This window comes from Nocardia sp. NBC_00508, assembly GCF_036346875.1.
Taxonomy (GTDB): Bacteria; Actinomycetota; Actinomycetes; order Mycobacteriales; family Mycobacteriaceae; genus Nocardia.
Genome location: NZ_CP107852.1, coordinates 288,356 through 519,041, shown reverse-complemented (window position 1 = coordinate 519,041; position 230,686 = coordinate 288,356). Strand labels below are relative to the sequence as shown.

Below are 230,686 nucleotides of genomic sequence, written 5' to 3'. Positions count from 1 at the left end.
CGGTGGCCGACCTACGGGGCAAGCGGGTCTCCACCGGCTCACCGAAATCGGGCACCGAGGTGATCGCGCAGCGGGTACTGCAAGCCGCCGGTCTCGATCCCGATCGCGATATCTCCGCGCAGCGGCTGGATCTCACCAAGACCGTGGACGGCATGAAGGACGGATCGATCGACGCCATGTTCTTCTCCGGCGGCCTGCCCACGCCGGGCATCACCGACCTGTTCACCACCGCTGGGGACCGCGTCCGATTCCTCGATATCACCGACCAGCTGCCCGGCCTGCGCAAGATCAATCCCGTCTACGAAGAGGGAACCATTCCCGCCGCCGCGTACGGCCTGCCCGCGGAGGTGAAGACGATCGTCGTGCCGAACGTCCTGCTCGTCCGCGACGATCTGGACGCTGATCTCGCCTGCGTGCTGACCAGGACGCTGTTCGATCGCAAAACCCAACTGGAGCAGGCCAACTCGGCCGCAAAGGGGATCAGCAGGGATACCGCCCGGGATACCGCGCCCGTGCCGCTGCATCGCGGCGCCGCACACGCCCTCGCCAACTGAACGGTTCCCCGACCGCTTCGGAACGATCTTGTGGTGGCTTGAATCACATTCGTGTCATTTGGCTGCCCGACCCATCGAACGCACGCCATTGACCTGCGAAATAGCGCGCTGCGCAGGCGATTTGACGAAGTGAAATCCGGCGCGTAACTTTGTCCAAGTCAGAGCGACACGGACACCGACCCGGAGCCGAGAAGCGAGGCGGAAACGCCGAGTGGAGGGACCGGGAAACGAGGTCGGACGAGGAGCGCCTGACGACCACATAGCTTGATCGGGACCTCGATTTTGATCGAGTGAACGGCTGAGTTAACCTGGATAGGTTGCCTCGCGGAAGATCCGGTTAACCCGGATATGGAAGTGTGTGCGTGTGTTCTTTGAGAACTCAATAGTGTGTCGATGAATGTCAGTGCCAAATGTTTTTTGGTTCCGGCTCTTCTCCCCCCGTGTGGAGGGTCGGATATTTTTTGTCAGCTATTTTTTGGTTGGCGATTGTTTTGCTGGGTTTTCGGACTCTGGTTCAGATACTTTTGATTGCACCTCTTTGTGGGGTGTGGTTGTGAGTCTTCAACGGAGAGTTTGATCCTGGCTCAGGACGAACGCTGGCGGCGTGCTTAACACATGCAAGTCGAGCGGTAAGGCCCTTCGGGGTACACGAGCGGCGAACGGGTGAGTAACACGTGGGTGATCTGCCTCGTACTTCGGGATAAGCCTGGGAAACTGGGTCTAATACCGGATATGACCTGCCGGTGCATGCTGGTGGGTGGAAAGATTTATCGGTGCGAGATGGGCCCGCGGCCTATCAGCTTGTTGGTGGGGTAATGGCCTACCAAGGCGACGACGGGTAGCCGGCCTGAGAGGGCGACCGGCCACACTGGGACTGAGACACGGCCCAGACTCCTACGGGAGGCAGCAGTGGGGAATATTGCACAATGGGCGAAAGCCTGATGCAGCGACGCCGCGTGAGGGATGACGGCCTTCGGGTTGTAAACCTCTTTCGACAGGGACGAAGCGTGAGTGACGGTACCTGTAGAAGAAGCACCGGCCAACTACGTGCCAGCAGCCGCGGTAATACGTAGGGTGCGAGCGTTGTCCGGAATTACTGGGCGTAAAGAGCTTGTAGGCGGTTTGTCGCGTCGTCTGTGAAAACTCACAGCTCAACTGTGAGCTTGCAGGCGATACGGGCAGACTTGAGTACTGCAGGGGAGACTGGAATTCCTGGTGTAGCGGTGAAATGCGCAGATATCAGGAGGAACACCGGTGGCGAAGGCGGGTCTCTGGGCAGTAACTGACGCTGAGAAGCGAAAGCGTGGGTAGCGAACAGGATTAGATACCCTGGTAGTCCACGCCGTAAACGGTGGGCGCTAGGTGTGGGTTTCCTTCCACGGGATCCGTGCCGTAGCTAACGCATTAAGCGCCCCGCCTGGGGAGTACGGCCGCAAGGCTAAAACTCAAAGGAATTGACGGGGGCCCGCACAAGCGGCGGAGCATGTGGATTAATTCGATGCAACGCGAAGAACCTTACCTGGGTTTGACATACACCAGACAGCCTCAGAGATGGGGTTTCCCTTGTGGTTGGTGTACAGGTGGTGCATGGCTGTCGTCAGCTCGTGTCGTGAGATGTTGGGTTAAGTCCCGCAACGAGCGCAACCCTTGTCCTGTGTTGCCAGCGCGTAATGGCGGGGACTCGCAGGAGACTGCCGGGGTCAACTCGGAGGAAGGTGGGGACGACGTCAAGTCATCATGCCCCTTATGTCCAGGGCTTCACACATGCTACAATGGCCGGTACAGAGGGCTGCGATACCGTGAGGTGGAGCGAATCCCTTAAAGCCGGTCTCAGTTCGGATCGGGGTCTGCAACTCGACCCCGTGAAGTTGGAGTCGCTAGTAATCGCAGATCAGCAACGCTGCGGTGAATACGTTCCCGGGCCTTGTACACACCGCCCGTCACGTCATGAAAGTCGGTAACACCCGAAGCCGGTGGCCTAACCCCTTGCGGGAGGGAGCCGTCGAAGGTGGGATCGGCGATTGGGACGAAGTCGTAACAAGGTAGCCGTACCGGAAGGTGCGGCTGGATCACCTCCTTTCTAAGGAGCACTTCTACACGATGCCTCGAACAGTCGAGTGTTGTTCGTGTCAGAGACCGTTGAGTCCTCGTCTGTGGGACTGCGGACGCTCATGGGTGGAACGCTGACAGTTTCTCTTGTGGATGGTCGGAGCTGTGTCTTCGGTCGCGGGTGATATATCGACACACTGTTGGGTCCTGAGAGAACACGCGAGTGTTTCTTTCTAGGCAATATGACGATCCGGGAGTTTCTCCGGTCATACCGGTCTCGGCCTCTTGTGGGGTTGGGGTGCTGGTGTCGGGACAGGTTTCTTTCGGGTGTGTTGTTTGAGAACTGCACAGTGGACGCGAGCATCTTTGTTAGTAAGTGTTTAAGAGCGTACGGTGGATGCCTTGGCACCAGGAGCCGATGAAGGACGTAGGAGGCTGCGATAAGCCTCGGGGAGCTGTCAACCGAGCTGAGATCCGAGGATGTCCGAATGGGGAAACCCAGCACGAGTGATGTCGTGTTACCCGCATCTGAATATATAGGGTGTGTGGAGGGAACGTGGGGAAGTGAAACATCTCAGTACCCACAGGAAGAGAAAACAATTGTGATTCCGTGAGTAGTGGCGAGCGAAAGCGGATGAGGCTAAACCAGGTAGATGTGATAGACGGCAGTCGTTGTCTGTCTGGGGTAGTGGGGCTCACTTTCCTATCACTGCCGTGGTGGGCAACAGTCAGAAAAGTGCGTGTTAGTTGAAGTGGTCTGGAACGGCCTGTCGTAGAGGGTGAGAATCCCGTAGACGAAAATGCGTGCTCTGTTGTAGTGGGTTCCCGAGTAGCAGCGGGCCCGTGAAATCTGCTGTGAATCTGCCGGGACCACCCGGTAAGCCTGAATACTCCCTGGTGACCGATAGCGGACTAGTACCGTGAGGGAAAGGTGAAAAGTACCCCGGGAGGGGAGTGAAATAGTACCTGAAACCGTGCGCTTACAATCCGTCAGAGCCTTCCCTTCGGGGTGGGGTGATGGCGTGCCTTTTGAAGAATGAGCCTGCGAGTCATCGGTGTGTGGCGAGGTTAACCCGTGTGGGGTAGCCGTAGCGAAAGCGAGTCCGAATAGGGCGTTTTGAGTCGCACATCATGGACCCGAAGCGGAGTGATCTACCCATGGCCAGGGTGAAGCAGCAGTAAGATGTTGTGGAGGCCCGAACCCACTTAGGTTGAAAACTGAGGGGATGAGCTGTGGGTAGGGGTGAAAGGCCAATCAAACTCCGTGATAGCTGGTTCTCCCCGAAATGCATTTAGGTGCAGCGTCACGTGTTTCACGCCGGAGGTAGAGCTACTGGATGGCCTAGGGGGCCTACAAGCTTACCGAAGTCAGCCAAACTCCGAATGCCGGTGTGTGAGAGCGTGGCAGTGAGACTGCGGGGGATAAGCTTCGTAGTCGAGAGGGAAACAGCCCAGATCGCCGGCTAAGGCCCCTAAGCGTGTACTAAGTGGAAAAGGATGTGGGGTCGCTGAGACAACCAGGAGGTTGGCTTAGAAGCAGCCACCCTTGAAAGAGTGCGTAATAGCTCACTGGTCAAGTGATCCTGCGCCGACAATGTAGCGGGGCTCAAGTACACCGCCGAAGCCGCGGCACTCCAACGTTCGGTTCCCTTCGGGGCAGCTGTTGGGGTGGGTAGGGGAGCGTCGTGCAGCCAGGGAAGTCACAGGGTGACCTAGTGGTGGAGGCTGTGCGAGTGAGAATGCAGGCATGAGTAGCGAAAGACGAGTGAGAAACTCGTCCGCCGAATGACCAAGGGTTCCTGGGCCAGGTTAATCCGCCCAGGGTGAGTCGGGACCTAAGGCGAGGCCGACAGGCGTAGTCGATGGACAACGGGTTGATATTCCCGTACCCGTGTATCCGCGCCCAATGGCGAATCATCTGTGCTAACCATCCAAAACCGGACGGATCTCCTTCGGGAGACCTGAGGGGGCTGCATGGGATCCTGGGTGTAGTAGTCAAGCGATGGGGTGACGCAGGAAGGTAGCTGGGCCAGGTGATGGAATACCTGGTGTAAGCCGGTAGGGCGTTGTGTAGGTAAATCCGCACAGCATGTGCCTGAGAGGTGATGCGTAGCCGATTGAGGCGAATTCAGTGATCCTATGCTGCCGAGAAAAGCCTCTAGTGAGTTGGTACACGGCCCGTACCCCAAACCGACACAGGTGGTCAGGTAGAGAATACCGAGGCGATCGAGAGAACTGTGGTTAAGGAACTCGGCAAAATGCCCCCGTAACTTCGGGAGAAGGGGGACCAGGCCTGGTGATGGATCTTGCATCCGGAGCTGGGTGTGGTCGCAGAGACCAGAGAGAAGCGACTGTTTACTAAAAACACAGGTCCGTGCGAAGTCGTAAGACGATGTATACGGACTGACGCCTGCCCGGTGCCGGAAGGTTAAGAGGACCGGTTAGCGCCCTTCGGGGTGCGAAGCTGAGAATTTAAGCCCCGGTAAACGGCGGTGGTAACTATAACCATCCTAAGGTAGCGAAATTCCTTGTCGGGTAAGTTCCGACCTGCACGAATGGCGTAACGACTTCTCTGCTGTCTCAACCACAGACTCGGCGAAATTGCATTACGAGTAAAGATGCTCGTTACGCGCGGCAGGACGAAAAGACCCCGGGACCTTCACTATAGCTTGGTATTGGTGTTCGGTACGGTTTGTGTAGGATAGGTGGGAGACTGTGAAGCGGGCACGCCAGTGTTCGTGGAGTCGTCGTTGAAATACCACTCTGGTCGTATTGGACTTCTAACCTCGGGCCATGATCTGGTTCAGGGACAGTGCCTGGTGGGTAGTTTAACTGGGGCGGTTGCCTCCTAAAATGTAACGGAGGCGCCCAAAGGTTCCCTCAGCCTGGTTGGCAATCAGGTGTCGAGTGCAAGTGCACAAGGGAGCTTGACTGTGAGACTGACAGGTCGAGCAGGGACGAAAGTCGGGACTAGTGATCCGGCACCGGCATGTGGAAGCGGTGTCGCTCAACGGATAAAAGGTACCCCGGGGATAACAGGCTGATCTTCCCCAAGAGTCCATATCGACGGGATGGTTTGGCACCTCGATGTCGGCTCGTCGCATCCTGGGGCTGGAGTAGGTCCCAAGGGTTGGGCTGTTCGCCCATTAAAGCGGCACGCGAGCTGGGTTTAGAACGTCGTGAGACAGTTCGGTCTCTATCCGCCGCGCGCGTCAGAAACTTGAGGAAGGCTGTCCCTAGTACGAGAGGACCGGGACGGACGAACCTCTGGTGTGCCAGTTGTCCCGCCAGGGGCATGGCTGGTTGGCTACGTTCGGAAGGGATAACCGCTGAAAGCATCTAAGCGGGAAGCCTGTTCCAAGATGAGGTTTCTCACCACCTTCGAGTGGTTAAGGCCCCCTACAGACCATGGGGTTGATAGGCCGGAACTGGAAGCACGGTAACGTGTGGAGGTGACCGGTACTAATAGGCCGAGGACTTACCAACAAAGATTTGCTACGCGTCCACTGTGCGGTATCTGAAACAACACACAGACACCGCTGCCGGACCCCACCCGGGTCGACCCCCACACATTGGGGGAGGATATTTCCGGGTGTGTGGTCGGGGTTGTGTGGTGTGGATAGTTTCATAGAGTTACGGCGGCCATAGCGGCAGGGAAACGCCCGGTCCCATTCCGAACCCGGAAGCTAAGCCTGCCAGCGCCGATGGTACTGCACTCGACAGGGTGTGGGAGAGTAGGACACCGCCGGAACATCCTTCACGAAAGGCCCTCGGACCACCGAGGGCCTTTCGTCGTCTACAGGCGAAGAACCGTTGTTCCGGAGCAATATGGGACACAACGGTTTCGATGCCGTCGCGTCCACTGATCCCGGTTACCCGCCGTGTCGCCCCGCGGAGAGCGCGCCTGTCAGATCGCGTGCCGTCATGCGAGTCGCCTCGATGAAGTCATCCCGTTCGCTTCGAGTCGTCTCGGTACGCAATGGTCCGAGCTGAACCTCGTACGCCGCGGTGCCGCTCGCATGGACGCGGGAATCCTTGCGGGGCTGGACCATGCGGTCGGCGTCGCCGCGACCACCGACGCCGACACCTTGCTCGCGTCGCGCCCGGACTGCGTCGTCTACTGCTCGATGACCGACAACCGGCTGTTCGAGGCGGTGCAGGATCTGCAGCGTATTCTCGCCGCGGGAATCAACGTCGTCGCCTGTGCGCCGGTATTCTTCCAGTACCCCTATGGCGTGCTGCCGGACGAACTGCTGAAGCCGGTGCAGGAGGCCGCCGCGCAAGGCAATTCGTCGCTGTGGGTCAACGGCATCGATCCGGGCTTCGCCAACGACTTGCTTCCGCTCGCGCTCGCGGGCACCTGTCTGCGGGTCGACCAGGTGCGCTGCATGGAAATCGTCGACTACGCCAGTTACGACAATCGGGAGGTGATGTTCGACATCATGGGCTTCGGCAAGCCCGTCGACGACATCCCGATGCTGCTGCAACCCGGCGTGCTTTCCCTGGCCTGGGGCGGTACGGTCCGCCAGCTCGCCGCGGGCATCGGCGTCACCCTGGATGCCGTCACCGAGACGTACGAGAGGATCCCCGCGCCGACGTCGTTCGACATCGCGACCGGGCATATCGCCGAAGGCACCGCCGCGGCTTTGCGCTTCGAAGTGCGCGGCATGCTCGGCGACGTGCCCGTCACGGTGTTGGAGCACGTGACCCGGCTCCGGCCGGACCTGTGCCCGGACTGGCCCCAGCCGGCGCACCCCGAGGGCTCCTACCGGGTCGAGATCACCGGCGAGCCCAGTTACACGATGGATCTGGTGGCCTCGAGCCGCAACGGCGACCATAACTACGCGACCCTGGTGGCCACCGGCATGCGCATTGTCAACGCCGTTCCCGCCGTAGTCGCGGCGCCGTCCGGGATTCTGACCGCACTCGACCTCCCATTGATCACCGGACCGGCGGACCGCCCGAGCCGCTGAACCGTTCTGGGCAGCGCCCAGTTGACCCCGGGACAGCCGGGTCGTCAGCCTGGCTGGCGCACGGCGCGCATCGTGCCGTTGGTCCTGCTCGGTATCCGGCGGCGATGGCGCAATTGGCCTACCCGGCGCGCAATGGGTCGCACCGGGTAGGTCTGCTCGGTTCACAGGGCGTATGGCCGGGTTGGGCTTTGCTCGGTGGCTGGCGCGGATGGCGCGCGTTGAATCTGCCCGGCGCGCAACGCGGACAATGCCCGTTCGACGTCATTGATGCTGTTGTAGAGGTGGAACGCGACCCGCAGCCCACCGAGGCGATAACGCTCGACACTCCCGCCGCGTCTTCCGCGCGGATGGTGCCGGTTGGGCTTGCTCGGCGGGTGGCGAGGGTGCCGCCGCCTGCTCGGCGCAGCGCGGATGGCGCTAGTTGGGCCTATCCGGCGCGCAACGCGGACAATGCCCGTTCGACGTCGTCCGTGCTGTTGTAGAGATGGAAGGCGAACCGCAGCGCACCCGCTCGGGCCGAGGCGATCACATTCGCCTCCTCCAGCCGTGCCGCCGCGTCCGCCGCGCCGGGCACCGAGACGATGGGGGAGCGCGCGGCCACCGGCTCGAACCCGAGTTCGCGCAGGCCGTCGCGGAATCGGTCGGCCAGCTCCAGATTGTGCGCGCCGATCTTGTCGACGGTGAGTTCCTCGACCAGCGACAGGCCCGCCAGCGCGGCGATGACGCCGAGCCAGTCCGGGGTCGCGTCGAAGCGCCGTGCCGTCGGAGGCAGCGCGACCGGACGATACAGCTCGGCCCAGCGGTCCTCGGCGGCGTACCAGCTGGATCCGACCGGTCGCAGCTCGGTGACGAGCTCGGGCGCCGTGGCGAGGAACGCGACGCTGCGTGCGCCGATCAACCACTTGAAGGTGGCGCAGACCCAATAGTCCGCGTCGGCGAACCGCAGTGGCAGCCATCCCGCGGCTTGGGTGGCGTCCACCAGCAGCCGCGCACCGTTGGCCCGGGCGGCCGCCCGCAGCTCGGCCAGATCGGTGACGCGGCCGTCCCTGGACTGGACCACGCTCACCGCGACCAGCGCGGTCTCCGCTCGCACATGCGCAGCCAGCTCCGGCAATGGAACGAAGCGCACCACGAGATCGCCGCGATACACGAAAGGCATGGAAACCGACGAGAATTCGCCCTCCGGCAACAGGACCTCCGCGCCCGGCGGCAGCGCTGCGGCCACCGGGGCGATCAGGCCCGCGACACCGCTGCCGAGCGCGATGTCATCAGCACTCGCGCCGTCGAGCAGGCGGGCGAATCCGGCGCGCAGATCGGGTACCAGGAGATCAAGCGACGTCGGTCCGCCGCGGCCGGTGGCCCAGATGGCGCTGGCGTCGCGCACGGCAGCCAGCGCTCGGGCGGACGGCAGCCCGTACGAGGCCGTGTTCAGATAGGTGGTTTCGGGCGTGTACTCGTCAGGCGCTAGGGAGGGCATGTCCGCAGCATCCGCCCGGCGCGCCCGTGCCGTCCAGCGCCACCGCGCGGATAGTGGACCGATTTCCGGCGCGGCGCCCGTTATTTGTCGGATGCCCACATGTTGGACAGCAGTTGGTAGCTCGGTGTGTCCGCCAGCGCCTGCATGGATTCGTAGATGCGCTGGTAGCCGGTCGAGGTGATCCGCCACCGGCCATCGGTGTCGCGGTGGTAGGTGTCGGTGTAGTACCCGGCTCCCCGGATCAGCACGCCGTACTCGGTGGCGATCACGGTGTCCTCGAAAGCCCATGAGCCCGTGGCGATTTTGCCGTCGATACGGATCTCCGGATGATGGGCGACGTGCATCGTGACGACCGAGGGCCCGAGATTCTCCCGCATGAACGCCGCGATCGCGGCGCGGCCGTCCAAGTGCAGCGGCTGTCCCATGGCATGGGTGCCGTAGCGTCCGGTCGCGTCGACGGCGAGGGTGTCGGCGAACGCTTCCCACTCTTTGAGATCGAGGGTGCGAAAGTAGCGGTACTTCAGCTGGCGGACGGCTTCGATGGCGTCGAGATCCATCCGTTGAGCCTGGCACGCGCAGGGGCACCAGACAAGAACGTGTTCTATGCCCCGCCGTCTGCCGGAGTGTCGGCGGGTAGCGAGCCGGTTATCCGGCGGTGTCGAACGGCCGTGATCGGGTACTCGGATAACGGGTGCCGTCGTGCGGCCACGATGGCGTCCTTGGAGCCGACCTCGTCACAACCAGGGGAATCGTGATGACCGACCGTCCCGCCACCCACGACACACACGACGAAACCGCCATCGATCAGGACCTCGCCTTGAAAGCGGCCGCCGCACGCTTGGAGGACGAATTCGAGGGTGTGGTCAGCGAAGCGGCGATCGAGGATCACCTGCACTCGTCGTACGACCACGTCGCCGATCACGCCACGATCATGAACTACTTGCCGCTACTTGCCGAGCGCTACACCCGCGAGTGGCTGTTCGACCTGGCGGAGTCCTCGCGCGGATCCGACTAGCCGACAGCCTGGCCCGCTCGCGCACCGATCGCCGGACATAGCCGCCGATCGCCGGTGGCTCGTCGCAATGATCGGTGAATCGCCGCTGCGCGAAGCGTTTACTTCTAAGCTCTACGCGAGCGCGTGTGGAGGTTGGTTATGGCGGTCGAGGTGACGACCGATCCGGTGTCCGGGGAATTATCGACCGGATCAGGGCAGACCTCGGTCCGGCCGGGCCAGCCTCCGGTGTCGATGATCGAGCGGATGACACTGATACTGGACGCTTTCGACGGCGCGACGCCGACGCTCACCCTGGTGGGACTCGCCGAGCGCACCGGCCTGCCGCGGTCCACGGTGCACCGCATTCTGGACCAGCTGATCCGGCTGCGCTGGCTCGCGCACGCACCGGGCGGTTACCGGCTCGGGGTGCGCACGCTCGAACTGGGTGGACTCGCCGCCGATCACAACGAGATCCGGGATGTGGTGAGTCCGCTGCTGCACGACCTGAGTCAACGGACCGGCATGGTCGGTCACCTCGCCGTCCTGGACGGACCTGAGGTGCTGTACCTGGACAAAGTCGGCGGCCGGTTCGCCGCGACCGTCCCCACGCGGCTCGGCGGCCGGATGCCCGCGCACAGTACGGCACTCGGCAAAGCGCTGCTGGCCACGCTGGAACCGAGCATCGTGGAGGCGTCCTTCCGTGACCGCTTGCCGCAGCTGACCGCGCGCACCCTCGCCGACCGTGCCGAACTGCACCGCGAGCTCGTCCGCATCCGCAACCGGCAAGGTGTCGCCGTCGACAACGAGGAGTCCGTTCCGGGTATCGCGTGCGTGGCCGTGCCGATCCGGGGACGCGGTGCGGCCGTGGCAGCGGTCTCGCTGTCGGGTCAGATCAGCGGTGATCGAGCCACATTGGACACCGCCCGGCTGGCCCGGGCGCTGGTCGAGGTGGCTCACGAGGCTGGCCGCACGCTGTTTCCCCGGCACGAGCGCTGGCGTTAGCGGTCCGGCGGCCGGAGCTTCCGGCCGAATCATTTCCGATCGTCAGGGCTGGGGCGGACGAAATGCTCGAAATTTGCCCTGCACTTGCTGAACCGTGCGTCTTTCATAGTGAAGAATTTCCGTTCGCGGTGTACGCGGGCGGACGGACTGCTTTCCTGGAGAGGTCAGGAGGGACAGTCCGCGAGCAGGCGAGCCGGAGTCGGGGAGCGATGCATCGGGTACCGATCCAACAGCGGCCATTCCGATCCGAATGGTTATGGTTTGCGGCAGGCGTGCTGGGCACCATCGCCGCCATTGTCTGGCTGACGCGGCCGTCGTTGCCCTCGTGCGGCGCCAGCCACCTGAACGAGGCGGCTTCGACGTCGCGATCGACCGCGGTGGCGGTCGGTTTCGCGCCGATCGTGCCCGTGGTGTCCGGCGAGGCGCGGAATTTGCCAGTGTCGTGTTCGCTCCAGGAGCTGTCGGCGGACGGCTTCTATGCTGAAGTGCCCGTCGCGGATCACGGCCGTGCCGACCTGTGCGGCGTGTATCTCGACGTCCGGGCTTCGCCCGGCAACGCGCCTGTGCTCGTTCTCGACAGGTGCCCGAGATGCCTTGCCGAACAACCGGACCCGAGTGAGTCGGCGTTCGCAGGGATCGCCGATTCCGCCGACGGAGAGCCCCGGGTCCGCTACCGCCTGGTGCGCGATCCCCGACCGGCGCCGGACCCGGCTGACGAGGTGACGCCGGACCCGTCCGCGTCCTGGTTCGCCATCCTGCCCGGCGGCACGGAAATCGGCAGGAGATAGCTCGGTCTCAGGCGAGATTCGCGGCCAGCGCGCGCCCGGCGGCGCGTCCGGAGAAGATGCACCCGCCGAGGAAAGTGCCCTCCAGCGCGTTGTAGCCGTGCACGCCGCCGCCGCCGAATCCGGCGACCTCACCTGCGGCGTACAGGCCGGGAAATGCCGTCCCGTCCGGCTTGACGACCTGGGAATCCAGATCGGTCTGCAAGCCGCCCAGGGTTTTCCGGGTGAGGATGTTCAGCCGCACCGCGATCAGCGGGCCGGCGGCCGGGTCGAGGATCCGGTGCGGTTTGGCCACCCGGCCCGCCTTGTCCCCGAAGTACCGGCGCGCGTTGGCGATCGCCATCAGCTGGCTGTCCTTGGTGTACTTGTTGGCCAGTTCCCGGTCGCGGGCGACGATCTGGCGTTCCAGGTCGTCATGGTCCAGCTGAGGGCCGCGAGCGATCTTGTTCATGCCCTCGACCAGCTCGCGCAGCGTGTCCGCGACGACGAAGTCCACACCGTGCTGTTTGAAGGCCTCTACCGGCCCCGGCGCTCCTTTGGCGACGCGGCTCTTCAACGTGAGTTTGAGGTCCTTGCCGGTGATGTCCGGGTTCTGCTCGGAGCCGGAGAGCGCGAACTCCTTCTCGATGATCGACTGGGTGAGCACGAACCAGGAGTAGTCGTAGCCGGACTTCAGGATCTCCTTCATCGTCGTGTTCGTGTCGAATCCGGGGAAACATGGTGCGGGCAGGCGTTTTCCGTTCGCGTCGAACCACATCGAGGACGGGCCTGGGATGATCCGGATGGCGTGGTCGGGCCAGATCGGGTTCCAGTTGACGATGCCCTCGGTGTAGTGCCACATGCGGTCCCGGTTGACGATCGCGCCGCCCGCGGCCTCGGTGATGCCCAGCATCCGGCCGTCGACGTGCGCGGGCACTCCGGAGATCAGTGTCTCCGGGCACGGGCCGAGCCGCTGAGTGGGCCAGTTGCGCCGGATCATCTCGTGGTTGTGACCGATCCCGCCGGAGGTCACGATCACGGCCTTCGCGCGGAACTCGAACTCGCCCACCTTGTTCCGGGACGAGGCCCGGCCCCGCTCCAGATCGGTGTCCTCCAGCACGGTGCCGCGTACGCCGACCACCGCGTCGTCCGCCACGATCAGCTCGTCCACCTGGTGGCGGAAGCTGAACCGGACCAGCCCGCGCCGCTCGGCCTCGAGCACCGGCTCGGCGAAGACCCGGACCACTTCGGGGCCGGTGCCCCAGGTCAGGTGGAAGCGCGGCACCGAGTTGCCGTGACCGTCGGCCGAGCCGCCGCCGCGTTCGGCCCAGCCGACCAGCGGCGTCACGCGCAGGCCGAGCTCGCGCAGGTATTCCCGCTTCTCGGTGGCCGCGAACCGCACATACGCCTGCGCCCACTGCCGGGCCCAGTGGTCCTCGTCGTCGCGGTCGAACCCGGCCGAGCCGAGCCAGTCCTGCAGGGCGAGGTCGTAGGAATCCTTGATGCCGAGGCGGCGCTGTTCCGGACTGTCGACGAAGAACAGCCCGCCCAGCGACCAGAACGCCTGACCACCGAGATTGTTGCGATTCTCCTGGTCGAGCACGTGCACGGTGCGGCCCGCCTTGACCAGTTCGTGGGTGGCGACCAGGCCGGCCAGCCCGGCGCCGACGACGAGGACGTCCGCTTCCTTGGCATCGGGACTGCTGTGGGACATGTTCATCCTTCGGTTGCGGTGCTGTAGGCCAGCACGACGTGGTGGAAGAGCTCGGTGCGCCGCGCGCGAACCACGCGGCTGCCCGGCTCCAGCAGAACCTGCACGCTGGTGCCGTCGTGGACGGCGATGAGCGCCTGGCCGAACGCCTCCGGGTCCGGCACGGTGCGGCCGCCGCGTGCGAGCGCGGCGACGATCGTCGGCATGAGCGCCGCGACGATCGCCTCCTCGCGCGCGGCCATCACCCGGCGCAGCGCGGGAGTGCGCAGGGCGTGCGCGGTGAACTCGGCGGTGATCCGGTACCAGCCGTCATCGATCGGGACCGCTCGTTCCAGTCGTTCGACGGCGGTGCGGACGTCGTCGGTGCCGTCCGCCGCGATCTCGTCGAGAATGGCCCTCGCTTGGGCGAGCATCGCCATCGAGCGCTGCTCCCACATGGCCAGGAACAGCTCGTCCAGCGAGCTGAAGTTGGAGTAGAACGCACCGCGGGTGAATCCGGCGCGTTCGCAGACGCTCTCCACGGTCGCGCGACCGAATCCCTCCTCGGCGAATGCCTCGTAGGCGGCGGCGAGCAGCCGGTTCCTGGTTTCGGCGCGGCGGCGGGTGACCCGGGCGGGCGGGGCCTGCACGGCATCGGACGCCATCGGGCACCTCCTCGGATCGCCGGAGAACGGCCATTGGATACACGAATGTACTCGATACGGAAACGTATCAGAACTGCTTGCGGGGTGGGACCGAAATCGCCGAGTAGGGTGAGTCCGACGCATCCGGCCTGGTCGGATGCGGTCCGGTCGAGCCGAGCGTGCGAGGTGACCCGACGATGACTGAGCGCAGCGAGCAAGCGATGGATACAGCCGAGCTACCCACGTCGTCCTTTCGGCCAAGGCCCGCACCCTCGACGGCGGCGACCGTCGCCGTTGCACATCGTTGGCGTCGGCGTCGAGCCTGGCCGCCCCGCCGGAAACTCCGCGGCGCAAGGCGACGATCCGGTGAGGCCGGGGACCAGGCGCTCGGCGGCCGCGTCGGTGTCTGCGCGCGCCCGGGCAACTCGCTCGTGCCAGAGCCGAGCGCATACGAGGTGCGGGCATGAGTTCCCTGAGTCAACCCCTATGCGGCGATCGGTTGTTGAGTCGGTTGTTTTTTGGTGGGGTCGTAGCAGGTTTTGGTGCGCCAGCAAGCCCAGATGATGCGCAGCCAGGCGCGGCCGAGGGTGCGGATGGCGTGGGGGTGTCGTTGGCCGCGGGCGCGGGCGGCGGTGTAGCGCTGGTCTGCCCAGTCGCTGGCGCGGCGGCTGTTGTCGATCCAGGTCACCAAGGCTTGTCTGGCTCGCTGGTTGGTGGCGTGGCGGAAGGCGACGGTGTGGATTTTGCCGGAGGAGCGGGTGACCGGGGCGATGCCGGTTTCGGCGGCGAGTTGATCGAAGCTGTTGGCGCGCTCCAGGATTGGGCCGACCTCGCCGATGATCTGGGCCAGGTTCAGTGTGCCGACGCGGGGCAGATCGGCCAGCAATCTGGCGTAGGGGTGTGCGGCGAGAGCGTCGGCGATCACGGCGTCGAGTGCGTCGATGCTGGTTTGGATCGAGCGGACGAGCCCGGTCTGGGCGCGGACCAGCTGCGCGATGACCGGCTCGCCGAGCCTGCTGGCCGATGTGGGTGCCTCGCGCAGCCGGGCGAGCAGCTCGGTGCCGGGACGGCGGCCGCTGTAGTGGTGGCGGCGGCAGAACGCCTCGAGGCGGGCCGCGGTGAGCCCAGCAGCGGCCTGCGGGCTCGGGTAGCGGTCCAGGAACGCCAGCGCGATCGGCGAGTGCAGGCTGGCGAAGATCGTCCTGCCTCCGGGCCAGTGCGTGTCCAGCAGCGCGGCGAGTTGATTGACCGCGGCGATGCGCATGCCCAGGTGGTCGCCGCGCTGACGGGTCAATGCCTGCAGTTCGAGCGTTTGCGGCAGGGTCGGGGCCAGTACCGGCAGCCGGTGGCCGTCGGTGCGGGCGTAGTCGGCCAGCTTGAACCCATCGCCGGGATCGTTCTTGGCGCGGGCGGCGCCCCAACGGGGGCGAGCGGCATGAAAAGCGTTGGGGTGCACCGGAATCACCGGATGCCCGGCGGTCAGCAGCCGGTCCACGACCAGCCCGCGGGTGGTCTCGATTGCCACCGGCAACTCACCGGGCCCGCCGTAGCAGGCCAGCCGTGCCAACGCGCGAGCGATGCCGTCTTCAGTATGCGGCACCGGGAAGCGTTCGATCTTGCCACCGGCATCGTCGATCACGGTCACGTCGTGAGTGGTGCTGCCCCAGTCCCAGCCGGCGAACGCCACAGGTGTGCTCCCTCGAGGTCGATGAACTGCCTCCTCGGAAGCGAGGGCCGCCGCCGGAAGCTCATTGATCGGCCCTCTGCGGGGCATGTCCCTGACGCCGGTCCGCGGCCCTCGGCCCGGTGGGGCTGGCAGAACTCATGCTGGCCATCAAATGGCACGCGACGAAGGCCATGCACCCACCGGAACCGAGAGACAACAACCCTAACTGTTCGGGCTGCAGAAGGGATGGTGCCCCAATGAGCGAGCGAACGTTGGATACAGCCGAATGCTTGCTCATGGCGGAGCCGAGGGCCTGCGAGGTGCGGGCATGAGCGAGATCCGCGGCGGTACGACCGCGATGCGCTGTTGGCGGGTGCGCAGACCCGGCCCGATCGCGGGCGGCCCGTTGGACGCGGAGCGCGCGCGGATCCCGGAACCGGCGCCCGGCGAGCTGCTGGTCCGGGTGCTCGCCTGCCGCGTTCGGCCTATACGGGCTGGGACGCCGACGGCGGCTATGCCGAATTCGCCTGTGTGCCAGCGGCGTACGCGCTGCGCCTGCCCGCCGGTTACACCGATGCCGACGCCGCGCCGCTGCTGTGCGCGGGCATCATCGGGTATAGGGCGCTGCTGCGGGCGTCCGTGCCTCCGGGCGGGCGGCTGGGGATCTACGGCTTCGGTGGCAGCGCCCATATCGCGGCTCAGGTCGCGGCCGCGGGTGGTGTGGAGGTGCACGTCATGACGCGCGATCCCGCCGCCCGCGAACTAGCGACCGCTCTCGGGGCCGCGTCGGTGCAGGGCGCCGCCGATCCGCCTCCGGTACTGCTCGATTCGGCGATCCTCTTCGCGCCGGTCGGCGAGCTGGTGCCGCCCGCACTGGCGGCGCTGGATCGCGGCGGGGTTCTTGCCATCGCGGGAATCCATCTCAGCGACATCCCGCCGCTGAACTACCAGCGGCATCTGTTCCAGGAGCGGGAGATTCGCTCGGTGACCGCCAACACCCGCGCGGACGCCCGCGAATTCCTCGCTTTCGCGGGCGAACACCGGATACATCTGACCACGCACGGGTACTCCCTGGACATGGCCGATCGGGCGCTGACCGATCTCGCGCACGGACGATTCACGGGCGCAGCGGTTCTCGTTCCGTAGGCGGGGCAGAACACGATTCGGCGCTGAGTCGGTATCGGTCGGGTCGAGTTCCTTGACGAGGTCCGGAGTCGTACTTACCTTCGCGGATATAGCCGAGCAATTGTCACTGACAACAGTCACTCTCGGCTATCTCACAACGGCGTGAGTAGGTGAGTACGATGGCCAACCGGAAGGTAATTCATTTCGAAAAGTGGCTTGTGGCAAGGGCATTCGCTGTGCTGCTGCTCGTCGCGGGGTTCGCGGCGGCGACCGGGTTGCACGCATGGGCGATGTCGTGTGCGGCAGTCGACGTCGTCGTGGCCAGAGGCACCCATGAACCCGGGTATCTGGGTTCGGTGGTGGGCGACCCGCTCTATGACACGCTGCGACAAGAACTTCTGGTCAGCTCGCAGTCCTACCGGGTGAACTATCCTGCGGATCTGCTGGATCCGGCCTCGATCAGCCGGGGTACCCAGGACATGACCGCCCACGTGCTGTGGCAGGCCGAGATGTGTCCGGACCAGCGGTTCGTGCTGGTCGGGTTCTCGCAAGGGGCCGTCGTGACGCATGGGGTGCTCGGCACCGGTATCGCGACCGCGCTCGGCGGCATCCACTCGCTTCCGGTGGAAGTGGAATCGCGGGTGGCGGCGGTGCTGCTCTTCGGCGATCCCATTCACCTGCTCGGCTGGAACGTGCCGCCACATTACGCCGACCGGACTGGAAACTACTGCACCAGCGGTGATCCGATCTGCGGCGGCGGCATCCACCCGGTCTCGCACACCGATTACGAGTGGGCCATCTGGCCCGCCGCGCAGTTCGCGGCGTGCCGGGTTTGAATCCCAGGGGGATCCGCAGTGGGGGCCGACCCAGGTCAGCCCCCACTATGGCGTTACGAGCTGCCCGGGGAGAGGGCTGACAATCGCGGACCTACCACTGCAATCCCGGGACGACGCGAGCGACGCGCGCCGCGGGGCCGGGCAGGGCCATGAGCGGCATGAACACCGGGGCCAGCACGGCCAACGGGCTGCGGCCCGGCGCGGCGTCCGCGGGGGCAGGCACCTCGGACGCCGTTTCGCCGTCGCTGTTGCCCTGCGCGGCACGGGATTCCCCGAACATGCGGAAGCCTTGGTGCATGATCTGACGCTTGACCGACGGCATGAGCAGCTCGACCGCTTGGGCGAAGGTGCCGACCGGCGTGTCGATGCGATGCGGGCGATCCTCCAGCGCGCGGATCACGATGTCGGCGGCCCGCTCCGGGTCGGGAACCGGAAGCGAGCGGTACAGGTCGGTCGGCGCGATCATCGGGGTGCGCACCAACGGCATCCGCACCGAGGTGAACGTGATTCCGGCATCCCGGTTCTCGACCGCGGCGATCTCGCTGAAATTGTCCAGCGCCGACTTGCTCGCCACGTAGGCGGCGAACCGGGGCACCTTGGTCTGCACCGCGATCGAGGAGATATTGACCACGTGCCCGAACCGGCGTGCCCGCATCGACGGCAGCAGGCCCAGAATGAGCCGCACGGCGCCGAAATAGTTCACCGCCATGGTGCGCTCGAAATCGTGCATCCGGTCGGTGGAGTTGAGCACCGAGCGGCGGATCGATCGGCCCGCGTTGTTCACCAGGTAGTCGACGTGACCGTGATCGTCGAGCACGCACTGCACGAGCTTCTCGACCGCTTCGGAATCGGTGATGTCGCACGGATAGGTATGTGCCACGCCGCCTTCCGCGCGCAGGGATTCGGCCGCGGCGGCCAGGTCGTCGTGACCGCGGGCGACCATGAGCACGGTGGCGCCGCGCCGGGCGACCGCGTGCGCGGTGGCCAGCCCGATACCGGAGGACGCACCCGTGATCAGCACGACGCGCCCGGCGAGCGGGTCACCCTTGACCGAGACGCGGCCGCGCTGCGGATCGAGGTGCGCACGCCAGTACTGCCACAGGCGCTCGGCGTAGCTGTCGAACGACGGCACGGTCAGGCCCGCGCCGCGCAACTGGGCGCGGGTGGAGTCGCTGATGAACTCGGCGGAGAACGAGGTGTGCGGAGCGACTTCGGCCGGAATGCCCATCTGCTCCAACAGGAAGTCCCGCACGGCGGGCACGCCGGGGATCTGCGCGAGCCCGTTGAGCGCCAGTCCGCTGCCCGGCACCGTGCCGACGCCGGTCGGTGCGCCCGCCGCCGCGGCGAGCGCGCCGTACACGTCGCTGAACGGCTGCGGCTCCGGGTTGACCAGGTGGAAGGTGCGCCCGTCCAGGCCGGGACGGCGGATCAGTTCGACCATGGCGGCCGAAACATAGTCGACCGGAACGATATTGGTCGCGCCGAGATCGGGCAGCGGCAGCGGCAGGTCGGACGGCAGCGCACCGAGTTTGGCGATGGCGCTGAAGAAGTAGTACGGGCCGTCGATCTTGTCCATCTCGCCGGTGCGGGAATCGCCCACGATGATGGCGGGCCGGTACACCCGCCAGCGCACGCCACGCGCCTCGCGCACGAGCTTTTCGGCCGCGAACTTGGTGCGGTGATACGGCGAGGTCAGCCGCTGTCCGAGGTCGAAGTCCTCTTCGAAGAACTTGCCCTTGTGGTCGCCCGCGACGGCGACGGATGAGACGTGGTGCAGCACCGCGCCCAGTTCGCGGGCCAGCGCCAGTACCGAGCGGGTGCCGGTGACGTTGGCGGCGTGCGCGGTGTCCTCGTCGGCGGTCATGTCGTAGACGGCGCCCAGGTGGACGATGTGGTCGGCCCGCGGCGCTTCGGAGGCCAGTCCGAGATCGTCGGCGGTGAGATCGCCGATCAGCGCGAAGACACGCTCGGCACCGCGCCAGCCCGACGCGCGCTCGGTGAACTTCGCCAGCGACGTCTCGCGCACCAGCACGTGGACGATCGCCTCGTGGTCGTGATCCAGGAGATCTTGAACGACCCGCCTGCCCAAGAATCCGGTTCCGCCCGTCACGATGTAGGTCGCCATCGCACTCTCCTGCTGTTCACTCGAACCATGTTGTCGCACCAGTCATCCGGCATGCGGCAGTGAATGCGGAGAGCTGTGATCGGCCCCCAGTGACAATCCGTCGGGCCGAAAGTAGGAACACCTTCGTCCTGACTTATTACCGAACAGTAATCGACCGCGTGCGCTACCGGCAAGCGATCGTGGTCCGTTCAACCTGTGGGACTGGTCACCGTCTACGCAGGTCAAACGGTATGTGTTACAAAGATTTCCAGTTACCCTGATTCTGGTCGAGTGTCCAGCAACCTGACAGCGTCCGGTGTGGCTACTTCTTCTCGACGCGGGCAGGCGGCGCCTGCAGCGGCGGCCTGTCGCGCAGGAAGGTTTCGAAGGCGTCCAGGTCGGTCGGGCCCGCAGCGGTGTCGGTGCCTTCGGCGAAGACAGTGAATCCGTCGCCGCCGGAGGCGAGAAAGCTGTTGGTCGTGATGCGGTAGACGGCGACGGGGTTGAGCGGCTCGCTGCCGACGCGGACGCTGCCCGCGATCACCTTTGCGCCGGTAGGGGCGGTATCGGAGTAGGAATAGGTGAGACCGGCCGTGGACAGCACGGTCGCCTTGCCGGGGTTGTTCCACTGCTGTTCCAGTAGACGCAGGATCTGGCTGCCGGTCAGGGTGAGCGTGACGACCTGGTTGCCGAATGGTTGAACGGTGAAGATGTCGCCATAGGTGATCGGTCCCTGCTTCAGATCGGCGCGCACGCCGCCCGGGTTCATGAACGCGGCGACGGCCGCGGCCGGGCCCGCGGTCACCGACAGCATGGAATCGGCGATCACGTCGCCCAGCGGCGAGGTGCCCGCCGGGCGCGGGCCGTGCGGGAGAGCGTCGGCGGTCGCGCCCACCACTCGGCTCGCGCGCGGCCGCGCCTGCTCGGCGTAGAAGTCGATGAGCGCGTTCGTCCGATCATCCGGCGTCACCTCCCGGGTGACTACCCGGTTGACCGCGGAGACCTGGACGCCGTCGGCGCCGAAACGCAGGGTGATGTCGCTGATCAATCGTCCGTACGAGGCCGCCTGGGTGACCACCTTGTCGCCGATGGCGCACACATAGGGCTGATGGCTGTGACCGGTGATCACCGCGCGGACGGCGGGGTCGACCCGCTCGGCCAGCCCGGTGACGTTCGGCGTGATGTTCGCGCATCCGTTGTAGTCGAGCGGCGTGTCCCGCTCCGGCCGTTGGGAGCCGCCGTCGTGCACGAGCGCCACGATCGCCTCGGCGCCCGCCGCCTTCATGTCCGGGACGTAGCGGTTGACCGCGGCGGCTTGGTCGCCGAAGAGATATCCCCGAATGCCTTCGGGCAGCACGATATTCGCCGTATCGGGCGTGACCGTCCCGACCACGCCGATCTTGTGCCCGCCCACCTCGAGCAATGTCCATGGGCGCAGTGCGGGCGGCAGGTTGCCCTGGGCGTCGGCGACGTTCGCGGCCAGGTAGGGGAACCTCGCGCCGGTGAACGGCGCCCCGGGAGAACATCCGTCCAGGGCGCAGCCGCCCTGCTGCAGCCGCGTCAATTCCCTTACCCCGTCGTCGAATTCGTGATTGCCGACCGCGGATGCGGCCACTCCGACGTTGTTCAGGAAGGTGATCGTGGGCTCGTCGTGGAACAGCCCGGAGACCAGCGGGCTCGCTCCGATGTTGTCCCCGGCCGCCAGCACGACGCTTGCCGGATACGCGGCCTTCAGTCGCGCCAGATGGGTGGCGAGATAGGCCGCGCCGCCCGCGTCGTATCCCGCGATCTTGCCCGTGGACCCGCTCGGCGGCTGCAGGTTTCCATGCAGGTCGTTGAGGCTGAACAGGTGCACCTCGTCCGGCTGCGCGGGGCGCAGATCGTCCGTCGAGATCAACGGCACGATCGGCGGCGCCGACGGAGCGGGACCTGTGCTCGGATCGGACGCTACGCCACAGCCCCCGATCAGACCGATACCAACCAGACCCGCAAGAATCACCGCGATGCGACGGCGCGCTCTCATGCCACGACTGTCCCATGTCGCAGCCGTCCGCGCAGCCGGAAATGTCCGCGCCGCATGGCTATTGCGCGGCCGGGAACTCCTCGGCCAGCTCCTGGAAGACCTCGGTATTCATCGCGAAGGCGCGCTTGCCCTCGTCGAGCACGCGGCGGCGCTCCAGGTCGTCGAGCGAGAGGCGGTCGAGCAGCCCGCGGTACTCCCGCTTGAACGCCGCGGGGTTGCCGACGCCGTCGAAGACGTAGAAGCGGACGCCGTCGCCGCGGTGCGGCAGATTCCACAGCTTCTCCGCGGTGCCGCGGATGACCTGTCCGCCGGACAGATCGCCGAGATAGCGGGTGTAGTGGTGCGCGATGTAGCCGGCGGGCCAGTCGCGGGCGCACTCGTCGATGCGCTCGGCATAGGCGGCGGTCGCGGGCAGCGGTTCCAGGCCGGTGCGCCAAGCAGGGCCGATGAGATGGGCGAGGTCCCGCTCGAGTTCGGCGCTGCGGGCGAGTTCGGGCCGGATGAACGGTCCTGCGGTCGGGTCTTCGGCCAGCGTGTGCCAGCGTTGTTCGAGCGCGCGGTAGATGAACCAGAGTTGACCGGTGTAGCGGTGATAGGAGTCGACGCCCAGTGCGCCGCCGAGCATATCGCTCATGAACCGCGAGTTCTCCGCCTCCGCATGCTGTCGCGCGGTGGCGGTGCGGATTTGCGTCGAGAAGGGCACTGCCTCCGACATGCCGAACCACCTCACCTCGAACCGGGGCCGCTGCCGAGTTCGGCTACTGTGACCGACTCGATTAGAGGGTACCGGCCGGGCGCGGGGCTCGCAGTCATCTCGCGGCTCACGGCGCGGGCGCCGACCGGCGGCGACGCCGGACGATCGGGCGCCGCAGCGAGCCGAACCGGCGCAGGATCCGCGGCCTGCGCACGGTGCGGTCGAACCACTCGCCGAGGGTGACGCCCGCCGCCAGCGCGCAGCCGATGCCGAACGCAGAGAGCAACTGATTGGCTCCGATCAACAACTCGTCGTTGAGCAGGGCGTAGAGACCGCGATAGACCTTGAGGCCGGGGAGCAGCGGGGTGATGCCGGCGACCGCGACGACCAGCGGGGGAGTCAGCGATCGGCGGGCCATCAGACCACCTGCCAGGCCGACCAGCGTCGCGGCGACGCCGGAGGAGATCACCGGACCGAACCCGGCCTGCTGCACGAGCAGGAAGCAGATGGTGCCCGCCGCGCCGCTGCCCGCGGCGGCGGCGAGTGCACGGCGTTCGGCGTAGCAGGCGAGCGCGAAGGCCAGCGCCACTACAGCACCGGCCACGATCTTCACCGGCAGGTCGGTGATGTCGCGGGCGGAGGTGAGGTAGACCGGCGGCACGGTGGCGTCGACGAGATCGGCGATGCGCAGCGAGAGCGCGATGCCCGCGATGATGCCGCCGGTCATCATCATCACCTCCAGCATTCGGGCCGTCGCGGTGATGGGAGCGCCGGTTATCCCGTCCTGCACCGCGCCGACCAGTTGTAATCCACTGAGCAGCACGGTGATTCCGGCCGCGATGATCAGGGTGGGGTCGACGTCGATGCGCAGCCGCACGGCGAGGCTCGCCAGCACGATCGCGGGCATCGCCGCGATCGCGCCGCCGACCATGTGCTGGAAGAAGAACGGCAGTCCGTAGCGATTGAGGACGCGGTTGGTGCGGTCGATCGCCGCGGTGGTGGCGAAGCTGACCGCGGCGACCACCGCGCCGCCCCCGAGAAGCGCGGCGATCGCCGCCGCCATCAGCGACCACGCGGTAGTGGCGGTCCAGCGGTGGTAGGGGTGGGGCGCCGAGGTGATCACGTCGAGCGCGGCGCGCGCCTCGTCCGGCGGGACCATCTCGTTGCGGATTCGGCGGGTGAGCCGGTCCACGGCGGCGAGCCGGGTGAAATCCAGGGCACGGTAGTGCACGATCCGCATGGTGCTGGCCGGCGGCAGCTGGGGCCCGCGGTCGGCCCAGATGCGGATGGCGTCGTAGGTGACGTCGACGCTGCAGCGGGACAAGCCGTAGGTGGCGGCGATGAACCGGACCGTCGTGGTGGTGTCCACCACGCCGGTGCCGGAGGCGAGCACCACCTCGCCGACCCGGACCGCGAGATCGAGGACCTCGGCGACCCGGGCGTCGTCGGTGAGATCGATCGGCTGCAACGGCGCCGGCGCGGTGACGATGGTGTCCGCGGTCGCCTGCCGGTCCGCGACCAGCAAGCCGACGGCCTGGCTGACCACGGGAATCGGGCGGGCGCGGCGCAGGCGCAGCCCACGACGCCAGCCGAGGTGATCCACCCGCTCGGTGGTGACATCGCCTCCGGTAGATACCTCAGGAGCCATGGACGCGAACCTAGTCATCCAGCGTGTCGTTGGCATCCGCGCGGTTCGCGTGTGGGCGTGTCGGTCCTGGCCGAGCCCTTGGCCGGATCGGGAAAGGCATGGTAGAACTTGTTCTAATTTCGGCGATGGGAGCGCGTGCGGTGCGGTACGGAATCGTGTTGTTCACCAGCGATCGGGGCATCACCCCCGCGGATGCGGCGTCAGCCGCCGAACGTGCCGGTTTCGACACGTTCTATGTCCCCGAGCACACCCACATCCCGGTGGTCCGGGCGGCGGCCCACCCGCGTACCGGTGACGCGAGCCTGCCCGACGACCGGTATCTGCGCACCCTGGACCCGTGGGTCGCGCTCGGTACGGCGGCGGCGGTGACCAGTCGCATCGGTTTGTCCACCGCGGTGGCGCTGCCCGCCGAACACCATCCGATCACGCTGGCCAAGACCATTGCCTCGCTGGACCATCTGTCCGGCGGGCGGGTGAGCCTCGGTGTCGGATTCGGATGGAACACCGACGAACTGGCCCATCACGGCGTGCCCGCGGGCAAGCGCAGGACGGTGCTGCGCGAGCATCTGGACGCCATGCGCGCCCTCTGGGCCGAGGAGGAGGCCGCGTTCGACGGCGAGTTCGTGACGTTCGGTGCCAGCTGGTCCTGGCCGAAACCGATGCGGAAGCGGATTCCGGTGCTGCTCGGCGCGGCGGGCACCGAGCGGAACTTCACCTGGCTGGCGAAGCACGCCGACGGGTGGATCACCACTCCTACCGAGGACGACTTGGACGAGAAAATCGCGCTGCTGCGACGCATCTGGCGCGAGCACGAGCGCGCCGACACGCCCGAGATCGTGGCGCTCGCCGGTCGCCACGATCCGCAGCAGCTGGCGCGTTGGGCCGAATCCGGCGTCACCGAAGCGGTTTTCGGGTTGCCCGACCGTCCGGTGGACGACGTGCGGGCCTACCTCACCCGGCTGGCCGGGAAGTTGGGTATCGAACACACGCGGTGAGCGCGCCACGGGTGCGCGGCACCCGCCGTACCGCGCGATTCGCTGTACAACCGGCCTGCTGTGCTGAATCGTGGTGCGAGGATGCGAGAACCCCCGGTTGGTTGTGAGCTTCGACAAGCCACACCCCACCCGGGGGTTCTCCTCGACACGCCCGCCACGAACCTGATGGCAGGCAGGTCCTAGCCGCGTCTGCGCAGCACCAGCAAGCCCGCGATGATGCCGACCACGACGACGACGGCCGCACCGAGACCCGCGAGCAGTAGCCATTGGTTCCGCGATCCGGTCTCCGCGTCGGCGGCGGCAGCCACTGCGTCGGTGTGGTTCGCGACGCGCTGTGCGGCAGCCTTCTCCCCGAAGACGCCGTCGGCGACGCCGGAAGAGTAGGTCGGTCCGGGCTCCTGGCTGCCGGTGACGGTCAGATCCAGCTGGATCGGCACCGGCGCGGCATCGCCCGCCTCGAAGGTCGAGCCGAGCTTCACCGCGATGTAGTACCAGCCCGGCACCGATTGCCCGCGGGCCTTGATGTCGTCGGCCGTCCGATTGGCGTAGCGGATCGGGACGGTCGCTATCGCGTCCTTGCTCGGCAGCACCTGGTCTGTGCCGGTGTAGGCGGCGTAATCGGAGCCGAGTTCTTGGCGGATCGGGCTGAAGAGCGTGGTGCGGATGTTGGAGACGTTGTCAAGGCCGCGTCCACCGTTAGCGCCGAAGTGCACGCGATAGGCCAGGCCCTGGCCCCAGTCCAGCCGGACCCGGTAGAACACGAACTCGCCCTGCCGCAGGACGTCGGTGTAGCGGCCGCTACCGGTGAGCGGCGCGGCCACATTGAACGATCCGCCGCCGGACACGGGTGTGCCCGAACCCGTCGGCTCGGTGAACGCGGTGGGGGTCGTCGTGGGGGCTTTGCCCGGATCGGCTGCGGCGGGCTCGACGCCGACCAGCAGCTCGATCGGCAGCCGCTCCGGGACACCGGCGGAGACCTTGTCCCAGGTCAGGGCGAAGGAGTAGCGCCCGCCGCCGCGGCATTTGTCGCCGCTGGAGCTGCCGGTGCGCGCCTTGGTCGCACCGTCGAAGGCCTTGGCGACGGTGAGTGCTACGCCGTCACTGGATCTGGTGGTCAGCTCGGATTCGAAGACATGGCAGTCCTGCCCGTCCGCGCCGTACACGCGCAGTTGGAGGGTGTTGAGGTCATCGGTCACCGAGACGTCCGGGACGCGCGGGAACGACACCGTGCCACTGAAATAGGTGGTCGCACCCGCGGGCACGTCCACCGACCAATACCGCGTCTCTTTTTGGCCGATGGTGTCGAGATACTGGCCGGGAGCGGCGACCGGCGCGGTCGCATGGCTGCCGGTGCCGGTGATGGGCGTGCCTGCGGCGCGGTAGTTGCGCAGTGCCGCGGCACTCACTCGGGGCAGGACGCGTTCCAGCGCGCGACCGTCGGCCGCGTCGGTGTAGGTGCCGCCGGTAGCCTGCGCCATGCAGGTCAACTGGGCGCGGGCCTTCGCGTCCACCGCGAAGCCGATCGCGTGCATCACCAGATCGATGCCGCGCTGCTTCACCTCACGCGCGACCTCGCACGGATCGGGCGGGGCGCAGGTGTCGTCGCCGTCGGAGACCAGCACGATCGAGCGCGGGCCGGAGCCGGGCAGCGCGTCGGCGGCTTGCCGCAGGGCGGTGCCCATGGGTGTCCAACCGCGGGCCTGGATGCCGTCGACGGCGGTGGTCAGCGCTGCCTTGTCGAGCGTGTCGGCGGGCCGCAGCAGCCGGACGTCCCGGCATCCGGCGGCCTTCTCCGCCTCGGTGTTCCCGGTGCTGGTGCCGTAGGTCATCAGGCCGACCTTCGACTCGGTGGGCGCGGCCTCGACGAACGTGCGGACCGCGGTCTTGGCGGCATCCATCATGGTGCCCGCCGGATCCGGTCGTTGCATGGACCCGGAGGCGTCCAGGATCAGCATGGTCGGTGCGTACTGTGGCGGCTGTTCAGCGCGGTCCGGCTGTGCCGACACCCCAGGAGCGGCGAGCGCCGCACCGATGAGAACGGTGGCGAGCACGGCGGTGAACTTGGTGAATCTCGGCATGGTCCTCGTCAATGTGTTCGCCATATCGCATGGCACGCGGTACATCGGTCAGCACACCGTATTGGGCAAACACTCCGCGACGCGATCCGAACTGCCCCGCCACGGGAAGTGGCCCGCGCGGGAGATGTTCGCGCGGGCCACGGGTAGTGCGGATCAGCGCAGGTCGCGCCTGCGGAACGCGACGATGCCGACGGCGAGCAGGAGCACGGCGATCCCGAGCAGCCACAGCACGGGCTCCGCGTGGAACTGCGCGCCGGGCAACTTCGGCGGATGGACGAACGGCACCAGATCGAGCATCCACTGCGGCAGTCCGTCCAGCGAACCGACGAAGAAGAGCACCACCATGGCGCTGAGCACGGCCCAGGCGACCGGGGCCAACCGTGGCACGACACCGTACAGAGCCACCGCGATACCGGTGACCACCCACACCGCGGGCACCTGCACGGCCGCGGCGCCGATCGACTGCGGCAGCCGTTCACCGAGGTCGGCGTCCGAGGCGCCGTAGAGGATGCCGATCGCCGCACCGGAGACCAGCAACGCCGCCGCGGGACCCAGCAGCGCGAAACCGATGTGGCTCAGCGCGTAGCGGGCGCGGCCGACCGCGCCGGACAGGGTGGACTCGACCCGTGTGCTGGACTCCTCGTCGTGCAGCCGCAGCACGGCCGAGATCGAGTAGGCCGCCGCCGCGGCGGCCAGCATCGTGAGGGCGTACGTGATGAACGACTCCTGCAACTCCTGTGAGCCGCCCATCCGGGTGACCATGTCGCGGACGGCCTCGCTGCCATCGAGCATGTCGCCGACGCTGTTCACCGCGCCGCCGATCAGCAGGCCGTACAGGGCGAAGCCGACCGTCCACGCCATGAGGGTGCCGCGCTGTAACCGCCACGCCAGCCCGAGGGGACCGGAGAGATTCGCGCCCGCCGTCGACGGTCCTGGACGTTCCGCGATCAGTCCCGAACCGGTATCGCGGTTGCCGAGCAATAGGTACGCGGCTGCGGTAGCGAGTACCGCGACGGCGCCGAGCAGGAGCAGCACCCACCAGCGTTCGTCGGCGTACGGCCGAATCTGCAGGCTCCACCCGATCGGCGAGAACCAGGACAGCACACCGTTTCCGGCGTCGCCGACGGCCCGCAGGGCGAAGGCGGCGCCGAGCGCTCCGAACGCGACGCCGCGCGCCACCCGTGCGCCCGCGCTCACCTGGGCGGCCGTCGCGGCGACGGAGCCCCACAGGATGCCCGACGCCGCTAGTGCGGCCCCGAACGCCAGTGACCCCGCACCGGGCAGGTCAGCGGCGTAGAGCGACAAGGCGCAGAGAATTCCGGCGAGCAGCGCACCGGCGTAGGTCATGATCAGGGTGGCGGTGAGTCCGGCGTAGCGGCCGATGCTGGTGGCGCCCACCAGCTCCGCGCGGCCGGTCTCCTCCTCGACCCTGGTGTGCCGGATGACCGTGAGCACCGTGGCGATGGCGATCATGCTGTACATGGCACCTGCTTTCCAGGTGCCGATCGAGCCGAGTTCGGAGCTGAACACGGGGCCGTACATGGAGAGCAGCGCCGGGCTGTCGGCGGTGGTCGCCGCGAAGCGGTCCAGATCGGCTTGGGTGCCGTACAGGTCCTTGACGCTGACCACCTGGAACGCGGGCATCAGACCGATCAGCAGCGTCCACAGCGGCAGCACGATCCGGTCCCGCCGCAGATACAGCCGCAGCAGCCGGCCGGTTCCCGCGAAATCTCCGTCGCCGAATGCCGGTGCCGCGGCGGCGCGGTCGGCGATGGCGGTGGTCATGCTCCCACCTTCTCCCCGGTGGTCGTGGCGGACTCGGCGGTGTCGCCGTCGACGTGGTAGTGCCGCAGGAACAGCTCTTCCAGCGTCGGTGGCGCGCTGATGAGACTGCGGACGCCGGTGTCGCCGAGTACCCGGATCAGCTCCCCGAGGTGTTCGCCCTCGACCTGGCAACGCAGTGTGCCGTCGTCGAGTTGGATATCCTCCACGCCCGGGATGCGGCTCAGATCGCCCGGATCGCCGAGCAATTCGGCGGTGATCGAGGTGCGCGAGAGATGACGCAGCTCGGACAGCGAGCCGCTCTCCACGGTGCGCCCGGCCCGGATGATGGTCACCCGGTCGCACAGCACTTCCACCTCGGAAAGGATATGGCTGGACAGCAGGACGGTCGTGCCGCGCTCCTGCGCCTCGTGCACGCACTCCCGGAAGACCTGCTCCATCAGCGGGTCGAGACCCGAGGTCGGTTCGTCCAGTAGCAGCAGCCGCACGTCGGAGGCCAGTGCGGAGATCAGCGCGACCTTCTGGCGGTTGCCCTTGGAGTAGGTGCGCGCCTTCTTGCGCGGGTCCAGGTCGAAGCGCTCGATCAGCTCGGCACGCCGCTTCTCGTTGATGGCGCCGCGCATCCTGGCCAGCAGGTCGATGGTCTCGCCGCCGGACAACGACGGCCAGAGCGTGACATCGCCTGGGACATAGGCCAATTCGTGATGCAGGGCGACCGCGTCGGCCCACGGGTCACGGCCGAACAGTCGAGCGCGCCCTCCCGTCGCCCGCAGGATGCCGAGCAACACCCGGATGGTGGTGGACTTGCCCGCGCCGTTGGGGCCGAGGAAGCCGTGGATCTCGCCCTCGGTGACCGTGAGATTCAGTCCGTCCAGCGCGGTGACATGGCCGAAGGTCTTGCGGAGGTCGCGGACCTCGATGATGTCGGACATCACTTCTCCTTGGTGAACGTGTCCAAGATCGTGGGATCGGTGAGCAGGCCCTGGGTGTACAACTCCAGAGCCGGTGGGGTGAGTTCTTCGGTGAGTTCGCGAATCGCCTTGCGATAGTCGATCGGTTCGTCGCGGTGCTGGCGAATCTGCATGAACAGCAGGGTCGCGCCGACGTTCAGCATCATGAGGTATCGGGCGCGCGCCGCGGGGTCGCGGCTCGGTTTGATCGTGCCCGTCTCGACGCCCTTCTCGAGATACATTTCGGCGTCGGCGGCCATGTGGTCGAACAGTGATTCCGCCATCGGCCCCCCTGCCTGAAGGCTGCGCACCATGTAAGCCACCAATGGCGCGTACGACTCGACCTCGGCGAGGGCGTTGAGCATGCCCGACGCGACGGAGGGCGCGGTGATCGCCTTGATCTTCTCGTCTCGGATCAGCTGCAACACCCGGTCGTCGCAGGCGGCGCGCAGGCCGTCCTTGGAACCGAAGTGATGGTTGACCAATCCGGGGGAGACACCGGCGGCTGCTGCGATTTTGCGCACGCCGACCTGGAATCCATATTCGCCGAACACCTCGATCGCGGTATCGCGAATGCGGGCCGCGGTGGTCAGATCGTCGGCGGATCCTTGCGGAACGGGCTGTCGGTTAAACACATGTTCAGTATATTAAACACACGTTCAACGCCTGGCAAGGGGGGCTGTGAACATGTCGCGTCAACCGTTTCGGCCCCGTGTCCCGGGCTATCGTCGGGTTATGGCTACCGGCACGGCAACAACGGCGGATCACCTGCGCGCGGCACTGGACGGACCCTGGGCGGGGGTCCGGGAAGAAGCTCGAATCCTGCTGGCGGACGAGCAGTTCGCCGCGGACCCCTACCTGGACTACAAGGCGGCTCGGGCGCGGATGCTCGAACAGATGCGGGCCATCGCCACGATGGGACTCGCCGAGCGCGGATTCCGTCGGGAGCACGGCGGGACCGGCGAGCCGGGCGCGGCGGTGGTCGGACTGGAGATGCTGGCCTACGCGGACCTGTCGCTGTGGGTGAAGTCGGGTGTGCAGTGGGGTCTGTTCGGCGGCGCGGTCGAGAATCTCGGCACCGAACGGCACCGGGAGTACATCAAACAGTTGATCTCGCTGGATCTGCTCGGGTGCTTCGCGATGACCGAGTCCGGGCACGGGAGCGACGTCGCGAACCTGGAGACCACGGCGACCTATGACCCGCGGACCCAGGAATTCGTGGTGCACTCGCCGACGCCGTCGGCGCGCAAGGATTACATCGGCGGCGCGGCCGAACATGCCAGAATGGCGGCGGTTTTCGCGCAGCTGATCACCAAGGGCGAGCATCAGGGCGTGCACTGCCTGCTGGTACCGATCCGCGACGAGAACGGCGCCGAGCTGCCCGGCGTGACCACCATCGACGACGGCCTCAAGGGCGGCCTGCCCGGGGTCGACAACGGGCGCATCGTGTTCGATCACGTGCGGGTGCCGCGGGAGAACCTGCTCAATCGGTACGCCGACGTCGCGCCGGACGGCACCTACAGTTCCGCGATCGACAACCCCAGCCGCCGGTTCTTCACCACGCTCGGCACGCTGGTGCGCGGCCGGGTCAGTGTCGGCGGCGCCGCGTCGGCCGGTGCGCGGGTGGCGCTGAGCATCGCGGTGCGCTACGCGCTGCAGCGCCGCCAATTTGCTGATCCGGACACCGGTGTGGAGACGGTGCTGCTGGACTATCGCAGCCATCAGCGCAGGCTGTTGCCGTTGCTCGCGAAGTCGTACGCGCTCGCGTTCGCGCAGAACGATCTGGTGCGCCGGATGCACCTGGTACAGACCGGTCAGGATCTCGAACCGGGCGCGCAGCGCGCGCTGGAGAAGCGCGCCGCGGGCCTGAAGGTCGCGCAGACCGGGCACGCCACCCGCGCGATCCAGGAATGTCGCGAAGCATGCGGCGGCGCAGGCTATCTCACGGAGAACCGGTTGGTCACGCTGAAAGCCGACACCGACGTGTTCACCACCTTCGAGGGTGACAACATCGTGCTCACCCAGCTGGTGGCCAAGGAATTGCTCACCGCTTACGCCGACGAGATTCGCGACCTGGACGCATTGGGTTGGGTGCGTTTCGCCGCGACCATGGCCGGTGACGTGGTGCGCAAACGATCGGGTGTGCGCCAGCTGATCCAGACCCTCCGGGACCGGGGCGACGGGTCCGTCGACGACGGTGACCTGTCGCGCCGGGCGGTACAGCTGCAGCTGTTCGCCGACCGCGAGGACTACCTGGTCCGGACCGCGGCACACCGGCTGCGCGCCCGGGCCCAGGACACCCGCCCGTTCGAGGCGTTCAACAATGCCCAGGACCACATCCTGGCCGCCGGCTCGGCGCACATCGACCGCTTGGTGCTCGAGGCATTCATCGAGGGCATCGCCGGCATCGACGATCCGGACGCGCGCGAACTCGCCGGATTGATGTGCGATCTGTACGTCTACTCCACCATCGAGGAGAACCAAGCCTGGTTCATCATGCACCGGTTCATGTCGGTGGAGCGGGCGAAGGCGGTGCGCCGCGGTGTGAACGAACTGGTCGATCGGCTGCGTCCGCACGCACCGACGCTGGTCGAGGCCATGGGCGTGCCGGAGTCGATGCTGCGCGCCGCCATGCTCGAGGACGCGAGCGTCTATGACCGGACATAGCAGGCGAAGCCGGACGAAGTTCCTGCGCGGGGGAGGGTGGAGGCTGAGGCAGCCGCATGGCATGCGTTGTCGGACGCGGTCCGTCCATAGCCCGCGCCGGGCCGAGTGGAGGCGAGGCAGCCGCCTACTAGGTCGGGCCGTCGGCGGCGGGCCGACTCGCGGCGCTCATCAGGATGCGCGGGTGTCGGTTGCGTGGCGCCGGGCCTTGGCGCGGCCGAGGATTTCGGCTGCCCAGCACAGCGATATCGCCATCGTGATCGCCGCCGCGACGCCGCCCAGGATGTCGGTCGCATGGTGGTAGCCCAGGCCGACCATGCCGACGGCCGCCGCGAGCATCGCCACGCCCGCGACCGCGCAGACGGCCCGCCGCGCATCCGCCGGGTCCGCGAGGAGTGCGAAGGTGGCCGCGATGGCGACCAGATGGACGGTATGCCCACTCGGGTACGCGAGATAGTCGTGCCACTGCCGCCCCCACAGTGGTTTCAGTAGCCAGGTGTTGATCGCTACGGCCAGTTCCGGAACCACGAGCATCGTCGCCGCTCGTCGTAGATCGCCACGGCGAGCGAACCAAACGCAGGCCAGGACCAGCAGCGGCAGCAGAACGTACCCGTTGCTCGGGACGACGAGCGTTTCGTACACACTCGGCCGGGCGTCGAGCGCCGCGTGGATGGGATCGGCGATCGCGCGATCGAACGCCGACGGTCCGCCGTCGTCGGGCAGGGTCACAGGAACCGCGGCGGTGGCGGCGGCACCCGTGGCGGCTACACCGGCACGCGCGGTTATCGCAGGAACATTCTTCTCTTGGCCGGTCTGCCGATCTGCGAGCACCCGCTCGACGATAGCGGGCTGCGCTCTTTCCCGAACCGGTCATCAGCTGGCACGTGCGGTGTGACCGCAGTGTTCGGTGGCGGTGTTTTCGCGCTGTCAGGTGGCGCCGATGACGAGGGTGCTGCGGGCGGTTTCGACGACTCGGCGCGCTGTGGCGGCGGATATAATGGTCGGGCGGGTGACACCGAACTCGGCGGCGATCTGGTCGACGGTGTAGCGACGTTTGCCTTTCTCGTCGAGTTCGTCGTACATCTGCCGGACCAGGGCCACCTGCCGCGGCCCGAGTTTGGGTCTCCGACCGCCGGTGCGTCCACGGGCGCGGGCAGCGGCCAAGCCGTCGCGGGTGCGCTCCGACATCAGAGCATGCGCGAATTCGGCGATAGCGCCGAGGATTTGGAAGAACATCAGGCCGACAGCGGTGAGCAACCTGCGGGAATGTCCTGCGCCGCAGGGTGTCTCGCGAACGAACGTTGGCAAGACACCGCGCCGGGATGTTCGAGGCCTCGGAGCAGTCGGTGAGAGCATTGAGTCAAAAGACGTGGAACTTTCAGCAGCTGCGCACCTGGATGATCTCACTCATCGCTCGACTATCAATGCGGTGCGATTCAGAACCACCCAGACATGCATGTCGTTGATCCGGTACGCATCGTAACCTCTGCTGGCAGCGTATCGTCCCACGTCCGACAGCACATTGATACGCTCTTCCAGTTCTGTTCTTCTTGCAGATTTTTCGGGCGCCTGTTCCAACTCTGCGCGGATCGATTCCAGTTCCTCATCTCGTCTTGCGGTCAGGGAGTGTAAATCTGTCCTCAGCGCGTCGGGGTGCATCGCCATACGGACCACACCGCCCGGGTCGGCGCCGCCTGGGTCGCCTGACCAGTGCTCGGCCATCTCCCGAAGCCGAGCTGAGTCAGGTTCGCTCGAACCAGGTTCGCGGCCGAAAACATACGTACCGCTGCCGTTACCACCCTGTCCGGGAAAGAGGCTGCCGGTTTTGAATTCCTCTGCATCCTGTAGCCTTCTCACGCCCCGAGACATTTCTATCCAACCCGCATCTACAGCCTCGCGCATACCGTCGGAATCCACGAGGCGAGGCAGGCCGTCGAACCCCTGGCGCTGGAGTATCTGCGCCAACGCCTGATCGCCACGGTCGTAGCGCGCGGGACCCTCAATGGCGAAATTGAGCTGGCGATAATCGAGATCATTGATCAGACTACGGTCCGTTTCCCGCGAATCGATCCCACGGACCCGCCGCGCGATCTCTTCGTCGGTTTGTCCGATCCCGGAGACCCGACGAAGTTCGTCAGCGACCCCTCTCAGTGGGTGCTCGTGAACTTCGGCTACACCCTTTGATACCCCGCGCAGTCTTTGGACCAGCTCGAGGAGTGCCCTACGCAGCAGTGTGATCCCCGATCTCGACGAGTGGTTGTGTCACCGAATTCCGGCATCGTATATCCCTGAAGTCTGGCGTCGGTTGTGCGAGGTGAGGTCTCAGTTGCGACGGCGGAAAACGACGTCACCAGGGTGTGTCGTCGACGTGCGAGGGTCGTTCCTCCGGGCGGATGGTAGCCGCGCGGCAGACCTGAGCTGCGGGCCGCGCAACCGGGGCAGCGGGCGCCGTCTGTCAGTCCGAGGAAATGGGGGTCGTCTGGGCCAGGCCAATCTTCCAACCGTTGGAAGCCCGTACGATCACGTAGGTCAGGGCACCAGTGGCCGGCGGGGTCATCTCAGCATCTGGACGCTGGTCGTGCACGGTCTTAACACAGCTGACGAGGGCGGCGTCGGCGGTGAGTGGTCGGATGTCGATCACGTCGACGCTGGTGCGGACATCCCCGAGTCCGCTGCCCAGGGCCGCGCTCATCGCCGCCTCGAAGGCGTCGCGCCCGAGAAGTCGGCGGCCGTAGAAGTTGACGATCGCCGTTGCTTCGGTGTGCAGGCCGGGGAGTACGGCGGCGTCGGACTGGGAACGGTCGGCGAGGGCTACCAGGTCACGAATGGCACGCTCGTCCTCGACCGAAAGTGCCACCGGTCCCTCGGTTGCGGTGGGCTGTGGGCTGTTGATCGAACTCATGCAACGCAGTATTCGATCTTAAGCCCACTCGAGGTCAACAGGCCAAGATCACGACGTCGAAATTCGCCGATACAAACATCTCCCGATCCGCACCGACGCCAACATCCACCGACGTGACGTCACAGATCACCGAGAGAACCACTGCGAAACACCGCCACATACGGCTGCGAGTCACACACGTGCGGTACGCATAGCCGCCCAACTCCGCCACGCCGGAACGGGGGCGGCTGCCGGTCCGGTCTCGGGCCGATGCCCCCGATGGTGCCGACCGCCGCGGAGGCGTCCAGCCAGAAGCTGTCGATCCTTGCGGGGCGCGAAGGACGGCTGCTGCGCAGTACCTCGGCGGCGGGCCGCGGCCGTCGAACGATCAGCCGGGTCCGTAGGTCAGGATCGCCGTGACGACGAACCACAGGACCCAGACGAAGGCGATGACCATGCCGATCGCCAGGACGGTGCGCATCACCGCGCGGCCGAGATCGAGGTCGCCCGGCTCCCGCGGATACAGCTTCCACGGGCTGTACCACGGCGCCTGGATGACGGTGGACGCCCGCGCGTCCCGCTCCAACTGGGCGAGCTCCTCGGCGTACGCCTCGGCCTGCGCCTGATTGGGACCACCGTGCCACAGCGTGATGTCGATCGGGCCGAGGAAGCCCTCGGCGAGCAGGTCCTGCGGAGCGGGCAGATAGGGCAGGATGCCGAGACCGCGGAACGCGATGGCGACGTCGTTGGCGGTCCAGAGGAATTTCTCCTCCGCGGCGAGCGCGTCGAAATAGTGCCGGAGCCGGACGGGGTCGTCGCCGATGATCACGTCGAAACTCGGATCGGCCCACGCCTGCTCCAGCCGCAGTTGAGCGCCGGGCAGCGGGACCACCAGCGCGACCCCGTGCACGACGCGCTGCCCGAGACCGCGGGCGGCCAGCCATTCCTGCAGTGCGAAAGTGTGCTCCCGCGACTTCTCCAGCGGCGTGCGGCGGTCGCGGCTCTCCGTCGCGGCGGGCTCGCCGTTGATCGTCCACGGGCCGTTCAGCGGGACCTCCAGCGCGCCGTCCTGCCGGGCCACGAGCCCGTCGGCCTCGATCACCACGCAGCTGGTCGGTGTCCAGATCACGGCATCGAACTGGTGCAGCCGATCCTTGTGGAACAGGCTGCAGTTGATCGTCGCGACACCGTGCGGACTCTCGGGGTCCTTCCAGGTGCGCAGCCAATCGATCAGCGCGCGCTCGGCATTGGTGCCTGCGGCGTTCTGCACTCGCACGAGCATTGGCGACCGCCCTTCACGTCGACACGACAGGGGACAGGATACGAGGCGCCGCGCCGAGTTCGCCGTGCCCATGCCAACTCTCGGCGTGTCGCGCGTGCGCCAGCGGCGGTCCGGCTCGCCGCTACTGCGGCTCTTCGGCCGCGATACGGCCTGCTCGGACCGCCTCGACCAGCTCGGCGTGATCTGCCTCGGTCCGATCGGCATACCGCACCGCGAAAGCGGAAACCGCGTCGTCGAATCGCTCGTCGCCGTCCAGATATCCCGATAGCAGACGTGGGTCGAGCGAGCGCGAATGAGCCCTGGCCAGCAGCGCGCCCGCGAGCCTTCCGTAGTCGTCGAGATCGCTCGCGGGCAGCTCGGCGGGATCGATGCTGCCCTTCAGATTGCGGAATTGCCGTACTATGAACGGCAATTCGACGCCATCGCCGGTTGGGTCGAGCGTGGTCCAGCCCAGCAAGATGTCCGATTCGGACTGAACGAGCCTGGCGCCCTGCACGATTCGCTCGCCCTCGTGCCGCACGGAGCGAGCGGGCAGGAACGGAGCCAGCGCCGAGGGATTGGCCTGCTTCACTTGCAGCACCAGCGCCTCGCCGTCGTTGCCGTGCAGCAGCGCGAGATAGCTGTGGAAGCCGACACTGCCGGTGCCGACGATCCGGAACGCGACGTCGGACATCGCGAATCGGGCCAGCAGGTTGCGCCGGGACTCGCGCAGGCTCTCGGCATAACGCTCCAGCCCGCCGGTCACCGCCTCGGCGATGTGCTCGTCCACCGCGGTGAGAATCGGTGGGTCGCTGACGAATCGGTGCATGCGGATACCGGTCTCGTGGTTCTCCAAGTGCTCGGTCCACTTGGCCACCACCTTGGCGCTGGTGTTCTTGCGCGCCTTCTTCGCCGCCTTCTTGAAGTCGTCGACCAGGGCGTCGGCCTTGGCCTCGGTGATCACCGATTCGTCCGGGAGCGCGCTCCAGGACTCCATGAACGGCATCGCGGCGAGCGCGTCGACGGCGAGGCGGTAGGAGCGGGCGGCGTCACGCGCCGCGGTGCGGCAGTCGTCTTCGTCGGCACCGGATTCGCGTCCCGCCAGGACGAGGCTGGCCGCCAGCCGCTCCAGATCCCATTCCCACGGCCCCGCGACGGTCTCATCGAAATCATTGATGTCCATGATGATTTCGCCGCGCGCCGTGCCGTACAGGCCGAAGTTCGCCGCATGCGCGTCGCCGCACAACTGGGCGGACAGGCCACTGTCCGGGCCGCCCGCCAGATCGGCGGCCATCAAACCCGCCGCGCCACGGTAGAAGGTGAACGGCGAGGCGGTCATCCGCCCGATGCGCAGCGGTATCAGGTGTGGCAGCCGCCCCGCGTTGCTCGCCTCGATGAAGGCGAGCACGTCCGGACGACGCACGCCGGTCGCCTCCCGGTCCCGTGCGATTACCGGAACCCGCTGACGCAGCGCGCGCCCCTGGGCGCGGACCTCCTCCGCCGGCACGAAGGAGCGCAGGTCGATACCACTGTCTGACACAACGGATCACGGTAGCCGGTACGAGCCGCGCGCCGATGCGGCGGTCGGCTCATGGCGCCGGGACCGGCGGCGGCACCGGCTCGATCGGCAGCCGCAGCGCGCCGGGAGCCTCGGTGGGCACCGCCGGACGCGCGGGCGCCACCGGCGCGATGCGCCGGTAGACCGCGCCCAGTTCCGGCCGGGTGTCGGGTTCGCCGCGGTTCGGCCAGAACGCCATCGCGCGCTCGGCCTGCGCGGTGATGGTCAGCGAGGGGTTCACGCCGAGATTGGCGGTCACCGCGGAGCCGTCCGCGACGTGCAGGCCGGGATGCCCGTAGATCCGCTGGTAGGGATCGATCACACCGGTGCGGGAGCTGTCGCCGATGACGCATCCGCCGATGTAGTGGGCCGTGGCCGGGATATCGAACACGTCCATGATCAGGCCGTGGGTGTCGCCGTCGACCTTCGCGCCGAACCGGCGGCCGATCTCGTGGGCCAGCGGAATCCAGGTCGGATTCGGCTCGCCGGTGCCCTGCCTGGTGCGCAGCAGCCCGCGCCTGCGGAACGAGGTCAGCGAGTTGTCCAGCGACTGCATGATCAGCAGGATCACCGACTTCTCCGACGCGTGCCGTGCGTTGAGACTGCGCAGAAAGACCAGCGGGTGCAGCACTATCGCGAGCAGGAAGCGCAGGAAACGGAACGCGCCGCCGTCCACGATCGGCACCGACATCGGGAACAGCGCGTTCTGTCCCTTGCCGTAGTGGCACACCTCGACGTGGGTGTCGGCCTCCGGATGGATCGAGGAGGTGATCGCGATGCCCTCGGCGAAATCGCGGCGGGTCCGGCTGACCACGTTGAGGATCGCCTCGGAATTGCTGCGGGTCAGCTCGCCGAGCCGGGGCGAGAGGTGCGGCAGCGCCCCGTCGTCGCGCATCTTGTGCAGCAGTTTCTGGGTGCCGAGGGCGGCGCCCGCGAACACCACCTGCTCGGCGGTGAAGATCCTGCGCTGCTTGCGGATCCAGCCGCCGGACCGCTGGGTGTCGACCGCGTAGCCGCCGCCGGACAGCGGGCGCACGGCGGTGACCGTGGTCAGCGGATGAACCTGCGCGCCCGCCTGTTCGGCCAGGTAGAGATAGTTGGTGGTGGTCGTGTTCTTGGCGTTGTGCGGGCAGCCGGTGAAGCATCGCGCGCAATGCACACAACCGTTGCGGCGCGGGCCCGCGCCGCCGAAGTAGGGGTCGTCGACCTCCGCGCCCGGATCGCTTTCGTTGAAGAAGACGCCCACGTCGGTCGGGTGGAAGGTGTCGGCGACGCCGAGGTCCTCGGCGATCTCCTTGATCACCTCGTCGGCCGGGGTGGTGCGCGGGTTGGGCGCGACGCCGAGCATGCGCTTGGCCTGGTCGTAATAGGGCGCCAGCTCCGCGCGCCAATCGGTGATGTGCGACCACTGCCGGTCGGTGTAGAAGTTCGGCAGGGGTTCGTAGAGCGTGTTGCCGTAGATCAGCGAGCCGCCGCCGACGCCGGCGCCGGAGAACACGGCGCACTTGCCGAGCAGGCTGATCCGCTGTGGGCCGGTGAGGCCGAGGCGCGGCGCCCAGATCGATTTGCGCACATTCCAGTTCGTGCGCGGGATGTCCTCGGGATCCCACCGGCGACCTGCTTCGAGAACGCCGACCCGGTACCCCTTCTCGGTGAGCCGCATGGCGCTGACGCTGCCGCCGAAGCCGGAACCGATCACCACCACGTCGTAGTCGAATGCGGACATTGCTTCCTCTCGCTCACCGGACAATACGGTGAGAAACATTTCTACTCATTCTGTCACGGGCTCGCTGTGGCGGAAACCATCGTCGCACGGGACCGGCCGGGTGGATATCCGAGAAATCGGCGCGCGGAGATGGCGAGGGTAGGGGTCGGTGGGGTATGCACGGGGTCGTGACAACCGAATCGGGCACCGCGGAACCAGAGGAACGCGCCGACGGCGCGGGGCGGGGCGTCTTCGCCGACCGCATCCTGACCGTGCCGAACGTGCTGAGCGTGCTGCGCCTGCTGGGTGTTCCGCTGTTCCTGTGGTTGCTGCTGATCGAGCGGGCCGATGGCTGGGCATTTGCGCTATTGGTCGCCAGCGGCGTAACGGACTTTCTGGACGGCAAGCTCGCCCGGCTGCTCGACCAGTCCTCCCGGCTGGGCGCGCTGCTGGATCCGTTCGTCGACCGGCTGTTTCTGGTGACCACGCTGGCGGCTTTCGTGATCCGCGGCCTGATCCCGTGGTGGGTGGCGGCGCTCCTGGTCGGGCGCGACCTCGTGCTCACCGCGACGCTGCCGGTGTACAAACGCCGCGATCTCCCCCCGCCCGAGGTGATCTATCTGGGCAAGGCGGCCACCTTCGCGCTGATGTCCGCGCTGCCCTGGCTGCTGGCCGGGCAGATGGACTGGGCGGCGGCTGGTTTCGGGCGGGCCTTCGGCGGGGCATTACTGGTCTGGGGTACGGCGGTCTACGTGTGGACCGGCGTGCTATATACCGGCAGAGCCATCGCGGTCGCAAGAGCGATACCGGCTGTGGGGCATCGGACCGCCTAGCCGATAGAGTTTGCGTGCAACGTTCAAATGAAAGGACGGCCTGTGACCCAGACCCCCGAGGATCTGCGCTACACCGAGGAGCACGAGTGGGTACGCCGGATCGCCCCGACCCGGGTCCGGGTGGGCATTACCGACTACGCCCAGTCTCAACTCGGTGACGTTGTGTTCGTGCAGTTGCCCCAAACGGGCGCGGAGGTGGCCGCCGGGGACAGTATCGCGGAGGTGGAGTCGACCAAGAGCGTGTCCGACATCTATGCGCCGTTGAGCGCGAAAGTCGTTGCGGCGAACGAGAAATTGAGCTCGGAGCCGGAGACGTTGAACACCGACCCCTACGGTGAGGGGTGGCTGTTCGAGCTGGAGGTGAGCGATGCCGCGAGCCTCGACGTGACGCTCGGTGAACTGCTGGATGGCGCAGGTTATCAAGGAGTTATCGGGGGCTGAAGCAGCCTTCCCAGTTCTACCTGCACGGGTGCGGCCCGGCAGGGTACGGTCAATGCCAACAGATGCACCCGGCGGCTGTGCCGGGCATCCAGGGACTCGACGGCAGGTCGTGGTGCCACAGGTATCACCTGCTTGCATGGGATAATCAGGTTCGAGGAGGAGAGAAACGGTGAGCGAGAACAAAGACCCGGGTTACGGGGAGACCGCGGCCGAGACGACGTCGGTCTTCCGCGCGGATTTCCTGAACGAGGTCGACGCGTCGCGCGCCGGAGAGGTGACCGGCGAGCAGCCGGTCCAAGGGGTCGAGGGTCTGCCGGTCGGCGCGGCCCTCTTGGTCGTCAAACGCGGCCCGAACGCGGGCTCGCGGTTCCTGCTGGATCAGCCGACCACTTCGGCGGGGCGCCATCCTGACAGTGACATCTTCCTCGATGACGTCACCGTCAGCCGTCGGCATGCCGAGTTCCGTCAGGACGACGAGTCGTTCCAGGTCGTCGACGTGGGCAGCCTGAACGGGACATATGTGAACCGGGAGCCGGTGGACTCCTCGGAGCTGCAGAACGGCGACGAGGTGCAGATCGGCAAGTTCCGGCTGGTATTCCTCACCGGACCGCGCGCCCAGGTGACCGATTCGTCGGCGGGTGCGGGGAGTCTATGACAGCGCCGACGCTGGGTCTCACACCTCAGGAAGGGCTCGGGGTCATGAAGGACCTGGCGCGGTGACCGGTGCGGCGCAGTGGGCACGCGGAGGGATGTCGATCGGCTCCGTGCTCGACCTGCTGCGCCCCGACTTTCCCGACGTCACCATCTCCAAGATCCGCTTCCTGGAAGCGGAGGGGCTGATCCGGCCGGAGCGGACGCCTTCGGGCTACCGCAGATTCTCCGTCGCGGATGTCGAACGGCTCCGGTTCGTGCTGACCGCGCAACGCGACCAGTATCTGCCGTTGAAGGTGATCAAGGAACAGCTCGAGGCGATCGATAGCGGCGCGGCGACGCTCGGTGTGCGGGAAGCCCGCGCCCGAGCGCACTCCGTGCCGACCAGGGAGCCGGAGTCCGGGCGCGTCTCGCCGGATGGCGAGCAATCCACGCCGGGTTCCGAGCGCGGCGCACGCCAGGCGGCGGCGCCCCGGCGGCTGGGTGTCGTGCCGAACGAGATCTCCCCGGACGATCTGCGTTTCGATCACGAAATCCGGCTCACCAGGGCGGATCTGCTCGACCAGGCCGAGATCGATGACAGTTTCCTGGTCGATCTCATCCGGGCCAACCTGATCACCCCGGGGCCCGCTGGGTACTTCGACGCCGACGCGGTCACGCTGGCCAAGACGGCGCGGGCGATGGCCGAATTCGGTTTGGAGGCACGCCATTTGCGGGCGTTCAAGCTCGCGGCCGATCGGGAGGCCGCGCTCGTGGCGCAGATCGCCGCCCCGATCGCGAAGAGCCGCGACGCGGGTGCGCGCGCCCGCGCGGAGGAAACGGTGCGCGAACTCGCCGCACTGTCGCTGACATTGCATACCTGTCTGGTCAAGTCCTCGGTCCGGAGTTCGCTGGGGGGCTGACCCTCGGCAGCCCAGGTCCGTGGGTTTCGCCGACCCAATACACTGATTTCGGCTGTGCAGACGGATCGCTGGACCGGTGCGGGTTCGCCTAGACTCGTGGTACGGCGAGCTCTGCAGCGGTCATGCCGGGCCGGCGGCGAGTATGGGAGGCAGTGCGATGAGCGAAATGCGCGTGATCGGCATCCGTGTCGAGCAGCCACAGAACCAGCCCGTGCTGTTGCTCCGCGAGGTGGCGGGCGATCGGTACCTGCCGATCTGGATCGGGCAGGCGGAAGCGACCGCGATCGTGCTCGAGCAGGAGGGGGTGACCCCGATCCGCCCACTGACGCACGACCTGATCAAGGTCCTGATCACCGAACTCGGGCACACCCTCAAGGAGGTCAGGATCGTGGATCTGCAGGAGGGCACCTTCTACGCGGACCTGGTCTTCGAGAACGATCTGCGGATCTCGGCGCGGCCGTCCGATTCGGTTGCGATCGCCTTGCGGGTGGGTTGCCCGATCCACGCCGAAGAGTCCGTCCTCGAGGAAGCCGGACTCGTCATGCCGGACGAGCGCGAGGACGAGGTGGAGAAGTTCAAGGAGTTCCTCGAATCGGTGTCCCCGGACGACTTCAAGGCGACCGACAGCTGAAGTAGAGGTCGAGAGTTTTACCGCGCGTCGCGTTTGGCTCGACGACGCCGCTCCCTGGACAATCGTGGGGAGTAATCTCGACAGTTGGGCCACGTCCGTTTCGGCCGAATCCGCACCGGTTCGGTCGGCGACGGAGCCGGGTCATCGATGAGGCTGGGAATGCGTCGGCGAAGCAAGGGAGTGGTCAGTGGCAGAGCAATCGCAGGATGTGGTACAGCCAGGCCTGTTCCCGGACGACTCGGTACCTGACGACCTGGTCGGCTATCGCGTCCCCAGTGCATGCCAGGTGGCCGGGATCACCTACCGGCAGCTCGACTACTGGGCGCGCACCGGACTGGTGGTGCCCTCCATCCGCAGCGCCGCGGGTTCGGGGAGTCAGCGGCTGTACTCGTTCAAGGACATTCTGGTCCTCAAGATCGTCAAACGGCTGCTCGACGCAGGCATCTCGCTGCAGAACATCCGCATCGCGGTCGACCATCTACGTAGCCGCGGCGTGCAGGACCTCGCGGGGATCACCCTCTTCTCCGACGGCACCTCCGTCTACGAGTGCACCTCTGCCGAGGAGGTGGTCGATTTACTGCAGGGTGGGCAGGGCGTCTTCGGCATCGCCGTCAGCGGTGCCATGCGCGAACTCACCGGCGCCATCGCGAACTTCCCCGCGGAACGCGCGTCGGCGGTCACCGAACGCCCTGAGGACGAGCTGTCGTTCCGCCGCAAGGCACGGATGAACCGTAAGACGGGCTAGACTCCGCTTCCAGGGTAGGACGATCGATAGCGCTTCCGCGGCCGGGCCAGGCAGGCAGCCTCCCGGTCGTGGTGCGTGGTAGTGCGGTCGCGGGAGGATGGAAGGGCCGCCGCGGCAGCGAGAAGGGGGCGCCGTGCAGGCAGCCGATCACATCACCGGGCTCGTCGGGCCGATCGGTCGCATCAGCGGGTTCCCGACCGTCGATGAGCTGAACCACTTCGCCGACGGGCTGGCCGCCGCGTATCCCGAAGGGGTGTCGATCACCGAACTCGGTCGGTCACGTGGCGGTGACCCGATTCGCGCGGTACGCGTCGGAACGGGGCGGCGGCACATCCTGGTGTTCGGCAACCCGCACCCGAACGAGCCCATCGGCATGGCGACCATCCGCCATCTGCTCGGCAGGATGGCCGTCGACGACGCCGCGACCGCGGGCGCTACCTGGCATTTCCTGCTGTGCGTCGACCCGGACGGGACCCGGCTGAACGAAGGGTGGTTCGCGGGCCCGCACACCAGGACCGGTGTGGCGCGCGGCTTCTACCGCCCGCCCGCGGCCGAACAGCCGGAATGGTGCTTTCCGACGGTATGGCGCGGCCGGTCCGTCGGCATCCCGCTGCAGGAGACGGAGGCCATGATGGCGCTGATCGACCGCACCCGGCCCGCGCTGATCGCGTCGCTGCACAACGCGGAGTTCGGCGGCGGATTCTTCTACACCTCCGGCGGCGAGCCCGAGTACTGGTCCGCATTGACCGATCGGCTCGCGGCCGCGGATGTGCCGATCTACCACGGCGAACCCGACGCGCCGGGTGCTCGCACCCTCGCGCAAGGGGTCTTCGAACTGCCGCTGTTCGGATCGATGGCCGACCTGCTCGCGGCGCAGGGCCTCGACGCGGTCACCGCGCTGGGCGGGGGCGGCTGCCGGGACTACACGGCGCGCTACGGCACGGCCATTCTGGTCTGCGAGTTGCCACTCTGGGTCGACGAGCGGATCGGCGACGGCTCGGCGGGCGACCGCGTGCTCGGTGACCTGCTCGACGCCACGGCGGCCGACTACCGGGCCTTGGCAGAGGTCGCATCCGAGGTACTCGCCCGGGTGGCGGACCGATTGAGCGGCCGCAGCCCGTTCGAGCGGTCGGTGCGCGCCTTGGTCGCCGGACTGCCCGGTCTCGCGGTGAGCAGGCAGGCTGCGCCGCAACGCAATCGGATCGCGACCCGGGGCGAGATCTTCGTGGGGCAGTACGACTGGACCGCGATGCTGCGGCTGCGGTTGGGCGGCATGCTGCTGCGGCTGCTCGACGACGAATACCGCCGCGACCGCGCGCCCGCCCTGGCCGCCGAACGCGACCGGTTCGCGGCGGTGTTCGACCAGTGGTGCGCCGACGTCGAGCAGAACGCACCGGGCGTCGCGGTGCCGCTCGAGCGCCTGGTGCGGATCCAAGCGGAGTCGATCATGCTCGCGGCAACCAGACTGCGTGACGGTCGGGCGATTTGACGGTGTTCGGACTTACTCATCGAGTGAGGTTCGGGACCCGACAGCCGATCTCGGGGGTACATGGGTAACTCGTCGGGTACGCCCAGAACTCGAGTGGCACCCAACGCAGGACCTGAACACAAAATCCCACGCCACCCGACCAGTACGGCCTAGAAACCCGGAGAGGCGGAGGAGCACATGGGTAACTCACCGGGAACGCCCAGAACTCAGCCAGGCACCTGACGCAGGACCTGAACGCAAATCCCGCGTCACTCACTGGTACGGCCTGAATACCCGGAGAGGCGGGGGAGTGAGGCGGGGGAGTGACGAGAACGACACGGATCGCGCGGGGTGCGCCGACGCGCTCCGGCGTGGCGTCGGCATACACTGACGGTGCGTCGCCGCCGTGCGGGAGAGTCTCGGTCTCGAAAAAAGTCCGGGCGCCGAAGGAGCAGCACCTCCCCGTCAATCTCTCAGGCAACAGGGACCGTGCGGGCTTCGGCGCCTCTGGAAAGCGGTGGCTTCGAGCCGCCCGCCCATGGGGAAAGGGGCTCGGCCACCGGTCGCGGCACCCGAATCTCTCAGGCGCCACGACAGAGGGGGAGGGCCGGTACCCGTCGACCGCGCGGTCGACCCCGACCCGACTTTGGGAGCTGTCGTGACTCGCTCATTCGCCGACCGCCACATCGGACCCGACCGGGACGAACTGGCCCGGATCCTGGATGTCGTCGGCGTGCCGTCGCTCGACGAGCTGGCAGCCAGGGCGCTGCCCGCCAGCATCCTGGACGGCACGGGCCTGACCGGACTGCCCGCCGCGGCGACCGAGCACGAGGTGCTCGACGAGCTCGCCCAGCTCGCGAAGTCCAACACCGTGGCCACCTCCATGATCGGCCTCGGGTACTACGACACGCTGACCCCGCCGGTGCTGGTACGCAACCTGTTGGAGAACCCCGCCTGGTACACCGCCTACACCCCCTACCAGCCCGAGATCAGCCAGGGCAGGCTCGAGGCGCTGCTCAACTTCCAGACCATGGTGTCGGAGCTGACCGGCATGGACGTCGCCAACGCGTCCATGCTGGACGAGGCGACCGCCGCAGCCGAGGCGATGACGCTGCTGCGTCGCGCGAGTAGAGCCAAGTCCGGACGGCTGGTCATCGACACCGATCTGTTTCCGCAGACCAGGACGGTGCTCTACACCAGGGCCGAGCCGCTGGGCCTGGAGATCGTCGAAGCCGACCTGTCCACCGGCGTGCTGCCCGACGGCGAGTTCTTCGGTGTGCTGGCGCAGACACCGGGGGCCTCCGGCCGCGTCGTGGACTGGACCGATGTCATCGCCGCCGCGCACGACCGTGGAGCGCTGGTCGCGATCGGCGCCGACCTGTTGGCGATGACGCTCATCGCGCCGCCCGGTGAACAGGGCGCCGACGTGTGCTTCGGCACCACCCAGCGCTTCGGCGTCCCGCTCGGCTTCGGCGGACCGCACGCCGGATACCTCGCGGTGCGTCAGGCGCAGGCCCGCCAGTTGCCCGGTCGCCTGGTCGGCGTCTCGGTGGACGCCGACGGAGACACCGCGTACCGGCTCGCGCTACAGACGCGTGAGCAGCACATTCGCCGGGAGAAGGCGACCTCCAACATCTGTACCGCGCAGGTGCTGCTGGCCATCGTGGCCGCGATGTACGCCGCCTACCACGGCGCCGACGGCCTGCGTGCCATCGCCCGCCGGGTGCACGGGCACGCCGCGGCGATCGCGCGCGGACTGGACGGGGCGGTGGTACACGATCGCTTCTTCGACACGGTGCTCGCGCACGTGCCCGGTGGCGCGGAAGCCGTTGTGGCGAAAGCCAAGTCGCGCGGGATCAATCTGCGCCTGGTCGACGCCGACCACGTCGGCATCGCCTGCGACGAGGCGACCACCGGCGCGCATGTCGCGGCGGTGCTCGAATCCTTCGGTACCGCGGTGTCGTCCGAGCCGGGGGCACCCGCGCCGGTCGCCGCGATCGAGAACCGTGCCTCGGAGTACCTGGCCCATTCCGCGTTCACGAAATACCACACCGAGACGGCCATGCTGCGCTATCTGCGCTCGCTGTCGGACAAGGACATCGCGCTGGACCGCAGCATGATTCCGCTCGGCTCCTGCACGATGAAGCTCAACGCCACCGCCGAGATGGAAGCCATCACCTGGCCCGGCTTCGCCCGCGTGCACCCGTACGCACCGGTGGAGGACGCGCCCGGTCTGCTGCAGGTGATCGCGGATCTGGAGCGCTGGCTGTCGGACATCACCGGCTACGACTCGGTGAGCCTGCAGCCCAACGCGGGCAGTCAAGGCGAGTACGCCGGGCTGCTGGCGATCCGCCGCTACCACCTCGACCGCGGCGACACCCATCGCGACACCTGTCTCATCCCGTCCAGCGCGCACGGCACCAACGCGGCATCGGCGGCCATGGCCGGGCTGCGCGTCGAGGTGGTGAAGTGCCGCGACAACGGGGATGTCGACCTGGACGACCTGCGCGCCAAGATCGCCGACCACGCCGACCGGCTGGCCTGCATCATGATCACCTACCCGTCCACGCACGGCGTGTACGAGCATGAGGTCGCCGAGTTGTGCGCGCTGGTGCACGACGCGGGCGGGCAGGTCTACGTCGACGGCGCCAATCTCAACGCCTTGGTGGGGTTGGCAAGGCCCGGCCGGTTCGGCGGTGACGTGAGTCATCTGAACCTGCACAAGACGTTCTGCATCCCGCACGGCGGCGGCGGTCCCGGTGTCGGCCCGGTCGCGGTCCGTGCGCACCTGGCGCGCTACCTGCCCGGCGATCCGCTGGAAGCCGGGTCGCACGCGGTGTCGGCGGCGAAGTACGGCTCGGCGTCGATTCTGCCGATCACCTGGGCCTACATCCGCATGATGGGCGCCGACGGCCTGCGCAGGGCCACGCTGTCGGCGATCGCGTCGGCGAACTACATCGCGCGCCGGCTCGACGAGTACTTCCCGGTGCTCTACACCGGTGAGCACGGCATGGTGGCGCACGAGTGCATCCTGGACCTGCGCGAGATCACCAAGCAGACCGGCGTCACCGTCGACGACGTGGCAAAACGCCTGGCGGACTATGGATTCCACGCGCCGACCATGAGTTTCCCGGTGGCGGGCACGCTGATGGTGGAGCCCACCGAGAGCGAAAACCTCGCCGAGCTGGACGATTTCATCGAGGCGATGATCGCCATCCGGGCGGAGATCGACCAGGTCGCCGCAGGTGTGTGGCCCGCAACCGACAACCCGCTGCGCGGTGCGCCGCATACCGCAGCGTCGCTGGTGGGGGAGTGGGAGCACCCCTACAGCCGGGAGGTCGCCGTCTATCCACGCGGCATCGGGCATGCCAGGGCGAAGGTGTGGCCGCCGGTGCGCCGGATCGACGGCGCGTATGGCGACCGGAACCTGGTGTGCGCTTGTCCGCCTCTCCTCGATTTCGGCCATACCAGCTAGAGCCTCGACAGTTGATCACAGGTCCCACCTGAGTGCCGATCGAGTGGGAGTTACCCATGTACTCCCGGAGATCGGCTGTTGCGTTTCGAGCCTCACCAGCTCGGCCGGTGTGCTTGCGCGCGGGGTGCGGCTGCGTTCGGTTACGGGGTGGTGAGCTTGGACGACAGCGGAGCCGAAGCCGACGTGGTCGGGTGTAGCTGCTGCCCGTCTGTTGTGAGCGGGGTCCGGGCCACCGAGTGAGGTTCGGGACGCGACAGCCGGATCTCGGGAGTACATGGGCAACTCCATGTACTCACATCGAACTAGCTTGCGATTGACATCGTTGTCAAGAACGGACCGTGTTGGAGGTAGTTGGTTTCATTGGGCCGCTGAGCTGCGGATACATTGAAGACCCACCCCATTCCGGCTGTGATATCGATTGCTAGCGTTGGCGTGTGCGAGGGTCGTTGGTTGACGTCAGCCATTAAATGGCGGGTTTGATGACAAGTAGGGACGGCTGGTCCGCAACCATGCCAGCACGAGCGATCGCGCATGATGCAACGTTGGATAACGACCGCATGCCTTCGGTCGTCCCCATGCTCTGGTCGGGATCCGTGCGCGTGGGTGTTTCGGATTCCGATCGTCGCTCCCATGAAGAGGAACCTGTAGCCGTTGCGTTCGTAGTCGCGCCTGCTTGGGTCCAGGTTGTCGTCGGCAACATCGAGGAGCGGAGGGGCCGGTTTCTGCTTGAACACCGTCGTCATGAGGGTGTCGCCTATTTCGTTCCGCCCGGTGAGCTTCTGGATGCGGGTTTCGATCGCCTCGAATGCCCGAAGAACAGCGTCATTGCCATTGCCGGCGGGGAGCCGGTCGCGGGCGGTTTCGTCGATGGTGGGGTGCAGTGACGAGGCATCGAAGTACTTGGGTGGGGTGATCTCTGCGCGAGACCGTACCGCGTAGCGAAGTTCGAGATGGTCGTTCAGTGCGCCCATCAGGCCGCCGGACCGTTGAGGTATCACGTCGAGTATCTGCATGCGCTTCACGAGGCCGTTGCCGACGCGGTCCTCGATCACGTCGTCTACCCGGACATCTTCGCCCAAGTGCACTTTCAGGGTGTCGGTGGTGACCTGGAATACCTTGATCTGTCGTTCGGTGTCGGTCCCGTGGCTCCGCTGGTGAATCCTGACGGCGGTTATCGGTGAACTCTGGCATCAGACGCCGGGACCGAGATCCGCTGGTATCGGTGGAATCTGACGTCATCGGCGAGCGTGTCTGGCAGGTTGGGCGTGTCCGACGAACGCCCTGTAATCAGTGTAAGGCGTTTTGTGTCAAGCGATTCGGTCGGTGCCCAGGTCTGTCGATGACCGTGTGCGTCGAACTCCGTGGTGCTGATCACACCATGGGAGGGGTTCAGCCATCTCCGCGCGTTGAGCAGGTTTCCCCGTCACGGGTGGGGAAGCAAAACTCTCTGCTGTGTAGCAAGTTTGGACATTCGAGCGATAGGGGACTCGGGTGCGGCGAGCGCGCTTATCTCGAGTTGGAGGTCAACGATGTCTCATTGGAGGAGAAGTCCGCGCACGGTTCGACAGTCGGTCCTGCTGGCCGCAGTCGCCGGGACGGTGGTGCTTGCTCCGGCCGCGCTGGTCTTACCGGCATTCGCAACCCCTGATCAACCCCCGGCTACTACCGCACCTGTCACCATCGCGCCCGTGACGACGGTGCCGCCCGTGACGACCGTGCCGCCGGTCACCACGGTGCCGCCGGTGACGACCACGCCGCCGGTCACCAGTGTTCCGCCGGTCACGACCGAACCGCCCGTGACGACTCCGTCATTTCCGAAACCTGTTGAGCCGGAAGACCCCGACGGCTTCGATGTCTGGGGCTACGACCGGTGGGGTTACGATCGCTGGGGTTACGATCGCTGGGGTTACGACAGGTGGGGCTACGACCGGCAAGGCTACAACGAACGGGGCTACACCTCGCAGGGCTGCGCCCGTTCCGGCGAGGACCGGCCGGACGCCGACCGGCTGGCCTGCGAACTGCGCAGGGCGCGACCTTCCACCGGCAGCGCAGGCAGCTGAAACCCATACCGCCGCTGCTTAACACCTCGCACATCGACTCGTAGCGCAGAAACCGCGCCGCGGGTCGATGCGCGGTTAACCGATGCTAGCTGACGTCACAAGTCCCCCTGACCACCGCCATTTCAACGAACTGCAATGCCGCTGATCGCTCTGACGGAACCGGGAGGCTCGGTGACGAACGCCGGATACGGTTCGGCGGGCAGGGGGCTGCAACGGTTCTCGAGCGGCGACGGTCGCGACACTGGCACGTCCATCGGTGGTCGGCCGTATTCGCAGTCGGCGTTACCGGGTGCTTGTCTCCTGCGACCCGAGAGGAGTTCGAGAATCGCGTTTTGAGCGCAAGTCAAATCGGTTGCGGTAGTGGTATTTTCGGCGGGCTGTCGCAGGCCCCGGTCTCGGCGGGACACACATAACATGGGCAACTGAGAAACGCCTGCTCATAGTGGGTACGTATCCGGTCTGACGATTGCGGTGCGCCAGCACCGATCGGTTTGCCGTTCCTGTATTCGTCGTGCCCAAGGTGGGCGCATCGAACATGGGAACGGGGACGACCTGCGGTTTTCGGGTGGGCGGTTGGTGTCGAAGCCGGAGATCCAGGACCTTACGACGGAACTCTTCGGGATAACGCCGTGGCAGGAACAAGTCTTCTTCGATGACTTCGTGACCAAGAGTCGAGCAATCAACTCCGGAGAACCGGGGGAACATCAACTCGGTCACTTATGAGAACAGGTCGAGTTTCTCTCAGGTGTCGGCAATAGTGGCCCATCGGCGCGTGAGTAGGCGGCATGCGTGGACGAGCTGGGGTGGGTGAAGGTCGGTGAGTTCGGTGTCGAAGGTGGCGAGGATGCCGGCGACACCGGCCCAGGACCAGGCGCCGAGAGTGAGCCGGCAGTGTTCGGTGTCGAGGTGTTCCACGACGGCGCCGCCTGGCGCCCAGCGGGCCACGATGTGAGCGGGCAGGTTGAGCCGTGCGGTGCCGGTGCATTGCCAGTCGGCCGGGGTGTCGCCGCGGTCGTGGGTGCCCATCACGAAGTGGGCGAGGTCGTCGTCGGGAAGCGCGCGGGCGGAGAAGTGCTGCGTAGTGGGGCGGGAGTGCAGTCGATCGACGCGGTGCACTCGCCATTCGTGGTCGGTGAGGTCGTAGGCGACCAGGTACCACCGGGCGGCCCAGACGACCAGGTGGTGCGGCTCGATGCGGTGTGCGGGCAGGAAATCGGGATCCCCGGGTTCGGGGCGTGTGCCGTCGGGACGCAGTGTCTCGGTGACGAGTAGGTGGCGGTGGCGTACCGCGGTTCCGACGGCGGTGAGAGCGGACGGGGCGATGGGAGGTGCGGGGAACTCCCAGTAGTTCTGCAGCCGGGTCAGGCGCAGGGATTCCATGGATGCCCGCAGCGCAGGGGGCATGACCTGGTGCAGAGTGGCCAGTGCCCGCGCCGCGTCGTCCCCGAGACCGAACATCGTGCTGGGCGCGGTCTGCAGGGCCACCGCGACCGCGAGGGCCTGGTCGTGGTCGAACAGCAGCGGCGGCAGGGTGTGCCCCGCGCCGAGCCGATAGCCGCCGTCGGGGCCGTGGATGGTGGTGATCGGATAGTCGAGCTGGCGCAGTGTTTCTATGTCGCGGCGGACGGTGCGTTCGCTGACTCCGAGCCGGGCGGCCAGCTCGCGCAGCGGCCACTGCCGTCCCGATCCGAGCAGCGACAGCAGTCGCAACGCCCGGTGTGAGGTGTTCGCCATCGTCCCATCATGACCAGTAGTGGCCACTCGGTGTCCACTATGGATGTCAGGGTGGATTCTGTTCAGCGAGCAGTGGCAGAGAGGACGGTCGGGTATGCGGCTGGTCGTGGTCGGTGGCGGGATCGGCGGGCTGGCTCTGGGGGCAGGGCTGCGTCGCCGGGGATTCGAGGTTGCGGTATTCGACCGCGACACCGACGTGGCGGCGACAGGCGGCTACCACATCACCCTGGACGAGCGGGCGCAGTCGGCGCTGAAAGATCTAGTGGAACCGAAGATCATGCAGCGGTTGCTGGCATCGGGTTCGGCGCTGCGGCTGCGCGAGCGTGACGCGTTCTGGGACCGCCGCGGCCGGCTGCTCGGCCACGGGCCGGATCTGAGTGGCAGCGGCAGTGTCGACGTCGATCGGATTACCCTGCGGATGCTGCTGGCCGAAGCAGTGGGTGATGCCCTGCACCTGGGATGCAGCGCGTCCGGCGTCGGCCATGATGACCACGGCACGCCCCAGGTGCTGTTCACCGATCGAGCGCCGGTCTCGGCGGATCTGGTGGTGGGTGCGGACGGCACCCACTCGGTGGTAGCCCGCCACCTGGCCGGAGGCCCGACCAACAGCCCGGCGGGCATCATCGGGTTCTCCGGCCGCACCCTCGTGCGAGACCTCAGCCCGGGCGAGCAGCAGCGGCTGAGGCCACGATCGGGGCTGGCGATCGGCCCGCGCGGGGCAGCGCTCTATGTCGGCTTCCTCGACCCGGTCGGCAACGCCGCGCTCGACGCTCCCGAGCTGCGGATGTCGGTCACCACCGGACCCACCTATATCTGGGGCGCCATGTTCCCCGAATCCGCCGACACCGACTCCCTGCGTGATCTGCGTGGCGGCGCGCTGCAGGCCGCGCTGCTGGGCCGGTTTCGCAAGCGGGGCTGGGCCGAGCACACGCTCGAGGTCATCGCCCAGGCCGACCCGCACAGCGTGGCCGCGTTCCGCTTCAACGCCGCCCCCACTCGTGCGGACGATCTCGCGCCCTGGCCCGCGGGGCGAATCACCGCGCTCGGCGACGCTGTCCACGCCACACCACCCACCGCCGGAATGGGAGCGGGCGCGGCCATCCGCGACGCCGCCAGCCTGCTCGAGCACGTGAGCGCCGCCGCCGCCGGCACCGCAACCCTCACCGACGGCGTGGAACATTTCGAGGCCGACATGCGTCAGCGCGGCGGAGAAGTCCTGACCCTGGCCATGAAGACCGTCCGGTGGATCCTGGCCACCGACACCACACTCGGCGCCGCAGCCACCGCCGTGAGCACCCCGATTCTGGCCGCAGCCGCCCGGCTACGTCACTGACGAGCCGCGCGACGTTCGTGCTCTGTGCTCAGAACAGGGTGTCGCGCACGCGCACGGGCCGGTAGCCGGTGGATCCGAGCCAGCCATCAGGAACCCTTCTTCGCAGTGACACGCGGCTGCGTCCGCCGCGGCGCGGTGCAGCTGAGTGATGCGCCTGGGAACCGCCCCGCCGGTGATCATGAGACAACCCGGACTCCTGCGAGGTATCCAGACACCATCTGCCCCCTACGGTCGAGCGGGTTCGGTCGACCGATCAGGTTTCGTCTGTCCGGGCCGGTCTGGCACCTCGCATGGTGAGCCAGGTGAGGTCTTCGGGCAGCAGTCGGGACGCGACATATCCGCCCGTCGCCGATTCAGTGCCGCAGTGTCGTGATGGCGATGTCGAGGAATTCGCGCAGGAGCTTGTCATGGTGGTCCGAGGCGACAACCAGGCATGTCTCGGCCCCGGGGGCGTCGGTGACGGGGCGGTGGACGAGGTCGGGGCGGACGTAGGCGCGCGCCACACTCAGTGGGACGAGTACCAGGCCGTGCCCGGAGGCGATGAGCTCGAACTTTTCTTCCAGTGACAACGTCCGCCTGTTCCGGACGTCGAGCATCCGCTCACCGTCGAGATCGGCCAGGGTGAGTTCCCGGCGCGACGCCAGCGGATGGGTCGCGGGCATGCAGGCAACCCTGGGTTCGTGACCGACGGGGATGGTGCGCAATCCGGATTCATCGAAAGGTCTTCGCAGGTAACCTATCTGAGCTCGACCGTCCCGCAGTGGTGCGTCCCGCTCCCACCAGCGCGCCGGCACGACATCGGTTTCGACCTCCGGGTGACGCATCACGAATTCCCGGATCGCCTCCGATACACGCAACCCGATGGAGAACGCGACCACCAGCCGTCGCACGCCGCGGTCGACATCGTGCACGCGCCGCACCGCCGCGTCGACGGCCGCGAGAATCCCCTGCGCCTCCTCGTAGAGCTGCTTCCCGGCGGCGGTCAGCTCCACGTTGCGGGTGGTCCGCACGAGCAGCGTGCAATCCAATTCCTGCTCGAAAGCCTTGATCTGACGGCTCAGCACGGGCTGGGCGATGTAGAGCTTTTCCGCCGCCCGGCCGAAGTGCCGGTGCTCTGCCACCGCGGCGAAGTAGCGGAGCTTGCGCAAATCCAGATCCATACCCTCACGGTATCAATCTACGGAAAGGGTCTTGGACGCCGCGACGAACCGTCACCAGACTCGAAGCATGATCGTCATCACCGCCCCCACCGGTCACATCGGCAGCCGACTGCTGGACATCCTGCTCGAAACATCCACTCGCAGTGAAGAATTACGCGTCATTGTGCGCGATCCCGGGAATCTCCCGGAGGCGATCCGCTCCCGCGTCGATATCGTCACCGGATCGCACGGCGATGCCGATGTCGTGGACCGGGCCTTCGCCGGTGCGGACGCGGTCTTCTGGCTGGTCCCGCCCGACCTGTACGCGCCGAATCTGGACGCCGCGTTTTCCGGATTCACGCACGCCGCCGCGAAGGCCTTCACCACCCACGACGTCGGGCACGTCGTCGGCGTCTCGGCGCTCGGGCGTGGTACTCCCGTCGCGGGTCGCGCCGGGCAGGTGACGGCATCGCTGGCAATGGACGATCTCATTGCGAATACGGGCGTGGCCTATCGGGCACTGGCGAACCCGACGTTCATGGATAACCTCCTGTGGCAGGCGATTTCGATCCGCGACGCCGGCGTGTTCACCGGCACCGCGGCCGCCGACCGCAAGGCACCGATGGTCGCCACCCGCGATATCGCCGCGGCGGCCGCCCGCCTGCTGCTCGACCGCTCCTGGTCGGGGACGGGCGAGGTCGCAGTGCTGGGACCGGAGGATCTGGCACCGAAGGACATGGCGCACACCATGTCCGAGGTGCTCGGTCGCCCCATCCGCTACCAGCGGCAGTCTCTCGACGACTTCCGCGCAGCACAGACCGCCCGAGGCGTCAGCGATCCGATCGCGACCGCCTACGTCGACATGATGCGCGCCAAGGAGAACGGCCTCGACGACGGCGTACCGCGCTCCGGTGCGACCGCGAGCCCGACGAGCTTCCGCGAGTGGTGCGAGCAGAATCTCGCGCCAGCGGTCCGGGCATGAACGCCGAGATCGTCCTCATCGTCGGGGCGTCACGCAACGTCGATCTCGCCGCCTCCGCCTAGTACGCGCGACGCGGCTGGGACGTCATCGCAACCACCCGGAACGACGGAGGCTGTCGTCGTTCGCAAACATCTCCGGGATGGACCAAAAGCGACACGCCGCCAGGATTCGTGAACAACTGCCGTTAGCACCAAACCTGCGTGACCTCTCTCCAAAGGCGACACACAGCGGCCCGCTTGGGTGGCCAGCGACGGCTGGCCACCCAAGTACCGATGAACGCCGTGCGCGACGAGTAACGATTGCGCTGCCGTTGTCTACCGTCCGCGCTATGTCGCCCACGCTGACCACCGGGGATCTGTTGGCCGGGATCGGCCAGGAACCGGTGCTTGCCGCCGAGGTCGATACCTTCGATGACCGGTACCTCGCTGCGGTCCAGCGAGTCCAGCACGCGGCGCGCGAACTGCGCGCGCAGACCGCCGACCTCATCAGCGGTCACTGCCACAGCTGGCCCGGCGGCACCAGCCGTGCCGCGATCACCGTCGCCACGAAGTCGTCCGGAGCGTACGCGATGTTTCTATCGCCGGTCAGAACTGTTGTACAACAAGCCCGTTGAGTTCGAATCCTGGCTGGTCATGATCATGCCCGGCCGATCCATGGCGTGCAACAGCGGCCGACACGAAATGCGCTGTTGTATCGGGACGGTGAATGCTGGTGCACCAGCCGGGTCAGACGACCGCGTACGGGTAGGCCGCGGCGCGTCCCTGGAACGAGAGGATCCGTAGGTTCTTGACCCGGCCCTCGCGAATCTCGATCGCGCGCCGAATCGTCTCGTTGCCGTCCCAGGCGTCGGGACCGGACATAACGATCGGCAGGTACTCCAGCAGTGCCTCGGAGTTCTCCCAGGTGGCGGAGTTCCAGAGGTATGAGGGGGTGTGGTCGACGCCGTAATAGTGCAGGTCCTCGCCGAGGCTGAACATCGGCTCCGCGAACGAGGTCGGACGGGCCCATTCGAAGCCCATGCCCTCGTCGCAGGAGACGTCGACGAACAGCGTGCCGGGCGTGAACAGTGGCAGATCCTCGTTGAGCACGAACATCAGCGGGTTGTCGGTGTCCTGGAGGATGCAGTTGACGACCACATCGTATTGGGCCAGCATCTCCGCGAGCGGTCCCGGTTCCGGCGCCTTCAGCGCGAGGGTCCGGCTGGTGTTGTCCGGGTCGCGCTCGAAATGCTGCATCCGCACCGACGCGAACGGTGCGGCAACCGCTGAGACCCTGCGTTGGGTCAGCACCGTCACGTCACTGATGCCGAGTGCCGAGAGGGCACGGACCGCGCCGCGGGCAGTGGCGCCGAAACTGATTACGGCCGCCCGCAGCCGCCGCCCGTAGTCCCCACAGGAGCCCCGCAGTTGCAGCGCGTGCAGCACCGAGCAATAGCCGGCCAACTCGTTGTTCTTGTGGAAGACGTGGACGCTGAAGTTACCCTCCTTCGTCCAGTGATTCATCGCCTCCCAAGCGATCAGGGTCAGGCCCCGGTCCACGGCCAGCTGCGTCATCCGCTCATCCTGAACGCAGTGCGGCCACCCCCACACGACCTGCCCGGGCCGCAGATTCTCCAGATCCTCGGCCGACGGCTTGGGCAACAGCAGCACGTCACATTCGGCGAACAGCTCCTCGCGCGTGCGGTGCCCGCCGACCAGCGGCTCGAGTCGTGCGTCGGAGTAGCCGAACCGATCGCCGTAGCCGTGCTCCAGAAAGACCCGATCGCGAAGCTTCGGATCGATCCGGTCGACATGCGCCGGATGGATTGCCAATCGGCGCTCATCCGCCTTGCGGGAGGTCCCGATGACACCGACTGTTAGTTGCTTCACCAAACGAGCCTACGCGCAGCAAACGCGCTGCTGCCCTTGGGTGGACTGCCTCATGTTGTGGCCGGGTCGTTGGGCCGAGCCGGGAGGTGTGATTATTGCGTTGCTGGTGTCTGGTCGTCGACCAGGTTGAACACCGTGCGTGTGGGACGGCCGCGGAACAGTTGGGCGATGATGATGGCGGCGCTTGCCTCGAGGTAGTGGGCGTGCCGCAGATCGCCGGTCTGCAGTGGAACTCCGCCGACGTCTTCGATGAGTCGGGTGGTCGCGTGGAGGGCGGTCGGGTGGTCTCCGCAGTAGGGCACGGTGAGTGGGCGGCCGTCGAAGGCTATCGACGGCATGCGCCATACGTCGGCGTGGCAGAGGTTGAATGCCTTGACCACGTGTCCGCCGGTCGCCTTCGCGATCTGCTGGGCCATCGATTCCCCGGGCGGGGTGGTGAGGGTGAATCCCTCGATTTCGACGGGGTTGTTGCAGTCGATGATGGGCTTGCCGCGCAGGCCGTCCCCGATACGTTCGAGGGTGTACTCCATGCCTTGGTACAGCACGGCGATCAGAGCGGCGTCGGCGTGCAGCGCCGCCTCGGCGAAGCTGCCGGTGCGTGCGTTCAAACGATCGGCCAGGGCGGCGGCCTTTTCTGAAGACCGTCCGGTGATCATCAGGTCGTGTCCGTTTGCGGCCCATTTGGCACCGAGGACCTCGGCCATGTTTCCGGCTCCGAGGATCGAGATTCTCATGCGGTCGAAGCTAGAACGTCGTGGGGCACCCGACGGTGCCCTACGACAGGTCAGCAATCCTGCTCGAATGCGAGTTCCTCGGCATGCTCCTCGGCCCAGCGCGCCAGCAGCGACACCGGTTCCAGAAGGCTTTTCCCGAGCGGGGTGAGCGTGTATTCCGTCCCGGGCGGCGCGGCGGCGAGGACACGACGCTCGACCAGCCGTGACGCCTCCAGCTTGCGCAATGTCTGTGTCAGCATCTTCTTGCTGATCCCCCCGATACGGTCCCGCAATTCGCTGTAGCGTTGCGGCCCGTCGCCGAGCCCGAAGATCACGACCACAGACCAGGTATCGGCGACAAGGGCCAGCGTGGTGCGCGCGGGACAATCGGCGAGGAAGACGTCGTGTTCACTCATGAAGCGAGTCCGTTCACTGTGTGGACCGATCCGGCTGGTTTCCAGCTTATGGGCATCGAGTTCGTCGGCTGAGAGGGCTCATACAGTAGGACCGCTACCGGACCATGACGGTTCTCGGGGACAGGGCAGCTTCGGAGGGTCTCAGCGAGTTCTGCCGTAGCGCCGCCAGCACCCGCGCGTCATCGCGCGCACGCCCCCGGCGGCGATGCCTCACGACCTGCACAGCGGCGACGGCAGCGACCGCCAACGCACATACCCCGGCAGAGGCGAGTACTACTGCCTGCCGTTCGGCGACGTGGACGACCTTGGGGACAACCACCAGCGCGGCGATGAAACTCGGGTGGGTTCCGGCGATACCACAGACCGCCACCCAGCCCGGCCCCGACCGGGCGAGACCAGCACACGGCGTCATTCAGTACCGCCCTACACACGTGGGCCGAATTCTTGACGACTAGATGGCAATTGGCCACACAACACACTGTCGGCACCATGACCAGTGGCGGTGCGGTTAGGGAGCACACTGGTAACTCGTCGGGTACACCCAGAACTCGTGCGGCACCCAACGCAGGACCTGAACGCGAATCTGCGTCACCTGACCAGTACGGCCTAAAGACGCGGAGAGGCGGGGCAGCCTACGGCGTGGTGAGCGCCTTGACGACGGCGGAGCCGAAGCCGAGGTCGTTGGAGGTGGCCAGGCGGGTGTAGCTGCCGCCGGTCTGCTGCGCCAGTGTCTGGAGGGTCTGGGTGCCACTGCCGCCGAGCACGATCACATCGATGCGGACCGGGTGGGCCGGGTCGATCGCGGCGGTGATGCTCGAGGCCAGTTGCGGGCCGGTGACCGTGGAGTCGTCGTCGGGTCCGTCGGTGATCAGCAGTACCGAATTGGTCCGGCCCGGCGCGTAACCGGAGACGGCGCTCTTGTACGCGGCGATCAGGGACGGATAGGCCTCGTCGGAGCGGCTTTCGCCGGGTCGCAGCGTGCTCAGCGCGGCAGTGATCTTCGTGCGCTGGCTGTCGGCGAGTGGGGAGGTGGCCGCCGCTATCTCGTACGGATCGGTGCCGTCCAGGTTCTTGCCGAAGGCCCAGACGCCGAGCCCGAAGTCGGGGGGCATGACCGTCATCGTGGAGTTGAGGGCGGCGATGACATTCGCCAGTCGCGTCCCGGCACCCTCGGTGGTTCCCATCGACGCCGACACGTCGACCAAAACCGTGGACCGCACGCCCAGAACAGGATTCGCGAGGGTGGCGCGGACCTTGTCCTGCGCGGCGCGCTGCGGTGCGGCGTTCGGAGCCTGTGATGCGCTGGCGAAACCGGCCGCGACGAAGGTCTGTGCCTGCTCCGGCTTGCGCAGATAGTCGATGAACCGCCCGGCGATGAGATTCTGTGTCTTGTCGACCCAGGCCCCGGACATCAGCGCGGCCGGGTAATCCGCCGTCGGTGCCGACCCCGCGGGCCGGAACACGGCGAGGCCGGACTGCGCCCTGAGTTGCTGCTCGGTAGCCGCCACCGCGTGCACCGGCCCGTTCTGGGCCGCGATCGCGGCTAGCGCGGCCATGGTGTCGGAGGCCTGCGGGGCGTCGGCGGCAAGTCCGGAGATCGCGGCGACCACCTGACCGGATCGCGCGGCCTCCTCGCTGAGTGGTTCGGCGCCCGACACCGCGGAGCCGACCGCAGTGGCGGCGGCCAGCGTGGCGTCACCGGACGGCACGGCCATGCGCAGACCGCCCCAGCCGGACAGCCCGAGCTCACCCAGCGATCCCTGTTGCAGGCGCGGTAGATCCGCCCAGGAGACCTCGGCCTGCTCCAGCGCGCTGCGCAGTTCCTCCGGCACCGCAAGCACGATCGGGCTCGCGGCGATCGGCACGGGGGTGCCCTCGATCAATCCCGGCACCCGCATGGACTCGATGGAGCGGGTCGAATCGGCGATCCACAGCGCGGGCTGCGCGCCGAGCCTCTGGTCCCACGGTTTGCCGCTGGTGAAAGCCGCGACGACCGCCAAGGACGGTTGCGCGATCACCGCGACCCGCGCGCAGTGATCGCGCACCTTCGGCCGGGTCGCGTTGTAGCTGTCGGCGACGGCCCGCACCTGCGCCGCGATGCTCAGATCGGCCGTCACGTGCAGTGTCGCGGGACCCTCCACGCACTCCGCCGCCGCCGCACTGTCCTGATCAGCCGCGCGATCACGCAGCTGGAACCAGCCGACGACGATCGCGGCCAGCAACGCAACGGCAACCACTACGATAACCGGACCTTTGCTGACGCCTCGGGATCTGGTTCCGCTGCGATGAGTGCCCACGCGCTCAGTGTATGGTCACCGGCCCTGACCGGACTCGGCGAGGCTCCCTCCGCGCGAGCATGCGGTGCGGTCGATGCCGCGTTCCGATCGACGCTCCGCCGCCGCGCCCGACGGGCGCGACGGCGGAACCTCATCGGCGAATCACGCGTCCGCGGTCGAACTCGTGCCCGCCCCAGACGCCGGATTGTCCGGTGCGCGCGGCGAATTCACCGCACGCGTCCAGGATCGGGCAGCGTGCGCAGACCTCCCGCGCGTAGTCGAAGTCCTGGGACGGGTAGGGGAACCAGGCCTCGTGGTTCGGGTCGCCACGGCAGGCCGCCCGGTGCCACCCTCGGGAATCCGAGAGCGGGAGCAGGTCGGCCAGGGTCAATTCCGTGACGGCGGTGGTCGCGGTGCGCGTCATCGCGATCCTCTCCTTTCTCGGGTCGTGGTCAGGTGACGGCGAGCTGCTTCCAGATCCGCCGCTGCTGCCTGACCCGGTGGGTGGGTGCCTTCGGTTCCCAGAGCAGGCGCATGCCCGCCTCCTCGGGGGTGCGGTCGGCCTTGGCGGTGTTGCACGGCGCGCAGCAGGCCACCAGGTTGCTCCAGGTGTTCGGGCCGCCCCGCGACCGCGGCCGGATGTGGTCCACGGTGCGGGCCCAGCCCGCGCAGTAGCCGCACCGGTGGTTGTCGCGGCGCAGCACACCCGCCAAGGTGGCCTTGCTCTCGTCGTCGACCAGCGTGGTGTACGCCAGGTAGACATAGCGCAGCAGCCGAATCGTCTGCGGCAGAGCGAGTTCCACGTGCCGCGACCGGATCGGGAAGTGCGGCTCGCGGTCGGCGATCGACTCCGCGGCTCCGGCGACGAGCAACACCACGGCCCGGTCGGCCTTGATCTCGTCGAGCGCCTCGTAGGAGGCGTTCAGGACGAGGACTCCGGTGTGTATCCAGTTGTCGGCGGTCACCGCCGCCGGGTCGGCGGCACAGCGGAACATCATGGGAATCACCATGTTTCGTGGGAATCGAGCGAAGAAGGAGAGGAATGCGGCGGTCAGCCGACGGCCTGGAGGCGGCGGTAGCCAGGTTCGCCGTGCCGCGCACTCATCGGCTTGCCGAACGCGTCGCCCGCGATCGACAACCGCGTCATCTCGACATCCATTCGCTCGGTCGTCTCCGGAATCACTGCCGCCCCTCCTCTCGCTGCTCAGCGACCACCCTCGATGCGGTGGTCATCGTCGAAACACATGGTGGCACAGCGCACCCGCCGTTGTCGGGTCATTTTTCGGCGGTGCGGCGTCCCTGAGCTGGCGTCGATCCGACATGCCCCGCCGACGTGCCCTGGTGCGTCCCGCGGCCCGTGCAGGCGGGCATGCCGATCGTGCGCCGGAGAAGGGCGGGGATCAGGCTGGACGCAGCTCGGCCGCGCCGAAGGAGACGTTGAACCGGTCGCACCAGATCGCGACACTGGTCAGCCGGGTGAGGTCCGCGTCGGCGGGGATGGCGTAGTTCTGGTTGCCCTGGTTGCCCTTGAGTTTGCCCAGGTCGGTGTGCGCGCCGTCGTCGAAGACGAACCACCCGTCGCGGCCCTCGCGCACCGGGGCGTCGGTGAGCCAGACGTGCAGGTCGGGGCCGTCGGAGGTGTCGAGGTTTTCTAGGCGCAGCACTTGGCCGCCGTCGGGCAATCGCAGGACCACGACCGTGCCAGCCGTCGCGTGCTCATGCGAGATGAACGTGCCGCGCGCGATGGCGCGGGGCTGCGGTACCTCGGCGCCAGGTGCCGGAGCGGCGGAGACCGACGGCGCCTCCTCCTGGACGGTGGTGTCGGTGAACAAACGCCACGGCTGGAACAGGGCCAGGCCGGTGCCGAGCCCGGCCACCGCCAGCACGACGACGATCCAGGTGATCGGCGAACGGGTGATCCTGCGTGCGGACACCATGGCATCTCCTCGGACGTCGTGACGCGGCCTGTTGGTTCATTCTGCCCCGAGTCCGGCGCCCCCACCGGAAGCGGTGCGGATCTGGTCATTTCGGTGACGCTGCGCTGGGGAAGCGGCGCCCGGCGACGCCGTGCTGATTCGCACCGGCCAGGAGCGCTGTCCGATCTCCGATCCCGCCTACTTTGACTACAGCACCTCGCTCGCCCCGTGTCTGGTCACCGCCGACGAGATCGCCGATCCGTCCGCGCTCGTACAACCGCCGCGCGGTAGCCGTGCTCAGATCGGGGACACCGCGGTCGTACCGAATCCGCGCCGCAGTACTGTCGGCGAGGCGTCGAGTCGACCGCGGCAGGGATTACAGGTTGCCGACGATGTGTTCCAAGCGCCTGGCCACCAACTCGCGGGCCTGTTCGCGCAGAGCGGGGCGATAGCCGCTGGGGTACACCGGATCTCCGGGGGTGTAGTCCTTCAGGACCTCTTTCGCGAGAGTGATCTTGTGCACCTCGGTGGGTCCGTCGGCGATCGCCATCACCTCGGCGTAGCTGAGCATGTCCACGAACGGCAGGTCCTGGCTGACGCCGATCGCGCCGTGCAGGTGCAGCGCGCGCTGGGCGATGTCGTGCATCACCTTGGGCATCGCGACCTTGATGGCGGCGATGTCCTTGCGCACCTTCCGATAGTCCTGCTCCTTGTCGATGCGCCACGCCGTGCGCAGCACCAGCAGCCGGAACTGCTCCATCTCGATCCAGCTGTCGGCGATGCGTTCCTGGGTCATCTGCAAACCGGCCAGCGGGCCGCCGCGCATCGGACGCGACACGGCCCGCTCGGCCATCATGTCGAACGCCTTGCGCACCAAGGCGACCGTGCGCATCGCATGATGCACCCGGCCACCGCCCAACCGCGTCTGCGCGACGACGAAGCCCTGCCCTTCGGCGCCGAGCAGATGATCGGCCGGGACGCGGACGTCGGTGAATCGCAGGTGGCCCTCGTGCTCGCTGAACCCGGCGACGTGGAAGTTCTTCACGATCTCCAGGCCGGGGGCGTCGGCAGGCACGATGAACATCGACATGCCTTGGTAGGGGCTGACCTCCGGGTTGGTCACCACCATGACGATGTGGAAGCCGGCGAACTGCGCGTTCGAGTTGAACCATTTCTCGCCGTTGATCACCCAGTGGTCGCCGTCACGCACCGCGCGGGTCCGGAACAGGGTGGGATCCGAACCGCCGGTCGGCTCGGTCATCACGTAGCACGAACCGATTTCTCCGGCCAGCAGCGGCTCCAGATAGGTCTTCTTCTGCTCCGTGGTGCCGTAGTGGGCGAGGATCTCCGCGTTACCCGAATCCGGTGCCTGGCAGCCGAAGACCGACGGCGCCCACACCGAGGTGCCCAGCACCTCGTTGAGCAGGGCGAGTTTCATCTGCCCATAACCGGGCCCGCCCAGTTCGGGTCCCAGATGGCAGGCCCACAGACCCTGCTCCTTGACCTTGTCCTTCAGCGGCCGCATCAGCGCCATGGCTTCGCGGTTGGTGCGGTCGTAGGGATTGGGGTAGAGCAGGTCGAGTGGCTCCACCTCGGTGCGGACGAACTCCGCCGCCCAGTCCAGCTTCCGCTGGTATTCCGGATCGGTCTCGAAATCCCAAGCCATGGTCAGCCTTTCGTAGGTCGGGCGGCGTCGGTAACCACGCCGTCGAGCAGGGTGATCGCGAGGATCTCGGCGATCTCGCCGGGGGAGCGGTCGCCGTGCGGGCGGTACCAGAACGTCACCATGTTGAGCATGCCGAGCACGCTGTTGGTGACCACGTGATCGTCGGTGCGAAGCAGACCCTCGGCGTGACCGGCGTCGATAACCCGCTGCCAGCAGCGCTGGACCCGGTCGCGCAGATCCTGGAGCTCGGTGCCGCGCTCGCCGGTCAGCGCGCCGACGTCACGCAGCTGGATCGCCACCTCACGCTGATGGCGAATGATCAGCCGGACATGACTGTGGATCAGCTTGTGCAGCTTGCTGATCGGATCTTCCGCGCCGGCCGCGATCTGCTCGGCCTCGATGAGCATCAGCTGGATGTAGTCGCGCAGGATCTGCCAGAGCAGCTCTTCCTTGGAGCCGATGTGGTAGTACAGCGCGCCGCGCTGCACGTCGGCGCGCTCGCCGATCTCGGCCACGCCGGTGCCGTGGAATCCCTTCTCGGCGAACAGGTCGATCGCCGCGCGCATGATCCGCTCCCTGGTGTTGCTCGCCGTCGACTCGGCGGCGGGCGGGCGGCCGCGGCGGCGCGACGGTGCGGTCATCGGCCCGGGTCCAGCACGACCTTGCCCACCCCGTCGGTCCGATCGGCGAACATCCGATAGGCGGCAGGACCTTCGGACATCGGAAGCTGATGGGTGACTACGGCTTCGGGCCGCAGCCTGCCGCCCGCGGTGAGTTTCAGCAGGGCGGGCAGTTCGTATTGGACCGAGCACAGTCCGATGTGGAATTCGAGTTCCTTCACCTGCGCCGCCATCATGTGGAACGGATAGGCGCGGTTCTGGCTCACGCCGACCACGCTGACCCGGCCGCGGTGCCCGACCGCGCTGATCGCGAGTTTGATGGTGGCGTCGGCGCCCACCGCCTCGATCGCCACGTTCGCGCCGCCGCCGAGCATTTCGCGGATCGCCTGCTTCGGGTCGTCCGACTCGACCGGCTCGGCGCCGAGGTCGGCGGCGCGCTTGCGGCGTTCGGCGAGCAGGTCGACGCCGAGCACCCGCGCCGCACCCATCGCGAAGGCGGATTGGACCGCCATGAGCCCGACCGGACCGAGCCCGATCACCACGACCGTGTCGCCCGGCGCAATGCGGGCGCGGCGGGCGCCGTACCACGCGGTGGGCGCGTTGTCGGTGAGGACGACGCCGGCCGCGTCGCTCACCTCGCCGGGCAGCTTCGCCAGGTTGCCCGCGGCGTGCGGGACGGCGAGCAGCTGGGCTTGACAGCCCGGCAGCGAACCGCCGAGCCCATAACAGGCGTCGACCGGCAGCGGGTGGCGAGCGCATGCGGCGACGATTCCGGCGCGGCATTGTGCGCAGCCGTCGCAACCTACCGAAGCGGGCACCAGCACGCGGTCCCCGACCGAGTAGCCGCGGGTCTGCGGCCCGATCTCGACGATCTCGCCGACCGCCTCGTGCCCGCCGCAGTAGCCGGTGGTGGACACGAAACCGTGTCCACCGTAGATGTGCAGATCGCTGCCGCAGATGCCCGTGGCGGTCACTCGGACGATCGCGCCGTCCGGTCCCGGCAGCGTGGGGTCGGGGCGATCGGAGTACGAGATCTGCTCGGGGCCTTGGTAAGTCAGTGCTTTCATCGCCAGCCTCCGTCCACCGCGAGGGTCGCTCCGGTACAGAACGCCGAAGCATCGGTGGCGAAGAACAGGGCGGCGCCGACGATCTCGCCCGGCTCTCCCACGCGGCGCAGCGCGTTGTGCTTGGTGAGTTCGGCGCGCAGCTCGTCCGGCCACGCGGTGGCGATGTCGGTGGCGAAGGGGCCGCACTGGATGGTGTTGACCCGCACGTTCGGTGCGAACGTCTGGGCCAGCCCGCCGGTCAGGGCGTTGAGCCCCGCCTTGGCCGCCGAGTAGGGCACCGCGAACGGCTCCGGTCTGGTCGCCTCGATCGAGGAGATGTTGATGATCGAGCCGCCGCCATCGGCCGCCATGCGACTGCCGATCAGCGCCGAAAGCCGGAACGGTCCTTTCAGGTTCACGCCGATGACCTTGTCGAACAAGGCCTCGGTGACCTGATCCAGGCTCGGGTACAGGGGCGACAGCCCGGCATTGTTGACCAGCACGTCGACCCGCCCGAACTCGGCGTAGACCGTCTCCACCAGGGCATCGCACTGGGACCAGTCACTGACGTTGCAGGCCACCGGCAGCGCGCGGCGGCCGAAGCGCTCGGTCACCTCGGCGGCGAGGGCGGCGCACCCGTCCAGCTTGCGGCTGGCGATCACCACGTCCGCACCCGCTTCGGCGAACGCGAGCACCATCTGTTTACCCAAGCCCCGGCTGCCCCCGGTGACGACGGCGGCCTTGTCGGTGAGTGGCACCTGAACTCCTGCTCTGTCTGTAAATGTTCCGATCAGTACATTAATTCCGCCGCGCGATACGATCAAGGGGCTGTGCGGCCGACCGCCGACGGCCGCAAGACCCGCCGGGTGACGGACCTGTTCACCACGGCGTGGCGGAATGGATGGGGCAGAGGGCTGGATGACCCGACGCGCGGTGGCACCACTACCCGCGGGTAACATGGCCCTGTTTCCCACTTGGCTTTCTCGGAAATGAGGCAGTAGATGACAAAGCGGATTCAGGTCGGCGGGCTCCAGGTGGCCAGCGTTCTCCACGAGTTCGTCGAGAACGAGGCGCTTCCCGGTACCGGCGTCGATTCCGCCGCGTTCTGGGCCGGCGCCGAACAGGTCATCAACGATCTCGCCCCGCGCAACCGCGCCCTGCTGGCCGAGCGCGACGAGATCCAGGGCAAGGTCGACGCCTGGCACGCCGAGCACCCCGGCGCGAACTACGACAAGGCCGCCTACAAGAACTTCCTGACCGAGATCGGCTACCTGCGCCCCGAGCCCGCCGATTTCCAGATCGCCACCCAGAACGTCGACGACGAGATCGCGGTGACCGCGGGCCCGCAGCTGGTGGTGCCCGTGATGAACGCCCGCTTCGCGATCAACGCCGCGAACGCGCGCTGGGGCTCGCTGTACGACGCGCTCTACGGCACCGACGCCATCCCCGAGGCGGGCGGCGCGGAGAAGGGCACCGGCTACAACAAGGTGCGCGGCGACAAGGTCATCGAGTGGGCGCGCAACTTCCTCGACGACGCGGTCACCCTGATCACCGGTTCGCACATCGGTTCGTCGTACTACAAGATCGTCGACGGCGAGCTGGAGGTGGGCCTGGAGGACGGCACCAGCATCGGCCTGGCCGACGCCTCCCAGCTGGTCGGTTACCTGGGTGATCCCGAGTCGCCGAGTTCGGTGCTGCTGAAGCACAACGGGCTGCACATCGAGATCCAGATCGACCCGCAGTCGCCGATCGGCAGCACCGACAGCGCGGGCGTCAAGGACGTCGTGCTGGAGTCCGCGGTCACCACCATCATGGACTTCGAGGACTCGGTCGCCGCCGTGGACGCCGAGGACAAGGTGCTGTGCTACCACAACTGGCTCGGTCTGATGAAGGGCGACCTCGCCGAGCAGGTCAGCAAGGGCGGCAAGACGTTCGACCGCACCATGAACCCCGACCGCGTGTACACCGCGCTGGACGGCGGTGAGCTGGTGCTGCACGGCCGTTCGCTGCTCTTCGTGCGCAACGTCGGTCACTTGATGACCTCCGACGCGATCCTCGACGCCGAGGGCAACGAGGTGCCCGAGGGCATCATGGACGGGCTGATCACCTCGCTGATCGCCAAGCACAGCCTGGCCGGCGACGCGGAGCTGAAGAACAGCCGCACCGGCTCGGTCTACATCGTGAAGCCGAAGATGCACGGCCCCGACGAGGTCGCGTTCACAAACGAGCTGTTCGGCCGGGTCGAAGGCGTGCTCGGCCTGGATCGCAACACGCTCAAGGTCGGCATCATGGACGAGGAGCGCCGCACCACGGTGAACCTGAAGGCGTGCATCCAGGCCGCCGCCGACCGCGTCGTGTTCATCAACACCGGCTTCCTCGACCGCACCGGCGACGAGATCCACACCTCCATGGAGGCCGGGCCGATGGTCCGCAAGGCCGATATGAAGTCCCAGCAGTGGATCCTGTCCTACGAGGACTGGAACGTCGACACGGGCCTGGCCGCGGGCCTGCCCGGCAAGGCGCAGATCGGCAAGGGCATGTGGGCCATGCCGGACCTGATGGCCGACATGCTCACGCAGAAGATCGGCCACCCGCGCGCGGGCGCCAACACCGCGTGGGTGCCCTCGCCGACCGCCGCCACCCTGCACGCGACCCACTACCACCTGGTCGACGTGTTCCAGCGGCAGCAGGAGATCGCCAAGGGCGGCCGCCGCGCCACCGTCGACGAGATCCTGCAGATTCCGCTGGCCGCCGAGCCGAACTGGACCGACGAGGAGAAGCGCCAGGAACTGGACAACAACTCGCAGTCCATCCTCGGCTACGTGGTGCGCTGGATCGACCAGGGTGTCGGCTGCTCCAAGGTGCCCGACATCAAGGACGTCGCCCTCATGGAAGACCGTGCGACCCTGCGTATCTCCAGCCAGCTGATGGCGAACTGGCTGCGCCACGGTGTCGTCACCGCCGACGAGGTGGTGGCCAGCCTGGAGCGGATGGCCCCCGTCGTGGACCGGCAGAACGCCGGTGACCCGAACTACCGGGCCATGGCGGCGGACTTCGCGGGCAGCATCGCCTTCCAGGCGGCGAAGGAACTGATCCTGGCGGGCACCAAGCAACCCAACGGATACACCGAGCCGATCCTGCACCGCCGTCGGCGCGAGGCGAAGGCCCTGGCCTGCGTCTAGCCTCCGGATGTCGCGAATCCCCTGGCCGAGTCCTGGTCGGGGGATTCGCGCTTTTCGGGGCGATCACGAGTTTCGATCCTGTTTATCGGTCCGTTACCCTGGGTGCCGCACGAGATCGTTCGATTTGTGAGGAAGATTCATGGGAAGCGTTGTGCTCGACATCGTGGCATTGCTCGCCAATCGCGCGGCGATGTTCTGGAATTGGATGGCCACCGGATCGGCGGGCTTCCCGCCCCTGTGAACGTGCGGTCCACGAGTATCGGATCCCCTGGCCAGAGCGCTGGCCGGGGGATTTTTCGTGGTGATCCCTTGCGGGAGCGGACGATTTCGGCGCCGATAGCCGCGCGGGAAACCGGTGCCGCTCGTATCTTGAACGGGTGAACTCCGCTGGTCCCGTGCGCAAGCGCACTCCCCGTTGGTTCGTGCTGTGGATGGGGCTGCTGACCGCATGCGTCACGGTGTGCTGCGCAGCGCTGTTCTGGCAGCTGGCCGCCCAAGGAACGTTCCCGACACTCGTCGTGCTGTGGGTGGTGCTCGGCGTACTAGGCGGGATCGCCGCTCTGTTCGGATTGCTCGGGTTGCTGCGCTACCGGGCGTTCTTCTACAGCCTCGCCGCGCCGATCCTTATCGCTGTCCTGCTCGCGCTGACGTTGTCCGGCATCCCGCAGAGCCTCGGCTGGCAACTTTCCCGCGCGATCCTCGAAGACCAAGCCGCCGACTGCGCCAACCCCGGTCATCGCACCCGCTTGGGCCTCTACACCATCACCTTCATCACGCCCCGCGACGGCGGCTGCCTGTTCTACACGCAAGCGGGCGAATCGAACTCGGAAGGATTCGCCTACTTCCGCGACCCGGCGACCCCACCCCATCTCGGCCCGCCCGCCATCGACGGCATCGAGTACGCCGCGTTCGACCGGCAGTGGTACCGGTTCGTGGACGATCACTGAACCTGGTCGCAGAACACCTCGTCGAGAGTCTCGGCCGTGGCGGCTCGAGTGATCCATGCAATGAGAAGCGTCGGATCCGTGCATTCGTCGATCTCGGAGGCCAGTGCCTCGGACACGTCGAATCCTCGGGCTGTGAGCATAGTCCGCAACCCGATTGCCATGCCCTCGGCGTACACCTCCCGGAAGAACTCGCTGTAGTACGGGCATGTGCCGGTCGTCATCAGCATCTCCATGTACTGCCGGGTCACCGCGTCCGACAGCGCGATCTGCGCTGTCGGTCGACGCATTTGCGGATTTATCATGCGATTACTTGCAACCAGTGCGTGGGCGTGATGGTATGCCTCCGCCGGTCCGGAAACAGGCCGAGTTTTGCGCTATCAGTTCGGCACGCCGTCGCCAACGGCCTTGCGTCACTCCACTGGATCGCCGAAGACCTCGTCGATGGTGTTCGCCGTGGCGGCGCGGGTGACCCAGGTGTCGAGGCGAGCGTGATCGGTACACGCGGCGACCTCGGAGGCCAATGCCGCCGGGATGTCGAATCCGCGGGCACGGAGCAATCTCAGCAACGCCTTGGCCTCTCCCTTGGCCTCTCCCTCGGCCACGCCGTCGGCGTGCAGCTGATTGAAGAACTCGCTGTAGTACGGGGACTTGTCGGTTTTCATCAGCATCTCCAGGAAGTGCCGGGCCGCTGCTTTCGGCAGTGCGGCCAGTACCAGGTCAATGTACCTTTCGCCGTCCGCGGTGTGGTGTGCTGTCGCGGCGAGGGCGGCGAAAATAGAATCGCGTTCGGGGTTGTTGCGGTGGGCGATGGCGGAGAGAGCGGCCAGATCGGGGCGATCGGATGCCGTGGTGGCGTCGCTGACTACTGGCACGTTGGCCGGGCTGAGCACCATCGGCGAGAGTGTGAATCCAGGCGCGACGGTGATCGGACGACGGCAGTGTCCGGCGGCGCGCTCGTTGGGGCAGACCACGACCAGTAGCACGAGGCAGCGCAGGCGGGCCCGCAGTGTGGTCAGGTAGACCGGCCAGCTCCAGATCTTGTCGTCGTCGCGTTGAAGCTGGACCTCGACGACGATTCCGAGGACCGGGAGGGTGGCAGCGGTAAGGGTGACGACCAGATCGGCGCGATACTCCGTTGGTTCGATATCCGGTAGGTCACCGGAGTCGACGCGTGCGTGATCGAACTCGGGAAGTGTCAGTCCGAGTGTGGAAGTCAGGAGCTCGGCGACCAAAGTTGGTCTGCGCCGGACCAATTCGATGAGGACTTCGTGTACCGACGAGGGCATGCCGCGCACAGTAGCGATAGCCACCGACAGGTTCGAGTGGCGCGAATCACCACTCGAACGGCAACGGCCGGCGGGGCTCGATCCACAGGGCTTCGGCCAGGGCGCAGAGAGTTCCATCGGTTCGGGCCAGAGCCACGCCGACGGTGTGCTTGCGGCCGTCTTGGGAGATCGGCCAGCCGTAGGAGATATAGGGCTCGCCAGCGCGGACAGGCGTGAATTGGGTGGCGGTGAGGGCCGCGGTGACCGCGCCGGGACGTAGGTCGCGCAGGGCCATCGCAGACCAGCCGCCGGGGCAATCCAAAGCGGCCCAAACGTTTTCGGTGGCGAGCAGGCCGTTGGGTCCACCGAGGGAGGTCTCGGGTGTCCAGGCGGAGACGACCATGTCGTGCGCGGGAACGGCCCAGGGCGACAGCCGCAGCCCGCGGCCGGGCGGGCAGGCAGCGCCGCAGCCGTAGCAGTGGCTCATCTTGCGCAGGACCTGCGCGGTGGTCGTGGCTGCCTGTACTTCCGCCCAGGTGGGTACGGGTGGTGGGCTGATCGTGACCACCGACGCCGACGCTTCGGCGAGCACGACGCCGTCCTGATCGGTCAGCGTCGCACCGCCGGAGCTGTCGGCGGACAGGATGATCGGGGTATCCACGGTGACCGCGCGCCGGAAGTCCACCCGCACTTCCGCAGCGCTGCTCGCGGACGCGAGCAGTCCCGCCACGTACCCGCCGAACGCCACGCCCGGATAGCCACGCACGTGCCCCGGCACGGTGAACGCATCGGTGCGAATCATCGGTAGCTCAACCTCTTCCGGCCGACGATCATGATCCGGTCAGGTCAGACGATACCGCCGTACCAGGTAGGGATCCGCGCGGGCCCGTTTACGCCGCCAACCGGCCGCCGTCGACGACGATGATCTCTCCGGTAACCCACGAGCTGGCCGGTTCGGCGAGCCGGGTGATCCACGGCACCACGTCGTCGACCTCGCCGATTCGCCCGACCGGCACCTGGTCGGCATACCCGGCACGCAGCTGCTCGACGGTGTCCGGGGCGAGTCCGCCCGCGGCCAGGATCGGTGTGCGCACCATGCCGGGCGCGACGCCGTTCACCCGGATGCCTTTCGGACCCAATTCGACCGCCCAACTGCGCACCAGACTGTCCGCCGCCGCCTTGGTCGCGGCGTACACCGACACGCCGGGCGACGCGAGGCGACCGGAAATGCTCGTCACCACAACGATGTTCCCGCCGGGGGAGCGCAGGAGCGGGAGCAAGCGCGCGGTGAGCAGGACCGGACCGACCACGTTCACCTCGAACTGATTGCGGACGGTCGCCGCCTGCACCTGATCCAACGGTTCCGGACCGTAGACCCCGGCGTTGTGGACCAGGACGTCAACGCGCCCGGCGTGGTCGGCGACGGCTCGCGCGACCGACTCCGTGCCCTCCTCGGTGGTGATGTCGGCGACCACCGGGATCACGGCGGGGTGCTGGGCGGCGACCTCGGCCAGCAATTCGCTTCGTCGACCGGTGATCACGACGCCGGCCGCACCCTGTTCGGCGAACGCGAGCGCGGCCGAACGGCCTATCCCGGTGCCGCCGCCGGTGACGACTACATGCTGACCTGCGAATGCCTGGTCGGACACTGCGCATTCCTCTCTCGCCGGATCGTCTCCCACGGGGCAACGCGACGTACCGCTCCGGCATTCCGCTCGCCGCACCGCGGTGCGTCCGTGCAGGTCAGCGGCTCGATGGAATTCCGCCGTGCTGAGCGCTGTTGCGCCGAGTGTGACGAAAGCTGGAATGAACGTACTCGTCGTGTACGCCCACCCGAAGCCGGACTCACTCACCGGCGCGCTGAAAGACGTTGCCGTGCAGCAGTTACGGGCGGACGGGCACGAGGTGCGGATCACGGACCTCTATGCGATGGGCTGGAAGGCCGCCGCCGACACCGACGATTTCGGCACCGTCGAGGAAAGCAATTTCATGCTGGCCTCCGGCGAGGCCTATCACAACGGGACACTCAGCCCCGACATCCGCGCCGAGCAGCAGAAACTGCTCTGGGCCGACACCGTCGTGCTGCATTTCCCGCTGTGGTGGTTCGGCCTGCCCGCCATCCTGAAAGGCTGGGTGGATCGCGTCCTCACCTGCGGCTTCGCCTACGGGGCCGGAGGCAAGTCGGTGCCGAGGTACGGAGCGGGCGTGCTGGCGGGCCGTCGCGCGATGCTCGCGGTCAGTATCGGAGGCAAGCAGCCGTCGTATTCCGATCGCGGGATCAACGGCCCGGCCGAGGATCTGCTGTTCCCGATCCACCACGGCATTCTGTATTACACGGGTATGGATGTGCTGCCGCCGTTCCTGGTGCACGACACGATCCGGCTCGGCTCGGATCGTTTCGAGGAGGTCGCGGACGACCTGCGGCGCCGGATGTCGGACCTGGCGGGACTGGAGCCGATCCGGTATCGGCCGCAGGGCGGCGGCGACTACGACCGCAGCCTGCGCTTGCAGCCCGGTCGCGAGACACACGGCGCGGCCGGGTTCGGGTTACACGTGGCTTCGTGACATCCGACCTGGTCAAGGCAGCGGGGCGGCGCCGCGCTGGGTCAGCAGCATCCCCATGACCCCGGCCTCCTGGCCCTGTCCGTGGATCATCGCGCGGGCGATCTCCTTGACCGGACCGGAGCGCACCAGGTTGTCGGCGGCTTCGGCCATCGCGATGCCGCCTTGATGGTGCCGAAACATCAACTGCAGGAACAGGATTTCCGCCTCGCAGCCTCGAGCCGCCGCCAAGGCGTCGAGTTCGGCGGCGTTCGCCATCCCCGGCATGGCAGGGTTCGCGGCCGACGCATCGGCATGCCGGACAGTGCCCGCATGCCGATGCGCGGTGGGCATCCACGCCATGGGACGCGCAGCGGTCGGCGCCGCGCCCGCCAGGCGCAGCCAGCCGAGCATGGTGCCGATCTCCAAGCGCTGCGTGCGGTCGAGTTGCTCGGCCAGCCGGGTCACCGCCGGATCGACGGCGCGGTCGAGCCGCTGCACCATGAGCAGCGCTTGCTGGTGGTGGGCGGTCATGTCCTGCGTGAAGCCGACTTCCACCGCAGTGAGAATCGGTGCCGCCGAAGGACTTTCCGGAATCACCAGGGGCCGCAGCGCCGCGCCGAGCACGAGCAGCGCGAAGACCGCGGAAGCCGCGGCCACGGTTCGCATCCAGGTCGGCATCGTTACGACCCGACGATGGATTTCTGGTCCGCCGGTGGCGAATACACGTCGTTGTCCAATTGCAGCACCATGAATCCGTTGTCCGAGCAGGCGACGTAGAGTTGCGAGCCGCGCCATTCCGGCGGCGAGAAACACCAGTCCGTGGACACGTCGCCGAAGGCGAGGCGGCCGGTGCGTGGCGTGGTGGCATCGAGGGGGTCGAACTGGCCTTCCAGCACAGCGCGGACCGCGGGTGGCGTGCTCATCAGCGGCACGCCGATGATCGAGGCCAGCGCGTGCGGCGAGTTCCACAGGCTCAGGTTTTGGCCGGTGCGGGCGGGCGGGTTGTAGTAGGCGATCTCGCGGATGGCGAACGGATCGCGGACGTCGAAGACCCGGATGCCGGAGGAGATCCATCCGCAGGCCAAAGCGGTCGGATTGTCCTCACGGTCGGCGGCGCAGTAGTGCGATTCGTACGCGAACGCGGAACCGCCCATGGACGAGCCGATATTGCTGTCGATGTGCTGCGGCAAGTTGATTTCCAGCTTGACCTTGGCGGCCACCCTGGGCTCGGTCTCGTCGGAGATGTCGATGAGTTTGACGCCGCCGGAACCGCCCTCGTCGACGGTGTAGAGGTAGGGCTTGCCGTCGTAACTGACCGGGACGCTGTGCTGGGTCGCCCAGCCGTCCGTCCAGAACACCCGGCCGATGTGGTGCACCTGCGGGTTCGGGTCGCGGCGCTGCACCGCGCTGATGTCCATGACGGTGAATCCGCCGAGGGCCGAGATGTACATCCGGTTGCCATCTGGGCTGATGCCGAACCCGTGTGCCTCGATGCCGGTCAATCCCTGCCAGACCACGCGGGGGTTGGCCGGATCGGTGAGGTCGATCGCGCTGACGAAACCGGGCGCGACCCCCGACGCCCAATACGTGTAGCCGTCCGGCGAGAAGCCGCCCTCATGTGTGGTGATCGGCAGAGGCATCAGCAGGTTCGTGCCCGGACCGGGATTCAGCAGCCGAGGGTGGGCGCAATCGGCGACGTCGTAGATCGACAGATAGCCCACGCCCTCGCCGACCGGGACGCCGGTGCCGACCAGCAGCTTGCGCTCGGTGTTGACCTTGAGGCTCTCCCAGGTGCCCGCGAGCATGGCGGGCTCGGTCAGCGTGACCGTCGGACGTGGCTGCGCGGGATCGGACACGTCCAGCACCTGGACGCCGCGGCCCTCGCTGATCAGGTCGCCGGGAAAGAACGAGCCCAGGTAGGCGCAGTGCTCGAAGCTGGTGGAGGTGATGCCTGCCCCGCGGCCCGCATATCCGCCGACGAAGGACATGTTGCACCGGTAGCCCAGGGTACTGCGCCCGCTGTCGCGGTCGGCCGCCGTGACGTCGCCCTGCAGACCGTTCTCCGGTGCGGAGCCGGGCCCGCAGTCCGCGCGCGGGACCGAAGTGCGCCCGACATCGAAGAATTCGTGGATGGCGTTCTGGATGCCTGCGTCCGGATCCGCCGAGGCGCTCCCGGGCAGCATCATGGCCGTGACCATGCCGACGGTGAGCAGAACCAGCGATTTGACGCGGCAGAGTCTGGTCATCGGGCGCATCGTCGCGTCCCCCCAACTTCGTCTTCGGAACTCGGCTGTCCGTGCTGACTGGGACAGTCACCGCACTGACTGAATGGTAGTAATACTCATTAACTTGCCGGAGGGTTTCGGCGGATTCCGCGCACGATTCGCGAAGATTTTCGTTGAATCGGCGGTTGCGTCGGGGTCAGTCCAGGGGGGCGGTACCGACCCGTTCGGCCGCGTCGCGCGCCAGCAGTTCGTCGCAGACGCCGAGGAACGTGCGGCGCAACTCGGCCGCGCGCTCGGCCAGCGCGGACTGTGCGCGGACGTACTCCGCGCGTCCCGCGGACGTCTCGATGCGGATCGGTTCGTAGCCGTACCGGGACAGGTCGTAGGGGCTGGCGCGCATGTCGAGTTCGCGTGCCGCGCAGGCCATCTCGAAGCAATCCAGCAGCAGCTCGGAGGAGATCAGCGGGACCAGCTTGAAGCCCCACTTGTACAGGTCCATGTTCGCGTGCAGGCAGCCCGGCTGTTCGCGACGGAGCTGGTCGGCGCGCGTCAGCGGCTCGGCATTGCGGCCGACGGCCTCCGGGGTGAAGAAGCGGTAGGCGTCGAAATGCGTGCAACGCAAGGACATCGATTCCACCACCGCGTCGGTACTCGCCCGTCCGAGCCGCAACGGCACCTGCTGGTGCCGGATGTCGGCGGTGCGATACACCATCGCCCACTCGTGCAGGCCGAAGCAAGACAGCTGCGCTGGCCGAGACGCGGTGGCACGCAACAGATTCGCGACGAACGCGAGGGTGTCGTAGCGCTTGGCCAGATATGCGGGGTCGGCGGTGAAGACGTTACCGGGCGCGGAATCGCCCGAACCGCTCCCCCTGTCCACGCTGACGCGGTGATACCCGCGGGCCCCGTCGTACTCGGCGGCGTCGGCGAGCGCGAAACCGTAGCCCGGGTGCCAGCGCCGCAGCTGGGCAGGTTTGTGACCGTAGTAGGTGAACAAGAAGTCGATCACCGGATGCGACGAACCTTCTGCTCTCCGTTCGAGATACGGCCCGACCAGATCATCGAGCCGGGCCCGGTGCGCCGCGGCGGCCGCCCGCCACCGCGCACCGGGGAATATCCGCACGGTCACGCCGACACCCGGGTGCCGGAACGCGATGCCAGTACGGTCACTCGATCACCCGGTGCGTGACGTCTCGGACAGTGCCGACGAACTCCTCCACCAAGTCCTCCAAGGCGACGATGCCGGTGGTGTTGCCCCGCTCGTCGACCACCCGGCCGAGGTGGCTGTTGGTGCGGCGCAAGCGGGCCAGCGCCTCATAGAGCGTGGTGCCCATGCCGACCGTCGGCAACGGGCGGATGTCGGTGCGCGGGATCGGCGTCGCGGGCCCGGCGCTTTCGTCGGCGACCTTGTCGAGCACGTCCTTGACATGCAGATAGCCGACCAGCGAGCCGTCGCCCGCCCGCACCGGATAGCGGGAGAATCCGGTCTCGGCGACAGCGGATTCGATGTCGCCGAGCGTCGTCCCATTGCCGCGCAGCGGAACCGACCGTGCCGCCGTCAGCGGCACCATGACCTCGGCGACCACCCGTTCGCTGGTGCGGAGCGCCTGGGTGAGGCGCCGGTGCTCTTCTTCGTCGAGCAGGCCCTCCGAGCGCGACTCGCCGATCATCTCGGCCAGCTCGACCATGGACACGGTGGCCTCGAGCTCGTCCTTCGGCTCGATTCGCAGCAGCCGCAGCGACAGGTTGGCGGCCAGGTTGTAGACCGCGATGAGCGGTCGAGCCAGCCGCAGCCACACCAGGTGCGCCGGAACCAGCAGCAGTGCGCTGCGTTCCGGACCGGCCAGCGCGATGTTCTTCGGGATCATCTCGCCGAACAAGATGTGCAGGATGACAACGATGGTCAGCGCGATGGCGAACGCCACCGGGTGCAGCACCTGCTCGGGCAGGCCGATCAGCTCGAACGGGCCCTCCAGCAGATGCGCGACGGCGGGCTCGCCGACGCGACCGAGCAGGATCGAGCAGATGGTGATGCCCAGCTGCGCGGCCGCGAGCATCATCGACAGATTCTCGCCCGCCCGGATCACGGTGTTCGCATTGCGCTTGCCCTGTGCGGCCAGTGCTTCCAGCCGGTCGCGCCGGGCGGAGATGAGCGCGAACTCGGCCGCGACGAAGAAGGCGTTGCCGCCGAGTAGCACGATGGTGAGCAGCACGCCGAGGAGGTCACCCATGGCTGTGCTCCTTGGTCGCGAGTGCGTCGGCGGTGACCGGGATCAGGCGCACCCGGTCGATGCGCCGCCCGTCCATCCGCTCCACGCGGGCGATCCAGCCGCCCGCGTCGGGATCGTCCGCCGCAGACCACTGTTGCGTGCGGGGATTCGGCAGCACGACCTCGTCGCCTGCCATCGGGATGCGGCCCAGCCTGGTCAGGACGAGGCCGCCCAGTGTCTCGTACTCGCCCTCGGGGGCGTCGTACCCGGTCGCCCGGGAGACCTCGTCGATGCGCAGCAGGCCCGAACAGTCCCAGCCGTCCGAGACGCGCCGCACGTCGCGCTCCTCCTCGTCGTGCTCGTCGCGGACGTCACCGAGGATCTCCTCGATGACGTCCTCCATGGTGACCAGGCCCGCGGTGCCGCCGTACTCGTCCACGACGAGGGCGACCTGCATGCCGTCGGCGCGGATGCGTTCGAGCACCTCGTCGCCGTCCAGGCTCGCGGGCACGATCGGGACCGGACGGGCGAGCATGTGCAGTGGGAGGGTCCGGCGCTCGCCGGCCGGATGCGTGAACGCCTGCTTGACGTGTACGAAGCCGAGGGTGTTGTCGAGATCGCCGTCGATCACCGGGAACCGGGAGTAGCCGGTGCGGCCTGCCGCGTCGATGAGGTCGGCGATGGTGTCGTCCTTGTCCAGCGATTCGATCGTCACCCGGGGCGTCATCAGTTCCTCGGCGCTGCGCTCGCCGAACTGCAGCGAGCGATCCATCACCTGGGCGGTGCGCTGATCGAGCGCGCCGCGCAGGGCCGAGGTGCGCACCAGCGACCCCAGTTCCTGCGGGGAGCGAGCCGAGCGCAACTCCTCGGCGGGTTCCACGCCGAGCCTGCGGACCACCCAGTTGGCGGTGCCGTTGAGGAAGTGGATCATCCACTTGAACGCCACCGAGAAGGCGACCATCGGACCGGCCGTGGCGCGGGCGGTGGCCAGCGGCTTGGCGATGGCGATGTTCTTGGGTACCAGCTCGCCGTAGATCATCGACAGCGAGGTGGCCAGGACCAACGCCAGCGTGAGGGCGATGCCGTGCCCGGCGGCGTCGCTCAGCCCGAGGCCGGTGAACACCGGCTTCAGTAGCTTGGCCAGCACCGGTTCGGCGATATAACCGGTGATCAGCGTGGTGATGGTGATGCCGAGCTGGGCGCCGGACAGCTGGAACGACAGCGTGTGCTGGGCTTTGCGGACCATCCGGGCGCGGACGTCGCCGGTGCGGGCGTGCGCCTCGACGGTACTGCGTTCCAACGCGGTGAGGGAGAACTCGGCGGCGACGAACAAGGCCGTGCCGACTGTGAGAGCTACGAACCCGATCAGGCTGAGCGCGGTGAGCGCGACGGACATCGTCAGCACCACCCGAACGGTGCTGGGAAACGGCCTGTGCGGAGCGGGACTACTGCGGAGCGGAGGACGCCGGGTTTGTCACCCGGCTCGATAGAGGAGCCCTCCTGTGCGGCGCCCTCGGACGCGGGTGACAACTGGATCCTTTCGCGGGAGTCTTGATGCCGGTCTTCGGCAACCACTATGTTACCGGCCCACGCGTCGGGTCGCGTGGGCCGGTTGCCACTCAGGTGTGCGTGTCGGCGCTCACCAACCGCTCGGCAGCGGCCGCCCTTCGGCGAAGCCTGCTGCCGACTGCACGCCGAGCACGGCCCGGTCGTGGAACTCGGTGAGGGTGCGCGCGCCCGCGTAGGTGCACGCGCTGCGGACACCGGAGCAGATGTGGTCGATGAGGTCCTCGACGCCGGGCCGCTCGGGATCCAGCCGCATCCGGGAGCTGGAGATGCCCTCTTCGAACAATCCCTTACGCGCGCGGTCGAATTCGCTGTCGGAGGCGGTGCGGGCGGCGACGGCCCGCTTGGACGCCATGCCGAAGCTCTCCTTGTACGCGTTGCCGTCCCGGTCGACGCGCAGGTCGCCTGGGGACTCATAGGTGCCGGCGAACCAGGAGCCGATCATCACGTTGGAGGCGCCCGCGGCCAGGGCGAGCGCGACGTCGCGGGGATGGCGCACGCCGCCGTCGGCCCAGACGTGCACGCCGAGTTCCCTGGCGACGACGGCGCATTCGGCCACCGCGGAGAACTGCGGACGGCCGACGCCGGTCATCATGCGGGTGGTGCACATGGCGCCGGGGCCGACCCCGACCTTGACGATGTCCGCGCCCGCCTCGGCCAGGTCCCTGGTGCCTTCGGCGGAGACCACGTTGCCCGCCACCAGCGGAACGCCGAGCCCGAGATCGCGGACCGCGGCAAGGGTTTCGAGCATCTTGGCCTGATGACCGTGCGCAGTGTCGATGACGAGCAGGTCGGCGCCGGAGTCGACGAGGGACTTGGCCTTGGCGGCCACGTCGCCGTTGATGCCGATCGCGGCCGCGACGCGCAGCTTGCCCCCGGCGTCGATCGCGGGCTGGTAGATGCCCGCGCGCAGCGCGCCGGTGCGGGTCAGCACACCGGCCAGGGTGCCGTCCTCGGCGGTGAGCACGGCGAAGTCGGCGTGCTCGGCGTGCAGCAGGTCGAACAGGCCGCGCGGGGTGGTGCTGGCCGGCGCCCGCACGAAATCGGTCGCCGCGACTTCGCGCAACCGGGCGAAACGGTCCACATCGGCGCAGGCCGCCTCGGTGACCACGCCGACGGGACGTCCGCCGTCGACCACGACGACGGCGCCGTGCGCGCGCTTGTGCATGAGCGCCACAGCCTCGGACACCGAGCGGTCGGGGTCGAGGGTGACCGGGGTGTCGGCGGTGAGCGAGCGGCTCTTGACGAAGGCGATGGTGTCGGCGGCCGCGGTGATCGGCAGGTCCTGCGGGAGGACGACGAGGCCGCCGCGGCGGGCCACGGTCTCGGCCATTCTGCGCCCGGCCACGGCGGTCATATTGGCGACGACGATCGGGATGGTGGTGCCGGACCCGTCGGCCGTCGAGAGATCGACGTCGAAGCGCGATGCGACATCCGTCCGGTTCGGGACGAGGAAGAGGTCGTCGTAGGTCAGGTCGTACGGCGGCTGATGACCGGGGAGAAAGCGCACTTGACCGATCATAACCGGGAGCCGACCGGCGTGGGCGTCGTCAGTGCGGCTGTATACGTGGTGCGCGGCGAGGGCAGTCGGATCGTGGCAGCCGGGAGCAACCTGTCAGGCGGCCGCCTGTGAGCGGGAAAGGGTGATCGTGGTGGCGCACATGACGAGGACCGCGATGCCGGTGATGACGAGGCCCATGGTGTTGGTGCGCAATCTTTCGTCCAGCACGGTGATACCGATGAAGGCGGCGGCCAGCGGTTCGGCGATCGTCACCGCGGGCAGCGACGCGGCCAGCGGCCCGGCCTGGAAGGCGCGCTGCTGGAGGTAGACGCCGGTGCCGCCCGCCGCGATGAGCGCCCAGGTCTGCCAGCCGCCGAGCACCTGGCCGAGACCGTGCTCGAACAGGTCGGTGACGTAGGAGGTGAGCGCGGCGGCCAGACCGAACAGCGAGCCGCTCGCCGCGCCGAGCAGCATCCCACGCCATGCCGGGTCGTCCGCGGCGAGACCGGCAACCGTGGCGGCGGCGATCAGGCCGAGCAGAATGCCCAGCGGTAGCAGCCAATCCCGCAGTGGCGCATCCGCATTGCCCGCGGCCGGATTGCCGACGAGCAGGAAGCAGGCCAGCGCGGCGGTGAGCGCCAGCGCGGCCGCCCAGGTGCGGGGTGTGACGCGGCGGTCGTTGAGTCGTGCCGACAACGGCAGCGCGAAGACCAGCGCGCTCACCAGGATCGGCTGCACCAGCAGCACGGCGCCCAGCGCGAGCGCCGCGATCTGCATGGCGTATCCGCCCGTGTCGCCGCCGATGCCCGCCCACCAGCGCGGATTGCGCAGCAGGGAGCGGACCAGGGATTCCCCTTCCGGCACAGCGGCCGCCGCCCGTTGCTGCGCCACCGCGGCGACCGCGAACAGCAGCGCGGCGAGCAGGGCGCAGAGGACGGCCGCGGCCGGATGCGTCACGACCGATCAGTGTGCTCCGCGGTTGCCACGCGGTGGCGGCTGCTGGGATCGCACGGCGCGTCGCCGTGTTCGGCCTGCTGTGTCGCCGGAGGCCTGACCTGCGGCGCGGCGGGAGAACTCGCCCGAGCCAGAGCTCCGGGCGGTGACGGCGTCGGCACTGCGTGCCACGGTATTGCCCGTCGCGGACGTCCCCGCGGCATTCGCGCCGCTGCGGCGAGCTGTCACCGATCCGCTGTCCCGGCTCGCCCCGGAGCGGCTCCCTGACTGGGTGGCGTCATTCGTGCTACGCCGACTGCCCGCGGCCGGCTCCGCGTTCCGCCCCGGCTTCCGCGTTTCCGCGCCGCGCGTCGAAGCGGAGCGACCCGACTGTGTCGCTTCACTCGTGCCACGACCTCCGGTGCTAGTCGGTGCTGCGTGCCGTCCCGGCTTCCGTGTGGTCGTGGCTGACCTCGATGCGGAGCGACCCCCGGATCGTCTCGCGCCAGGGCCACCGCCCGCGATCGGTTCTGCGTTCCGTCCCGGCTTCCGTCGTGTGGGCGTCTCGGCGACCGGCGTCGATGTGGGCGCGGTCGGTGCGGCGACCGGAACGCCGGTCGGGCGGCGCGCGCCGGTGATCGCGATCAGCGTGTGATCGCCGGGACGAACCTCGACCCCGTCGACCTCCACCCCGGCCTTGCGCGCCATCGCCTCGACATCCCGGCGCTCGTCGTCCATCACCAGCGTGACCACCACGCCGTCCTCACCGGCGCGTGCGGTGCGCCCGGCCCGGTGCAGGTAGGCCTTCGGCTCGGCGGGTGGATCGACGTGCACGACCAGGGAGATCCCGTCGACGTGGATGCCGCGCGCGGCGACGTCGGTGGTGACCAGCACCGGCACCGAGCCGTCGGCGAACGCGGCGAGGGTGCGGGTCCGATTGTTCTGCGCCTTGCCGCCGTGCAGCGCGCCCGCGGCGATGCCCGCGCCGCGCAGCTGTTTGGCGAGCCGGTCGGCGCCGTGCTTGGTGCGGACGAACATGATGGTCAGCCCGTCGCGGCCGGCGATCTCGGTGGCGACCGCCCGTTTGGCCACCTTGTCGCGCACGTACAGCAGGTGGTGCGACATCGTGGCGACCGACGCCGACGGCGGCGCGGTCGAGTGCGTGACCGGTGCGCGCAGGTAGCGCTTGACCAGCTTGTCGACGTCGCCGTCCAGCGTGGCGGAGAACAGCAGGCGCTGACCGTCGCTCGGTGTGCGGTCCAGCAGCTTGGTCACCTGCGGCAGGAAGCCCATGTCGGCCATGTGGTCGGCCTCGTCCAGCGCGGTGATCACCACGTCGGACAGGGCGGCGGACCCTTGCGCGATCAGGTCGGCGAGCCGGCCGGGCGTGGCGATGAGCAGGTCGACGCCGCGCGCGAGCCGGTCGGCTTGGCGTTTGATCGGCGCGCCGCCGACCACCGACGCCACGCGCAGGCCGAGCGCAAGCGCCGGTTCGTCGAGCGCCCGCTCGATCTGCGCGGCCAGTTCGCGGGTCGGCACCAGCACGAGTCCGCGTGGCCTGCCCGGCTTGGCCGGAGCGCCCGCCAGGCGGGTGAGCATCGGGAGGCCGAAGGCCAGGGTTTTGCCGGAACCGGTCGGGCCGCGGCCGAGCACGTCCTTGGCGGCCAAGACGTCCGGCACGGTGGCGGCCTGGATCGGGAACGGCATCTCGATGCCGTCGCGCCGCAGTGCCTGCACGAGCACGGCGGGCAGGCCCAGCTCCGCGAAGGTCACGGTGGGCGCCGCGGCGACGGTGGTCGAGGGGGTCACGAGGTGGGGGTGCCTTTCGTCGCACAGCGCGTTCGACGCGGAACTCGCTGTTAGGTGGGATCGAGAGCGGTGCACGATGCGGTTCACCGCGCTGCGGCGCGGCGATCACGCGCCGAGAGTCGAGAGGGGTGCGGCCGACCGGAAGGCCGGGCCGAGTGTCCAGGATACGTGGCCGGGAGTCAGCCGTGGAACAGGCGGCTCAGCTCCACGAGCCAGGGAACGGCCACGGCCAAGGTCGGCACCACCAAGATGGCGGCCGAGCCGAGGTACGCGACGGTCGCGATGCGCACGTCGCCGATCCGGTCGCTGAGCCGCTGGATGCGGATGAGTGTGGTAGGGCCGCCCGCGGCGAGCGCGCCTTGCGGTGCGGTGGACTTCGCGCAGGCGATGAGGGCGCGGGCCAGCGGCTTCGGCCCCGTGACCTTGACGGCGGAATCGTCGGCGAGCAGTTCGATGAGCAGCTTCACCGAGCCGAGCGCCGCCTTGCTGCGCACCACCCGGGGGAATGCCTCGTGCACCGCGGTGAACGCTTCCAGCACCAGATCGTGCCTGGCGCGCAGGTGTGAGCGCTCGTGGCTGACGATCGCGGTGATCTCGGCGTCGGCGAGGTTGGTCAGGGTGCCTTCGCTGAGAACGACGCGCTGGCGCAGACCCGGCAGGCAGTAGGCGATCGGCTCGGTGGCGGCCAGCACCCGGATGTCGGCGGCCCGCCGCCGCGGACCGCTCTGGTCGAGTAGGTCGACCAGCATCCGGTGGCGTGCCCGCCGCCTGCGGGTGTGCACGCCGACCCGGACGATCGCGTAGATCAGCCGCCCACCGATCAGCAGCGTGAGCGCGAACACGAACACGTACGCCGACCACAGGGGCAGGCCGAGCGCGTCGATCTCGCGCGTCGGCGAGGTGGTCGGGCGACCGTCCGGGCCGGGCACGAGCAGCTCGGCGGCGATGGCCAATCCGGAGCCGAACGCGCTGAGCACGGCGGCGAGCGCGATGGCCTGCCAGAGCACGAGCGCTGCGCGGGGCGTCCGGTAGGTCCAGGTCGCCCGGCTGAGCAAGGCCGGGGCAGGCCCCGCGAGAAGCAATGCGAGTCCGGCGAAGACCGGCGCGGTTGCGTTCATCGACTCAGCTCACTGCGTTGTGGGGCCAGGGCGCCCGAGGAGTCTACTGCGGCGGCGGTGCCGAACCCTCCTCGGTTGCTTCGAGCTTAGCGAGTGCTTCCCGTAGCGCGGCAGCCTCATCCTTGCCGACCTGTTCCACGAAGTGCACGAGCGCGGCGGCGCGGCTGCCCGCCTCCTCGGCCTGTTGCAGCGCGTCGAACATCAGGCTGGCCACGAGCTCGTCGCGGGTGTGCACCGGCGCGTAGCGGTGGGCGCGGTCGTCGCGCCGCTGGACCACGAGGTTCTTCTTCGCCAGACGTTGCAGCACGGTCATCACCGTGGTGTACGCGAGCTCACGGCGTGCGGCGAGCGCCTCGTGCACCTGCCGGACCGTCTGTGGTTCGTCGGCCGACCACAACTGGTCCATGACCGCTTTCTCGAGTTCACCAAGACCTGCCATCCCACAATCTTAGGTACTCAACGACGCCGATGCGTACTACAGGGTGTCGTAACTATGAAGTAGCTGGTGTGGCATTTCTCATAGGCGTGGCTCCCGGCCCCGCGTAGTCCGGTCCGCCTGCCTTTCCACGCACATGCCTTGCGCCGATCGGCACGATCATCGGCCGGCCCGAGACCGGGTCCTCGAACACGGTGGCGTCCAGCGCGAAGACCTCGCGCAGCAGCTCGACCGACATCACCTCGGCCGGCGCGCCGGTGGCGACGACGCGTCCGGCGTGCATGACCACCAGCTGGTCGCTGTAGCGGATCGCGAGGTTCAGATCGTGCAACACCATGACCACGGTGCGCCCCAGATCGGCGTGCAGCCGGTCGACCAGGTCGAGCACCTCGATCGAATGCGCCAGATCGAGGTAGGTGGTCGGCTCGTCGAGCAGGAGGATGTCGGTGCCCTGGGCCAGCGCCATAGAGATCCAGGCGCGCTGGCGTTGTCCGCCGGACAGTTCGTCTAGCGCGCGGTCGGCCAGATCGGCGATGCCGGTGTGTTCCAGCGCGGTCGTCACCTCCGCTTCGTCCGCGGCCGACCACTGCCGGAACCAGGACTGGTGCGGGTGGCGTCCGCGGGCGACGAGATCGGCGACGGTGAGTCCTTCCGGAGCGACCGGCGATTGCGGAAGCATGCCTATGATGCGAGCGACGTCCTTGGTCCGCATCGTCGAAATGGCCTTGCCGTCCAACAGGACTCGGCCTTCCCGCGGCCGCAGCAGGCGGCCGAGCGAGCGCAGCAGCGTGGACTTTCCGCAGCCGTTCGGTCCGATCACCGTGGTGATCACGCCGGGCGCGATGTCCAGACTCAGCCCGTTGACGATCACCCGTTCCCCGTAGCCGAGGGTGACGCCGTCGGCGCCGAGCCGGTGCTCCAATGCGTCGGTCTGCTCCCTGGTATCGGGAGTGGTGTCTGCGATCGTCATGACAGCGTCGCCTTCCGGTTCATACGCACGAGCAGATACAGCAGGAACGGGCCGCCGAACAGCGCGGTCACGACACCGACCGGAAGATCGACGGGGAACACCGTGCGCGACGCGACATCCGCGCCGACCACCAGCATCGCGCCGACCAGGGCCGAGCCGACGAGCGGTTCGCCGGGGGTGCGCAGGAGGCGTCGCGCGATCTGCGGCGCGGTGAGGGCGATGAAGCCGACCGGCCCGGCGGCGGCGGTGGCCACCGACGCGGCGACCACGGCGGCGCCGATCAGCACGGCCTGCTGGGTCTGGATCCGCACGCCGAGCGCACGCGTGGTCTCCGCGCCGAGGCGCAGTGCGGCGAGCGTGCGGGCGGAGCCGAGTGCTACGACGGCGACGGCGGCCACCGCGATCACCGTCGGCCCCAGATGCGCGGAGTCGGCCGAGTTCAGCGATCCGGTCAGCCACAGCTGCGCGCGCTGGGCGTCCGCCAGGCTTGCGCGGGTGAGCTGCGCGTTGATGCCCGCCAGCAGCAGTGCGTTCACGCCGACGCCGATCAGCACCAGCCGCAGCCCGGTAGCGCCGCGTTCACCGGAGGGGCTGCGCCCCCAGGCGAGCAGGTAGATGGCCACCGCGGTGAGCAGGCCGCCGGCCAGCGCGGCCAGCGGCGTGCCCACCGTGGCGGCCAGTCCGGTGCTCGCGCCGCCGCCGGCGACCATCATGGCTACCGCGCCCAGGCTCGCCCCGGAGGTGATGCCCAGCATGTCCGGCGCGGCCAGCGGGTTGTGCAGGATGGACTGGGTGAGCGCGCCCGCGAGGCCGAGCGCGAGACCGACCATCAGCGCGATGAGCGCGCGCGGCAACCGTGATTCCAGCACGATGAACCGCTGCGCTTTGGTGCCGCCTCCGGTCAGCACGTCCAGCACGCGCCCGAGCGGCAGATGTGACTCGCCGACCGCGATGTCGAGGCACAGCAGTCCGAGCGTGATCGCGGTGAGCGCCGTGACGATCAGCAGCATCGCCGGCTGCAGCACCATCGACACCGGACCAACGCGCAGGGCGGGCCGTGCGCTCGTGGTTTGCAGCGAAACCGTCACAGGACCACCGACTTCCGCGACAGCATCGACGGCCTCCTGACCCGACCGGGCGGCTTCCTCGTTGTTCGCAACGAAACCGTCACAGGGTCATCAACTTTCGCAGCATCGTCAACAGTGAGCCAACGGCGGGTCGCTCGTAAGTTGTTCGGCATGCGGTCCGCACGGGCTTCCCGAACTTCCGCGGCGCCATCGACAGCGACCCGCGGCATCGGCCGCGCGCTCATGGTTCGCAGCGAAATGGTCACAGGCTGACCAGCTTCCGTCGCCGAACGAACGCGAGGAAGAACGGCGCGCCGAGCGCGGCGAGCATCACCCCGACCTCCAGCTCGCCCGGCCGGACCACTAGGCGGCCGACGATATCGGCGATCAGCAGCAGCAACGCGCCGATGAGGCCGGAATAGGGAATCAGCCAGCGATAGTCCGGTCCCGTGACGGTCCGCGCGAGATGCGGGACGGCAAGGCCGAGGAACGCGATCGGCCCCACCGCCGCCGTGGCCGCGCCCGCCAGCAGCACGATGGCCGCCAGTCCGAGCGCCCGGCTGCGGCCGACGTGCACGCCGAGCCCGCGCGCGACCTCGTCGCCGAGGCCGATCAGATTCAGTCCCGGCGCCGCCACCACGGCGAGCAGCATGCCGCCCAGCAGAAACGGAAGCACTTGCCAGAACACCTCGGCGTCGCGGCCCGCGACTGTACCGACCACCCAGAACCGGTAGGCGTCCAGCGCCGACGCGTCCAACAGCACGAGGGCGTTCGTCATCGCCTGCAGGAACGCGGTCACCGCGGCGCCCGCGAGCACCAGGCTCAACGGGCTCGCCTTCCCGCCGCCCACTGCCGAGGCCCCGAACACCACGAGCCCGGCGAGCAGCGCTCCGGCGAACGCGAACCAGATGTACTGCTCGGGTGCGCTGAACGAGAACAGGTACACGCTCAGTGCCGCGAGGAAGGCGGCGCCCGCATTGAGGCCGAGCAATCCGGCGTCGGCGAGCGGGTTGCGGGTGTATCCCTGGATGAGCGCGCCTGCGATGCCCAGCGCCGCCCCGCAGACCAGCGCCAGCGCGGTCCGAGGAAGACGCAGGCCGCGCACGATCTGTGCTTCGGTCGAACCGGCCGCACAGGTGAAGGCTCCGCCCGGGCAGGTGAGCGCATGCTGCACGGCGTCGTACACGGTTCCCGGCGCGAGCGAGCGTGCGCCGACCGCGATACCGGCCACCACGGCGAGCAGCAGCAGGGCGGTCACGGCGAGGAGCCCGGAGAGTCGACGCCGCCTCACGGTGGCAAGGGAGGTCACGGCGACGAACTGCTCCTGGAATCGGCGGTACGGTTGCTAGGTCTGGTAAGCCTAACCTATCTTTCGCTATCGACAGTGCACGGCCGAATGCCCGGCGCGCATCGCGACGGAGCCGATTCCCGAGGAGGTTCGATGACCGAGCTCATCACCACGCCCCATCGCTCGACGATGGCGTTCGGACGCGCCTGCGCCCGGCTCCGCGCGCTGCAACCGGAGCATCCGCGGGTCTACGCCGTGGCGGCGATGGCGGAGCAGGGCAAGCGGCGCTGGTGGCGGCTGTCGGACGGCGTGCGCGAAGGGCGCGTCGAACTCATGTACCGGCGTCATGCGGCGGAGATGATCAGTGCCGACATCGCCGCGGAAGTGGTTGCGACAGCGCTGATTCACGCGATCGCCGGGCGGGTGGTCGCGCTGCTCGTCGCGGAGGGGCGGGCCTGGGACCCCGGCCTGGAGAACCTCTGGATCCACACCGACAACGACGGTGGTGTCGATTGGGCGGGCTTGTCGGATCCGACGATTCGGGTGCTGGACGGCGATCCGCTCGCGGGCGAGCCGGGCGTGGTCGCCTTGCCCTGCGCGGAGGCGATGTATGTCTGGCTCGCGCATCGCTGTGAGTCCGCGCTGACGATCGTGCAGGAGAACATGGCGCGCTGTTCCGGATTGAGTCGCCGCCGGTTCTGGTCGCTCGTCGTCGAATCCATCGCGGGCGCTTCGACTTACGTACCGGATCTCGCGCGGACCGATTCGGCCGCCGGCGCGCAACGCGGCCGAGGGTTGCTGGCGGCCATGGGGGAGCGCGGACTTCCGGTGCGCCGCTCGGGCTATTGCGTAGTTAGGTACCTGACCTATACTGTGGTCGGCGTACGGATCGTGCGAGAGTCCCGAGGGCTGCGGCGACCCCCGATCCCGTGCCGCGACGGGCTCCACCCACCGGTGGGGCCCGTCGCTCTGTTCCGGTGTGAACTTTGTCGCGGCGCCCTGCTCTGGCGTGCCGTGCGACCCCAGGTCTACGCTGACGCCGACACGAACGGGAAACCCGCTGACACAAGGACATTCGTCGTCCGAGCAGGCGTCGGTCGGCCATCGGCGCATCGCGGACCCGCCCGGTACCGTGTCGCGATCATCGGTGCGCAGTGCCGCGCACCGCATCCGAGTCGTCGGCGAGGCCGTGCGTGATCGGGCGGGCCTCCGCCGCGACTCACCGGTAGTCCGAGGGGTTGTGCCTTGCCCAGCATCAGAGCGTCCCGTTTCCGTTCGATCGCAGCCGTCTCGGCCGCCGCGGCAGTGCTCGTCATTCCCGCCTGCGGGGGTGGCGAGCAGCCGGAACTACACAGCCGTGTGGATATCCCCGGCAGCGCGCACGTCGCACCGCACTGGGACTACGACGCGGAGGGGCCCGACCATTGGGCCGACCTCGACCGGGACTATCTGGCCTGCAAGAGCGGCCACCAGCAGTCACCCATCGACCTGCCGAGCCACGCACGACTCGAGCCGTCCGAGCACATCACCGTCGACTACCACTCGGTGCCCGAGCTGGCCCTGGTGAACAACGGGCACACCGTGCAGGCAAACCTCCCGGCGGACAATGGGAATCGCATCGTGGTCGACGGTACGCCGTTCGACCTGGCGCAGTTCCATTTCCATCTGCCGAGCGAGCACACGGTGGACGGGGCGGGCGCGACGATGGAAGTGCACTTCGTGCACAAGAGCGCGGCGGGTAAGTCGGCCGTGCTCGGTGTGCTCATGCAAGCCACGCCGGACCCTTCGGCCTTCGACCCGATCCTCGCGTTCGCGCCGCAGGCGGTGGACGCCGAGATCACCGTTACCGGCCCGGTCGACCTGCGCGCGCTACTGCCCGGTGTCGTCGACCAGTTCCGGTATCAGGGCTCGCTGACCACGCCACCGTGCAGTGAAGGCGTGTCCTGGACGGTGCTCGGCAATCCGGTACCGGTGGCAGCGGCCGACGCGGACCGGTACCGCACGCTGTTCGCGCACAGCAACCGGCCGACCCAGCCGTTGAACGGGCGGACGGTCACGCTGGCGGGCGGGTGAGGCCGCTGCGGCCCGCGCTCCCCGCTATGCGACAGTGAACGCATGACACAGCAGGAAACCCAGGAATTCGGCTCGCTGGCGAATGTCACTCCGGAGGAGATGACGACGATCAGCGAAGGCACCTTCGCCGACCTGATCGGCCTGCGCTACACCGAAATGACCCCCGACCGGGTGCGCGGCGAGTGGGTCGTCAAGCCGCACCTCTACCAGCCCGCCGGTATCCAGAACGGTGGTGTGTACTGCACCGTCATCGAAACGCTCGCCAGCATCGCGGCCGGGATCTGGTTCGGTGACCAGGGCACGGTGGTCGGCGTCAACAACAACACCGACTTCCTGCGCGCGGTGCGCGAAGGCACGCTGACCGGCGAGGCGACGCCGCTGCATCGCGGCAGGCTCCAGCAGCTGTGGCAGGTCGTCATCACAGACGAGCAGGGCCGCACCGTCGCGCGCGGGCAGGTGCGGTTGCAGAATCTGCCGCACCGTTCCTGAGTACGCTCGTCCGGCGAGGACGGAACCGGCGTGCCAGAATGTCCGTCACCCCACTGCGACCCGGTGAGGAGCCCGGATGCGACTGTCACCGCACGAACAGGAGCGCCTGCTGCTCAGCTACGCCGCCGAGCTGGCCCGGCGCAGGCAAGCGCGCGGACTGAAGCTGAACCATCCCGAGGCGGTCGCGCTGATCACCGACCACGTACTCGAGGGCGCACGCGACGGCCGTACGGTCGCCGAGCTGATGTCCTCGGGGCGGACGGTGCTCACCCGCGCCGACGTGATGGAGGGTGTGCCGGAGATGATTCCCGACGTCCAGGTCGAGGCGACCTTCCCGGACGGCACCAAGCTCGTCACCGTCCACCACCCGATCGGCTAGGACGACGGCATGATTCCCGGTGAATATTTCTGCGCCGAGGGCGTCGTCGAACTGAATTCCGGCGCGGACCGAATCGAGCTCGCGGTGATCAATACCGGCGACCGGCCGGTGCAGGTCGGCAGCCATGTGCACTTCCCGCAGGCGAACGCGGCGCTGGACTTCGACCGCGCCGCCGCGCACGGCCGTCGGCTCGACATCCCGGCCGGGACCGCGGTGCGCTTCGAACCGGGGCTCGCCCAGCGGGTTTCGCTGGTCCCGCTGGGCGGAACCCGCGAGGTGCACGGCATCGGCCTGACCCCGCCCGGGCGCTTGGACAGACCGACATGAGCGGTCTCGGCCCGATCGCAGCCGATGAACGCCGAGGCCGGGCTCCGGAAAGCCGTGCGTCCACCCGAGCCGAGCGGCGGCAGCCCCGCTGTCCGGGTTGCAGACGGGATGGCGCCCTGACAGGTGAGTACCGCCGGACCGACGACCGGAGGGCGGGCCGAGTCGGCGGGCGCGGAACCCGGTCCTCGGCCGGACATTCCGATGACCAGAGGTGGATGTCGGCGCACTTCGGCATGGTCCGGGCAATTCGCGGATCTTCGGCAGGCGGCTCGGGAGGTAGGACGCGATGAGTGAACTCAGCCGGGCGCGGTATGCCGAACTGTTCGGGCCGACGACCGGGGACCGGATCAGGTTGGCCGACACCGATCTGCTGATCGAGATCACCGAGGACCGCGGCGGCGGACCGGGGCGGGCCGGTGACGAGGCCGTGTTCGGCGGCGGCAAAGTGCTGCGCGAATCCATGGGCCAGTCGCGCGCGACCCGCGCCGAGGGCGCTCCCGACACCGTGATCACCGGCGTGGTGATCATCGATCATTGGGGAATCATCAAGGCAGACGTCGGCATTCGCGACGGACGGATCAGCGCCATCGGGAAGGCGGGTAACCCCGACACGATGACCGGCGTGCACCCGGACCTGGTCGTCGGCCCGTCCACCGAGATCATCGCGGGTAACGGACGAATCCTCACCGCGGGCGCCATCGACTGTCACGTGCACTTCATCTGCCCGCAGCTGATGGACGAGGCGCTCGGCGGCGGCATCACCACACTCATCGGCGGCGGCACCGGCCCCGCCGAGGGCAGCAAGGCGACCACCGTGACGCCGGGCGCGTGGCATCTGGCGCGGATGCTGGAGGCCACCGACGGCTGGCCGGTGAACATCGTGCTGCTCGGCAAGGGCAATACCGTCAGCGCCGCGGCGATGTGGGAGCAATTGCGCGGCGGCGCATCGGGTTTCAAGCTGCACGAGGACTGGGGCTCGACGCCCGCCGCGATCGACGCCTGCCTCACCGTCGCCGACGCCGCGGGCGTGCAGGTGGCGCTGCACTCGGACACGTTGAACGAGGCCGGTTTCGTCGAAGACACCCTCGCGGCGATCGCGGGCCGCGGCATCCATGCCTACCACACCGAGGGTGCGGGCGGTGGGCACGCGCCCGACATCATCACCGTCGCTTCGCATCTCAACGTGCTGCCCAGTTCCACCAACCCGACCCGCCCGCACACCGTGAACACTCTCGACGAGCACCTGGACATGCTCATGGTGTGCCATCACCTGAGCGCCTCGATCCCGGAGGATCTCGCGTTCGCCGAAAGCCGCATCCGCCCGTCCACCATCGCGGCGGAGGATCTGCTGCACGATCTCGGCGCCATCTCGATGATCGGCAGTGACTCGCAGGCCATGGGCCGCATCGGCGAGGTGGTGCTGCGCACCTGGCAGACCGCGCACGTGATGAAACGCCGCCGCGGCCCGCTGCCCGGCGACGGCGCGGCCGACAACGCCCGCGTCCAGCGCTATATCGCGAAATACACCATCTGCCCGGCTATCGCGCACGGCCTCGACCACGAGATCGGCTCGGTCGAGGTGGGCAAGCTCGCCGACCTGGTGCTGTGGGAGCCTGCGTTCTTCGGCGTCCGCCCGCACGCCGTGCTCAAAGGCGGCGCGATCGCCTGGGCCGCGATGGGCGACGCCAACGCCTCCATCCCGACTCCGCAGCCGGTGCTGCCGCGCCCGATGTTCGGCGCGGCCCCCGCGAGCACCGCCGCGACGTCCCTCCACTTCGTCTCCGAGCAAGCGATCGAGGACGGACTAGCCGAGCGGCTGCGAGTCCAGCGCAAACTCGTGCCGGTCCGCAACGTCCGTCACATCACGAAGACGGACATGCCCAACAACGACGCCATGCCCCACATCGAAGTCGACCCGGACACCTTCACCGTCCGCATCGACGGCGAGGTCTGGCGCGAACAACCCGCCACCGAACTCCCCATGGCCCAGCGCTACTTCCTGTTCTGACTCGCGGCGAGCGGCACACGGCTGCATCGGGACACCCTCGAAGTCGTTGTCGCGGAGTCGAGCCGGACGAGATCGTGAACGATCAGACCGGGGTTGACGGATTCGAAATCATCGCAGCTCGGACAGCATTGGGGTGTAGCGGACTTCATTAGACTGGATCCAGTGATCCGAGAGTTTGTCGCACTTCCGGCAGATGCGGTAGAGCGTCCTGACGAAGTTCGGCACTACCTTCTATCTCAGCGCTCCCGCCCACCCACCGAGGAGGACCACGTCCTCAGCTTGAACGCAGCGCTCGTGGGGTGGAACAAGGTTGCTACAAGCAGGCGGCGGCCGGACTATTCGGTGCAATGGGCCATCACGGGCGATACCGTCCAAGTGTGGATGCCGGATCATGTCGTCGCCGGTTTACTCGAGATCGTCAAGGATGTGATCCGGCCGGGCGCGGCACTGTATGACGCCGACAACGACCAGCTGACCTTCCTCGGTCGGCGCTACCTGGTGGAGGTGGACATCGGCGGCGTGCACAGACGTTCGTCGCTCGTTCTAGAAGAGCTGCACGACTGGATCCCTCGGCTGCACCAGCTGGCTTCGACGCCGTTCCTGATTGTCGGCAGGCGCGACGATTCCGCCAGCTTCGTCCAAACCTACCGTGGATCCCCGCTCGATCCGGACTGCGAGACACCCACCTACACTTTGGAATTCGCCGATGGCTCACCGGATCGGCTGTACACGACCGAACTCGACGATCCCGCATGGGTCGCCGACCTCATCTGGGACTGGATCGAGGACCGATGGGACCGCCTGTACCGACTTTCCTGGCAGCGGTACGGCACCCGGGGAATGGTGCCGGTGATGTCGTTGCGGGACGAGCTGAACCACGTGACATGATCGATCGCCTGCTCATAGATCCTGCCAGCAGTGTGCCGAGTACGGACTTCGGATCCCCCGAACCCCCTGCTGAGAATGCAGTCGACAGACTCTCTATCCGAACCGGTGCTCCTCGACCGATGTGCTCAGGCCCGTACCGTTGAGGTCCAGATACAGCAGGCGCTCGGTGATGGACAGGGTGACGGTGTTGCGACGTTCGATCGCCGCGACGGCGGAATCGATGAAATCGCGATCGAAGCTGTAGAGGGGAATCGCCTCGGCGTGATGGATCCGCTTGCCGGTGAGTTGCGCCAGTACCTTGGCGGGGTCGCGATGGGTATAGATGGCGACGCGTTCGGCCAGTTTGCTGCCTCGGTGCACCCGCTCCGCCTCGGGTGCGCCGACTTCGATCCAGGCCGTGACGCGTCCGGTGAGGTCGCGTACCAGCACCGCGGGCTCGTCAGTGGAGGAAACGCCGCCGTCACTGAAGGTGATGCCCTCCTCATACTCGAGGCAGTACGCCAGCAGCCGCGTCAGCATGAACTCGGCTGTTTCGGACGGGTGGCGCGCTACCCGCAACTCCAGCTCCTGATAGACGCCACGGTCGACGTCGGCCAGGTGGACGGCGAAGTTGTGCAGTGTCGCGCTGAGGGCCATAGGAGCAGGAGCTTAGTGCCATCATCGGCACTGTCTTCGCGGTGGCTATGAACTTCTGGCTGCGCACCGCACTGCCACCCACGAGGCGAGGCCGGTCGGCACGCACCGAACTCGGCGCCGCCACGAGGACCAGTCCCGCACGAACAGTCGGTATCAGGCTTTCGGGCCGGGTAGGCGGGCGAGCACGTTGTCGATGGCGAGGGGCATGGACCAATCCCGGTACCCGACCGACCTTCGTCCACGGCCATATCACCCGCCACGCCTGACCTCGACCCACGGAAGCGCACCCGATGAGCCAGTTCGACATCCCCGCCCCCGAGATTCTGCGCGCGCGGCAGAAGCTCGTCCTCGATCACTTCCACGACGAAGTCGTCCAGCAGTGGGACGACGTGCTGTCCACCTTCCCGCACCCGCACTACGAGCTGATCCCGACACTCACCGTGCACGACGGCGACGCCGAGGTGCGTGGCTACTACCGCGATTCGCGGGTGGCGTTCCCGGACCAGGACCATGAGATCATCGCGCTGCGGCACAGCGCCGACGCGGTCATCGTCGAATTCTGGCTACTGGGCACCCATCAGGGCCCACTCGGCGGGATACCGCCCACCGGCAGGCGCTTCCGCGTCCGGATGACGGCCTACTTCATCTTCGACGCCGACGAAAACCTGGTCTGCGAGCGGATCTACTTCGACAGCCTGACCATGCTCAAACAACTGCTGGGCGGGCTCAACCTGAAGAACCCTCGGTCGTGGCGCACGGCCATCCGGGCACTACGCGGCTTGGCCGCGCTCTCCGGCGAACCCGACCAGCGCCTGCTCATCACCACCCCAACCGACCTGACCGCCTGACCACCCTCGCCGGCTGGGACGGATCCCAGCCCGTGATCACCATCTACCCGGAACTGCTCAAAGCCCAACAGGCAGGCTGATCGTGCGCGTGCACCACCTCACCTGCGGCGCCATGCGTCCCCCGGCGACGCCCGACGGCCGCCCAACGGGTCGTGCACCGGTACCGGGCGTCGGCTCTGCGGCGAGCGCCCCGTGGGCGCGCCTTCACAGAGACAGGACCGAGGATCCGCCGATGGCCGTGGTCCTCTCGTTCGGGTGCACGACGGCTATCACTCGACCCGTGCAGTCGAACCTGTCGTAGACCACCGCATCACCGTCGGTGTAATTCTCGATCTCGTGGATGGTGATGTGGAGGCAGTCGTCCAGATAGCCTTCCCAGGATTCGTAGGGGACTTCGTTGATCATCAGCACTCCAGACGCTGCGCTCGTCTGCGGGGCCAGCACGGTCATGACCGTCGTCGCCAACACGGCAGCGACAGCGAAAACAGTGGACTTCATTCCGTTCTTTCCTCCAGTGTCGACTCCCAGGGGGCCGCGAGCCGGGACCTCGCGGCAACCCAGAGGGTAGCCGAGCGTGTTCGGAGAATCAGGGCAGCGACTGCGCTGGAATGCGCTCGGGCGAAGCAGAAATCCGGGCCATCCTCGTGGCACGGTCGGATGCATCGGCTGCGGCCCCGAACCAGCTCGGCGAGCCGTCCTGGAGCCTGTGCAGGATGGTCGCGATCAGTACCGCGGCGGTCGTCATCCGTGCAAGGAGGTGATGACCTGGTTGCGGGCGTGCTGGTAGATGATCGAGCTGCGGAAGCCGACGATCTCCCGACGCTTGCTGAACTTGTCCATGAGGAAGCCGTGCAGGGCGTCCACGCTCGGCACGGCGACATGCACGAGGAAGTCGTCGCCCCCTGCCACCACGAACACCGACAGGACCTCGGGCAGCGCGGTCACGTACTGCTTGAATCTCTCGATGACCTCGCGGCTGAGCGGCCGGACCTGGACGTGCAGCAGCGCCTGCACGTGCCGGTTGAGGGCCGACAGGCTGATCTCGGCGTGATAGCCGCTGATCACGCCGCGCTCCCGCAGTGCACGGACGCGTTCCAGACAGGTGGACGGCGCGATGCCGAGAGTCCGGGCCAGATCCCGGTTGGTCTGCCGAGCATCACGCTGTAGATGCTCGACGATCGCCGAATCAAGTTCGTCCACGGCCGCCTCTTTCCTCCAAGGGCCGAATATCGTTCGCGTTCAGCCCAGCCTAGCCGTGTGAACGGTTACGTTACGGGGCACTGACCGACGCTCTGCTGGAGACGACGCTCCACGCTGCTCGGCCGGGACCGCGATGGATGAAAACCGGAGCTCCCATGCAACGGCCCGTAAGGAGAGTCAGCCATGCCGTTTCACCATGAACAGGTCTGTGTCAGACGCGGACCGCGATCTGGGTTGCCCCTGATCGTCGCCGTGCACTCCACCGCCCTAGGACAGGCGATCGGTGGCTGCCGGATCACCTCGTACCCGCACTGGAGCGACGCACTCGACGACGCCTTGCGCCTATCGGCGGCGATGACGGACAAGTGCGCCGTGGCGGGCCTGCCGAACGGCGGTGGCAAGACCGTCGTCGCCGTGCCGCCCGAAGGTATAACCGACCCGGCCGCCAGGCGGGCGATCCTCCTCGACGTCGCGGACGCCATCGACGCGCTGGATGGCGCATACGTGACCGGTCCGGACGTCGGAACCAGCCCAGAGGACATGGCCGTACTCGCCGAACGTACCCCGCACGTGTTCTGCCGACCGCAGCAGGCGGGTGGCAGCGGCGACTCCTCGACGCACACGGCCGCCGGCGTCGTGACGGCCCTGCACGCCGTGTGCGATGCGGTGTTCGGCTTGCCACAGCTCGGGGCCCGCCGGTTCGCCGTCCTCGGCCTCGGCCGGGTCGGCGCTCATGTCGCCCGCCACCTGGCCGCCGCGGGAGCCGACCTCGTCGTTACCGACATCGACACCACCAAGCGACAGCTCGCCGACGAACTCGGCGCCGCTTGGCGAGACCCGGACAGCGCCCTCTACGCGGAGGTGGACATCCTCGTTCCGGCCGCGCTCGGCGACATCTTCACCCCCGGCACCGTGTCCCGGCTCCGCTGCGCAGCCATCGCCGGGCCGGCCAACAACCAGCTCGACGAGCCGGACACCGCCGACCTGCTCCATCAGCGGGGCATCCTGTGGGCGCCGGACTTCGTCGTCAGCGCGGGTGGCGTCATCCACGCCACCGCCATCGAACTGCACCACGAGACCACCGAGCAAGCCACCGCCCGCGTCCGCGGCATCGGCGACACCCTGGCCCGCATCCTACGAGATGCGGCACAGACCCGCGTGACGCCCGCCGCCGCGGCCCTGACCCTCGCCCGGAACCGTATCCCCCGGGCGGCACCAACCGTATGACCCGGCTTGGACAAGGACAGCAGATGACGCACTCCACCCCCGACGACCAGCCCTCCACCTGGACCCTGGGTGACAACCTCGCCATGGCACAGCGCCTGCCGGAAACCGCGGCCGCCGCGGCCGGGATCCGTTCCCGCCACCTCGACCGGTCCTGGCCATGACGCCGCCGTCTCCGGACAGCGTGACGTCCGCCGCGACGCGCCGCGGCTACGACGCGGTGGCCGAACGCTACGCCGTCGAGATCGGCGACGAACTCAAGCGCAAACCCCTTGACCGCGCCCTGTTGGACACCTTCGTGGAACTGGCCTCCGACGGGACGATCGTCGACGTCGGCTGCGGCCCCGGCCACGTAACGGCCCACCTGGCCCGCCGCGGAGCCCAAGTTCTCGGCGTCGACCTGTCAACAGCCATGTGCGCCGTCGCGCGCCGCTCGGCGCCCCTGCCGTTCGCCGTAGCGAACATGACCAGGCTGCCCATCCGATCCCGGGCGGTGAATGGGATCCTGTGCTGGTACGCCGTGATCCACCTCGACGAGGCCGAACGGGCCGCTGCCTACGTCGAGTTCGCCCGGGTGCTGCGCCCAGGTGGCCACGCACTCGTCGCCTTCCACACCAGCGACACCGACACCCGTCCCGGTGAGGCCGAACACATCACCGAATGGTGGGGCCGACCCGTCGACCTCATTTTCCGCTTCCTCGACCCGGCCGCCGAAACTGCAGCCCTGGCCGCGGCCGGCCTCACCCTCGCCGCGCGGCTGGACCGAGCACCAAACCCCGGAACCGAGCACCCCAGCCAACGGACCTATCTCCTGGTTCGGCGGCTCCCGTGATCGCGTCAAGGACTGGGATCACGGGCTGATGTATTGCGCTGGGAACTGACTGACAACACCTCCGGCACTCGCCTGCGCCCTTCCCACCAGCTCTCCGATCGAGCGATGGCCGCGATGATGGCGGCAGGCCGGCATATGTGCCTCGATGTGGCCGCACTCCTGCTGGCGGGCACTCCCATCGGCCCGATCGTCGGCAGGGAGCCATGACCACGGCTGGTCCGACTTTGATAAGCAGTACGCCGAGCGGCTGAGCGTCGAACCCGATCGACCCGCCGGTCGGCGGGTAACACATCCAACCGTCACCGGGTTCGAGGTACCCGCTTCGGCGCCGACCACCTCGGCGGGCTCGCCGATTCCCTTGGGCCCATGTCCATCTCACCGCCACGGAAGCATTCGCCGCACTGCACCCCATGATCGGGATCGAGCGACAGCGCTGCCGCCGCGCACAACGAGACCATCGCCCGAACCTCATGGAGCACACCGCCGCCGACAGCTCGGAAAAGCGCCCGCGCTCGGCTATTTGAATGCGCCCTGCTGCTGCCACCAGGTGAACAGTTGTGCGGCGCCGTCCGGACCGTCCGCGAATGCCTCGCCGATCGCAAGGCTGGGCTCGGCGCTCCAGACGATCTCCGGGACGGCAGGGCTTTCGATGGTGGACATCCGGCAGGTCATCTGGCCGGTCACCTGGTTCTGGCCGTGCGACGCGTATGGGCCCGGCGCGCTGCCATCCGGGCAATGGACGACCTGAACGGAGGACTTGGCGGCATAACCGCTGCGAAGTGTGTAGATGTCCGGGTACAAGGTGTACCAGGCGCGCGGGACGGACGCGGTGCTGGAGCAATGCAATTCAGCCGACTCGCCCGATTGCGGCGGACTCGATGAACAGTTGCTCTGGTCGTAACCGGGTGGCAGCAAGCTCAACAGTCTTAGCTCGGGAGAGGTGAAATGGCTGGTTGCCCTGGTTTCGGTGGTCGGAGCAGAGGCGGTGTTCGAGTTCAGCCACTGCGAGAACCACACTCCGAGACCGGCCGCCACCGCGACCACCATGACCGCAGCTGCGGCCACGGCTATCCATCCGCGCCTTTTCGGCGGGGCGGGCTGCGGTGGCGCGGGCGGGGGCAGCAGGGTCGGTCCAGGCGGCGGACCAAGCCAACCGGCAGGTGGCACACTTGCTTTGGTCGTCGGCAGCTCGAATGGCCCCTGCGCCTTGTTGACGATGGTGGTGGCCCGTCTGCGGGCGAGGAGTTCGGCCGCCATGTGCTGGTCGACATTGCCGAGAGCGTCATGGGCGGCGCGGGCCAGATCTCCCGCGGTGGGGTAGCGGTCGGCGGGGTCTTTTGCCATGCCGCGCGCGATCACGGAGTCGAATGCCACGGGGGTTTCCGGGCGCACCGTGCTGGGGCGGGGAATCGGTTCGAACAGATGGGCGCTGATGACCAGCTGGATGCTGTCGGCAGGATACGGGCGGGTGGCGGTGAGGCATTCGTGGAGCACGCAGGCGAGCGAGTAGATGTCGGCGCTGTTGGAGATCTCCCCTTGCTGGAAGCGTTCGGGCGCCATGTAGGCGTAGGTTCCGATGGCCGTGCCCGTACTGGTCAGGCCGGTACTGGTGATCGAGTGAGCGATGCCGAAGTCGACAAGGTAGGCGAAGTCGTCGTTGGTGACGAGGATGTTGGCGGGCTTGATGTCGCGGTGGATCAGTCCGTCGGCGTGCGCCGCGTCCAACGCCGCGGCCACTTGGCCGATAATGGCCACGGCGCGCGCAGGGACCATCGGGCCGTGCGAGGCCAAGAGACTGCCGAGATCGTTGCCCCGCACCAGCCGCATGTCGATGAAGAGCAGTCCGTCGATCTCGCCGTAGTCATGAATCGGGACGATGTGCGGTTCCTGCAGGCGCGCGGCGGTGCGGGACTCACGGCGGAACCGTTCGCGGTAACCCGTTTCGGCGGCCAGATGTTCGGGCAGGAGTTTGAGGGCAACCGTGCGATCCTTGGTGGTGTCGTAGGCCTCGTAGACCTCACCCATGCCACCGCGGCCGAGTAGCGTCCTCAGCTGGTAGTGCCCGAAGAGGGTGCCTACCCGGGAGCCCGGCGTCGGCTGGCTCATGCGGGCGTCCATGGGACCTGGACGACTGCGCCGCGCAGTCGTTCTGTCGTGGCGCCTGCTGGGGCACTGCTGTTCGCCGTCACTGCTTTTCGGTCGAATAGGTGGGCTTGCATGGTTGTCCGTCGGCGGAATCGTCGACCTCCGGCACGTTCGTCATCGCGACTCTGCCACTGGACGGGGTGAGCCGCCCGGAGTTGCCGAGGTGGGTCCGGAACGAAATGTCCGCATACACGCCCCTGGTCATCATCCGCTGCCCGAGGCATATGGTCCGAGGCGGTGCAGCGCTGACGCTGGGGCGTTCTCCAGTAACGAAGCTGCATGTCCTCTTCTCTGCGACCGCGACATGGAAGCCGCGCGTCGCGATGAAGGTTCCATCGATGAGTGCGCCCCGGGTCGACGCCGGCTGTATCAAATGCGTGGGCGCCGCTGTCCGTTGGGTGGCCGTGGGTGCCTGACGTTGATGCGGTGGCAGTTGTGACTGGGTCGGTGGCGGTGCTTGGCGTTGGGGTGAGGGTGCTTGATGTTGCGGTGAAGGTGCTTGTTGCTGGGTGGGTGGCGGTGCTTGGCGTTGGGGTGGGGGTGCTTGTTGCTGGGACGGTGCTTGATGTTGGGGTGGCGGTACTTGTTGCTGGGTGGGCGGCGGTGCCTGACGCTGCGGTGGGGGTGCGGGTTGCTGACGCGGGGGTGCTGGTGCGGGTGCTGGTTGCTGACGTGGCGGTGCAGGTGCTGGTTGCTGACGTGGGGGTGCTGGTGCGGGTGCTGGTTGCTGACGTGGGGGTGCGGGCGCGGGTGCTGGTTGCTGACGTGGCGGTGCGGGCGCTGGTTCCTGGCGTCGGGGCCCGGGCGCGGGCTCCTGACGCCCTGGCGGTAACGGACCTGGTGCGGGTGCCGCTGGTGCGCCCGTCGGCAACGGCTCTGCGGGCGCCGGTGCCGCTGTCGGGACGGCAACGTCGCGGTCGCCGGTGCTGCCTGCGGGTCGGGTGAATGGCTGTCCGGTGACCACGTCGACGAGTATGAATGTCGTGATGATCACGTTCTGTTGCACGACGACGACCGCGCCCGGGTGGTATCCAGCCCACGGCTGGCCCGTGTAAGCCGGGGCGCTGGTCAGCGGAACAGGCTGGGTCAGTGGGTTGCCGCAGTAGCAGCGGGCGCGGGGAATGCCGTACTCGTCGACGAGCACGGCGGTTCCGGCCTGCAGCACGGTCTGCACGGGGGTCGCGTGCAGACCGTCGAATCCGTGGTTGGTCACCCGCGTGTCCACCCGGAGCAGGACGGGGGTCAATTCACGCAGATACGTGGGAAGGTCGGACACTGTGAGGGGGCGTGCACCGCTCCAGTGGAGCGTCGGATCGGCGTTGAGGGCCTCGACGAACGCGGCAGCCTGAGCGGGGTGCGATTCGAGGAAGGTGATCATCTGTTCGCGGTCGCAGCTGGCGTTGTCCAAGGTGCCGCCGTACAGCCTCTCCCGGTCACCCGGATGAGGCTGAGTGATCATGTCGGTGCCGTTCCCTTTGGGTGGGAGCGTGGGGAACTTGGCGTTAGTCGGCGGCGGAGGAGCGGCGGGTGGTGTGAAGGGATCCGCGCCCGGGTCGTCGTTTCGGGCGAGCACCACCTCGCCGCCGCGCTTGCCGAGACCCCCGCTGCTGGTGAGATACAGTGTCAGACCAGCGCCGCCGCCGCCCAACAGCAGCAGCACCAGCAGGACCAAGAGTGGCCAGTATCGTCTGAATACCACCACGTAGCCTCCAGGGCAAAGCGCCCATCTCGGCTATCCGATGTTCTCATCGTAGACCCGGCAGATCGGGTGAACTTCCGTCGGCGGGTTGAATGTGCCGAGCACCGCGTTCGCCGTGCTGCTGGTGGTCAGCCCTGGTACTGGAGTGCGGTAGCGATGATCTCAGAGCTTTCGGCGTGCAGGGCCTGTGCCGCGGTCTGTCCCGTCGCTGTCAGATAGGCGTCGACCATCCTGTTGCCGACGGCGTATCCGGCGCCGGTCGGCAGTCCCACCGGGGCCACGCCGAAGTGTTCCGCAATGGCGTCGCCGTGCACCCAGGCCGTGAAGTTCTGCATGCCGGTCACGCCGAGTCCCGACACAACTTTGGCGAAGACCGCCTCGTCGCGCAGGTGTGGCACGCCGATGCGGGTGTAGCCGAGTTCGTCGCCGTAGAGCTGGCGGGCGAATGCGTCGGCCAGGCCCTCCGAGACCACGTGCTCACCGACCGTGACCGTCATCGGGTTCCACACGACCCCACCTGGGCTGTAGCGCAGGTTGTGGTTGAGCTCGTGCACGGCGGTGGCCTCCAGCCGTGCCACGTTCTCGGGGAACGGCCACAGCGTGATGACGATGTAGCCCGAGATGCCGCCGTTCCCGGTGATGCCGAGGGTGGGGCCCATGAAGTGGGCGTCGCCGGGGTCACCGAGCACGAACAGCACGGTGATGTCGGGGACATCCAGCCTCGGTGTCGCTGTCAGTTGCGTGGCGAGAGCATCGTCGAGGGCGCGCTGCATCCGTTCCCAGGCCCCGGCCGCAGCCAGCGTCTCGAGTGCGTCGAGGCAACGCTCCTCGTCGCGGTCAAGGGGAAATCCGGCCGTGCGGCGGTGCATGTCCACCAGGTCGACGTCCCCGGGGAAGTAACGGTACATGCCGCTGACCTGCTCGAGCATCGAGCGCAGCATGGCAACGCGATCCGCGGCGGGAGCCCGCAGGATCTCCCGCATAGCCGAGTAGGTGTCGAGAACGGTGATGGTCATGGCCCCGACACTAAACATTGACGCACGGTCGAGGTCAACTGAAAAAGCGAGTACTCCGGCTCGACTGGTCACCTGGTGCGGAATGCGTCGCGGAGCCAGGGGGATCGGCGGTGGTGCGGGCGGGTTCGGTTGGCCCAGAGGGGATTGGATTCGTCGCGGCGGTAGACCGCCAGCCGGCCCGCGATGGCGAAGCGAAGGCGAGTGGCTTTGCCGATCACCTCGCCGTCGGTGGCCAGCGCTTCCGGAGTGGGTAGCTGCACGAACAATTCAGGTAATCGGCGTTCGCCGTAGACCTTGCTGTGGCCGATTGCGGCCAGCAGCAGCGCCACCACCGCGCGCGTGCGGGACCAGCGCAGATCGGCGCGCAGCCAGCGTAGGTCGAGCAGTCCGGCGTCGAGCCGGTCTCGGAAGGCGGGTACGGCACCATGCGGGTGGTAGGGGCCATTGCCGACGAACAGGAACCACACCCGCTGCCAGCGCCCGTCCAGGCAGATCTCGATCGGTTCGGCTCGGCGCAGCGTGACCACGAGCGCGGCGGCGAAGGCGGGCCATTTGCCCCAGCGCGGCTGCCATTTCTCGCGCAGCTGCACCAGGTCCGGATAGGCGCCGAGGCTGGCGGTGTTGATCAAATACCGGGTGCGCGAACCGGTTTCGTCGTCGTATTCGACGCCGGCGATATCGACCGCGACCGCCTCGCCGACACCGGTGGCGTCGATCACCTCGCGCAGGTCGTAGACGCCGAGGTCGCGGGCGAAGTGGTTGAGCGTGCCGGTGGGAATGACGACCAGCGGCAACTCGTGGCGCAGCGCGACGGCCGCCACGGCGGCGACCGTGCCGTCGCCACCGGCGACACCGACGGCCAGGACCGGCTCGACGTGCTCGGCGATGGCCTGTTCGAGCTGGTCGGCGCAGTCGAGATCACGTTTCGTGCGCAACACGGTGGCGGCGGGCAGAGCCGCTCTGACGTCGATGGTGGGATCGTAATTCGGGGCGCCGGAAACCGGATTCACCACGACCACAAGACCTTTGCCTTCCACCAGCACGGGCACCTCGCGGACCGGGCCGGCCTGTGCCTCGTCGGATTCGCGCACCGGCCACCAACGTCGCGTGGCCAGGGCGATACCGGAACCGACAGCCGCTCCGACGAGCACGTCCGAGCCCCAGTGCACGCCGGTGTGCACCCGCGAGTAGGCGACGGCGGCGGCCAACGGGGCGGCCACCAGGGCGGTGCGCGGGCTTTCCAGAGCCACGGCGGTGGCGAATGCCGCCGCGCAGGCGGCGTGGCCCGAAGGGAAGGACGAGGACGCCGGGGAAGGCGTCAATCGCCGGTGCACGGGTACCAGCTCAGCGGCCGGCCGGCGCCGCGAAATGAGCGTCTTGAGTCCAGCGTTGACGATGAGACTTGCGCCGGCGACGGAGACGACACCCCGCAGGGCCGCCCGCCGGGGTGCGCCCTGACGGGTGGCCAGCACCGCCGCGAAAGCCAGCCACAGCCCACTGAAATCAGCGCTATTGGTCAGCCGCAACAGACCGTGGTCGACCACCGAGGCAGGCAGCCCGGCGACCGCGCCGCCGACCGCTCGATCGAATCCCCCGACTCTGTGGAACTTTCGGCGCACCCAGCTACTCACCCGCCCGAGATTACCGACCAGCGCCCCAGCCTTCGCAAACGAAGCGGCGCACAGCGAGCAGACCCGGCGCCGCCGCCTGCGGGCGCGTACCGGCCGCATCCACATTCGGCGAGCTACAACCGGTCTGGTTCCATGGTGATATCGCTCCCGGCAACCTCCTGGTCTCCGGTCGAGAGTCGACGTCGGTCATCGATTCCGGGACTTCCGGTGTCGGCGATCCCACCTGCGATCTCATACTCGCAGTTATCGCGGACAGCCGCAGAACGTTCCGCCGTGGTCGGCCAGGACGGACGGCACTTGTGCGCGGGCGCACGGCTTGGCATCGAGCGCAGCTGTCGACCCACTAGGCCCGGCCCTGTCCCAGGCGGGTCGGGCGGGTGGCTCGCTGTGCTCGGTCACCTCTGCCCCTGACCTGCCGACTATGTGCCGCGGTGTTGCTGCGGTCTTCGAAAACCGTTGTCGTGCAGTTTGTTCGGTCGTCCGATGAGCATAGATTTCCGGCGGGTGGCGAGCCGTCGAATACTTGGTCAACCGATTGACGTTCCCCGGCCGGGGGTTTCTAATGATGGATGGCGCAATTCGTGCGCCGATCGACCGACGAAACGAGGTGAGCGGCAGATGCCGGATGACAGTATCGACGTCTACCGCCGAGCCGTCGTCGCGGAACTTGTTGTGCCGATGTGTCGTTGAGTTGTGCATGCGATCCATGGCCGGGCAGTTCCGGCCTGATCGTCCGGCGCGGCACGGAATTCCACCGTCGTCCCTTGTGGACGCGGGGCAGCGGCCCTTCCCGGTGATCCGTGCGGCGCGACCGGCAGTGCTCGACACGGCCGGTCTATGCGCGCCCGCCCTCGGTTGGGAGGGGGTGCGCTCAACCCCGAACGATAGTAAGTATTGGAGCCCCTCGATATGGCCACTTTGCTCGAGAAAACTTCGCATCGCATACCGGATCCCTCGGGCTCGGCATTCTCGAGGTAGCCACCGATGACCACACTTCTCGACGCCGTGACCGCGGACCACTTCGATACCGAAGTGCTTCAGCAGCACTGGATTCCCCTCGCGAAGGACGACACCGACACCGCGGCCGTGCTGCGGGAACGGCTCGGTGTCGACTTCGCCACCGCGCGCGACCGGGTCCGGGAGACCGACGACTTTCTCTATATCCCGGTCGTCGCCAACTACAAGCGCGGCGAGACGATCGAACGCGAGACGATCGTTTTCGCCCTCGGTAATGAGTTTCTCGTGACGCTGCAACCGTCCGAGCATTTCGGCCCGTTCGACAAGGCGGTCGCGAAGATGCGCCGCAACCCGGCGCTCACCGGCTCCGCCCAGGGGGTGATGTTCGCGCTGCTGTGGGCGCTGAACGAGACGTCGGAGCGGGTGATCGACTATGCGAGCGAGGCTTTGGCGGCGGTGCACGACGAGATCGAGACGGCGATCGACGGGCACCAGCGCAGCCGCGTGACCGGAGTCGCTGACCCACGCCTCACGCTATCGCGGATGAACGCGGCCGAACAGATCGTCTCCCGCGTCCAGGAGAGCCAGCTGCGACTGGCCCACGCCGCACGGCACCTGAGCCCTCCGGCCGGACATCGCGAGCTGGACGGGCTGATCGGTATCTTGATCGCGGACATCGACGCGGTGCAGCAGCACGCGGGCATCCAGCACGACAAGGTCCGTTATCTCCAGCAATCCGTGCTGACGTGGTCGCAGGTGAAGCAGCACCAGATCCTCAGGGTAGTCACCATGATCACCGCGGTCTTCTTGCCGCCCACGCTGACCGCCACCCTCTACACCTGGATCCCCGACGTGCAGTGGCAGTACGGGCTCCCGGCCGCCACGCTGACGACCGTGCTGGCCGCGGTGCTTCCGCCGGCCTACATCAAGAAGAAGGGCTGGCTGCGCTGAGCCGGAGCGGGTCGGCATCCGGAGATCTTTACCTCGCGCGTAATCGACGCGGTGACCGCGGCACGGCATGGTAGGAGGCGGCCGACCGGAGAGATCCGGATCGGATGACGAAAACCATTACGGCACAGGAGGTTTCATCATGTCGCGCTACCAGGAAGCGGTCGATCGGTACTTCGCCGCATGGAACGCCGTCGACGAGGAAGCGAGGCTGAAGGCGGTCGCCGCCGCTTGGACCGAAGACGGCGCCTACACCGACCCGCTCGCCGACGTCAGCGGGCACGACCAACTGGCGTCGGCCATCGCGGGAGTGCACGCGCAATTCCCCGGCTTCGAGTTCCGCCCGCTCGGCCCGGTCGACGGGCACCACGACATCGCACGCTTCTCGTGGGAACTGGTCTCGCTCGCCGACGGCAGCGCACCCGTCGCGGGCTCCGACGTGATCACCCTCGCCGCGGACGACCGGATCACGAGCGTGCAGGGGTTCCTCGACCGGCTGCCCTCGGCGTAACGCCCCTCGGCACGGGCGGGGCCGGTCCGTCGCATCCGGCCCCGGACGGGCGCGAATCCGCGGATGCTTCGGCGACACGCCCGGCCCACCGCAGTCCGGTTGCGCCTGTGGCGAACACGGTGCGTCATGCGCGCCCCGGGGGCATGCTGGACACAGTGGTGCAATTCCGGCAAACAGGGTGGTGGTCGGCGTGGACAACGCCGCGATGGACGCCTACTCCCGCACGGTGATCGCGGTGGCGGCGTCGGTGACGCCGCACGTGGCCAGCGTTCGGACCAGGCGGGGGCATGGATCGGCGGTGGTGTTCACCGACGACGGGTTTCTGCTGACCAATGCGCACGTCATCGGAGTGGCTCGCGTAGGCGAGGTGGTTTTCGCCGACGGGGTGGAATCCCGGTTCGAGGTGGTCGGCATCGATCCGCTGTCGGATCTGGCCGTGTTGCGCGCACGTGGCGGCGCGCCGGACGCGGTGACGCTCGGGGACGCCGATCATCTGGTGGTCGGCCAGCTGGTGGTGGCGGTCGGTAACCCGCTCGGCCTGGCCGGTTCGGTCACCGCCGGGGTGGTGAGCGCGCTCGGGCGCGCGGTCCCGGTCGCCTCGCGCCGCGCCGGGCGGGTGATCGAGGACGTCATCCAGACCGACGCCGCGCTCAACCCCGGCAATTCCGGTGGCGCCCTCTCGGATTCGGCGAGCCGGGTGGTCGGGATCAACACCGCGGTCGCCGGAATAGGCCTCGGCCTCGCCATTCCGATCAACGCGACGACGCGCCGGATCATCGACACGCTGCACCGTGAGGGGCGGGTCCGGCGCGCCTACCTCGGACTGGTCGGCGTGCCCGCGCCGTTGCCCGAGCCGGTCGCGCAGCGCACCGGCCAACCCGCTGGTGTGCGCATCGTCGAGGTGGTCCGCGGCGGTCCTGCCGACCAGGCCGGACTGCGCCGCGGCGATCTGGTGCTCAGCGTGGCGCGCTCGGAAGTGCGTGACGCGCAGGGCATCCAACGGCAGCTGTTCGCGGAGGCGATCGGCGTAGAGCTGCCCGTGACGGTTTTGCGCAACGGGGCCATGGTGGACGTGATCGCGGTCCCGGTGGAACTGGCCGCCGACTGAGCACGGCGCGGCCGCCGCGGGTACGGCACGGGCGCGTTCTTCCACCGCATCGATGAGCCTGCGTACTCGGCCTCGGTGGCCGTGATCGCGTCTCGACCTGGGTGGTAACGCCCCCGTAGTGCTGGAGCCGGTCGCGGGCCGAGCCCTGCCTAGTCCGGGACCGGCACCGATTCGGCGGGTGTCGGCGCGGTCTTCCATCGCGCGTCGACGAGCAGCCCGGCGAGCCCGATCGCGAGACAGATGCCGGACAGCACGAGCATCGCCGGATGTGTGGTCCCGGTGAGCGCGTCGCCGAGGATGACCGTGCCGATCGTGCCGGGCAGCACGCCGAGCAGGGTGGCGGTCAGATACGGCCAGAACCGGATCGAGGACAACCCGCAGCAGTAGTTGATCACCGAGAACGGCACCGCCGCTATGAGCCGCAGCGAACCGACGGCAAGCCAGCCCCGGCGCGCCAGCCGGTCGTCGATCGCGCGCACCGCGGGATGGGTGAGCCGGGCAGTGACCTGATCGCGGTCCAGCGCGCGCACGAGCAGGATCGCCAGCGCCGCACTGACGGTCGTCGCGCCCACCGCGAGTGCGATGCCGAGCAGTGGACCGAACAGCAGTCCCGCGCTGACGGTGAACACGGTGCGCGGGATCGGCGCGACCGTCACCACGGCATGGACCAGGAAGAACAGCACGGGGAAAGCCGGGCCGACCGACGTCGCCCACTCTTGGATCTGGCGTGGACCCGGCAGCGGAACCAGCAGCGCCGCGCCGAACAACGCGGCCGCGCCGACGATCAGCGCGAGGATGCGCGGGTCACGGATCAGCCTGGTCGCGACTCCGCCTCGCTGGCGCTCGGCTGCGTCGCGCCCGTTGGTGCTGTGTTCGATTGTTCCCTCGCTGCCCTCGGTCACGGGCGACAGGTTACTGGTTGGTATTGGCGGGCAGGGTCAACCGGCCGGAAATCCGCCCGCTAGCATCAGGAGAAGCGGGACGAATGGTCGTTAACCGAAGTGGTCGCTGAGCTGGGCGAATGCGAGTATATCGGGTGTGCGCAGCGGTGCGCCCGCGTCGAGGAAGAGGAACAGCAAGCTATGCCGATTGCTTCAGATTCTGGGGCGGATCCGGTGCCCGAGTTCGCCGCATGGCGCAAGGGAGTCGCCGGGGTGCTGGCGAAGGCTCGCCGGGTCGATGTCACCGAACTTCCCGAGGAGCCCGAGCGGCTGCTCGACGAGACCACCTATGACGGGCTGACCATCGCCCCGCTCTACACCCGTCGCGAGGAGCTGCCCGAGCAGCCGCTGCCCGGAACCTTCCCGTTCGTCCGCGGGCGCGACGCCACCCGCGACGTGCACCGGGGATGGTTCGTCGGCGCCCACATCGGTGAACGCGATGCCGCGGCGGCCAACCGGGAGATCCTGGCCGGGCTGGAGAACGGGATCAGCGCGATCCGGCTCGGTGTCGGCGAGCGGGGCGTGCCGGTGGCCGCCCTGCCGACGGCATTGGCGGGACTGCTGTTCGAATTGGCTCCGCTCACCCTGAACGCGGGCGGCGCGGTCGCCGACGCGGCGGAGCAGGTGTTCGCCGTGCTCGACGGCTATCCGGCGCCGACCCGCGAGGACATCCGGGTCGCGCTCGGCGCCGCGCCGCTGACCAGCCGTTTCGCCGGTCTCGCCGATGTCGGTCTCGCGGCGGCCGTCGCACTTGCCGGGCAGGCGGCCCGCCGGTCGGAGACGGTGCGCGCGATCACGGTGGACGGCACCGTCTTCCACGACGCGGGCGCCTCCGACGCCCAGGAGCTGGGCGCGGCCGTCGCGGCCGGGCTGGCCTACCTCCGGGCGCTGACCGAGGGCCTGGACATCGCCGGTGCGCTGGGCCAGGTGGAATTCCGGTTCGCCGCCACCGACGATCAGTTCGCCACCATCGCGAAGTTCCGCGCCGGGAGGCAACTCTGGGCGCGGGTCGCGCAGGTGTGCGGAGCACCGGATTTCGGCGGCGCACCCCACCATGCGGTCACCTCCGCCGCCATGATGAGCCAGCGTGATCCCTGGGTGAACATGCTGCGCACCACGCTCGCCGCGTTCGGCGCCGGCGTCGGTGGCGCCGACACCGTGACCGTGCTGCCGTTCGACTCCGCGCTGCCGCCCGGCGAACTCGGCGTCTCCAAGTCGTTCGCCGATCGCATGGCGCGCAACACCCAACTGCTGCTGCTCGAGGAATCGCACCTGGGCCACGTGATCGACCCCGGCGCGGGCTCCTGGTACGTCGAGGACCTCACCGCCGCACTGGCGGCGAAGGCGTGGGAGTTCGTGCAGGAAATCGAGGCGGCCGGTGGCTACCCGGCCGCGCTGGAATCCGGTCTGCTGGCCCAGCGGATCGCCGAGACGAAGGCCACTCGCGCTGCCGATGTCGCGCACCGCAAGACCGCCGTCACCGGCGTGAACGAGTTCCCGAACCTGGCCGAGCAGCCGCTGTCCGAGGCGGCGCGGCGGCCCGGGCGGGTCGCCCGCTACGGCGCCGCGTTCGAGCAGTTGCGCGATCGGTCCGATGCCTACCTCGCCGAGCACGGCACTCGGCCGAAAGCGCTGCTGGTGCCGCTCGGTTCGGTCGCCGAGCACAACGTCCGGGTCACCTTCGTCGCGAACCTCCTGGCCTCCGGCGGCATCGAGTCGATCAATCCCGGTCCGCTCGAGGTGAGCGGAATCGCCGCCGCGGCAACCGGATCCGGCGCGCCGATCGCGGTGCTGTGCGGGTCGGATGCCCGGTACGGGTCCGAGGCAGGCGCGGCGGTGGAGCAGTTGCGCGCCGCGGGCGTGCCCACCGTGCTGCTGGCCGGTGCGGCGAAGGCCGTCGCCGACCAGGACGACGCGCGGCGCCCCGACGGATTCCTCGCCGCGCGCATCGACGCGGTCGCCGCGCTATCCGGCCTGCTGGAGAAGGTAGGAGCCTGATGACTACTCGTGAGATCAAGCACGTGATCGGCAGTTTCGCCGATGTGCCGTTGGCCGAGCGCTCGCCTGAGCCTGCCGCGGTCGACGCGGCACAGGTGGCTGCGTACGTGCGTGCGGCCGCGGCGGCCAATCATTACGCACCGGAGCAGCTGGTGTGGTCGACGCCCGAAGGCATCGACGTGGCGCCGGTGTTCACCAAGGCCGACCGGGATGTCGTTGCGGCCGAAGGATATCCGCTCGACAGCGTGCCCGGCGTCGCGCCGTTCGTGCGCGGGCCGTACCCCACGATGTACGTCAACCAGCCGTGGACCATCCGCCAGTACGCGGGCTTCTCCACCGCCGCGGACTCCAACGCCTTCTACCGGCGCAACCTGCAGGCGGGCCAGAAGGGCCTGTCGGTGGCGTTCGACCTGGCGACACATCGTGGCTACGACTCCGACCACCCGCGCGTGCAGGGCGACGTGGGTATGGCGGGCGTGGCCATCGACTCGATCCTGGACATGCGCCAGCTGTTCGATCACATCCCGCTGGACCAGGTCAGCGTTTCGATGACGATGAACGGCGCGGTGCTGCCGATCCTGGCGCTGTACGCCGTCGCCGCGGAGGAACAGGGCGTCGCGCCCGAGCAGCTGGCCGGAACCATTCAGAACGACATTCTGAAGGAGTTCATGGTCCGCAACACCTACATCTATCCGCCGAAGCCCTCGATGCGGATCATCTCCGACATCTTCGCCTACACCAGCGCGAAGATGCCGAAGTTCAACTCGATCTCCATCTCCGGCTACCACATCCAGGAGGCGGGCGCGACCGCCGACCTGGAGCTGGCCTACACCCTCGCCGACGGCGTGGAGTACATCCGCGCCGGCATCGACGCGGGCATGGAGGTCGACAAGTTCGCGCCACGGCTGTCGTTCTTCTGGGCCATCGGCATGAACTTCTTCATGGAGGTCGCCAAGCTGCGTGCCGGGCGCCTGCTGTGGAGCGAGCTGGTCGCGAAGTTCAACCCGAAGAGCGCGAAATCGCTGTCGCTGCGCACCCATTCGCAGACTTCCGGCTGGTCGCTCACCGCGCAGGACGCCTACAACAACGTCGCGCGCACCTGCATCGAGGCGATGGCCGCCACCCAGGGCCACACCCAGTCGCTGCACACCAACGCGCTCGACGAGGCGCTGGCGCTGCCGACGGACTTCTCCGCCCGCATCGCACGCAACACCCAGCTGCTCATCCAGCAGGAGTCGCGCACCACCCGCCCGATCGACCCGTGGGGCGGTTCGTACTACGTCGAGTGGCTCACCCACCAGCTGGCCAACCGGGCTCGCGCGCATATCGCCGAGGTCGAGGCGCACGGCGGCATGGCGCAGGCGATCGGCGAGGGCATCCCGAAGCTACGCATCGAGGAGGCCGCCGCGCGCACCCAGGCGCGCATCGACACCGGCCAGCAGCCGGTGATCGGCGTCAACAAGTACCAGGTCGAAGAGGATCACGAGGTCGAGGTCCTCAAGGTCGACAACTCGCGGGTGCGTGCCGAGCAGATCGAGAAGCTGCAACGGCTGCGCGCCGAGCGGGACCCCGACGCGGTTCGCCGGGCGCTGGCCGAATTGACCCGCGCCGCCTCCTCTTCCGGAGGCGGCATGGCGAACAACCTGCTCGCGCTGGCCATCGACGCGGCACGGGCCAAGGCCACCGTCGGCGAGATCTCCGACGCGCTGGAGCAGGTGTACGGACGCCATCAGGCCGAGATCCGTACGCTCTCCGGTGTGTACCGCGACGAGGCAGGAAAGGTCACCAACATCACCAAGGCGAGCGAGCTGGTGGAGGAGTTCGCCGAGGCCGAGGGCCGCCGCCCGCGCATCCTCGTCGCGAAGATGGGCCAGGACGGCCACGACCGGGGCCAGAAGGTGATCGCCACGGCCTTCGCGGATCTCGGTTTCGATGTCGACGTGGGCCCGCTGTTCCAGACCCCGGAAGAGGTGGCGCAGCAGGCGGCCGACAACGACGTGCACGTCGTCGGGGTCTCGTCGCTGGCGGCGGGTCACCTCACGCTGGTGCCCGCGCTGCGGCAGGCACTGGCCGATGTCGGGCGCCCCGACATCATGGTCATCGTGGGCGGCGTCATCCCGCCCGGTGACTTCGACGAGCTCTACCAGGCCGGAGCCGCGGCGATCTTCCCGCCCGGCACGGTGATCGCCGACGCGGCGATCGACCTGCTGAAGAAGCTCGGCGCCGAACTCGGTCACGAACTCGGTAGCGGCGCCGCGGATTCCGCCGCCACGGAATGAGCGAAGCGGGTTCAGCAGCGCGGGACACCGCGAAGGTGGCCGCGCGCCGGACGATCGATGTCGACGCGCTCGCCGCGGCGGTTCGCGGCAATGAGCGGGCCGCCCTGGCGCGGGCGATCACGTTGGTGGAGTCCACCAGGGCCGATCATCGAGCGCTGGCGCAGCAGCTGCTGCTGAAGGTGCGGCCCGAGCCGGGGGAGTCCGGCGGCGCGCCGGTCTCGAACCGGGTCGGCATCACCGGCGTTCCCGGCGTCGGCAAGTCCACCTTCATCGACGCGCTCGGCATGTCCCTGATCGGTAAGGGGCACCGGGTCGCTGTGCTCGCCGTGGATCCGTCGTCGACCAGGACCGGCGGCTCCATCCTCGGCGACAAGACCCGGATGGCGCGGTTGTCGGTGGAGCGCAACGCCTACATCCGCCCCTCGCCCACCGCGGGGACGCTCGGCGGGGTCGCCAAGGCGACCCGCGAGACCATCGTGCTGCTCGAAGCGGCGGGATACGACGTGATCCTGGTGGAGACCGTCGGTGTGGGACAGTCCGAGGTCACCGTCGCGAACATGGTCGACGTGTTCTGCTTCCTCACCCTGGCGCGAACCGGCGACCAGTTGCAGGGCATCAAGAAGGGGGTGCTCGAGCTCGCCGATCTGGTCGCGGTGAACAAGGCGGATGGGAAACACGAGGTCGAGGCCAAAGCCGCGGCCAGGGAACTGGCAGGTGCGCTGCGCCTGATCCATCCACACGATGCGCTGTGGCGTCCGCCGGTGCTGACCATGAGCGGGTTGCAGGGGATCGGCCTGGACCGGTTCTGGGACACGGTGCTCGAGCATCGCCGCGTGCTCACCGAAGCCGGGGAGTTCGACGAGAAGCGCCGCCGCCAGCAGGTCGACTGGACCTGGACCATGGTGCACGACCAGTTACTGCGCAGGCTCGCCGAGAACCCGGACGTGAAAGCCATTCGGGCGCAGGTGGAAAAGCAGGTCCGCGACGGCACCCTGACCGCGGCTCTCGCCGCCGAGGAACTGCTGCGGGCCTTCGACGGCCGCTGACCGAGGCTCGCCGCACACGGAACCAGGTGGCGCCGTAGCCGATTCGGTGCTGCCGCGTCCGGATCGACGGACGCCGACACGACGGCACCGCGCACCCTCTGCTCGACGACGACCCCATCGCCCGTCTCGCCACCCTGCCGCGAATGAACAGCGCGATCGTCCGCGCGAGGGCGTGACGAACCGCATGGATGCCGTGTCGGGAACTGCGCGGAGTGGACGGCGCACTCGTGCTCATGGCATGCTCCGATAGTACGAATCAATCAGATCGTCAGCGCCAGGTAGGTCGGTGGAGCGCGTTGGACGCCGCGCCGGACCCGTTCGCCGCCATGGTTGTGGTGTCGAAGGCGCGGGAGCGGTACGCCTTCGGCGACGGTTTCACCTTCGTGCGTCCGGTGGATGACGACCGCGCCTATCACGTGGATGTCACACGCTGCTTCTATCACGAAGTGCTCGTGGCGCATTCGGCGGCGGAGCTGACGCCGGTGATGTGCGAGTTCGACGCGAATTGGATCGGGGCTATCGACCCGGCGAAGCACGGGTTCGGCTTCGAGCGCTCGACGACCATCGGTCGCGGCGGCTCGCACTGCCCGTTTCATTTCGACCGCACTACGTAGCAGGCCGCGTCGCTGAAGGGTTCGGAAGCCATTGCGGCCCAGTATCGTCAGCCGATCCGCGCGGCCTGCCGCTGCTCAGACGGAGTCGCCGAGTGACTCGAGCAACGCGCGCAACATGCCCGCCAACTGCTCGCGTTGCTCGGCGCTCAGCGGTTCGAGCAACCGCCGCTCGGTCGCCACATGATCGGGTAGGGCCGCTTCGATGAGTTCGTGGCCCGCGGCGGTGAGCGTGACCCGGACTCCGCGGCCGTCGGATTCGCTGCGCGAGCGCCGCACCAGACCGCGCTCCTCGAGCCGATCCAGTCGCTGGGTGATGGCGCCGGACGTGACCATGGCGGCGCGCATCAGTTCGGTCGGGGTCAGGCAGTGTGGCGGGTCGCTGCGGCGCAGGGTGGCCAGCACGTCGAACGACGCGGCGTCCAAGCCGTGCGCGGCGAAGGTTCTGCGCAGTTCGGCCCACGTCAGCTGGGACAGCCTGGTCAGGCGTCCCAGCACGGCCATGGGTGAGACGTCCAGGTCAGGGCGCTGCGCCTGCCACTGCGCGAGCACCTCGTCGACATGATCGGTCACTACCGCACTCTAGCGAATAGCTCAGCGGTGAGTTATCTCATAGCTGAATTGCTCAGCGCGAAGCTATGTTTCTTAGAGCTAAGCAATGAGGAAAGGGGCACGAATCATGCGTATTACCTTGTTCGGCGCGGCAGGTGAGGTGGGGCGCCGCGTGGTGGCCGAGGCGTTGGCGCGCGATCACGAGGTCACCGCGGTAGTTCGTGACCCGGATCGTGCGACCACCGTGCCCGCCGGTGCGTTGATCCGCCGGGGTGACGCGTCGAGCCTCGACGACGTGGTCTCGCTCAGCGCCGGACAGGATCTGGTGATCACGGCGACGAGGCCCGCCCTCGGCCGCGAGCACGAACTTCCCGCGGTCACCACGGTGTTGCTCGCCGGGCTCGCTCACACGGGCGTGCGGCTGCTCGTCGTCGGCGGAGCTGCCACCTTGACGGTGCCGGGCGCGGGCGGTGTGACGCTGCACGAAACACCGGAATTCCCCGTGGAACTGCGCGGGATCGCCCAGGCGTGCGCGGATCAGCTCGCGCTGTGCCGGGCCGACGCCGCCGTGGACTGGACCTACCTGAGCCCGCCCGCCGAGCTGGTGCCCGGCAAGCGGACCGGGACCTACCGGGTGGGCGCGGACGAATTGCTGGCGCGTCCGGACGGTCTGTCCGCCATCTCCATGGAGGACTTCGCGGTCGCCCTCCTCGACGAGGCGGAACGGCCCGCCCACCGGCGTGCCCGGTTCACGGTCGTCGCTACCTGATCGGCCGTTCGGGCCAGGTCATTCGATGCCGAACAGCGTAGCCGCGTTGCGGTAGCAGACCTGGCGCAGCCAGTCCTCGCCGAGCTCGAGGCGTTCGAGCACCTGGATCGAATGACCGTAGGAATGCGGAATATTGGGGAAGTCGCTGCCGAACAGGATGCGGTCGGCGAAGGAGCGCAGCCTGCCGTGCTCGCGGATCGGGAAGGGCGCGTCGGCCTCGGAGAAATCGGTCCACACCATGGTGGTGTCGAGTCGTACGTTCGCATACGCCTCGGCGAGATCGAGGAATTCGGCGAACTCGGGCGTGCCCATGTGCGCGACGATCAGCGGCAGGCGCGGAAAGCGCCGCAGCACACCGGCGATCGGTTCCGGTCCGGTATGCGTTCCCGGCGCCGGTCCGGAACCGCAGTGGATCACGACCGGGATCTGCGCGTCCTCCAGCAGGCCCCATACCGGGTCGAGGAGCGGGTCTCCCGGATGGTAGCCACCGACTTGGACATGCGCTTTGAAGACGCGGGCTCCGCTCTCGACTGCCGCCGCGACGTAGCTCTCGGCGTGCGGTTCGGGAAAGAATGTCGCTGTGTGCAGGCAATCCGGGGTGCGTGCCGCGAACTCGGCGGTCCACTCGTTGAGCCATGCGGCCATGTCCGGCTTGTGTGGGTATACCAGTGCGGTGAACGCTCGGACGCCGAAGTCGCGCAAGGTCTTCAACCGGACCTGCTCGTCGGCGCGGTAGGCGATCGGCCAAGAGCGTCCGATCAGCGGACCGGCCGAGTCGAAGTATGCCCAGACTTTCCGCAGGACCTGGTCGGGCATGAAATGCGTATGGACATCGATGATTCCGGGCAGTCCGAGCTCGTCGCGGAAGGCGGCCAGGTAACCGGTGTCGTCGGCGTCGGTCATCGGACCTCCTGACGGGCGGGATGCACCGACCGTGCGAAATCGCCGACCCGGCTGATCAGCCGTTCGAAGAACAGCTCCGGATCGGTGCCGAGCACGATGTCGGCGTTGGGTTCGCGGCCCCACATGCCAGCCCAGTCGGCGACCGTGGTCGCACGGGTGATGGCGCCCGCCAATTCCACGTCCACCGTCGCGGGGCGGGTGCGGGCCAGCGGCGGATCCAGTGCCACCGCGGCCGCGAACGGGTCGTGCATGTGGGCGAGATAGCCCAGGTCGTAGCCGTGGTGGAAGTCGAAATAGAACCGCACGGCATCGGTGACGTAGCGGACGATCGGATTGCTCGCGGCCGAGCGGGTCTCGGGCGGTTCGGCCGCGGAGACGAGTTCCACCGGAAAGCTTTTCGCGCGCTCGGCGAGACGGACCAAGTGCTCGGGCCGCATCTCGATGGTTTCGGTGACGTCGAGCGGGCACACGATCGGCCTGCGGTCCGCCGGCGCCGCGGCGAAGGCGTCGAAGACTTCCTTGGCTGCCTCCGGATCGACGTGCACATTCCACTCAGTGGTCGGCGTCGTGTTGCCGGGGTGATTGAACGCGCCGCCCATGATCACCAAGCGGTGCAGCAACACCGGCAGCTCGGGCTCGATCCGCAGGGCGAGGGCGAGATTGGTCAGCGGGCCGGTACAGAGCCCGACGATCTCGCCGGGATGCGCGCGCACCAGCTCGACCCACATCCGCGCGGCCGACCGCGGCGAGAGGCGGCGGGCGGAGGCAGGCAGCTCGGCGTACCCGACGCCCTGTGGCCCGTGCGTGTCCTCGGTGGTGCGCAGTGGGATCGAGAGGGGGGCGGCGGCGCCGAGTGCGACCTCGATATCGGGTGCGTGGCAGACGTCCAGCCAGGCGAGGGTGTTGGCCGCCACCTGCGCCGCGGACACGTTCCCCGCGGTGGCGGCGATTCCCGCGATCTCGGCCTCGGGGGAGCTGAGCAGGTACAGCAGGGCGAGGGAATCGTCGATGCCGGTGTCGACGTCCATGATGATCTTCTGCCGCACAGGACGAGACTAGCCATCCCGCGCGCTGTCCCCGCGCCGAGGTGTCGATTGCTCGATGGTGGCGATAGTTGGTACAGCCGTCTCGTACATTTGTCTAAGACGATGTAGCCTGTGCACATGGGAAATCGCGAGGATCTACTGGCGGGAGCGCGAAAAGTCATCGTCGAGCGCGGCGTCGCCAAGGCCACGGCCCGGGACATCGCCGCCGCCGCCGGGGTGAGCCTGGCGGCGATCGGCTACCACTTCGGATCCAAGGAACAGTTGATCACCGAGGCGCTGACCGACGGTCTGGGCACCGCGATCGGCGACAGCATGGAGGCGTTGATCCGGCAGGGCGGCGGCGCCGCGCCGCTGGCCGCGTTCGTCGCACTGTGGAATTCGATGCCCGCGGTATTCACCGACAATCGCGACAGCATGCTGGCGAGCCTGGAGAACCTGGTGCGCGTCGCTCGGTCGCCGGAATCGCAAAAGTTCTTCGCCGAGAGCCTGTCCGGGGCCTATGGCGATATGGCGGACGCGCTGCGGGAGGCGCACCCGCACTTGACCGAGGACCAGGCCGAGGCGATCGCGGAGCTGTATTTCGTGCTCGTGCAGGGACTCGGCATCCTGCAGACCATCGCTCCGGAGGCGAAACTTCCGGACGGGAACCGGCTTGCGCAGGCGGTGGCCGCCCTGAGCGCAGGCTAGGAGCGGGCCGGACCTCGGGGCGGCGAACTCGGCGCCGAGGGAACTCAGTCCGTCCGTGCCGGGTGGAATGAGCCTGTGTCGGAATTCCATCCCTTGACCAAGACAGCGTCGCTGGGTTCGGCGGGCCAGCACTGAATCCGGATGTGTCGCCGATCGGCGGGATCGTCCGAGTCCTCGTCGTATTCCTCATCATCGATCGACCTGGTCAGGGACACACGCAACCGCAGCCACCCCGTCGGAACCGTCACCAGATCGCCGTCGTTCTCGCCGTAGGTCGGAGAGGTGAGCCGCAACGTGCCGGAGTCGGCTCGGAGGCTGCACTCCGTCACAGTGTCGAAGGCGTCCTTGTCATCGGCAGGGGGGCCGTCGGTCACGTCGATGGTGACGGTGACGTGATCGTTGACCCCGGTACAGATGCCGATCGCGTCGTCCGCCAGCGCCAAGTAGTCGAGCAGTGCGGAATCCAACCAGTGGTCAGTCACTTCGGTGGACGAGTCGCTATCGAGGAGGTGGATCTGCCAGTAATCGGAGAACACAGTCAGCTCTGTTGTCACAGTCTCCTTCATACCCGCTACCCAGCCGGGAAACGGACTGGCAGAAGGAAGTTGCCGGACGCTCACTCAGTCCTCGCTCGTCGGTTCCCCAGCGGGGATGTGGCGCAGGCGAAGCACCGCGACCACCGACAGCGTCAGTGCTGCCACGGCGGCGATGCCCGCGGTGACCTGTACGCCGTGCAGGAACGCGTGCCGCGCGGCCAGCAGCACCGCCTCGCCCAGTTCACCGGGCAGCGTGGCGGCGGTGTGCGCGGCGGCGCCGAGAGTGTCGCGCACGGATCGCTCGGCCCCGGCCGGGACCCCGGCGGGCAGCGAGCCGGCGAGATCGCCGCGGTAGAGCGCGACGCTGATGCTGCCGAGGATCGAAATGCCAAGGGCACCACCGAGTTCCGCGCCGGTTTCGGAGACTCCGGCGGCGGCGCCTGCCTGTTCCTGTGGCGCCGAGCCGACGATCAGTTCGGTGGTGATGCCGAACACCGGCGCCAATCCCAGCGCGATGATCACCGAGGCGGCCACTGCGAGCAGCACGCCGCCGGTCACGCCGACCCGGGTCATCAGCAGCAGGCCGACGGCCGAGGCCGCCAGGCCGGAGCCGATCAGGTAGGCCGGGCGCACCACCCGGACGATGCGCGGAGCCAGCTGCGAGCCGACGATGAACCCGAGGCCGGACGGGGCCATCACCAAGCCGGCCGCCAGCGGCGACAGCCCCAGCACCAGCTGGAAGTACTGCGCTACGAACAGGAAATAGCCGAACGCGACGAAGACCCCGACCACGTTGATCAGCAGCGCGATCCGGAACGTGCCGAGCCGGAACAAGCGCAGGTCGAGCATCGGGTGCGAACTGCCGAGCTGGCGGCGAACGAACACGAACCCGACGACCAGACCGGCGACGACGGCGAGCACCGCGCCCACGCCGAGCCCGTCCTGGGCGATCTTCTTCATGCCGAACACCAGCGCGATCATCGCGGCCACGCACAGCCCGGCGCTGAGCGGATCCAAGCGCCCCGCGTCCGGGTCGCGGTACTCCGGAAGCACCTTCGGCCCCAGGATCAGCAGCAGCGCCATGACCGGCACCGCGAGCAGGAACACCGACCCCCACCAGAACCGTTCCAGCAAGACGCCGCCGAACAGCGGGCCGACCGCGCCGCCCGTGGAGAACGCGCCGACCCACACGCCGACCGCCACCGACCGCTGCTTGGCGTCCCGGAACATGCTGAACAGCAGCGACAGTGTCGACGGCGCGAGCGTCGCGCCCGCGACCCCTTGCAGTGCGCGGCAGGCGATCAGCAGCTCCGCGCTCGGGGCGAACGCCGCGACCAGCGACACCACCGCGAACGCCGCGGCGCCCGCCATGAGCAGCCTGCGCCTGCCGATCCGGTCGCCGAGTGTGCCCATGGTGACCAGCAGCCCGGCCACCATGAACCCGTAGACGTCGATGATCCACAGCAGCTGCGAGCTGGTCGGATGCAGTTCGGCGCTGATCATCGGCACGGCGAGGTGCAGGACCGTCATGTCCATCGCGTAGACCAGGCAGGCGAGCGCGAGCACGCCGAGCCCGATCCACTCCCGCCGGCCGGCCAGCGGCTCGGCGACGCGGTCGAGCGTGGTGTCCACGGCGCGGGTTCCTTCCGAAATGGTGTCGGTGAGCGTCATGCCAGTTCAGACGACGCGAGGAGCACCATTTCACCGCCCGTCACCGGAGCGCCGCAAAGGATTTTTCGCGGCGCCCCGGCGGGACCGTCAATGCGTCGGCAGCGGCCAAGCGGGGTGATCCGCGCCGTAGACGGGCGCGGGCCAGGCGTAATCCGGGTATTCGGCGAGAGCGGGCGTCGCGGTGACGACCTGTCCGTGCTGGACCACCTCCGCCGGACTCGGCGCCGCGGCCTTGGGATGACGCGGCGTGCGGTCCGGCGCGTCGAGCAACCAGGCCGCGGTGCGCGCCAGCGCGACGCGCACGTCCCGGCCGACGCCGTCCGCGCTGCGGGCGACCAGTGCATCGATCACGCCCGCGGCGAGCAGATAGCCCGACGCGTGGTCCAGCGCCTGAGCGGGCAGCGCACCGGGTAGCGCGGGCGCGCCTTCGAGGATTGATATGCCGGAGGCGGCCTGCACGATGCTGTCGAAGCCGCGGTGTCCGCCCCAGGGACCGGTCTCACCCCACGCGGACACCCGGCCGTGGACGAGGCCGGGACGGCTTGCGGCGTGCACGCCGATGCGCTCCAACGCGCCCGGACGGTAGCCGGTGATCAGTACGTCCGCGGAGGCGAGCAGGTCATCGATCCGGTTCGCGCGCAGGTCCACCAGCGTGGAGCGTTTGCCCTGGCAGGTGTCCGCGTACTGCCACGGGATCTCGGGCAGCTGCGGCGGATCGACCCGCAGGACTTCGGCGCCGAGCAACGCCAGCGCCCGCGTCGCGACCGGACCCGCGATCACCCGGGTCAGGTCGAGCACACGCAAGCCCCGCAGTGGCTGCAAAGGCGCTGCGCCCGACGGCAGCCCGGGCTCACCGCGGTCGGCGCGCGGTGCGATCGCCACCACGGGGCCCGCGGCGGCGGCCTGTCCCTGCGGGCTCGCGGCCCACTCCTGCTCGGTGCGGACCCGGACCGCGATCGCGCCGTGGGCGGCGGCCTGATCCTCCAGATCCGAGGCGCGGCTCATGGCCATCTGGGCGACGGCCAAGTCGACGGGCGCGGACGCGGGCAGACCGAGGGCGGCGAGCAGCCGAGCGCGGTGGTGCGGATAGTTGGCGTGCGTGCGAACCCAGCCGTCGAACGTGGGGAAGAACCCGGACAGGTCGGTGAACAGCATCGGTCCTCGGCCGCCGACGCGTAGCAGCTTCTCGCTGGCGAAGGCCGAGGTGATGCGGGCGGGGTCGATGCGGTGCGCTACCTGGTCGAGGCCACGCGCCTCGCGCATGCGGTTCGCCGCCGCCGTCAGCGTCGCGACCGAACCGGCGGCCAGCGCCCAGACCGGTAATGTCGCGGCGAGATTGTTACCCGGATCGGGCGCGGGGGAGATAAGCGAGGCGGTGACACCGATACCGGCCTCGTAGTCATGGACGAGCCGTGCGTGCGTGTTCACTCGCTTCAGCGTAGTTGCTGTGCCGGAGCACCCTCGTGCCGCGGTTGATCTTCGGGCGGGCGCGGGGCGGTCACGACTGCCCCGTTGCGCCGCCGATCTCCGGCGCCACCTGCGGCGTTGCGGATCGGGATGGGGGCTGCTTCGCTGGTACACGGGCGTGCGGTGGCACGCAGTGCCGGAGCCATCGCCGCCGGAATCCCGTCGCCGTCGGTGCCGCGCCGGCGAGAGCACGGAGGCTGCGACCATGCGATTGCGGATACGTTTCGGCGCGATTGCGAAAGGAGTGCCGACAAACACGTGAAAAAGGCTGTCCTACCGGTCTTCTCGCCAGTGAGGATAGCGGCATGCGACACGGCGCATGAATTCGGTCAATATGTCCAGGTGCTGCACCGCGGTTCACGGCGCGGAAAACAGCGCGTGAATCCGATGACCTGTCCGCCGCGCGCGGACACAGGGCTAGAGCATGACTGGCCGCACCGCACCACGCGGCACTGATATGTGAGGTCGAGCGACGATGACGAACACCTATGCCGGCAGTGCAGAGTACACGGTGCCGACGACGCGGACGAAGAGGAACTCCCCTGGGCGGGAACGAATCCCGGCCTTCGGGAACGATATGCAGCCGCGTACCGCGCTGATCCCGGACCAGGTTCGCCAGGCGCCGATCAAACACGACTACCAACTGATGGCCGTGCAGGACGCCCAGAACGCCGGGTACTTGCGGGAAATCCAGGATCTCGCCGCCGAACGCGCCGCGCTCGGCGGGCGGAAAGGCCACGACCAGGCAACGCGACTGCGCTTGGAGCAGCTCGAGGCGGCGCTGGCGGCCGCGACCACGGACGCGATCGCCGCGGGTGTCCCCGCGGCCGACGTCGATCGTGCGGTGGAGTACGGACGCGCCGGCGACTACTGGACCGATCGCCCCGCGCACCGCTATCTCGGACGGATCGCGCAGCTGACCCACGAAATGGATTCGCATCTCAGCGAATTGGACGGTTACCGGCAGCGGATCGCCGAACTGGAACAACGGCTGGCGCGAACCCCCCTCGGTGACTCCTGATCCGCCTGGTCTGACCTGCGCGCCCCTCGGGCCGGGGATGCTTTGTCGAACGTCACGCCGCGATCGACCATCTTGCAAACCTTCACCACCCTGATCGGTGCGTGGTCTGTGTAGTCGCTCGGCGGAGCGCTTTTTCGCGGTCCTGCCGACCTACGGCACAGGTGTCGGGTGCAGATGGCAGCGCCGCGTTCTCATGGCTGCTGGAGCACGGTGCCGTGCGGGAGCTTCGAATGGTTGATTGTTCCGTCCTCCGGTAGGGCAGCGGCTCCGGAGACGTGCGAAGAGCGGAGAGACTGCGCAGCGCCGACCCGCGATTGCGATCACGCTGGTTGTATCTCTCGGTTCGCATTTCCGCGGAACATAACATCGCCGGACGGAATGTGCTGGCGATTCATCGATCCCGGCTGACCGATTCTCAACCGGAAAGAACCGATGCCGTGCCGCCGAAGCTTCCCCGAACCGCTATAGGTGCCGTTGCGACGGTGTCGAACCCAGGAGCGCGGCGTTCGTGGACAGCCTGCGAGATGGCCTTCTGGGACCCGGCGCGTTGGCGACTGCGCGTTGTTCTGATGCGGTGGCGCGCGTGGGTGGGCGTGTCCCGGGTACGACGCCGGGTGGTGTACTTGCTGGCGTTCGTCTTCGTGCTGCTCGTCTTTCCCGGTGTCGTCGGGGCCACCGCGATGGCTTTGGTGGATAGCGGGACCGCGGCGAGCTCCAGCATCGATGCACTGGGCTGGATGAACATTCGGGACTCCGCCGGTGTCCGGCTGTCCGACTACCTGTTCGCCAGTAGCGATGGCAGCCTCTTCGATCCAATCGAGACAGTGGTGTCGACCGTGCTCGGCCTGGAGTTCATCGGATACATGGTGATCGTGACCACCGCGGTGTGGGCGATCGGCTTCGTGATCAGCTTTCAGTGGCTCGATCCGTTCGGGCGGGCGCTGACCGGAGTCGCCGACAGCCTCACCGGTCAGATCGCCACGCCGATCCTGATGACGGTCGCGGCGGCGATCGGGGCGTTCTTCGTCGGCTGGTTCGTGCTGCGCGGCTACCACGCCAAAGCCACCATGCAGATCGCGACGATGTTGGGCGTCGCGGTGCTCGGTCCGGTCTTCCTCGCCGAGCCGCTCGCGGACGTGTTGTCGTCGCACGGCCTGCTGGCGCAGGGCCGTGACCTGGGCATCTCGGTCGCCGCGGGGCTGAACGGCAACGCCGCGCCGAATCCCGACCAGCTGATCGCGACGATGCAGGGCGATCTGGCGGACAACTTCGCGCGGCGGCCGGTGCAGGTGTGGAACTTCGGGCACGTCGTGGACGAGTCGCCGCGTTGCGCCGCCGCCTGGACCGCGGGGGTGCGGGCGGGTACGGACTCCGGCGTGCTGAACGGCCTACGCGCCTGCGGCGACACGGCCGCCTTCGCCAAGGCCGACAACCCGGGCTTCGGACAGATCGGTTCCGGTCTGGTGCTGCTGTTCTGCGCCGCGGTGTTGCTGTGCTTCGGCGTCTATCTCGGGTTGAAGATCATTTGGGCCGCGCTGGATTCGGTCTACCACGGTTTCATGTCGATCTTCGGATTCGCGGCGGGCGGTTTCGTGTACGGGCCGACGCAGACCTTTCTGGTACGCAATATCGTGGACAGCCTCGTCGCGGCCGGGCGCATGGCGGCCTACACCATCTTTTTGGGGGTCTATGTCCTGTTCTTGGGCAATCTGTTCCGCGAAGCGCGCGGCCAAGTGATGGTGGTGCTCGTGCTCGGCGCGATCGTCGAGGTCGTCGCCATCCTCCAGTTGAAGCGGCTCAGCGCCGGTCTCAGCCGGGGCAACGAGTGGATCGCCAATCGGTTCTCGCTCGCCGTGCAGGGCGCGGGCAGCGGCAAGGGCGGCGGCTCGGGCGCCGCCCTCGGGATGGGCCCCGGTGGCGCGTCGCATTCCCTGTCCGGGGCCGGGTTGATCACCGGACTCGCCGCCGTCAACACCATCAACAACAACCCGATCGCCGCAATGCTGCTCGGCAACAAGCGCAATCCGCTCGACCCGCACGCGCGCCTGCGCAACCGCGCGGAGCTCGGGGGTTGGCGAGCGAACGCGTTGATCAACGAAAGGGGCTGGAACGTCAACTACATGCGGACCCGCGAACAGCTCATGGAGGCGGCCAGGAGTGCGGTCCGCGAGCACCGCGGGCGGCACACGGCACGTAGCGCCGCCGCGGCCATCGACCGCGTCGTCAATCGCGGTGGTTCGCTGACCGATCTCGGCAGCTCGCTGATCGATGCGGGATTCACCGATCAGGAGATGATCATCGACGCGATCCGGGCCTACAACTACCGGCAGAACTTCGCGCCCAGCGTGTGGGACGGCGACAAGTACATCGGCGAGGCCGCCGCGTCGCTCGCCGTGCTCAAGCTGGGCCGCTCGCCCGCCAACATGGCCTTGTTCCAGCAGACGGCACACCGGCTGGCGAACCGCCGCTACATCGACCACGTCGCGGAATCCGAGCTGACCCGCGAGGAACGCGGCTATCTCCAGGACTACTTCCGCGCGCCGACCCGAGACAAGATCCGGGGTATCGAGGCGCTCGCCGGAGGAAGCACGATCACCAGGGACGCCGCGGGCGCCATCGTGCAGTCGAACCCGGACTACCCGCTGCCTGCGCAGTTCGAAGGCTGGAGCCAGGAACGTGGCCAGCTGATGAACAGATTCATCATGCCCCATCTCGCCGGCCAGTATCTGCATGCCGCCAACGCCGGCGACCTCGCCCGAGCCTCGGAACTTCTACAGACCATGGCGAACTCCGAATACTGGACGGGCAACGTGAAGCTGACCCCGTCGAAGGCGATCCCACGGTTCTGACGCCCGCGGCGGTATCGTGCCGCCGGACGGAATGCACGCACTACCGTGGGCTGGTCCAGGCCGATGCCAGGACGGACGACGGACAAGGGAGACCGAACGTGGCTGGAACCTTCACCGAGTCGGAGTGGTTGCGGACGTTGCGATCCGAGCCGGTCGTGCGGCATCGTCTACTGTGCTTCCCACCCGGCGGCGGACCGGCCACGGCGTATCGGGATCTGGCCCAGCGATTCGGTGCGGGTGTGGCGGTTCACGCGGTGCAATACCCCGGGCGGCAGGACCGGTTGGGCGAGGACCCGATCACCGACGTCGGTGTACTGGCCGACCGGATCGCTACGGAAGTGCTCGCGCAGGGAGTGGTCGGCCGGTTGTCGCTGTTCGGGCACAGTATGGGCGCGACCGTGGCGTTCGAGACCGCGCGCAGGCTGGAACGCGGCGGGCAGCCGATCGCCACGCTGTTCGTGTCCGGCCGCCCGGCGCCGACCTTCGAGGAGACACAGCGACTGCACCTGGCCTCCGACGACGAGCTCATCGGCGACCTGATCCGGTTGGCCGCCGATCCGGCGCCGCTCGAGATGCTGCGCGCCGAACCGAGTCTCGCCGAAGTCGTCCTGCCCGCGGTACGCGCCGACTACCAGGCGGTGGAGACCTATCGCTACCAGCCGGGCGATCCGCTGCGTGCCGATATCGCGGCGCTGGTCGGCACCGAGGACCCGACGATGCGGCCCGAGCAGTCCGACGGATGGCGCGCGCACACCAGCGGTGGCTTCGATCGGGCGACGTTTGCCGGCGGGCATTTCTATCTCGACGAGCACGTCGCCGAGGTCGCCGACTTCGTCGCGCGCCGTCTCGCCCTCGCCTGAGACGCGGCGCGACGTTCCGGGTCACCCCAGGGCGTTCCGCCGGACGGGCGCGACCGACCGCTGCTGCCGCACCCGGACGTAGCCGATCCACGAGACCCCGACCAGCACGGCGGCCAGCAACCGCACCAGGCCGAGCGCGTCCTCGGGATAGAGCACGCCGGTGATGTAGTGGTCGATGAATCCGCTCGACGGCAGCCGCGCCTGGCCGGCACGCTCGCGCGCCCAGTTCTCCCCGTGTGTCAGCGGGCAGTCGAATCCGAGCACGATCGTGCTGAACCCCCACCCGGCCGCGACGAGATGCAGCCAGATCGTGCGCGGGAAGCGCCACGCGAGGAACCCGCCGACCACCACGTAAGCCACGAAGGCGAAATGCGTGGCGGCCGTGGCGTCGGCCAGCAGCCGGTACAGCACGCCTCCAGGGTATCTCGCGCCGGGAGTAGCGGATCCGGTCCGACCGGCTACCAGGGGGAGGGCTGGAAGTCCTTGAGGAAACAGCCGTACAGGTCGGTGCCGTTCTCGCCCTGCACGATCGGGTCGTACACGCGCGCCGCTCCGTCGACCAGGTCCAGTGGCGCGTGGAAACCTTCCTCGGCGAGGCGGACTTTCGTGTAGTGCGGGCGTTCGTCGGTGATCCAGCCGGTGTCGACGGCGGTCATCAGGATGCCGTCCTGTTCGAACAGCTCGCGGGCGCTGGTGCGGGTCAACATGTTCAGCGCGGCCTTGGCCATATTGGTATGCGGGTGCCCCGGCCCTTTGTAGGCACGGGAGAACTGCCCCTCCATGGCCGAGACGTTGACGACGTACTTGCGCCGCGCCGTCGCGGCGGCCATCGCCGGGCGCAGGTGGGAGACCAGGATGAACGGCGCGACCGAGTTGCACAGCTGCACTTCGAGCAGTTCGGTCGGATCCACCTCGGCGACGGTCTGCACCCAGCTGTTGGTGTGCGCGAGGTCGGGCACCAAGCCACCCGCATCGATCGCCACGCCACGCGAAATGCGTTCCGGCGTCGCCGATCCCGCGACCAGGGCCAGTTCGGCGACATCGGCGGCGGACAATGCCGGAGTCAGCGAGGCGGTCAAAGCGGTGGGGTGCGCCTGCATGGTCTTGCCGAAACTCACCACGTCCGGTAGCGCGCCCGCGGGCAGCGGTCCGGACTCGGCGTCGACCAGCGCGCTGTAGGCGCCAGGGGAGCGGCGCACCGTTTGCGCCGCGTTGTTGATCAGGATGTCCAACGGCCCGTGTGCCGCGACGTCGTCGGCCAGGGCGACCACCTGGGCCGGGTCGCGCAGGTCGATGCCGACGATGCGCAGGCGATGCAGCCAGTCCGCGCTGTCGTCCATCGCGGTGAAACGCCGGATGGCGTCGTTGGGGAAGCGGGTGGTGATGGTGGTGTGCGCGCCGTCGCGCAGCAGTCGCAGGGCGATGTACATGCCGATCTTGGCGCGACCGCCGGTGAGCAGGGCCCGGCGCCCGGTCAGATCGGTACGGGCGTCCCGCTTGGCGTGGCTGCTCGCCGCGCAGTCGGGACACAACTGGTGATAGAACGTATCGACCCGGGTGTAGCGCTGCTTACAGATGTAGCAGGGTCGTGGACGGATCAGCGTGCCCGCGCTGGCGCCGCCGGCGGTCGAGCTGATCGGGATGCCCGCGGTCTCGTCATCGATCCGGTTCGGCGAGCCGGTCGCGGTGGCCGCGACCACCGCCCGGTCGGCGGTCGAGACCGCCTCGCGCGCCGCGGACCTGCGCCGCTGCTTGAGCTTCTTGAACATGTGCCCGACCGCGCGCTGCACCGCCACCGAGTCCGGATGATCCTTGTCCAGCGTTGCGGCCTGCTCCAGGACCTGCAGGCAGGTCGCGAGGTCCTCGGGATCGATCATGCTTTCGGCCATCGCGGCAGGGAACATCCTTCAGTGAGCTGGGCAAGCGACCGGCCCATTGTCGCAAACCCGCCCGCCGGGTAGCCGTCCGGTTGCGGTCAGCTGCTGCGCGGGCTGATCGCCGCCCGGTCGGCGCGCAGGTCATCGACGAAGTTGGCGATCGCCTCGGCGACCAGCAGCGGCTCGGTGATCGGCAGCCAGTGATCGGCCGGGACGGCGCGGCGCCACACCTGGTCGACCCAGCGCGCGGAGGCGTCGTAGACCGCGGCCGGGACGAACGGGTCGGTGGTGTCCACGAGCAGTTGCACCGGAACGGCGGTGCGCCGCACCCGCGGCCTGCTCAGGTGATGCAGCAGGTTGACCTGCGCGATTCGCGCCCCCGCGACGACATCCGTCGCCCACGTGCGCGCGAGGCGCGCGGGCACCGGCGGGATACCGCCGAGTGGCCGCACCAGCAGGCCGCGGACGCGCGGCGGGTAGAACCTGCGGGCGATCGATCCGGGCGTGAGCGCCCAGCACGCTCCGCGCAACCACCAGCCCGGGTCGCCGAGCTCCTGGCGGGCGCGCGGCGCCAGCGCACGCAGGCACAGACCGAGGTGGTCGAGATTCGGTCCGGCGATCGCCGTGAACGAGGCGATGCGGGTGTTGGCCCGTTCGTCGCACACCGCCTCCCACAGCTGCACCGCGCCCCAGCCGTGGCCGCAGATGTGCACGGACCGACGCGGGGCGGCGGCATCGATCACCGCGAAGAAGTCCTCCGCCAGCCGGTCGAGGCGATACTGCGAGGCCGGTCCGGGCCCGGCCGAATGGCCATGTCCGCGAACGTCATAGCCGATGACACGGAAACCGTCGGCGAGCAGCGCCGCCACCGTCGCCCATACGCGATGCGTGTCGGTGAGGCCGTGCACCAGCACCAGCGGTTCGGCGGCAGGGTCGCCCCATTCGAAGACGGCGAGATCGGCGCCATCGCGGGTGACCGTCCAGGTCCGGTCGGGGTGGGGCGTCTCGGTGGTGTCGAGCGGTTCGGTCATGTCTTTGCCTCGTTCGTACCGATTCCGAGGGCACGTCGCTGTCGTGCACCAGGTCAGTGATTCCCTACGGACAGTAGGAAGAATCGACCGGCGAGGGGAGTCGTGCGCCGCTGAATATGGCGCAGCTCACGGGGATACAGCATGCGGCCGACCAACCGCGCCCGGTGAGTCGGGCAACGTACGCCGCGCTTGTTGACAACTCGCCAATAGTCCGGGAATCTGAGGGCGGAGCCGGCGACGGGGTCGGACCGGAGCGAGCAAAGGATCGAGCGATGGCGCGCGCGGCGTGGAGTGACGACGAGGTCGAGGCGGTACGAGATCTGGCGAGGACCTTCTTCGAGAAGGAGGTCGTCCCGCACGAGGAGAAATTCGTCGCCCAGGGGCATCCGGACCGCGCACTGTACAACCGGGCGGGCGAACTCGGCCTGCTGTGTCCGGCGATCCCGGCCGAATACGGCGGCGGCGGAGGCACCTTCGCGCATGAGGCCGCGATCATCGAGGAGCAGGCGCGTGCCGGTGACGGGTCGATGGGCATCCCCGTGCACAGCACGATCATCGCGCCCTACCTCGCCGAGTTCGGCTCCGAAGAGCTCAAGCGGCGCGTGCTGCCCAAGGCCGCCGGCGGCGAGATGGTACTCGCCATCGGCATGACCGAGCCGAGCACCGGATCGGACCTGCAGAACATCAAGACCCGCGCGGTGCGCGAGGGCGACGAGTACGTGATCACCGGCTCGAAGATCTTCATCACCAACGGCTGGCTTTGCGACGGCATCATCATCGCCGCCAAGACCGACCCGGCCAAGGGCGCGGCGGGCGTCTCGCTCATCTTCGCCGAAGTCGGCGACGACACCCCGGGCTTCACCCGCGGACGCATTCTGAACAAGATCGGCGGCAAGGCGCAGGACACCGCGGAACTGTTCTTCGACGGCCTGCGCGTGCCCGCGACCAACCTGCTCGGCGGGGTGGAGGGCCAGGGTTTCTATCAGATGATGCGGCTGCTGGCGCAGGAGCGGCTGGTCACCGCGATCATCGCGGTCGCCATGATGGAGAAAGCCGTGCGGCTCACCGTCGACTACACCAAAGGTCGCGAGGCATTCGGCAAACCGCTGTTCGCGATGCAGAACACCAAGTTCGAACTCGCCGAGTGCGCGACCATCGCGAAGGTCTCCCGTACCTTCCTGGACGATTGCATCGGCAGGCATCTGCGCGGCGAACTCGATGTCCCCACCGCTGCCATGTCGAAGTACTGGTTGACCGATCAGCTGGGTATCGTGGTTGACCGCTGCCTGCAACTGTTCGGCGGCTACGGCTACATGACGGAGTATCCGATTTCGCAGCTCTACACCGGCGCCCGCGTCTTGCGCATCCTCGCGGGCAGCAACGAGGTGATGAAGGATCTCATTGCACGGTCTCTCTGAAACCAGCAGCGCCACGGCGGACGATGGCGCCGACCCGGCGCTACCGCGCCGCCGCAGGCTCGAACCCGACGAGCGGCGCGCGCAGATTCTCGCCTGTGCGATCGACATGTTCGGCGAGCGGCCGTACGCGGCCGTCTCCACCGCCGAGCTCGCGCAGCGGGCCGGTGTGGCCCGCGGGCTGATCAACCACTACTTCGGCAACAAGCGCGACCTCTATCTGGCGGTGGTGCGGCGGATGGTGACGTTGCCCAAGCTCGACGACATGACCGTGCCCACCGGCACCTCGCGCGAACGCGTCGACGCCAGCGTGCACTGGCTGCTGGACACCATCGCCCAGCACGGCAGCACCTGGGTGAAGGTGACCAGTCACGAGGGCGTCGGCGACGATCCCGAGGTACAGCAGATCCTCGACGCGGCCGACGACGCGGCCGCCGAGCGTCTGCTGCTGATGGTGGGGCTCGCCGATTCGGCACACGGCGCCGAACTGCGCGCGATGGTTCGCGCGTACGGCGGCCTGGTCAAGGTCGCGGGCCGGGAATGGATCACCCGGGGCACGCTCACCCGCGACCAGGTGCACGAGCTGCTGTGCGACATGTTGCTGACGCTGGTCACCGAGTCGCTGCCGAAGGTGGACCGCAGACAGTGAGCCCGCGGCCGCACGGTCACCGCCGGCGCGGTTCGAGGCTGTAGCGAACGGGGCGCAGAGCTCCGGGAGCGTGCCCGTGCCGACCGTACTTCAGCTCGATCACTTGCTCCCGGTGGTGCTCCAGCAGCAGGGCGCCGATGCCCGCGATCCACAGGGCCGCGGTCACCGCCGCGCCGACTCCGGTCCAGCCGGTGAAGCCGTACCCGGCGGCGGTCAGCGTGCACGCCACCGCCACGACCGCGAGCGCGCACAGCACGATGCCCGGCAGGTTGAAGTTGTCGTCGAGCAAATCCCCGGCCCTTGCGTGCCAGTCCGGCGCGTCCTGGCCGGTGGACGTCGTCTTGTCGAACATGGATCCTCCTGGGAAGCGCCGGGGCGGCACCGGCTGCTTGTCGACCAGCATGCACCTCCGCTAACAGATCCGCGAGCGTTGCACCGGGGTTGTTATTACGGCCCGATCACAAGTGTTGGACACTTCAGATCAACTTTTCGCGTGGCGCACCCTATTCTGTGTCGGTATATCGGGGCGGGTCCGGACAGTCCGAGGTTCCTGCGCGGTGTGTTGGTGTGGAGAGGGACCTGGATGACACGGGCAGAACGGCGTGACACGGATCGCTGGCAGGAACAACCGGATCCGCGCTGGCCGGAGCCGGAACCCGAGAGCCGCTGGCCGGACGACGAGGGCGAGCGCTGGCCGGAGCAGCCGGCGAGCCGCCGCCGGACCGGACGACTCCGCGTGGAGATTCCGCCGATCGTCAATCCGTACGCGATCGTCGCGCTGGTCGCCGCATTGCTCGGGCTGTTCCCGGTCGCCATCGTGTTCGGCTTCATCGCCTTCAGTCATCCTCGCGGGCGCGTCATGGCGATGTTCGCGCTGCTGCTCGGCGTCGCCGAGCTCACCGCGGTGGCCGGATTCGTGCTATTGACGGGCAACTGGTTGCCGGATGTGATCAACCGGCAGGCCGCGGTCGGACCCACCCCTGTCGCCTCGGTGCCAACGACTGTGGAGCGTCCGGTGGCGACCACGACGCCCCCGGCGCCTAGCGCCGCCCTGACGGGCGCACCGCCGGCGGCGGGTCAGGGGCCCGTCACGAAGGGCTCGGTGTGCAGCGAGGCCCAACTCGGCCAGATCGGTACCACCACCGACGGCAGCACCTTGATCTGCCTCACCACCGCCGGCGGCTACCAGTGGTCCGGACCGCACACGGTGGCGACCGCCGTGCAGCAGGCCGGAGCGAAATGCGACGCATCGGGGCCGAAGACCGGCCGCACCGCCGACGGCCGCGCCGTGGTGTGCGAGGTCAGCGGACGCAGCGGCACCTGGGTGTTGTGGACCGAATAGCCGCCGACGCTACTCCGGCTTCTTCGCGCGGCTCGGCTGCACGCGGGGCGGCTCGTTCGGCATCTTCGGATACTGCGGCGGCCACGGCGCGTCCATGAGGCCCGCCGCCATGTCCCGTTCGGACATCTCCAGCAGTGCGGCGATCGACTGCGGTGTGCGGTCGGCCCACGGGTCGCCGAATTCGGCGTAGCGGGCGGGCACGGTGGCGAGGGTCAGTTCGTCGGGGACCACCGAGTCCAGATCCGACCAGCTGATCGGCGTCGACACCTGCGCACCGACTTTCGGCCGGACACACCAGGCGCCGAAAACGGTTTTGTGCGGTGCGTTTTGATTGAAATCGATGAATACTCGATTCCCGCGCTCCTCTTTCCACCACTGCGCGGTGATGTCGTCCGGATATCTGCGTTCCAATTCGCGCGCCAGCGCGACCGCCGCGGCCCGCACCTGATAGCCGTCCCACTTCGGTTCCAGCGCGACATAAATATGTAATCCGCGCGAACCGGAGGTCTTGATCCGCGATTCGATACCGAGTTCGGCGAGCAGGTCTCTGGTCCGCACCGCAGCGTGTTTGAGATCCGCGAACCCGACGCCGGGGGAGGGATCGAGGTCGATGCGCAACTCGTCGGCGATCTCCAGATTGTCGGCGCGGTTCGGCCAGACGTGGAATCCGAGGCAGCCCTGATTCACCGCCCACAGCACATGGGCGAGATCGTGGGCGACCAGGGCGTCGCTGGTGGTGCCGTTCGGTGTGGAGACCTCCACGGTGCGCAGCCACTCCGGCGCGGATTTCGGCACCCGCTTCTGGAACCAGGATTTGCCCGAGGCCCCGTCGGGATACCGCTCCAGCAGCAGCGGCCGTCCGCCGACCACGTTCAGGAACGGTTCGGCAATCGCCTGGTAATACTGCACCAGATCGAGTTTCGTTTCGCCGCGCTTGGTGAAATACACCTTGCCCGGATTGCTGATCGTGACGGTTCGGCCATCGACCTCGATATCGACCGACTCACTCATGACCGCGCCTCGACGGCGCTCGGCTGCGCTGCGGCTTCGCCGAACAGGGCGCTCAATTCCGCGGGCGCGACTTCGTCCAGCTGCGCGTAGGTGCACGATTCGGGAGTCCGGTCGGTGCGGAAACGCACCAGCCTGCCGCCGTGGCGCAGTCTGCCCGATTGGACGTGCTCGTAGCGGACCTCGGCGACCAGTTCCGGTCGCAGCGCCTCCCAGGACAGATCCTTGCCGCCGGTCCAGCGACTCACCCCGCCGGGCATCTTGCCCTCGGCCGCGGCCTGCGCCGCGGCGTCTGCCCAGCGCCGCCATGGGTGGTTCGCCAGCGCGTTCTCCCGCAGCGGCGCCAGTTCCTCGACCAGTTCTCTGCGCCGTGCCGCGGTGAAGCTGCTGGCCACGCCGACGTGGTGCAGGTTGCCCTCGTCGTCGAACAGCCCGAGCAGCAGCGAGCCGACCCCGGCGCCATCCTTGTGCCAGCGGAAGCCCGCCACCACACAATCGGCGGTGCGCTCGTGTTTGACCTTGAGCATCACCCGCTTGTCCTGCAGATACGCCAGGTCGTCGGACTTGACCATGACGCCGTCGAACCCGGCGCCCTCGAACCGGGTGAACCAGTCCTCGGCGATATCGGGGTCGTGCGTGATCGGGGTGAGGTGCACGCGGGCGAGCGCGGTGTCCAGGATCGTCTCCAGCAGCCGCCTGCGTTCGGCGAACGGCTCGCCGGTCAGATCCTTGTCGCCGAGCGCGAGCAGGTCGAACGCGACGAAACTGGCGGGCGTCTCGGTGGCGAGCTTGGCGACCCGGGACGCGGCCGGGTGCAGACGGTTCTGCAGCGTGTCGAAATCCAGGCCGTGTTCGGTGACCACCACGATCTCGCCGTCCACCACGCACCGGTCCGGCAGCGCCTGCCGCAGCAGCTCGGCCACCTCGGGAAAATACCTGGTCAGAGGACGGTCGTTGCGGGAGCCGAGTTCCACCTCGGCGCCGTCGCGGAACACGATGCAGCGAAAGCCGTCCCACTTGGGTTCGTAGCTCAGGCCCGGCTCGCGCGGCACCGCTGACGCGGATTTGGCCAGCATCGGCCGGACGGGTGGCAGCACCGGTAGGTCCACACGATCCTCCTCGGGTTCGATCCTCACCCATACCGACGTCGGGCACGCGACGAACTCATCGGTATGTGACGGAGCCTCGGCTCGATCGTAGGTGGCCGCACCGACACCGATCGTGGACGGCGCCGCTCAGTTCTCCAGCCACCCGTGCTGGTCGGCGAACGTGGTGAGCCGGTCGCGGATGGTGAGGATCTCGCCCGCGGTGAGCGCGGGGCTGGCATCCAGGAGCAACTCGGTGATCAGACGTTTGTGTTCGGCGACGGTGAGCTGTCCCGGACCCGGTCGGTCTTTTCCCTTGTGCCGGGGAACTGGTGCGGACGCTCCGCCGACCGCGCTCAGATTGACCGCCTTCGGCCCGCGGTCGCCTTCGGTCACCTCGAATTCGAACACCCGCCCCTGACGCAACTCGTCCTCGTCCAAGCCGATGTCGTTGACATGGACGAACACGTCCGGTCCGCCGTCTTCCGGCCGAATGAATCCGAATCCCCGAGAGCTGTCGAACGACACCAATTTCCCGATGGACACCAACACCCGCTCCTCGTCGCAGTCGCTACTCGGCCACCTTAACCCGCATTTTCGCCGTCGTTGGAGGAAAGCGCCTTTTGCAACGAATTGAAAACAGTCAGTCCCTGGCCGACCATTCCGTTCACGAGTTCGCCGACGCCGTCGGGGCCGTTGAGCACGGTGAGATTCGCGTTCGCCAACCCATGCGACGCTTGCTTGACGATTTCCGGAAGTTGTTCGATCAACAACTGGTCCAGCGCGATCCGGTTGTTCGACGCGGCAGCGGCGGCCTGGATCCGGGTGCGGTCGGCCTCCGCCTCGGCCAGAATGCGCACGCGATCCGCCTCGGCCCGAGCGGGTTTGACGACCTCGGCCTGCAACTGTTGTTCGCGCAGCTCGGCCTCTTTGCGCGCCTGCTCGGCCTGGGCGGTGAGCACCTCCTGCAGCGCCATCGCCTCGGCGAGGGGGCCTGCCTGCGCCGCTTCGGCGTTCGCCTTGTCGATATCGCGCTGGTACTGCGCACGCAGGATCGCCGTCTCGCGCTGATATTCCGCCTGCCTTCGCTGGGATTCCTGCTCGGCCTGCGCCGACGCCTGCGCGGCCTGCGACTGGGCGATCTGCGCGTCCCGCTGCACCGCGGCATTGTGCGGGGCGGCGAGCGCGGCGATATAGCCGAGGTTGCCGTCGTCGATGGACTGGATCTGGAAGGAATCGACCCACAGGCCGATGTTGCTCATTTCCACTTTCGAGGCGACGAGCACTTCGTCGGCGAGCTTCTGGCGCTCCCGGATGATCTCCTCGACCGTCATCGACCCCACGATCGAGCGCAGGTGCCCGGAGAAGATCCGTCCGGTCAGCACCGACATCTCGCGCTCCTGCTCGGAGAGGAACCGCTGCGCCGCGTTGACGATGGACTGGGTGTCGTTGGCGACCTTGAACGCGATCACCGCGCGCACGTCGAGCTGGATCGCCTGCTTGGTGACGCAGCGCTCCTTTATCTCGGATTCGAACATCGCCAGCGACAGGTACCGCACCTTCCGGAACAGCGGAACCACCCAGGCGCCGCGTCCGATGATCACTCTGAACGGCGCGTTGTCCCGGCTCTTGGCGCCGCTGACCAGCATCGCCTCGTCCGGGTCTGGCACGTGGTAGCCCAGCACGTCTGTCTCCCTTACTGTTTCAGGTTCCGTCCGCCGGATCCGGGCCGAGCGGAATCCACGGGACGACGTCGACGACGCGCCCCGGATGGACCGCGATGACCAGCACGGCCGAGCCGGCCGAGATCGGCTCGGTGGCTTGTGCGATGTACAGCTCGGTTCCCCCTCGAATCGCGACCAGGACCTCACCCAGCGTCCCGGCGCCCCGGATCGGCGATGTGAGCGTACCCGTCAAACCCACCACCGGGTCGGTCATCCCACGATCTCCTTTTCTGTCACTCGAACCGTCACCCTACGTCTCGCACAGCACCTTTCGATATCGCGTGGCTACCGGGCGGGCGGGCCCGATGCCAGCGCGGGTGGGCCTCGGCCGCGCAGGTATGTTTTTCGCATGGGAGGACGGCTCGCGCTGGTGGTGGGTTCGGAGTGTGCGGCACTGGGGGAACTGGGGTTCACCGGGAAACTCGCCACGGGTTTGTACACGAGTCTGACCGAGGCGGGCGGCTGGCGGTCGGCGACCGAGCTCGACGGGCCGGTGCTGAATCCTACTGCGGCGCAACTGTTCGCCGCGGTGGACGCCGCGTTCGCCGCGGCATCCGAACGGCAGGCCACGCTGCTGCTCGGTTTCATCGGGCACGGTGTGGCAACCAATGCGGAGGACTTCTACCTGCTCGGGCACGATTCACCGTCGGCGCCCAACTCGCACAACGCGTTTCACCTGACCCAGGAGATCAGGGAGCGGCTCGATCGCGCGGCGCTCGACGGGCTGGTGATGCTGGTCGACGCCTGCGAGGCCGGGCAGGGCGTGCAGGGCGCGGCGCGCCGGTGGACCGATCTGCTGGCGCAGGCGGGCGGGCGGATGGAGCTGCTGGTGGCCTCGGGCGACGGGCCCGCGTACTCCGGATGCTTCACCAGAACCATGCTCGCCACCTTCGACACCGGCCTGCCGCTGCGCGGGGAGAATCTGCTGCCTTCGGACTTGGTGGACCCGATCGCGATGCAGTGCACACAGCAACAGCCGCAGCATCTTTCGTTCAACTCCGGCGCGGTGTCGACCGAGCAGGGCGTCGACCCGGGTCTGTGGTTGGTGCCGAACACCGCGCGCCATCGGGACGCGGTGAGCGGCCGTTCCGCCGCCGGTTTCGTCGACCAGCTGACCAGGAGGCTGCTGCTGACGCCCGATGTGCGCGAGCGTCTCGGCGCGATCGTCGACGCGGGCAGCTATCGGCTCCGGGCGGTGCTCGGCCCCGCGGGCGTGGGCAAATCGACGTTGCTGGCCATGCTGATCCGCCCCAGCCTGGTGGACAGCCTCGCCGTGACCCCCGAATACATCACCGCCGCGGTATTTCTCACGGTAAGCAGCTCGGTGGAAGCGGTCGCCGCGGAGCTGGCCGCGCAGCTCGGTGCGCGGCTGCCCGGCTTCGCGGAGGCGGCGCGGGCGGCGCGCACCCCGCGGGCCAGGGACGAGTCCGATATCTTCGACATCCTGGTCCGGCATCCGCTGGCGCGACTATCCACCGCGGGCCGCCGGGTCACCCTGGTGTTCGACGGACTCAACCAGCCACAAGAGGGGACCAGGCGACTACTCGTGGCCGCGATCGCCGATCTGACCCGGCGGGAGGATCTGCGGCACGTGCGGGTGATCGTCGGCATCCGTCCCGGTACCGGCGTCGAGGATCACCCGGCGCTGGCGCACATGTACCGGATCGAGGTGGCCGAACCCGGTGCCGACGACATCGCCGCGGTGGTGGAGTCTGCGCGTGGGACGGCGCCGATCGGCCCGGTCGACTGGATCGGCTGGATCCAGCGGCTGCTGGCCGAGACACCGACGGACAAGAGCGGTTCGCGAGTCCTATCGGGCGGCTGGTTGCTGGCGCGGCTGCTGCTGGAGGTGGCCGGAAGGTTGACCGACGGCGCCGTCGCCGCCGGTATCGGTCTCGACCGGGTAGTCGCGCTGCGGTTGGAGACCGCGATGCGCACGTTCGACACCGAAACCGCTCAGGCCACCGGAGCATTGCTCGGTGTACTGGTGGCCGCGGGGGTCGGTCCCGTCTTGCCACTGGAGTTGCTGGAGGCGGCAATGACATCGATGGGGATGGACCTCAACGCCGCGCGGATCCGCGACCTCACCGTGAATCTCGGAGCGCTGGTCACCCGCAGTCATCCCGGCACCGTCCGTGAGTCGCTCGGCGTGAGCCATGGCGCGTTCCTGCCCACCTTGGACACGGAATGCCACCGGCTCGGCGTGTTGCTCGTGCACGCGCACCGCGCCCTCGTCGCGGCGATCCAGTCCACCCCCAGCGACCGCGCCGCCGACTACGCGCGCGGCGCGGCGGTGCGCCACTGCTTGGCCTACGGCGATTCCGCCTTGGCCATCGACTTTCTGGTGAAGCTGGAAACCGGGAGGTCGGCCGACGATCGAGACCTGTGGGTCGCGTGGCTACCCGACTTCGTCGAGACGCTCGGTCCACATCACCCCGATACCTTCACCGCCCGGGACCGGTGCGCCTACCACCGCGCCGAGAGCGGCGATCTGGTCGACGCCATAGCCGATTTCGAGCGGCTGCTCGCCGACCGGCTGCGCGTGTTCGGCCCCGACGACCTGAACACACTGAACAGCCGGGACCGGCTGGCCGGCTACCGCGCCCACTGCGGCGACCATTCCGGCGCGGGCGCGGAATTCGAGCGGCTGCTCGCCGACCAGCTCCGCCTGCTCGGTCCCGACGATCCCGAAACCCTGCGCACCAGAAACAATCTCGCGTCCAATCGGGGCGACGTCGGCGATCTCGCCGGTGCGATCGCCCTCTTCGAGCAGCTGCGCGCCGACCGCGCCCGGATCCAGGGACCGGACCATCCGGACACCCTGCGCACCCGGAACAGCCTGGCGTACTGGCGTGCCGACAGCGGCGATCTCGACGGCGCCCGCGGGGAATTCGAACAGCTGGTGGTCGACCATCTGCGCGTGCTCGGACCCGACCACCCCGAGACGCTCGGAGCCCGCAACAACCTCGCGGCGTTCCGTGCCCGCAGTGGTGACCTGGTGGGGGCGGGCGCCGAATTCACCCGCTTGCTCGCAGACCGCCTGCGCGTCCTCGGTCCTGACCATCCCGACACCCTGCTGACGCGCGGTCGGCTGGCTACCTACCGCGCCGACAGCGGCGATCTCGCCGGTGCGATCGCCGACCTGGAGCGTCTGCTCGCCGACCGGCTGCGCGTCCTCGGCCCCGATCATCCGGACACCCTGGACATCCGCAATGATCTCGCGTCCTGCCGCGCCCGCCACGGCGACCTGGAGCGCGCTGTCGCCGAACTCGAGGTCCTGCTCGTCGCGGAACTGCGCGCCCTCGGCCCCAACCACGTCGCTACCATCCGGACCAGGAACACCCTGGCCTATTGGCGGGCCCGGGCCGGGGATTAGCCGCCCGGCCCGACGCGACGACCCTGTCTCGATGGTGCGGGGCCGGACCGGGCCATCAGGAGCGGTACAGCGAGCGGTACGCGGTGAGCGTCGCGATGCAGTGCTCGATGATCTGCTCCCGGGTGGCGCGTAACGACCCGTTCAGCCACGCGGAGAACATGCCCGCGTTGCCGCTGGCCATCGTCACCGCCGCCAGCCTGCGCTTGACCGGGTCGTCGATGTGCCCGAACAGATGGTCCTGCATGATCCGGGTGAACACCGGCATCACCGCGAAGGTGGTCTGGCCGAGCGCGGTGCTCGAGTACGGCTCGACCAGGAACAGCCGCGACTTGCGCGGATCGGCCAGCACCTTGTCCACCAGGATTTCCGACAGCACGCGGTCACGGGAGGGGTCGTCGGTAGCGGCGAAGGCGGTCATCGGCTCCAGGAATTCATCGGCGACCTGGCGGTACAGCATGTCGAGCAGCTCGTCGCGGCTGGCGAAGCTCTCGTAGAAGTAGCGGTCGGTGAGGCCTGCCGTGCGGCATACCGCGCGCATGGTGACGCCGCTCGCGCCCGATTCGCCGATCAGATCGAGCGCGGCCTCCAGCAGCGCCGCCCGGCGCGCGTCCCTGCGCTCGGTGAGCGTCGTTCCACCCCAGATCCGTGGGCCGGCGTCTCCGTCTGATTCCTGACCTGTCTGCACGGGCCAACGATAGTGTGTGGCGGCGCGCCCGGACGCGGCGCGCACCGCCCCGCACGCTCGGGGGATGCCGAAACGGATCCGGGGCGGACACGGCGTGGTAGCTGTGGGTTGCTACGACCGCGCTGTTCGAGCGCAGTACCGCGGTGGCATTCGTCGAATTGTTCACGTCCACAGCCGAACTGTTCACCACCTCTATCGCGGCCGCTCGCCCCGTTGCTGGGACCGGCGCCACGACCGATCGGGGCGCGGTAGCGGCCGATCACGGTGGACCCCACGGTCAGCCGCGTTCCAGGGGCAGTCCCGCGTCGCGCCACGCGACGACGCCGCCCGCCAGGCTGGCGGCGTCGTATCCGGCCCGCCGGGCACGTGCGGCGAACCGCAGGGACAGCTCGCCGACCGGACAGACGAAAACCACCGGGCGCGACCGCGGAAACGGGATGCCGTGACCGAACATGTCGTCGAGCTGGTCGTCCCGGATGTTGAGTGCGCCGGGCACGTGGCCGATGCGGTAGGCCATCGCGCCACGGGTGTCCACGATGGTGGGCCGGTCGGCCCGGTCCAGCTCGGCGAGTTGCTCGGGGGACAGGGCCGGTGTCGCCGCCAGTTCCACCGCGGTCGGCTCCGCCTCGCGTTCGGCTCGGCCGAACAGCTCCGGCCTGCGCTTCTTGATGTACGACAGGTACGGCTCGAGCCGGTCGCAGACGATGAAGACCGCGATGATCGGATCTTCCGGGTCGGCGGCCGAAAGATCCAGCGCGGTGAGCGTTTCCAGCGCGGCCGCATAACTCGCGCCGCTGGTCGGCCCGGCCAGGACACCGTATCCGGTCGCCAGGCGCATTGTGGCGTCCACGGCGTCGCCCGCCGTCACGGTGACGATCGAGTCGTAGAAATCGGGCTGAAACAGTCCGACATCCCACATCTCCGTCTCCGACCGGATACCGGGAATGAAGTCCGACCGCTCGGAAACAACGGCGACGGTACGCAATTCGGGATTGTGCTTGCGCAGGTAGGTGGCGGTGCCACGGGTGGATCCGGTCGTCCCGAGCCCCCCGATCAGGTAGTCGATCCTATTGATGCCATCGGCCGCGAGGTCCTCGTGGATCTCCCGTCCGGTGCCCTGATGATGCGCCTCGACGTTCTTCTCGTTGGTGTACTGCGACAGGTGACGGTACGCGCCGGGCCGCTGCGCCATGGTCGACTCGATCACCGAGTAGACGTCATTCGGTGTGGTCGGGTCCGGACATTCGGACAGTCCGGGCAGTTCCACGATGTCGGTGCCGAACAGCTGCAGGAGTTCGCGGACCTCGGCCACCTTGATCCGATTGGTCACCGCGCGCAGGCCGATGCCGTACACCGCCCCGAGGACGCGCAGCGCCTTGGCCGTATTGCCGCTGGATGCCTCGATGAGCGTCTGCCCCGTCGCGCGGATCTCGTCCAGGTCGTCGCGGATCATCCCCCACGCCACCCGGTCCTTGACCGAGCCGAACGGATTGTGCGACTCCAGCTTCGCGTAGAGCTCGACGTTCGCCAGCCCGTGCACCGCGGGGTCGAGCCGGAGCAGGGGTGTGTTGCCGATGAGTTCGGTGATGTGGTCGTAGCGCATCAGGAAGCCTCGACGGATCGGACCTGCCCGGTGGGGCGGTGGTCAGCGGGTGGCACGGCGCGGTGTGGCCGCGACGGCTCGACGGGCACGTGTGGCTCGTAGTCCGCGTCGGGGACGACCTGGAAGCCCTCGGCGCGCCGGGTGACCGCGAGTTTCGCGGGCAGCGGATGCATCGATGCCGTGGCCGCGGACAGATCCATATGGTAGGCGGCCGTATTCGGGAACACGATCGGATCGCCGGGTCGCGGCGTGGCAGGCAGCCACACTTTGTGATTGGTGATCAGGTCTCGCTCCAAGCACAGCCGCCCGGCCACGTACACGCCGACCGGGCCGGGGGCATCCCCGTTTCCGGGGGTGCGGGCCGCGGCGTCGGCATGCGGAAGGATCGGATCGACCATGACCTCTTGGTCGGCGGGTGTCACCGCATCGCGGCTGAGATCGACGTGCACCAGTACGCTGCCGTCGGCGACTTCCTTGACGAACTCGACCGTGGCCACCGTGATGCCCGCGTGGTCGACCAGCGCCTTGCCCGGTTCCAGCCACACCTCCAGCAGATTGTCGGCCGCCACCTGCGCCACCGTGCGCCCGCCGTGCCGCTCCAACGGCGCGGACAGCAGGTCTTCGAGCATGCTCGCGGCGGGAATGGTGTTGGCGTACTTGTGGAATACCGGCGTGCCGTGCACGGCGCCGCCCGCCACCTGATAGCCGAAGGTATTGCTGCCCCAGCTCATCGGCTCGCCGCGGCCGAGCAGCGATTCGCGCAGTGCGAGCACGTAGGCGTCGAACCGATCGGCGTCGGCGGTGAACACTTGACGGAATCCGCCGCCGATATCCAGCACCGACGGTGCCATCCCTCGATCGTAGGACTGTTCGATCGCCCGGAGGCAGGCGTCGATCGCGCGAATCCGCTCGCCGAGATCGCCGGAGTCGAGGTGAAAGGCGAAGCCGAGGAAATCGAGTCGCTCGCGATGCGCCGCCAGCAGGTCGAGTGCCTGCCCCACATGCGCGAGCGGTACGCCGAACCGGCTCACCGGTCCGCCATCGAATCCGGAGACGCGCAGCAGCACCGGCACTTTCCCGCATCGCCCGGCCAGTTCGGCGATCCGGCCCAGTTCCCACAGATTGTCCACGTTGACGGTGACGCCGCGGTCGACGAGATCGCGCAGAAAGGCTTCCCCCTTCGGACCGGTGACCTCGACGCGCGCCGGATCGAACCCCGCGTCCAGGGCGCTGGCGAGTTCGTACGGTGAGGCGACGTCGATGGCGATACCGTCTCGGGCCGCAGTGCGGACAAAGGCGCGGGACTGGTTCACTTTGTGCGCGTAGCAGATTCGGTGTACCGGCAGCCTTCGATCCAGCACGGCACGCAGGTCGGCCAGATTGTCCGAGTAGACCTGCGGAAACACCAGGTGCGCCGGAGAGCCGAACCGCGCAAGCGTTTCAGTGACGGCGCCCGGCGCGTCGAGGAAGGCGCGTACCAGCGGATCCAGCTTTGCCGGTAGCGCCGGAGTCCACGCCGTCATACCGCGGCTTCCGACGGCTCGGTGGCCGCCTGCGCCGCGGCATCCGGCTGCTCGGCGACCGGGTTATAGCCGCCGTCCCGGATCGCCTCGAACGCCCGGGCCCGGTTGCGCGGGCTGCGGAAATCCGCGACTACCCGTTTGCTGTCCAGATCGATGTCGAGCACGCGGATGTCCATCGATTCCAGCACCCCGCCGATGGTGCGAACGCAATGCTTACAAGTCATATCCGGCACATAGAACACCTGGTCCTCGGCGGTGGCGGCGCGGTCGGCGCTCGCCTCGTCGAGGTCGGCGCTCACCTCGGCGACCTCGCAGCGATCGACGATCTCGGTGAACACCGAGACGAACCGGTCGGCCAGCGCCGGAAGAATGCTGTAGTGCCCGTTGTCGAGCTGATGGGGCATGGCCGCCAGGCAGGCGGGGTGGCTCCCCGCGGGCAGCAGCGCGTACTGCCGGGAGATCAGGTCGAGATCCTCATGGTATTTGGCGATCGCGTCCGCGACCGTGAGGCCCTCGGTAGTGGTGGCGCGGTGCATCACGGTGTGCGCGTCGGCGATGGTGGCGTCCTTCATCGTGCGCAGCGTCGCCACCGTCTGCGCCGAGTAGCGCACGGTGCCGTCGGGCTGCGTTTCGAGATCGACCGGAATCATGCCGCGCCGATACGTCGAGGCCTGCAACTCCCAATACCAGCGGGTGGCCACCGCGGCGAACAAACCGGAATCGCGGATACCCCTGGCGAATTCGGCGGGATCGCGATAGGGGGTCTGCCCGGCCAGCAGCGCGTGCTGGGCGAGCGCGCGCCCGGCGGCCTCGACGCCGACCCGGAAGATGTCGCGCGGATCGTGGTCGGTGGTCGTGGCCGTCAGCACCGCGTGCTCACGTGGCCCGAGCCCCGAGACACGCTCGGCGAATCCGGCGTTCGCATCCAGGGCGTGCCACAGCGCGAGGACGGTCTCACGCATCGCGATCGGCACCACGGGGCCGAGACCGTCGGCCCGGAAGTGCCCCGTATTCGGGATGCCGTCGCTGTCGGTCCACGCGATCCGATGCGTGGCGCTGGTCACCTGATCGGCGCGGCACGGCCGCATGAAGCGCTCCAGATAGAGCCGCTGCGAATACGTGAGATGGCTATCGTGCTCGGGACGCAATGCGGCGCAAGTGAATTCGAAACGGCGCGGTAGGGGAGGCGGCGCCGGTGCGGTGAACAACCCCGGCTGCGCCAGCTCGGCCAGCACCCGGGACGCGGCCCGCCGGTCGTAGCTCGGGGTATCGGTGTTCACGTGACCTCCTCGGCGACGGACTGCACGCACGCGACGAATCGGTCGATCTCGTCGGGCGTGTTGTAGATGTGCGTGCTGACCCGCACCGAGCCCGCGTCGTCGGCCACAGCGGGGACGCAATGCGCGCCGGTGCGCACCAGGAAACCCAGCTCGCTCAACACGAATCCCAAGTCGGTCGCCGAGATCCCGTCCAGCGTGAAAGAGGCGATGCCGTAGCCGACCGCGCACGCCGCATGCGCTGGCCCGGGCAGGAACTCGAGGCCGGGGACCGGTCGCAGGCCCTCGATCAGGCGCAAGGTGAGAGTGCGGTTGTGCACTGCGATGGCGCCGAGGCCGAACGACTCCAGCACCTCCAGCGCGCTGCCGAGCGCCAGGATGCCGGGGATGTTGGGGGTGCCGCCCTCCAGCAGATCGGGCATCGTCCCTGCGGTCAGTCCGCTCGCGCCCGGCCGCACCCCGGAGTTGCCGCCGGGCAGGAACGGCACGAGGCGGTCGTGCACGCGCCTGCGGCAGTAGAGGATTCCGGTGCCGGGGGCGCCGAACATCTTGTGCGCGGCGAAGATCGCGAAATCCGCGCTGAGCGCGGTCACGTCGACCGGAAGATGCCCGCCGCTCTGCGAGCAGTCGAAGCACAGCAGGATGGCGGGGTCGATGCGCTCGCGCAGTTCCTCCAGCGTGCTGAGCCCGCCGAAAACGTGGTGCAGATGGCTGGTCGTGATCAGCCGGGTCCGCGGCGTGACCTTGGCCAGGATGTCGTCGGTGTCCGCCTCACCGGCGCCGGTCACCCGGTAGGGGATCAGCTCGACGCGGCGGCCGAACCGGGCGAGCAGCCCGCGCAGATGCAGCCACGGATAGACGTTCGAGGCGTGATCGGTTGCGTTGTAGAGGATTTCGTCACCGTCGGCGAGCGCGGCCAGCCCCCAGGACAGTGCGACGGCGTTGACCGCCGCGGTGGCTCCGCCGGTGAAGACCACCTCGTCCGGATGCTCGGCGCCGATGAAGGCGGCGGCCTGCTCCCGGACGCGGGCGATGCGCGCGGTGAGGCCGGTGGCCCACGGGTAGGTGCCGCGTCCCGCGTTGGCGGTGCCGCTGCTGTGATAGCGGTGGATCGTCTCGATGACCGGCAGCGGTTTCTGCGTTGTCGCGGCGCTGTCGAGGTAGACCTCGGTGGTGTCGGCGAGTGCGGGGAACAGCGACCGCACCATCGCAGGCGCGAGTGCCGCCGATGCCGATAGCCGGGGAGCCTCCGCCCGCGCGATCGGCGATCTCGAGGCCGGGGACCGCAACGTGACGCTCCCTTCATCGGCTGGTCGGACGCCACCCACGATACGCATTTTTGGTACGGACTACGAAGTTTTGTCGTGGGCAACGGCTTTCAGGACTAGCCTGGACGGCATGCCGCTGACCCTTCAAGAGCGTCAAGAGTTCCTCGCGCAGCCGCATATCGCGGCGTTCTCGGTGTCCGCGGGCGCCGGTCGTGGCCCGCTGACCGTCCCGATCTGGTACCAGTACCGCCCCGGCGCGGAGGTGTGGCTGCTGACCGGTCCCGAGTCGCAGAAGATGCGCCATCTCCGGGAAGCCGGCCGGTTCACCCTGATGGTGCAGCACCTCGAGCCGACCGTCCGGTATGTGAGCGTGGAGGGTCCGGTCAGCCGGATCACCCCGATGACCGAGGAGATGCACCACGAGATGGCCGCGCGGTATCTGCCGGCCGAATCGGTCGACGGCTACCTGAAGGCGGCCGCGTCCTTCGGTGAGCAGGTCGTGGTCTATCTGCGGCCGGAGCATTGGCTCTCGGCCGATCTGGGCGACCTCAGCGAGTACTAGTACCGGCCCTGCAGGTACTCGACGAGGTGCTGGCGTTCGGTCGCCAGTTCGGAGATCGCGCTCTTCACCACGTCACCGATGCTGACGATGCCGACCAGCCTGCCCTCGTGCACCACGGGCAGGTGCCGGATGCGGTGCTCGGTCATGATGCGGCGCAGGCCGTCGACCCGATCGTCGGGGGCGCAGGTGCGCACGTCGGCGGTCATGATCTCCGAGACCGGCGTGTCCAGCAGGTCCGCACCGCGGGCGTGCAGACTGCGTACCACGTCGCGCTCGGAGACGATGCCCGCGATCGCGGTGCCGTCCGGCGAGACGACCACCGCGCCGATATTCCGCTCGGCCAGCGCGGCGAGCAGCGTGCGCACCGTCGTGTCGGGTGCGACCGTGGCTACGTCGCTGCCCTTCCTGTGCAGGATCTCCGAAATTCGCATATTTCACCATCCAGACGTCGCGGCATTACCAGGATCGCAAGTTCGTGGTTCGGTGACCAGCACGAATCCATTACAGGCCACGATTCGGTCACGGCGGGGACGTCAGAGACGCCCGGCGACGCTGCGGTCGAGGTCGCGCGCCAGCAGCGCGATCGCCGCCTGCGAGATGCCCGCCGAGGTCGCCAGATCGATCGAGGTCAGCTGGGCGATGCGCCGCAGCCGGTAGTCGACCGTGTTCGGGTGCACGTAGAGCTGGCGTGCGGTGAGCTGGCGATTCATGTCGTTGCCGAGGTAGGCGCGCATGGTGTCGAACAGTTCGGGATGGGCATCGAGCGGATCGAGGATGGTCGCGATCCGCCGTGTCGCCGGACCGCCGCGGGTGAGCTGGTATTCGACGGCCAGATCCGACATCTGATAGAGACCGGGCGGTCTGGCGCCGACGCGAACCAGATTGAGCAGTTCGTGGGCTTGATCGGCCGACTCCGGTATCCGATCGGTCTCGCTCGGCACCACCGTCGCGGTGAGCGGAACCTCGGCGGCCTCGGCCAGCACGTCGAGCGTCGCGTCGCTGAGCGCGGCCTCGGCGTCGTCACCCACCGGGATGAGTAGCGTGCCGCCCTTGATGCTGAGCAGGGCGAGCGCGCGGGAGGCGAACGTGGTGGCCAGCTCGGACTGGAGCCTGCGTAGCTTGCGGCGCGCCGCGACGTTCCCGTCGACGCGCGGATCGCGTTCGTCCGGGTGCTCCGGAATCGACAGCGCGACAACCTGATAGGACTCGGCGATCGGAATGCCGGTCTGCCGTGCCAATGCCGAGCTGCCGCGACCGCTGAGCAGTGCCGAGGCGAGTGTCTGCGCCGCCGTCTGGTGCTCCTTGGCGACCAGGTGCTGCTCGTCGACGTAGGCGTCCGACACCGCCGCGGTGATCGCCTCCAGCAGCTCCAGGATGAGATCGGTGGCGATCAGCACCTCGTCCACGTCGTCGGCTTTGGCCCGCGCGGTGACCAGGCCGAACGCGATGCGCAGCCCCTCGTGGTAGGTGCGCAGGATGGTGCTGAGGGGCACCCCCTCGCGCGCCCACCTGGTCGCGGCCGCGCGCACCGCGCCGAGCTGTTCGTCGTCGGGCACGGTGCGCCGGTCGAGCATCTCGGCGGCCAGGCTCAGGCAGCTTCGGGTGAGTTTGGTGACGTCTCCGCGCAATTGCTCGCCGGGCAGGGTCCGGCAGGGGGCCATGCAGTTCTCGAAGTATCCGACCATGCGCGAGGCCACGCGGTCGGTGTTCTGCAGCGGGACCGAAGCCGGCTGCCCACCGATTTCCAGCGCCGAGTCGGACGAGCCAGCGGACAGTTCCAACGCGGAGTAGGTCATGACGAGTTCGCTCCAAATGCCACGTCAGGCGTGCGAGAAATGGCGCCCGAGTCGATCGATCACTATACGAAAGGGTCGGGTGCACCGGGAGTGATCGGTGAGATCGATCGTCAGCCTGATGTGTCGCGCGATGAGCTGCCGGTGACTCGACGCCCGACGCGGAGGGTTGCGGCCGGTGCGACCCGGCGCGACGGCAAAGTGCAGGCTTTGCGCCGACGATGAATGCCGCTGCGCGTCAGGAGATTTCGGAGAACTTACTCGTCGTCCAGCCCGGCGGACAGGTAGGCCGCCGCAGCCAGCCACTGCCTGCACTGCGGGCCGTGCACCTCATGGGCATGGAGGATATCGCGGGCCTGCCGGTAGGTGAGGCCACGTGGCTCGAACCCGCAGTCGGACATGGAAAAATCCGGTGTGGGGTATTGACGCAAGGGCTCGGCGCCGGCGATGACGGCAACCGGATGGGGAGTTCGAAATGGCTGGCTCATTCGACTGCCCCTTGCGTCCGACGTGCGGTGGGAGGCTGACGTGATGGCGACGCCGGCTCGAACTCCCTGCGTACCTCCCGGATTTCGTACCCGAGTCTATGCCTCCGTCACTTACAGATGCAAGTACATCTGCACGATCGGTCGGAGAAAAAATCGGCGGCGATCGTCGGCCCCGAGCCGACGACCGCCGCTGTGCCGCTTGCGGTTTGGTGTTCAGGGGGGCTTACGGTTTGCGAGCCACCGCACCGTAGGCGGAGATGGGACGGATCTCGCCCACCTCGGTCTCGGACGCGCGCCACTGAGTGATGGACACGAAGCCCGGTTCCACCAACTCCAGACCGTCGAAGACGGCCTTGATCTGAGCCTGGGGACGGGGGACGTAAGGAGTTCCTCCGGTGCCGGTGTAGTTCTCGCACAGCGTGACATACGCCTTGCTGTCGTCGGTGCCGTCCCACATCACCAGATGACTGCCGGAGGGCACCGAATCCAGCACGGTCCGCACGATCCGCAGGAGGGCGTCATAGGTCTTCGCGTGGCCGAGCACGCCCATGAACATCACACCGATCGGCTCGTTGAAGTTCAGGACGTTCTTGGCATCGGCGATGATTCGTTCGGGATCGTGGTAGTCGGCGTCGACATAGGTGGTGACACCCTCGGGCGTGGTGCTGGTGAGCAGCGCCCGCGCGTGGGTGAGCACGAGCGGGTCGTTGTCCACGTAGACGATCTTGGACTCGGGCGCGACGCTCTGCGCGACCTCATGGGTGTTCTGCATGGTGGGCAGGCCGGTCCCGATGTCGAGGAACTGGCGGATGCCCTGCTCACCAGCGAGATAGCGCACCGCGCGGATGAGGAACTGGCGCGACTGCACCGCCATGGTGGTGATATCGGGGTCGACCTCGATGCCCGCGTCTCCGGCGATGCGATCGATCTCGTAGTAGTCCTTTCCGCCCATCCAGTAGTTCCAGATCCGCGCTGAGTGCGGAATGTCGGTCCGGATGAGCGGGCTGTGGTCTTCGGGCATGGGTGGGACTCCTCGCGAAACGTTTCCGCGGCACGGCCGTGCGGGTGGGCGCTGGGTGTCGCGACTGACTGGTACATCCGATGTGCACTGTGACAGTACAAGATTCGTGTGGCGTCGGCCGGTGGGATCGGCGAGCTGATCACGGTGTTTGCACCGCGACGCGGTCATGTTTCACATTCCTGTCCAGTTGGCCCGAATTAGCAGGCGCGCAAGGGGTGAACCTCGTGCTATCGTCCGGTGTCAGTGCAAATGCAAGAACGTTTGAGCGTGCATCTGCACGAACCGATTCGCCGAACTGCGGTAACCGAGGAGTGGGCAAGATGTCGGATACATCCACCAACAAGATCATCGGGACTTGGCGCAAGAGTTCCTTCAGCAATCCGAGCGGCAACTGCGTCGAGCTGGCCGAAGCGTCCAACGGGCAGGTAGCGGTGCGTAACTCGCGGGATCCGGAAGGCGGTGTCATCTTCTACACGCGTCCGGAGATCGATGCGTTCGTCCGTGGCGCGAAGGCCGGAGAGTTCGACTATTTGACTAGCTGAGCGGTAGCATTGGCGGTCGGTGCGGTGTGTCTCGCGACCGATGGTTGTGACACACTGTGGGCAACCCCCGGAGTATCGGAGACGAACTCGATGATCGCTGAACCCGATGACGATGGCCGCGTGCAATCTATTGTCGCAGAACGTGGTCCGACCGTGCTACGTATCGCATTGGGTGGCCAGTTGCGCAAACTTCGGGAGAAGAAAAACATCACCCGCGAAGCCGCGGGTGATGCGATCCGGGGTTCGCACGCCAAGATCAGTCGTCTCGAGCTGGGCCGCACCGGCTTCAAGGAACGCGACATTCGCGACCTGCTGACCCTGTACGGCGTCCACGATCCGGAGGAACGCGAGTCGTTCCTCGAACTGGCCAGGCAGGCGAACGAGCCCGGTTGGTGGCATCGCTACAACGATCTGCTGCCTCAGTGGTTCGGCACCTACCTCGGTCTGGAACAGGCCGCGAGCAAGATTCGCACCTACGAGGCGCATCTCGTGCCCGGCCTGCTGCAAACGCCCGCATACGCCAGGGCGGTCGTGGCGCTCGGGTACGAGGACGCCGAAACGGATCGGCGGGTCGCGGTGCGGCAACGCAGGCAGGAAATCCTGTTCCGGCCGGACCCGCCGGTGGTCTGGGCGGTGATCGACGAGGCCGCGCTGCACCGGCCGGTCGGTGGCGCGCAGGTGCACCGGGAGCAGATGTTGCATCTGATCACACTCGCCAACCTGCCGAACGTGACGATCCAGGTGCTGCCCTATTCCGCGGGCGAGCATGCCGCCGCGGGTAGTTCCTTCAGCATCCTGCGTTTCGCGGAAGCGGAACTCCCCGACATCGTGTACCTCGAACACCTGACCAGTGCGCTGTATCTGGAACGGCGGCAAGACTTGGCGCTTTATCTGTCGGTCATGGACCGGCTCAGCGTCCAGGCCGAGCGCCCGGACAAGTCGATCGAGATCATCGAGAAGTACGCCGCCGGTCGCTGAGAGCGCACGGCGGCGGGTCGAACTGCTGAACAACCGAAGACGTCGAGCGGCCACCCCGGAAACGGCGGTGGTTTTCGGCGTGTGATCTTCCCGTTTACCGGTGGAAATGACGGCGGCAAGGGCAAACGCCCGGCACCGATGGCGCTCGGCGATCGGCGCACGGCGACGGGCGGTTGTGCGACGGAAGTGCTTGTGGCACAGGGCGATTATTCGGTTGTTACCCGCCGGGCATCGGACGGCGGGCCGGTGTCATTGCTTGATGAAGCTGGAGGCGATTCGCCAAAAAGTCGCGGGCTGTAATGCTTTGAGATCCCAATCGTCGGCCATCGCGTGTGCGATGGTGACGATTCGTTCGATATCGAAGTCGTGCCGTGTTGCCGCCCCGGTGGATTCGACGGCGTCGATGACATACGCCACAGCGGTTTCTCGGGAGAACGCGGTGTTCGTGTGGCCGCTTCGGGCCGGCGATGTGCTCATATTTCTATCGTTCGCTGGCTGGTCGGCCAGTACGGCGTCGGCTGATCCGAGCCTGCGGCCGCTGAGTGGTTGTTTCATTCGAATGCCCCTGATGTTCGGCGGCGGCAAACCCACGGCGACTTCGGCCTTCGGCTCGCCAACACGGCCTCCCCTTGTGGTCCCCTGTAAAGCGTTGCGGCACTGAGTTTATGTCGCTGAACCTTTCAGATGCAAGCACATCTGCACGATCGATTGCACGTGCGCAGTGGACATTTCACCCGCGCTGGTTTGCGGACGTAGTGCTCGCGATAGAAATTCAGTACCGGCCGAACAGGACGTCCGTGCTGTAATCGATCTGCGTACCCGGCTCGACGAATTGATCGGCCGCCTCCCGCCAGGCGAGGAAATGCTCGGTGAAACGGTGTGCCTCCGCCGCCTCGTCGTCGGTGTAGAGCTGGTAGAGAAAGAAGCGGTGCGGGTCCACCCGATCTGCGCAGATGTCGAAACGCAGACAGCCTGGCTCGGTCCGCACGGAGGCGTCGGCGCTGCGGGATATGGCCGCGAGGAACTCGGCGCGGGAGCCGGGGCGGATCTTCATCGAGACGATACGACTGAACACGGTTGTTCTCCCATCGTGACCGTTGGCGTCAATCGGCAAGGGTGGCAGCTACGTTCGCCCGGCTCGGTCGGCCAACTGCGCAATCGCCTGGCTAATCGGGGTGCCGCCTGAGACGAGTTCGAGCGTCGTACCGAAGGTGTGCGCGGCGGGCAGCAGTCCGGCCAGCGCGGCCGCCACATCGGCGCGGGGGACGGCACTGCGCCCGACCGGCGGCGGGGCGAGTGTCACCAGTCCGGTGCCAGGGGAATCGACCAGCACGCCGGGCCGCAGGATCGTCCAGTCCAGATCCCGCCGTCGCACATCGTTTTCGGCCTGGGTCTTGGCATCGACGTAGGCCGCCCACACCTCGTCGGTGCCGGGCGCAGGTGGATGGCCGGCGCCCATCGTGGAGATCTGCAGGAAGCGGCGCACTCCGGTCCGCTCCGCAGTCTCCGCGAGCCGTACGGAGCCGCCCAGATCCACGGTGTACTTGCGTTCCACGGTGCTGCCCGGACCAGCGCCAGCGGCGAAAATCGCCGCGTCACCGGCTTTTACGACGTCCGCCAGGTCGTCGCTGGCGACCTTTTCCAGGTCGCACACCACTGGCTCGGCGCCGGCGGCGCGCACCTCACCGGCGTGCTCGGGGTTGCGGATGAGCGCGGCGACCTCGTGGCCGCCCGCGGTGAGCAAGGGGGCGAGCAGCAACGCGATCTTCCCATGTCCGCCCGCGATGACGACGCGCATGGATCGCTCCTTTCGGTCGAGGCGGCGCCGGCGCTAGCGCTCGGGGCCGCCGGGATTGCAGCGTGCTTCGACGGTGGCCGGATAACCGACCGCCGGACGCCAGGGTTCCAAATTCCAGCTCGGCTTGGCCGGTTGGACCAGCCGGGCCCATGCCCAATGGCAGAGGAACTGGTCGCGCATGCCGGGCACGCCGGCGTCCGCCGACCGGGCCAGGACCTCCTGCCACGCCCGCTCGTCCGAGCCGGGGAAGGTGGTCTGCCGCCCTGCCTGGGTGGGAAAGACGAGCAGCCGGGGGCCGTCGATCGTTTCGGTCCAGGTGACGTGGTCCACCAGCGGCTGTCCCGCGTAAGGGTCCGCGGAGGGCATCGCGCCCAGCGTTGTCGGGACGGGGGATGCCGGTGAGGTCGGGGTGACGGTGGTCGTTGTCGTGCCCGTTACGGGCGCGGGCTCGTCGGGACCACAAGCCGCCGCCAGCGGCAGCAGGCCGACCGACAACAGGGCGGCGGCCCGGCGCCGGAAGACGAGGCGATGCGGGTACCGCTGCGCCACGGTCGAACCTCCTGTGCTCTCCTCGGCACCGTCGGGCGTGCTCTCCCGAGCTTAGTGGGAGCAGCCGGACGAGGTCCCCCGCAGCCCGCGCGGGCCGAGCGGTGGCCGAGGCCGTTCGAAGGCGGCGGCGACGAAGTGCGTCGATAGCCTGCGTCGGGCCAGGGGCGGCCACATGTGCCGGGCCGTCGGCTGGGCCACCGATTGTGGTGGCTTGCCGGTGCGGCTCGGGCTGGAGATAGTCGGTCATGCGTTGTGGACGGATCATGGCGGGGGCGGCGAGTGTCGTGGTCTCGATGACGGTCGCCCTGGGTGGGCCCGCGGACGCGCGGGTGGGCGAAGCGCCGGGGACCGTGACGGATCTGGTGGAGCTGGCCGGGCGGTTGCACGTGCAGGGAGCCGTGACGGCCGAGCGATTGACCTATTGGTCCCGAGGCCCGCGCGGGCCGATGCAGAGCACGGGCGTGCTGTATCTGCCCGAAGGCAGGCCGCCGGAGGGCGGGTGGCCGATCATCGCCTACGCGCACGGCACGTCGGGTATCGCCGACCACTGCGCGTTCACACTGCAACCGAGGGACTACTACCTGACATCGGTGTACCCGGATCTGCTGCGCGCGGGGTACGCGGTCGTGGTCTCCGACTACGTGGGGCTCGGCACGCCCGGCATCCATCCTTACCTGGACGGTCCAGCGCAAGCCCGGAGCATCGTCGACGGCGTGCGCGCCGCCCGCGCGATCGCCCCCGCGCTCGGCACGCGCTGGGCGGTGTTCGGCCAGTCCCAAGGCGGGCACGCCGCACTGTTCACCGCCCACATCGGGCCCGGCGACGCGCCGGAGCTGGAGCTGCGCGGCGTGACGGCAACCGGGGTGCCGTCGAATCTGGATCTGATGGTTCCGCTCGCGGGACCATGGATGCCGCGGCTGCCACTGCAGAAGACCACCGCCTACCTCGGCATGCTGCTTGCCGGATTGCGTTCCGGCGCACCAGAACTCGAAATCGACAGCTATCTGACGCCGGTGGGTCGTGACGTGCTGCGGATCGTGGAATCGGAGTGTGTGGCCGAGGCGGACGCGAAGGTCTCCGCCATCGGCATCGGCGCCATGCTGTCGCGGCCACTGGACGATCCCGCGCTGCTGGCTGCCCTGCGCGCGATGTTGCGGGTGCCGACGAACGGTTACTCCGTGCCGCTGTTTCTCGGTCAGGGGCTGACGGACCTGGAGGTGCCCGCGCCTCTGACGCTCGAGCTGATCGCGCAGTTGCGCTCCTCGGGAACCGATCTGCGGGTGGGTTGGTATCCCGGTGATCATCTGGGCGCGGCCCGCGAAGCGTTTCCCGACGCGCTCGCGTTCCTGCGCGCGGTGCTGGATCGGCCCTGAGTTCGCGTACTCAGCGCCAGAGCGATCGGCAGGGTAGCCTGCGCAGGTCGGGTCGAACCTCGCCGTCAACGGTGACGGTGAGCCCGGCGTGCACGGCGGCCGAGGTGAACTCCCACGCCTCGGTCCGAGTCGCCGAGTACTCGAGGATCAATGCGTCCTCGGGGGTGGGTCCGTCGAAGTAGACAGTGATCCGCCGGGTCGGCGTCTCCTGAGTGTCATCGCAGTGAGCGAGTCTTCGCGCAGTGCCGTCCATGCCACCGTCTCCTTCCGGCCGGCGCGGCAGCCGCGCCGTGGGAATGACGGTAGAGGGCTGCCAATGCTGAGAACATGTTCTAGATTATCGGCTGGAAATGTCACAGATCGGGCACCCGGCGGTGGGGTACAGTCACGGGCCGGGGCGTGCCGCGGTCACCGGCACTGCACCCCAAACTTGTGAATTGTCAGCACGTTCGCGTTGGCGGGTGCCGTACGCGGGTGATGTTGCCGAGGATGATCTACAGCGTTGGACGATTCAGGAGGCACACGTTCGATGAGTCAGGACCCACGTTTGCGGGTTAGGGGAGTGGGGCGACGACGTCTCGCACGTGCGATCGGCGCGATGGCCGCGGGCTTGGCGCTGGTCTTCAGCATGGCCGGTGCGGCAACCAGCGCGCCGCTGTACCCGACCCCGGATCCGGATCCCTTCTATCAGACACCCGCGGACATCGCCGACCGCAAGCCGGGCGATGTGATCGCGACCCGGGTGATGCCACCGCTGGCGATCTTCCCGGAGACCACCGTGACCGTGGTGCGGTTCCGGTCGACCAATTCCGAGGGGAAGCCGATCGCGGCGACCACCACGGTGCTCACCCCCAAGTCACACCGTCCGGACGGGCCGCTGCTGTCGCTCCAGCACATCATCAACGGGCTCGGCGCGGACTGCTCGGTCTCGCGCGTCCTCTACACCGGTGACCCCAATCTGATCGTGCGGGAAGCGCCGGGCTGGAACGTGCTGCTCGCCCGCGGCTGGAGCGTCGCGCTGCCCGACCACCTCGGCCCCAACTTCGCTTACGGCGCAGCCAAACTCGGTGGGCAGATCACTCTCGACGGTATTCGCGCCGCGAAGCAGGTCGGCGAGCTCGGGGTGCAGCGCAGTCCCGTGGCCATGGTCGGATACTCGGGCGGTGGCATGGCCACCGCGTGGGCGGCCGCTCTGCAGCCGAAGTACGCGCCCGAACTGGACATCGCCGGCGCGGCCATGGGCGGTGTGCCGATGAATCTGGTGAAGATGCTGGAGGGACTCGGCCTGAACGCGCACCCGGTGTTCGGGCTCGCGCTGGCCGCGGGTTTCGGGCTGGAACGCGAGTATCCGCAGCGCTTCCCGCTCAGTGACCAGCTGAACGAGCGTGGCCTCGCGGCTCGCGCGCAGATCGCCAACAGCTGCACCAACGACATCCTCGCCACGGGCGCCGGACGCGGGGCGCTGGACTTCGCCAAGACGACCTCGATGATGAACGACAACTCCGCGCGTGCGGTCGTCGAGGAGAACAGCCTCGAGCTCTACGACGGTGTGCCCGAGACGCCGGTGTTCGAATGGCATTCGCCGATCGACGGGCTCATCCCGATCGACTCGGTGGTCAACACCGACAAGCGGTGGTGCGCCGCCGGCGCCAAGGTGCAGTCCGAGCAGATCCCGGTGCCCGACCACCTGACGGCGGCGGTGCTCGGCATCCCGGCGGCACTGAACTGGCTGGATGCCCGTTTCCGAGGGGAGCCTGCGCCGAGCAACTGCTGATCGAACACATGCGACCGCCGAGCCGAACCCGTTCGCTCCGCACGGGTCTCGGCCGGTTGTTGCGATATGGATACGCGACAACACAACTCGGGCGCTTTACGTCCCGAGTCGCGGGTACTGACGTAGCCTGACGTCCTGGCTCCCGGTCTGACAGGGGAGATTCGGGGGTCGAGGCCGTATCGCCCGGGTGCCAGAGCAACCAGCCGTCGCACCCAAAGGCGTGTGCCATGAGATCTCTGCCTGTCGTTGCCGTCGCATTGCTCGTCCTCGGTTCGGTCCTGGCCGGTCCCGCCGCTGCGGAACCGCAGCCTGCCCCGCCGCTGCCCGACGTGTCGGGTGTGTTCCCGCCGCCCGGTGGCCTGCTGCCCGGGTTGCAGCAACTCATCGATCAGGTGATTCCACCGCCCCCCATCGCGCCGCTGCCGGAGCCGAGTTCGCCTGCGCACCAGGCGACCACACTGTCGCCGTCCCTGGCCGCTCTGCGCGTGGCCACGTTGCCCGCGCCGGTCGGTGACCCGATATTCGATCTCCGCCCCGCGAACCTCGACGAGTTGACCGAGGGCCAGGTCATCGAGGCCCGCGACGTGAGCGCGACGACCGCGCCGCTGATGCTGCTGCCGATCCGGCGCGCCCTGCTGGTGAAGTACCGCACGACCGATGCGCACGGCGCGCCTTCGTACGCCACCGCGACGCTGATCGTTCCCGCGGCGGCTTGGCCGGGACCGGGCCCGCGACCGGTGGTGGTGAACAACTTGCCGATCGACGCCCTCGGCCGTATCTGCACCCCGGGCTACACCCTGGCACACGGACTCCACTCGGACACCAGCATCACCGACTTCGTGCCGCCCACGACGCACATCGCGGCGCTGCGCGGATATGCCGTGCTGATCCCGGACCATGAGGGGCCGTCGATGGCCTACGCCGAACCGTTCGTGGCCGGTCACGCGGTGCTGGACTCGATCAGGGCGGTGCGTGCACTGCTGCCGGAACAGTTCGGCGCCAGCAAGTTCGGCATCGTGGGATATTCGGGGGGAGCGATCGCGACACATGGGGCGGTGAAGCTGATCGCAGGTTACGCACCGGAATTGGCGGAGGTGATCGTCGGCGCGGCGCTGGGCGGGGTGCCCGCGGACTACGAGATCCTGGCCCGCAGCATGAATGGGAATCTCGCGTCGGCGGTGTTCATGGGCGCGGTGCTCGGGATCGGCCGCGAGCGGCCGGAGATCCTGGCCAGGATGAACAATCTCGCCCAATGGGTGGCGACCTCGCCGGTAAAGGACATGTGCGGCAGCAGTTATGGACTGGCGGGCATCCTGATGCTGCCGATCGATGTCGCCGCGAACTACCCCGATCCGCTGCACTCGACGCTGGCCGCGGACGTCTATCGGGTGACCAAGATGGAAGACATGAAGTCGGCGACCCCGCTGTATATCTACAACGGCGAGCAGGAGTTCTGGATCCCGGCCGAGGGCGCGCGCAACCTCTACCGGGAGCAGTGCCGCCTCGGAGTGCCCGCGGTGTACCGTAGTGTTCTCGGAGAGCACATCATCGCGGGGGCACTCGGCTATCCGGAAGCCATGGTCTGGTTGGACGACCGGTTGCGTGGGGCTCGAGCGCCCGACGAATGCTGACCGTGTGACGGCGCCGGGAGGCATCCGGTAGCCCGGTGTGCCTGCTATCGCGATGATGCCGCGACCCGATCCCCCTTTCGGTCCGTTGTTCGTATGCCCAGATCTGGCGAAGGTGCGCCTGCAGCACCATCGCGGCTTCGGTACGGTGGGCCGTTCTGGGCGGGGTGAAGACGAATTCGCGAGAGGGCACATGGACAACATCACGACCACCGCGTCCGAACAGGCAATGGCATTGGTGGGACGGCATTACCGCCTGACGGACCACTATGAGGTGGGGCGCGAGAAGATCCGCGAGTTCGCGCGAGCGCTGCAGGACGACCACCCCGCGCATCGGTATGAAGACGCCGCCGCGGAGTTGGGCTTCGACGGGCTGATCGCGTCGCCCACTTTCTCCTCGATCGTCCTGTTGCTGGTGCAGCGCAAGATGTTCGAGTCCGTGCTCGCCGGTTACGACCTCGGCCAGGTCTTGCAGACCGAGCAATCCATCCAGGTGCACCGCCCGATCGTCGCGGGGGACCAGCTGCGGTGCGACTCCTATATCGAGTCGTTCCGGCAATTCGGTGACAAGGACTTCATGGTCACCAAGAACGTGCTCACCAACCAGCACAAGGAAGTGTTGCAGACCGCGTACAGCACCGCGGTGGCGCAGACCGGTGTGGAGCTGGCCGCCGATCTACGCGACACCGTCGAGGGCGTGATCATGACCGGTCAGTCCGCGACCGACCGGTCGGACGCGGCGGCCACTCGGACGGCCGACGAGGACAACGGCCTGGTCGAGTGCTTCGACGAACCGGCACAACCGGATTCGTCCGACGAACCTCGGACGCCGCGATCGGTTCCCGTTTTCGAGGAGTTGTCCGTCGGGATGGAGCTCGTTCCGCGGACCGTGCAGCTCACGCGTGGCGATCTGGTGAATTACGCTGGCGTATCAGGTGATTCGAATCCGATCCACTTCAGTGACTTGGTGGCGCGGAGTGCGGGGTTGCCCGACGTCGTCTCGCACGGACTGCTGACGATGGGGCTCGGCGCCGGGTATCTGACGTCGTGGCTGGGGGATCCAGCCGCGCTGGCGACGTACGGGGTCCGGTTCGCGTCGTTCGCCCCGGTTCCTTCGACGAAGGCGAGTGCGATCGAATTCCGGGGCCGGATCAAAGAATTGGATCCCGAGCGTCGCACCGCCACCATCGCGTTGGGCGCCACTTCCGGGGGGCGCAAGCTGTTCGGTCGCGCGACAGCGACTGTGCTGCTGCGCTGATCTGCGCCCGCGGCCGGGATCGGCGGCGGGCGCCGGTCGGGCCCAGCGGATTCGTTGCGGCCCAGCGCCGCTCCGGTCCGATGATCTTGCGAATGTGCTTGCACCTGCGAATACGCGTCATTCCACCCGGGTTGGTGCTGGAGTGTGGCGAACGCACATGGGAGACTCGATACATGCGTGCTTCGGCGGTGCGGACTCGGAATGAAACAATCACTCGCACAGCGGCTCCGGCCGTCGAGGGTGGCCCGACGGCCTTGCGGATGATTCTCGGTGGGCGGATGCGACGGCTGCGCGAGGCTTGCGGTATCTCGCTCGAGGAGGCGGGCGAGGCGATCCGCGGTTCGCATTCCAAGATCAGCAGGCTCGAGCTGGGACGGACCGGCTTCCGGGAACGAGATCTGGTCGATCTGCTGGAGCTGTACGGGGTCACCGACGAGGACGAGCTTGCCGAATTCAAGCGACTTGCCAAGCAGGCCAACACCTCCGGGTGGTGGCATCGCGACTCCGATTGGTTGCCGAAGTGGTTCGACACCTATCTGGGGCTGGAACAGGCCGCACAATTGATCCGCTGCTACGAGCCGCGCGTGATACCGGAACTGCTGCAGACTCCCGACTACGCCCGCGCGCTGTTCGTGCTCGCTCATCCCCATGAGGACGAGGAGTCGATCGAACGGCGCGTGGCCTTGCGTATGCGCCGCCAAGGGATTCTGACCAGACCCGACCCGCCACAGTTGTGGCTGATCGTCGAAGAGGCGGCGCTGCGGCGCAGGATCGGCGGATCGCAAGTGTGGTCGGACCAGCTCGAGCAGGTGCTGCGGGCCGCGGCCGCACCGAATATCACCGTGCAGGTGCTGGCCGATCATGTCGGCGGTCCCGCGCTCGCCGACGGGGCGTTCACCATGCTGCGTTTCGCCCAGGCGGATCTGCCCGACATCGTCTACCTGCAGCAACTCACCGGTGCACTGTATCTGGACAAGCATGCCGATCTCGCCGCCTACCGTACGGTGGCGAATCTGCTTTCGGTGCATGCCGCGCCGCCCGAGTACACCAGGGAACTCGTCGCGGCGCTGCGCGAGCGCCAGCCGGAAACCATGGATCGACCGTCGGGTACCGCCTGACCGAATCCAGCGGCGCGAACGATGAATACCCGTGCGTACAGGGCCTTTCGGCCGTAGCTGACAACCGGGAGCCCATGGCACACTCGGGAGATGCCTCCTTCGAAGGTACGACAGGCGACGGATTCGCCCGGGTCCGGCAACCGTCCGGTGGCCGGCGGCGGGCCAACGGTGCTCCGAATGATGCTGGGTGGGCGGCTGCGCCGCCTACGCGAGGCCCGAGGGATCACGCGCGAAGCCGCGGGCGAGGCCATTCGCGGGTCACATTCGAAGATCAGCAGGCTGGAGCTCGGCCGCACCGGCTGTCGGGAACGTGATCTGGTCGACCTGCTCGATCTCTACCGGGTGACCGATGCCGAGGAGCGGGAGCGGTACCTGGAGTTGGCCAGGCAGGCCAACGCGTCGGGCTGGTGGGCGCGGGACAACGACTGGCTGCCGAAGTGGTTCGACACCTACCTCGGCTTGGAGCAGGCGGCACGGTTGATTCGCGGTTATGAACCGCGGTCGGTGCCCGAGCTGCTGCAGACGCCGGAATATGCCCACGCGGTGCTCGGCCTGGCCCATGCGGGTGAGTCGGCGCAGGCGATCGAGCGTCGCGTCGCGCTGCGCATGCGAAGACAGGAGATCCTGTCCCGGCCGGAAGCGCCACAGCTGTGGATGATCATCGAGGAAGCCGCGCTGCGCCGCCGGATCGGCGGCTCCACCGTGTGGCGTGCCCAGCTCGACCATCTGCTGCGCGCGGAGCAGCAGCCGCACATCACGATCCAGATCCTGGCCGACCACGTCGGTGGGCCCGCGCTCGCCGACGGTGCCTTCACCGTGTTGCGTTTCGCCGAGACGGACTTGCCCGACATCGTCTATCTCCAACAGCTGACCGGCGCACTCTATCTGGACAAGATCGCCGATCTGGATGCGTATTACGCTGTGCTCAACCAGCTTTCGGTACTCGCGGCGCCACCGGAGCACTCGCGGCGGCTGTTGGAAGCGCTGCGCGACGGCGTCCCGCCTACCGTCGACGAACCCGGTGGCCACTCGGAGACGTGACCTGGAGCCGGGACCGCGCCTCGCTGCACGGCAGTGGGGTCGGGTGTCGGAGTGGGTCGGGTCACAGTGAAGTATTGTCCCAGTGGGACAATAGGGGGTAGGCTGTGGTCATGAGCGACGACGGTGTCGGTCTGGACGGTCGTCGGCTGCGCACTCGGCGCAGCCGCGAGGCGCTGACGCGCGCGGCGTTCGACCTGCTCACCGAGCGGGGGCTCGACGCGGTCGCCGTCGAGGACATCGCGGTGCGGGCCGGTGTCGCCCGGCGCACTTTCAGCAGGCACTTCGCCTCCATCGAGGAGGCCATTCTCGGCGATGTCGATCAGGACGTGCACCTGTTCAACGAGGCGCTGTGCCGCCGTCCCGAGCCCGAGCCGCCCTTGGTTGCCTATCGCAACGCCGTGCACGACTGGCTCGCCACCGAGTACGGGGGCGCCCGCGCCGCACTGCTGGCGCGGCGTTGGGCGCTGTTCCAGCGTTTCGACAACGAGCCCGAGCTGTTCGCCGGCTATCAGCGCATCCGGATCGACGGACAGCGCGAATCGGTCCGGATCATCGCGGCGAGGCTGGGGGTGGATCCGTTGACGGATCCACGTCCGGCCGCCGCCGTCGGCGCCGGTGCGGGCTTGCTGCTCGCGGCGTTGCAGAGCTGGGCGGCGGGCCCGGACCCGAAGGGCCTGCCCGGCCTCGTCGAAGAGTTCTTCGACACCCTCGTCACCCTCACTGCCGAAATCCGTTACGAGGAGTCACCGTCATGTCTACCGGGTCGGTGAGTATGTACCGCCGGACGTGCCGACGCGTCGGACTGGACCGAAATCCGCTGCGCCGCAGGGAAGACCGCGTGCAAGCCGGGGTGGCCGCCCTGCTCGCCCTGGTGTTCTTGATCGTCGTTCCGGTGCTGGCGGTGACCGTCGGCGGCGGAGTCTACCGGGTGGAAACGGCCGCGGTGCAGGCCGAAACGGCACGGCTGCACCAGGTCGACGCCACCGTGATCGAGACCGGAAAAGCGCCGCTGTACGCGCCGGTCGTGCCCGCACGGGTGTCCTGGAAGGATGCCGAAGGCGTGACGCACACGAGCGATTACCAGTCGACCACGGTGGTGGAGCCGGGTTCCACCGTGTCGATCTGGTTGAACGAAGACGGAGCCGTCGTGGAGCCGCCGTCGGCGACGCAGGCCGCCAGCAAGGCGGTGCTGCTCACCTCGGGTGCGCTGCTCGGTGTCTCGGTAGTGTTCGCGGGTACCTACTGGCTGCTGCGTCGCGGCCTGGACCGGCGGCGCCTGCGGCAATGGGAATCCGAGTGGGTGGCCGCAGACCTCACTTGGGGGCACGGCTGAGGGCGAGTGCGGCGTGCCCGCCGGGCGGGGGTAGGGACCCGCGCAGCGGGCACGTCGCGTGCCGGGCCACAACGCGGCGAACGAGGGTCCGGCACTGCTGCGACAGTAGAGCATCCGCGAGCGGGTTCGCCCGTTTCGGCGCGGATCATCGGAGATTCCACGACGGACGCCTGGTTGCGTTGTGACACAACATAATCGGACGACACGCCGCGATTTGTGCCATGTCACCATCGCGGTCATCGGTGCCGATGAACCGTCCCGAGGGCGCGGCGGGGGACTTCTCAGGACGGCCGAGACGGCTCTAGGGTGACCACGACGCAGCGCCGGAATGCGCGGTCGGCGCTGCGTCGCATCCCGCGGAGACCGGAGCCGGGCCATGGGTGAATCCGAAAACTGCGGCGGCGCAGAATTCCTGGCGATGCGGGCACTGTGTGCCGCCGAATTGGCTCGGAGTGCTTGTGATTCCGCCCAACACGTCGGGCGGCCCCTGATGAGTTACCTGATTCGTTGGAACATATCTCGATTTCATCACGATCAGCGGCTAGCCTTCGGAAGGCATGATGGGCAGGAAGCCGAGAACGAGTACCGAGACGTTGACATCGAAACTCGTCACACACCTGGCCGAGCGCTCCGGCCACGATGCGCGCGGCGATGTGGCGACCGCCGCCCGAAACTGTTTGGCGGCGGCCGCCGAACTCCTCCCCCCACGCACGTCGCAGGGCGAGGGGCAGCCTCCGGAGATCGCCGGTTGCGCCGCGCGCTGGGCGCGTGAGGGCATCGCACTGGAAACGGTGCTGGGCGCGTATCACGACGAAGTCAGAAACGCCTTGGAATTCCTCGCCGACCAGGTCGATGACGAGCGGGCCGATCATTTTCTCGCCGGTGCGCGGCTGGTGGTCCGCGTGCTGGAAATGGTGACCGTTACCGCGTCGACCGCGTATGTCGACGAGCATCGCGCGGTCGCCCGGGAACATCAGACCGCCGCTCAGACGCTGGTCTCGGCCCTTCTCGGGGGGCAAGTGGTCGGCGAGCTCGCCAGGGCGACCGGCATTCCGATCGCGCGGTCGTACCAGGTGGTGGCGCTGGGAATTCCGGCGCACCCGGATGAGCGAAGACCTGGCGCGGGCGCGATCGCCGCTCGCCGCAAACTCCGCCGCGTGCAAGCCGCGCTGGCTGGTCCGCTCGGCTCCAGGGCGCTGTCGGTGCTGTCCACCGCGGGCGGCACGGTGCTGGTGCCGCTCGATGACGCGATCGCCCGCACCGGATCGTTCACCATGACCGAGGAGGTGCTGGCCATGGTCGGCGACGCCGCCGAGGTGCCGTTGACCGCCGCGTTCGCGACCGGCGGCACCGCGCACATCCCCGAACTCGCCGGTCGCGCGCACGAACTGCTGGACCGGCTGCGGGCGGCGGACACTCCGCCGGGATTATACCGGGTGGCCGATATGGGGGACACGCCGGATTGTGAGCTACCCCAGCCGGGGCACATGAGCATCGTCACCCCGCCCAACAATCACGTAATTGGACGCTCCGCATGACATTTCGTCCGCTATTGTCGACTATGCCCTGATGTCGGGGGCGAGGTAAGGAGTGCGAGTGACCACCGCGTTGTCCGATCGCTATATTCCGCGCGAACTCGAGTCCGCCATCGAACGCCTGCTCAACGACCATCTGCACAAGCCAGAGGCTTGGAATCCGCACGATTACCTGCTAGGGGACAACGGACGGAGTTTCGCCGCCCTCGCCATTGATCGGGACTACGGTCGATCCGAAATTTCCGATGTCACGCAGATCTCGATGATCACGAATCTGCGCTCGGAGAACAATCTGCCGTCCTATCACCGGGAGATCTCGAAGTCGTGCACCCTCGACGGGGTGTGGGATACCCGGCTGAGCCGGTGGGCCCTGGACGAACACGAGATCCGGGCGCGACGATTCGACGAACAGCGCGAACGCGCCGCGGCCCGGCAGGCGGAACGGGCCGCCGCGGTCCGATGAGGCCACGCGGACCGGTCACCGCGGCGATGGCGGTCATCGCCGCGGCGGCGGCTGCTCCCGTGCTGGCCGTGCCGATGACGCCGGCCCCGCCGCCACCGGCGGACCCGCCGCCTGCCGTCGATCCCGGGATGACCCGGACCGGATTGATCTCGATCGAGAAAGTCGCGCCGCGCCGGGAACGGCTGGCGATCGCCTCGTCGGCGATGCGCCGGATCATCACCGTCGACGTGCTGCGCGGCAGCGGAGCAGGGCCTAGGCCGGTGCTGTACCTGCTCGACGGGGTCGACGGCGACGCCACCTCCGCATGGCTGACCAAGGGCGGAGCCGCCGAGTTCTTCGCGGACAAGCCGGTCGACGTGGTCTTGACCGGCGGCGGCACCGGCAGCATGTACAGCGACTGGGTCCGGCACGACACCGCGCTGGGACTCAATCGGTGGGAGACCTTTCTCACCACCGAGCTGCCGCCGATCGTCGAATCGGTGCTGCGCACCGACGGGCGCCGCGCCATCGCGGGGGTCTCGATGGGCGCGCAGGCGGCGATCATGCTGGCCCAGCGCCACCCCGGCTGGTATCGCGCCGTCGCTGGGATGAGCGGCTGCTATTCCACCGCCGACCCGCTCGGTCACGCCGTCACCACCATCACCGTCGCCTCGCGCGGCGGCGATGTCGACAACCTCTGGGGCCCGCCGACCTCACCGGAATGGGCCGCGCACGACAGTCTGCTGCATGCCGAAGCGCTGCGCGACACCGCGATCTATCTGTCGGCGGCCACCGGACTCCCTACCGGCGCAGACCTGGTGGCCGTTGCGAGCTCCCCGACGATCGCGGAGGCGCTGCGCACCGCGGGTGGCGGCGCGGCGCTCGAGGCGGGCGCCCGTGCGTGCACCGAGCGGTTCGCTGCTCGCCTGGCCGAGCTGGAGATTCCCGCCACCGTGGAGTACTCCGGCCAGGGTATGCATACCTGGCCGGATTTCCAGGCGCAGCTGCCGAAGGCGTGGCAGGTGCTCGCGCCGGCGCTGGGGCTGCCAGCGCCCGCCTGAGCGGGCACGGAATCCACGCGGCCGCACGGCGTTGACATCGGTATGACCTCGGCGCTCTCGTCTGTCCGGTTCTCCGTCCTCGACCGCTCGCGCGTCCGGCGCGGCCAGAGCCATCCGGCCGCGCTCCGCGAGACCGTCGAGTTCGCTCGGCTCGCCGAAGAGTGGGGCTATCACCGCTTCTGGGTGTCCGAGCACCACAGCGTGCCCGGCGTGGCGGGTTCGGCGCCGACGGTGCTCGCGGCCGCCGCGGCCGCGGCGACGTCCCGGATCCGGATCGGCACCGGCGGCGTGATGTTGCCCAATCACCAGCCACTGGTCGTGGCCGAGCAATTCGGTGTGCTGGAGTCGCTGTATCCGGGACGCATCGATATGGGCCTCGGCCGGTCGGTGGGTTTCACCGACGGCGTCCGGCGCGCGCTCGGGCACGACAAGCGCGATGCCGAGGACTTCGACGCCCAACTCGCAGAGTTGCTGGCGTACTTCGCCGCGGGCGATCGGGGCGTGCACGCCTGGCCGGCGGAGGGACTGCGGGTTCCGGCTTTCCTGCTGGCGACCGGTTCCGGTGCCGCGCGCGCCGCCCGGCTCGGGCTACCGCTGGTGATCGCCGCGGTGGGCGGCGAGGACCGCATGGTCGAGACCATCGAGCGTTATCGCGCCGAGTTCCGTCCCGGGATGTCAGGCGCGGAACCCTACGTGGTGGTCGCGGGATCGATCGTCATCGCCGACACTACCGCGCAGGCGTATCGGCTGCTGCTGCCGGAGGCATGGTCGGCCACGCACGCCCGCACGCGCGGTGAATTCCCGCCCCTGATCCCGCCATCGGAGATCGAGTCGCGCAGCATGACCGATCGGGAGCGCCGGATCTTCGATGAGGGGCTGCGGGGGCATCTGTACGGCACCGAGGACGAGGTGGCCGACCAGCTGGAGCGGTTGGTGACCAGGACCGGCGCCGACGAAATCCTTGTGCATACCAGTACCTACGACCGCGCGGCCCGCTTGGCGTCGCATCACAGGCTGGCGCTGCTCACCGGCCTGCTGCGTGACCCCGCCCGGGTCGGCGGGCCGGACCGGGGACGGGCCAAAGCGGCGGCCTGATCAGCCTGCGGCCGGAACCGCTTGCGGGAACAGCACTTCGGCGGCCGCATAGCCGAACAGCTTGCGCCCTTCGGCCCATGCGGCGACCGCGATGGTCGCGCGCCGCCTGCGCGGATCGATCGAGGTGACCCGGCCGCGAAACTCGACCGCGGCTGCGGCCAAGGGTGGAATGCGCAGGTAGTGCGTGTTGTGCGCGAACTGTGCGCGGAAACGGGTGAGGGCCGTGGGATCGCCGAGCCAAGCACTCAGGAAAGACGTGGCCAGCCCGAGTTTCAGCATGCCCGGTGCGACCACGGTCGGCAGACCGCTGGCGACGGCGATCCGCTCGTCGAACAGCACCGGATTGGAGTCGCCGGTCACCCCGGCGTAGTTGACCAGGTCCCCGCGAGACAGGCGTACGGTGCGCGCGGGCAGTTCCGTGCCCACCGTGAGATCGGCGAAACCGCGCTCGGTCCAGAGGTTTCGGCGCGTCGGTTTCGGCGCGAGGCGGTCGAACGCGGCCGGGACGACCACTTCGGTGCGGCCGCGTCGCGTCGCGATAGGGGAGCCGTCACCCATGACGACAGTGCGCACCGCCTCGGCCAGTCCGGGGTCGCGTCCGCCGACACGTGCGAGCAGCGCGGTGGAGCCGGTCTGCACCACCGTGCCGTCCTGGTCGATGAGCGCGGTCTTGGTCGCGAGGACGTCGTAGTCGCCGAAGTGCCGGAACGATTCGAAATAGACGTCACAGGTGATGCGGTCGCCTGCGACCAGCGGCCTGCCGAAATCGAATACCTGGTCCGCGTGCAGAATCCGCGTCCGGTCGTACCCGGTGATCAGCGTATGCAGAATTTCGCGGTGCACCCTGGTGAGAATTATCGAACCGAAGGTCGCGGGTGCGATGAGTCCAGCGAAACCGAGTTCGGCTGCGGCCGCCTCGCTCCAGTGCGCCGGATGGTAATCCCGGACGACACGGGCGAATTCGCGGATCTTTTCCCTTTCCACCTCGTAGGGGACGGCGGAACGATAACGATGGTCGACGAGCGCCCTCGCCTGATCAGCCGGATTCACGGCGGTCTCGTTCATGGTTGCTCCTGTATTGCGAAAACAGTGCGATTTCGACGGGCTTCGGTGACCGCTGTCACGGTGCCGACGACGTCCACACCCGCGTCCTGTCGGGAACCACCGGGTCGACGTGGTCGGCGGGGGTGGACGGCAGGTCGCGTGGGCCGCGCAGCGTGTGATGGAAACCATGCTGGCGGGCAAGGGATCTCCGATCTGTTAGCCATCGAATGGCCGCGTTGGCGAGGTAGGGATTGATCCATGATGCCCCCGCACGCGGCTGCGGAACCGTGATGGCTGGGTGATCTGGATGATTCACCGTTTCGGCGCAGTCTTCTTGTGCTGTAGACCGGATCGCCCTGATCGTGGTGTGAATTGTCGGATTCTCGCCGCCTTTGTGTCGTATCCCTAGCCGCGGCAAACGCATTCGTGAGGTCTCCAGACCCAGTCGTTCCGCGTAGGCGGTCGCATTGTGCGGTTCTAGCGTTGGCGCAGTTTCGGTGCCGTCGACCCTCTGACCATCGGATAGACCTGCCTTCGTCGCGCGGCGTGCATCGTGCTCGACTCCGCGCCGCTCGACGGGGGCATCGACCGCCTCGCGCTCGCTGCTCGCCGGACAGGATCCCTCGACCCCGCCCCTGTCCCGGCGCGCACATCCCCGGCGCGCGGCGGTGTGCCCACCGAGCGGACCCTCGCACCCACCGCTCGGTGGGCACCGAGGCGCATTATTGGGCTTTCCTTCATCGGAAAAGTCTCATCGCCGCCGTCCGCAGCCAAGGGAAGCTACGCGAGGGCGTACCCGGTGCGGGCGGGGGAACGAGCAACGCCCACGCTTCCTAGACGCCCGACATCAAGAGCCAGAGTGCTGTCGACCCGCGCGAACGGCTCCGGAAGACGAACGCCGTGGTTCCGAAGGAACCGCTGCTGAGCCGCTCAGCAAGTGGCGGGTGCCGAATCGCCTGCCAGCCGGAACTCGAATCGGATCGCACCTGGGCTCTGCGCGGGCAGGACGATGGCCGCGCCGTGCCCGCGTGTCCATGTCCGGGGTACCAGGATGTAATGGTCACCGATGCGGCTCAGTGGCACCAGCCCGTCATAGCGGAACCGGTAGGCAGATCCGGTGCTGCCATCGGTGCCGCAGGTCGTGGTGCGGACGTCTGATCGGGAAAGGTGCAGGTCCTTTTCGCTGTAGATGATGACGTGGGAGCTGGTGGGCAGTTGCGCGGCCCATTCCCGCGCCCTGGTCTGACCAACCGCGACGGAGTAGTCGGTAGCGATCCAGAACAAATTGATCCCGACCATGGTGAACAGGATCGCCCATTCCGCCACCGTGGCCGCCTGGGACGGTGGGGGCGCGGTCGCGGGCCGGCGTTCCCGCAGACGCTTGCGGCGCAGCACCACCAGCAGCCACAGCACCAGCACGCTGGCGATGATCGACACCGGCGCCACACACAGTCCTTTGTTGAGCGGGGTCACCACGTATATCCGCGAGACCCCATTGACAATGACCGCTGCGGCGATCATTGCGATGACCGTGGTGGCCCACCGCGAAGGTTGGCGGGCGCGAATCGAATCCGGAAGCGCGATATATCCCCACAGCACGGACATGCCGATGAGACCGACGAAAATCAGCGGCACGAACAGCGTGTCGACGGTACGCATCAGATACTCGCGGATGCTCGGATTCAGCGTCGTCGAATCGACACCGAAGTAGTTGAAGAACCAGTAGACGTGCGCCCAGCCGAAGTAGAACAGCACGGCGGTCAGCAGCGTTGTCGGCGCGACCAGCTGCCCGATGGATCTTGCGACATGGGTGAACCCGTCGAACGCCGACCCGGTCGGGAGCGTCGATGTCTGCTCATCCGGTGGCTGTGACACGGGGCTTGCTCGTCGGTGTCTCGGTGGGCGAGCCGGTCTCGGTGGGGGAGCCGGTACTGGACGGCGAGCCGGTCTCGGTGGGTGAGCCGGTCTCGGTGGGTGAGCCGGTCTCGCTGGGTGAGCCGGTCTCCGATGTCTCCTTCGGTAGGAAGCCTTCTTCGCCGCAGGGAAGTTTCTGCGGGGCAAGCGTCCCGGTGAGCAGTGTCAGTGTCGAGCCGGGTATCAGGATGAGTGACCCGTTGGGTGACTGTTCGGTCGGTGTCGAATCCACCTCCGCGCCACGGAAACTGGTGTACTGGCAAACGCTGCGCACGGTGTCGGTGTTGTCCTGCGCAATGTCGACCTCGACGCAGCCGTCGCACGCTTGGTCGATCGCCTGCACTGCGATGTCCCGGACCCCCACAATCGGGGTTCCTTGGAGCTCGGTGAAAGCCGGAATCCGGAAGGGTGCGCCCGCCGCCTTACCGGAATCGGTTTTACCAGGTAGCCCGGGCGCTCCAGGGCCCGGTTGGGCATCGGACCACGGCGTCTGCTGCGTTGTCGCACCGGACCGAGGCGTCTGCTGCGTCGTCGCATTGCCCGATTCCTGATCGGGTATCGACGTGGCGCATGCCGACATCGCCATCGCCACTGTCGCCAGGACCATCATTCGCCGAGCGAACATGTTCTCCCCTCCCGCATTCCGGCACACGAGCGCGACGGAGCGTCCGGATGCAGTACGTGACCAGCGCACGCGTTGCACCATTGATCATCGCTCGAGAACCCTTGCGACGGGAGGGAATTCTCTGCACTCGCTGTCCAGCCGCGTCAGGAGGTGGCTTCGCCCGGAGTCGGAAGATTCAGGGCGCAAATGGCTTCCACGAATTCGCCGACCTGTTCCTCGGGCAAGTGGCGCGCGAGATCGGCCTCGGTGATGATGCCGGCGAGCCGGCCCTGGGCGGTGACCGGAAGCCGCCGAATACGGAACTCGGTCATCCGTGCCAGAACGTCACCGATATCCGCGCTGATGTCGACGGTGTGCAGCTCCTCCGCGCCCTGGGTGAGTTCCCCCGCTGTGGTCGCTCGGGGATTCAACCCGACACCGACAACCTTCACGACGATGTCCCGATCGGTCACGATCCCGACCGGATGCCCTTCGCCGTCACAGACGGGAAGTGCGCCGACGTCGAGCTGGCGCATCCGCTGGGCGGCGAAGTCCATGGTGTCGCGCACGTTGATGCATTCCACATCGGGGCGCATGACGGTTCCCGCGGTGATCATGCTGAGCCTCCTCGATACGAACAGTCGTTGCTGCTCGACCATCACTCGGATCCTGTCTCGGCGACAGGGGACAAGGTCACATGTCGAGCGGCTGCGCAGTGCAGGCCCGAACGCGACGCGACCGTCGGCCTGCTATCTTGAACGTCGTTCAAGTTTTAGCGGAGGATTTGTCGTGGAGGGTGTCGAGAACGCTCGGGAGTCGAGGGTTGGGCTTTCGGCGCGGGATATGGCGCAGATCGCCGTTTTCGCGGCGCTGATCGCGGCGCTCGGTCTGCCCGGGGCCATCACGGTCGGGTTCAGTGGCGTGCCGATCACCGTGCAGACTCTCGGGGTCATCCTGGCCGGTGCGGTGCTCGGGGCGCGCAAGGGCACAGCCGCGGTGGTGGTCTTCCTCGCGCTCACGATGCTCGGTCTGCCGCTGCTGTCCGGCGGCCGCACCGGTTTGACCGCGCTGGCGGGGCCCAGCGCCGGATACCTGGTCGGCTGGATTCCCGCGGCATTGTTCATCGGGCTGCTCACCGCCCGGATCCTGCCGAAGTACCCGATCGTGCTCGGTTTGCTGATCAACGCGGTAGGCGGGACCCTGGTCATCTACCTCTGCGGCATCGTCGGACTGCTGTTGCGCACCGATCTGGGGGTCGGGGCCGCCATCACCACCAATGTCGCGTTCATTCCCGGCGACCTACTGAAAGTCGTCGTCGCGACGGTGGTGGCCAAGGGTGTGCACCGCGCGTACCCCGGTCTGATCCGTGCTTAGTCCCGAGCTCGGCGGCGCGGGCGATGAGCCTGCCCTCGACTTCGGCGGCCGCACCCTTACTTACCGCGACCTCGACCGGGCGATCGAGGAGTGGATCTCTGGGCAGAGTGACGCCATCGTTTATGACGCGTCGACTCTGTCCGTTCCCGACGCACTGATCTGCGTGTGCGCCGCGGCTCGGCGTGGCATTCCGGTCATCGTCGAGAATCCGGACGCCCGTCCGTATCGCCCGAGCATTCCCCCTTCGGCGTTTCTCTTGGTGGCGACGTCGGGGTCGACCGGACGTCCGCGACCGCTGGCCCGGACCGCCGCCTCCTGGTACGACAGCTTCCCGGCGTTCACCGCGATCACCGGCGTGGCGCCGACCGACCGCGTGCTGATCACCGGTCCGTTGCACGCGACGATGCATCTGTTCGGTGCGCTGCACGCGCTGTGGCGAGGCGCGTGCGTCACCGACGACCCGTCGCGGGCCACGGTGGTGCACGCGGTTCCCGCGGTGCTGCGCGAGGTGGTGCGCGCCTGCCCGCGCCTGCGTACCGCGATCGTCGCGGGCATCGCGGTGGACGAGGGTGCGCTCGCCGCGGCAGGCCACATCGAGGTTGTCGAGTATTACGGGTCTTCGGAAGTCTCCCTCGTGGCGGCGCGGCGCGTTCCCGAACCGATGCGGCTGTTCGAGGGAGTCGACGCCGACGTCCGCGGTGGACTGCTCTACGTTCGATCCCCCTACACCGTGCTCGGCGCGCCGGACTGGTTCGGGGTCGGCGATCTCGCCGAACTCGGCGACGACCGCGAGCTGACGGTGCGAGGAAGGGGCGATTGCGCGATCAACGTCGGCGGCACCACGGTGATAGCCGAGGATGTCGAGCGCATCCTCGAGACAGTCGACGGCATCGCCGCCGCGGCCGTGATCGGATCGCCCCATGCCGTGTTCGGTGAAACCGTCACGGCCGCGGTGCAACTGGACGGCCGCGCCGGACTCGACGAGATCCGGTCGCGAGCGCGTCGGGTGCTGGCGAAAGAGGCTATGCCGCGTCGATGGGTGCCACTTCCCACGCTCCCGAGGACTGCCGCCGGAAAAGTCGCCAGGGGGCAGCTGAAAGACTTGCTGCGATGAACCCCGTTCTCGTGGCGCCGCGTCGCACGCCGATCGGCAACGCCGGGCATGGATTCGCCGAGCTGACCACCACGGACCTGGCCGCTCCCGTGCTGGGCGAGGTGCTGGCGTCGCTGCGTGGCGCTGGGATCGACGCCGAGGTGGACGACGTCGTCCTCGGCAACTGCCTCGGACCGGGCGGCGATCCGGCCCGGATCGCGGCGCTGCGTGCGGGTCTGGGCGTGCATGTTCCGGGCGTCACCGTCGATCGGCAGTGCGGATCCGGCCTGGACGCGGTGATGCAGGCGGCGTTGCGCGTGCGAAGCGGCGCGGACGACCTCATTCTGGCCGGGGGCGTCGAATCCGCGAGCACGGCGCCATGGCGGTTCTGGCCCCCGGTCGCGGACGCCGATCCCGTGCGATACACCCGCGCTCCCTTTACGCCACACGGTTTTCCCGATCCCGACATGGGTGTCGCCGCCGACGATCTCGCGCGAGCGCGCGGCATCAGCCGCGCCCGGCAGGACGCGTACGCGGCGCGCTCGCACACCCTCGCCGCGGCCGCCGATTTCGCCGCGGAGATCGTCCCGATCGGCAATGTGCACCGGGACGAACGCATCCGTGCGGGCATGACCGAGACCAGGCTCGCGCGGCTGCGCCCCAGCTTCAGTGCCGACGGCACAGCCACCGCGGGCAATTCGTGCGGAATCTCCGATGGCGCCGCGGCGATGGCGGTCACCAGCGAGTCTATGGCCGGAGAGCTGCCCGCGTTGCGAATCCTCGGATGCGCGGTCGCCGGATCCGATCCCGCGCTGCCCGGACTCGGCCCCGTGCCGGCGATACGAAAACTGCTGCGGCGCACCGGGTTCGCCGTGGCAGACCTGGGCGTCATCGAGATCACCGAAGCCTTCGCATCGGTGGTGCTGGCGGTGGCGGATGAATTGGGCTTGGACGAAGCCAAGATCTGCCCGCAGGGCGGCGCCATCGCGATGGGGCATCCCTGGGGAGCGTCCGGAGCCATCTTGCTGGTGCGGTTGGCGAGTCGGATGCTGCGCGCGGACGGCCCCGCACTGGGGCTCGCGGCCTGCGCCATCGGCGGCGGGCAGGGCATCGCCGTGCTCGTGGAGCGTGTGTCGTGAAGGAGTGCCTGCGTCGTGAGTGAGATCGTCTTCGATTCGGTATCCCACCGCTTCGGTGACCGAAAGGTACTGCACGACGTCGACTTGTGTATCAGCGAGCGCCGCGTCGGCATCATCGGTGCCAACGGTTCCGGCAAATCCACCCTGGCGCGCATGATCAACGGCTTGCTGACGCCGACCTCCGGCACCGTCACGGTGGATGGTGTGGACGCTGCCCGCAAGGGGGCGCAGGTGCGCCGGAAGGTCGGGTTCGTGTTCACCGACCCGGATACCCAGATCGTCATGCCCACGGTCGCGGAGGATCTCGCTTTCTCGCTGCGTCGGACGGGCCTGAGCAAACCGGAGGTCGCCGCGCGCGTCCGGAAGATTCTGGAGCGGTTCGGGCTGGCCGACCACGCCGAGCATCCCGCACATCTGCTGTCCGGCGGTCAGAAGCAGTTGCTCGCCATCGGCGCCGTCCTCATCCGCAGGCCGGAGGTGATCGTGGCCGACGAGCCGACCACGCTGCTGGATCTGCGCAACGCCCGGCTGATCGCCGACGCGCTCGACGCCGTGGATCAGCAGGTGATCGTGGTGACGCATCAGTTGCCGCTGCTGGCGGGCTTCGACCGCGTGATCGTCGTCGACGAGGGCGCGGTGGTGTTCGACGGCGCTCCCGGCGACGCCGTCCCGGCGTACCGGGCCTCGGTCGAATGATCGGCGTCTACCGTCCGGGCGATTCTCCGCTGCACCGGATGCCCGCCGGGCCTAAACTGGTGCTGCTGCTGTTCTCGATCGTTGCGGTCACGGTGTTCGTGCGCAGCCCGCTGGAGGTCCTGATCGCCGCCGTGGTCGTGGCGGGACTGTTTGCGGTGGCCAGGATTCCGTGGCGGGTTGCGATAGCGCAGCTGCGTCCGCTGGTGTGGATGCTGGGGCTCATCGCGGTGTTCCAGGTGCTGATCACGTCCCCGGCGCGTGCCGTGGTGGTGTGCGGTGTCCTGGTGATCTCGGTGGCGCTCGCGGCGGTGGTCACGCTCACCACTCGCGTGACCGACCTGCTCGACGCCGTCACGCGCGGGCTCGGGCCGCTGCGGAGGGTCGGCGTCGATCCCGAGCGAATCGGTCTGCTGCTGGCGCTGGCCATTCGGTGTGTGCCGCTGCTGGCCGGGATCGTGCACGAGGTCGCCGAGGCGCGGCGGGCCCGCGGACTGCACTGGTCGATGACGGCGCTGGTCACACCGGTGCTGGTGCGGGCGCTGCGGACCGCCGACGCGATGGGCGACGCCCTCGCGGCGAGGGGAGTGGACGATGCCTGAGCTGCTGTCCGCGCGGATCGCCCGGTGCGCCGCCGAGAACCCGCGCGCGACCGCGATTGTCGCCCGGCGGGAGCGAGTCGACTACCAGGAGTTCTGTTCGCGGGTCGTCCGCACCGCGGCGGGACTCGACGGCATGCGACGGGTCGCCGTGCTGCCGACGTCCGATATCGAATCGCTGGTGGTGGTCACGGCGGCGATGCACGCGGGCGTGAGTGTCGTGCTGCTGCACCGCCATCTACTGCCCGCCCAGCTGAGCAGGGTGCTCGAACTCGCGGAGCCCGGAGCGGTCGTGGCCGCGCCGCACCAGCATCGGCGGCTGCGAAGGCTGGGCTTCGACGGGAACGTGCGGACTGCCGCCACACTCGAATCCGATGGTGTGCTGGGCGGCGCGCATCCCGATGTCGAACTGCTGGTCGGCATCACCTCCGGCACCGCTGGGGAGCCGAAACTCTTCGTGCGCGACCAGCGATCGTGGGCCACCACATTGGATCGCTCCGACCGCGCGTTCGACATCGGCGCCGGGGATCGCGTGTCGGTGCCCGGCGTCCTCGACCATACGCATTTCCTGTACGGCGCGTTGCATGCGCTTACCCGGGCCGCGACGGTTGATCTGCGGCCCGTCGCCCAGTCGCTGAACGACGGCGCGACACACCTTTATTCGGTGCCGACGATTGCCTGGGACGTGGTGCGGGCCCGCATCGGTCCGATCGAGAGCGTCCGGGAGGTCCTGTCTTCGGCTGCCCGGTGGCCGCGCACGGGACGTCGAGCGTTACGGGAGGTCTTGCCGAACGCCTCGCTCGTGCACTTCTACGGTGCGTCCGAATTGAGTTTCGTGTCCTTCGATCGAGGGCTCGGGGCCGCCGACGAGAACTCGGCGGGCGAACTGTTCGACGGCGTCGAAGCGCGGATCCGCGCCGGCCTGGTTTACGTGCGCAGCGACATGCTGTTCGGCGGTTACCTCACCGCGCACGGTATGGCCGGCGGGCCCGTGGACGGGTGGATGACGGTGGGGGACCGTGGCCGGGTGATCGGCAACCGCCTGTACCTGTTCGGCCGGGACTCCGACATGCTGATCCGGGCCGGACTCAATGTGGAACCCGCCGCTGTCGAAGCGGCGCTCACCGCGATTCCCGGCATCGCGGAGGCCGCCTGCATCGGCGTGCCCGACGCACGCATGGGGGAGGCGCCCGCCGCCGCGATAGTGGTGGACGGCGCCGCACCGAGCACCGACGAGATCTGGCGGCGTCTGCGTGCGACGCTGCCGAGTCCGAGTATGCCGGTACAGGTTCTGACCGTGCCGAGCTTGCCGCGCACGCCGCGCGGGAAGCTCGACAGACAGGCACTGGCGATCACGCTCGCCGCCCACCGCGGCCGGGCAGCCGACGCCCAGCGTTGACTCCGGGCACGACAACGCAATCGCGCTCGCTCCGATCCATCCGAACCGGCAACATCGCAGTCACCGACCCCTGATACTGGTCGAGTAGGCTGGCGACCTCGATGCCCCTACGAGCCGATCTGGAAGCGACGCACCGAGAATCGACAGGATCCGGCGATGACCAAGATCAAGAATTTGAATCCGCTCCCGATGGCCGACATCGGCGGCTCGGATCTGTTCATCCCGTTTCGGATGCCCACCGGTGACATCGGGTTCCTCGCCGGTGACACGTTTTCGGGCACCGAACCGAGTGTTGGTGGGCCGAACTGGCGTTCGCCCATGCTGTTACGGAGCAACACCCATGACCTGTCCAGACCGATCGAGTTCCAGTCGGCCGCGCGCGGCGCTCGGCAGCTGTGGGATTACGTCCACGACAATCCGGAATACTCCACGGTTCTGCCCTGTGACGCGATCACCATCGGCGGCCGAATCTACTTGTGGGTAATGGTCACCCAGGGCCTCGGTAACGAGCGGTGGTGCGAGATCCGCTATTCCGACGACAACGGCGAAAGCTGGACCGACAGCGGAGTCCGTTGGTCGACCAGCGCGTTCGGCGGCAAACGGACCATGATTTCCTGGGAGCGCGGTGGTGACGGCTACGTCTACGTCATCTCCACCGGAGGGCTCGCTCGCAACAAGAACATGCTGTTGTGGCGGGTGCGCGAAGATCATGCCGCGCTCACCGATCCGGCCGCCTGGCAGGGGTGGGGCTGGAATGGCCAGAACTGGGGCTGGGGCCGGGATCCGGGGAGCGACCCGCGATTCGGCATCCTGCCCGACGGCACCAGGCTCGGTGAGATCGGGCTGCGCCGGATACAGGGGAACTGGGTGATGTCCGGCTTCGACGCCGGAGCCTATGGGGCGTTCGTCAAAGTCGCCGGGCGGATCACCGACAATTGGTGGACCGCGCGAACGTACCGGCCGGTGAAAGGTTCGTTCTGGGCGCCGGGCGGCCCGGATATCGTGCCGCGACTGTACGGCTGTTATGTCCACCCGGACAGCAGGTTCGACGGTGCGTTCTGCATGATCGTGAGCGAATGGGCGGAATCCGGCAATCCGTATCGCGCCATGCAGTTCCGAATCTTCGGCATCCGTGCGGCAGTCCCCCTCACCTAGCCGGGCGGATCAGCTCGACCGGTCGGAGTCGGACGCCGCGGGCGTCGGTGTGCTGCGATACGTGCGCGCCACCAGCGCCGAGCGCAGATACCACAGGCCCGACGATTGCGACGGATCGAAACCGGTGAGTTGCCCGATTCGCTTGAGCCGGTAGTCCACCGTGTTGGTGTGCACGTGCAGCACGCGGGCTGTGCGCTGCCGGTTGAGGTTGTTGGCGATGTGCCGCTGCAGCGTCTCCAGCAGTTCGGGGTGCGCGTCCAGTGGGTCCAGCAGTGAGCCGAGGTATTCGCGGCCGGGGCCGGGCCGGGTCAGCTGGTATTCCAGCGCCAGCTCGTCGAAGCGGTAGAGCCCGGCCACCGCTTGCAACCGCTGCACCATGTCGAGCAGTTCGTGCGCCTGGTCGGCGGCGGTCGGGATCTGCTCCGGGGTGGCCTCGACCATGGTCGCGGTGATACCGACCTGGGCGGCGTGCGAGAGCTGGGTGACCAGCGCGTCCAGCTCCTCGTTGTCGAGGTGGCCGATCGGGATCAGCACGGTGCCGCCGTCCACGCTCAGCAGCGACAGCGCGGCCTCGCCGCACCGGGTGGCGAGCTCGGCCTGGACCCGGCGCAGTTTCCTGCGCGCGACCACCTTGCCGTCCACCATGGGGTTGCGTTCCTCGCGGTGCGGCGGAATGGCCACGGCCAGTACGGCATACGAAGGCGCTATGGCGATCCCGCATTCGCGCGCCATGGTGGAGGTGCTGTGCCCGCCGAGCAGCGCCGAGGTCAGCGTGTGCACCGCGGTGTGGTGCTCGCTGACGACTGCCCGCAACTCGCGGACGTAGGCCATGGATACCGCCGAGTTGATCATGTCGAGCATCTCGACGACCATTTTCGCGCCGTCGACGAGGTTGTCGTAGTCCTTGGTGCTCGCATTGGAGACCACCAGGTCCAGGCCCATCTTGAAGCCCTCGTGGATCGAGTGGTGGATGGTGTCGATCGGCACACCCTCGCGCGCCCACCCCGCGGCGGCGGCCCCGAGCCGCTGGAGCTTCTCCGGCAGGTCCTGTCCGTCCAGCATGCTCACCGCGAGCTCCAGGCAGACCCGGGTGATGGTGGTGATGTCGCCGGAGATGGCGTCGCCCGGCAGGGTGCCGCACGGGATGACGTTCTCGACGAAGTGGCCGACCATCTGACGCGATAGCCCGCGGACGTCTTTCAGCGGGGACGACATCGGCTTTCCCGACAGAGTGAGGCTCGGCCGGGCCGAGCTGTCGACGGACATTGGCGACTCCCTTCCGCCCACTTTTGCTGTGCGGCGCATTCACACTAATCGGTTGATCTTCGTCGCGGACCCGATCCGCGGGTTCTGTGCGAGCAGGGGAGACCGGTCGATGCACGGCTGTGAGCGGTCACAGTCGCCGCGCATTCGGCTGGGCGGGCCGTGGATCCGTTGCCGCGGGCGTCGGCGGACATCCCGGTAGGATCACCGGCGCCGAGCGGGCCCGGTAACCGGGGTCTTGTTCGGCCCGTGTCGTGTCCTGGATGGTGTGCAGTGGCCGCACGACACGGCGGAAGGCACCGCGGACGCAACGATAGGAGCAGGCCGATGAGACCGGCTCTGAGATGTCTTGTCTGGGAACTGGACAACACCGTGTGGGACGGCGCCGTGTGCGACGCGACCAGTGGCGCCGTGCGGCCCGCCGCGCTGCGCACCTTACGCGTGCTCGCCGAGCGTGGCATCTGGCATGCCGTGGCGAGCCGAGGCGAGCGGGAATGGACGCTGGACAAGCTGTACCGGCACGGTGTATACGAGATGTTCTCGGCCGTCGAGATCGGTTGGGGGCCGAAATCTTCGGCGGTCGCGCGCATCGGTCGCGCGCTCGGCCTCGGCTTGGACACCGTCGGTTTCATCGATCACGAGCCGGTGGAGCGGGCCGAGGTGGCCCGCGCGCTGCCCATGGTGCGCTGTTATGCCGCGCGCAACGCGGATGTGCTGCCAGTACTGCCCGACTTCCGGTCTGCGCTGCGCACCGGCCCGGCTCCGACGCCACCGCTCGGATTCGCGACGGTGCCTGCGCGATAGCGCGATCGCGGCGCGTACTCGCTTCGATCGTGGAACGTCCGCACCCGCACGCTGTGGTTTCGCGGGTACGACAGCGCGGCCGCCGATGTCGGCCCGAGCGCGGCCACGGTGTGACCGTATTGTGTTGATGGACCATAAGGCATCGGTGGGCTGGCGGCGATAGGTTGTCGTCATGCAGTGCTATGCCGTGACCGCGAGCGATTCGAAGTCGTGGACAACGATCGCCAACGGCTTCGTTCCGATGGACTATCAGTACGGCGATCCCGACCGGTGGTATTCGGGGCTGACGGTTCAGGAATCGGCTGTCTACCGATTGTTGCGCTGGGAGCAGCGCGGAATCAGCACGTCCTTTCGCACGCGGACGAACATCCGCCATGGGCCGTGCGATGACTTCTACTGGGTCGTCGTCCCGGAACGGGGCGTGTACTCCGTTCGGTACCGGGACGAGGTGACGCGGGCGCATTCCGGTCAGGCCGCCGTGACCGCGCTGGACGACCTGTGCCAGATCCACATTCCGCTGTTGTCCGCGTACGCGATCCAGCTGCCCCGCGCGGAATTGGATCATCGCGCGGCGCCCGCGGAGCGGAACATGACGATCGACCTGAACTCCGGCCTCGGCCGGGTCGCGCAGGCCATGATCCGCAGCACCCACGCGGAGCAGGCGAACCTGTCCGACCGCGAGTTCAACGCGATCTGCGATCGCGTCGCCGAATTGCTGTGCCTGATCTCGCTCGGGGACACCCACCCCCAGCGAGCCCATCACGCCCAGATCGCCGCGCAGATCCGGCAGTACGTGCGAGCCAACGTCGGCCGCGGTGACGTGCGGCTGCCCGCCGTGGCGCACGCGCTGGGCTGGTCGCCTCGGCAACTGCGATCGGTGCTGCACCACATGGGCACCACCTATCGCGACGTGCGGCGCGAGGAGGCACTGCGCGCCGCACGTGATCTGCTCGAGGATCCGGCGCGCGAGGAAGTCCCCATCCAGGAGCTGGCTGTCCGCGCCGGATTCAGCCCGGCGTGGTTCTCCGCGGCGTTCAAGACGCGTTTCGGTGAGACGCCCCGGGACTTCCGGCGGCGCAGGCTGGCGGAACTGGCCGAGCCTGGCGGGTGAGGATCGGCGGCTCGGTTGCCCCGGCGTCCGGGCGCCGGCCTGTCGCGTCCGGGATCAGTCGGGCAGCACGGTGATCGTCAGCTCCCGCAGCCGGGCCGGATCGGCGATCACCTCGTACGCGGCGACTCGGTCGCCCCGCACCGCGACCGTGAGCGCCAGCAGGAGTCTGCCGTGCGGCGCGACCACGATGCCGACGCCGCCGTCCACCAGCGCGAGCGCCGCCACCTGGGAGCGGCGTCGCAGCAGCACGGTTTCCCTGGCGACTGTCGACGCACCGTGTACCCGCGTCGGCACACCGGCGGGGAGCGCGGCCCGGTCGGCCGTCCGGAGCACGTCGGGTGCGAGGACGGCCAGGAGCCCTTCGAGATCGCCACCGCGCGCGGCGCCGAGAAACGCGTCGACGACGTGCCGCTGCACGGCGAGGTCGGTTGGCGACGTGGCGTATTCACCGCGCACGCGCTGACGGGCGCGACTGGCGAGCTTCTTGGCGGTCGGCGTCGTGCGGCCGACGATCGGACCGATCTGGTCGAACGGCACCGCGAACAGATCGTGCAGGACGAACGCGACCCGTTCATCGGGACCGAGCCGATCCAGCACCACCAGCAGTGCGCGTCCGACCGACTCGATCAGCACCGCTTCGCGCTCCGGTTCGGTGCGGTCGTCCTCGAGGCGGTCCACGTCGTCGAGCGGATCCTCGCGCCGCGCCGCCCTGGCGCGCAGCATGTCCAGGCAGATCCGGGACACGACCGTGGTGAGCCAGCCCGGCAGGTTCCGGACGTGCTCGACATCGTGCCGGGCCAACCGCAGCCACGTCTCCTGCACCGCGTCGTCGGCGTCGCTCGGCGAGCCGAGTATGCGATACGCGACCGCGTGCAGATGGTCGCGCTGGGACTCGAATTCCCGCGTCAGCACGTCATCGGTGTGCATCGGTCACCTTTCTGCTTCGCTGCCCGTCATCGGGATGACGGATTCGACAGCGCCGGGGTGACCGTGGTGCGGCGTCTTTGCCGCCGTTCCACGTCCGCAGCCGGGCGCGACCTGGACAGAAGGGTATTTCGTATGGTCATCGCCTATGTTGTCACCACGGTGCTGGCAGCCGCGGCCGCGCTGCTCGCCGCGGGCATCGACGTCGTCCGCGCCGACTGGGTTCGCGCGAATATGCGGGCGTATGGGGTTCCGGGGTCGTGGCTGGTGCCGTTGGCCGTCATCAAGGCGATCGGCGGGGCCGGGTTGGTGGTCGGTCTCGCGGTACCGCCGATCGGAGCGGCCGCTGCGGCCGGATTGGTCGTCTACTTCGCCGGTGCGGTGCTGACCGTGGTCCGGGCTCGGTGGTACGCGCACATCGGATACCCGCTGCCGTATCTTATGCTGGCATCCGCCTCGCTGGCGCTATCCATCGCGTCGTAGCTACGCATCGGGAGAACACGGCACCGGGGGAGTCGGCGGCATCCGAGACTCGTGGACGGGCGCGGACCCTATCCGGCGAGGATGAACCTGGCCGCCTGCTCGCCGATGAACACCGTGGGCGCGTGCGTGTGGCCGCGGATGATCAGCGGCATCACCGAGGCGTCGGCGACCCGAAGTCCTTGCACACCACGCACTTCCAGCCGCGGCGTGACCACGCTGGAGGCGTCGGCGCCCATCCGGCACGTGCCGACCGGGTGGTAGAGCGTGTGCGCGTAGGAGTTGAGCGTCAGCTCCAGGACCGCTTCCGGTTCGGCGGGCGCCTGCGGCGGGTAGATCAGCGGGCCGAGCACCGTCTTCATCGACGGCTCCGCCGCGATGCGGGCACACAGGCGTAGCCCGGCCATAAGGGCGGCGCGGTCGGCGCCCGCGCTGTCGGACAGGTACCGCGGATCGATCGTCGGCTTGGCGGACGGGTCCGCGGCCGCCAGCGCGATCCTGCCTCGGCTCTGCGGGCGCAGCAGCACCGTCGCCAGGACCACGCCGTGTTCGGTCGGGTCCTGGAGTCCTTCGTAGTAGAACGGGGCGGGCGCGAAAATCAGCTCCAGATCGGGGAACTCGAGATCCGGCTTGCTGCGCACGAACCCGTACGCCTCCCCGACGTTCGAGGTGAGCATGCCGCGGTGGCGGATCAGGTAGTCCAGCAATTGGCGCGGTTTCTCGGCGCCGAACAGCGAATCCCCCGCAACGCCGTATCCGAGGGCCGTGACCAGATGGTCCTGCAGATTCGCACCCACCTCCGGCGCGTGGTGACGTACCTCGATGCCGTGGTGGGTCAGCTCGTCACGGTCGCCGATGCCCGAGAGCATCAGCAGCTGCGGGCTGTTGATCGCGCCGCCGCACAGCACCACCTCGCGCCGTGCGGTCACCGTGTGCGTGGTTCCGCCCCGGCGGTACTCCACGCCGACGGCGCGGGTGCCGTCGAACAGAACCCGGGTGACCAGCGCCTCGCTGCGCACCGTGAGGTTCGGACGGCGCAGGGCGGGCCGCAGATATGCGTCGGCGGTGCTCCAGCGGCGGCCACCGCGCTGGTTCACCATGGTCTCGCTGAACCCGTCCGGCTGCGGACGATTCGGCGGCTCGACGACATAGCCCGCCTCCTCGACCGCGGCCAGATAGGCCGCGGTGAGCGCGCGCGGGCTGCGCTGGCGGGAGATGTGCAGCGGACCCTCGGTGCCCTCGTCGGGATACTGGGCGTTCTCTACTCGTTCGATGCGGCGGAACTGCTCGACTGCCGCGGCGAAGCTCCACTCGTCACCGGCCAGCAGCGCCCACTCGTCGTAGTCCGCGCGGAATCCGCGCACCCACATCATGGCGTTCATCGAGGACGAGCCGCCGAACATCTTGCCGCGAGGCCAGTAGATCTCGCGGTTCTTCAGTTCCGGCTGGGGCTGCGTGAGATAGTCCCAATCCACCTCGGAGCGAAAGAGTTTCGCGAACCCGGCGGGGATGTGCGCGAACTTGTTCTTGTCCGGTGGGCCGGCCTCGAGCAGGGCCACCGTGGTGCCGGGATCGGCGCTGAGCCGATTGGCCACCACCGCGCCCGCGGATCCCGAGCCGACGACGATGTAGTCCGCGGAAAGCCCACCTGGTTGCACTGTTCCCTCTCCGATCTGTACCGACTATGGCAAAGATACGAGCAAGCGCGCGCCGCCGGTTCGGTTTTCGGCCAACCCGGATGAAGTCGCAGCCCGCGCTAGCGCAGGATCAGCAGCGCCGACGTCTCGATCCGGTCGGCGATCTCGGAGTAGGAACCGTAGCCCATGCCCGCCCGCACCAACGCGCCCGCGTAGAGCAACTCCAGTGATTCCACGACGTCCGGGTCCGGATCCGGTCCGAGCGCGCGGATGATGCGCTTGCGGATCTCGGCCCCGATGCGTCCGCGCAGGTGCTCCACGTCGGGGTCGCGGCCGAGCAGGGCGCTGGTAACCGCACCGGAGAGTTCCTGCTCGTCGGCCACCAGCATCGCGATGTTGCGCAGCTCGGCCACCACCCGGACGTGCGGGTCCTGGTCGTCGCTGACCGGCGACGGGGAAGCGACCAGCCGCCGCCAGAAGATCTCCGCGACCAAGTGCTCCTTGGAGGAGAAGTAGGTGTACGCCGTGGCCGTCCCGACACCGGCCGCGGCGGCGACCATCCGGATGGTCATGCCCGCGAAGCCTTCGCGCGCAAGCACTTCCACCGCCGAGCGGGTCAGCTTGTCCACGGTGTCGGCCTGCTTGCCGGAGAGCCTGCGGCGGGTCGCCTCCAGCATGACGGAATCGGGTTCGGACATGTGTCTGGATACTACTAGGCAGGTCCGGGCGGTTCAGTTCTCGGCCGCCGCGATGCCTGCCCGGCGCCCGTAGAAGCTGCCGTCGCCCAAGGATGCGCCGCTCACATAGCCGCCCGCACATAGACCGGACGTGCAGCGGCCTGCCGCGAACAGCCCCGCGATCGGCTCGCCAGAGACATGCAGCACCCGGGAATCGAGGTCGGTGCGCAGCCCGCCGAGCGTGAAACCCGCGGTGAATCCGCGCATATCGAAGGCCGCGAGCGGACCGCGCAATGGCTGCACCCATTCCGGTTTCTTCCCCAGCAGCGGGTCCTTTCCGTCGGCCGCGTGCAGGTTGTAGCACTCCACGGTCGATTGCAACGCCCGGCCGGGCAAGCCCATTTCGGCCTCCAATTCGGCGATGGTCTCCGCCGCCCAAGTCGGCGGCTGACGGAAGAACGGCGTCGAGGTCGCGGTCGCCAGCGCGGCCTCGTAGGAGGCTTCGTCGATCACCAGATACGCCTGGTTGTCCTGCTGGATCAGCGTCGCCTGCCCGATCCGGCCGGGATAGGTGTCCTCGGGGATGTAGCGCTGGCCGCGCCCGTTCACCAGGATGCCCCGCGCCAGCAGTTGCGGGTCACCGAAGAACGCCACCTCGGTCGCGTCCATGTGGGCCAGTTCCGCGCCGAGCGCCTGCGCCAGCCGGATGCCGATGCCGTCGTGTTCCTCGATCGCGGCGGCGGGCCTGCCGATCAGTCGGGGCGCGTATCGCTCGACCATCTCCTTGTGGTAGGCGAAGCTGCCGGTGGCCAGGACGACGCCGCGTTCGGCGCGCACCGCGACCTGCTGTCCGTAGCGGCGGGCCAGCACGCCGACCACCCGCTCGTCGTCGTCGACGATCAGCCGCGCGATCCGCATGTCGTATTCCACGCGGACACCGAGCGTTTCGGCGGTCTCGGCGAGCGGCTTCATCAGCATGTAGCCGCCACTTTTCTGACCGATGCGCTTGTCGGCCATTTGCGGGACATGCCCGCGTGGCGCCGGATTCGCGATGGTGTTGAACGGCGCGGCGTTCTCGCCGCCGGAGTACATCAGTCCCTCGTCGTGCGGCGGCTCCCAGCCCGGTTCGCCCCAGAACGCCTCCCGGAACGGCACACCGCACGCGACCAGCCAGTTGTAGTGCTCGACGCTGCCGCGGCAATAGTCGGCGATCTTCGCCTTGTCCACGCCAGGGCCGAGCGCGGCGAGCAGGAATTCCTCCATGTTCTCGGGTGTGTCCTCGAATCCGAGGGCTTGTTGCAACGGTGTGCCGCCGCCGAGGTAGATGAATCCGCCCGCCATGGCGGCCGCGCCACCCCAACCGCCGGTGCGCTCCAGAATCAGCACATCGCCGCCTGCGCGGGCGGCCTCGATGGCCGCGCACACTCCCGCGATGCCGTAGCCCGCGACGACCACGTCCGCTCGGTGGTCCCACGTCGTGACTTCGCTGGCGCGCAACGGGTGAATGATGGTGGCATCGGACATGATTCGGATCCTTTACTGCTCGGCGCGATCGGACTGCCCGCGGGCGGCCTTCTTCTGCTGCGCCACAATCGTGCCCACCAGCAGGTCGAGTTTGGTGCCGTTCGGCCAACCCACGTAATGGCACAGGAACACCGCGATCTCGTGCAGCTGGTCTTCGGTGAGTTCGCCGTTGCGCAGCGCGGCCCCGATCTGGATGCCCGCGGTGTCGATGGCGCCCTGCGCGGTGAGCGCGCCGAGCAGCAGCAGCCTGCGATCGCGGATGGTGAGCCCCGGCCGCGACCAGACGTCGGCGAAGAGGTGGTCGGCTGTGACGGCGAAATGGGCGCCGGGGTAGTCCTGGAATTCGGTGCCGTATACCTCGGCCATCTTGGCCAGCCCGCGCTGCCGCACTGTGTCGGCGGAACCGTTGTCGCTCATGAGAAATGCCTTTCCGATGATGGGCCCGCCCCGACGCCGAGTCCGGGTCCGAGGCGGTCGAGGGCGAGTTCGGCCAGCGGCAGCGCGGTGCCGAGCCGTTCGCCGAGTTCCAGGGCCAGGCTGAGGTCCTTCTCGCCCAGATCGCGCACGTGCCGCAGGATCGGCAGCCAGAAGTCGCCGTCCTCGACCGGCGCCGTGGAATCGCGCAGCATGATGGCGCCGGGACCGCCGGTGACCGCGTCGGAATGCCGCACCACTTTGCCGAGCGCGGTGATGTCCAGACCTGCCGTCTCGGCGAGCCGCTGCGCCTCGGCCGCGGCGGCGAAGGAGACGAAATGCATCAGGTTGCGCGCCAACTTCATTCGCGTTCCGGCGCCGACCGGCCCGGCGTGCACGATCAGATCGGCGAAGCAGCCGAACGGTTCACGCACCCGCTCGAACGCCGCGGCGCTACCACCCACCATCACCGCGAGCGCGCCGCGCGTCGCGCCGGGCGCGCCGCCGCTGACCGGCGCGTCCACGAGTTCGACACCGCGTTCGGCGCAGACCGCCGCGAGTTCCTCGGCGGTGCGGTCGCTGATCGTCGAATGCACGGCGACCACGGTTCCGGGCGCGGCGGTCCGCAGCACTCCGCCGGGACCGGTGACCACCTCGCGGACCTGCGCGTCGTTCACAACGGTGATCGAGATGATCGCGGCCTGCTCGGCCAGCTCCGCGGCGGAGGCGGCTGTGGCAGCCCCGCCCGCGCTGAACCGCACGACCGCTTCGGGACGGACATCGCAGACCGCAAGCCCACCCGGCCAGCCCAAAAGACGTTCGGCCATCGGCGCACCCATATTGCCGAGGCCGAGGAAACCGACGCGGTCGCTCATGACCGCACGACCTGTCCGCCGTCGACATTGAAAATCTGCCCGGTGATCCAGCTCGCCTCGTCCGACAGCAGGAACAGGCAGGCGCCGACGAGATCTTGCGGCGTGCCGATTCGCTTCAGCGGCAAGCGTTTGACGATGTCGTCGACGATCACGTCGGGCGTGACCGATTTGGTGGCGTCGGTATCGATCGGGCCCGGCGCGATGGCGTTGATCCGGATATCGGATCCGCCGAGTTCGAACGCCAGCTGCTGGGTCAGCCCGTTGACGCCCACCTTCGCCAGGCCGTAGAAGCTGGAATACAGCCATGCGGCGGTGGACGATTGGTTGACGATCGACCCGGCACCCCGCTTGGACATGTGCGGCCAGACGGCGCGGGTCATGTTCAGCACGCCGTCCATGTTCACGCTCATGAACGTTTTGTAGTAGTCCCACGGCACGGTCAGCAGCAGGTTCAGCTTCATCTCGCCGTAGATGGCGGCGTTGTTGACCAGGTGATCGATGCCACCGAACTCGGCGGCGGCGAATTCGGCCATGGCGGTGGCGGATTCGGGGTCTGCCACGTCGACCTGCCCGAACACCGCGGTGCCGCCGTCGGCTACGATCTTCTCGACGACCGCCACACCGCCGTCGGCGTTCTTGTCGGCGACGACGACGCTCGCGCCCTCGGCGGCCAGCGCCTGCGCGTAGGCCGCGCCGATTCCTTGGGCGGCGCCGGTGACGATGGCGGATCTCCCCGTGAAACGGGCCATGGAGTCCAGCTCCTCTGTGTTGTCGTCCGGCAGTGCGGGTTCATCCGGCGGTGGCGATGAGTTTGGTTTCCAGGTATTCCTCGAATCCGGCGCGGCCCATTTCGCGGCCGATCCCGGATTGCTTGTAGCCGCCGAACGGTGCGTCGACGGAATACCAGACGCCGCCGTTGACGCTCATGGTGCCGGTGCGCACGCCTTCGGTGACGCGCCGGATGCGCTCGGCGTCGGTGCCCCACACCGACCCCGAGAGACCGTAAGGGGAGTCGTTGGCGATGCGGACGGCGTCCTCGTCGCCGTCGTACGGGATGATCACCAGCACCGGGCCGAAGATCTCCTCGCGGGCGACCGTCGCGGTGTTGGGGACATCCGCGATCAACGTCGGTTCGATGAAGAACCCGCGCTCGAGCTCGGCCGGTCGCCCGCCGCCGACCACGATCCGCCCGCCCTCGGCGCGGGCGATGTCGAGATACCGTTCGACCCTGGCGCGCTGCCGTTCGGAGATGAGCGGGCCGCAGACCGTGCGCGGGTCGGCGGGGTCGCCCGGCTTGATCGCGCCGAGCGTCGCAGCGGCGGCCTGCACGGCTTGGTCGTAGGCGGCGCGCGGGACCAGCAGCCTGGTGGTGAGCGCGCAGCCCTGTCCGGCGTGCACGCACACCGAGAACGCCGCCACCGAGCAGGCTCTCGCGATATCGGCGTCGTCCAGCACCATGAACGCCGACTTGCCGCCGAGTTCCAGAAACACCTTCTTCAGTGTCGTGGCCGCGCCGGTCATGACGGCACGGCCGGTGGCGGTGGAGCCGGTGAAGCTGATCATGTCGACGCGCGGATCCTCGGTGAGCCGCGCGCCGAGCGCATGGTCGGCGGAGGTCACGATGTTCACCACGCCAGGTGGGATGTCGGTTTCCTCGGCGATGATCGCCCCGACCGCCGCCGCGCACCACGGCGTGTCCGGGGCGGCCTTGAGCACCACGGTGTTCCCCGCCGCGAGCGCGGGGCCCAGCTTGGCGAAGTTGATCTGGTGCGGGAAGTTCCACGGCGTGATCGCCCCGACCACGCCGATCGGCTCGCGGCGCAGCACCCGGTGCGTCTTGATGCCCATCGGCTCGGCGACACCCAAATCGGTTTCCCAGTGATAGGTTTCGGCGAGCCCGGCCGCGTAGCCGAGGTCGGCGACCGGACCTTCCAACTGTGGGCCGCTGGTGAGCATGGCCGGTGCGCCTGCCTCGGCGATGGTGAGTTCGCGCAGTTCCTCGATGTGTGATCGCAGAGCGGTGCGTAACTGTTCGAGGCAGCGGGCGCGGACTGCGTGATCGCGCGACCAGTCGGTGTGATCGAACGCGGTGCGCGCGGCATCGATGGCCGCGTCGAGATCGGCCGCGTTCGCGTTCGCGGCCTGGCCGAGGACGTCCTCGGTTGCGGGGTTCACCGTCGCGAAGACACCACCGGCGCCCTCGACCAGCTTGCCGCCGATCAGCAGTCGGGACCCGTCAGCGGGCAGGAGGCTGCTCATGGATTACTCCGATACTGTCTGGACACGTGTACGGAATATAGTCTCGGACGGTGAACGATGGCAATAACAGGTTCTAACTAGATCATTCTCGCCGAGGTTGTGGGCGGGGGAGGGAAATCCGCGGCTGTTTCTCGGACGCGAGCCTGTCGGTGGTCGATAGTTGGGAGTGTTGCTGCGGAAAGATTGTCGGAGCGAGAGGGCGATGGTAGTGTCCAGACACATGTCCAGCTATCTGTCTCGGCGACGGGGAATGTGCCTTACCGCCTGTCGGAACCTGTTACCGAATACGGAGTGCGGGCGATGACGGCGGCAGTGCAGCCCGTGACGTTCGACCCGTACGACTACCGATTCCACGAGGACCCCTATCCGACGTATCGGCGGTTGCGGGAGGAGGCGCCGCTGTATCACAATCCGGACCTGGATTTCTGGGCGTTGTCCCGGCACGCGGACGTGACCGGGGCGTTTCGCGACAGTGCGCGGTTGTCGAGCGCGAACGGTGTGTCGTTGGATCCGGCGGCATGGGGTCCGCACGCGCACCGCGTGATGTCGTTCCTGGCGATGGACGATCCGCGACATATGCGGATGCGGCGGTTGGTCTACAAGGGCTTCACGCCGAAACGGGTCGCGGAGATGGCGGACCGCATCCGGGAGTTGACGCTGTCGTACCTGGATCCGGCGGTGGCGGGCAGAACGTTCGATTGGATCGAGCAGGTCGCGGGCAAGCTGCCGATGAACGTGATCTCCGAGCTGATGGGGGTGCCGGAGGCCGACCGCGCGGAGATCCGCAGGCTGGCCGATCTGGTCGTGCACCGCGAAGACGGTGTGCTCGACATCCCGGTGGCTGCAGTCGAATCGTCCATCCAGTTGCTCGGCTATTACACCGAGATGGTGGCCGAGCGGCGACGTGCGCCGCGCGAGGATCTGACTTCGGCGCTGCTGGGCGGGGAGACCGACGGCGACCGGCTGTCCGACGAGGAGATCATCGGGTTTTTGTTCTTGATGGTGGTGGCCGGGAACGAGACCACGACAAAGCTTCTGGGTAACGCACTGTATTGGGGTGCGCGCAATCCGGGGGAGTACGCGAAGGTGGTCGCCGATCCGGATCTGGTCTCCGACTGGGTGGAGGAGACGCTGCGCTACGACACCTCCAGCCAGATCATCGCGCGTACCGCGACGGAAGATCTCGCCTATCACGACGGTTCCATTCCAGCGGGTGCGAAGGTGCTTCTGCTGATCGGCTCCGCCAACCGCGATCGCGAAGTCTTCGATGACGGCGACACCTTCCGGATCGATCGTGCCGACAAGTCCGGACTGGCCAGCTTCGGCGCGGGCGTGCACTTCTGTCTCGGCGCGCACTTGGCGCGGCTGGAGGCGGGCGTCGCCTTGCGCGAGTTCGCGTCGCGAGTGCGCTCCTACGACGTGCTGGAGTCCGGAATCGTGCGCGTGCACTCCTCGAACGTGCGCGGTTTCGCCCACCTTCCGATCACCGTGGAGACCCGATAGTGCCCAGATTCGCACCTCATCCGTTACGCAGGCCCGCGCTCGTCTCCGGCGCTTCCTCTGGGATCGGCGCGGCCACCGCCACGGCACTGGCCGAAATCGGCCACCCGGTCGCGCTCGGTGCGCGTCGCGTCGAGCAGTGCTCCGAACTGGCGGACAAGATCCGGGCGAACGGCGGCGAAGCCTTCGTGCACCGGCTCGACGTCACCGAACCGGACTCGATCGAGGAGTTCGTGCGCGCGGCCGAGGAAGCGTTGGGGCCTACCGAGATCGTGGTGTCCAGCGCGGGCGACATCGAGTTCGGCCAGGTGCACGCGATGGATCCGGAACGATTCCTGCGTCAGGTGCACGTCCATCTCGTCGGCGCACACCGCCTGGTGCACCAGGTGGTGCCCGGCATGCTGCGCAGGCAACGCGGCGACGTCGTGCTGATCAGTTCGGACTGCGCGCCGGAGCCGCGTCCGCGCACCGGCGCCTACAGCGCCGCCAAGGCAGGCTTGGAGGCGATGGCCGTACAGATGCGGATGGAGTTGGAGGGCACGGGCATTCGCGCCTCGCTGGTTCGGCCGGGACCGACCCTCACCGGGATGGGCATGGACTCCACGCCCGAGATCGTCGGCCCACTGCTGGAGGACTGGAGGACCTGGGGATTCGCCAGGCATCCGTACATGTTGCGCGCGGGCGACCTGGCGGCAGCGGTGGTCGCGGTGGTGTCGACGCCGCGCGGCGCGCATCTGGTCCTGGTCGAGGTGCAACCCGAGGCTCCGGTGCGTCCGCTCGATGCCTCGTCCAACGAGTAGAACGGGGCCGTTCCGCGACGCCGGGACCGGCGGCAATCCGGTTCCCGGACGATCCGGTACCGTGGCCGTCGGGGTGGACCAACGATCAAGAATGGGCAGGTCCGATACGAATGAGCCTTCGCGACGTTCCGCTACGCACGTTGTCCGGCGAGCCGACGACACTGGCCGACCTGGTCGGCGACCACGCCGTCCTGCTGGTCAACGTGGCCTCGAAATGCGGCCTGACACCGCAGTACTCCGGCCTCGTCGAGCTGCACAAGTCCTTCGGCCCGCGCGGATTCAGCGTGGTCGGCGTACCGTGCAACCAATTCATGGGCCAGGAGCCGGGCACCGCGGAGGAGATCCAGCAGTTCTGTTCCACCACCTACGGCGTGGACTTCCCGCTGCTCGACAAGACCGACGTCAACGGCGAAAACCGACATGCCCTCTACCAGACCTTGGTGGAATCCGCCGACGCCGACGGCAACACCGGTGACATCCAGTGGAACTTCGAGAAGTTCCTCATCGACCGGGACGGGAAGGTGGCGGGCCGCTTCCGCCCGACCGTGACGCCGGAGTCGCCCGAACTGGTCGCGGCGATCGAAGCCGTTCTCTGAGTTCTGAGGTGCTTCTACACTCCCCCGTGTGACGCTCACCCTCGCCGACGTGGTCGGCTACACCGATCGCGACCTCGATTCCGATCTCGCGCAGTGGTTCCCCGATGCCGCGCCCGTCCACGTACTGGAGCAAACCCGTCCAGTGGCACCGTTTCTCGCGCGTCTGGCTCCCGCCGACGCGGCGGCGCTGGCCGCGTTCGACCGACGGGTGCGCTCGGGCAGGCTGCCGCAGTTCTTGGATATCTTCTCCTGGTCCTACGGTTTCGATTTCGCCGTAAACGATTGCGGCATACGCGATTCGGATTACACGACCGAGCTCACCGACGACGATGTCTACTCGATCGGTGCCGACGGCGGCGGCAATCTGTACGTCGTGCTCACCAACGGCCAAGTGGCCGTGTGGTTCCATGAAGAGGAGGTGCTCGAAGGCGGCACCCGCTTCGACAACCTCGACGTCTTTCTCTGGTCGTTCGTGCGCTACCGCGCGGTGCGCGCGGGGAAGCTCACGCGCTCGGCCGTGGAGGCAGACTTCTCGGCGCTCGGTCAGGATGGCGCGCTCGAACCGAATCTCGGCCTGCTGAGCCTCATGAAGTAGGTACCGGAGCCGGGTCAGGCAGCATGGTTTCGGGGCGCCGTGACCAGGACAGTGGTGTAGCGGCAGACGAGGCTGCCTCCCACCGCATCGATAGCCGCGCCGAGGCCTGCCAGCACCTCGTCCAGGACGTTCCTCGGGAGCTGGGTGGTGATGCCGGTGGTGGACGACAGCTCCAGCCATTCGTCGCGGGAGTAGGACTGCTCCCAGGTGAATTGCCGCTGCTTCGGCTCACCGAACGTGCCGGCCTGCCGAATCCCGTCGGATGCTTTGTCGCACATCATCGCGTACGGCGTCGACCCCGAGGCCGTAGCCAGGCGGGCAATGGGCGAGTCGGGCAATACCGTGCGATAGACCTCGGTGAATGCCTCCTCCAGTTCGCTGGGTGGCCGACTCGCGTTCCAGAACAACGCCAGCTGTCCCCCGGGCCGCAGCGTCTCGGCTGCCTTGGCCGCCCCGGCGATCGGGTCTACCCAATGCCAGGTCTGCCCGGAGACGACGGCGTCGAACGTCCGGTCAGCCGGGTCCCAAGCTTCGAATGTGGCCACCTCGACCTCGATTCCGCCGCGCCGCGCGAAGTCGGCCATGCGCGCGTCGGGTTCGACTCCGAGCACCGTGCAGCCTGCCGCCCGGAATTGCTGGGCGACTATCCCGGTACCGACGCCGACGTCCAGCAAATCGCGGCCTGGACTCGCGGCGACGATGGCCTCCACCATGGCTTGGGGGTAGCGGGGGCGGGACCGGTGGTAGCGCGCCGCGTCCACGCCGAACGACTCGGCCACCTGACGGGCTCGATGAGACTCGTTCACGGAGGGACTCGATGGGCCATGCGGTAGAGTGGGCATGCGCCCACTGTAGTGGGCGCATGCCCACTACGCCAGGTGTGCTTCCAGGAACGAAAGGACAGGGGCCAGGTGCCGACCGGTATACAACTCCGCGACGCGCGTGAACAGCTGTTCGATGCCGCCGAGTGCGTCCTGCTCCGGGACGGGGCGAACGCGCTGACCAGCCGGGCGATCACCATGGAGGCGGGCTGTGCCAAGGGTGTATTGCACCGGCACTTCGAGGACTTCGATGCTTTCCTCGCCGAGTTCGTGCTCGATCGCATTCGCCGAATCGAGCATCAGGCCGCCGCTCTGCGCGAGGCAGCCGGAACCGGTGCTGTCGCAGACAATGTCACCAGCGCGCTGGCGGACGTGTTCGGGTCGGTCGCCGGAGCGATCGTTCCCCTGATCACCTTCCGGGACGAGTTGCGTGCCCGCCTGCGCCGGGCCGGGCTGGTCGGCCTGCCGGTAGTGACGGAAGCCGCGGCCATGATCGCCTCCTACCTCACCGCGGAGCGCGACCTGGGCCGCGTAGCGGCAGAAGCCGATATCGACACACTCGCGCCCACGCTGATCGGCGCCGGGCATCTGCTGTATGCGGACCGGAAAGGCACCGCACCGGAGGCTGCCGCCGTTCGCAAAATGGTGGCCGCAGTGCTCGCCGATGTCCTGCAAGAAGCACAGCACGAACGGCGGTGATCCGCTCGATGTGCGGTGCGGAGGAAGTGCCGCGTCGAGCTGGAGCCGTCGTCACGACGCTCGCCGTCGAGTTCTATGCCGCGCGCGAAAACGCCTTTCCGGCACATTCTTTGGAACGCGATCGACAAGTGCGCCGATTGCGGCGGCCCGAGCCGGGGTGACCCGGGCCGCCGCGCGCACCCGTTCCGAGTATGGCGGGCGGCGGTAGTCGGGCGCGATAATTTGCGTCGCGATGATTCGAAGGTGTCGGAAAGCGGCGTGTGCCGGAGCCGTGCACGACTCCGGCACACGCCGATGTGCGGTTACCGCGCCGCGCGGGCCGCGAATGCCGCGGCGAGCAGGACCGTGACGCCTTCGGCGATCGCCGTGACGCCCAACGCGTGCGCCGCGCTCGACACCGTGCTGCCCGCGAGGCCGAGGAACAGCGACCCGAAGGTGGCGATGCCGACCACGATGCCGAGCTGCACGGTGGTCACCAGGATGCCGCTCGCATCGGCCGCCAGGGTCATCGGGACCTTGGCCAGCGTGCGGGTCATGAGCGGACTGAACGCCAGACCGTTGCCTGCGCCGCACAGGCCGAGCAGCACCAGCGCGAGCATGCCGACATCGGCGCCGTCGTTCAGCAGCGCGCCGAGCGCGACCATGCTTGCCGCCCCGAGCACCAGACCGAGCGGAATCATGTCGGCATGGAACCGATTCGGGATCCGCTCCCAGTTCAGGCTGGCCGCCGCGAAGGTGGCGCCGAGCGGGACGAACAGCAGGCCCGCATGCAGCGCGCTGTAGCCGAGAGTGCTCTGCAGGTGGATCGCCATGACGAACATCCAGCCGCCGAAGGTGGCCATGATCACGAACAACGCGACCGCCGTGAGCGCCAGTCCCGGTGCCGTGAGGACCGGCCGGGCGAACAGTGGTTCGCCGCCGCGCGCCGCGACCAACCGCTCGATGGTCACGAACAGTGCGAGGTCGATAACGCCGGCGCCCAGCGAAATCCACGACCACAGCGGCCAATCCAGCTCCCGGCCGAGCACCAGAGGAAGCACCAGCAGCAGCACCGAAACGGTGAGCGTCGCCAACCCGGGTAGGTCGAGCTTGCGCTCGATGCGCGGGGTCGCCGACGGCAGGACACGCGGCGCCACCGCGAGCAGCACGACGCCGATCGGCACGTTCACGAGGAACACACCGCGCCAGCCGCTGCCGAACAGGTCGGCGTTGACGATGAGCCCGCCGAGCACCTGCCCTGCGACCATGCCGCCGGAAATGATCGCCGAGTAGACACTGAGCGCCCTCGCCCTGGCGTCGCCGGTGAAGACGCGCTGGATGAGCGTCATGATCTGCGGCACCATCGCCGCCGCGCCGACGCCCTGGGCGAACCGGAAGACGATCAACGACGACTCGTTCCACGCCAGCCCGCAGGCCAGTGAGGCCAGCGTGAACGCCGCCAGTCCCGCGATGAACGTGCGGCGCTGGGTGAACCGGTCGCCGAGCCGCGCGCCGGTGACCAACAGGACGGCATAGGCGATGACGTAACCGGCGACGATCAGCTGCAGAGCCGAGCCGCTGGTGTGCAACGAGCCGCGAATCGAGGGAATCGCCACGTTGACGATGGAAGCGTCGAGCACCGCCATGAACTGGCCGGTGAGGATGACCGTGAGGATGGCCAGCGGACGCCGCGCTCCCAGCGCGGCGGGCGGTGCGGCGGCGCGCGTCGCCGCCGCACCCGGCGAGATGGTCTGTGTCATGCTCCGAGCTTGCGGTGTGCCGGGCACCGGTAACAGGAGCCCAGTAACACTGGTACTGCCAGCACCATGCTGAGCGCCTGTGCCACAAGGGGATGGCTTCCGGGCACAGCGCATGCTCGGCCTGGCCACTCGGCGCACGTGGCTCTGCGGCGACCGGTATCCCAAGGGAAGTGCTGCGCGGCACCAACACCCGGAGTCGGCTGCGCTGCCTACCTATACGCGTCACCGAAGCGCTCGCCCTCTCGCTGCGGAGATCCGGTCACCTGATGTAAGGCGTAGGCACCGAGATGACACATCGACGCGCATGGATCTGTTCGGTCGCCGTCGACCAGGTCCCGCGACCATCCGGCGCTCGTGCCTGGGTGATTGCCAGAAATTGGCCAACCGGATCATCATCGTCGGGCAGCGGATCGAGAACTACTCCGTGGAGCGGCAGTTCGCGGTCGTGATCATGACGCGACGTATCAGGTTCTCGGTGGTTCGTCCCACGTAGCGGCGCTGGCGAGGAGGTTGTGCAGGCTGGCGGGCACTTCTCGGCGCTTCAGGGACACAACCTTGTCTTCGGGGTAAACTCCGGTTTGCTCGTTAGTGTCTGAACGGTGAACGCGACGGAGTGAATATGAATATTTCCGAAGGCGCGGTGGCTGTGATCACCCGGACGGCCGACGCGACGGCGGCCGCGGCCGGGGCCGTGGGCGGCGCCGCCGTCAACGGCGTGATCGGCGGCATTCAAGGTGCCGCCACCGGCGTGAAGAGCGGGCTGAGCAGAGGCAGCCACTCGACACCGGCGGCCGCGCTGACATTGGCGGCGATCGGCGCCGCGGGTTTGGTGGACTGGCCCGTGCTGCTTGGTGTCGGAGGCACCGCCTTGGTGGTCCGGCAGCTCGGTCAGCGGTCGAGCAAGCACCCGGCGCCCGACGCTTCCGGAGACCTCGAGCCGGACTCGGAAAGTGACCGTACGCCCCGCCGAGGCGACGAAGCGGTGACCCCCGCACGCAAGAGCGCGGCGTCGTCGCGGCGGTCGCCGAGCATGGGTTAGCCGTCGACGGTGGACCTGAGCCGGCTGGTACGGACCTCCGCGTCACTGCCCCTGCGCGCCCTCGACGCGGGTGTGCGGTCCGCTGCGGTCGTCACCGCCGCGGGCATGGATCTCGCGACCTTGCCGGTGCGCGCACTGCCCGCCGGCCGCGTGGTCGAGGCGATCACCGAGGCCGCGTCGGAACTGCTCGGCGGTAAGCGGGCCCGGCGCCGTTGGCGCGGCGACGACCGCTGCTGGATCGAAGTCCGCGGCCTCTCCGAGCACGACGATGTGGGCGCCGCGATACTCGCCGCTCTGCGCGCGCATCGTGGTGTAGTTTCGGCCGCCCTCAACTACCCGCTGTCGCGTGTCATCGTCGAGATGGACGAAACGACAACCGTCGACGAGTTGTGCGATGTGGTGGCCGCGGCCGAAGATCGGCACCCCGATTCCGGTCACCCGCCGGTCGACCTCCCCGCCGACGGCATCGTGCTGGCCGGCAGCATGGTCTCGGCGGCGATGAATACCGTCGGCCTGGGGGTCGCGCTGGCCGGCCGGGTGGTCGGGTTGCGGCGGCTGCCCGCAGGCGTCAATGCTGTTGTCGCGCTCATCGATTACCAGCCGCGGCTGCGTCGCGCCGTCGAACAGCGCCTCGGCGCCGACGCTGCCGATACCGCGATCGCGCTCGCCACGGCCGCCGCGTACACCGTCACCCAACTACCGGCGTCATTGGGCGTCGACTTGTTCATCCACCTCGCGAAGGCCGCCGAGACCCGTGCCGCGGCCACCATCTGGCAACGCCGCGAGCCCGGGCTCGCGGCACACGCGACGTGTACCGACGGTGTCCGGCCCGGTGAGCGACCGAGGCCGCGGCCGCCGGGACCGGTTGAGCGTCATGGGGACCGCAGCGGACTGGCGCAGGCGGCCGCCGCACCGGCGGTCGGCATTCTCACCGCCGACCTCGACGCCGCCGCCACCGCCGTCATGGTCGCCGCGCCCAAAGCGGCCCGCACCAGCCGGGAGTCGTTCGCCGCGACACTCGCCCGCGGTCTGGCCGAACGGCACGGCGTGCTGCCCTTGCGGCCCCTGGTGTTCCGGTGCCTCGACCGGGTCGATGCCGTGGTACTCGACCCTCGGGCGTTGTGCTGCGACGAACTGCGGGTCGCACGCATCCGCGACGTGCCCGAGCACGAGCGGGCGACGGTATGGCAGTGGGCACAGGACCAATTGGACTGCGGCGCATTGCACCCTGGGTGGCAGCGGGTGGCACGGTCGGTGTCCGGCAATGGCAGCGGCAGCGCGGTGCTGGTGCGGTACGCGCATCATCCACTGGCATCGGCGGTGCTCGGCGAAGTGCGCCGCAGCGGCGCCGAGGTGGTGTCGGTCGACGTCGATACGCTCGGCGACCTGCGCTCGTCGTTCGACGACCTCGATCCGGTGAACGGGTCCCTCGACGAAGCGCTCGCCGGTACGGTGCATCGGTTGCAGCGGGAAGGCCGCACGGTCGCGGTGGTGTCGAGTACCGCGGCACAGGCACTCGCCGACGCCGACGTCGCGATCGGTGTCGCCGCGGGCGGGCCGCCGCCGTGGCACGCCGACGTGCTCGTCGACGACCTGGACAGCGTGTGGCGGATCGTGCACGCGCTGCCCGCGGCCCGTCGAGCCAGTGAACGCGGCGTCGAAATCGCCACCGGTGCTTCCCTTTTGGGTGCGCTGCTGATGATTCCCGGGGTGCGGGACCGCGGCTTGGCTCCGGTCACCGCCGGTGCCGCCGCCGGCGCATGGACGGGATATCGGCTCGCCGGCGGAGCGCTCAGGGTGCCGCCGCCGCGCGCCGCGAGCGTGCACGAGTGGCACGCCATGTCCGTCGAACAGGTGTGTCGGATGCTGCAGCCTGCACACGCGGGCAAGCGCTCGCGGCTGGTATCCGCCGCCCGCCCCGCGCGCTCGGTCATCGATCCGGTGCGCCGGGCGGTGTCGGATTTCGCCGGCGCGATGCGCGACGAGCTGTCGGACCCGTTGATCCCGGTGCTGGCGGTGGGATCGGCGGCCAGCGCGGTGCTGGGCTCGCCGGTCGACGCGATCATGGTCGGGTCGGTGCTCGCCGGGAATGCGGTCCTGGCGGCGACCCAGCGGATCCGGTCCGAGCGACTGCTGCGGCGGCTACTGGCCGCGCAGGACCCACCGGCCCGCAGGCTGATCGGCGCCGACCGCTACGAGATGGTCGATGCCGCCGACTTGCGCCCCGGTGACGTTATCGAGGTGCGGCCCGGTGAAGTGGTGCCCGCCGACGCGCGGCTCACCCACGCACTCGACGTGGAAGCCGACGAGTCGTCCTTGACCGGGGAATCGCTGCCGGTGTCCAAGCAGGTCGCCGCCACTCCGGCCGCGCCCCTCGGCGAGCGGGCTTGCATGCTGTTCGCCACCACGACAGTGGTCGCGGGCACCGCGCTCGCGATCGTCACCGGCGTCGGTGAGCAGACCCAGGCGCGCCGTGCCACCGAAATCCCGCATACCGACGGTTCGGCCGCCGGCCTACAGACCCAGCTCAAAGAGCTGACGAGCAAGGCGTGGCCGTTCAGCCTCGCCGGCGGGGGATTGGTCACCGCGCTGGGGCTGCTGCGGCGCACCGGTCTGCGGCAGGCCGTCAGCAGCGGTGTGGCCGTCAGCGTGGCCGCTGTTCCGGAGGGGCTGCCGCTGGTCGCGACGCTGGCTCAGCAGGCGTCGGCGCGGCGGCTGACCCGCGCGGGCGCGCTGGTGCGTAGTCCGCGATCGGTCGAGGCGCTCGGCCGTGTCGACGTGGTGTGCTTCGACAAGACCGGGACGCTCAGCGAGAACCGGCTGCAGGTGACCACGGTGCACGCCGCGAGCGGGTTGTCCGACGACGATGTGCGCCTGCACGCCCTCCGGGCCGTACCGCTCGCCAACGGTGGGCCGCATGAACACGCAACCGACCATGCGGTCGCCGAGGCTGGGGGCGCCCTGGACCGCGGCGCGGCGGCGGCGCATTTGCCGTTCCGGTCGGGCCGCCCGTTCTCGGCTTCCGTGCACGGCGAACAGTTGTCGATCAAGGGGGCGCCGGAGGTGGTGCTCGCGGCGTGCGCGGACGCCGACGAGGCGGTGCAGCGGCAGGTGCGCAAGATGGCCGCCGACGGGCTGCGGGTGATTGCCGTCGCCACACGGCAGCTCTCGGCGTCGCAGGTCCAATCGGTATGTGACGACGCCGATGCCTTCACCGAATTGTGCAGCGATGGACTGCGGTTCGCCGGGTTGCTCGGACTTTCGGACACGCCGCGCGCGGACGCGACCGAGGTGCTGGCCGAGCTGGCCGACCGCGGCATCGGGGTGCGGCTGATCACCGGTGACCACCCCGTGACGGCCACCGCGATCGCCGCCGCGGTCGGCATGCCCGTCGACGACGATCAGGTGATCAGTGGGCCCGAATGGGAGGCGCTGTCCCGGCGCGAACAGGAGCAGGCGGTGCAGGGCCGGCGGGTGTTCGCCCGGATGTCACCCGAGCACAAGGTGCAGATCGTCGAGACAATCCAGCGGCTGGGTCACGTGTGCGCCATGGTCGGCGACGGCTCCAACGACGCGGCGGCCATCCGCACCGCCACCGTCGGCATCGGCGTGGCCGCGCGCGGCAGCGATCCGGCCCGCATCGCCGCCGACGTCATGCTGCTCGACGGGCGGATCCGTTCGCTGCTGGACGCCCTCGACGAAGGCAGGCAGCTGTGGCGGCGGGTGCAGTCGGCCGTGGCCGTGCTGCTCGGCGGCAACGCGGGCGAGGTGGCTTTTGCGATCGCCGGCACCGCGCTCACCGGCCGGGCACCGCTGAACACCCGCCAATTGCTGCTGGTCAACATCCTCACCGATGCGCTGCCCGCCGCGGCCCTTGCGGTCAGCCCGCCCAGTGCCGGGCTGCGTTATACCGGCCGGGGGCCCGACCGGGCCGCGTTGTGGCGGACCGTAGCGGTGCGTGGTGCGACGACCGCCTCCGCCGCGATGGCCGCGTGGGTGTTGGCGAGGTTGACGGGCCGGCGGCGGCGCGCGTCGACGGTGGCTCTGGTGGCGTTGGTCGCGACGCAGTTGGGGCAGACGCTCATCGACTCGCGCAGCCCGCTGGTTGTCGCCACCGCGGCCGGCTCATTGCTGGCGCTCGGCGCGCTGATCAGCACGCCGGGAGTCAGCCATCTGCTCGGCAGCACGCCGCTGGGTCCGGTCGGCTGGTGTCAGGCGTTGTCGACGGCCGCCGTGGCGACCGCCGTCGCGGCGATCGCTCCGCGTCTGTCCGCCGCGGGCGGTCGGCAACGGGACGCTCAGCCGACGATCTCGATGACCCCCAAGCGCCACAGCACTGCGTACAACTCGCGCAACGGCACGGTCAGCACCTGCGTCAGCGCATCCGTCAACGGATCCGAGCTGACGCCTACATCAGTTCTCATCACGCCAGACACCGTCGGGGAGTCAGGCGTCGAATTCGCGAATGCACCATGACCGGGAGGCAACAAATGGCCGAAAAGTCGCCTACCAGCCACCGGAACGCGGTCGATCGGGTGCTGGCTGCGCAGGGTTTCGCGGTGGACCTGCCGGTGGTCGGCCGGGTCCGCATCCCTCGGCCCGAGCAGTTGGCATACTACGGCGCACTCGGCGCGCTGGCCGCGGCGGAGATCATCGAATGGCCCGTCGCGGTGGCCCTGGGGGCCGGGCACTGGCTGGTACAGAATCAGCACAATCGCGTCGCCCACGAAATCGGCGAAGCCCTTGAAGACGCTTAGCTGAAGCGATTGGTGCCGGCGGACGGTGCCCGGCTCATGCCGTCTAGGACGGGGGCACGAGATCCAGCAGCGCGTTACCGATCCGCTCGGCTTGGAGCAGGATGTTCGTCTGCGCTGAAATGTAGTCGCCGATACCTTCCTCCTGAGCGGCCCGCAGATACGGCGGCAGCGGCTGCTGGATCTCGTTGCGGATGACGTCGTCGAGCAGTGATGCCATCTCCCCGCGCAGCGGGTTTCCGGTCGCGGCCTGGTTGTCGAGCTCGAGCCGGCCGCCGTCGGTGCTGTAGTCGTAGAGTTCGAATTCCTGCTCGGTCGCCGCGTCGATCTGGATCTGGCCGCGCACCCAATGGGAGTAGGAAGTGAATTTCGCGTCGGCGGTGCGCACCATCGCCACGTGGCCCGGCGCGTTCTGGTTGAACAGGATCGCAGCCTCTTCGATCGAGTCCTCGTCGGTGGTGTGCGCGACCCAGGGACGGCCTGCGGCGCTCGGGTTACGGCAGAGCGCGGCGATGTCGAGTCGCCCGCTGAGGTGTTCGTAGCGGCCATCGCCGCGCCAGCCGTTTCCGCCGGTGGCGATGGTGAGCAGCAATGGCGTGAAATCGACGCTGGAGGTGAGCTGGTTCCTGGTGCTGGTACCTGCGGCCGGGCTGAGGTAGCCGCGCGGATCGTGGACGTAGAGCGGGACGCGGATCGCCTCGTCGTAGGCGCCGCCGCCTTTACCGTGCAGGCCGTGCGAACCGGCGTAATCGCCGTGGTCGGAGGTGAAGACGATGACGGTGTTGGCCGCGACCTCGGGGCGGGAGTTCAGGGTGTCGAGCACGCGCCCGATCTGGATGTCTACCTGCTGCTGGGCCCAGAGATAGAGGTTGCGCATGTCGATCCAGGCATGCATGGCTTCCGGCGTTCCGTAGGGCGCAGGCCCGAATGCCACGGCCGAGACCTCGACCAGTGTCATCTGCAGCCGTGGCTTTTTCGACAGTTGCTCCAGCGATTCGAAATTGGGCGGAAGATCGTTCATCCAGCGCGGGATGTCGGCGTTGAATTGGTCGCGGCGGGTCCAGCGGGGCCACCACTGGATGTCGTGCGGGTTGACCAGCGACACGGTGGTGCACCAGGGTGCGCTGCCGGAGTCGTTGTCGAACCAGTCGACGAATTGGTCGACGATCTTCGGATCGGCTTGCAGCCCTTGGCCCGGCGCGCCATTGGGCGAAGGGTAGGTGCCGCCGTGAAAGCCGTACGCCTCGAGCGCGCCCGGTGTGCGATCCGGGTAGCTACCGAGATGCCATTTACCCCAGTAGGTGGTGTCGTACCCGTGCTCGCGCAGTATCGACCCCCAGGTCGGGAACAACGGCGTCAGCGTCGACCCCGACACGACCAGCACGCCGGTCTGCTGCGAATAGAGGCCGGTGAGCAGGCAACCGCGAGCCGGTGTGCAGTCGTTCGCCGCGGTGTAGTGGTTCTCGAACGACACACCGCCCTCGCGGATCCGGGCGGTATTCGGCAGCACGCCATCCAAGATCCCCTGATCGGGAAACCACATGGGGGTGCGCATCTCGTCCACGATGATCACCAGGATGTTCGGCTTGTCCGGATCGATGTCCGCTCGCGCTCTGCCTGGGGCGGCCCCGGCCGAGACGGCGGCCGCGGCCGTTGCCGAGGTGGCCGCGCTGGTCAGAAATCCCCTTCGAGTGAACGAGCTCGGCAATGTTCCTCCACGATGAGTGATATTCGGTCGTCGAATGGAACGCGGCGTATCTCGGTGCTGTCACCGTAGCGTCGAGCGGCGGGGGGTTGCGCCAACCGGCCGGAGACACGCCGCTGCCGTGCAGGACTGCTACGGCAGGCCCACCAGATCCGCCATTCGGGTCATGTGGTGGGCGAAGTACTCGGCACGGGCTTGGACGGCGTTGTCCGGACGTCCGAAGATGTCGAACTCGAGCAGGCCGAACAGGTGGGTCCAGCCGGATCGGCGTTCGCGATTAGGCTGGTCTTCGAGCGAGAACAGCGTGCTCGAAACGGAACGCCAACAGGATGGATTGCCATGTCCCTGCACGTCGTCATCGGGGCCGGTCCGGTCGGATCGGGCACCGCTCAGCTGCTCGCCACACGCGGGGACCGGGTGCGCGTGATCACCCGGCGCGGTAGCGGCCTGGATCACCCGCTGGTCGAGCGGATCGCCGCCGACGCGACCGATGCCGCCGTGCTGAGCCGGCATTGTGCGGGCGCGGACGTCGTCTTCCAGTGCGCTCAGCCTCGATACCACCGCTGGGCCATAGATTTCCCGCCACTGGCCGCCGCCGCGCTCCACGCGGCCGAGGTGAACGGCGCCGGATTGCTCAGTGTCGGAAATCTTTACGGCTACGGGCAAGTCGACGGGCCGATCACCGAGCGGCAACCGTTGCGCCCCAACAGCGCGAAAGGGCGGGTGCGTGCGAAACTGTGGGCCGAGGCGCTAGCCGCCCATGAGGCGGGCCGGATCCGTACCGCCGAAGTTCGCGGGTCGGACTACATCGGCGCCGGGGCGAAATCGGCATTCACCGTCGCGGCGCTGCCTGCCGTGCTGGCCGGCCGCCGGGTGCTGTTCCCCGGCGATCTGGACACAGCGCACAGCTGGACCGATGTCGGCGACACCGCGCGCACCCTGGTGGCGGTAGCGGATGACGAAAACGCCTGGGGGCGAGCATGGCACACGCCGACCGCGCCGCCGACGTCCATCCGTGAGCTTGCTGAACTAACCGCGACGGTTGCCGGCGCACGCCCCGCACGCGTGCATCGAATGCCGGCCGCGATGCTCTGGGCCGCCGGGCTTTTCGATCCTGACGCCCGCGAGCTGCCCGAGCTGCGCTACCAGTTCGATCGTCCGTTCGTCATCGATTCCTCTGCCGCCACCGCGGAATTCGACATAGAACCGACTCCGACCGCAGACGCGCTGCGCGCCACTATTGCGGCCTTGCGGGCAAACCGGTAGGGCATTAGCTGGAACGGCCGTGCCCAGCCACTGTGGTCGGGTGTGGTCGCCCGACCAACTGCGTGGGCCCTGTGCCGCGCGGTGCGGGGTGTCCAGTGCGGAACAAGAGGCCTTGCCAGGGCTGGTAAACACCGGTATTGCGCCGGGCGGCGAAGTGCGAAACCTTCGCTCTGGGGACATTTCAGATCCACAACAAACCGATCCAGGCGATTGTGAGAACTGCTCGTGAACTGCTCGCTGTCGAGGTCGGGCGCTGGTGCCGCCGGAGCTTCGGCGCGTTTGTCGTTCGCGGAACACGGAGAGTGCCGTGACGCAGGCGGGGGATGAGGATCTCGCCGGGTTGGCCGATCGAATCGCGGAGCAGCTGCGTGAGGTCGCGCCGCCCGGCTGGCAGCGGCTGCAGGCGTGGTTCGCGATGACCGTGGTCGCCGAAACGGCGCTGCTGGTGGCCGACGACGGTACCCGGTCGATCCGGTGCCCGGTACCGGATGCGGTGTGGTATGCGGTGCACCGGCACCGGCAGCTGTCGGCGGCGTCGAACGGCGCGCCGTGGTGGCGGTTGCTGGTGGGGATCGATACGGAGGGTGTCGAGGTCGTCGCCGATTACGGTGCGGAGCCGTTCCCCGGTGAGCAGTTGTTTGCGCCCGAGGCCTATCTCGCCGATTTGGAGCGCTATCCGCGGGACCGGCTGCCGGTGTGGCTGGGGGCCTACCTCGGACGCGGTGACCGCCGGTCGCGGCCGCCGCGGGCAGCCGCGGACGGGATGCGTGCGGATGAGCGTGCGGGTGTGCATGCGGTGGCCGTGGATGGTGAGCTGCCGGAGCTGCCGGTGCTGTGGGCTCGGTGGACGGTGCTGGCGGCAGCATTCGTGGCGGTCGGATCGGGGCGCGGGCCGCGGATCGGACCGTCGGTGGGCATCTTCGAAAGCGCGGGGCGCAGCGGCTCGACTTTGACCGTGCTGCCCGGTGACCGGGCGGTGCTGTCGGGTGGCGTATGGGATGCGCCGGTCCTGGACGCCGCGTACAACGCGGGCGCCGTGATGCCGAAATTGTTTGCGGGAGCGCCGGATTGGGTGGCCGACCCGGTGCTCAACCCGCGGGCGGCGACCGGTCTGCTGTCGTTCTGTTACTGGTGGGAGGCCGGGCAGTGGTATCGGGGCGAGTCCGCGCCGATACCGGAGTGTGCGCCGGCGCTGCCCGCGGTGTGGACGGCCGGCACCATAGCGGGTGTCGTCGGCAGCTTGCTGGACGACCGGTCGGGTGATGATACGCAGGCAGCGGCCGAGCTGTTGGTGTCCGCGGCGCAGGCCGGTGCGGTGACTCGTCAGGCGATCGTGCAGGTCTTCGGTGACGGCACCGACATCGATGGTGCCTTGTTCCAGTTCGTGCTCGCGGACCTGGTCGCGAACCACACCGGTGGGATCGGCGCATCGGATGCGCTCGATCTCGTCCGGGAGCACATCCGTCGGCGAGATTACGACGCCACGGGATATCCGCTGTCGACGTTGCGGGCCGATCGCATCAGCGTGGGCTGGCTGGTGCGTTCGCCGGCGCCGGAGGGCGAAATGGCTTTGGACCGTGCGGTCTTCTATGTTGCCGACGATGGTGTGGTGGAGCGCTCGACCACGTCGGTGCCGCTGTCGGTGTTCGTCACCGATTTCGAGCGACGATTCCGGCTGCGCGGCAAAGGCCGAGCCTGACTGGAGGGGTTGCGACATGAACGGTGAAGTTCGGTTGGATCCGGACAGCCTGCGAAATCAGGGAGCTCGGCTGGCCGAACTCGGTGACCGCGTCGGCCAAACCTATACGGGACTGCGCGATTCCCTTGCACACGCCGAAGGCAGTTGGGGCGACGACGATCTGGGCCTCGCGTTCGCCACGGAGTTCAAGCCGCATGCCGACCAGCTGCTGACCAATCTGCGGGCAATGGAGGAAAGCCTGCACGGCACGGCCGCCGGAATAGCATATGCCGCAAACCAATTCGAAATGCTCGACAGGTACGCCGCCGACCGGGTCAGCACCACGGCCGACGACCTGGCTCCGGTCGGTGAGCAGGCTCCATGGCCGGACGGCAGCGCGGGCACGTCCGCGCCCGCTGGCGCGCAGTCACCCGTGACGCCCGACGCCGCGGCGACCTCTCCGACGCCGGGGCACCCGGCGTATCCGACGGACCGGGTTCACCCCACCGAAGGATCCACCCCTGGCGGGTCGCGGACACCGGGCGGGTCCGCGGGACGCTCCACGCCGGAGGTCGGTCCGCGGCGTGATCCTTCGGATCCCGCCGCAGGCCGACCGGGGGATCGGGAAGCGGGCCGAAACGGGGATCGGGCGGCACGCGGCACAGGAAGCGGCGACTCCGGCAAGCCTGCCGGGGATTCCGGTCGCCGTCCTCCGGCCTCCGCGGTGTTCCCTCCGGCCGCCACCCGGAATGCCCCCCCTGCCCCGGCCGGGCGGCAGGCGGCCGGTCCGCCGGGCGCCGTGGGACGGCGTGACACCCCGTGGTCCGGGCAGTCGTCCAGGACGGTCGGGCCGCCCGCGGGTGCCGAGCCGAGACCCTCGAGCACTCGGTACGGTTCTCCGCCCCGGGCGCAGAAACCCGCCGACGAATCGCCCCGTGACCGGCGTCGCTCCGGCGAGCGACCGGTTACGCATCCCGTGATCGGATGGCTGGCACGGACGCTGGCCGAGCACCACGACGTGCGGGTGGTCGGATTCGATACCCCCGGCCTGCAGGTTGCGGCCGTGCGGGAGTTCGTCGCCGCGGTCGACCGGGTGCTCACCGACTACCCGGTGATCGCCCTCGATGTCGTCGCGGTGGCAGAGCTCGACGCCGAATCGGGGCCGGTGCGGTGGAGTCGCGAATCAAACGACCCCCTGAGCACGGGCGCCCGCCGGACGATCACCCTCGACCAGCGGATCGCGCTGGAGCCGAGGCGATCCGCTGGCACCGCGGAATCCGACGCCGAGGCGGCGGAGCCGGAAATCTACGTGGCGACGCTCCGCGAATTCGGCCGGGCACTCGACTTCGCTGGTGGCGGTCTCGCGCACAGGCAGGCACAGCGCGTCTTGATCGCGGAGTACCTGCGCCTGGAGCCGCGATGGAACAGCACACTCGCCGAGGTGGTGAGCGGTTACCGGCGCTGGCGTGCCGAGTTGACCGGGGACGCCGCCGGATTCGACGTCAGCCGGGCACTCGGCGCTGCGGTCGCCGATGTCGTGCTGCGCGGCGACGAGGCGAGCGTCCAGGCGCGAACACTGCACACGGTGCTGGTCGACGCGGCGTCGCGGCAGGGGTAGGCGATGCCGGTGGACGGTTCGTGGTCGCTGAACCCGGTCGTGGAGCTGCGCACGTTGTTCGAGGGTTTGCCCACTGTGGTGCGGCGCCCGATCGAACTGGTGGTCTTCGGGGGAGACCTGCCGCGCGCCGACGTCTCCAGGATGCGGTGGATGGCCGCGGAGCTGCGGGCCAAGGCCGCCGCCATGAACGGTCACGCGGATGACGCGAAGAACCTTCTGGTGGAACAGGATTCGGTGGGCGCGCTCGGCGACCGGGCGCGCGAAATGTTGCAACTGCACCACGACGGCGCGGCCAGGCTGCGGGAGGAAGCGCTGGTTCTGGCCGATCAGGCGCACGCGGCCGCCAACGATGCGGAGAAGACGCTGTGCGTGATGTTCGCGTTCGGCATCGAGCTGGCCTGGCGCATCATCGGGACACTGTCGGCGGCCGCAGCGGCGGGTCCGGCCGGAGAGGTCGCGGCTGCGCCCGTGGTGGAGTCGATGCTGGTCGAGGGCCGGGGCAGGGTCGCGCTGATGCGCGCGGGCCTGGAGCAGGCCTACAAGGTCGGCGCGGCGAAGACGGCGGCCCGGCTGTCGGCGTTGGGGCCGCTCCGGTTCGCTGTTACGGTCGGCGCGGCTGCCGCGCTGCCCGCGGGTGTCGACCTGGGTGTGCAGATTCTGCAGGTCGCGTCCGGCGACCGAGTCCCCACCGCGTCCGGACCGAACGGCGAGAACCCGAGGGGGATCGATCTGAAGTCGATCGAAGCCGCGGGCTTGTCGGGGGGCGGCGGTGCGGTGGGTGGCACGCTGCTGAGGGGGCTCGTGTCGAGGGTCTCCCCCGCGGCGGCGACCAACCGGGCGGTGCTCGGGCTGGTGACCGGGACCGGGGGCGCGGTGGCGGGCCTGGGTGCGGCGGCCCTGGTCACCGGTTGGCCGGAACATTTCGACGAGCTTCTCGTATCGCTGCTCAACGGCGGATTCGCCGGAGTCGTGGACAGCCACCGTGGCGCCCGCCCGGATGCCGCTCCGCTGCCGCGGGAACTGGTCGACGGCAGCGGGGTCTACGTGCCACCCGATCCGTCCAAGGCGAGTCTCAGCAAGGACGCTGTGCTGGGTCTGGCGGGGGCTCCCCGCGGCGCGAAATCGCTGTTGCCCGCACCGACTGCTCCTGCGGACAGCAACAGCGGCGCCACCCCGCAGCCGAGGAGTTCGGCCGCGCCCGTCCATGCTACGGGCATCGGGGCGCCGCGGCCCGGAGAGATGGTTCCGGTGGGTTCGCGGGGCGCGACGGGAGATGGACAGCACCAGCTGGAGGAGGCGGGAGACCTGCCGCGGCGCCACGCCGATTCGGGATCGGGTGAGCAGGCGGGGGAGGACCGGCAACTCGGTGAGCCCGAGTCGCCTGCGCAGCAAGGCGATCGGGCAGCGCCGGACCATGCCGGTGATCGAGAGGCCGGCGTAGACCTTCCTGCTGGCTGTGATGAACCCTCGGATGGCGGTGCCCAGGCTGGTGGTGATGTGCAGGCCGGTGGTGGCGCTGCACAAACCGGTGATCGTGCGCGTGACGGTGGTGGTGCGCTTGACAATGGCGGCGCGCGCGATGGTGGTGGTGCACGCGACGGCGGCGGTGCGCAGGCTGGTGGCGCTGGCAATGCGCACACCGGTGCTGGCGGGCAGGGCGCTGGTGGCGGCGGTGGGCAGGGCGGCAGTGGTGGCAATGCGGGGGCCGGTGGTGCGCAGGCTGGCGGTGGTGGTGTCCGAACTGGGGGTGGTCCGGCTTCCGGCGCGGTCGTGTCCGGCGCCAGCGGCGACCATTTCGGTTCGAAATCGCAGCAGTCGGCAGATCATGGCAAGGACGACGCGGATGCGGCGAGCGGTGCCCGAGGCTCCCGGGGGCATCCGGTCGTCGACGTCGCGGCCGGGCAGCAGCCCGCGGCAGCGCGGTCGGGGGCAGGATCGGCCAGGGTCGATCCACCGGCGGAGGTGGGCGACGCGTCCGGGGGCGGCGGTGCGGGTCCGGCCCGGGTTACGGCACCTGAGCACGCGGACGAGCCGCCGTCGGTGCAGCATTCCGGGGATGCGGTGCCGGCCGATGCCCGCCCGTCCGTGCACGACGGAACCGACCGTCCGGCGGAGGAGCTGGCGCAGGAGCTGGTCGCTTTGCCGTCGGCGGATCCGGTGTCGAAGAAGGACCTCACGACCGAGCAGCAGGCGCAGTTCAAGGCTGCGGCGCAGAAGGCGCTGGCGTTGTATCGGCTGCGGCAGGAGGAGCTGGCGGGCGAGTCGTGGGAGCAGCGCAGGCATGCGATGGAGCACGGGGATCGGGTGGAGTCGGTGCTGCGGCTCATCGACGCGATGCGTGAGGGAACGGGGAAGACGCCGCGGTGGAATCAGATCAAGGCGTTCCTGCTCGGTGAGCACGGGTTCATGCGTCAGATGGGTACGGGGCAGGGCAAGTCCATGGTCGGTGCGCTGGATACGTTGTGGCAGCTGTCGCGCGGGGAGCCGGTGGCGCTGGCGAGTGGGGAATCGGTGCGGGTTCATCATGTGATCACCACGACCGAGGTTCTGGCCAACGAGGGGGTCCGAGAATTCGCGCCGATGCTGCGCAGCCTCGGGTACGAGGTCGCGCGCTGGGATCCGCACAATCCGCCGGGCGAGCCGGAACATCCGACCGTCTATTACATGACCTACGACGAGCGCGCGACGGCCGAGTTGTTCGACCGGCCGCCGCCGGGGAAAACCGCGACGATCGATGAGGCGGACGCGGTGCTGGTGCACAACCAGACGGTGCACTATCAGTCCGACGGGCAGCGTGAGGTCGCGTCGGCCGCCGAGGCCACCGCGGTGTACCGGGTGCGTGACTTCTTGAAAGCCGTCTTGCGCAGCAGAATCACCGCCGAGAAGGATCTATCGGTGCGTCTCGAGGAGGCATTCCACGATGGTCCGTTGACGGCGCGGGATGTCGTGGCGGCACGGACGCTGACACCGACGGAGATCGGGGCGGCACGGAGGCTGACGGCGCGGTTGCTGCGCGAGCAACCCGAGCAGTGCCTCGACACGGTGACCAGGTTGTGGGAACGCTATGCCGGGCGGACGTTCACCGCCGAGGAAACCGAGATGGCCCGTGCGTTCCTGGATGTGAAAGCGGGCCGGTTGAAGCTGAATCGGGATTTCCAGATCTTCGGAGAGCAGTCCGACAAGAAGGTTCAGATCCTCGACGAGTACGGGAAGCCGCGGAGTGATCCGAAGATCGGCAGCGAGAGCCGCTGGTTCGGCGGCCGTCACAAAATGGTGGAGGCGATGTTCGGTGCCCCGGTGTATTCCGATGGGACGGGGTCGAAACAGGTCACCGTGGAGGACGTGCTCGGCGGATACGAACGGTTGCATCTGATGTCGGGCACACTGGAGCGGACCGCGGCGGAGATCAAGGAGAATTTCCCGGTCGAGGGTGGTTTGGCGAAGGTGGAGGACTTCGGCCGGTCGAAGCTGGCGGGGGAGGAGGATCGGATATTCCTCACCGAGCCGGAGAAATTGCGGGACGCGGTGGTCCGGGTGCAGCAGTTGCAGGCCGAGGGGCGGCCGGTGCTGGTGATCTGCCCATTCAATGATCTGGCGCGGAAATTCTCGCTGATGTTGACCAAGGCGGGTGTGGAACACAATGCGATCGATGCCCGCTGGTTCGCCGAGCACAGGGACAACAACGCCGCCGAGGAACACCTGTTGTCGGTCAAGGACACCGCAGGTGCCCGGGCCGCGGTGACGGTCGGCACGGGGATGCTGGGCCGGGGGTTCGACGTATCGATCAGCGACGAGGTCAATCAGCTGGGCGGGGTGCACGCGCACATGCTGGGGCGCTCGCCGACCAATCCGGACGAGGATCATCAGTGGGCGGCACGCGCGGGCCGCAACGGCCGCAACGGCAGCTTCTGTTTCAACGTCGCGGCGTCCGACCGTCTCTACAGCGAGGCGCAGCATCACGGTGCGCGGATCGCGGTTACCCACTATCGGACCGCCGTGGCCGAGCACGCCGCGGCCACCGCCGGATACACCGAAGCCGCCCGTCGGGCGGGCGATATGGATGCGGCGCGACCGGGGGAGGCTGTGCGGAAAGCGCGGGCGAAACTCGACGCTGCCGCCGCCGATGTCGCCGCGGCGGAGCGGGAGATGCGCAGTTTGGCCTCCCCACTGCAGAACGCCGCCGCCGACCGCGCGTATCTGGAACGTGCGATGCGCCGCGCCAACCAGGCCCACGCGCCCCCTGGCGCGGGTGGCGATGCCGTCAGCTCGGCAACCTCCTCCGAAAGCGCCACCGGGGCCGGCGTCGCCCAGACCTGGGTCGAGACCGGGCATGCCGGGGCGGGCTTTGACCAAATCGAAGCCGACACAGTCGCCGCCGAGGGGGATACCGCCCGTGCCGCGGTGCCCGCGGTGCATGCCGGGCCCGACAGCGTCCAACCGCACCTGCGGGGCGACCGGTTCGCGCGGCTGGCCGGATGGCTGGGGATCCCTGCATTTCTCCAGGCGGCCGCGTTCGATGACGATGACGATGACGATGATCCGCTGAGTAGGTTGCTGGAACGAGCCGGTCTGTCGTCCGCTGCCGTGGAAGCGCTGAACCAGCACCTCGATTACGCCCCGCCCGCGGCGGTGATGCGGGCGGACGCCCTCACCGACGAGCAAGCGCTGAATCATTTGATGCCGCAGCGTAACCGGCTGGCAGCCCAACTCGGCTGGGAGCCCGCCCAGGTTGCCGGGGCGGAGGGCGTGCGCCAGGTCGGCGCCGCCGTCGACACGGGCCGCGGCGAGCTGGCGACCCTGCTGGGCGTTCCCGCCGTCGACGTGGACGCCGCCGCTGCCCGCGCCGTGCTCGCCGACGCGGTCACCCGCCTGCTGGACACCACCGAGACTGCTGCGGACGACGAACCGGCCGCCGAGTTCCTCGTTCTCGCCGCCTCCTTCTACCTGGCCGCCGGTGCCCTGCTCGACCTCACCATTGCCATCCACCAGCGCAGCCCGAAGAGTTGCGTCAACAACGGCGTGACGATGATGCGGGTGCTGTACCCGGACAACGAGTACGTCTACCACATTCCGGACGACATGCCACTCCGAGGCCACGACGCCGAAGACACGGAGCGGGCCTTCGGCGGCACGTTCCGGACATTCGGATCGCTGGCCGATGCGGCCGAAGCGCTGAAGGAAAGGCCCGGGGGGAGCCAAGCACTGGTCTACAAATGGATGAACAAGGGAGAAGTCGAAAGCCACCTGGTGCTACTGGTCAACGACAGCGACCGGGCAGATGCCCCGAACCTGGTCGTCCTGGACATTGCGGCCGCCCCCGGCGAGGCGCCGATCACCCCCACTGATCTCGCGGGGCGGCGCATGCTGCTGGATAGAGCAGTCCCGTTCCAGCAATGGCAGCGTGAACAGCAGGGGGCCATAGGCCAACTCGATGAGGCGGACCGTGGCTTCTTCGCGATCGAGTTCGACAGCAGAGGCGAACCCCTCGCCCGCCTTTCCACAACGCAGCGTCCGGTCGTCTCCTCCTCGAGCCCCGGTCTTTCCCCGCCATCCGTGTGGTCGAGCCGTGCCCCGCCACCTCGGCGGAGCCAGTTCGCGCTGGCCGGGCACCGCACCCCGGGTGACGGCGGGCCACCGGGTAACTCCCGCCCGGCCACTCCCGGTCCCGAGATCCAGCACGGTCCCGAGATCGAGCACAGCCCCGAGATCGAGCACGGTCCCAAGGCGGTGTCGCGGTCGGGCCAAGGTGATGGTCGTATCGGCAGCCGGCCACTGTCGGATCCTGGCGGTCGCTCCGGCGAAAACGCCGCCGGGCTTGTCGGCGAGCGCTTTCCCGCTGCCGGGTCGCCCGCTGCCGGTGTGCTGGCGCGGCATGTCGATGCGGTAGGTGTCGAACGATTCCTGGTGGTCAAGGAGGTCTCCGACGACGGCGGGCCAGGCCTGTGGCGGCTGCCGTCCACGCGCGAGGCGGAGTTGGATGGCCACGCCATGGGTCCGTCGAGCACCACGGAAGCCGGCATTGTGCTGGTCGAGGCGTCCGAACGGTTCGGCGCGGGTGCCGACCGTACGGAGATCGCCGATGCCCAGTGGCTGACCCATGCAGAGCTGGACCTCAGAGTCTCCAATCGCCAGGTGCAGGAAGGCTGCGCTGCAATCCTGTCCTCGGTACTGCCGGAATTCGATCAGGTGCCGTCGCCGGCGGACGCCGCCGGGGAACTCGCGCGGCTCGGATCACGCCTTACGCTGAGCGCGGACGACATCGACCGCCTGATCCGCAGGCTGACCGGACGACCGGCCGACGCCCAGGAAAAAATCGTCGGCTATTTTCACTCCCTCGCCGACGAGTTCGAGAGCAACAAGATGGCGGCCGAGGCCTACGCCGAAGACGGGCACAGCGCCCGGCTCGCCGATTGTCTCCGCAGGCAGCAGGTTCGGATCAGTATCGCCGCTCATCCCGATATCGAGGATGTGATCCTGGCTCCTCAGTCGGATGTCATTCTGTTCGAAATGGTGCACAGCGATCATTGGACCGGCGCCACTATCGGCGATGGGATCGAATTCCTCGCGGGATCCCAGGTCTCCGGCGCTCTTCGAGAGATTCACCGGAACAATTCTCACTTCGCTCGCTATGTCGGGAGAAGGATGTCGAAACCGAGCGCGGCCGATTTCGACAGCATGCGCCGGGAGTTGAGCCGGATTGCAGAAATACCGGGAGGTGCTGTGGAATCCCGTTTGTTGGAGGGATTCGGCAGATATGTGCCACCGCCGCGGTCCGGCGACATCGGCAGGGTGATCTTCGGTGGTTCGCCCCGTGGCGACGAGGTGACCTCCCAAGACCGAGCCTGGGATTTCCTGCTCTCTCTCGATGATTTCTCCCCCGGTTCGGTCCGGCAGAAGTTCGCCGACGTTTTCCTGGCGGCGGGCCAAATCGCGAATATCCCAGATCATGTGAGCTCGGACGTCACCTTCACTGCGCAGCGGCTGCGTGAGGTGGAGGAGATCTACCTCACCGGACCGCACGGCGGCGACTTCATCCGCTACGTGGAGAAGGTGAGTGAGCTACCTCCCAGCCAGCGACCGCCGACGGTGCGCGCGGCGATGGAGTTGGTCCGGGACGTGACGCCGGAATTTGCGCGATGCCTTCGCGATCTAGTGGCAGATGGCGCCCAGGCAGTTGAGCGAGAGGTGCTCGGACTGCGGCACGCGGGAGACGCGGGCATCCGTGAGTTGAAAGAGATCGCACGCTCGTTCGTGACCGAAGTGAAAAGCGCAAGCATATCGCCGGAGAATCTGGCGAAGGTGCAGTCTTCGGAATTCCTCGCCCGATTGCTGATCGCTGTCACCAACTACGACACGTCAGGGTGGGGTCCCAGCGGTGTCGTGTCTCTGCGTGAACTGCTCGGCCACCACGATCGGGCAGCGGCGGAAGGCCGCATCGCACCGATGCCCGCGGCGTATCGGACCAGTGGTGTGCTCGAAGTCGCCAAACTGCGGACACGCAGCAGTGAGTCCGGGCCGCAGTGGACCGAGGATCTGCTGACGCGCTTCGCAAGGCTGTCCGAGAATCTGCGGCACGCGCACTCGGCACTGACGGGGGTCCCGCGGCCGTTCACCTATCTGCTCGGCAAACTCGGACGGGGCATCGCCGAGCACATCGAGGCATTGGAGCGTTCCATCGCTTCGGGCACGCTGGCCGACGGTGCGCCCATGAACGATATGGCCCGCCGGAATATGGTGGCTCGAGCGCAGGAGCTGAAGGAGCTCACCGCACCGGAGGCAGACGGAACGACGCAATTCCCGATGCTCCGCTCACTTCGGGATTTCGAGCGGAATTTTCAGCGTCTGGCACGCGTCGGCGAGTTGCATGACGATCTGCGGACCATCTGTTTCGCCTGGGCGATGCGGCAGCATCCGGAATGGGTCGATCGGTTGAGTGATCTCCGGTCGGATGAACCCACCCTGGAGCACGTCAGTCTCGTCCGGGATTTTGTTGAGCACATCACCAACCGGGAAGTGTTCGAGCACTACTTCTCGAACCGGAAGGGTGCGAACATATTCCGCCGGATGACCAGTGTCGCTGCGCTGGACGAGGCGATATTGCGCACCCAGGGTGTGGGAGTTTCGAGCGATACCACTCGACTGCAATTCGTCCCTACGCGGGGGCCGCTGCTCGAACTTTCCGGGCATATCGCCAGCGCCTGTTGGGCGGGGAAGTATCCTTCGGTGGCCGCGGCCATGCCGAATATGACGGCCGTCATCATGGTCCGGAATCCCGACGACCCTGGCCGCACCGCGCTGGCCGGTGCAGGCCTTCTCATCGAGACCACCAACGCATCCGGTGAACCCATTCTCCTCGTGCGCGGTCTCAACCCGTTGGAGACGTATATCAACCATGTCTCCGTCGCAGATTTCTACCGCAAGTTCACCGATTGGGCGCAGGGCATCGCCGCGGCCCGCGGGCGTCGCCTGGCCATCGTTATCGACGGCCGTGCAGGCGGTGCCGCGACGAATCGCCCCGTGTTGTTCGGGCACCTGGCGGCGGAGCGCCGGAAACTGACTCCGGTACAGGTCGATCCGGGGGATACCGTTTTCAACGGCTATAACGTCACCCAATGCGCCTACCTCGTCCAGGCGGACAACTCCCCTGACGAGCGAGAACAGCGCGCCGGGCCGCGCGGCCCCGGCGGTCTTATCGGCAGCCGGCCATCGACCGATCCGGAGGGTGGCGCCGAACGGAGTCTGCCGTTGCCCGCGGAGATCATCGCGCGCGAGATCGACGAGGTGACCGAGATCCTGCGCGCGCGGGTGCCGTTGGAACAGCTCGGCGATCCGGACATCCGGCGCGGGATTCGGCTGGCGGCCGAGGGGCTGTTCGCCAACCGGACGTTGTACGGCCATCCCGACATCGGTCGCGCCGACCAGATCCACAACCAGGCCTTCGAACTGCGTGAGTTCGGGGTGGCGGCGCTGAACCACAACGGCATGGACGTGGCCGAGCACCTACGCCGCATCGTGGACAACGGTGTGCTGCAGGGCGCCGGCCTGCGCGAGATCATTTGGGCGATGGCCGCCGATGCCTGGAGCGATCTCGTCTACGGTGGCGGGCGGCGCAGCGACGACGGCGAGGGCTACGACGAGTTGCGCTCTGCGGAGTTGCTTCATGACCGCGCCCTGTTGCACGGGTTCGACCCGAGCGCTGCTCGGATCCTGGCATTCGCGGTGAACGGCACCGGATTCGACGAGTGGACCCGAAGCCAGCTGATCGCGTCACCCGCCGCCGTGGGGGAGATGCGGCAGCGATGGGGGGAGATGACCGACGGTGAATTCGACGCGGCGACGCGGGTTGCCCGGTGGGTCGCCGCCGCGGACCTGCAGACGTTGTCGGAGCCCGACGCGGTCGTGCAGAGCATCGAACTGGCGCTCGAAGACCTGCTGTCACGGCGCTTCGACCCGGCAAGGACTTCCGGGCGAGTCCGGTCCGAATGGGGTGCTCGGGTCATCGACGTCGGCGAGGCGCTGCGGCTCGCGGACCGATTCGGACGTCTGACGCCGGAAGGTGGCCATGTCACCGCGCGACAGGCCCTCATCGACCACCTGCGCGCCAACGCCGGTTTCGTTCATCCCGACACGGGATACCGGCCGCCGGACGGGTGGCTGCTGGCCAACCGGGACATGCGCCGCGACCACGCCGCGAAGATCCGGGAGATCGCCGACCGTTTGGCGAGCGACCCGGTTTATACGCCGCTCGACGCCTATCGCGACGCCCGCGCGCACGCGGCCGAGATGCGGGAGGAGTACAGCGGCTTCCGCTGGCAGCTGGTCGTCAGGCCCGGCGCTCACGCATCGGCCCCCGGCACCCTCGCCGACCTCGTCGCGGCTCGACTGCCCGAATCTGATTCTTCGGGGATGTCTCAGGACGTCATCGAGGCGATGCCGCGGGTCGCGGACGTGGCCCGCGCCCGGGCGGGGGAAACCCCCGTGATCGTCGTGACCTCGTCGCAGGACACCGACGGTCGGCCGCGATTGGTTGCCCAGCTGGACTACACCCGGCCGGATGCCACCGATCCCGCTCCCGGTGTGACGGCGGAGGACCTGCGCCGCGAGCTGTCCGACGCGGATTGCCACATCGACGTCGAGACTGCCGATCCGTTGCCTCAGGGCCAGGTCTGGCATCGTCTCCGGCTCGACTTCACCAGGCAGCGGATTCTGGTGTGTTGCGCCCAGTGGGGGATGGGCGGAACCGGTATGGCCACGTTGAATGTGGCGCTGTGCCAGGCATTGGCCGAGGCCGGGCACGAAGTGACGGTCCGGACGGGAGAAGTGGGGCGCGCTCCCCGGATCCGTGGTGTGACGGTGATCGGCCACCGCGAGAGCGGGGCTCTCGCTGTCACGCGCGAGCGGATGCTGTCCGACTGGGACGAGCTGCCGGAATCGATGGATCTGGTGATCGTGCACGATGCGGGCGACGGTCTCGCCGCTGTGCTCGCTGCCGAGGAGCGGCACCCCGCCGCGAAAGTCGTTCGCGTCAATCATCTGACGCCGATGCTGCGGGCCACCCTCGGCAACAATCCGGAACGTGGCCGGGCCAAGGTCGCGGCCGATGTCTATCTGGCGCGGCGTGCACATCTGGTGACCGGGCTCGGATCGGTGCTGGCCACCGACGCGCTGTCGGCGGCGGTCATGGCGGGGCACGGCTCGGTGCACGAGCTGCAGCCGGGTTTGGTGATGGCCGGGCAGCCGCCGGTTCCCGCGCCCGGCGACCCGGCACGGATTCTGTTGTTCGGCCGTGCGGACGACCCGTTGAAGGGCGTGGCGGAGATCGCCCGCATTGTGCGGCGGCTTCGGGCCGGCGGGCGCGACGTGCGGCTGGTGGTGCGGGGCTATCCGAAACGCGGCATTGATTCGGCCCGCGCCGAGTTGGTCAGGCTGGTCGGCGACCCGGATGCGGTCGAGGTGGCGCCGCGGACGTCGAATCGTGCGACGCTGCAGGCGGATATCCGCTCGGCAACGGTCGTGGTGATGCCTTCGCGTGCCGAGGGCTTCGGCCTGGTGGTTTTGGAGGCGATCGAGCAGGGCGTGCCGGTCGTGGTGCCGTCGTCCAGCGGAGTGGGCCGGTTCCTCGCCCAGCTGGCGGAATACGGCGACCAGGCGGATCGGTTCAATCTGGTCGAACAGCCTCTCGGTGCGGCGCCGGATGTCGAGAGCTGGGCTGGTGCACTCGACTCCGTACTCGACGATGTGCCCGGCGCGTGGGCGGCCGCGCGCCGGTTGCAGGAACTGCTGCAGCCGTACACCGGCAAACGCAGCGCGAAGATGCTTGTGCATGCCGCCCTGAACACCGATCCACACCCTCGCCCGGCGATCCGGCCGTCCCGCACCCAGGTGAGGATCGAGAACGGGCATGTGGTGGCGCGCGGCGAGGAGACCGACTACGAGCGAATACTCGCCGTGGCCGACGCGATGGAAACCGATCCCGCGGTGCGGCGAGCTGTCATCGGCGGCACGGTCGTGGAGTTCGCACCGGCGCGGGATCCGCTGCCCATCCGGCTCGCGGCGGCGGGCGCCGATGAGTGGCTGTTCGATCCGTCCGCGAGAACCGCTGCGTGGCAGGGCGATCCACGCGCGAGCATCCTGCGGGCGTTCGTGGCGACGGTGTCGCGGCATGGATTCGGCGCAACCACCGTCGACGACGTCTGCCTGCGTGCGCGGATCCACCGGGACACCTTCCGCGAGCACTTCCTGACCACCCACAACGCCTTGGCCGACGCGCACCGGGAGGCCCTGAGCAACCTGAACCAACTGGTCGTCGACGAGGTGCGTGCCATGGCGGCGTCGGACCGCGCCGCCCGTGTCGCCACCGCGGTGGACACATATGTGAGCGCCCTTGCCACACGCCCGGCCATGGCGCGCGTGCTGCTGGTCGAGGGGTTCGCCGCCGACCCGGGAGCGCGCGCCGAACTCACCGTGGGCATGACCCGAGAGATCGCCGCCACGCTCGCGACCGTGTTCGAGGAGTCGATCACGCCGACGCGGGAGCGCCGCGCCTTGGCGGCAGGGGTCTACGGCATGCTCGCCGACTGGGCCGCGACCGGCGACGCCACCACCGTGCCTGCTCTCCGCCGAGGTCTCGCCGATCTGCTTCGGAACGGCACGACGACCGCGGCCGTCGGCTCCGCCGCCACCGACAGCCCGGCCGACGCTGCGGTGCCATCTCGGGAACAGCACAGTCGCTCGGCACAACGGACGGAACCCGATGAGCGGGAACGGATCCTGACACAGCTGATCGCGGTCACGGCCGAACAGGGTTACACCGAGATGTCTCCAGAGACCGTCCAGCGGCGCGCCGAGGTGTTGCCCCGGACATACCGGAAATTGTTCTCCGACAAGCGAACCGGCTTCGAGGCCGCCTGCGCGGCAGCCGTCGAGCGCGTGCGGGTCGCCTCCCGGGCCGCCATGCCGGATGCCGCGGGCGACGACGTGCTGTCGCGGCTGCGGGCGGCCATCCACGCCTACCTCACCGCCCTCGCAGAGCATCCGGACGAGGCCCGCGTGCTGCACCTGAACCTGCTTGCACCCGGCCCTGGATCACACCGGCTGCACGACCGGCACCGGGCGATGCTGGCCGCGCACCTCGACGAAGTGGTCGAGGAGATCGACGCCCGCACCGCCCGGCTCCTCGCCTGCGCGGTCGCGGGAGTCGTCACCGATCGGATCCTCTCCGGCCGCACCGCCAGGACCGGAAGCCGACGGTCCGCCGACAGCGAGTCCGAGCGGATCGCGACCCTGCCCGAATTCGCACCGACGGTGACGGCGGCGGTCCGGTCTCTCCTCCCCGATATCGGCGGGTCGACGGCCGCCGACAGTGACGCTCCCGGACACCAGCCCACCGGACCGGAGCGGTTCGACGGCTATATCGGTAGCCGCCCCGGGGAATCCACGCCGCGGCCCGGCCGCCCGTCACGGGGTGAATCAGCCGTGTTCGCACCGGACATGTCCGGACAGCAGGTGCGCGCAACGGTGGCGGGGCTGTTCATCGAGCGGCACGGCGCGAGCGGTCCACAGGGATTCATCGGCAGCCGGCCACAGGAGGGGAACTCGTCCGGCGACGACGCGTCCGCCGGTCCCGACTTCCAGGACTTGGTGCTCGCAGGCAGGGAGTCCGGAACAGCGGAACGTTCGCCGGTCGAGGATGCGCCGGGGGTGCGGGTCGAGTCGGTGACCTTCGGCAACGGCACCCGAGTGTTCGCGGAGACGTACACCGACCCGGTGGCCGCTCTCGAGCAGGTGCTGCAGCGGAAAGTCGCTGCGATCATGGACGCGCCGGTCGGGCGTACCTGCCTGATTCTGGAGGACGACACGGTCTATCGGGAGATCACTCCCGGGCAGCCGGGCAACAGCCTGCAGGCACCCGACCGCGGGATTCTCGGCTCGCGCTCGGCCAGGCGACTCGGCCTCTTCGACGCGGTGACCAGGACGGACCGCGCCGCGCCAGAGTGGAGTGTCGGCCCGGACAACGAGGTGAGAGGCGGTCGCGCCCCCTCCGCGATCGATGCGACGCCGACCGGTGCATTCGCCGCGATGTTCGTGCGGCATATCGACGGCCGTGAGGTGTGGCAGCACCACGGCATGACGAGGTCGGAGCTCTCGACCATTCGGGAGCGGGTGGCATACCTGCAATCATGGATTTCGGATCTTCCGATATCCAACGAGTACAAGCCCGCGCTGCGTCACATACACGGCCGGTACATGGACGCGCTGGCGGAGGTCGAGTGGCACGCCGTGCGCACGCCGGGCGAGATATCGCATCGCGCCGGGCTCGACTTCGAAGCGCAGGCCAAGGCGCGACGGGTCGAAGCGTTCAACCTCGACTACCCGCACATCACGATCGTGGGGTTCGACCATCCGGATGTTCCCGCCCACGTCGTCGAGGAGATCCTCGGCGCGCTGGACGAGATGCTCACCAGGTTCCCGGGCCGTACCAACATCAGGGGACTGTGGATCGATTACCTGGGTAACGAGAACGCCGGCGCCGCATCCTTCGCCCAGCGTGACTCCGAATCGACGTTCCGAACCCTGGGGATACAGTTCAGCCTGCGCAATGCGAGCAGGCCGGATTGGACTGTCGAACGCGGTATCGAGATGCGGGAGCGCGGTCTCAATCCGATCGGTGACAGACCGTTCCACCACGATGCTGTCCACGAATTCGTCCACGCGATCGATGCCGTGGAACTCCTGTCGGTGACCCTGCGGCAGGTGCTGGAGGAAACCTGGTCCCGGCTCCACGAACTGGGCCTGATCCGAGAACCCGAGCAGACCTGGCTCGCGCGACTGCCCGTGTACGCCTTCGTCGACGAAACCAAGGCGAGGCTCCGTGAATACGAGGCGCTTGCCGTCGGGTTCGCCGAGACGGACATCCACGGCGCGGCGGTCGGTACGCCGCAGTGGGCGATCCACGAGTACGTCACCGCCGGTCGGCCACCGCAGATCACCCCGGAACTCGTCATCGATCTCCCGGGGCAGGAGGATAACCCAGGGAGCCGGCCGGACACGGGCAACCACGGATTCATCGGCAGCCGTCGCCGGGAGCAGTCCGATCCGTCGTTGGACGCCTCGCGGGGCGCGTGGCTCAAAGCATTGCGGCTCGAACAGGGGATGAAGCAGAAGGACGTTGCGCAAGCGGTGGGCCTGACCAATGCCGCACTGTCCAATATCGAGAACGGGCGACGGACCTCCCTCGGCACTTTTCAGCAGGTCTGCCGCGTGCTGGGAGTCGAGGGCGAGGCGCTGACCGAGGCTACTCGGCGGTTCTATCCTGATGTCGAGCTCGAAACCGATGCTGCCGCGCATGATTCGCCGGGTGGCTGGGTTGCCGCGCATCGCAACAACCTGGGCATGACCAAGGCGGACCTCGCCCGCGCGGTCGGAGTGACGCCGACGCGGATCGGGGAGATCGAGAACGGGGATCGCCCGCCACCGAACCTCTTCTTCCGGATTGCTCGAGCATTCGGCGTGGAACAGCAGGCGCTGGCGGAGGCTACGCGTAGCCTCTATCCGGATCTCGTGCTCGATCTCGACCCGACGGCGCACAATCCCGCCTCACCCGGTAACTGGATCATTGCGCTGCGGCACGGCCAGGACACGACCCAAGCCGAAGTGGCACGCGCCGCGGGCACGTCGGCCGGATACCTGGCCGGAATCGAGACCGGAGAATACACTCCGACCTCGATCATCTTCCTGCGGATCTGCCGGGCCATGGACGTCGCGCCGGAACTCCTCGGCACGGCCACACACCATTTCTATCCGGATCTCCAACTCGATCTCGATCCGGACACCCACGATCCCGCGTCACCCGGCAGCTGGATCGTGGCTCTGCGTCACGACCGGGACATGACCAGGACCGAGCTCGCGGAAGCAATCGGGCCCGGCTGGGGACATCTCGGCCATATCGAGACCGGAAATTATGTGCCGAGGTTCGCGGTCTTCCGGCGAATCTGCGAGGTATTGGAGATCGACGACGAACTGCTGAGGGTGGCAACCCGGCACTTCTATCCGCACATCGATCTCGACCTCGAGCCAGCGGCACACGACCTCGGCAGGTGGATCACCGCGCTGCGTCACGACCGGGACATGAGCCGCGCCGAACTCGCCCGTGTGACCGGTCTGTCCACGACGTACCTGGCACAGGTCGAGACCGAGAATCGACGCCCGCGGTTCGGCACGTTCCGGCGAATCTGCCGGGCGCTGGGAGTCTCGGGGGGCCTACTGATCCAGGCGGTGCGGGACTTCTACTCGGATACCACCGCCGATATCGATCCCGCTGCACACGAATCGCTGGGGCGTTGGATCGCGGCGCTACGTTACGACGAAGGGATGTCGACGACCGAACTCGCGCGGCGTGCGCAGATGCCTCGCAGCACTCTTTCCAGTATCGAGAACAATCGTTATCTCCCGCGGCTGAGCAAAGTGCGGCAACTGTGCCGAGCGCAGGGCGTCGGCGGCGAGTTGTTGCTGGAGGTCGTCGAGCGATTCTACGCCGATCGATACGAGCGTTCCGGCTATCGAGACGAAGAAGAACTATTCAGACGGTATGTCGTGACTCGGGTGGGTTCGCCCGAAGAAGGAGAGGTCCAGGACGAGATTCTCGAGAGATTCGCGTGGGTTCCGAAGGCAGTGGCCCGTCGCGAACCTCCGGATATTCGTGACGACGCGGGACAGGCCGCCTGGATCGGGATGCTGAGCGCGATCGCCAACCACGTTCCGTCTGCGTCGTTCGCTGCTCATGCATGGGCCAGTTGCCGCGGAGCGGTGTTCCGGTACCGTCTCGCGCTTCGATTCCCCGATCTCGACAACCGCACACGGAAGCTCGTGAGCACGGTGGAAGCGCAGATCAGCAGGATGGTCTCCGCGGGTGCGCCGCTCGAGGACACCGAGATCGCGCGGGGAGCGGGATTGAAGGTGGCCGATGTCGCGCTGGCTCGGGAGATCCTGGCTCGGCCCACTCTGCGGTTGGACTCGCCGATCAGCGGCAACCACGGGTCGCCGCACCGGGACGTAGCCGATCCGGTTCCCGCAGGGTTCTCCGATACCGACTTCGTGATGACGGTCCGCGCCGCGCTTGCCGACATGGCCGACCCCGCCATCGCGGAGCGGCTGGTCATGCTGCACCTGGTCGAGGGCATGTCCTTGGCCCGCACCGCCGAGCGGCTGGGGTTGCCGGCCGCCGCCGCGACAGACGTTCTCGTCGATACGGTCGCCCGATTGCGCAGTGCGTTCGACCATCGTGAACCCGCCGACGTCACCGCGAGCGAGCAGAACCGGCCGACGCCGTGGAGCAAGGCGAGGGCGGAGCCGGATCTGCCGCCGAATCCATCGGTGTTGCGCGGCGATTCCGCGCCAGGCGAGGGCACGATCAGGCCGGACGGATTCATCGGGAGCAGGCCACCCGAACAGGGTGAATCTTCACATAGGCCGGCATCGGAGGAGACGCCGCGGACGACGCCGTGGTCGCGGCGATCGGACAGTGATGCACACGTCGCGGCAGACACGGTGGAATCACATGTGGTACCCGCGTCGCCCCGCGTCGTGGAGTCCTTGCTCGGGTACTTCACCCGGACAGACACGATCTACTGGTGTCAACTGAAACCGGACAGCCTCTTCGCCGAGTGGGGCTGGTCGAGTGATGGGCAGCTTCCCGGCCTGGCCCCAGACCTGCCGCTGAGCTGCATCGACATGGTGGTGTACGCCGCCGTCGCCGCCGGCGCACTCGACCGCGAACAGGTCCGCGCCATCTACAACTGGGACGACCCTGACGACTTCTCCCGGCGCTGGGTGCACGAACTGCCCGGCCTCCTGGTGCCGGCCGGACGGCAACTCCTCTCGGACCGTGACATGGGG

Annotated in this window: 196 protein-coding genes, 3 rRNA genes, 4 pseudogenes and 1 riboswitch (2 of these 204 cut by a window edge); of the genes and pseudogenes, 95 read left to right on the top strand and 108 right to left on the bottom strand. The window is 68.1% G+C overall.

Going from position 1 to position 230,686, the window contains the following annotated elements; genetic code table 11:
- The 5 genes and pseudogenes from OHA40_RS02180 to OHA40_RS02160 form a co-directional block, all read left to right on the top strand.
- Nucleotides 1-554 carry the 3' portion of a TAXI family TRAP transporter solute-binding subunit gene (locus tag OHA40_RS02180; protein ID WP_330231383.1) on the top strand. The gene continues 442 nt to the left of window position 1, outside the view, so the window shows 554 of its 996 coding nt (coding positions 443-996); its start codon lies beyond the left edge, outside the window; the stop codon is at nucleotides 552-554.
- A gap of 561 nt (nucleotides 555-1,115) precedes the next feature.
- Nucleotides 1,116-2,634, top strand: a 16S ribosomal RNA gene (locus OHA40_RS02175).
- A gap of 339 nt (nucleotides 2,635-2,973) precedes the next feature.
- A 23S ribosomal RNA gene (locus OHA40_RS02170) occupies nucleotides 2,974-6,089 on the top strand.
- Between the two features lie 148 nt (nucleotides 6,090-6,237).
- A 5S ribosomal RNA gene (gene rrf, locus OHA40_RS02165) occupies nucleotides 6,238-6,354 on the top strand.
- Together the 16S, 23S and 5S rRNA genes form the textbook arrangement of a ribosomal RNA operon.
- Nucleotides 6,355-6,616: 262 nt before the next feature.
- Nucleotides 6,617-7,576, top strand: a pseudogene (locus OHA40_RS02160) (NAD(P)H-dependent amine dehydrogenase family protein); the annotation flags it as partial.
- A 427-nt stretch (nucleotides 7,577-8,003) separates the two neighbouring features.
- Here OHA40_RS02160 and OHA40_RS02155 read toward each other — a convergent pair.
- Together OHA40_RS02155 and OHA40_RS02150 are read right to left on the bottom strand one after the other, a co-directional pair.
- A complete protein-coding gene (locus OHA40_RS02155; RefSeq protein WP_330231382.1) occupies nucleotides 8,004-9,053 on the bottom strand; it encodes an aminotransferase class V-fold PLP-dependent enzyme in 1,050 nt (349 codons plus the stop codon).
- Nucleotides 9,054-9,133: 80 nt separating this feature from the next.
- Nucleotides 9,134-9,610, bottom strand: coding sequence for a nuclear transport factor 2 family protein (locus OHA40_RS02150; protein ID WP_330231381.1), 477 nt, complete (start codon nucleotides 9,608-9,610; stop codon nucleotides 9,134-9,136).
- A 197-nt stretch (nucleotides 9,611-9,807) separates the two neighbouring features.
- Here OHA40_RS02150 and OHA40_RS02145 point away from each other — a divergent pair, with 197 nt between their 5' ends.
- From OHA40_RS02145 to OHA40_RS02135, 3 genes are all read left to right on the top strand, one after another.
- Complete coding sequence (locus OHA40_RS02145) at nucleotides 9,808-10,068, top strand: three-helix bundle dimerization domain-containing protein (RefSeq protein ID WP_330231380.1); 261 nt, start codon at nucleotides 9,808-9,810, stop codon at nucleotides 10,066-10,068.
- Between the two features lie 138 nt (nucleotides 10,069-10,206).
- Nucleotides 10,207-11,049 carry an IclR family transcriptional regulator gene (locus OHA40_RS02140; RefSeq protein ID WP_330231379.1) on the top strand — a complete coding sequence of 281 codons (843 nt, stop codon included), beginning with the start codon at nucleotides 10,207-10,209 and terminating at the stop codon, nucleotides 11,047-11,049.
- A 272-nt stretch (nucleotides 11,050-11,321) separates the two neighbouring features.
- Nucleotides 11,322-11,837, top strand: coding sequence for a hypothetical protein (locus OHA40_RS02135; protein WP_330231378.1), 516 nt, complete (start codon nucleotides 11,322-11,324; stop codon nucleotides 11,835-11,837).
- Nucleotides 11,838-11,844: 7 nt separating this feature from the next.
- Here OHA40_RS02135 and OHA40_RS02130 read toward each other — a convergent pair whose 3' ends face one another.
- The 3 genes from OHA40_RS02130 to OHA40_RS02120 form a co-directional block, all read right to left on the bottom strand.
- A complete protein-coding gene (locus OHA40_RS02130; protein WP_442943897.1) occupies nucleotides 11,845-13,527 on the bottom strand; it encodes an FAD-binding dehydrogenase in 1,683 nt (560 codons plus the stop codon).
- 2 nt (nucleotides 13,528-13,529) lie between these two features.
- The gene (locus OHA40_RS02125; protein ID WP_330231376.1) at nucleotides 13,530-14,168 is read right to left on the bottom strand and encodes a TetR/AcrR family transcriptional regulator; all 639 of its coding nucleotides are present in this window, start codon (nucleotides 14,166-14,168) and stop codon (nucleotides 13,530-13,532) included.
- Nucleotides 14,169-14,631: 463 nt separating this feature from the next.
- Complete coding sequence (locus OHA40_RS02120) at nucleotides 14,632-15,834, bottom strand: IS110 family transposase (RefSeq protein WP_330228174.1); 1,203 nt, start codon at nucleotides 15,832-15,834, stop codon at nucleotides 14,632-14,634.
- 337 nt (nucleotides 15,835-16,171) lie between these two features.
- Between OHA40_RS02120 and OHA40_RS02115 the strand changes: the two are divergent.
- Nucleotides 16,172-16,959, top strand: a pseudogene (locus tag OHA40_RS02115) (zinc-binding alcohol dehydrogenase family protein).
- A gap of 158 nt (nucleotides 16,960-17,117) precedes the next feature.
- Entirely contained in the window at nucleotides 17,118-17,774 is a 657-nt protein-coding gene (locus OHA40_RS02110; protein WP_330231375.1) for a cutinase family protein, read from the top strand.
- Between the two features lie 91 nt (nucleotides 17,775-17,865).
- Here OHA40_RS02110 and OHA40_RS02105 read toward each other — a convergent pair whose 3' ends face one another.
- The 4 genes from OHA40_RS02105 to OHA40_RS02090 all read right to left on the bottom strand — a co-directional run bounded on the left by OHA40_RS02105 (nucleotide 17,866) and on the right by OHA40_RS02090 (nucleotide 24,243).
- Nucleotides 17,866-19,899, bottom strand: a complete 2,034-nt coding sequence (locus OHA40_RS02105; RefSeq protein WP_330231374.1) for an SDR family oxidoreductase — start codon at nucleotides 19,897-19,899, stop codon at nucleotides 17,866-17,868.
- Between the two features lie 301 nt (nucleotides 19,900-20,200).
- Complete coding sequence (locus OHA40_RS02100) at nucleotides 20,201-21,901, bottom strand: bifunctional metallophosphatase/5'-nucleotidase (protein ID WP_330231373.1); 1,701 nt, start codon at nucleotides 21,899-21,901, stop codon at nucleotides 20,201-20,203.
- Nucleotides 21,902-21,959: 58 nt separating this feature from the next.
- Nucleotides 21,960-22,616, bottom strand: a complete 657-nt coding sequence (locus OHA40_RS02095; protein ID WP_330231372.1) for a biliverdin-producing heme oxygenase — start codon at nucleotides 22,614-22,616, stop codon at nucleotides 21,960-21,962.
- Between the two features lie 106 nt (nucleotides 22,617-22,722).
- Nucleotides 22,723-24,243: a threonine/serine ThrE exporter family protein gene (locus tag OHA40_RS02090; protein ID WP_330231371.1), complete on the bottom strand. Its 1,521-nt coding sequence runs from the start codon at nucleotides 24,241-24,243 to the stop codon at nucleotides 22,723-22,725.
- 140 nt (nucleotides 24,244-24,383) lie between these two features.
- Between OHA40_RS02090 and OHA40_RS02085 the strand changes: the two genes are divergently transcribed.
- A complete protein-coding gene (locus OHA40_RS02085; protein WP_330234014.1) occupies nucleotides 24,384-25,238 on the top strand; it encodes an LLM class F420-dependent oxidoreductase in 855 nt (284 codons plus the stop codon).
- Nucleotides 25,239-25,417: 179 nt separating this feature from the next.
- Here OHA40_RS02085 and OHA40_RS02080 read toward each other — a convergent pair whose 3' ends face one another.
- The 4 genes from OHA40_RS02080 to OHA40_RS02065 all read right to left on the bottom strand — a co-directional run bounded on the left by OHA40_RS02080 (nucleotide 25,418) and on the right by OHA40_RS02065 (nucleotide 30,683).
- Nucleotides 25,418-27,316, bottom strand: coding sequence for a vWA domain-containing protein (locus OHA40_RS02080; RefSeq protein WP_330231370.1), 1,899 nt, complete (start codon nucleotides 27,314-27,316; stop codon nucleotides 25,418-25,420).
- Between the two features lie 153 nt (nucleotides 27,317-27,469).
- Nucleotides 27,470-29,101: an ABC transporter permease gene (locus OHA40_RS02075; protein WP_330231369.1), complete on the bottom strand. Its 1,632-nt coding sequence runs from the start codon at nucleotides 29,099-29,101 to the stop codon at nucleotides 27,470-27,472.
- Nucleotides 29,098-30,030, bottom strand: a complete 933-nt coding sequence (locus OHA40_RS02070) for an ABC transporter ATP-binding protein (RefSeq protein WP_330231368.1) — start codon at nucleotides 30,028-30,030, stop codon at nucleotides 29,098-29,100. Before OHA40_RS02070 ends, OHA40_RS02075 begins: the two co-directional genes overlap by 4 nt.
- On the bottom strand, nucleotides 30,030-30,683 hold the full coding sequence (locus tag OHA40_RS02065) for a TetR/AcrR family transcriptional regulator (RefSeq protein ID WP_330231367.1): 654 nt from the start codon (nucleotides 30,681-30,683) through the stop codon (nucleotides 30,030-30,032). The genes OHA40_RS02070 and OHA40_RS02065 overlap by 1 nt, the downstream gene beginning before the upstream one ends.
- Nucleotides 30,684-30,783: 100 nt before the next feature.
- Between OHA40_RS02065 and OHA40_RS02060 the strand changes: the two genes are divergently transcribed.
- Nucleotides 30,784-32,715, top strand: a complete 1,932-nt coding sequence (locus OHA40_RS02060; protein WP_330231366.1) for an acyl-CoA dehydrogenase family protein — start codon at nucleotides 30,784-30,786, stop codon at nucleotides 32,713-32,715.
- 168 nt (nucleotides 32,716-32,883) lie between these two features.
- On the opposite strand, the gene OHA40_RS02055 is transcribed toward OHA40_RS02060, so the two are convergent.
- The 7 genes from OHA40_RS02055 to OHA40_RS02025 all read right to left on the bottom strand — a co-directional run bounded on the left by OHA40_RS02055 (nucleotide 32,884) and on the right by OHA40_RS02025 (nucleotide 40,138).
- Nucleotides 32,884-33,543 carry a phosphatase PAP2 family protein gene (locus OHA40_RS02055; protein ID WP_330231365.1) on the bottom strand — a complete coding sequence of 220 codons (660 nt, stop codon included), beginning with the start codon at nucleotides 33,541-33,543 and terminating at the stop codon, nucleotides 32,884-32,886.
- A 96-nt stretch (nucleotides 33,544-33,639) separates the two neighbouring features.
- On the bottom strand, nucleotides 33,640-33,969 hold the full coding sequence (locus tag OHA40_RS02050) for a recombinase family protein (RefSeq protein WP_330231364.1): 330 nt from the start codon (nucleotides 33,967-33,969) through the stop codon (nucleotides 33,640-33,642).
- Between the two features lie 150 nt (nucleotides 33,970-34,119).
- Nucleotides 34,120-34,629 carry a hypothetical protein gene (locus tag OHA40_RS02045; protein WP_330231363.1) on the bottom strand — a complete coding sequence of 170 codons (510 nt, stop codon included), beginning with the start codon at nucleotides 34,627-34,629 and terminating at the stop codon, nucleotides 34,120-34,122.
- A gap of 538 nt (nucleotides 34,630-35,167) precedes the next feature.
- A complete protein-coding gene (locus OHA40_RS02040; RefSeq protein ID WP_330231362.1) occupies nucleotides 35,168-35,614 on the bottom strand; it encodes an SgcJ/EcaC family oxidoreductase in 447 nt (148 codons plus the stop codon).
- Between the two features lie 367 nt (nucleotides 35,615-35,981).
- On the bottom strand, nucleotides 35,982-36,875 hold the full coding sequence (locus tag OHA40_RS02035) for a nuclease-related domain-containing protein (RefSeq protein ID WP_330231361.1): 894 nt from the start codon (nucleotides 36,873-36,875) through the stop codon (nucleotides 35,982-35,984).
- A 121-nt stretch (nucleotides 36,876-36,996) separates the two neighbouring features.
- Nucleotides 36,997-38,394: a DUF2252 domain-containing protein gene (locus tag OHA40_RS02030; RefSeq protein ID WP_330231360.1), complete on the bottom strand. Its 1,398-nt coding sequence runs from the start codon at nucleotides 38,392-38,394 to the stop codon at nucleotides 36,997-36,999.
- Nucleotides 38,395-38,443: 49 nt separating this feature from the next.
- Complete coding sequence (locus OHA40_RS02025) at nucleotides 38,444-40,138, bottom strand: GMC family oxidoreductase (protein WP_330234013.1); 1,695 nt, start codon at nucleotides 40,136-40,138, stop codon at nucleotides 38,444-38,446.
- Nucleotides 40,139-40,305: 167 nt separating this feature from the next.
- Here OHA40_RS02025 and OHA40_RS02020 point away from each other — a divergent pair, with 167 nt between their 5' ends.
- The 8 genes from OHA40_RS02020 to gcvP all read left to right on the top strand — a co-directional run bounded on the left by OHA40_RS02020 (nucleotide 40,306) and on the right by gcvP (nucleotide 49,263).
- Nucleotides 40,306-40,950, top strand: coding sequence for a CDP-alcohol phosphatidyltransferase family protein (locus tag OHA40_RS02020; RefSeq protein ID WP_442943895.1), 645 nt, complete (start codon nucleotides 40,306-40,308; stop codon nucleotides 40,948-40,950).
- A 42-nt stretch (nucleotides 40,951-40,992) separates the two neighbouring features.
- A complete protein-coding gene (gcvH, locus tag OHA40_RS02015) occupies nucleotides 40,993-41,391 on the top strand; it encodes a glycine cleavage system protein GcvH (protein WP_330231359.1) in 399 nt (132 codons plus the stop codon).
- Nucleotides 41,392-41,560: 169 nt separating this feature from the next.
- Complete coding sequence (odhI, locus tag OHA40_RS02010; protein ID WP_067479234.1) at nucleotides 41,561-42,046, top strand: oxoglutarate dehydrogenase inhibitor Odhl; 486 nt, start codon at nucleotides 41,561-41,563, stop codon at nucleotides 42,044-42,046.
- Nucleotides 42,047-42,140: 94 nt separating this feature from the next.
- Entirely contained in the window at nucleotides 42,141-42,944 is an 804-nt protein-coding gene (gene ftsR, locus OHA40_RS02005; protein ID WP_330234011.1) for a transcriptional regulator FtsR, read from the top strand.
- 157 nt (nucleotides 42,945-43,101) lie between these two features.
- Nucleotides 43,102-43,575, top strand: coding sequence for a bifunctional nuclease family protein (locus OHA40_RS02000; protein ID WP_159848783.1), 474 nt, complete (start codon nucleotides 43,102-43,104; stop codon nucleotides 43,573-43,575).
- A gap of 187 nt (nucleotides 43,576-43,762) precedes the next feature.
- Nucleotides 43,763-44,320, top strand: coding sequence for a MerR family transcriptional regulator (locus OHA40_RS01995; RefSeq protein WP_330231358.1), 558 nt, complete (start codon nucleotides 43,763-43,765; stop codon nucleotides 44,318-44,320).
- Between the two features lie 133 nt (nucleotides 44,321-44,453).
- A complete protein-coding gene (locus OHA40_RS01990) occupies nucleotides 44,454-45,809 on the top strand; it encodes a M14 family zinc carboxypeptidase (RefSeq protein ID WP_330231357.1) in 1,356 nt (451 codons plus the stop codon).
- A gap of 378 nt (nucleotides 45,810-46,187) precedes the next feature.
- Nucleotides 46,188-46,288, top strand: a riboswitch (glycine riboswitch).
- Nucleotides 46,289-46,446: 158 nt separating this feature from the next.
- Nucleotides 46,447-49,263, top strand: a complete 2,817-nt coding sequence (gcvP, locus tag OHA40_RS01985) for an aminomethyl-transferring glycine dehydrogenase (RefSeq protein ID WP_330231356.1) — start codon at nucleotides 46,447-46,449, stop codon at nucleotides 49,261-49,263.
- Between the two features lie 302 nt (nucleotides 49,264-49,565).
- Here the strand turns inward: gcvP and OHA40_RS34620 are convergent, their stop codons facing one another.
- The gene (locus OHA40_RS34620; RefSeq protein ID WP_442944096.1) at nucleotides 49,566-50,234 is read right to left on the bottom strand and encodes a TIGR02391 family protein; all 669 of its coding nucleotides are present in this window, start codon (nucleotides 50,232-50,234) and stop codon (nucleotides 49,566-49,568) included.
- On the opposite strand from OHA40_RS34620, the gene OHA40_RS01975 reads away from it, so the two are divergent.
- Complete coding sequence (locus tag OHA40_RS01975; protein WP_330231354.1) at nucleotides 50,214-50,444, top strand: hypothetical protein; 231 nt, start codon at nucleotides 50,214-50,216, stop codon at nucleotides 50,442-50,444. The genes OHA40_RS34620 and OHA40_RS01975 overlap by 21 nt on opposite strands.
- A gap of 467 nt (nucleotides 50,445-50,911) precedes the next feature.
- Here the strand turns inward: OHA40_RS01975 and OHA40_RS01970 are convergent, their stop codons facing one another.
- Complete coding sequence (locus OHA40_RS01970) at nucleotides 50,912-51,046, bottom strand: hypothetical protein (protein WP_330231353.1); 135 nt, start codon at nucleotides 51,044-51,046, stop codon at nucleotides 50,912-50,914.
- Between the two features lie 13 nt (nucleotides 51,047-51,059).
- On the opposite strand from OHA40_RS01970, the gene OHA40_RS01965 reads away from it, so the two are divergent.
- On the top strand, nucleotides 51,060-51,323 hold the full coding sequence (locus tag OHA40_RS01965) for a hypothetical protein (RefSeq protein ID WP_330231352.1): 264 nt from the start codon (nucleotides 51,060-51,062) through the stop codon (nucleotides 51,321-51,323).
- Nucleotides 51,324-52,064: 741 nt separating this feature from the next.
- Here the strand turns inward: OHA40_RS01965 and OHA40_RS01960 are convergent.
- A complete protein-coding gene (locus tag OHA40_RS01960) occupies nucleotides 52,065-53,057 on the bottom strand; it encodes a helix-turn-helix transcriptional regulator (RefSeq protein WP_330231351.1) in 993 nt (330 codons plus the stop codon).
- A gap of 43 nt (nucleotides 53,058-53,100) precedes the next feature.
- Here OHA40_RS01960 and OHA40_RS01955 point away from each other — a divergent pair, with 43 nt between their 5' ends.
- The gene (locus OHA40_RS01955; protein ID WP_330231350.1) at nucleotides 53,101-54,390 is read left to right on the top strand and encodes an FAD-dependent oxidoreductase; all 1,290 of its coding nucleotides are present in this window, start codon (nucleotides 53,101-53,103) and stop codon (nucleotides 54,388-54,390) included.
- Between the two features lie 353 nt (nucleotides 54,391-54,743).
- On the opposite strand, the gene OHA40_RS01950 is transcribed toward OHA40_RS01955, so the two are convergent.
- Nucleotides 54,744-55,550 carry a LysR family transcriptional regulator gene (locus OHA40_RS01950; RefSeq protein WP_330231349.1) on the bottom strand — a complete coding sequence of 269 codons (807 nt, stop codon included), beginning with the start codon at nucleotides 55,548-55,550 and terminating at the stop codon, nucleotides 54,744-54,746.
- A gap of 67 nt (nucleotides 55,551-55,617) precedes the next feature.
- Between OHA40_RS01950 and OHA40_RS01945 the strand changes: the two genes are divergently transcribed.
- Both OHA40_RS01945 and OHA40_RS01940 read left to right on the top strand, forming a co-directional pair.
- On the top strand, nucleotides 55,618-56,511 hold the full coding sequence (locus OHA40_RS01945; protein ID WP_330231348.1) for an NAD(P)H-binding protein: 894 nt from the start codon (nucleotides 55,618-55,620) through the stop codon (nucleotides 56,509-56,511).
- Nucleotides 56,512-56,839: 328 nt separating this feature from the next.
- Nucleotides 56,840-57,124 carry a hypothetical protein gene (locus tag OHA40_RS01940; protein ID WP_330231347.1) on the top strand — a complete coding sequence of 95 codons (285 nt, stop codon included), beginning with the start codon at nucleotides 56,840-56,842 and terminating at the stop codon, nucleotides 57,122-57,124.
- Nucleotides 57,125-57,236: 112 nt separating this feature from the next.
- Here OHA40_RS01940 and OHA40_RS01935 read toward each other — a convergent pair whose 3' ends face one another.
- The 12 genes from OHA40_RS01935 to OHA40_RS01880 form a co-directional block, all read right to left on the bottom strand.
- Entirely contained in the window at nucleotides 57,237-58,379 is a 1,143-nt protein-coding gene (locus OHA40_RS01935) for a N(5)-(carboxyethyl)ornithine synthase (protein ID WP_330231346.1), read from the bottom strand.
- A 92-nt stretch (nucleotides 58,380-58,471) separates the two neighbouring features.
- Nucleotides 58,472-59,113: an NADPH-dependent F420 reductase gene (locus OHA40_RS01930; protein ID WP_330231345.1), complete on the bottom strand. Its 642-nt coding sequence runs from the start codon at nucleotides 59,111-59,113 to the stop codon at nucleotides 58,472-58,474.
- Between the two features lie 50 nt (nucleotides 59,114-59,163).
- On the bottom strand, nucleotides 59,164-59,508 hold the full coding sequence (locus OHA40_RS01925; RefSeq protein WP_330231344.1) for a winged helix-turn-helix transcriptional regulator: 345 nt from the start codon (nucleotides 59,506-59,508) through the stop codon (nucleotides 59,164-59,166).
- Between the two features lie 632 nt (nucleotides 59,509-60,140).
- Nucleotides 60,141-61,745 carry a hypothetical protein gene (locus tag OHA40_RS01920; protein ID WP_330231343.1) on the bottom strand — a complete coding sequence of 535 codons (1,605 nt, stop codon included), beginning with the start codon at nucleotides 61,743-61,745 and terminating at the stop codon, nucleotides 60,141-60,143.
- Nucleotides 61,746-61,935: 190 nt separating this feature from the next.
- Complete coding sequence (locus OHA40_RS01915) at nucleotides 61,936-62,208, bottom strand: WhiB family transcriptional regulator (protein WP_330231342.1); 273 nt, start codon at nucleotides 62,206-62,208, stop codon at nucleotides 61,936-61,938.
- A 28-nt stretch (nucleotides 62,209-62,236) separates the two neighbouring features.
- Nucleotides 62,237-62,782, bottom strand: coding sequence for an HNH endonuclease (locus OHA40_RS01910; protein ID WP_442943894.1), 546 nt, complete (start codon nucleotides 62,780-62,782; stop codon nucleotides 62,237-62,239).
- Nucleotides 62,783-62,835: 53 nt separating this feature from the next.
- Complete coding sequence (locus OHA40_RS01905) at nucleotides 62,836-62,967, bottom strand: hypothetical protein (RefSeq protein ID WP_330231341.1); 132 nt, start codon at nucleotides 62,965-62,967, stop codon at nucleotides 62,836-62,838.
- 217 nt (nucleotides 62,968-63,184) lie between these two features.
- Nucleotides 63,185-63,721 (bottom strand): DM13 domain-containing protein, encoded by a 537-nt coding sequence (locus tag OHA40_RS01900; RefSeq protein ID WP_330231340.1) that lies wholly within the window; start codon nucleotides 63,719-63,721, stop codon nucleotides 63,185-63,187.
- A 355-nt stretch (nucleotides 63,722-64,076) separates the two neighbouring features.
- Nucleotides 64,077-65,366 carry an acyl-CoA dehydrogenase family protein gene (locus OHA40_RS01895; RefSeq protein WP_330231339.1) on the bottom strand — a complete coding sequence of 430 codons (1,290 nt, stop codon included), beginning with the start codon at nucleotides 65,364-65,366 and terminating at the stop codon, nucleotides 64,077-64,079.
- A gap of 2 nt (nucleotides 65,367-65,368) precedes the next feature.
- Nucleotides 65,369-66,007, bottom strand: a complete 639-nt coding sequence (locus OHA40_RS01890; RefSeq protein ID WP_330231338.1) for a TetR/AcrR family transcriptional regulator — start codon at nucleotides 66,005-66,007, stop codon at nucleotides 65,369-65,371.
- Nucleotides 66,004-67,053 (bottom strand): zinc-binding dehydrogenase, encoded by a 1,050-nt coding sequence (locus OHA40_RS01885; protein ID WP_330231337.1) that lies wholly within the window; start codon nucleotides 67,051-67,053, stop codon nucleotides 66,004-66,006. Before OHA40_RS01885 ends, OHA40_RS01890 begins: the two co-directional genes overlap by 4 nt.
- Nucleotides 67,050-67,730 carry an SDR family NAD(P)-dependent oxidoreductase gene (locus OHA40_RS01880; protein WP_330234496.1) on the bottom strand — a complete coding sequence of 227 codons (681 nt, stop codon included), beginning with the start codon at nucleotides 67,728-67,730 and terminating at the stop codon, nucleotides 67,050-67,052. Before OHA40_RS01880 ends, OHA40_RS01885 begins: the two co-directional genes overlap by 4 nt.
- 303 nt (nucleotides 67,731-68,033) lie before the next feature.
- On the opposite strand from OHA40_RS01880, the gene OHA40_RS01875 reads away from it, so the two are divergent.
- The gene (locus OHA40_RS01875; protein ID WP_330231336.1) at nucleotides 68,034-70,214 is read left to right on the top strand and encodes a malate synthase G; all 2,181 of its coding nucleotides are present in this window, start codon (nucleotides 68,034-68,036) and stop codon (nucleotides 70,212-70,214) included.
- 377 nt (nucleotides 70,215-70,591) lie between these two features.
- Complete coding sequence (locus OHA40_RS01870) at nucleotides 70,592-71,161, top strand: hypothetical protein (protein WP_330231335.1); 570 nt, start codon at nucleotides 70,592-70,594, stop codon at nucleotides 71,159-71,161.
- Here OHA40_RS01870 and OHA40_RS01865 read toward each other — a convergent pair.
- From OHA40_RS01865 to OHA40_RS01850, 4 genes are all read right to left on the bottom strand, one after another.
- A complete protein-coding gene (locus tag OHA40_RS01865; RefSeq protein WP_330231334.1) occupies nucleotides 71,155-71,448 on the bottom strand; it encodes a hypothetical protein in 294 nt (97 codons plus the stop codon). The genes OHA40_RS01870 and OHA40_RS01865 overlap by 7 nt on opposite strands.
- A 123-nt stretch (nucleotides 71,449-71,571) precedes the next feature.
- Complete coding sequence (locus OHA40_RS01860) at nucleotides 71,572-72,447, bottom strand: hypothetical protein (RefSeq protein ID WP_330231333.1); 876 nt, start codon at nucleotides 72,445-72,447, stop codon at nucleotides 71,572-71,574.
- A gap of 46 nt (nucleotides 72,448-72,493) precedes the next feature.
- Nucleotides 72,494-73,228, bottom strand: a complete 735-nt coding sequence (locus tag OHA40_RS01855; RefSeq protein ID WP_330231332.1) for a PaaI family thioesterase — start codon at nucleotides 73,226-73,228, stop codon at nucleotides 72,494-72,496.
- Nucleotides 73,229-73,316: 88 nt separating this feature from the next.
- A complete protein-coding gene (locus OHA40_RS01850) occupies nucleotides 73,317-74,075 on the bottom strand; it encodes an SDR family NAD(P)-dependent oxidoreductase (RefSeq protein WP_330231331.1) in 759 nt (252 codons plus the stop codon).
- 157 nt (nucleotides 74,076-74,232) lie between these two features.
- Here OHA40_RS01850 and OHA40_RS01845 point away from each other — a divergent pair, with 157 nt between their 5' ends.
- The gene (locus OHA40_RS01845) at nucleotides 74,233-74,991 is read left to right on the top strand and encodes an NAD(P)H-dependent oxidoreductase (RefSeq protein ID WP_330231330.1); all 759 of its coding nucleotides are present in this window, start codon (nucleotides 74,233-74,235) and stop codon (nucleotides 74,989-74,991) included.
- Nucleotides 74,992-75,003: 12 nt separating this feature from the next.
- Here OHA40_RS01845 and OHA40_RS01840 read toward each other — a convergent pair whose 3' ends face one another.
- The 13 genes from OHA40_RS01840 to OHA40_RS01780 form a co-directional block, all read right to left on the bottom strand.
- Nucleotides 75,004-75,648 (bottom strand): DUF305 domain-containing protein, encoded by a 645-nt coding sequence (locus tag OHA40_RS01840; RefSeq protein WP_330231329.1) that lies wholly within the window; start codon nucleotides 75,646-75,648, stop codon nucleotides 75,004-75,006.
- Nucleotides 75,649-75,650: 2 nt separating this feature from the next.
- On the bottom strand, nucleotides 75,651-77,216 hold the full coding sequence (locus OHA40_RS01835; RefSeq protein WP_442943893.1) for an LVIVD repeat-containing protein: 1,566 nt from the start codon (nucleotides 77,214-77,216) through the stop codon (nucleotides 75,651-75,653).
- A 175-nt stretch (nucleotides 77,217-77,391) separates the two neighbouring features.
- On the bottom strand, nucleotides 77,392-78,318 hold the full coding sequence (locus tag OHA40_RS01830; protein ID WP_330234495.1) for a 3-methyladenine DNA glycosylase: 927 nt from the start codon (nucleotides 78,316-78,318) through the stop codon (nucleotides 77,392-77,394).
- Nucleotides 78,319-78,361: 43 nt separating this feature from the next.
- The gene (locus OHA40_RS01825) at nucleotides 78,362-79,426 is read right to left on the bottom strand and encodes a hemolysin family protein (RefSeq protein WP_330231327.1); all 1,065 of its coding nucleotides are present in this window, start codon (nucleotides 79,424-79,426) and stop codon (nucleotides 78,362-78,364) included.
- On the bottom strand, nucleotides 79,419-80,801 hold the full coding sequence (locus OHA40_RS01820) for a hemolysin family protein (protein ID WP_330234494.1): 1,383 nt from the start codon (nucleotides 80,799-80,801) through the stop codon (nucleotides 79,419-79,421). The genes OHA40_RS01825 and OHA40_RS01820 overlap by 8 nt, the downstream gene beginning before the upstream one ends.
- A 243-nt stretch (nucleotides 80,802-81,044) precedes the next feature.
- Nucleotides 81,045-82,481, bottom strand: coding sequence for a GuaB1 family IMP dehydrogenase-related protein (locus tag OHA40_RS01815; protein ID WP_330231326.1), 1,437 nt, complete (start codon nucleotides 82,479-82,481; stop codon nucleotides 81,045-81,047).
- A gap of 105 nt (nucleotides 82,482-82,586) precedes the next feature.
- Nucleotides 82,587-83,429 (bottom strand): DMT family transporter, encoded by an 843-nt coding sequence (locus tag OHA40_RS01810; RefSeq protein WP_330231325.1) that lies wholly within the window; start codon nucleotides 83,427-83,429, stop codon nucleotides 82,587-82,589.
- A 6-nt stretch (nucleotides 83,430-83,435) separates the two neighbouring features.
- A complete protein-coding gene (locus OHA40_RS34615; protein ID WP_442943892.1) occupies nucleotides 83,436-85,214 on the bottom strand; it encodes a DEAD/DEAH box helicase in 1,779 nt (592 codons plus the stop codon).
- Nucleotides 85,215-85,393: 179 nt separating this feature from the next.
- Complete coding sequence (locus OHA40_RS01800; RefSeq protein WP_330231324.1) at nucleotides 85,394-86,332, bottom strand: M56 family metallopeptidase; 939 nt, start codon at nucleotides 86,330-86,332, stop codon at nucleotides 85,394-85,396.
- Between the two features lie 43 nt (nucleotides 86,333-86,375).
- Nucleotides 86,376-86,771 carry a BlaI/MecI/CopY family transcriptional regulator gene (locus OHA40_RS01795; RefSeq protein WP_330231323.1) on the bottom strand — a complete coding sequence of 132 codons (396 nt, stop codon included), beginning with the start codon at nucleotides 86,769-86,771 and terminating at the stop codon, nucleotides 86,376-86,378.
- A gap of 52 nt (nucleotides 86,772-86,823) precedes the next feature.
- Entirely contained in the window at nucleotides 86,824-87,738 is a 915-nt protein-coding gene (locus OHA40_RS01790) for an ABC transporter ATP-binding protein (RefSeq protein ID WP_330231322.1), read from the bottom strand.
- Nucleotides 87,735-88,826 (bottom strand): FecCD family ABC transporter permease, encoded by a 1,092-nt coding sequence (locus tag OHA40_RS01785; RefSeq protein ID WP_330231321.1) that lies wholly within the window; start codon nucleotides 88,824-88,826, stop codon nucleotides 87,735-87,737. The genes OHA40_RS01790 and OHA40_RS01785 overlap by 4 nt, the downstream gene beginning before the upstream one ends.
- Nucleotides 88,827-89,067: 241 nt before the next feature.
- The gene (locus OHA40_RS01780) at nucleotides 89,068-90,114 is read right to left on the bottom strand and encodes a FecCD family ABC transporter permease (RefSeq protein WP_330231320.1); all 1,047 of its coding nucleotides are present in this window, start codon (nucleotides 90,112-90,114) and stop codon (nucleotides 89,068-89,070) included.
- Nucleotides 90,115-90,246: 132 nt separating this feature from the next.
- Here OHA40_RS01780 and OHA40_RS01775 point away from each other — a divergent pair, with 132 nt between their 5' ends.
- From OHA40_RS01775 to OHA40_RS01745, 7 genes are all read left to right on the top strand, one after another.
- Nucleotides 90,247-91,290, top strand: a complete 1,044-nt coding sequence (locus OHA40_RS01775) for a hypothetical protein (protein WP_330231319.1) — start codon at nucleotides 90,247-90,249, stop codon at nucleotides 91,288-91,290.
- A 48-nt stretch (nucleotides 91,291-91,338) separates the two neighbouring features.
- Nucleotides 91,339-92,166, top strand: coding sequence for a carbonic anhydrase (locus OHA40_RS01770; protein ID WP_330231318.1), 828 nt, complete (start codon nucleotides 91,339-91,341; stop codon nucleotides 92,164-92,166).
- A 99-nt stretch (nucleotides 92,167-92,265) separates the two neighbouring features.
- Complete coding sequence (locus tag OHA40_RS01765; RefSeq protein ID WP_330234493.1) at nucleotides 92,266-92,655, top strand: PaaI family thioesterase; 390 nt, start codon at nucleotides 92,266-92,268, stop codon at nucleotides 92,653-92,655.
- A 76-nt stretch (nucleotides 92,656-92,731) separates the two neighbouring features.
- Nucleotides 92,732-93,034 carry an urease subunit gamma gene (locus OHA40_RS01760; RefSeq protein WP_040778027.1) on the top strand — a complete coding sequence of 101 codons (303 nt, stop codon included), beginning with the start codon at nucleotides 92,732-92,734 and terminating at the stop codon, nucleotides 93,032-93,034.
- Nucleotides 93,035-93,043: 9 nt separating this feature from the next.
- Nucleotides 93,044-93,361 (top strand): urease subunit beta, encoded by a 318-nt coding sequence (locus tag OHA40_RS01755; protein ID WP_330231317.1) that lies wholly within the window; start codon nucleotides 93,044-93,046, stop codon nucleotides 93,359-93,361.
- A 286-nt stretch (nucleotides 93,362-93,647) separates the two neighbouring features.
- Complete coding sequence (locus tag OHA40_RS01750) at nucleotides 93,648-95,369, top strand: urease subunit alpha (RefSeq protein ID WP_330231316.1); 1,722 nt, start codon at nucleotides 93,648-93,650, stop codon at nucleotides 95,367-95,369.
- A gap of 381 nt (nucleotides 95,370-95,750) precedes the next feature.
- Entirely contained in the window at nucleotides 95,751-96,257 is a 507-nt protein-coding gene (locus OHA40_RS01745; RefSeq protein WP_330231315.1) for a hypothetical protein, read from the top strand.
- Nucleotides 96,258-96,350: 93 nt separating this feature from the next.
- Here OHA40_RS01745 and OHA40_RS01740 read toward each other — a convergent pair whose 3' ends face one another.
- Nucleotides 96,351-96,893, bottom strand: a complete 543-nt coding sequence (locus tag OHA40_RS01740) for a YaeQ family protein (RefSeq protein WP_330231314.1) — start codon at nucleotides 96,891-96,893, stop codon at nucleotides 96,351-96,353.
- A 290-nt stretch (nucleotides 96,894-97,183) separates the two neighbouring features.
- Here OHA40_RS01740 and OHA40_RS01735 point away from each other — a divergent pair, with 290 nt between their 5' ends.
- Nucleotides 97,184-97,741 (top strand): ester cyclase, encoded by a 558-nt coding sequence (locus OHA40_RS01735; protein WP_330231313.1) that lies wholly within the window; start codon nucleotides 97,184-97,186, stop codon nucleotides 97,739-97,741.
- Between the two features lie 204 nt (nucleotides 97,742-97,945).
- Here OHA40_RS01735 and OHA40_RS01730 read toward each other — a convergent pair whose 3' ends face one another.
- Nucleotides 97,946-98,239, bottom strand: a complete 294-nt coding sequence (locus OHA40_RS01730) for a hypothetical protein (protein ID WP_330231312.1) — start codon at nucleotides 98,237-98,239, stop codon at nucleotides 97,946-97,948.
- A gap of 243 nt (nucleotides 98,240-98,482) precedes the next feature.
- Nucleotides 98,483-98,941, bottom strand: coding sequence for an Lrp/AsnC family transcriptional regulator (locus tag OHA40_RS01725; RefSeq protein ID WP_330231311.1), 459 nt, complete (start codon nucleotides 98,939-98,941; stop codon nucleotides 98,483-98,485).
- Nucleotides 98,942-99,124: 183 nt separating this feature from the next.
- Between OHA40_RS01725 and OHA40_RS01720 the strand changes: the two genes are divergently transcribed.
- The 3 genes from OHA40_RS01720 to OHA40_RS01710 are packed head-to-tail and all read left to right on the top strand — an operon-like array spanning nucleotide 99,125 to nucleotide 100,997.
- Entirely contained in the window at nucleotides 99,125-100,168 is a 1,044-nt protein-coding gene (locus OHA40_RS01720) for a Glu/Leu/Phe/Val dehydrogenase dimerization domain-containing protein (RefSeq protein ID WP_330231310.1), read from the top strand.
- A gap of 23 nt (nucleotides 100,169-100,191) precedes the next feature.
- Nucleotides 100,192-100,329, top strand: coding sequence for a hypothetical protein (locus OHA40_RS01715; protein WP_330231309.1), 138 nt, complete (start codon nucleotides 100,192-100,194; stop codon nucleotides 100,327-100,329).
- Nucleotides 100,326-100,997: a class I SAM-dependent methyltransferase gene (locus OHA40_RS01710; RefSeq protein WP_330231308.1), complete on the top strand. Its 672-nt coding sequence runs from the start codon at nucleotides 100,326-100,328 to the stop codon at nucleotides 100,995-100,997. The genes OHA40_RS01715 and OHA40_RS01710 overlap by 4 nt, the downstream gene beginning before the upstream one ends.
- 516 nt (nucleotides 100,998-101,513) lie before the next feature.
- On the opposite strand, the gene OHA40_RS01705 is transcribed toward OHA40_RS01710, so the two are convergent.
- Nucleotides 101,514-103,103: a serine/threonine-protein kinase gene (locus OHA40_RS01705; protein ID WP_330231307.1), complete on the bottom strand. Its 1,590-nt coding sequence runs from the start codon at nucleotides 103,101-103,103 to the stop codon at nucleotides 101,514-101,516.
- A gap of 642 nt (nucleotides 103,104-103,745) precedes the next feature.
- Between OHA40_RS01705 and OHA40_RS01700 the strand changes: the two genes are divergently transcribed.
- A complete protein-coding gene (locus OHA40_RS01700) occupies nucleotides 103,746-104,087 on the top strand; it encodes a hypothetical protein (protein WP_330231306.1) in 342 nt (113 codons plus the stop codon).
- A gap of 43 nt (nucleotides 104,088-104,130) precedes the next feature.
- Here the strand turns inward: OHA40_RS01700 and OHA40_RS34610 are convergent.
- From OHA40_RS34610 to OHA40_RS01690, 3 genes and pseudogenes are all read right to left on the bottom strand, one after another.
- Nucleotides 104,131-104,601 (bottom strand): annotated as a pseudogene (locus OHA40_RS34610) (DUF6777 domain-containing protein); the annotation flags it as partial.
- 368 nt (nucleotides 104,602-104,969) lie between these two features.
- Nucleotides 104,970-105,857 (bottom strand): DUF2268 domain-containing protein, encoded by an 888-nt coding sequence (locus tag OHA40_RS01695; protein ID WP_330231305.1) that lies wholly within the window; start codon nucleotides 105,855-105,857, stop codon nucleotides 104,970-104,972.
- A 68-nt stretch (nucleotides 105,858-105,925) separates the two neighbouring features.
- Complete coding sequence (locus tag OHA40_RS01690; RefSeq protein WP_330231304.1) at nucleotides 105,926-107,488, bottom strand: bifunctional phosphatase PAP2/diacylglycerol kinase family protein; 1,563 nt, start codon at nucleotides 107,486-107,488, stop codon at nucleotides 105,926-105,928.
- Here OHA40_RS01690 and OHA40_RS01685 point away from each other — a divergent pair.
- The 4 genes from OHA40_RS01685 (at nucleotide 107,446) to OHA40_RS01670 (ending at nucleotide 111,012) form a co-directional block, all read left to right on the top strand.
- On the top strand, nucleotides 107,446-107,835 hold the full coding sequence (locus OHA40_RS01685; RefSeq protein WP_330234492.1) for a phosphotransferase: 390 nt from the start codon (nucleotides 107,446-107,448) through the stop codon (nucleotides 107,833-107,835). The genes OHA40_RS01690 and OHA40_RS01685 overlap by 43 nt on opposite strands.
- A 637-nt stretch (nucleotides 107,836-108,472) precedes the next feature.
- Entirely contained in the window at nucleotides 108,473-109,396 is a 924-nt protein-coding gene (locus OHA40_RS01680; RefSeq protein ID WP_330231303.1) for a CorA family divalent cation transporter, read from the top strand.
- Between the two features lie 139 nt (nucleotides 109,397-109,535).
- Nucleotides 109,536-109,904: a nuclear transport factor 2 family protein gene (locus OHA40_RS01675; protein ID WP_330231302.1), complete on the top strand. Its 369-nt coding sequence runs from the start codon at nucleotides 109,536-109,538 to the stop codon at nucleotides 109,902-109,904.
- 205 nt (nucleotides 109,905-110,109) lie between these two features.
- Nucleotides 110,110-111,012 (top strand): S1C family serine protease, encoded by a 903-nt coding sequence (locus tag OHA40_RS01670; protein ID WP_330234491.1) that lies wholly within the window; start codon nucleotides 110,110-110,112, stop codon nucleotides 111,010-111,012.
- Nucleotides 111,013-111,161: 149 nt separating this feature from the next.
- Here OHA40_RS01670 and OHA40_RS01665 read toward each other — a convergent pair whose 3' ends face one another.
- Nucleotides 111,162-111,809, bottom strand: coding sequence for a TVP38/TMEM64 family protein (locus tag OHA40_RS01665; RefSeq protein WP_330234490.1), 648 nt, complete (start codon nucleotides 111,807-111,809; stop codon nucleotides 111,162-111,164).
- Between the two features lie 285 nt (nucleotides 111,810-112,094).
- Between OHA40_RS01665 and OHA40_RS01660 the strand changes: the two genes are divergently transcribed.
- From OHA40_RS01660 to OHA40_RS01640, 4 genes are all read left to right on the top strand, one after another.
- Nucleotides 112,095-113,951, top strand: coding sequence for a methylmalonyl-CoA mutase family protein (locus tag OHA40_RS01660; RefSeq protein WP_330231301.1), 1,857 nt, complete (start codon nucleotides 112,095-112,097; stop codon nucleotides 113,949-113,951).
- Entirely contained in the window at nucleotides 113,951-116,230 is a 2,280-nt protein-coding gene (gene scpA, locus OHA40_RS01655) for a methylmalonyl-CoA mutase (protein WP_330231300.1), read from the top strand. Before OHA40_RS01660 ends, scpA begins: the two co-directional genes overlap by 1 nt.
- The gene (gene meaB, locus OHA40_RS01650) at nucleotides 116,227-117,276 is read left to right on the top strand and encodes a methylmalonyl Co-A mutase-associated GTPase MeaB (RefSeq protein ID WP_330231299.1); all 1,050 of its coding nucleotides are present in this window, start codon (nucleotides 116,227-116,229) and stop codon (nucleotides 117,274-117,276) included. The genes scpA and meaB overlap by 4 nt, the downstream gene beginning before the upstream one ends.
- Nucleotides 117,277-117,572: 296 nt before the next feature.
- Nucleotides 117,573-117,890, top strand: coding sequence for an L-2-amino-thiazoline-4-carboxylic acid hydrolase (locus tag OHA40_RS01640; protein ID WP_330231298.1), 318 nt, complete (start codon nucleotides 117,573-117,575; stop codon nucleotides 117,888-117,890).
- A gap of 75 nt (nucleotides 117,891-117,965) precedes the next feature.
- Here OHA40_RS01640 and OHA40_RS01635 read toward each other — a convergent pair whose 3' ends face one another.
- Nucleotides 117,966-118,460, bottom strand: a complete 495-nt coding sequence (locus tag OHA40_RS01635; RefSeq protein WP_330231297.1) for a MarR family winged helix-turn-helix transcriptional regulator — start codon at nucleotides 118,458-118,460, stop codon at nucleotides 117,966-117,968.
- A 106-nt stretch (nucleotides 118,461-118,566) separates the two neighbouring features.
- Between OHA40_RS01635 and OHA40_RS01630 the strand changes: the two genes are divergently transcribed.
- On the top strand, nucleotides 118,567-119,208 hold the full coding sequence (locus OHA40_RS01630) for an NAD(P)-dependent oxidoreductase (protein WP_330231296.1): 642 nt from the start codon (nucleotides 118,567-118,569) through the stop codon (nucleotides 119,206-119,208).
- 18 nt (nucleotides 119,209-119,226) lie between these two features.
- Here the strand turns inward: OHA40_RS01630 and OHA40_RS01625 are convergent, their stop codons facing one another.
- Nucleotides 119,227-120,111 carry an amidohydrolase family protein gene (locus tag OHA40_RS01625; protein WP_330231295.1) on the bottom strand — a complete coding sequence of 295 codons (885 nt, stop codon included), beginning with the start codon at nucleotides 120,109-120,111 and terminating at the stop codon, nucleotides 119,227-119,229.
- Entirely contained in the window at nucleotides 120,108-121,139 is a 1,032-nt protein-coding gene (locus OHA40_RS01620) for a nucleoside hydrolase (protein ID WP_442944095.1), read from the bottom strand. The genes OHA40_RS01625 and OHA40_RS01620 overlap by 4 nt, the downstream gene beginning before the upstream one ends.
- A 135-nt stretch (nucleotides 121,140-121,274) precedes the next feature.
- Between OHA40_RS01620 and OHA40_RS01615 the strand changes: the two genes are divergently transcribed.
- A complete protein-coding gene (locus OHA40_RS01615; protein WP_330231293.1) occupies nucleotides 121,275-121,844 on the top strand; it encodes a TetR family transcriptional regulator in 570 nt (189 codons plus the stop codon).
- A 44-nt stretch (nucleotides 121,845-121,888) separates the two neighbouring features.
- Here the strand turns inward: OHA40_RS01615 and OHA40_RS01610 are convergent, their stop codons facing one another.
- The 3 genes from OHA40_RS01610 to OHA40_RS01600 form a co-directional block, all read right to left on the bottom strand.
- The gene (locus tag OHA40_RS01610; protein ID WP_330231292.1) at nucleotides 121,889-122,398 is read right to left on the bottom strand and encodes a hypothetical protein; all 510 of its coding nucleotides are present in this window, start codon (nucleotides 122,396-122,398) and stop codon (nucleotides 121,889-121,891) included.
- A gap of 66 nt (nucleotides 122,399-122,464) precedes the next feature.
- Nucleotides 122,465-124,051, bottom strand: a complete 1,587-nt coding sequence (locus OHA40_RS01605; protein ID WP_330231291.1) for an MFS transporter — start codon at nucleotides 124,049-124,051, stop codon at nucleotides 122,465-122,467.
- A gap of 87 nt (nucleotides 124,052-124,138) precedes the next feature.
- Nucleotides 124,139-125,479, bottom strand: a complete 1,341-nt coding sequence (locus OHA40_RS01600; RefSeq protein ID WP_330231290.1) for a CoA transferase — start codon at nucleotides 125,477-125,479, stop codon at nucleotides 124,139-124,141.
- Nucleotides 125,480-125,993: 514 nt separating this feature from the next.
- Here OHA40_RS01600 and OHA40_RS01595 point away from each other — a divergent pair.
- The 3 genes from OHA40_RS01595 (at nucleotide 125,994) to OHA40_RS01585 (ending at nucleotide 130,248) form a co-directional block, all read left to right on the top strand.
- Nucleotides 125,994-126,539, top strand: coding sequence for a hypothetical protein (locus OHA40_RS01595; RefSeq protein ID WP_330231289.1), 546 nt, complete (start codon nucleotides 125,994-125,996; stop codon nucleotides 126,537-126,539).
- 482 nt (nucleotides 126,540-127,021) lie between these two features.
- Nucleotides 127,022-129,388 carry a hypothetical protein gene (locus OHA40_RS01590; protein ID WP_330231288.1) on the top strand — a complete coding sequence of 789 codons (2,367 nt, stop codon included), beginning with the start codon at nucleotides 127,022-127,024 and terminating at the stop codon, nucleotides 129,386-129,388.
- 98 nt (nucleotides 129,389-129,486) lie between these two features.
- Nucleotides 129,487-130,248 carry a thioesterase II family protein gene (locus OHA40_RS01585; protein WP_330231287.1) on the top strand — a complete coding sequence of 254 codons (762 nt, stop codon included), beginning with the start codon at nucleotides 129,487-129,489 and terminating at the stop codon, nucleotides 130,246-130,248.
- A 21-nt stretch (nucleotides 130,249-130,269) separates the two neighbouring features.
- On the opposite strand, the gene OHA40_RS01580 is transcribed toward OHA40_RS01585, so the two are convergent.
- The 3 genes from OHA40_RS01580 to OHA40_RS01570 form a co-directional block, all read right to left on the bottom strand.
- Nucleotides 130,270-130,659, bottom strand: coding sequence for a DUF2784 domain-containing protein (locus OHA40_RS01580; RefSeq protein WP_330231286.1), 390 nt, complete (start codon nucleotides 130,657-130,659; stop codon nucleotides 130,270-130,272).
- 47 nt (nucleotides 130,660-130,706) lie between these two features.
- Entirely contained in the window at nucleotides 130,707-132,137 is a 1,431-nt protein-coding gene (locus OHA40_RS01575) for an SDR family NAD(P)-dependent oxidoreductase (protein ID WP_330231285.1), read from the bottom strand.
- Between the two features lie 86 nt (nucleotides 132,138-132,223).
- The gene (locus tag OHA40_RS01570; protein ID WP_330231284.1) at nucleotides 132,224-133,156 is read right to left on the bottom strand and encodes an alpha/beta fold hydrolase; all 933 of its coding nucleotides are present in this window, start codon (nucleotides 133,154-133,156) and stop codon (nucleotides 132,224-132,226) included.
- Between the two features lie 272 nt (nucleotides 133,157-133,428).
- Here OHA40_RS01570 and OHA40_RS01565 point away from each other — a divergent pair, with 272 nt between their 5' ends.
- Nucleotides 133,429-134,574 (top strand): acyl-CoA dehydrogenase family protein, encoded by a 1,146-nt coding sequence (locus OHA40_RS01565; protein ID WP_330231283.1) that lies wholly within the window; start codon nucleotides 133,429-133,431, stop codon nucleotides 134,572-134,574.
- Nucleotides 134,558-135,220, top strand: a complete 663-nt coding sequence (locus OHA40_RS01560; protein ID WP_330231282.1) for a TetR/AcrR family transcriptional regulator — start codon at nucleotides 134,558-134,560, stop codon at nucleotides 135,218-135,220. Before OHA40_RS01565 ends, OHA40_RS01560 begins: the two co-directional genes overlap by 17 nt.
- Nucleotides 135,221-135,236: 16 nt before the next feature.
- Here OHA40_RS01560 and OHA40_RS01555 read toward each other — a convergent pair whose 3' ends face one another.
- Nucleotides 135,237-135,572, bottom strand: coding sequence for a hypothetical protein (locus OHA40_RS01555; protein ID WP_330231281.1), 336 nt, complete (start codon nucleotides 135,570-135,572; stop codon nucleotides 135,237-135,239).
- Nucleotides 135,573-135,803: 231 nt separating this feature from the next.
- On the opposite strand from OHA40_RS01555, the gene OHA40_RS01550 reads away from it, so the two are divergent.
- Nucleotides 135,804-136,562, top strand: a complete 759-nt coding sequence (locus OHA40_RS01550) for a DUF4190 domain-containing protein (RefSeq protein WP_330231280.1) — start codon at nucleotides 135,804-135,806, stop codon at nucleotides 136,560-136,562.
- 9 nt (nucleotides 136,563-136,571) lie between these two features.
- On the opposite strand, the gene ligD is transcribed toward OHA40_RS01550, so the two are convergent.
- The 5 genes from ligD to OHA40_RS01525 form a co-directional block, all read right to left on the bottom strand.
- Nucleotides 136,572-137,573 (bottom strand): non-homologous end-joining DNA ligase, encoded by a 1,002-nt coding sequence (gene ligD / locus OHA40_RS01545; protein WP_330231279.1) that lies wholly within the window; start codon nucleotides 137,571-137,573, stop codon nucleotides 136,572-136,574.
- Nucleotides 137,570-138,679 (bottom strand): ATP-dependent DNA ligase, encoded by a 1,110-nt coding sequence (locus OHA40_RS01540; protein ID WP_330231278.1) that lies wholly within the window; start codon nucleotides 138,677-138,679, stop codon nucleotides 137,570-137,572. The genes ligD and OHA40_RS01540 overlap by 4 nt, the downstream gene beginning before the upstream one ends.
- 126 nt (nucleotides 138,680-138,805) lie before the next feature.
- Nucleotides 138,806-139,201 (bottom strand): cold-shock protein, encoded by a 396-nt coding sequence (locus OHA40_RS01535; protein ID WP_442943891.1) that lies wholly within the window; start codon nucleotides 139,199-139,201, stop codon nucleotides 138,806-138,808.
- 38 nt (nucleotides 139,202-139,239) lie between these two features.
- Nucleotides 139,240-140,340: an SPFH domain-containing protein gene (locus tag OHA40_RS01530; RefSeq protein ID WP_330231276.1), complete on the bottom strand. Its 1,101-nt coding sequence runs from the start codon at nucleotides 140,338-140,340 to the stop codon at nucleotides 139,240-139,242.
- A 19-nt stretch (nucleotides 140,341-140,359) separates the two neighbouring features.
- Nucleotides 140,360-140,593: a hypothetical protein gene (locus tag OHA40_RS01525; protein WP_195131363.1), complete on the bottom strand. Its 234-nt coding sequence runs from the start codon at nucleotides 140,591-140,593 to the stop codon at nucleotides 140,360-140,362.
- Nucleotides 140,594-140,728: 135 nt separating this feature from the next.
- On the opposite strand from OHA40_RS01525, the gene OHA40_RS01520 reads away from it, so the two are divergent.
- Nucleotides 140,729-143,755 carry a tetratricopeptide repeat protein gene (locus tag OHA40_RS01520; protein ID WP_330231275.1) on the top strand — a complete coding sequence of 1,009 codons (3,027 nt, stop codon included), beginning with the start codon at nucleotides 140,729-140,731 and terminating at the stop codon, nucleotides 143,753-143,755.
- Nucleotides 143,756-143,810: 55 nt separating this feature from the next.
- Here the strand turns inward: OHA40_RS01520 and OHA40_RS01515 are convergent, their stop codons facing one another.
- From OHA40_RS01515 to OHA40_RS01495, 5 genes are all read right to left on the bottom strand, one after another.
- Nucleotides 143,811-144,440: a TetR/AcrR family transcriptional regulator gene (locus OHA40_RS01515; RefSeq protein ID WP_330231274.1), complete on the bottom strand. Its 630-nt coding sequence runs from the start codon at nucleotides 144,438-144,440 to the stop codon at nucleotides 143,811-143,813.
- Between the two features lie 277 nt (nucleotides 144,441-144,717).
- Nucleotides 144,718-146,043 (bottom strand): pyridoxal-phosphate dependent enzyme, encoded by a 1,326-nt coding sequence (locus tag OHA40_RS01510; RefSeq protein ID WP_330231273.1) that lies wholly within the window; start codon nucleotides 146,041-146,043, stop codon nucleotides 144,718-144,720.
- Entirely contained in the window at nucleotides 146,043-147,566 is a 1,524-nt protein-coding gene (locus OHA40_RS01505; protein WP_330231272.1) for a decarboxylase, read from the bottom strand. Before OHA40_RS01505 ends, OHA40_RS01510 begins: the two co-directional genes overlap by 1 nt.
- A complete protein-coding gene (locus OHA40_RS01500; protein WP_330231271.1) occupies nucleotides 147,563-148,846 on the bottom strand; it encodes a heavy-metal-associated domain-containing protein in 1,284 nt (427 codons plus the stop codon). Before OHA40_RS01500 ends, OHA40_RS01505 begins: the two co-directional genes overlap by 4 nt.
- The gene (locus OHA40_RS01495; RefSeq protein ID WP_330231270.1) at nucleotides 148,843-150,051 is read right to left on the bottom strand and encodes an aminotransferase class V-fold PLP-dependent enzyme; all 1,209 of its coding nucleotides are present in this window, start codon (nucleotides 150,049-150,051) and stop codon (nucleotides 148,843-148,845) included. Before OHA40_RS01495 ends, OHA40_RS01500 begins: the two co-directional genes overlap by 4 nt.
- A 190-nt stretch (nucleotides 150,052-150,241) precedes the next feature.
- Here OHA40_RS01495 and OHA40_RS01490 point away from each other — a divergent pair, with 190 nt between their 5' ends.
- Nucleotides 150,242-150,673, top strand: a complete 432-nt coding sequence (locus OHA40_RS01490; protein ID WP_330231269.1) for a pyridoxamine 5'-phosphate oxidase family protein — start codon at nucleotides 150,242-150,244, stop codon at nucleotides 150,671-150,673.
- Here OHA40_RS01490 and OHA40_RS01485 read toward each other — a convergent pair.
- The 4 genes from OHA40_RS01485 to OHA40_RS01470 all read right to left on the bottom strand — a co-directional run bounded on the left by OHA40_RS01485 (nucleotide 150,670) and on the right by OHA40_RS01470 (nucleotide 153,975).
- A complete protein-coding gene (locus OHA40_RS01485) occupies nucleotides 150,670-151,104 on the bottom strand; it encodes a CBS domain-containing protein (RefSeq protein ID WP_330231268.1) in 435 nt (144 codons plus the stop codon). The two genes, OHA40_RS01490 and OHA40_RS01485, sit on opposite strands and share 4 nt — an antisense overlap.
- Nucleotides 151,105-151,206: 102 nt before the next feature.
- On the bottom strand, nucleotides 151,207-152,469 hold the full coding sequence (locus tag OHA40_RS01480) for a PucR family transcriptional regulator (protein WP_330231267.1): 1,263 nt from the start codon (nucleotides 152,467-152,469) through the stop codon (nucleotides 151,207-151,209).
- Between the two features lie 254 nt (nucleotides 152,470-152,723).
- A complete protein-coding gene (locus OHA40_RS01475) occupies nucleotides 152,724-152,954 on the bottom strand; it encodes a hypothetical protein (RefSeq protein WP_330231266.1) in 231 nt (76 codons plus the stop codon).
- Between the two features lie 223 nt (nucleotides 152,955-153,177).
- Nucleotides 153,178-153,975, bottom strand: a complete 798-nt coding sequence (locus OHA40_RS01470; RefSeq protein ID WP_330231265.1) for an SAM-dependent methyltransferase — start codon at nucleotides 153,973-153,975, stop codon at nucleotides 153,178-153,180.
- A gap of 320 nt (nucleotides 153,976-154,295) precedes the next feature.
- On the opposite strand from OHA40_RS01470, the gene OHA40_RS01465 reads away from it, so the two are divergent.
- Together OHA40_RS01465 and OHA40_RS01460 are read left to right on the top strand one after the other, a co-directional pair.
- The gene (locus OHA40_RS01465; RefSeq protein ID WP_330231264.1) at nucleotides 154,296-154,517 is read left to right on the top strand and encodes a DUF397 domain-containing protein; all 222 of its coding nucleotides are present in this window, start codon (nucleotides 154,296-154,298) and stop codon (nucleotides 154,515-154,517) included.
- Nucleotides 154,518-154,607: 90 nt separating this feature from the next.
- Nucleotides 154,608-155,495, top strand: coding sequence for a helix-turn-helix domain-containing protein (locus OHA40_RS01460; protein WP_330231263.1), 888 nt, complete (start codon nucleotides 154,608-154,610; stop codon nucleotides 155,493-155,495).
- A 249-nt stretch (nucleotides 155,496-155,744) separates the two neighbouring features.
- Here the strand turns inward: OHA40_RS01460 and OHA40_RS01455 are convergent, their stop codons facing one another.
- The 4 genes from OHA40_RS01455 to OHA40_RS01440 all read right to left on the bottom strand — a co-directional run bounded on the left by OHA40_RS01455 (nucleotide 155,745) and on the right by OHA40_RS01440 (nucleotide 157,842).
- A complete protein-coding gene (locus tag OHA40_RS01455; protein ID WP_330231262.1) occupies nucleotides 155,745-155,972 on the bottom strand; it encodes a hypothetical protein in 228 nt (75 codons plus the stop codon).
- Between the two features lie 295 nt (nucleotides 155,973-156,267).
- A complete protein-coding gene (locus OHA40_RS01450) occupies nucleotides 156,268-156,570 on the bottom strand; it encodes a putative quinol monooxygenase (RefSeq protein WP_330231261.1) in 303 nt (100 codons plus the stop codon).
- A 48-nt stretch (nucleotides 156,571-156,618) separates the two neighbouring features.
- Nucleotides 156,619-157,293, bottom strand: coding sequence for an NAD(P)H-binding protein (locus OHA40_RS01445; RefSeq protein WP_330231260.1), 675 nt, complete (start codon nucleotides 157,291-157,293; stop codon nucleotides 156,619-156,621).
- A gap of 33 nt (nucleotides 157,294-157,326) precedes the next feature.
- Nucleotides 157,327-157,842: a DUF2599 domain-containing protein gene (locus OHA40_RS01440; RefSeq protein WP_330231259.1), complete on the bottom strand. Its 516-nt coding sequence runs from the start codon at nucleotides 157,840-157,842 to the stop codon at nucleotides 157,327-157,329.
- A gap of 293 nt (nucleotides 157,843-158,135) precedes the next feature.
- On the opposite strand from OHA40_RS01440, the gene OHA40_RS01435 reads away from it, so the two are divergent.
- Nucleotides 158,136-159,215: a lipase family protein gene (locus OHA40_RS01435; protein WP_330231258.1), complete on the top strand. Its 1,080-nt coding sequence runs from the start codon at nucleotides 158,136-158,138 to the stop codon at nucleotides 159,213-159,215.
- A 10-nt stretch (nucleotides 159,216-159,225) separates the two neighbouring features.
- On the opposite strand, the gene OHA40_RS01430 is transcribed toward OHA40_RS01435, so the two are convergent.
- Complete coding sequence (locus tag OHA40_RS01430; RefSeq protein ID WP_330231257.1) at nucleotides 159,226-159,468, bottom strand: hypothetical protein; 243 nt, start codon at nucleotides 159,466-159,468, stop codon at nucleotides 159,226-159,228.
- 345 nt (nucleotides 159,469-159,813) lie between these two features.
- Between OHA40_RS01430 and OHA40_RS01425 the strand changes: the two genes are divergently transcribed.
- The 11 genes from OHA40_RS01425 (at nucleotide 159,814) to OHA40_RS01375 (ending at nucleotide 171,500) form a co-directional block, all read left to right on the top strand.
- Nucleotides 159,814-160,989, top strand: a complete 1,176-nt coding sequence (locus OHA40_RS01425; protein WP_330234489.1) for a lipase family protein — start codon at nucleotides 159,814-159,816, stop codon at nucleotides 160,987-160,989.
- A 227-nt stretch (nucleotides 160,990-161,216) separates the two neighbouring features.
- Nucleotides 161,217-162,620: a lipase family protein gene (locus OHA40_RS01420; RefSeq protein WP_330231256.1), complete on the top strand. Its 1,404-nt coding sequence runs from the start codon at nucleotides 161,217-161,219 to the stop codon at nucleotides 162,618-162,620.
- 190 nt (nucleotides 162,621-162,810) lie between these two features.
- Complete coding sequence (locus OHA40_RS01415) at nucleotides 162,811-163,875, top strand: fused (3R)-hydroxyacyl-ACP dehydratase subunits HadA/HadB (RefSeq protein ID WP_330231255.1); 1,065 nt, start codon at nucleotides 162,811-162,813, stop codon at nucleotides 163,873-163,875.
- A 260-nt stretch (nucleotides 163,876-164,135) separates the two neighbouring features.
- Nucleotides 164,136-164,993 carry a helix-turn-helix domain-containing protein gene (locus OHA40_RS01410; RefSeq protein ID WP_330234488.1) on the top strand — a complete coding sequence of 286 codons (858 nt, stop codon included), beginning with the start codon at nucleotides 164,136-164,138 and terminating at the stop codon, nucleotides 164,991-164,993.
- A gap of 90 nt (nucleotides 164,994-165,083) precedes the next feature.
- Entirely contained in the window at nucleotides 165,084-166,034 is a 951-nt protein-coding gene (locus OHA40_RS01405) for a helix-turn-helix domain-containing protein (RefSeq protein WP_330231254.1), read from the top strand.
- A 110-nt stretch (nucleotides 166,035-166,144) separates the two neighbouring features.
- Nucleotides 166,145-166,804, top strand: a complete 660-nt coding sequence (locus OHA40_RS01400; protein ID WP_330231253.1) for a TetR/AcrR family transcriptional regulator — start codon at nucleotides 166,145-166,147, stop codon at nucleotides 166,802-166,804.
- On the top strand, nucleotides 166,786-167,367 hold the full coding sequence (locus tag OHA40_RS01395) for an Rv1733c family protein (RefSeq protein ID WP_330231252.1): 582 nt from the start codon (nucleotides 166,786-166,788) through the stop codon (nucleotides 167,365-167,367). Before OHA40_RS01400 ends, OHA40_RS01395 begins: the two co-directional genes overlap by 19 nt.
- Before the next feature lie 593 nt (nucleotides 167,368-167,960).
- Nucleotides 167,961-168,905, top strand: a complete 945-nt coding sequence (locus tag OHA40_RS01390; RefSeq protein ID WP_330231251.1) for a transcriptional regulator — start codon at nucleotides 167,961-167,963, stop codon at nucleotides 168,903-168,905.
- A 58-nt stretch (nucleotides 168,906-168,963) separates the two neighbouring features.
- A complete protein-coding gene (locus tag OHA40_RS01385; protein ID WP_330231250.1) occupies nucleotides 168,964-169,365 on the top strand; it encodes an acyl-ACP desaturase in 402 nt (133 codons plus the stop codon).
- Nucleotides 169,362-170,405, top strand: coding sequence for an alpha/beta hydrolase (locus OHA40_RS01380; protein WP_330231249.1), 1,044 nt, complete (start codon nucleotides 169,362-169,364; stop codon nucleotides 170,403-170,405). Before OHA40_RS01385 ends, OHA40_RS01380 begins: the two co-directional genes overlap by 4 nt.
- 42 nt (nucleotides 170,406-170,447) lie before the next feature.
- Nucleotides 170,448-171,500, top strand: a complete 1,053-nt coding sequence (locus tag OHA40_RS01375; protein ID WP_330231248.1) for an LLM class flavin-dependent oxidoreductase — start codon at nucleotides 170,448-170,450, stop codon at nucleotides 171,498-171,500.
- On the opposite strand, the gene OHA40_RS01370 is transcribed toward OHA40_RS01375, so the two are convergent.
- From OHA40_RS01370 to OHA40_RS01355, 4 genes are all read right to left on the bottom strand, one after another.
- On the bottom strand, nucleotides 171,501-172,565 hold the full coding sequence (locus OHA40_RS01370) for a fused (3R)-hydroxyacyl-ACP dehydratase subunits HadA/HadB (protein WP_330231247.1): 1,065 nt from the start codon (nucleotides 172,563-172,565) through the stop codon (nucleotides 171,501-171,503). It abuts the gene before it with no gap.
- A 909-nt stretch (nucleotides 172,566-173,474) separates the two neighbouring features.
- Nucleotides 173,475-174,419: a hypothetical protein gene (locus OHA40_RS01365; RefSeq protein WP_330231246.1), complete on the bottom strand. Its 945-nt coding sequence runs from the start codon at nucleotides 174,417-174,419 to the stop codon at nucleotides 173,475-173,477.
- Complete coding sequence (locus OHA40_RS01360; protein WP_330231245.1) at nucleotides 174,400-175,083, bottom strand: hypothetical protein; 684 nt, start codon at nucleotides 175,081-175,083, stop codon at nucleotides 174,400-174,402. The genes OHA40_RS01365 and OHA40_RS01360 overlap by 20 nt, the downstream gene beginning before the upstream one ends.
- 143 nt (nucleotides 175,084-175,226) lie before the next feature.
- Nucleotides 175,227-175,679 carry a CBS domain-containing protein gene (locus OHA40_RS01355; RefSeq protein ID WP_330231244.1) on the bottom strand — a complete coding sequence of 151 codons (453 nt, stop codon included), beginning with the start codon at nucleotides 175,677-175,679 and terminating at the stop codon, nucleotides 175,227-175,229.
- A gap of 172 nt (nucleotides 175,680-175,851) precedes the next feature.
- Between OHA40_RS01355 and OHA40_RS01350 the strand changes: the two genes are divergently transcribed.
- The 7 genes from OHA40_RS01350 to OHA40_RS01320 all read left to right on the top strand — a co-directional run bounded on the left by OHA40_RS01350 (nucleotide 175,852) and on the right by OHA40_RS01320 (nucleotide 182,514).
- A complete protein-coding gene (locus OHA40_RS01350; RefSeq protein WP_330231243.1) occupies nucleotides 175,852-176,436 on the top strand; it encodes a biotin transporter BioY in 585 nt (194 codons plus the stop codon).
- Entirely contained in the window at nucleotides 176,429-177,550 is a 1,122-nt protein-coding gene (locus OHA40_RS01345; RefSeq protein WP_330231242.1) for a class I adenylate-forming enzyme family protein, read from the top strand. Before OHA40_RS01350 ends, OHA40_RS01345 begins: the two co-directional genes overlap by 8 nt.
- Nucleotides 177,547-178,668, top strand: coding sequence for a thiolase family protein (locus OHA40_RS01340; protein ID WP_330231241.1), 1,122 nt, complete (start codon nucleotides 177,547-177,549; stop codon nucleotides 178,666-178,668). The genes OHA40_RS01345 and OHA40_RS01340 overlap by 4 nt, the downstream gene beginning before the upstream one ends.
- Before the next feature lie 15 nt (nucleotides 178,669-178,683).
- Nucleotides 178,684-179,364, top strand: a complete 681-nt coding sequence (locus OHA40_RS01335; protein ID WP_330231240.1) for an energy-coupling factor ABC transporter ATP-binding protein — start codon at nucleotides 178,684-178,686, stop codon at nucleotides 179,362-179,364.
- Nucleotides 179,361-179,963 (top strand): energy-coupling factor transporter transmembrane component T family protein, encoded by a 603-nt coding sequence (locus OHA40_RS01330; protein ID WP_330231239.1) that lies wholly within the window; start codon nucleotides 179,361-179,363, stop codon nucleotides 179,961-179,963. Before OHA40_RS01335 ends, OHA40_RS01330 begins: the two co-directional genes overlap by 4 nt.
- Nucleotides 179,956-181,359: an AMP-binding protein gene (locus tag OHA40_RS01325; protein WP_330231238.1), complete on the top strand. Its 1,404-nt coding sequence runs from the start codon at nucleotides 179,956-179,958 to the stop codon at nucleotides 181,357-181,359. The genes OHA40_RS01330 and OHA40_RS01325 overlap by 8 nt, the downstream gene beginning before the upstream one ends.
- Nucleotides 181,360-181,515: 156 nt before the next feature.
- Entirely contained in the window at nucleotides 181,516-182,514 is a 999-nt protein-coding gene (locus OHA40_RS01320) for a DUF4185 domain-containing protein (RefSeq protein ID WP_330231237.1), read from the top strand.
- 9 nt (nucleotides 182,515-182,523) lie between these two features.
- On the opposite strand, the gene OHA40_RS01315 is transcribed toward OHA40_RS01320, so the two are convergent.
- Nucleotides 182,524-183,780 (bottom strand): PucR family transcriptional regulator, encoded by a 1,257-nt coding sequence (locus tag OHA40_RS01315; RefSeq protein ID WP_330231236.1) that lies wholly within the window; start codon nucleotides 183,778-183,780, stop codon nucleotides 182,524-182,526.
- 324 nt (nucleotides 183,781-184,104) lie between these two features.
- Between OHA40_RS01315 and OHA40_RS01310 the strand changes: the two genes are divergently transcribed.
- Both OHA40_RS01310 and OHA40_RS01305 read left to right on the top strand, forming a co-directional pair.
- Nucleotides 184,105-184,581: a hypothetical protein gene (locus OHA40_RS01310; RefSeq protein ID WP_330231235.1), complete on the top strand. Its 477-nt coding sequence runs from the start codon at nucleotides 184,105-184,107 to the stop codon at nucleotides 184,579-184,581.
- A gap of 172 nt (nucleotides 184,582-184,753) precedes the next feature.
- Nucleotides 184,754-185,692: a helix-turn-helix transcriptional regulator gene (locus OHA40_RS01305; protein WP_330231234.1), complete on the top strand. Its 939-nt coding sequence runs from the start codon at nucleotides 184,754-184,756 to the stop codon at nucleotides 185,690-185,692.
- A 54-nt stretch (nucleotides 185,693-185,746) separates the two neighbouring features.
- On the opposite strand, the gene OHA40_RS01300 is transcribed toward OHA40_RS01305, so the two are convergent.
- Nucleotides 185,747-186,619, bottom strand: a complete 873-nt coding sequence (locus OHA40_RS01300) for a sigma-70 family RNA polymerase sigma factor (protein WP_330231233.1) — start codon at nucleotides 186,617-186,619, stop codon at nucleotides 185,747-185,749.
- 132 nt (nucleotides 186,620-186,751) lie between these two features.
- On the opposite strand from OHA40_RS01300, the gene OHA40_RS01295 reads away from it, so the two are divergent.
- Nucleotides 186,752-187,099, top strand: coding sequence for a DoxX family protein (locus OHA40_RS01295; RefSeq protein ID WP_330231232.1), 348 nt, complete (start codon nucleotides 186,752-186,754; stop codon nucleotides 187,097-187,099).
- Between the two features lie 68 nt (nucleotides 187,100-187,167).
- Here the strand turns inward: OHA40_RS01295 and OHA40_RS01290 are convergent, their stop codons facing one another.
- From OHA40_RS01290 to OHA40_RS01260, 7 genes are all read right to left on the bottom strand, one after another.
- Nucleotides 187,168-188,754, bottom strand: coding sequence for a GMC family oxidoreductase (locus OHA40_RS01290; RefSeq protein WP_330231231.1), 1,587 nt, complete (start codon nucleotides 188,752-188,754; stop codon nucleotides 187,168-187,170).
- Nucleotides 188,755-188,852: 98 nt separating this feature from the next.
- Nucleotides 188,853-189,431, bottom strand: coding sequence for a TetR/AcrR family transcriptional regulator (locus tag OHA40_RS01285; protein WP_330231230.1), 579 nt, complete (start codon nucleotides 189,429-189,431; stop codon nucleotides 188,853-188,855).
- Nucleotides 189,432-189,464: 33 nt separating this feature from the next.
- A complete protein-coding gene (locus tag OHA40_RS01280) occupies nucleotides 189,465-190,934 on the bottom strand; it encodes an FAD-dependent oxidoreductase (RefSeq protein ID WP_330231229.1) in 1,470 nt (489 codons plus the stop codon).
- A gap of 12 nt (nucleotides 190,935-190,946) precedes the next feature.
- Nucleotides 190,947-191,351, bottom strand: coding sequence for a carboxymuconolactone decarboxylase family protein (locus OHA40_RS01275; protein ID WP_330231228.1), 405 nt, complete (start codon nucleotides 191,349-191,351; stop codon nucleotides 190,947-190,949).
- Nucleotides 191,348-192,223, bottom strand: coding sequence for an NAD(P)-dependent oxidoreductase (locus OHA40_RS01270; RefSeq protein WP_330231227.1), 876 nt, complete (start codon nucleotides 192,221-192,223; stop codon nucleotides 191,348-191,350). The genes OHA40_RS01275 and OHA40_RS01270 overlap by 4 nt, the downstream gene beginning before the upstream one ends.
- Nucleotides 192,220-192,972, bottom strand: coding sequence for an SDR family oxidoreductase (locus tag OHA40_RS01265; protein ID WP_330231226.1), 753 nt, complete (start codon nucleotides 192,970-192,972; stop codon nucleotides 192,220-192,222). The genes OHA40_RS01270 and OHA40_RS01265 overlap by 4 nt, the downstream gene beginning before the upstream one ends.
- A gap of 40 nt (nucleotides 192,973-193,012) precedes the next feature.
- Nucleotides 193,013-194,482 carry an aldehyde dehydrogenase gene (locus OHA40_RS01260; RefSeq protein ID WP_330231225.1) on the bottom strand — a complete coding sequence of 490 codons (1,470 nt, stop codon included), beginning with the start codon at nucleotides 194,480-194,482 and terminating at the stop codon, nucleotides 193,013-193,015.
- A gap of 300 nt (nucleotides 194,483-194,782) precedes the next feature.
- Between OHA40_RS01260 and OHA40_RS01255 the strand changes: the two genes are divergently transcribed.
- From OHA40_RS01255 to OHA40_RS01240, 4 genes are all read left to right on the top strand, one after another.
- Entirely contained in the window at nucleotides 194,783-195,985 is a 1,203-nt protein-coding gene (locus tag OHA40_RS01255) for a cytochrome P450 (protein WP_330231224.1), read from the top strand.
- Complete coding sequence (locus tag OHA40_RS01250) at nucleotides 195,985-196,782, top strand: SDR family oxidoreductase (protein WP_330231223.1); 798 nt, start codon at nucleotides 195,985-195,987, stop codon at nucleotides 196,780-196,782. Before OHA40_RS01255 ends, OHA40_RS01250 begins: the two co-directional genes overlap by 1 nt.
- Before the next feature lie 110 nt (nucleotides 196,783-196,892).
- Nucleotides 196,893-197,378, top strand: coding sequence for a glutathione peroxidase (locus OHA40_RS01245; RefSeq protein WP_330231222.1), 486 nt, complete (start codon nucleotides 196,893-196,895; stop codon nucleotides 197,376-197,378).
- Between the two features lie 28 nt (nucleotides 197,379-197,406).
- A complete protein-coding gene (locus tag OHA40_RS01240) occupies nucleotides 197,407-197,973 on the top strand; it encodes a hypothetical protein (RefSeq protein WP_330231221.1) in 567 nt (188 codons plus the stop codon).
- 14 nt (nucleotides 197,974-197,987) lie between these two features.
- Here OHA40_RS01240 and OHA40_RS01235 read toward each other — a convergent pair whose 3' ends face one another.
- Nucleotides 197,988-198,779, bottom strand: coding sequence for a class I SAM-dependent methyltransferase (locus OHA40_RS01235; protein WP_330231220.1), 792 nt, complete (start codon nucleotides 198,777-198,779; stop codon nucleotides 197,988-197,990).
- Between the two features lie 105 nt (nucleotides 198,780-198,884).
- Here OHA40_RS01235 and OHA40_RS01230 point away from each other — a divergent pair, with 105 nt between their 5' ends.
- Nucleotides 198,885-199,493 (top strand): TetR/AcrR family transcriptional regulator, encoded by a 609-nt coding sequence (locus OHA40_RS01230; RefSeq protein WP_330231219.1) that lies wholly within the window; start codon nucleotides 198,885-198,887, stop codon nucleotides 199,491-199,493.
- Between the two features lie 302 nt (nucleotides 199,494-199,795).
- Here OHA40_RS01230 and OHA40_RS01225 read toward each other — a convergent pair whose 3' ends face one another.
- Nucleotides 199,796-201,232: an MFS transporter gene (locus OHA40_RS01225; RefSeq protein ID WP_330231218.1), complete on the bottom strand. Its 1,437-nt coding sequence runs from the start codon at nucleotides 201,230-201,232 to the stop codon at nucleotides 199,796-199,798.
- 304 nt (nucleotides 201,233-201,536) lie between these two features.
- Between OHA40_RS01225 and OHA40_RS01220 the strand changes: the two genes are divergently transcribed.
- From OHA40_RS01220 to OHA40_RS01210, 3 genes and pseudogenes are all read left to right on the top strand, one after another.
- Nucleotides 201,537-201,725 carry a hypothetical protein gene (locus OHA40_RS01220; protein ID WP_330231217.1) on the top strand — a complete coding sequence of 63 codons (189 nt, stop codon included), beginning with the start codon at nucleotides 201,537-201,539 and terminating at the stop codon, nucleotides 201,723-201,725.
- A gap of 126 nt (nucleotides 201,726-201,851) precedes the next feature.
- Complete coding sequence (locus tag OHA40_RS01215; RefSeq protein ID WP_330231216.1) at nucleotides 201,852-202,271, top strand: hypothetical protein; 420 nt, start codon at nucleotides 201,852-201,854, stop codon at nucleotides 202,269-202,271.
- Nucleotides 202,272-202,280: 9 nt separating this feature from the next.
- A pseudogene (locus tag OHA40_RS01210) lies at nucleotides 202,281-206,576 on the top strand (cation-translocating P-type ATPase); the annotation flags it as partial.
- Here OHA40_RS01210 and OHA40_RS01205 read toward each other — a convergent pair.
- Nucleotides 206,570-206,695, bottom strand: coding sequence for an Rv1535 domain-containing protein (locus OHA40_RS01205; RefSeq protein ID WP_330234487.1), 126 nt, complete (start codon nucleotides 206,693-206,695; stop codon nucleotides 206,570-206,572). The pseudogene OHA40_RS01210 and the gene OHA40_RS01205 overlap by 7 nt on opposite strands.
- 66 nt (nucleotides 206,696-206,761) lie before the next feature.
- Here OHA40_RS01205 and OHA40_RS01200 point away from each other — a divergent pair, with 66 nt between their 5' ends.
- Nucleotides 206,762-207,028 (top strand): hypothetical protein, encoded by a 267-nt coding sequence (locus OHA40_RS01200; RefSeq protein WP_330231215.1) that lies wholly within the window; start codon nucleotides 206,762-206,764, stop codon nucleotides 207,026-207,028.
- A gap of 43 nt (nucleotides 207,029-207,071) precedes the next feature.
- Here the strand turns inward: OHA40_RS01200 and OHA40_RS01195 are convergent, their stop codons facing one another.
- Together OHA40_RS01195 and OHA40_RS01190 are read right to left on the bottom strand one after the other, a co-directional pair.
- Nucleotides 207,072-208,580 (bottom strand): sulfatase-like hydrolase/transferase, encoded by a 1,509-nt coding sequence (locus OHA40_RS01195; protein ID WP_330234486.1) that lies wholly within the window; start codon nucleotides 208,578-208,580, stop codon nucleotides 207,072-207,074.
- A gap of 282 nt (nucleotides 208,581-208,862) precedes the next feature.
- Nucleotides 208,863-209,081: a hypothetical protein gene (locus tag OHA40_RS01190; protein ID WP_330231214.1), complete on the bottom strand. Its 219-nt coding sequence runs from the start codon at nucleotides 209,079-209,081 to the stop codon at nucleotides 208,863-208,865.
- Here OHA40_RS01190 and OHA40_RS01185 point away from each other — a divergent pair.
- The 4 genes from OHA40_RS01185 to OHA40_RS01170 form a co-directional block, all read left to right on the top strand.
- Nucleotides 209,070-209,996 (top strand): NAD-dependent epimerase/dehydratase family protein, encoded by a 927-nt coding sequence (locus tag OHA40_RS01185; protein WP_330231213.1) that lies wholly within the window; start codon nucleotides 209,070-209,072, stop codon nucleotides 209,994-209,996. The two genes, OHA40_RS01190 and OHA40_RS01185, sit on opposite strands and share 12 nt — an antisense overlap.
- A 307-nt stretch (nucleotides 209,997-210,303) precedes the next feature.
- On the top strand, nucleotides 210,304-211,695 hold the full coding sequence (locus tag OHA40_RS01180) for a hypothetical protein (RefSeq protein ID WP_330231212.1): 1,392 nt from the start codon (nucleotides 210,304-210,306) through the stop codon (nucleotides 211,693-211,695).
- A 16-nt stretch (nucleotides 211,696-211,711) separates the two neighbouring features.
- On the top strand, nucleotides 211,712-213,292 hold the full coding sequence (locus OHA40_RS01175) for a hypothetical protein (RefSeq protein WP_330231211.1): 1,581 nt from the start codon (nucleotides 211,712-211,714) through the stop codon (nucleotides 213,290-213,292).
- Between the two features lie 3 nt (nucleotides 213,293-213,295).
- Nucleotides 213,296-230,686 carry the 5' portion of a helix-turn-helix domain-containing protein gene (locus OHA40_RS01170; RefSeq protein ID WP_330231210.1) on the top strand. It continues 5,085 nt past the right edge of the window, so the window shows 17,391 of its 22,476 coding nt (coding positions 1-17,391); its start codon is at nucleotides 213,296-213,298; the stop codon falls past the right edge of the window.

Excerpts from the sequence above, each read along its gene's own strand:
- ftsR (WP_330234011.1), top strand. The coding sequence starts at position 42,141 with ATGTCGATCGGCTCCGTGCTCGACCTGCTGCGCCCCGACTTTCCCGAC.
- OHA40_RS01175 (WP_330231211.1), top strand. The coding sequence starts at position 211,712 with ATGAACGGTGAAGTTCGGTTGGATCCGGACAGCCTGCGAAATCAGGGA.
- OHA40_RS01930 (WP_330231345.1), bottom strand. The coding sequence starts at position 59,113 with ATGAGAATCTCGATCCTCGGAGCCGGAAACATGGCCGAGGTCCTCGGT.
- OHA40_RS01370 (WP_330231247.1), bottom strand. The coding sequence starts at position 172,565 with ATGAACGAGACCGCCGTGAATCCGGCTGATCAGGCGAGGGCGCTCGTC.
- OHA40_RS02095 (WP_330231372.1), bottom strand. The coding sequence starts at position 22,616 with ATGTCGGAGGCAGTGCCCTTCTCGACGCAAATCCGCACCGCCACCGCG.
- OHA40_RS01720 (WP_330231310.1), top strand. The coding sequence starts at position 99,125 with ATGCCGTTTCACCATGAACAGGTCTGTGTCAGACGCGGACCGCGATCT.
- OHA40_RS01395 (WP_330231252.1), top strand. The coding sequence starts at position 166,786 with ATGTCTACCGGGTCGGTGAGTATGTACCGCCGGACGTGCCGACGCGTC.
- OHA40_RS01895 (WP_330231339.1), bottom strand. The coding sequence starts at position 65,366 with ATGGCTTGGGATTTCGAGACCGATCCGGAATACCAGCGGAAGCTGGAC.
- OHA40_RS02060 (WP_330231366.1), top strand. The coding sequence starts at position 30,784 with ATGGCTACCGGCACGGCAACAACGGCGGATCACCTGCGCGCGGCACTG.
- OHA40_RS02100 (WP_330231373.1), bottom strand. The coding sequence starts at position 21,901 with ATGAGAGCGCGCCGTCGCATCGCGGTGATTCTTGCGGGTCTGGTTGGT.
- OHA40_RS01735 (WP_330231313.1), top strand. The coding sequence starts at position 97,184 with ATGAGCCAGTTCGACATCCCCGCCCCCGAGATTCTGCGCGCGCGGCAG.
- OHA40_RS02150 (WP_330231381.1), bottom strand. The coding sequence starts at position 9,610 with ATGGATCTCGACGCCATCGAAGCCGTCCGCCAGCTGAAGTACCGCTAC.
- OHA40_RS01800 (WP_330231324.1), bottom strand. The coding sequence starts at position 86,332 with ATGAACGCAACCGCGCCGGTCTTCGCCGGACTCGCATTGCTTCTCGCG.
- OHA40_RS01220 (WP_330231217.1), top strand. The coding sequence starts at position 201,537 with ATGGATCTGTTCGGTCGCCGTCGACCAGGTCCCGCGACCATCCGGCGC.
- OHA40_RS01820 (WP_330234494.1), bottom strand. The coding sequence starts at position 80,801 with ATGTCCGTCGCGCTCACCGCGCTCAGCCTGATCGGGTTCGTAGCTCTC.
- OHA40_RS01565 (WP_330231283.1), top strand. The coding sequence starts at position 133,429 with ATGGCGCGCGCGGCGTGGAGTGACGACGAGGTCGAGGCGGTACGAGAT.
- OHA40_RS01670 (WP_330234491.1), top strand. The coding sequence starts at position 110,110 with ATGGACGCCTACTCCCGCACGGTGATCGCGGTGGCGGCGTCGGTGACG.
- OHA40_RS01525 (WP_195131363.1), bottom strand. The coding sequence starts at position 140,593 with ATGACCGACCCGGTGGTGGGTTTGACGGGTACGCTCACATCGCCGATC.
- OHA40_RS01225 (WP_330231218.1), bottom strand. The coding sequence starts at position 201,232 with ATGACACAGACCATCTCGCCGGGTGCGGCGGCGACGCGCGCCGCCGCA.
- OHA40_RS01705 (WP_330231307.1), bottom strand. The coding sequence starts at position 103,103 with ATGAGCCAGCCGACGCCGGGCTCCCGGGTAGGCACCCTCTTCGGGCAC.
- OHA40_RS01265 (WP_330231226.1), bottom strand. The coding sequence starts at position 192,972 with ATGGCCCGTTTCACGGGGAGATCCGCCATCGTCACCGGCGCCGCCCAA.
- OHA40_RS01490 (WP_330231269.1), top strand. The coding sequence starts at position 150,242 with ATGCCGCTGACCCTTCAAGAGCGTCAAGAGTTCCTCGCGCAGCCGCAT.
- OHA40_RS02110 (WP_330231375.1), top strand. The coding sequence starts at position 17,118 with ATGGCCAACCGGAAGGTAATTCATTTCGAAAAGTGGCTTGTGGCAAGG.
- OHA40_RS02125 (WP_330231376.1), bottom strand. The coding sequence starts at position 14,168 with ATGGCGTCCGATGCCGTGCAGGCCCCGCCCGCCCGGGTCACCCGCCGC.
- OHA40_RS01300 (WP_330231233.1), bottom strand. The coding sequence starts at position 186,619 with ATGCACACCGATGACGTGCTGACGCGGGAATTCGAGTCCCAGCGCGAC.
- OHA40_RS01835 (WP_442943893.1), bottom strand. The coding sequence starts at position 77,216 with ATGACCAGACTCTGCCGCGTCAAATCGCTGGTTCTGCTCACCGTCGGC.
- OHA40_RS01435 (WP_330231258.1), top strand. The coding sequence starts at position 158,136 with ATGACGGTCGCCCTGGGTGGGCCCGCGGACGCGCGGGTGGGCGAAGCG.
- OHA40_RS01745 (WP_330231315.1), top strand. The coding sequence starts at position 95,751 with ATGCCGGATCATGTCGTCGCCGGTTTACTCGAGATCGTCAAGGATGTG.
- OHA40_RS02155 (WP_330231382.1), bottom strand. The coding sequence starts at position 9,053 with ATGCCCTCCCTAGCGCCTGACGAGTACACGCCCGAAACCACCTATCTG.
- OHA40_RS01860 (WP_330231333.1), bottom strand. The coding sequence starts at position 72,447 with ATGCCCTCGTCGGTACACGAAGTCCTCATCGAATTGGTCCGGCGCAGA.
- OHA40_RS01550 (WP_330231280.1), top strand. The coding sequence starts at position 135,804 with ATGACACGGGCAGAACGGCGTGACACGGATCGCTGGCAGGAACAACCG.
- OHA40_RS01260 (WP_330231225.1), bottom strand. The coding sequence starts at position 194,482 with ATGAGCAGCCTCCTGCCCGCTGACGGGTCCCGACTGCTGATCGGCGGC.
- OHA40_RS01470 (WP_330231265.1), bottom strand. The coding sequence starts at position 153,975 with ATGCCCGAAGACCACAGCCCGCTCATCCGGACCGACATTCCGCACTCA.
- OHA40_RS01315 (WP_330231236.1), bottom strand. The coding sequence starts at position 183,780 with ATGTCCGTCGACAGCTCGGCCCGGCCGAGCCTCACTCTGTCGGGAAAG.
- OHA40_RS01620 (WP_442944095.1), bottom strand. The coding sequence starts at position 121,139 with ATGGACGTCGACACCGGCATCGACGATTCCCTCGCCCTGCTGTACCTG.
- OHA40_RS01885 (WP_330231337.1), bottom strand. The coding sequence starts at position 67,053 with ATGAAAGCACTGACTTACCAAGGCCCCGAGCAGATCTCGTACTCCGAT.
- OHA40_RS01270 (WP_330231227.1), bottom strand. The coding sequence starts at position 192,223 with ATGAGCGACCGCGTCGGTTTCCTCGGCCTCGGCAATATGGGTGCGCCG.
- OHA40_RS01630 (WP_330231296.1), top strand. The coding sequence starts at position 118,567 with ATGCGTATTACCTTGTTCGGCGCGGCAGGTGAGGTGGGGCGCCGCGTG.
- ligD (WP_330231279.1), bottom strand. The coding sequence starts at position 137,573 with ATGAGTGAGTCGGTCGATATCGAGGTCGATGGCCGAACCGTCACGATC.
- OHA40_RS01275 (WP_330231228.1), bottom strand. The coding sequence starts at position 191,351 with ATGAGCGACAACGGTTCCGCCGACACAGTGCGGCAGCGCGGGCTGGCC.
- OHA40_RS01465 (WP_330231264.1), top strand. The coding sequence starts at position 154,296 with ATGTCGGATACATCCACCAACAAGATCATCGGGACTTGGCGCAAGAGT.
- OHA40_RS01455 (WP_330231262.1), bottom strand. The coding sequence starts at position 155,972 with ATGAGCACATCGCCGGCCCGAAGCGGCCACACGAACACCGCGTTCTCC.
- OHA40_RS01360 (WP_330231245.1), bottom strand. The coding sequence starts at position 175,083 with ATGTTCGCTCGGCGAATGATGGTCCTGGCGACAGTGGCGATGGCGATG.
- OHA40_RS02145 (WP_330231380.1), top strand. The coding sequence starts at position 9,808 with ATGACCGACCGTCCCGCCACCCACGACACACACGACGAAACCGCCATC.
- OHA40_RS01505 (WP_330231272.1), bottom strand. The coding sequence starts at position 147,566 with ATGACGGCGTGGACTCCGGCGCTACCGGCAAAGCTGGATCCGCTGGTA.
- OHA40_RS02140 (WP_330231379.1), top strand. The coding sequence starts at position 10,207 with ATGGCGGTCGAGGTGACGACCGATCCGGTGTCCGGGGAATTATCGACC.
- OHA40_RS01415 (WP_330231255.1), top strand. The coding sequence starts at position 162,811 with ATGGACAACATCACGACCACCGCGTCCGAACAGGCAATGGCATTGGTG.
- OHA40_RS01615 (WP_330231293.1), top strand. The coding sequence starts at position 121,275 with ATGGGAAATCGCGAGGATCTACTGGCGGGAGCGCGAAAAGTCATCGTC.
- OHA40_RS02025 (WP_330234013.1), bottom strand. The coding sequence starts at position 40,138 with ATGTCCGCATTCGACTACGACGTGGTGGTGATCGGTTCCGGCTTCGGC.
- OHA40_RS01255 (WP_330231224.1), top strand. The coding sequence starts at position 194,783 with ATGACGGCGGCAGTGCAGCCCGTGACGTTCGACCCGTACGACTACCGA.
- OHA40_RS01880 (WP_330234496.1), bottom strand. The coding sequence starts at position 67,730 with ATGGTGCTCGCGTTCGCCGAAGCGGGTGCGGACGTGGTGATCGCCAGC.
- OHA40_RS01325 (WP_330231238.1), top strand. The coding sequence starts at position 179,956 with ATGCCTGAGCTGCTGTCCGCGCGGATCGCCCGGTGCGCCGCCGAGAAC.
- OHA40_RS01215 (WP_330231216.1), top strand. The coding sequence starts at position 201,852 with ATGAATATTTCCGAAGGCGCGGTGGCTGTGATCACCCGGACGGCCGAC.
- OHA40_RS01695 (WP_330231305.1), bottom strand. The coding sequence starts at position 105,857 with ATGACCATCACCGTTCTCGACACCTACTCGGCTATGCGGGAGATCCTG.
- OHA40_RS01485 (WP_330231268.1), bottom strand. The coding sequence starts at position 151,104 with ATGCGAATTTCGGAGATCCTGCACAGGAAGGGCAGCGACGTAGCCACG.
- OHA40_RS01845 (WP_330231330.1), top strand. The coding sequence starts at position 74,233 with ATGAACGTACTCGTCGTGTACGCCCACCCGAAGCCGGACTCACTCACC.
- OHA40_RS01875 (WP_330231336.1), top strand. The coding sequence starts at position 68,034 with ATGACAAAGCGGATTCAGGTCGGCGGGCTCCAGGTGGCCAGCGTTCTC.
- OHA40_RS01765 (WP_330234493.1), top strand. The coding sequence starts at position 92,266 with ATGACGACGATCAGCGAAGGCACCTTCGCCGACCTGATCGGCCTGCGC.
- OHA40_RS01940 (WP_330231347.1), top strand. The coding sequence starts at position 56,840 with ATGTCGCCCACGCTGACCACCGGGGATCTGTTGGCCGGGATCGGCCAG.
- OHA40_RS01715 (WP_330231309.1), top strand. The coding sequence starts at position 100,192 with ATGACGCACTCCACCCCCGACGACCAGCCCTCCACCTGGACCCTGGGT.
- OHA40_RS01195 (WP_330234486.1), bottom strand. The coding sequence starts at position 208,580 with ATGCGCACCCCCATGTGGTTTCCCGATCAGGGGATCTTGGATGGCGTG.
- OHA40_RS01595 (WP_330231289.1), top strand. The coding sequence starts at position 125,994 with ATGACGAACACCTATGCCGGCAGTGCAGAGTACACGGTGCCGACGACG.
- OHA40_RS02070 (WP_330231368.1), bottom strand. The coding sequence starts at position 30,030 with ATGTCCGACATCATCGAGGTCCGCGACCTCCGCAAGACCTTCGGCCAT.
- OHA40_RS01245 (WP_330231222.1), top strand. The coding sequence starts at position 196,893 with ATGAGCCTTCGCGACGTTCCGCTACGCACGTTGTCCGGCGAGCCGACG.
- OHA40_RS01200 (WP_330231215.1), top strand. The coding sequence starts at position 206,762 with ATGGCCGAAAAGTCGCCTACCAGCCACCGGAACGCGGTCGATCGGGTG.
- OHA40_RS01305 (WP_330231234.1), top strand. The coding sequence starts at position 184,754 with ATGCAGTGCTATGCCGTGACCGCGAGCGATTCGAAGTCGTGGACAACG.
- OHA40_RS01430 (WP_330231257.1), bottom strand. The coding sequence starts at position 159,468 with ATGGACGGCACTGCGCGAAGACTCGCTCACTGCGATGACACTCAGGAG.
- OHA40_RS34620 (WP_442944096.1), bottom strand. The coding sequence starts at position 50,234 with ATGGGCGCACTGAACGACCATCTCGAACTTCGCTACGCGGTACGGTCT.
- meaB (WP_330231299.1), top strand. The coding sequence starts at position 116,227 with ATGAGCGAAGCGGGTTCAGCAGCGCGGGACACCGCGAAGGTGGCCGCG.
- OHA40_RS01425 (WP_330234489.1), top strand. The coding sequence starts at position 159,814 with ATGGCCGCGGGCTTGGCGCTGGTCTTCAGCATGGCCGGTGCGGCAACC.
- OHA40_RS02075 (WP_330231369.1), bottom strand. The coding sequence starts at position 29,101 with ATGACCACCGCCATCGCCGACCGCGCCGCCGCGGCACCGGCATTCGGC.
- OHA40_RS01575 (WP_330231285.1), bottom strand. The coding sequence starts at position 132,137 with ATGGCCGAAAGCATGATCGATCCCGAGGACCTCGCGACCTGCCTGCAG.
- OHA40_RS01625 (WP_330231295.1), bottom strand. The coding sequence starts at position 120,111 with ATGACCGACGCCGACGACACCGGTTACCTGGCCGCCTTCCGCGACGAG.
- OHA40_RS01410 (WP_330234488.1), top strand. The coding sequence starts at position 164,136 with ATGATTCTCGGTGGGCGGATGCGACGGCTGCGCGAGGCTTGCGGTATC.
- OHA40_RS01680 (WP_330231303.1), top strand. The coding sequence starts at position 108,473 with ATGACCACACTTCTCGACGCCGTGACCGCGGACCACTTCGATACCGAA.
- OHA40_RS01185 (WP_330231213.1), top strand. The coding sequence starts at position 209,070 with ATGTCCCTGCACGTCGTCATCGGGGCCGGTCCGGTCGGATCGGGCACC.
- OHA40_RS02080 (WP_330231370.1), bottom strand. The coding sequence starts at position 27,316 with ATGCCGAGATTCACCAAGTTCACCGCCGTGCTCGCCACCGTTCTCATC.
- OHA40_RS01400 (WP_330231253.1), top strand. The coding sequence starts at position 166,145 with ATGAGCGACGACGGTGTCGGTCTGGACGGTCGTCGGCTGCGCACTCGG.
- OHA40_RS01855 (WP_330231332.1), bottom strand. The coding sequence starts at position 73,228 with ATGATTCGCACCGATGCGTTCACCGTGCCGGGGCACGTGCGTGGCTAT.
- OHA40_RS01795 (WP_330231323.1), bottom strand. The coding sequence starts at position 86,771 with ATGGCAGGTCTTGGTGAACTCGAGAAAGCGGTCATGGACCAGTTGTGG.
- OHA40_RS01295 (WP_330231232.1), top strand. The coding sequence starts at position 186,752 with ATGGTCATCGCCTATGTTGTCACCACGGTGCTGGCAGCCGCGGCCGCG.
- OHA40_RS02105 (WP_330231374.1), bottom strand. The coding sequence starts at position 19,899 with ATGGCGACCTACATCGTGACGGGCGGAACCGGATTCTTGGGCAGGCGG.
- OHA40_RS01675 (WP_330231302.1), top strand. The coding sequence starts at position 109,536 with ATGTCGCGCTACCAGGAAGCGGTCGATCGGTACTTCGCCGCATGGAAC.
- OHA40_RS01605 (WP_330231291.1), bottom strand. The coding sequence starts at position 124,051 with ATGACGCTCACCGACACCATTTCGGAAGGAACCCGCGCCGTGGACACC.
- OHA40_RS01760 (WP_040778027.1), top strand. The coding sequence starts at position 92,732 with ATGCGACTGTCACCGCACGAACAGGAGCGCCTGCTGCTCAGCTACGCC.
- OHA40_RS01925 (WP_330231344.1), bottom strand. The coding sequence starts at position 59,508 with ATGAGTGAACACGACGTCTTCCTCGCCGATTGTCCCGCGCGCACCACG.
- OHA40_RS01865 (WP_330231334.1), bottom strand. The coding sequence starts at position 71,448 with ATGCGTCGACCGACAGCGCAGATCGCGCTGTCGGACGCGGTGACCCGG.
- scpA (WP_330231300.1), top strand. The coding sequence starts at position 113,951 with ATGACTACTCGTGAGATCAAGCACGTGATCGGCAGTTTCGCCGATGTG.
- OHA40_RS01790 (WP_330231322.1), bottom strand. The coding sequence starts at position 87,738 with ATGACGATCGCAGACACCACTCCCGATACCAGGGAGCAGACCGACGCA.
- OHA40_RS01555 (WP_330231281.1), bottom strand. The coding sequence starts at position 135,572 with ATGTTCGACAAGACGACGTCCACCGGCCAGGACGCGCCGGACTGGCAC.
- OHA40_RS01330 (WP_330231239.1), top strand. The coding sequence starts at position 179,361 with ATGATCGGCGTCTACCGTCCGGGCGATTCTCCGCTGCACCGGATGCCC.
- OHA40_RS01510 (WP_330231273.1), bottom strand. The coding sequence starts at position 146,043 with ATGCGCTACGACCACATCACCGAACTCATCGGCAACACACCCCTGCTC.
- OHA40_RS01950 (WP_330231349.1), bottom strand. The coding sequence starts at position 55,550 with ATGGATCTGGATTTGCGCAAGCTCCGCTACTTCGCCGCGGTGGCAGAG.
- OHA40_RS01660 (WP_330231301.1), top strand. The coding sequence starts at position 112,095 with ATGCCGATTGCTTCAGATTCTGGGGCGGATCCGGTGCCCGAGTTCGCC.
- OHA40_RS01840 (WP_330231329.1), bottom strand. The coding sequence starts at position 75,648 with ATGCCGACCTGGATGCGAACCGTGGCCGCGGCTTCCGCGGTCTTCGCG.
- OHA40_RS01890 (WP_330231338.1), bottom strand. The coding sequence starts at position 66,007 with ATGACCGCACCGTCGCGCCGCCGCGGCCGCCCGCCCGCCGCCGAGTCG.
- OHA40_RS01310 (WP_330231235.1), top strand. The coding sequence starts at position 184,105 with ATGAGACCGGCTCTGAGATGTCTTGTCTGGGAACTGGACAACACCGTG.
- OHA40_RS01475 (WP_330231266.1), bottom strand. The coding sequence starts at position 152,954 with ATGAGCCAGCCATTTCGAACTCCCCATCCGGTTGCCGTCATCGCCGGC.
- OHA40_RS01355 (WP_330231244.1), bottom strand. The coding sequence starts at position 175,679 with ATGATCACCGCGGGAACCGTCATGCGCCCCGATGTGGAATGCATCAAC.
- OHA40_RS02035 (WP_330231361.1), bottom strand. The coding sequence starts at position 36,875 with ATGCTCGTGCGAGTGCAGAACGCCGCAGGCACCAATGCCGAGCGCGCG.
- OHA40_RS01710 (WP_330231308.1), top strand. The coding sequence starts at position 100,326 with ATGACGCCGCCGTCTCCGGACAGCGTGACGTCCGCCGCGACGCGCCGC.
- OHA40_RS01320 (WP_330231237.1), top strand. The coding sequence starts at position 181,516 with ATGACCAAGATCAAGAATTTGAATCCGCTCCCGATGGCCGACATCGGC.
- OHA40_RS01375 (WP_330231248.1), top strand. The coding sequence starts at position 170,448 with ATGACCTCGGCGCTCTCGTCTGTCCGGTTCTCCGTCCTCGACCGCTCG.
- OHA40_RS01960 (WP_330231351.1), bottom strand. The coding sequence starts at position 53,057 with ATGGCGAACACCTCACACCGGGCGTTGCGACTGCTGTCGCTGCTCGGA.
- OHA40_RS01205 (WP_330234487.1), bottom strand. The coding sequence starts at position 206,695 with ATGAGAACTGATGTAGGCGTCAGCTCGGATCCGTTGACGGATGCGCTG.
- OHA40_RS01445 (WP_330231260.1), bottom strand. The coding sequence starts at position 157,293 with ATGCGCGTCGTCATCGCGGGCGGACATGGGAAGATCGCGTTGCTGCTC.
- OHA40_RS01945 (WP_330231348.1), top strand. The coding sequence starts at position 55,618 with ATGATCGTCATCACCGCCCCCACCGGTCACATCGGCAGCCGACTGCTG.
- OHA40_RS01750 (WP_330231316.1), top strand. The coding sequence starts at position 93,648 with ATGAGTGAACTCAGCCGGGCGCGGTATGCCGAACTGTTCGGGCCGACG.
- OHA40_RS02090 (WP_330231371.1), bottom strand. The coding sequence starts at position 24,243 with ATGGCTCCTGAGGTATCTACCGGAGGCGATGTCACCACCGAGCGGGTG.
- OHA40_RS01730 (WP_330231312.1), bottom strand. The coding sequence starts at position 98,239 with ATGAAGTCCACTGTTTTCGCTGTCGCTGCCGTGTTGGCGACGACGGTC.
- OHA40_RS01915 (WP_330231342.1), bottom strand. The coding sequence starts at position 62,208 with ATGACGCGCACCGCGACCACCGCCGTCACGGAATTGACCCTGGCCGAC.
- OHA40_RS01825 (WP_330231327.1), bottom strand. The coding sequence starts at position 79,426 with ATGGGTGACCTCCTCGGCGTGCTGCTCACCATCGTGCTACTCGGCGGC.
- OHA40_RS01570 (WP_330231284.1), bottom strand. The coding sequence starts at position 133,156 with ATGACCGAACCGCTCGACACCACCGAGACGCCCCACCCCGACCGGACC.
- OHA40_RS01285 (WP_330231230.1), bottom strand. The coding sequence starts at position 189,431 with ATGTCCGAACCCGATTCCGTCATGCTGGAGGCGACCCGCCGCAGGCTC.
- OHA40_RS01520 (WP_330231275.1), top strand. The coding sequence starts at position 140,729 with ATGGGAGGACGGCTCGCGCTGGTGGTGGGTTCGGAGTGTGCGGCACTG.
- OHA40_RS01775 (WP_330231319.1), top strand. The coding sequence starts at position 90,247 with ATGACCGAGCTCATCACCACGCCCCATCGCTCGACGATGGCGTTCGGA.
- OHA40_RS01405 (WP_330231254.1), top strand. The coding sequence starts at position 165,084 with ATGCCTCCTTCGAAGGTACGACAGGCGACGGATTCGCCCGGGTCCGGC.
- OHA40_RS02000 (WP_159848783.1), top strand. The coding sequence starts at position 43,102 with ATGAGCGAAATGCGCGTGATCGGCATCCGTGTCGAGCAGCCACAGAAC.
- OHA40_RS01900 (WP_330231340.1), bottom strand. The coding sequence starts at position 63,721 with ATGGTGTCCGCACGCAGGATCACCCGTTCGCCGATCACCTGGATCGTC.
- OHA40_RS01380 (WP_330231249.1), top strand. The coding sequence starts at position 169,362 with ATGAGGCCACGCGGACCGGTCACCGCGGCGATGGCGGTCATCGCCGCG.
- OHA40_RS02130 (WP_442943897.1), bottom strand. The coding sequence starts at position 13,527 with ATGTCCCACAGCAGTCCCGATGCCAAGGAAGCGGACGTCCTCGTCGTC.
- OHA40_RS01955 (WP_330231350.1), top strand. The coding sequence starts at position 53,101 with ATGTCAGGGTGGATTCTGTTCAGCGAGCAGTGGCAGAGAGGACGGTCG.
- OHA40_RS01340 (WP_330231241.1), top strand. The coding sequence starts at position 177,547 with ATGAACCCCGTTCTCGTGGCGCCGCGTCGCACGCCGATCGGCAACGCC.
- OHA40_RS02040 (WP_330231362.1), bottom strand. The coding sequence starts at position 35,614 with ATGAGTTCGATCAACAGCCCACAGCCCACCGCAACCGAGGGACCGGTG.
- OHA40_RS01480 (WP_330231267.1), bottom strand. The coding sequence starts at position 152,469 with ATGACCTACTCCGCGTTGGAACTGTCCGCTGGCTCGTCCGACTCGGCG.
- OHA40_RS01420 (WP_330231256.1), top strand. The coding sequence starts at position 161,217 with ATGAGATCTCTGCCTGTCGTTGCCGTCGCATTGCTCGTCCTCGGTTCG.
- OHA40_RS01280 (WP_330231229.1), bottom strand. The coding sequence starts at position 190,934 with ATGTCCGATGCCACCATCATTCACCCGTTGCGCGCCAGCGAAGTCACG.
- OHA40_RS01460 (WP_330231263.1), top strand. The coding sequence starts at position 154,608 with ATGATCGCTGAACCCGATGACGATGGCCGCGTGCAATCTATTGTCGCA.
- OHA40_RS01495 (WP_330231270.1), bottom strand. The coding sequence starts at position 150,051 with ATGGTGCGGTCGCTGTTCCCCGCACTCGCCGACACCACCGAGGTCTAC.
- OHA40_RS01910 (WP_442943894.1), bottom strand. The coding sequence starts at position 62,782 with ATGATGTTCCGCTGTGCCGCCGACCCGGCGGCGGTGACCGCCGACAAC.
- OHA40_RS01740 (WP_330231314.1), bottom strand. The coding sequence starts at position 96,893 with ATGGCCCTCAGCGCGACACTGCACAACTTCGCCGTCCACCTGGCCGAC.
- OHA40_RS01755 (WP_330231317.1), top strand. The coding sequence starts at position 93,044 with ATGATTCCCGGTGAATATTTCTGCGCCGAGGGCGTCGTCGAACTGAAT.
- OHA40_RS01975 (WP_330231354.1), top strand. The coding sequence starts at position 50,214 with ATGGTCGTTCAGTGCGCCCATCAGGCCGCCGGACCGTTGAGGTATCAC.